200 protein-coding genes, 1 tRNA gene, 3 rRNA genes, 1 other RNA gene and 5 pseudogenes (2 of these 210 running past the window's edge) are annotated in these 230686 nt (G+C 41.9%); 119 read left to right on the top strand and 91 right to left on the bottom strand.

Annotated features, from left to right (window positions below):
* From HBL79_RS07235 to groL, 3 genes are all read left to right on the top strand, one after another.
* Positions 1 to 328, top strand: partial view of a DUF927 domain-containing protein gene (locus tag HBL79_RS07235; RefSeq protein WP_167316918.1) — the final stretch only. 1862 nt of this gene lie to the left of the window's left edge; 328 of the gene's 2190 nt are visible here — the last part of the coding sequence; its start codon lies beyond the left edge, outside the window; the stop codon is at positions 326 to 328.
* A gap of 1203 nt (positions 329 to 1531) precedes the next feature.
* A complete protein-coding gene (locus tag HBL79_RS07230; protein ID WP_017806817.1) occupies positions 1532 to 1822 on the top strand; it encodes a co-chaperone GroES in 291 nt (96 codons plus the stop codon).
* A 72-nt stretch (positions 1823 to 1894) separates the two neighbouring features.
* Positions 1895 to 3538 (top strand): chaperonin GroEL, encoded by a 1644-nt coding sequence (gene groL, locus HBL79_RS07225; RefSeq protein ID WP_035687683.1) that lies wholly within the window; start codon positions 1895 to 1897, stop codon positions 3536 to 3538.
* Between the two features lie 282 nt (positions 3539 to 3820).
* Here the strand turns inward: groL and cysK are convergent, their stop codons facing one another.
* The gene (gene cysK, locus HBL79_RS07220) at positions 3821 to 4768 is read right to left on the bottom strand and encodes a cysteine synthase A (protein WP_035687685.1); all 948 of its coding nucleotides are present in this window, start codon (positions 4766 to 4768) and stop codon (positions 3821 to 3823) included.
* Positions 4769 to 4886: 118 nt separating this feature from the next.
* Complete coding sequence (gene cysZ / locus HBL79_RS07215) at positions 4887 to 5735, bottom strand: sulfate transporter CysZ (RefSeq protein WP_035687688.1); 849 nt, start codon at positions 5733 to 5735, stop codon at positions 4887 to 4889.
* 158 nt (positions 5736 to 5893) lie between these two features.
* Between cysZ and zipA the strand changes: the two genes are divergently transcribed.
* From zipA to nrdG, 4 genes are all read left to right on the top strand, one after another.
* Positions 5894 to 6892 carry a cell division protein ZipA gene (zipA, locus tag HBL79_RS07210; protein WP_035687690.1) on the top strand — a complete coding sequence of 333 codons (999 nt, stop codon included), beginning with the start codon at positions 5894 to 5896 and terminating at the stop codon, positions 6890 to 6892.
* Positions 6893 to 7095: 203 nt separating this feature from the next.
* Complete coding sequence (gene ligA, locus HBL79_RS07205; RefSeq protein ID WP_035687691.1) at positions 7096 to 9123, top strand: NAD-dependent DNA ligase LigA; 2028 nt, start codon at positions 7096 to 7098, stop codon at positions 9121 to 9123.
* Positions 9124 to 9342: 219 nt separating this feature from the next.
* Positions 9343 to 11469, top strand: a complete 2127-nt coding sequence (gene nrdD, locus HBL79_RS07200) for an anaerobic ribonucleoside-triphosphate reductase (RefSeq protein WP_035687693.1) — start codon at positions 9343 to 9345, stop codon at positions 11467 to 11469.
* Positions 11470 to 12323: 854 nt separating this feature from the next.
* Positions 12324 to 12794, top strand: a complete 471-nt coding sequence (gene nrdG / locus HBL79_RS07195) for an anaerobic ribonucleoside-triphosphate reductase-activating protein (RefSeq protein ID WP_035687696.1) — start codon at positions 12324 to 12326, stop codon at positions 12792 to 12794.
* Between the two features lie 163 nt (positions 12795 to 12957).
* Here the strand turns inward: nrdG and HBL79_RS07190 are convergent, their stop codons facing one another.
* The 11 genes from HBL79_RS07190 to HBL79_RS07140 form a co-directional block, all read right to left on the bottom strand.
* On the bottom strand, positions 12958 to 13746 hold the full coding sequence (locus tag HBL79_RS07190; protein WP_035687697.1) for a TatD family hydrolase: 789 nt from the start codon (positions 13744 to 13746) through the stop codon (positions 12958 to 12960).
* 149 nt (positions 13747 to 13895) lie between these two features.
* Positions 13896 to 14909, bottom strand: coding sequence for a porphobilinogen synthase (gene hemB, locus HBL79_RS07185; RefSeq protein ID WP_035687700.1), 1014 nt, complete (start codon positions 14907 to 14909; stop codon positions 13896 to 13898).
* A 78-nt stretch (positions 14910 to 14987) separates the two neighbouring features.
* Entirely contained in the window at positions 14988 to 15767 is a 780-nt protein-coding gene (gene tatC, locus HBL79_RS07180; RefSeq protein WP_035687702.1) for a twin-arginine translocase subunit TatC, read from the bottom strand.
* Positions 15768 to 15769: 2 nt separating this feature from the next.
* On the bottom strand, positions 15770 to 16342 hold the full coding sequence (gene tatB, locus HBL79_RS07175) for a Sec-independent protein translocase protein TatB (protein WP_035687706.1): 573 nt from the start codon (positions 16340 to 16342) through the stop codon (positions 15770 to 15772).
* Positions 16343 to 16345: 3 nt separating this feature from the next.
* Positions 16346 to 16573, bottom strand: coding sequence for a Sec-independent protein translocase subunit TatA (tatA, locus tag HBL79_RS07170; RefSeq protein ID WP_035687709.1), 228 nt, complete (start codon positions 16571 to 16573; stop codon positions 16346 to 16348).
* A 130-nt stretch (positions 16574 to 16703) separates the two neighbouring features.
* The gene (ubiB, locus tag HBL79_RS07165; RefSeq protein ID WP_035687712.1) at positions 16704 to 18341 is read right to left on the bottom strand and encodes a ubiquinone biosynthesis regulatory protein kinase UbiB; all 1638 of its coding nucleotides are present in this window, start codon (positions 18339 to 18341) and stop codon (positions 16704 to 16706) included.
* A gap of 4 nt (positions 18342 to 18345) precedes the next feature.
* Positions 18346 to 18975 carry a ubiquinone biosynthesis accessory factor UbiJ gene (locus HBL79_RS07160; protein WP_035687714.1) on the bottom strand — a complete coding sequence of 210 codons (630 nt, stop codon included), beginning with the start codon at positions 18973 to 18975 and terminating at the stop codon, positions 18346 to 18348.
* A gap of 12 nt (positions 18976 to 18987) precedes the next feature.
* The gene (ubiE, locus tag HBL79_RS07155) at positions 18988 to 19779 is read right to left on the bottom strand and encodes a bifunctional demethylmenaquinone methyltransferase/2-methoxy-6-polyprenyl-1,4-benzoquinol methylase UbiE (protein ID WP_035687717.1); all 792 of its coding nucleotides are present in this window, start codon (positions 19777 to 19779) and stop codon (positions 18988 to 18990) included.
* Positions 19780 to 19912: 133 nt separating this feature from the next.
* Positions 19913 to 21298: a DASS family sodium-coupled anion symporter gene (locus HBL79_RS07150; RefSeq protein WP_035687719.1), complete on the bottom strand. Its 1386-nt coding sequence runs from the start codon at positions 21296 to 21298 to the stop codon at positions 19913 to 19915.
* 181 nt (positions 21299 to 21479) lie between these two features.
* On the bottom strand, positions 21480 to 21977 hold the full coding sequence (rraA, locus tag HBL79_RS07145; protein ID WP_035687721.1) for a ribonuclease E activity regulator RraA: 498 nt from the start codon (positions 21975 to 21977) through the stop codon (positions 21480 to 21482).
* A gap of 48 nt (positions 21978 to 22025) precedes the next feature.
* Entirely contained in the window at positions 22026 to 22931 is a 906-nt protein-coding gene (locus tag HBL79_RS07140; RefSeq protein WP_035687723.1) for a 1,4-dihydroxy-2-naphthoate polyprenyltransferase, read from the bottom strand.
* 107 nt (positions 22932 to 23038) lie between these two features.
* Between HBL79_RS07140 and tsaA the strand changes: the two genes are divergently transcribed.
* The gene (gene tsaA, locus HBL79_RS07135) at positions 23039 to 23752 is read left to right on the top strand and encodes a tRNA (N6-threonylcarbamoyladenosine(37)-N6)-methyltransferase TrmO (protein WP_035687725.1); all 714 of its coding nucleotides are present in this window, start codon (positions 23039 to 23041) and stop codon (positions 23750 to 23752) included.
* 43 nt (positions 23753 to 23795) lie between these two features.
* Here tsaA and HBL79_RS07130 read toward each other — a convergent pair whose 3' ends face one another.
* Positions 23796 to 24533 (bottom strand): MIP/aquaporin family protein, encoded by a 738-nt coding sequence (locus tag HBL79_RS07130; RefSeq protein WP_017807358.1) that lies wholly within the window; start codon positions 24531 to 24533, stop codon positions 23796 to 23798.
* Between the two features lie 399 nt (positions 24534 to 24932).
* Here HBL79_RS07130 and glpK point away from each other — a divergent pair, with 399 nt between their 5' ends.
* Positions 24933 to 26441, top strand: coding sequence for a glycerol kinase GlpK (glpK, locus tag HBL79_RS07125; RefSeq protein ID WP_035687728.1), 1509 nt, complete (start codon positions 24933 to 24935; stop codon positions 26439 to 26441).
* Positions 26442 to 26792: 351 nt separating this feature from the next.
* A complete protein-coding gene (gene xerC / locus HBL79_RS07120; protein ID WP_035687730.1) occupies positions 26793 to 27683 on the top strand; it encodes a tyrosine recombinase XerC in 891 nt (296 codons plus the stop codon).
* Positions 27684 to 27744: 61 nt separating this feature from the next.
* Here the strand turns inward: xerC and HBL79_RS07115 are convergent, their stop codons facing one another.
* From HBL79_RS07115 to HBL79_RS07105, 3 genes are all read right to left on the bottom strand, one after another.
* Positions 27745 to 28320 (bottom strand): 5-formyltetrahydrofolate cyclo-ligase, encoded by a 576-nt coding sequence (locus HBL79_RS07115; protein ID WP_046097300.1) that lies wholly within the window; start codon positions 28318 to 28320, stop codon positions 27745 to 27747.
* 12 nt (positions 28321 to 28332) lie between these two features.
* Positions 28333 to 28516, bottom strand: a non-coding RNA gene (gene ssrS / locus HBL79_RS07110) — 6S RNA.
* 85 nt (positions 28517 to 28601) lie between these two features.
* Positions 28602 to 28904, bottom strand: coding sequence for a cell division protein ZapA (locus HBL79_RS07105; RefSeq protein ID WP_035687736.1), 303 nt, complete (start codon positions 28902 to 28904; stop codon positions 28602 to 28604).
* 143 nt (positions 28905 to 29047) lie between these two features.
* On the opposite strand from HBL79_RS07105, the gene HBL79_RS07100 reads away from it, so the two are divergent.
* The 8 genes from HBL79_RS07100 to HBL79_RS07065 all read left to right on the top strand — a co-directional run bounded on the left by HBL79_RS07100 (position 29048) and on the right by HBL79_RS07065 (position 38285).
* Positions 29048 to 29590, top strand: a complete 543-nt coding sequence (locus HBL79_RS07100; protein WP_174758217.1) for a UPF0149 family protein — start codon at positions 29048 to 29050, stop codon at positions 29588 to 29590.
* A 12-nt stretch (positions 29591 to 29602) separates the two neighbouring features.
* Entirely contained in the window at positions 29603 to 30916 is a 1314-nt protein-coding gene (pepP, locus tag HBL79_RS07095) for a Xaa-Pro aminopeptidase (protein WP_035687742.1), read from the top strand.
* A gap of 18 nt (positions 30917 to 30934) precedes the next feature.
* Positions 30935 to 32137 (top strand): 2-octaprenyl-6-methoxyphenyl hydroxylase, encoded by a 1203-nt coding sequence (ubiH, locus tag HBL79_RS07090; protein ID WP_035687744.1) that lies wholly within the window; start codon positions 30935 to 30937, stop codon positions 32135 to 32137.
* Positions 32138 to 32142: 5 nt separating this feature from the next.
* Entirely contained in the window at positions 32143 to 33312 is a 1170-nt protein-coding gene (locus tag HBL79_RS07085) for an FAD-dependent monooxygenase (protein WP_035687746.1), read from the top strand.
* 375 nt (positions 33313 to 33687) lie between these two features.
* The gene (locus HBL79_RS07080; RefSeq protein ID WP_035687749.1) at positions 33688 to 34623 is read left to right on the top strand and encodes a substrate-binding domain-containing protein; all 936 of its coding nucleotides are present in this window, start codon (positions 33688 to 33690) and stop codon (positions 34621 to 34623) included.
* 107 nt (positions 34624 to 34730) lie between these two features.
* Entirely contained in the window at positions 34731 to 35675 is a 945-nt protein-coding gene (locus HBL79_RS07075) for a sugar ABC transporter substrate-binding protein (protein WP_035687752.1), read from the top strand.
* 83 nt (positions 35676 to 35758) lie between these two features.
* Positions 35759 to 37273: a sugar ABC transporter ATP-binding protein gene (locus HBL79_RS07070; protein ID WP_035687755.1), complete on the top strand. Its 1515-nt coding sequence runs from the start codon at positions 35759 to 35761 to the stop codon at positions 37271 to 37273.
* Positions 37274 to 37325: 52 nt separating this feature from the next.
* Entirely contained in the window at positions 37326 to 38285 is a 960-nt protein-coding gene (locus tag HBL79_RS07065; RefSeq protein WP_035687757.1) for an ABC transporter permease, read from the top strand.
* 91 nt (positions 38286 to 38376) lie between these two features.
* On the opposite strand, the gene crp is transcribed toward HBL79_RS07065, so the two are convergent.
* From crp to coaBC, 5 genes are read right to left on the bottom strand one after another with little or no spacing between them, the layout of a single operon-like run.
* Positions 38377 to 39039 (bottom strand): cAMP-activated global transcriptional regulator CRP, encoded by a 663-nt coding sequence (gene crp, locus HBL79_RS07060; protein ID WP_367646292.1) that lies wholly within the window; start codon positions 39037 to 39039, stop codon positions 38377 to 38379.
* A 2-nt stretch (positions 39040 to 39041) separates the two neighbouring features.
* Positions 39042 to 39263, bottom strand: coding sequence for a YheU family protein (locus HBL79_RS07055; RefSeq protein WP_017805666.1), 222 nt, complete (start codon positions 39261 to 39263; stop codon positions 39042 to 39044).
* A gap of 21 nt (positions 39264 to 39284) precedes the next feature.
* A complete protein-coding gene (gene slmA / locus HBL79_RS07050; protein ID WP_174758218.1) occupies positions 39285 to 39911 on the bottom strand; it encodes a nucleoid occlusion factor SlmA in 627 nt (208 codons plus the stop codon).
* Positions 39912 to 39948: 37 nt separating this feature from the next.
* Entirely contained in the window at positions 39949 to 40404 is a 456-nt protein-coding gene (dut, locus tag HBL79_RS07045) for a dUTP diphosphatase (RefSeq protein ID WP_035687762.1), read from the bottom strand.
* Position 40405: 1 nt separating this feature from the next.
* A complete protein-coding gene (coaBC, locus tag HBL79_RS07040) occupies positions 40406 to 41638 on the bottom strand; it encodes a bifunctional phosphopantothenoylcysteine decarboxylase/phosphopantothenate--cysteine ligase CoaBC (protein WP_035687765.1) in 1233 nt (410 codons plus the stop codon).
* 166 nt (positions 41639 to 41804) lie between these two features.
* On the opposite strand from coaBC, the gene radC reads away from it, so the two are divergent.
* The 4 genes from radC (at position 41805) to mutM (ending at position 44066) form a co-directional block, all read left to right on the top strand.
* Positions 41805 to 42461 (top strand): RadC family protein, encoded by a 657-nt coding sequence (radC, locus tag HBL79_RS07035; RefSeq protein ID WP_017805670.1) that lies wholly within the window; start codon positions 41805 to 41807, stop codon positions 42459 to 42461.
* A 219-nt stretch (positions 42462 to 42680) separates the two neighbouring features.
* A complete protein-coding gene (gene rpmB, locus HBL79_RS07030) occupies positions 42681 to 42917 on the top strand; it encodes a 50S ribosomal protein L28 (protein WP_011608297.1) in 237 nt (78 codons plus the stop codon).
* Between the two features lie 11 nt (positions 42918 to 42928).
* A complete protein-coding gene (gene rpmG / locus HBL79_RS07025) occupies positions 42929 to 43099 on the top strand; it encodes a 50S ribosomal protein L33 (RefSeq protein ID WP_005542835.1) in 171 nt (56 codons plus the stop codon).
* A 154-nt stretch (positions 43100 to 43253) separates the two neighbouring features.
* Complete coding sequence (gene mutM / locus HBL79_RS07020) at positions 43254 to 44066, top strand: bifunctional DNA-formamidopyrimidine glycosylase/DNA-(apurinic or apyrimidinic site) lyase (RefSeq protein WP_035687768.1); 813 nt, start codon at positions 43254 to 43256, stop codon at positions 44064 to 44066.
* A gap of 64 nt (positions 44067 to 44130) precedes the next feature.
* On the opposite strand, the gene nanA is transcribed toward mutM, so the two are convergent.
* From nanA to HBL79_RS06995, 5 genes are read right to left on the bottom strand one after another with little or no spacing between them, the layout of a single operon-like run.
* Complete coding sequence (gene nanA, locus HBL79_RS07015; protein WP_017805672.1) at positions 44131 to 45009, bottom strand: N-acetylneuraminate lyase; 879 nt, start codon at positions 45007 to 45009, stop codon at positions 44131 to 44133.
* Positions 45010 to 45027: 18 nt separating this feature from the next.
* Positions 45028 to 45897: a MurR/RpiR family transcriptional regulator gene (locus tag HBL79_RS07010; protein ID WP_046097299.1), complete on the bottom strand. Its 870-nt coding sequence runs from the start codon at positions 45895 to 45897 to the stop codon at positions 45028 to 45030.
* Between the two features lie 15 nt (positions 45898 to 45912).
* Positions 45913 to 46383, bottom strand: a complete 471-nt coding sequence (gene nanQ / locus HBL79_RS07005; RefSeq protein WP_035687772.1) for an N-acetylneuraminate anomerase — start codon at positions 46381 to 46383, stop codon at positions 45913 to 45915.
* A 13-nt stretch (positions 46384 to 46396) separates the two neighbouring features.
* Positions 46397 to 47278 (bottom strand): N-acetylmannosamine kinase, encoded by an 882-nt coding sequence (locus tag HBL79_RS07000; RefSeq protein WP_046097298.1) that lies wholly within the window; start codon positions 47276 to 47278, stop codon positions 46397 to 46399.
* Positions 47279 to 47297: 19 nt separating this feature from the next.
* Complete coding sequence (locus HBL79_RS06995) at positions 47298 to 47984, bottom strand: N-acetylmannosamine-6-phosphate 2-epimerase (protein ID WP_035687778.1); 687 nt, start codon at positions 47982 to 47984, stop codon at positions 47298 to 47300.
* A gap of 344 nt (positions 47985 to 48328) precedes the next feature.
* Between HBL79_RS06995 and HBL79_RS06990 the strand changes: the two genes are divergently transcribed.
* Positions 48329 to 50176 carry a TRAP transporter large permease subunit gene (locus HBL79_RS06990; protein ID WP_035687780.1) on the top strand — a complete coding sequence of 616 codons (1848 nt, stop codon included), beginning with the start codon at positions 48329 to 48331 and terminating at the stop codon, positions 50174 to 50176.
* A gap of 80 nt (positions 50177 to 50256) precedes the next feature.
* On the opposite strand, the gene HBL79_RS06985 is transcribed toward HBL79_RS06990, so the two are convergent.
* Positions 50257 to 50766 carry a peptidylprolyl isomerase gene (locus HBL79_RS06985; protein ID WP_021724462.1) on the bottom strand — a complete coding sequence of 170 codons (510 nt, stop codon included), beginning with the start codon at positions 50764 to 50766 and terminating at the stop codon, positions 50257 to 50259.
* Positions 50767 to 50870: 104 nt separating this feature from the next.
* On the opposite strand from HBL79_RS06985, the gene cysS reads away from it, so the two are divergent.
* Positions 50871 to 52250, top strand: coding sequence for a cysteine--tRNA ligase (gene cysS / locus HBL79_RS06980; protein ID WP_035687782.1), 1380 nt, complete (start codon positions 50871 to 50873; stop codon positions 52248 to 52250).
* A 94-nt stretch (positions 52251 to 52344) separates the two neighbouring features.
* Here cysS and HBL79_RS06975 read toward each other — a convergent pair whose 3' ends face one another.
* The gene (locus tag HBL79_RS06975; protein ID WP_046097297.1) at positions 52345 to 56166 is read right to left on the bottom strand and encodes a two-partner secretion domain-containing protein; all 3822 of its coding nucleotides are present in this window, start codon (positions 56164 to 56166) and stop codon (positions 52345 to 52347) included.
* 44 nt (positions 56167 to 56210) lie between these two features.
* The gene (locus HBL79_RS06970) at positions 56211 to 57914 is read right to left on the bottom strand and encodes a ShlB/FhaC/HecB family hemolysin secretion/activation protein (RefSeq protein ID WP_046097296.1); all 1704 of its coding nucleotides are present in this window, start codon (positions 57912 to 57914) and stop codon (positions 56211 to 56213) included.
* Between the two features lie 146 nt (positions 57915 to 58060).
* Here HBL79_RS06970 and HBL79_RS06965 point away from each other — a divergent pair, with 146 nt between their 5' ends.
* The 3 genes from HBL79_RS06965 to hutZ are packed head-to-tail and all read left to right on the top strand — an operon-like array spanning position 58061 to position 61265.
* Positions 58061 to 60220, top strand: a complete 2160-nt coding sequence (locus HBL79_RS06965; RefSeq protein WP_035687789.1) for a TonB-dependent hemoglobin/transferrin/lactoferrin family receptor — start codon at positions 58061 to 58063, stop codon at positions 60218 to 60220.
* Positions 60221 to 60243: 23 nt separating this feature from the next.
* Entirely contained in the window at positions 60244 to 60753 is a 510-nt protein-coding gene (hutX, locus tag HBL79_RS06960; protein ID WP_035687791.1) for a heme utilization cystosolic carrier protein HutX, read from the top strand.
* Positions 60747 to 61265 (top strand): heme utilization protein HutZ, encoded by a 519-nt coding sequence (hutZ, locus tag HBL79_RS06955; protein ID WP_035687799.1) that lies wholly within the window; start codon positions 60747 to 60749, stop codon positions 61263 to 61265. Before hutX ends, hutZ begins: the two co-directional genes overlap by 7 nt.
* A gap of 26 nt (positions 61266 to 61291) precedes the next feature.
* Here the strand turns inward: hutZ and mreD are convergent, their stop codons facing one another.
* The 4 genes from mreD to uvrA form a co-directional block, all read right to left on the bottom strand.
* Positions 61292 to 61774 carry a rod shape-determining protein MreD gene (gene mreD, locus HBL79_RS06950; RefSeq protein WP_035687802.1) on the bottom strand — a complete coding sequence of 161 codons (483 nt, stop codon included), beginning with the start codon at positions 61772 to 61774 and terminating at the stop codon, positions 61292 to 61294.
* Positions 61774 to 62811 carry a rod shape-determining protein MreC gene (mreC, locus tag HBL79_RS06945; RefSeq protein ID WP_017805686.1) on the bottom strand — a complete coding sequence of 346 codons (1038 nt, stop codon included), beginning with the start codon at positions 62809 to 62811 and terminating at the stop codon, positions 61774 to 61776. Before mreC ends, mreD begins: the two co-directional genes overlap by 1 nt.
* A 72-nt stretch (positions 62812 to 62883) precedes the next feature.
* The gene (locus tag HBL79_RS06940) at positions 62884 to 63930 is read right to left on the bottom strand and encodes a rod shape-determining protein (protein WP_017805687.1); all 1047 of its coding nucleotides are present in this window, start codon (positions 63928 to 63930) and stop codon (positions 62884 to 62886) included.
* 145 nt (positions 63931 to 64075) lie between these two features.
* Positions 64076 to 66904, bottom strand: coding sequence for an excinuclease ABC subunit UvrA (gene uvrA, locus HBL79_RS06935; protein ID WP_035687804.1), 2829 nt, complete (start codon positions 66902 to 66904; stop codon positions 64076 to 64078).
* Positions 66905 to 67070: 166 nt separating this feature from the next.
* On the opposite strand from uvrA, the gene HBL79_RS06930 reads away from it, so the two are divergent.
* The gene (locus HBL79_RS06930; protein ID WP_035687806.1) at positions 67071 to 67586 is read left to right on the top strand and encodes a single-stranded DNA-binding protein; all 516 of its coding nucleotides are present in this window, start codon (positions 67071 to 67073) and stop codon (positions 67584 to 67586) included.
* Positions 67587 to 67731: 145 nt separating this feature from the next.
* Here the strand turns inward: HBL79_RS06930 and HBL79_RS12565 are convergent.
* Positions 67732 to 68806: pseudogene (locus HBL79_RS12565) on the bottom strand (alpha/beta hydrolase).
* A 281-nt stretch (positions 68807 to 69087) separates the two neighbouring features.
* Between HBL79_RS12565 and HBL79_RS06920 the strand changes: the two are divergent.
* Both HBL79_RS06920 and HBL79_RS06915 read left to right on the top strand, forming a co-directional pair.
* The gene (locus HBL79_RS06920; RefSeq protein WP_035687809.1) at positions 69088 to 70845 is read left to right on the top strand and encodes a DUF262 domain-containing protein; all 1758 of its coding nucleotides are present in this window, start codon (positions 69088 to 69090) and stop codon (positions 70843 to 70845) included.
* Positions 70846 to 70973: 128 nt separating this feature from the next.
* Positions 70974 to 71319 (top strand): annotated as a pseudogene (locus HBL79_RS06915) (LysR family transcriptional regulator); the annotation flags it as partial.
* A gap of 42 nt (positions 71320 to 71361) precedes the next feature.
* Here HBL79_RS06915 and HBL79_RS06910 read toward each other — a convergent pair.
* Together HBL79_RS06910 and HBL79_RS06905 are read right to left on the bottom strand one after the other, a co-directional pair.
* Positions 71362 to 72474 (bottom strand): alpha/beta hydrolase, encoded by a 1113-nt coding sequence (locus HBL79_RS06910; RefSeq protein WP_035689483.1) that lies wholly within the window; start codon positions 72472 to 72474, stop codon positions 71362 to 71364.
* A gap of 300 nt (positions 72475 to 72774) precedes the next feature.
* Positions 72775 to 73833: an alpha/beta hydrolase gene (locus tag HBL79_RS06905; protein WP_082082225.1), complete on the bottom strand. Its 1059-nt coding sequence runs from the start codon at positions 73831 to 73833 to the stop codon at positions 72775 to 72777.
* 98 nt (positions 73834 to 73931) lie between these two features.
* On the opposite strand from HBL79_RS06905, the gene HBL79_RS12610 reads away from it, so the two are divergent.
* The 5 genes from HBL79_RS12610 to HBL79_RS06885 all read left to right on the top strand — a co-directional run bounded on the left by HBL79_RS12610 (position 73932) and on the right by HBL79_RS06885 (position 77918).
* Positions 73932 to 74069, top strand: a complete 138-nt coding sequence (locus tag HBL79_RS12610; RefSeq protein WP_233570712.1) for a helix-turn-helix domain-containing protein — start codon at positions 73932 to 73934, stop codon at positions 74067 to 74069.
* A gap of 2 nt (positions 74070 to 74071) precedes the next feature.
* Positions 74072 to 74824, top strand: a complete 753-nt coding sequence (locus HBL79_RS06900) for a LysR family transcriptional regulator (protein ID WP_254431782.1) — start codon at positions 74072 to 74074, stop codon at positions 74822 to 74824.
* A 183-nt stretch (positions 74825 to 75007) separates the two neighbouring features.
* A complete protein-coding gene (locus HBL79_RS06895; RefSeq protein WP_272487501.1) occupies positions 75008 to 75688 on the top strand; it encodes a flavodoxin in 681 nt (226 codons plus the stop codon).
* Between the two features lie 171 nt (positions 75689 to 75859).
* Entirely contained in the window at positions 75860 to 76546 is a 687-nt protein-coding gene (locus HBL79_RS06890) for a DUF4405 domain-containing protein (RefSeq protein ID WP_035689160.1), read from the top strand.
* A 367-nt stretch (positions 76547 to 76913) separates the two neighbouring features.
* Positions 76914 to 77918, top strand: a complete 1005-nt coding sequence (locus HBL79_RS06885) for a virulence RhuM family protein (protein WP_035689163.1) — start codon at positions 76914 to 76916, stop codon at positions 77916 to 77918.
* A 175-nt stretch (positions 77919 to 78093) separates the two neighbouring features.
* On the opposite strand, the gene HBL79_RS06880 is transcribed toward HBL79_RS06885, so the two are convergent.
* The 3 genes from HBL79_RS06880 to HBL79_RS06870 form a co-directional block, all read right to left on the bottom strand.
* Positions 78094 to 78933: a hypothetical protein gene (locus HBL79_RS06880; RefSeq protein WP_051128134.1), complete on the bottom strand. Its 840-nt coding sequence runs from the start codon at positions 78931 to 78933 to the stop codon at positions 78094 to 78096.
* A 10-nt stretch (positions 78934 to 78943) separates the two neighbouring features.
* Positions 78944 to 83641, bottom strand: coding sequence for a P-loop domain-containing protein (locus tag HBL79_RS06875; RefSeq protein ID WP_035689165.1), 4698 nt, complete (start codon positions 83639 to 83641; stop codon positions 78944 to 78946).
* Between the two features lie 269 nt (positions 83642 to 83910).
* Complete coding sequence (locus HBL79_RS06870; protein WP_035689167.1) at positions 83911 to 84753, bottom strand: aldo/keto reductase; 843 nt, start codon at positions 84751 to 84753, stop codon at positions 83911 to 83913.
* Positions 84754 to 84868: 115 nt separating this feature from the next.
* On the opposite strand from HBL79_RS06870, the gene HBL79_RS06865 reads away from it, so the two are divergent.
* Positions 84869 to 85756: a LysR family transcriptional regulator gene (locus HBL79_RS06865; protein ID WP_017805591.1), complete on the top strand. Its 888-nt coding sequence runs from the start codon at positions 84869 to 84871 to the stop codon at positions 85754 to 85756.
* Positions 85757 to 85859: 103 nt separating this feature from the next.
* Here the strand turns inward: HBL79_RS06865 and HBL79_RS06860 are convergent, their stop codons facing one another.
* The 14 genes and pseudogenes from HBL79_RS06860 to bioA all read right to left on the bottom strand — a co-directional run bounded on the left by HBL79_RS06860 (position 85860) and on the right by bioA (position 98242).
* Positions 85860 to 87200 carry an anaerobic C4-dicarboxylate transporter gene (locus tag HBL79_RS06860; protein ID WP_035689168.1) on the bottom strand — a complete coding sequence of 447 codons (1341 nt, stop codon included), beginning with the start codon at positions 87198 to 87200 and terminating at the stop codon, positions 85860 to 85862.
* Positions 87201 to 87400: 200 nt separating this feature from the next.
* Positions 87401 to 88462 (bottom strand): annotated as a pseudogene (locus HBL79_RS06855) (IS3 family transposase).
* Positions 88463 to 88554: 92 nt separating this feature from the next.
* Complete coding sequence (gene acpP / locus HBL79_RS06850) at positions 88555 to 88785, bottom strand: acyl carrier protein (RefSeq protein WP_017805595.1); 231 nt, start codon at positions 88783 to 88785, stop codon at positions 88555 to 88557.
* A 265-nt stretch (positions 88786 to 89050) separates the two neighbouring features.
* Positions 89051 to 89779, bottom strand: a complete 729-nt coding sequence (fabG, locus tag HBL79_RS06845) for a 3-oxoacyl-ACP reductase FabG (protein ID WP_035688974.1) — start codon at positions 89777 to 89779, stop codon at positions 89051 to 89053.
* A 36-nt stretch (positions 89780 to 89815) separates the two neighbouring features.
* The gene (gene fabD / locus HBL79_RS06840; RefSeq protein ID WP_046097362.1) at positions 89816 to 90760 is read right to left on the bottom strand and encodes an ACP S-malonyltransferase; all 945 of its coding nucleotides are present in this window, start codon (positions 90758 to 90760) and stop codon (positions 89816 to 89818) included.
* Positions 90761 to 90805: 45 nt separating this feature from the next.
* On the bottom strand, positions 90806 to 91756 hold the full coding sequence (locus HBL79_RS06835) for a beta-ketoacyl-ACP synthase III (RefSeq protein WP_046097363.1): 951 nt from the start codon (positions 91754 to 91756) through the stop codon (positions 90806 to 90808).
* A 31-nt stretch (positions 91757 to 91787) separates the two neighbouring features.
* Entirely contained in the window at positions 91788 to 92822 is a 1035-nt protein-coding gene (gene plsX / locus HBL79_RS06830; protein WP_035688977.1) for a phosphate acyltransferase PlsX, read from the bottom strand.
* Positions 92823 to 92844: 22 nt separating this feature from the next.
* Entirely contained in the window at positions 92845 to 93015 is a 171-nt protein-coding gene (rpmF, locus tag HBL79_RS06825; RefSeq protein ID WP_005544470.1) for a 50S ribosomal protein L32, read from the bottom strand.
* A gap of 17 nt (positions 93016 to 93032) precedes the next feature.
* Positions 93033 to 93557, bottom strand: coding sequence for a 23S rRNA accumulation protein YceD (gene yceD / locus HBL79_RS06820; RefSeq protein ID WP_017805600.1), 525 nt, complete (start codon positions 93555 to 93557; stop codon positions 93033 to 93035).
* Between the two features lie 84 nt (positions 93558 to 93641).
* Positions 93642 to 94289, bottom strand: a complete 648-nt coding sequence (gene bioD, locus HBL79_RS06815) for a dethiobiotin synthase (protein WP_035688978.1) — start codon at positions 94287 to 94289, stop codon at positions 93642 to 93644.
* Positions 94290 to 94303: 14 nt separating this feature from the next.
* Positions 94304 to 95062, bottom strand: coding sequence for a malonyl-ACP O-methyltransferase BioC (gene bioC / locus HBL79_RS06810; protein WP_035688981.1), 759 nt, complete (start codon positions 95060 to 95062; stop codon positions 94304 to 94306).
* Positions 95062 to 95772 carry a DUF452 family protein gene (locus HBL79_RS06805; protein WP_370539168.1) on the bottom strand — a complete coding sequence of 237 codons (711 nt, stop codon included), beginning with the start codon at positions 95770 to 95772 and terminating at the stop codon, positions 95062 to 95064. Before HBL79_RS06805 ends, bioC begins: the two co-directional genes overlap by 1 nt.
* Positions 95773 to 95787: 15 nt before the next feature.
* Positions 95788 to 96960, bottom strand: coding sequence for an 8-amino-7-oxononanoate synthase (gene bioF, locus HBL79_RS06800; RefSeq protein ID WP_017805604.1), 1173 nt, complete (start codon positions 96958 to 96960; stop codon positions 95788 to 95790).
* Entirely contained in the window at positions 96953 to 98242 is a 1290-nt protein-coding gene (gene bioA / locus HBL79_RS06795; protein ID WP_017805605.1) for an adenosylmethionine--8-amino-7-oxononanoate transaminase, read from the bottom strand. Before bioA ends, bioF begins: the two co-directional genes overlap by 8 nt.
* Positions 98243 to 98537: 295 nt before the next feature.
* On the opposite strand from bioA, the gene HBL79_RS06790 reads away from it, so the two are divergent.
* Positions 98538 to 99485, top strand: a complete 948-nt coding sequence (locus HBL79_RS06790) for an IS110 family transposase (RefSeq protein WP_174758208.1) — start codon at positions 98538 to 98540, stop codon at positions 99483 to 99485.
* A 24-nt stretch (positions 99486 to 99509) separates the two neighbouring features.
* Here the strand turns inward: HBL79_RS06790 and HBL79_RS06785 are convergent, their stop codons facing one another.
* Positions 99510 to 99722 carry a hypothetical protein gene (locus HBL79_RS06785; RefSeq protein WP_035688986.1) on the bottom strand — a complete coding sequence of 71 codons (213 nt, stop codon included), beginning with the start codon at positions 99720 to 99722 and terminating at the stop codon, positions 99510 to 99512.
* A gap of 19 nt (positions 99723 to 99741) precedes the next feature.
* On the opposite strand from HBL79_RS06785, the gene asd reads away from it, so the two are divergent.
* From asd to HBL79_RS06770, 3 genes are all read left to right on the top strand, one after another.
* Positions 99742 to 100629 carry an archaetidylserine decarboxylase gene (asd, locus tag HBL79_RS06780; RefSeq protein WP_174758209.1) on the top strand — a complete coding sequence of 296 codons (888 nt, stop codon included), beginning with the start codon at positions 99742 to 99744 and terminating at the stop codon, positions 100627 to 100629.
* 58 nt (positions 100630 to 100687) lie between these two features.
* The gene (locus HBL79_RS06775; protein WP_035688989.1) at positions 100688 to 101320 is read left to right on the top strand and encodes an FKBP-type peptidyl-prolyl cis-trans isomerase; all 633 of its coding nucleotides are present in this window, start codon (positions 100688 to 100690) and stop codon (positions 101318 to 101320) included.
* Positions 101321 to 101469: 149 nt separating this feature from the next.
* The gene (locus HBL79_RS06770) at positions 101470 to 102120 is read left to right on the top strand and encodes an IS1595-like element ISHpa1 family transposase (RefSeq protein WP_035688992.1); all 651 of its coding nucleotides are present in this window, start codon (positions 101470 to 101472) and stop codon (positions 102118 to 102120) included.
* Between the two features lie 140 nt (positions 102121 to 102260).
* Here HBL79_RS06770 and gapA read toward each other — a convergent pair whose 3' ends face one another.
* A complete protein-coding gene (gene gapA, locus HBL79_RS06765; protein ID WP_035688995.1) occupies positions 102261 to 103265 on the bottom strand; it encodes a glyceraldehyde-3-phosphate dehydrogenase in 1005 nt (334 codons plus the stop codon).
* A gap of 293 nt (positions 103266 to 103558) precedes the next feature.
* Here gapA and gmk point away from each other — a divergent pair, with 293 nt between their 5' ends.
* From gmk to rrf, 9 genes are all read left to right on the top strand, one after another.
* The gene (gmk, locus tag HBL79_RS06760; RefSeq protein WP_035688997.1) at positions 103559 to 104185 is read left to right on the top strand and encodes a guanylate kinase; all 627 of its coding nucleotides are present in this window, start codon (positions 103559 to 103561) and stop codon (positions 104183 to 104185) included.
* A 66-nt stretch (positions 104186 to 104251) separates the two neighbouring features.
* Positions 104252 to 104518, top strand: a complete 267-nt coding sequence (gene rpoZ / locus HBL79_RS06755; protein ID WP_035689000.1) for a DNA-directed RNA polymerase subunit omega — start codon at positions 104252 to 104254, stop codon at positions 104516 to 104518.
* A 72-nt stretch (positions 104519 to 104590) separates the two neighbouring features.
* Entirely contained in the window at positions 104591 to 106714 is a 2124-nt protein-coding gene (gene spoT / locus HBL79_RS06750) for a bifunctional GTP diphosphokinase/guanosine-3',5'-bis pyrophosphate 3'-pyrophosphohydrolase (RefSeq protein WP_035689008.1), read from the top strand.
* 12 nt (positions 106715 to 106726) lie between these two features.
* On the top strand, positions 106727 to 108808 hold the full coding sequence (gene recG / locus HBL79_RS06745) for an ATP-dependent DNA helicase RecG (protein WP_035689011.1): 2082 nt from the start codon (positions 106727 to 106729) through the stop codon (positions 108806 to 108808).
* A 75-nt stretch (positions 108809 to 108883) separates the two neighbouring features.
* Positions 108884 to 109672 (top strand): glutamate racemase, encoded by a 789-nt coding sequence (gene murI, locus HBL79_RS06740; protein ID WP_035689014.1) that lies wholly within the window; start codon positions 108884 to 108886, stop codon positions 109670 to 109672.
* 384 nt (positions 109673 to 110056) lie between these two features.
* Positions 110057 to 111592: ribosomal RNA gene (locus HBL79_RS06735) — 16S ribosomal RNA — on the top strand.
* Positions 111593 to 111753: 161 nt separating this feature from the next.
* A tRNA-Glu gene (locus tag HBL79_RS06730) sits at positions 111754 to 111829 on the top strand.
* Positions 111830 to 112040: 211 nt separating this feature from the next.
* Positions 112041 to 115162, top strand: a 23S ribosomal RNA gene (locus HBL79_RS06725).
* A 98-nt stretch (positions 115163 to 115260) separates the two neighbouring features.
* Positions 115261 to 115375: ribosomal RNA gene (gene rrf / locus HBL79_RS06720) — 5S ribosomal RNA — on the top strand.
* The 16S, 23S and 5S rRNA genes sit together here with 1 tRNA gene alongside, the layout of an rRNA operon.
* Positions 115376 to 115467: 92 nt before the next feature.
* On the opposite strand, the gene fbpC is transcribed toward rrf, so the two are convergent.
* Positions 115468 to 116517 (bottom strand): ferric ABC transporter ATP-binding protein, encoded by a 1050-nt coding sequence (gene fbpC, locus HBL79_RS06715; RefSeq protein WP_017805618.1) that lies wholly within the window; start codon positions 116515 to 116517, stop codon positions 115468 to 115470.
* Positions 116518 to 116526: 9 nt separating this feature from the next.
* Positions 116527 to 118590 (bottom strand): ABC transporter permease, encoded by a 2064-nt coding sequence (locus tag HBL79_RS06710; RefSeq protein WP_046097454.1) that lies wholly within the window; start codon positions 118588 to 118590, stop codon positions 116527 to 116529.
* 242 nt (positions 118591 to 118832) lie between these two features.
* On the opposite strand from HBL79_RS06710, the gene udk reads away from it, so the two are divergent.
* The 4 genes from udk to HBL79_RS06690 are packed head-to-tail and all read left to right on the top strand — an operon-like array spanning position 118833 to position 122651.
* Positions 118833 to 119471, top strand: coding sequence for a uridine kinase (gene udk / locus HBL79_RS06705; RefSeq protein ID WP_017805620.1), 639 nt, complete (start codon positions 118833 to 118835; stop codon positions 119469 to 119471).
* A 9-nt stretch (positions 119472 to 119480) separates the two neighbouring features.
* A complete protein-coding gene (dcd, locus tag HBL79_RS06700; RefSeq protein WP_035687653.1) occupies positions 119481 to 120065 on the top strand; it encodes a dCTP deaminase in 585 nt (194 codons plus the stop codon).
* Between the two features lie 3 nt (positions 120066 to 120068).
* Positions 120069 to 121373, top strand: a complete 1305-nt coding sequence (locus HBL79_RS06695; RefSeq protein ID WP_035687650.1) for a hypothetical protein — start codon at positions 120069 to 120071, stop codon at positions 121371 to 121373.
* A 57-nt stretch (positions 121374 to 121430) separates the two neighbouring features.
* A complete protein-coding gene (locus HBL79_RS06690; RefSeq protein WP_035687648.1) occupies positions 121431 to 122651 on the top strand; it encodes a sugar transporter in 1221 nt (406 codons plus the stop codon).
* Between the two features lie 104 nt (positions 122652 to 122755).
* Here HBL79_RS06690 and rho read toward each other — a convergent pair whose 3' ends face one another.
* A complete protein-coding gene (gene rho, locus HBL79_RS06685; RefSeq protein ID WP_035687646.1) occupies positions 122756 to 124018 on the bottom strand; it encodes a transcription termination factor Rho in 1263 nt (420 codons plus the stop codon).
* Between the two features lie 195 nt (positions 124019 to 124213).
* Here rho and rhlB point away from each other — a divergent pair, with 195 nt between their 5' ends.
* From rhlB to nrfD, 14 genes are all read left to right on the top strand, one after another.
* Positions 124214 to 125461, top strand: a complete 1248-nt coding sequence (rhlB, locus tag HBL79_RS06680) for an ATP-dependent RNA helicase RhlB (protein WP_035687674.1) — start codon at positions 124214 to 124216, stop codon at positions 125459 to 125461.
* Positions 125462 to 125629: 168 nt separating this feature from the next.
* Positions 125630 to 125941 carry a ribosome silencing factor gene (rsfS, locus tag HBL79_RS06675; protein ID WP_035687643.1) on the top strand — a complete coding sequence of 104 codons (312 nt, stop codon included), beginning with the start codon at positions 125630 to 125632 and terminating at the stop codon, positions 125939 to 125941.
* On the top strand, positions 125942 to 126409 hold the full coding sequence (gene rlmH, locus HBL79_RS06670; protein ID WP_035687640.1) for a 23S rRNA (pseudouridine(1915)-N(3))-methyltransferase RlmH: 468 nt from the start codon (positions 125942 to 125944) through the stop codon (positions 126407 to 126409).
* 3 nt (positions 126410 to 126412) lie between these two features.
* A complete protein-coding gene (gene mrdA, locus HBL79_RS06665) occupies positions 126413 to 128416 on the top strand; it encodes a penicillin-binding protein 2 (RefSeq protein ID WP_035687637.1) in 2004 nt (667 codons plus the stop codon).
* Positions 128409 to 129524 (top strand): rod shape-determining protein RodA, encoded by a 1116-nt coding sequence (gene rodA, locus HBL79_RS06660; RefSeq protein ID WP_035687634.1) that lies wholly within the window; start codon positions 128409 to 128411, stop codon positions 129522 to 129524. Before mrdA ends, rodA begins: the two co-directional genes overlap by 8 nt.
* A 31-nt stretch (positions 129525 to 129555) precedes the next feature.
* Positions 129556 to 130167, top strand: coding sequence for a septal ring lytic transglycosylase RlpA family protein (locus HBL79_RS06655; protein ID WP_051128096.1), 612 nt, complete (start codon positions 129556 to 129558; stop codon positions 130165 to 130167).
* Between the two features lie 33 nt (positions 130168 to 130200).
* Entirely contained in the window at positions 130201 to 131391 is a 1191-nt protein-coding gene (locus HBL79_RS06650) for a serine hydrolase (RefSeq protein ID WP_026138480.1), read from the top strand.
* A 98-nt stretch (positions 131392 to 131489) separates the two neighbouring features.
* Entirely contained in the window at positions 131490 to 131792 is a 303-nt protein-coding gene (gene ybeD, locus HBL79_RS06645) for a DUF493 family protein YbeD (protein ID WP_017805632.1), read from the top strand.
* Between the two features lie 69 nt (positions 131793 to 131861).
* Positions 131862 to 132515 carry a lipoyl(octanoyl) transferase LipB gene (gene lipB, locus HBL79_RS06640; protein WP_035687632.1) on the top strand — a complete coding sequence of 218 codons (654 nt, stop codon included), beginning with the start codon at positions 131862 to 131864 and terminating at the stop codon, positions 132513 to 132515.
* A 17-nt stretch (positions 132516 to 132532) separates the two neighbouring features.
* Positions 132533 to 133495, top strand: coding sequence for a lipoyl synthase (lipA, locus tag HBL79_RS06635; RefSeq protein ID WP_017805634.1), 963 nt, complete (start codon positions 132533 to 132535; stop codon positions 133493 to 133495).
* Positions 133496 to 133953: 458 nt separating this feature from the next.
* Complete coding sequence (gene nrfA, locus HBL79_RS06630) at positions 133954 to 135447, top strand: ammonia-forming nitrite reductase cytochrome c552 subunit (RefSeq protein WP_035687629.1); 1494 nt, start codon at positions 133954 to 133956, stop codon at positions 135445 to 135447.
* A 95-nt stretch (positions 135448 to 135542) separates the two neighbouring features.
* On the top strand, positions 135543 to 136145 hold the full coding sequence (gene nrfB, locus HBL79_RS06625) for a cytochrome c nitrite reductase pentaheme subunit (RefSeq protein ID WP_233570725.1): 603 nt from the start codon (positions 135543 to 135545) through the stop codon (positions 136143 to 136145).
* Complete coding sequence (gene nrfC, locus HBL79_RS06620) at positions 136142 to 136819, top strand: cytochrome c nitrite reductase Fe-S protein (protein WP_035687625.1); 678 nt, start codon at positions 136142 to 136144, stop codon at positions 136817 to 136819. Before nrfB ends, nrfC begins: the two co-directional genes overlap by 4 nt.
* Complete coding sequence (nrfD, locus tag HBL79_RS06615) at positions 136816 to 137778, top strand: cytochrome c nitrite reductase subunit NrfD (RefSeq protein ID WP_035687623.1); 963 nt, start codon at positions 136816 to 136818, stop codon at positions 137776 to 137778. The genes nrfC and nrfD overlap by 4 nt, the downstream gene beginning before the upstream one ends.
* A gap of 220 nt (positions 137779 to 137998) precedes the next feature.
* Here nrfD and dnaE read toward each other — a convergent pair whose 3' ends face one another.
* The 11 genes from dnaE to HBL79_RS06560 all read right to left on the bottom strand — a co-directional run bounded on the left by dnaE (position 137999) and on the right by HBL79_RS06560 (position 153452).
* A complete protein-coding gene (gene dnaE / locus HBL79_RS06610) occupies positions 137999 to 141475 on the bottom strand; it encodes a DNA polymerase III subunit alpha (RefSeq protein WP_035687620.1) in 3477 nt (1158 codons plus the stop codon).
* Positions 141476 to 141594: 119 nt separating this feature from the next.
* Complete coding sequence (locus HBL79_RS06605; protein ID WP_035687670.1) at positions 141595 to 142791, bottom strand: BaiN/RdsA family NAD(P)/FAD-dependent oxidoreductase; 1197 nt, start codon at positions 142789 to 142791, stop codon at positions 141595 to 141597.
* A gap of 7 nt (positions 142792 to 142798) precedes the next feature.
* On the bottom strand, positions 142799 to 143632 hold the full coding sequence (gene ccmI / locus HBL79_RS06600; protein ID WP_035687618.1) for a c-type cytochrome biogenesis protein CcmI: 834 nt from the start codon (positions 143630 to 143632) through the stop codon (positions 142799 to 142801).
* Positions 143629 to 144096 (bottom strand): heme lyase NrfEFG subunit NrfF, encoded by a 468-nt coding sequence (gene nrfF, locus HBL79_RS06595; RefSeq protein WP_035687615.1) that lies wholly within the window; start codon positions 144094 to 144096, stop codon positions 143629 to 143631. The genes ccmI and nrfF overlap by 4 nt, the downstream gene beginning before the upstream one ends.
* 348 nt (positions 144097 to 144444) lie before the next feature.
* Positions 144445 to 144966, bottom strand: a complete 522-nt coding sequence (locus HBL79_RS06590; RefSeq protein WP_035687611.1) for a DsbE family thiol:disulfide interchange protein — start codon at positions 144964 to 144966, stop codon at positions 144445 to 144447.
* Positions 144963 to 146894 carry a heme lyase NrfEFG subunit NrfE gene (gene nrfE / locus HBL79_RS06585; protein ID WP_035687608.1) on the bottom strand — a complete coding sequence of 644 codons (1932 nt, stop codon included), beginning with the start codon at positions 146892 to 146894 and terminating at the stop codon, positions 144963 to 144965. Before nrfE ends, HBL79_RS06590 begins: the two co-directional genes overlap by 4 nt.
* Positions 146895 to 147477: 583 nt before the next feature.
* Positions 147478 to 148842, bottom strand: coding sequence for an L-serine ammonia-lyase (locus HBL79_RS06580; RefSeq protein WP_035687667.1), 1365 nt, complete (start codon positions 148840 to 148842; stop codon positions 147478 to 147480).
* Positions 148843 to 148910: 68 nt separating this feature from the next.
* Positions 148911 to 150152, bottom strand: coding sequence for a serine/threonine transporter (locus HBL79_RS06575; protein ID WP_017807170.1), 1242 nt, complete (start codon positions 150150 to 150152; stop codon positions 148911 to 148913).
* Positions 150153 to 150368: 216 nt separating this feature from the next.
* Positions 150369 to 151196 (bottom strand): class II glutamine amidotransferase, encoded by an 828-nt coding sequence (locus HBL79_RS06570; protein ID WP_035687605.1) that lies wholly within the window; start codon positions 151194 to 151196, stop codon positions 150369 to 150371.
* A 110-nt stretch (positions 151197 to 151306) separates the two neighbouring features.
* Positions 151307 to 152716 (bottom strand): multicopper oxidase domain-containing protein, encoded by a 1410-nt coding sequence (locus HBL79_RS06565; protein WP_035687665.1) that lies wholly within the window; start codon positions 152714 to 152716, stop codon positions 151307 to 151309.
* Position 152717: 1 nt separating this feature from the next.
* Positions 152718 to 153452 carry a 1-acylglycerol-3-phosphate O-acyltransferase gene (locus tag HBL79_RS06560; protein ID WP_035687602.1) on the bottom strand — a complete coding sequence of 245 codons (735 nt, stop codon included), beginning with the start codon at positions 153450 to 153452 and terminating at the stop codon, positions 152718 to 152720.
* A gap of 123 nt (positions 153453 to 153575) precedes the next feature.
* Here HBL79_RS06560 and lpxH point away from each other — a divergent pair, with 123 nt between their 5' ends.
* The 21 genes from lpxH to lpxC all read left to right on the top strand — a co-directional run bounded on the left by lpxH (position 153576) and on the right by lpxC (position 176865).
* The gene (gene lpxH / locus HBL79_RS06555) at positions 153576 to 154304 is read left to right on the top strand and encodes a UDP-2,3-diacylglucosamine diphosphatase (protein WP_017807166.1); all 729 of its coding nucleotides are present in this window, start codon (positions 153576 to 153578) and stop codon (positions 154302 to 154304) included.
* 246 nt (positions 154305 to 154550) lie between these two features.
* Positions 154551 to 155654, top strand: a complete 1104-nt coding sequence (locus HBL79_RS06550) for a PhoH family protein (RefSeq protein WP_035687599.1) — start codon at positions 154551 to 154553, stop codon at positions 155652 to 155654.
* Between the two features lie 10 nt (positions 155655 to 155664).
* Positions 155665 to 156132 (top strand): rRNA maturation RNase YbeY, encoded by a 468-nt coding sequence (gene ybeY / locus HBL79_RS06545; RefSeq protein WP_035687596.1) that lies wholly within the window; start codon positions 155665 to 155667, stop codon positions 156130 to 156132.
* A gap of 2 nt (positions 156133 to 156134) precedes the next feature.
* Complete coding sequence (locus tag HBL79_RS06540; RefSeq protein ID WP_035687593.1) at positions 156135 to 158075, top strand: tRNA(Met) cytidine acetyltransferase TmcA; 1941 nt, start codon at positions 156135 to 156137, stop codon at positions 158073 to 158075.
* 63 nt (positions 158076 to 158138) lie between these two features.
* The gene (locus HBL79_RS06535) at positions 158139 to 158297 is read left to right on the top strand and encodes a DUF5363 domain-containing protein (RefSeq protein WP_017807162.1); all 159 of its coding nucleotides are present in this window, start codon (positions 158139 to 158141) and stop codon (positions 158295 to 158297) included.
* A gap of 472 nt (positions 158298 to 158769) precedes the next feature.
* On the top strand, positions 158770 to 159228 hold the full coding sequence (gene mraZ / locus HBL79_RS06530) for a division/cell wall cluster transcriptional repressor MraZ (protein WP_017805964.1): 459 nt from the start codon (positions 158770 to 158772) through the stop codon (positions 159226 to 159228).
* A 123-nt stretch (positions 159229 to 159351) separates the two neighbouring features.
* Entirely contained in the window at positions 159352 to 160317 is a 966-nt protein-coding gene (gene rsmH, locus HBL79_RS06525; RefSeq protein WP_035687663.1) for a 16S rRNA (cytosine(1402)-N(4))-methyltransferase RsmH, read from the top strand.
* A gap of 2 nt (positions 160318 to 160319) precedes the next feature.
* Positions 160320 to 160640 carry a cell division protein FtsL gene (gene ftsL, locus HBL79_RS06520; RefSeq protein WP_035687590.1) on the top strand — a complete coding sequence of 107 codons (321 nt, stop codon included), beginning with the start codon at positions 160320 to 160322 and terminating at the stop codon, positions 160638 to 160640.
* A gap of 12 nt (positions 160641 to 160652) precedes the next feature.
* Positions 160653 to 162455, top strand: coding sequence for a peptidoglycan glycosyltransferase FtsI (gene ftsI, locus HBL79_RS06515; RefSeq protein WP_035687588.1), 1803 nt, complete (start codon positions 160653 to 160655; stop codon positions 162453 to 162455).
* 21 nt (positions 162456 to 162476) lie between these two features.
* On the top strand, positions 162477 to 163952 hold the full coding sequence (gene murE / locus HBL79_RS06510) for a UDP-N-acetylmuramoyl-L-alanyl-D-glutamate--2,6-diaminopimelate ligase (protein ID WP_035687586.1): 1476 nt from the start codon (positions 162477 to 162479) through the stop codon (positions 163950 to 163952).
* On the top strand, positions 163949 to 165343 hold the full coding sequence (murF, locus tag HBL79_RS06505; protein ID WP_035687584.1) for a UDP-N-acetylmuramoyl-tripeptide--D-alanyl-D-alanine ligase: 1395 nt from the start codon (positions 163949 to 163951) through the stop codon (positions 165341 to 165343). The genes murE and murF overlap by 4 nt, the downstream gene beginning before the upstream one ends.
* Entirely contained in the window at positions 165337 to 166419 is a 1083-nt protein-coding gene (gene mraY, locus HBL79_RS06500) for a phospho-N-acetylmuramoyl-pentapeptide-transferase (RefSeq protein WP_035687582.1), read from the top strand. Before murF ends, mraY begins: the two co-directional genes overlap by 7 nt.
* Positions 166420 to 166447: 28 nt before the next feature.
* A complete protein-coding gene (gene murD / locus HBL79_RS06495; protein ID WP_035687580.1) occupies positions 166448 to 167770 on the top strand; it encodes a UDP-N-acetylmuramoyl-L-alanine--D-glutamate ligase in 1323 nt (440 codons plus the stop codon).
* Between the two features lie 9 nt (positions 167771 to 167779).
* Positions 167780 to 168958, top strand: a complete 1179-nt coding sequence (ftsW, locus tag HBL79_RS06490) for a putative lipid II flippase FtsW (protein WP_035687578.1) — start codon at positions 167780 to 167782, stop codon at positions 168956 to 168958.
* Positions 168951 to 170036: an undecaprenyldiphospho-muramoylpentapeptide beta-N-acetylglucosaminyltransferase gene (gene murG, locus HBL79_RS06485; protein WP_046097455.1), complete on the top strand. Its 1086-nt coding sequence runs from the start codon at positions 168951 to 168953 to the stop codon at positions 170034 to 170036. Before ftsW ends, murG begins: the two co-directional genes overlap by 8 nt.
* Before the next feature lie 22 nt (positions 170037 to 170058).
* Positions 170059 to 171489, top strand: coding sequence for a UDP-N-acetylmuramate--L-alanine ligase (murC, locus tag HBL79_RS06480; RefSeq protein ID WP_035687576.1), 1431 nt, complete (start codon positions 170059 to 170061; stop codon positions 171487 to 171489).
* Between the two features lie 13 nt (positions 171490 to 171502).
* Positions 171503 to 172429 carry a D-alanine--D-alanine ligase gene (locus HBL79_RS06475; protein WP_035687574.1) on the top strand — a complete coding sequence of 309 codons (927 nt, stop codon included), beginning with the start codon at positions 171503 to 171505 and terminating at the stop codon, positions 172427 to 172429.
* A complete protein-coding gene (locus HBL79_RS06470) occupies positions 172429 to 173196 on the top strand; it encodes a cell division protein FtsQ/DivIB (protein ID WP_035687572.1) in 768 nt (255 codons plus the stop codon). Before HBL79_RS06475 ends, HBL79_RS06470 begins: the two co-directional genes overlap by 1 nt.
* A 42-nt stretch (positions 173197 to 173238) precedes the next feature.
* Entirely contained in the window at positions 173239 to 174516 is a 1278-nt protein-coding gene (gene ftsA, locus HBL79_RS06465) for a cell division protein FtsA (RefSeq protein ID WP_035687570.1), read from the top strand.
* Between the two features lie 81 nt (positions 174517 to 174597).
* Positions 174598 to 175905 carry a cell division protein FtsZ gene (ftsZ, locus tag HBL79_RS06460; RefSeq protein WP_035687568.1) on the top strand — a complete coding sequence of 436 codons (1308 nt, stop codon included), beginning with the start codon at positions 174598 to 174600 and terminating at the stop codon, positions 175903 to 175905.
* Positions 175906 to 175947: 42 nt separating this feature from the next.
* Positions 175948 to 176865 carry a UDP-3-O-acyl-N-acetylglucosamine deacetylase gene (lpxC, locus tag HBL79_RS06455; protein ID WP_046097471.1) on the top strand — a complete coding sequence of 306 codons (918 nt, stop codon included), beginning with the start codon at positions 175948 to 175950 and terminating at the stop codon, positions 176863 to 176865.
* A 60-nt stretch (positions 176866 to 176925) separates the two neighbouring features.
* Here the strand turns inward: lpxC and HBL79_RS06450 are convergent, their stop codons facing one another.
* The gene (locus tag HBL79_RS06450) at positions 176926 to 177846 is read right to left on the bottom strand and encodes a LysR family transcriptional regulator (RefSeq protein WP_035687566.1); all 921 of its coding nucleotides are present in this window, start codon (positions 177844 to 177846) and stop codon (positions 176926 to 176928) included.
* Between the two features lie 141 nt (positions 177847 to 177987).
* Between HBL79_RS06450 and hchA the strand changes: the two genes are divergently transcribed.
* The 6 genes from hchA to pheA all read left to right on the top strand — a co-directional run bounded on the left by hchA (position 177988) and on the right by pheA (position 182861).
* On the top strand, positions 177988 to 178854 hold the full coding sequence (hchA, locus tag HBL79_RS06445) for a glyoxalase III HchA (RefSeq protein ID WP_035687563.1): 867 nt from the start codon (positions 177988 to 177990) through the stop codon (positions 178852 to 178854).
* 155 nt (positions 178855 to 179009) lie between these two features.
* A complete protein-coding gene (locus HBL79_RS06440; protein ID WP_035687560.1) occupies positions 179010 to 179759 on the top strand; it encodes an SDR family oxidoreductase in 750 nt (249 codons plus the stop codon).
* Positions 179760 to 179819: 60 nt separating this feature from the next.
* A complete protein-coding gene (locus HBL79_RS06435) occupies positions 179820 to 180110 on the top strand; it encodes a Rossmann-fold NAD(P)-binding domain-containing protein (RefSeq protein WP_081637538.1) in 291 nt (96 codons plus the stop codon).
* A 128-nt stretch (positions 180111 to 180238) separates the two neighbouring features.
* The gene (locus HBL79_RS06430) at positions 180239 to 180448 is read left to right on the top strand and encodes a Rossmann-fold NAD(P)-binding domain-containing protein (protein WP_081637537.1); all 210 of its coding nucleotides are present in this window, start codon (positions 180239 to 180241) and stop codon (positions 180446 to 180448) included.
* 10 nt (positions 180449 to 180458) lie between these two features.
* Positions 180459 to 181466 carry an NAD(P)H-quinone oxidoreductase gene (locus tag HBL79_RS06425; protein WP_035687557.1) on the top strand — a complete coding sequence of 336 codons (1008 nt, stop codon included), beginning with the start codon at positions 180459 to 180461 and terminating at the stop codon, positions 181464 to 181466.
* Positions 181467 to 181697: 231 nt separating this feature from the next.
* Positions 181698 to 182861, top strand: a complete 1164-nt coding sequence (gene pheA, locus HBL79_RS06420; protein WP_035687554.1) for a prephenate dehydratase — start codon at positions 181698 to 181700, stop codon at positions 182859 to 182861.
* Positions 182862 to 183098: 237 nt separating this feature from the next.
* Here the strand turns inward: pheA and xerD are convergent, their stop codons facing one another.
* Genes xerD through proC form a run of 3 tightly spaced genes read right to left on the bottom strand, consistent with a single transcriptional unit; the run spans position 183099 to position 185989 of the window.
* A complete protein-coding gene (gene xerD, locus HBL79_RS06415; protein WP_035687551.1) occupies positions 183099 to 183992 on the bottom strand; it encodes a site-specific tyrosine recombinase XerD in 894 nt (297 codons plus the stop codon).
* A gap of 9 nt (positions 183993 to 184001) precedes the next feature.
* Entirely contained in the window at positions 184002 to 185174 is a 1173-nt protein-coding gene (locus HBL79_RS06410; RefSeq protein ID WP_035687548.1) for a 3-phenylpropionate MFS transporter, read from the bottom strand.
* On the bottom strand, positions 185171 to 185989 hold the full coding sequence (proC, locus tag HBL79_RS06405; protein WP_035687544.1) for a pyrroline-5-carboxylate reductase: 819 nt from the start codon (positions 185987 to 185989) through the stop codon (positions 185171 to 185173). Before proC ends, HBL79_RS06410 begins: the two co-directional genes overlap by 4 nt.
* A gap of 69 nt (positions 185990 to 186058) precedes the next feature.
* On the opposite strand from proC, the gene rdgC reads away from it, so the two are divergent.
* Positions 186059 to 186964: a recombination-associated protein RdgC gene (gene rdgC, locus HBL79_RS06400; protein ID WP_035687542.1), complete on the top strand. Its 906-nt coding sequence runs from the start codon at positions 186059 to 186061 to the stop codon at positions 186962 to 186964.
* A 70-nt stretch (positions 186965 to 187034) separates the two neighbouring features.
* The gene (locus HBL79_RS12540; protein WP_256730304.1) at positions 187035 to 187160 is read left to right on the top strand and encodes a hypothetical protein; all 126 of its coding nucleotides are present in this window, start codon (positions 187035 to 187037) and stop codon (positions 187158 to 187160) included.
* A gap of 470 nt (positions 187161 to 187630) precedes the next feature.
* Here HBL79_RS12540 and HBL79_RS12605 read toward each other — a convergent pair.
* Both HBL79_RS12605 and epmB read right to left on the bottom strand, forming a co-directional pair.
* A pseudogene (locus tag HBL79_RS12605) lies at positions 187631 to 187876 on the bottom strand (LysM-like peptidoglycan-binding domain-containing protein); the annotation flags it as partial.
* Between the two features lie 902 nt (positions 187877 to 188778).
* On the bottom strand, positions 188779 to 189792 hold the full coding sequence (epmB, locus tag HBL79_RS06390) for an EF-P beta-lysylation protein EpmB (protein WP_035687655.1): 1014 nt from the start codon (positions 189790 to 189792) through the stop codon (positions 188779 to 188781).
* A 34-nt stretch (positions 189793 to 189826) separates the two neighbouring features.
* Here epmB and efp point away from each other — a divergent pair, with 34 nt between their 5' ends.
* Positions 189827 to 190393, top strand: coding sequence for an elongation factor P (gene efp, locus HBL79_RS06385; RefSeq protein ID WP_035687537.1), 567 nt, complete (start codon positions 189827 to 189829; stop codon positions 190391 to 190393).
* Positions 190394 to 190501: 108 nt separating this feature from the next.
* Here efp and HBL79_RS06380 read toward each other — a convergent pair whose 3' ends face one another.
* The 6 genes from HBL79_RS06380 to HBL79_RS06355 all read right to left on the bottom strand — a co-directional run bounded on the left by HBL79_RS06380 (position 190502) and on the right by HBL79_RS06355 (position 197077).
* Entirely contained in the window at positions 190502 to 191599 is a 1098-nt protein-coding gene (locus HBL79_RS06380) for an ROK family protein (RefSeq protein ID WP_035687534.1), read from the bottom strand.
* Between the two features lie 99 nt (positions 191600 to 191698).
* Positions 191699 to 193009, bottom strand: coding sequence for a histidine-type phosphatase (locus HBL79_RS06375; protein WP_035687531.1), 1311 nt, complete (start codon positions 193007 to 193009; stop codon positions 191699 to 191701).
* Positions 193010 to 193192: 183 nt separating this feature from the next.
* A complete protein-coding gene (locus tag HBL79_RS06370) occupies positions 193193 to 194275 on the bottom strand; it encodes an extracellular solute-binding protein (protein WP_046097472.1) in 1083 nt (360 codons plus the stop codon).
* A gap of 23 nt (positions 194276 to 194298) precedes the next feature.
* Positions 194299 to 195141, bottom strand: a complete 843-nt coding sequence (locus tag HBL79_RS06365) for an ABC transporter permease (protein WP_035686885.1) — start codon at positions 195139 to 195141, stop codon at positions 194299 to 194301.
* Positions 195138 to 196007, bottom strand: coding sequence for an ABC transporter permease (locus HBL79_RS06360; RefSeq protein WP_035686883.1), 870 nt, complete (start codon positions 196005 to 196007; stop codon positions 195138 to 195140). Before HBL79_RS06360 ends, HBL79_RS06365 begins: the two co-directional genes overlap by 4 nt.
* The gene (locus HBL79_RS06355) at positions 196004 to 197077 is read right to left on the bottom strand and encodes an ABC transporter ATP-binding protein (RefSeq protein ID WP_035686881.1); all 1074 of its coding nucleotides are present in this window, start codon (positions 197075 to 197077) and stop codon (positions 196004 to 196006) included. Before HBL79_RS06355 ends, HBL79_RS06360 begins: the two co-directional genes overlap by 4 nt.
* A 236-nt stretch (positions 197078 to 197313) precedes the next feature.
* Between HBL79_RS06355 and HBL79_RS06350 the strand changes: the two genes are divergently transcribed.
* Entirely contained in the window at positions 197314 to 198138 is an 825-nt protein-coding gene (locus tag HBL79_RS06350; protein WP_035686878.1) for a glycerophosphodiester phosphodiesterase, read from the top strand.
* 89 nt (positions 198139 to 198227) lie between these two features.
* Here the strand turns inward: HBL79_RS06350 and HBL79_RS06345 are convergent, their stop codons facing one another.
* Positions 198228 to 198863 (bottom strand): bifunctional 4-hydroxy-2-oxoglutarate aldolase/2-dehydro-3-deoxy-phosphogluconate aldolase, encoded by a 636-nt coding sequence (locus tag HBL79_RS06345; protein WP_017806032.1) that lies wholly within the window; start codon positions 198861 to 198863, stop codon positions 198228 to 198230.
* Between the two features lie 9 nt (positions 198864 to 198872).
* The gene (locus HBL79_RS06340) at positions 198873 to 199814 is read right to left on the bottom strand and encodes a sugar kinase (protein ID WP_035686875.1); all 942 of its coding nucleotides are present in this window, start codon (positions 199812 to 199814) and stop codon (positions 198873 to 198875) included.
* Positions 199815 to 199973: 159 nt separating this feature from the next.
* Between HBL79_RS06340 and kdgR the strand changes: the two genes are divergently transcribed.
* Positions 199974 to 200762 carry a DNA-binding transcriptional regulator KdgR gene (kdgR, locus tag HBL79_RS06335; protein WP_035686871.1) on the top strand — a complete coding sequence of 263 codons (789 nt, stop codon included), beginning with the start codon at positions 199974 to 199976 and terminating at the stop codon, positions 200760 to 200762.
* 49 nt (positions 200763 to 200811) lie between these two features.
* Here kdgR and kduD read toward each other — a convergent pair whose 3' ends face one another.
* The 3 genes from kduD to HBL79_RS06320 form a co-directional block, all read right to left on the bottom strand.
* Complete coding sequence (gene kduD, locus HBL79_RS06330) at positions 200812 to 201579, bottom strand: 2-dehydro-3-deoxy-D-gluconate 5-dehydrogenase KduD (RefSeq protein WP_035686869.1); 768 nt, start codon at positions 201577 to 201579, stop codon at positions 200812 to 200814.
* A 134-nt stretch (positions 201580 to 201713) separates the two neighbouring features.
* On the bottom strand, positions 201714 to 203204 hold the full coding sequence (locus tag HBL79_RS06325) for a DUF2264 domain-containing protein (RefSeq protein ID WP_046097457.1): 1491 nt from the start codon (positions 203202 to 203204) through the stop codon (positions 201714 to 201716).
* A gap of 17 nt (positions 203205 to 203221) precedes the next feature.
* Positions 203222 to 204778 carry a sulfatase family protein gene (locus HBL79_RS06320; protein ID WP_035686865.1) on the bottom strand — a complete coding sequence of 519 codons (1557 nt, stop codon included), beginning with the start codon at positions 204776 to 204778 and terminating at the stop codon, positions 203222 to 203224.
* A 296-nt stretch (positions 204779 to 205074) separates the two neighbouring features.
* Between HBL79_RS06320 and kbaZ the strand changes: the two genes are divergently transcribed.
* The 16 genes from kbaZ (at position 205075) to HBL79_RS06240 (ending at position 220470) form a co-directional block, all read left to right on the top strand.
* Complete coding sequence (gene kbaZ, locus HBL79_RS06315; protein WP_017806038.1) at positions 205075 to 206358, top strand: tagatose-bisphosphate aldolase subunit KbaZ; 1284 nt, start codon at positions 205075 to 205077, stop codon at positions 206356 to 206358.
* A 15-nt stretch (positions 206359 to 206373) separates the two neighbouring features.
* Positions 206374 to 207534 (top strand): SIS domain-containing protein, encoded by a 1161-nt coding sequence (locus tag HBL79_RS06310; protein ID WP_017806039.1) that lies wholly within the window; start codon positions 206374 to 206376, stop codon positions 207532 to 207534.
* Between the two features lie 14 nt (positions 207535 to 207548).
* Positions 207549 to 208037 carry a PTS N-acetylgalactosamine transporter subunit IIB gene (agaV, locus tag HBL79_RS06305; protein ID WP_017806040.1) on the top strand — a complete coding sequence of 163 codons (489 nt, stop codon included), beginning with the start codon at positions 207549 to 207551 and terminating at the stop codon, positions 208035 to 208037.
* A gap of 19 nt (positions 208038 to 208056) precedes the next feature.
* Positions 208057 to 208824, top strand: coding sequence for a PTS N-acetylgalactosamine transporter subunit IIC (gene agaW, locus HBL79_RS06300; protein ID WP_017806041.1), 768 nt, complete (start codon positions 208057 to 208059; stop codon positions 208822 to 208824).
* Positions 208814 to 209686 carry a PTS system mannose/fructose/sorbose family transporter subunit IID gene (locus HBL79_RS06295; protein ID WP_035686863.1) on the top strand — a complete coding sequence of 291 codons (873 nt, stop codon included), beginning with the start codon at positions 208814 to 208816 and terminating at the stop codon, positions 209684 to 209686. Before agaW ends, HBL79_RS06295 begins: the two co-directional genes overlap by 11 nt.
* 74 nt (positions 209687 to 209760) lie before the next feature.
* Positions 209761 to 210195 carry a PTS galactosamine/N-acetylgalactosamine transporter subunit IIA gene (agaF, locus tag HBL79_RS06290; protein WP_021723988.1) on the top strand — a complete coding sequence of 145 codons (435 nt, stop codon included), beginning with the start codon at positions 209761 to 209763 and terminating at the stop codon, positions 210193 to 210195.
* Positions 210196 to 210212: 17 nt separating this feature from the next.
* On the top strand, positions 210213 to 211259 hold the full coding sequence (locus HBL79_RS06285; protein ID WP_035686860.1) for a glycoside hydrolase family 88/105 protein: 1047 nt from the start codon (positions 210213 to 210215) through the stop codon (positions 211257 to 211259).
* 35 nt (positions 211260 to 211294) lie between these two features.
* The gene (locus HBL79_RS06280; RefSeq protein ID WP_035686857.1) at positions 211295 to 211933 is read left to right on the top strand and encodes an RpiB/LacA/LacB family sugar-phosphate isomerase; all 639 of its coding nucleotides are present in this window, start codon (positions 211295 to 211297) and stop codon (positions 211931 to 211933) included.
* A 123-nt stretch (positions 211934 to 212056) separates the two neighbouring features.
* Entirely contained in the window at positions 212057 to 213253 is a 1197-nt protein-coding gene (locus HBL79_RS06275) for an anaerobic sulfatase maturase (protein ID WP_035686853.1), read from the top strand.
* A 17-nt stretch (positions 213254 to 213270) separates the two neighbouring features.
* Positions 213271 to 214893, top strand: a complete 1623-nt coding sequence (locus HBL79_RS06270; RefSeq protein WP_035686850.1) for a sulfatase family protein — start codon at positions 213271 to 213273, stop codon at positions 214891 to 214893.
* Positions 214894 to 214941: 48 nt separating this feature from the next.
* Positions 214942 to 215757: a carbohydrate-binding protein gene (locus HBL79_RS06265; RefSeq protein WP_124994805.1), complete on the top strand. Its 816-nt coding sequence runs from the start codon at positions 214942 to 214944 to the stop codon at positions 215755 to 215757.
* 131 nt (positions 215758 to 215888) lie between these two features.
* Positions 215889 to 216662, top strand: a complete 774-nt coding sequence (agaR, locus tag HBL79_RS06260) for a transcriptional repressor AgaR (protein WP_017806047.1) — start codon at positions 215889 to 215891, stop codon at positions 216660 to 216662.
* 12 nt (positions 216663 to 216674) lie between these two features.
* Positions 216675 to 217835, top strand: a complete 1161-nt coding sequence (gene nagA, locus HBL79_RS06255) for an N-acetylglucosamine-6-phosphate deacetylase (protein WP_046097458.1) — start codon at positions 216675 to 216677, stop codon at positions 217833 to 217835.
* Positions 217836 to 217868: 33 nt separating this feature from the next.
* The gene (locus HBL79_RS06250) at positions 217869 to 218819 is read left to right on the top strand and encodes a tagatose 1,6-diphosphate aldolase (protein WP_046097459.1); all 951 of its coding nucleotides are present in this window, start codon (positions 217869 to 217871) and stop codon (positions 218817 to 218819) included.
* A 380-nt stretch (positions 218820 to 219199) separates the two neighbouring features.
* Positions 219200 to 219703, top strand: coding sequence for a YgjV family protein (locus tag HBL79_RS06245; protein WP_017806050.1), 504 nt, complete (start codon positions 219200 to 219202; stop codon positions 219701 to 219703).
* 29 nt (positions 219704 to 219732) lie between these two features.
* Positions 219733 to 220470 (top strand): carbohydrate-binding family 9-like protein, encoded by a 738-nt coding sequence (locus tag HBL79_RS06240; protein ID WP_046097460.1) that lies wholly within the window; start codon positions 219733 to 219735, stop codon positions 220468 to 220470.
* A gap of 64 nt (positions 220471 to 220534) precedes the next feature.
* Here HBL79_RS06240 and purA read toward each other — a convergent pair whose 3' ends face one another.
* Entirely contained in the window at positions 220535 to 221833 is a 1299-nt protein-coding gene (gene purA / locus HBL79_RS06235) for an adenylosuccinate synthase (RefSeq protein WP_046097461.1), read from the bottom strand.
* A gap of 317 nt (positions 221834 to 222150) precedes the next feature.
* Here purA and HBL79_RS06230 point away from each other — a divergent pair, with 317 nt between their 5' ends.
* Positions 222151 to 223167 (top strand): YeeE/YedE family protein, encoded by a 1017-nt coding sequence (locus tag HBL79_RS06230; RefSeq protein WP_046097462.1) that lies wholly within the window; start codon positions 222151 to 222153, stop codon positions 223165 to 223167.
* A gap of 28 nt (positions 223168 to 223195) precedes the next feature.
* Complete coding sequence (locus HBL79_RS06225) at positions 223196 to 224572, top strand: rhodanese-like domain-containing protein (protein ID WP_174758212.1); 1377 nt, start codon at positions 223196 to 223198, stop codon at positions 224570 to 224572.
* Positions 224573 to 224644: 72 nt separating this feature from the next.
* Here the strand turns inward: HBL79_RS06225 and lysC are convergent, their stop codons facing one another.
* The 3 genes from lysC to HBL79_RS06210 all read right to left on the bottom strand — a co-directional run bounded on the left by lysC (position 224645) and on the right by HBL79_RS06210 (position 228138).
* The gene (lysC, locus tag HBL79_RS06220; protein WP_046097463.1) at positions 224645 to 226003 is read right to left on the bottom strand and encodes a lysine-sensitive aspartokinase 3; all 1359 of its coding nucleotides are present in this window, start codon (positions 226001 to 226003) and stop codon (positions 224645 to 224647) included.
* A gap of 195 nt (positions 226004 to 226198) precedes the next feature.
* Positions 226199 to 227458 carry a glutamate-5-semialdehyde dehydrogenase gene (gene proA / locus HBL79_RS06215; protein WP_046097464.1) on the bottom strand — a complete coding sequence of 420 codons (1260 nt, stop codon included), beginning with the start codon at positions 227456 to 227458 and terminating at the stop codon, positions 226199 to 226201.
* A gap of 8 nt (positions 227459 to 227466) precedes the next feature.
* Positions 227467 to 228138 carry a trimeric intracellular cation channel family protein gene (locus HBL79_RS06210; RefSeq protein ID WP_046097465.1) on the bottom strand — a complete coding sequence of 224 codons (672 nt, stop codon included), beginning with the start codon at positions 228136 to 228138 and terminating at the stop codon, positions 227467 to 227469.
* A 162-nt stretch (positions 228139 to 228300) separates the two neighbouring features.
* Here HBL79_RS06210 and HBL79_RS06205 point away from each other — a divergent pair.
* Positions 228301 to 229119, top strand: a pseudogene (locus tag HBL79_RS06205) (hypothetical protein).
* 438 nt (positions 229120 to 229557) lie between these two features.
* A protein-coding gene (locus HBL79_RS06200; RefSeq protein WP_046097466.1) for an outer membrane protein transport protein crosses the window boundary here: on the top strand, positions 229558 to 230686 show its 5' portion. The gene runs 230 nt beyond the window's last position; only the first 1129 of its 1359 coding nucleotides appear in the window; it begins with the start codon at positions 229558 to 229560; the stop codon falls past the right edge of the window.

The following is a 230686-nucleotide window of genomic DNA, read 5'->3' as shown; positions in this document are numbered from 1 at the left end:
TATTCAAGTTCCAGAACCCACCACGCAGCGGATTATTCAAAAAATCTTGGGCTATCGTGTTTTGGAAATTGTGGGCGAAGAACCCGAGCATTTTTATATTCACCCTAAAGCCTTTAAAGATGTAATCAAAGAAAGCGAATTCCCGCGTAAACTCGTGTTTGAAGCAATGGAAAAGCACAAAATGCTCAAGAAAGGTATAGAGCAAGAAAAAAGACCTTATCAGCATAAAGTACCGACCAAATTAGAACGGTATATCAACAGCAAAGGAAAACGCTTTTTTATTGTGTACCCCGCTTTAATCGAAGAAGAGGAAAAACAGGAAGAATAAGCACCGCACTTACTCACAAAGCCAGCTTCACAAGTTGGCTTTTTTTTGCTCAGCCGCCCACAAAACCAAGCAAGCTATAAAATAAAATTTTCTAGAGTATATAAAATATTTTGGGAAAAATGGGAAAATATAGGAATATAAATAGATTATTATAAATAAATCAACAAGTTATTAAAAAATCATTTTCCCAAATTAAAAAAAATTTTCCCAAATTTAAAGAAATTTTCCCAAAATGAGCGGATTTTTTCCCAAATTGAAAAAAATCGCATTTTGACACAAAACCGAATAAAAAATAGACAAATTTAGAAAATTCCCATTTTTGGGGGCGAAAATTCCCATTTTTTTGAGCATTTTCCCATTTTTATTTTTAGCTTAACTTATTGAATATAAACATAAAATTAACGTTTTTTCCCATTTTCCCACTTTTCCCACTGTTTTTTACACACAGACAAAAAAATTTTTTTTTCACGCTGCTAGAAAAATTTTTTTTGCTTATTGGCTAGTAACCAAGAATATTAAAATTTTTCATTATGCTGATGATGTTTGATGGTTGATAATCAAAACCAAAGCAAAGACAAAGTTGAGGGGTTTAACTCCCCCTTTAACTCCCTTAGCAAAGTAGAATAAGCGTAAGATTTCAGATATAGCAAGGCTTGACGACAAAAAAACAGTTGTCCCTCTCACCGCCATCGCTGATATTTTTTCAGTTCTTTTTGTTCGTATTGTTCACTAACCTATTAAAAAATAAGACTTTTTATAGTTCGTTCCGTTTTTTCTGTTCTTTTTGAATGTTTTTGTTCTTGGCGAAATGATCCTAAATGATCCCTTTTTTGTTAGTTTCTACTTACAAAAACGGATTTTTTAAAATTTTAGGGATCATTTCTTGAAATTTTTCAATTAAATCAAGAGCTAACAAAATGACTAAAATTAACTTTGATAAATTAGGATTAAAAGAATTGCACGAAAATTAAACGAACATTTAAGGAGAATCTAAATAACAAATTTTTTATCTACAAAGAAAAAAGAAATAAGTCGTTAGAAAAATAAATACCAGATCTTGTCCAGAATATAGACTTGCTGAGTCATAGAATATTCAATTTTGCTTTTATAAAAAATTTTTTATTTCTCTCTTGAAAGTAAAAAATCTTCCCCTATATTAGGAATACTTTTGTTTTAACCCCTCAACTTAAGAAGGAAATTACAATGAATATTCGTCCATTACACGATCGTGTGATCATCAAACGTGAAGAAGTGGAAACCCTTTCCGCTGGTGGTATTGTTTTAACAGGTTCAGCGGCAACCAAATCAACCCGAGCCAAAGTGCTTGCGGTGGGCAAAGGTCGCATTTTGGAAAATGGCACCGTATTGCCTTTAGATGTGAAAGTGGGCGACACCATTATCTTTAATGATGGTTACGGCGTGAAAGCTGAAAAAATTGATGGCGAAGAAGTGTTAATCATTTCTGAAAGCGATATTTTAGCGATCGTAGAATAATCAAATAAAAAGTGCGGTTATTTTTCACCGCACTTTTCTCAATACAACTCATTGATTAATAAGGAATAAAAAATGGCAGCAAAAGATGTAAAATTTGGTAATGATGCACGCGTTAAAATGCTTAACGGTGTAAACATTCTTGCAGACGCAGTGAAAGTAACCCTTGGACCAAAAGGGCGTAATGTGATTTTAGACAAAGCCTTTGGTGCACCAACCATCACCAAAGACGGCGTGTCTGTGGCACGTGAAATCGAATTAGAAGATAAATTCGAAAATATGGGCGCACAAATGGTGAAAGAAGTGGCCTCTAAAGCCAATGACGCCGCTGGGGACGGTACAACAACGGCAACCGTATTAGCCCAAGCTATCGTAAACGAAGGCTTAAAAGCGGTGGCTGCGGGAATGAACCCGATGGATTTAAAACGCGGTATTGATAAAGCCGTGAGTGCTGTGGTGGCAGAATTAAAAGCCCTTTCTAAACCGTGCGAAAGCTCAAAAGAAATTGAGCAAGTGGGAACAATCTCAGCAAACTCAGACAATGTAGTGGGTAAACTTATTGCTGAGGCAATGGAAAAAGTGGGCAAAGAAGGCGTGATCACCGTAGAAGACGGCACAGGTTTAGAAGATGAATTGGCAGTAGTTGAAGGTATGCAATTTGATCGTGGTTACCTTTCACCTTATTTCATCAACAAACCAGAATCTGCAACCGTAGAATTTGATAACCCATTCATTCTTTTAGTGGACAAAAAAATTTCTAACATTCGTGAATTATTGCCAGTGTTAGAAGCTGTTGCGAAAGCAGGTAAACCATTGTTAATTATCGCTGAAGATGTGGAAGGCGAAGCCCTTGCGACCTTGGTGGTAAACACAATGCGTGGAATCGTGAAAGTGGCTGCGGTAAAAGCACCGGGCTTTGGTGATCGCCGTAAAGCAATGTTACAAGATATTGCGATTTTAACCGCCGGTACTGTGATTTCTGAAGAAATCGGTATGGAGTTAGAAAAAGCGACTTTAGAAGATTTAGGCCAAGCAAAACGCGTGGTTATCAACAAAGACAACACCACCATTATTGATGGCGTGGGCGAAGAAGCGCAAATCAAAGGTCGTGTCGCACAAATTCGTCAGCAAATCGAAGAAAGTACTTCAGATTACGACAAAGAAAAATTACAAGAACGCGTGGCAAAATTAGCAGGCGGCGTGGCTGTAATTAAAGTGGGTGCGGCGACCGAAGTGGAAATGAAAGAGAAAAAAGACCGCGTTGAAGATGCCTTGCACGCAACCCGTGCAGCGGTGGAAGAAGGTATTGTAGCCGGTGGTGGTGTTGCCTTAATCCGTGCGGCAACCAAAGTGTCAGCCAGCTTAAAAGGTGACAACGAAGAGCAAAATGTGGGTATTAAACTTGCCTTGCGTGCAATGGAAGCCCCGTTACGCCAAATCGTTACCAATGCCGGTGAAGAAGCCTCTGTGGTGGCTAGTGCGGTGAAATCTGGCGAAGGAAACTTCGGTTACAACGCAGGCACTGAACAATACGGCGATATGTTGGAAATGGGTATCCTTGACCCAACAAAAGTAACCCGCTCAGCCCTTCAATTCGCCGCTTCTATCGCAGGATTAATGATTACCACTGAAGCGATGGTAACTGAAATTCCAAAAGAAGATAAAGCCGACCTAGGTGCTGGAATGGGCGGTATGGGAGGAATGGGCGGAATGATGTAATTCATTCCAAACCTCCATTTTTAAAGTGCGGTGGAAATTCCTTATGTTTTTTTACCGTAATCCCCACAATCTTGATTGTGGGGATTTTTTATGGCTGTTAATGTATTTCCTATGATACAGAATCTGTAATACTAACTTATTCTGACTCAGTATAATAAACGGGAAAGAAATTATGTTTTATCACTCGCTATTACTTACAGTGTTCACTGGTTAAGTCGATGTTTGTTTTAGCATTTGAATGTAGCGGGTGCTAGATTTAAATGTGCATTATCTAACGTATTGTTATTCAGTTCCCTCAAAAAGTGCCGTGCTTAAATAACGTTCTGACGCGGAAGGAAGAATAGCGACGATCAGTTTATCGGCAAATTCAGGGAGTTTGGCAAGGCGATCAGCCGCCGCGACCGCCGCACCTGATGAAATACCCGCTAAGATACCTTCTTCTGTCATTAAGCGTCTAGCGGTTTCAATGGCGGTGTCGCTATTCACTTGCTCTACGCAATCTACCAAGGAAAGATCGAGATTTTTCGGAATAAAGCCTGCACCGATACCCTGAATTTTATGCGGGCCGGGTTTCACCTCTTCACCGTTCAAGGTTTGTGTGATGACAGGGCTTTCTTCAGGCTCAACGGCAACAGAAAGAATAGGTTTGCCTTTATCTTGTTTGATTGCACGGGAAACGCCCGTGATTGTGCCGCCCGTTCCCACGCCTGCGACCAATACATCAATTTTTCCGTCCGTATCATTCCAAATTTCTACCCCAGTAGTTTGGCGGTGAATATCTGGGTTGGCAGGGTTTTCAAATTGTTTGAGCATCACATAACGATTCGGATCGCTCGCAAGGATTTCTTCGGCTTTCGCGATTGCCCCTTTCATTCCTTTTGCACCCTCTGTTAGCACAAGATTAACGCCCAAGCCTCTCAATAAACGCTTACGCTCGGAACTCATTGTCTCTGGCATTGTGAGGGTCAATTTGTAGCCTCGGGCCGCTGCCACATAAGCTAAGGCAATCCCTGTGTTACCGCTGGTGGCATCAACAATTTCTTTCTCTTTGGTGAGAATGCCGTCTTTTTCCGCTTGCCAAATCATATTCGCACCAATTCGGCATTTCACGCTGAAACTCGGGTTACGCCCTTCAATTTTCACCACAAGATTTCCATTGTTGCCAAAATGTTTAAGGCGGACTAAAGGTGTGCGTCCGATAGAATAAGAGTTGTCGCTGTAAATCGTCATTGTGTTCACCTACTTAATTTGATTAAAAGTGCGGTCATTTTTAGCATAGTTTTTCGGCAATAAAAAATAGCCGTTTGCTATATTTTATAACTAACGGCTATTTAGGCTTTAATTTCAACTAGTTAATAAAGCGATCTGATTGATATTTGACACCATCTCGCTGATGATTAACCCTTTTCTCTTTGCTATTTTGCGGCGATTTTTTCTGCGATTTAAATTCAAATAACGCACTATCACGATATTGCTCCACCCACATTGCCGTTGCCCCACATACCGCTACGGGGATAATCACTAAATTCATTAGCGGAACAAAGGTGCAAAAGGTAATCAAGCTCCCAAAGGTTAAATTCATCGTGCGTTTTTCGCCCAATTCATTCCGCATTATATGGAATGGGATTTTGTGGTTATCAAACGGATAATCGCAATATTGAATCGCCATCAGCCACGCGGTGAATAAAAAGGTGAGTATCGGCACGACAGTCTGCCCAATCATCGGGATAAATCCCAATAAAAACAAGGCGATAAGTTTTGGTAAGCTATAACATAGCTTTTGCCATTCACGCCCCAGCATTCGCGGAATGTCTTTAATAAAATCCAGTGTACTCATTTCGGTGAGGATTTGCCCTGTGAGCATTTGCTCCACTTTTTCCGCTAACAAGCCATTAAACGGAGCGGCGATAAAGCCCGAAAGTGTGGTAAACGCAAAATAAAACACTAATAAAATCATAAAGATAGAAAAGGCGAACAGCACGCCACTGAGCCACGCCAACCAATCTGGCATATAGCTGATTAGCCCCTCAATCACCCCACCAATATTGGCCATAAACAGCCAAAACAACCCACAGAGCAGCAAACTATTAAGCAAAATCGGCATAATCACAAAATCTCTTACCCCTTTTCGCCCAATCAAATGCCAACCCATCACAAAATAATGAAAACCTTGGCTAAGTTCTTTCGTGTGCAACATTTTTTCTTCCTATCTAACGCCTCATTGCTAAAAATGGGCTAAGAATACAAAGTGCGGTGAAAAAAATCAATTTTTGCATATCACCGAATTTGCAAAATATGATAAGCTAGCAACCAATTTGTCGCCCTTGTGCTATCAATGATGGGAGAATATAACAGATGGATTTAAATACGATTTTAATTATTTTGGGTGTCATCGCGTTAATCGCTTTAGTGGTACACGGCGTGTGGTCGAATCGCCGTGAAAAATCACAAATTTTTGAAAATGACAATAGACACAATAAAGATCAGCCAGTACGCCAGCCACAAGAAAATCATCACTATACGGCACAACCTGATACAGCATCACCTACACAACAGCGAGAGGTAACCCCATCGTCAACTCAGCAATCAGGCTCTTCTGACACGCTACAGGCTTCGCATACGACTTATCAACAAGAAGAACAGCAAAACGTAGAGCAAGCAATCAACCAAATTAAAATTAGCTTGCCGAATGATCCTCAACCCGTTCAGCATAGTGTTGAGCCAGTCGCGTCTTATCAAGCACCGCAACATTTTGCTAGTGCGACTATTTCCGAAATTGAAGCCAATTTAAATGAGGAAGAGGGCATTTACGCACAACCGCACTTTGCGGAGACTAGCTCGATGAACAGCGGAATCACCATTGAACACGAACGTCCAACGGTAGAATTTACCGAAGTGGAGCAAACCGCACAAGCCACGGCGGAACAGCCGACGCAACAACGCAATGAAACGGCACAAGATTTCTTAATGCTCTACATCGTTTCCCCTGAAGATCGCGAGTTTAACGGCGTGATATTAGCCAAAGTGCTTGATGACCTTGGCTTTATTTTTGGTCATCAACACATTTATCACCGACATTTAGATCTCAATAGCACTAGCCCTGTGCTGTTTAGTGCTGCGAATATTCAACAGCCGGGAACTTTTGAGCCTAACACAATGGCAGATTTCTACACCGTAGGAATCGCATTATTTATGCAATTGCCATCGCCAGGTAACGACTTAGTGAATTTACGAATGATGATTCGTGCGGCGAAAACTATTGCGGAGGAATTAGGTGGCTTCGTACTCACTGATCAACAAGAAATTTTCGATGAGAATGCAGAAAAAGCCTATTTAGCAAAAGTGAGTATGTAATCACGCCCAAAATCAGGAGGAAAAAGCACCGCACTTTTCTTTTTTCAGCTTACGGGCGGGCAGTGATGTCCGCCTTTATTATCGCCGTTTCCATTTGAAATAAGAAAACGAATAACCTACAAAATCACCGCAATTTGCTGAAACCTAAAAATAAATTTCAGCTCATAATAAAAGTGCGGTCAGTTTTTCACAAGGATTTTATAATGATAGAACAATCGCCTGCTCAGCAAATTGAGCAATTACGCCAAACGCTTAGACATCACGAATACCAATATCACGTTTTAGATAATCAGCAAATTCCAGATGCAGAATACGATCGTCTGTTTAATCAATTAAAAGCTTTAGAGCAAGCCTACCCAGAGTTTGCCGATCCACACTCGCCTACGCAACGGGTTGGAGCGAAACCCCTTGCGGGCTTTGCACCAGTAACTCACGAAATCCCGATGCTCTCGTTAGATAATGCCTTTTCCGATGAGGATTTCACCGCTTTCGTAAAACGCATTCAGGATCGCCTTGGCATTTTGCCTGACCCACTCACTTTCTGTTGTGAACCGAAATTGGACGGCTTAGCCGTGAGTATTTTGTATGAAAACGGCGTGCTAACTCAAGCGGCGACCCGTGGCGACGGCACAACAGGCGAGGACATCACTGCCAATATTCGCACTATTCGCAATATTCCGTTGCAACTTTTAACCGACAATCCACCCGATCGCTTAGAAGTACGCGGCGAAGTGTTTATGCCACAAGCGGGCTTTGAAAAACTCAATGAAACCGCTCTTGCGAAAGGAGAAAAGACTTTTGCTAACCCTCGCAATGCGGCGGCGGGATCGTTGCGTCAGCTTGATCCGAAAATTACCCGCCAGCGTCCGTTAATGCTCAATGCCTATGGGATTGGTGTGGCAGACGGTATGCAGTTACCCAACACGCATTTCGCACGATTGCAATGGCTGAAATCCCTTGGTATCCCCGTGAATAAAGAAATTGAGCTGTGCAATGGTGTAGAAAATGTGCTGAAATTCTACCACACTATGGCAGAGAAACGCCCGCACTTGGGTTATGACATTGATGGTACAGTGCTGAAAATTAACGACATAGCACTACAAGATCGATTGGGCTTTATTTCCAAAGCCCCTCGCTGGGCAATCGCTTACAAATTCCCAGCACAAGAAGAACTCACTGTGCTAAACGATGTTGAATTTCAGGTGGGCAGAACAGGTGCAATCACACCCGTTGCAAAACTCGAACCCGTGTTTGTGGCAGGCGTAACCGTGAGCAACGCCACTTTGCATAATGGCGATGAAATCGAACGCTTGAATATCGCTATTGGCGATACGGTGATTATCCGTCGTGCAGGTGATGTGATCCCGCAAATTATTGGTGTCGTAGCCGATCGTCGTCCCGCTGATGCCAAGCCGATTATCTTCCCAACCCACTGCCCTGTGTGTGGTTCGCTTATCACCCGCATTGAGGGTGAAGCAGTAGCACGTTGCACGGGGGGGCTATTTTGTGAAGCACAACGGAAAGAGGCACTCAAGCATTTTGTTTCCCGCAAGGCAATGGACATTGATGGCGTGGGGGCGAAGCTCATTGAACAGTTAGTAGATCGCGAACTCATTCACACCCCTGCCGATCTCTTCAAATTAGACGAGGTCACCCTAATGCGTTTAGAGCGAATGGGGCCGAAATCCGCCGAAAATGCGTTAAATAGCCTAGAAAAAGCGAAAAAAACCACACTCGCCCGTTTCATTTTCGCATTGGGTATTCGTGATGTGGGCGAAGCCACTGCGTTAAATTTAGCCAATCATTTCAAAAACTTAGACGCGGTGAAGCAAGCGACCATTGAACAGTTGCAAGAAGTACCAGATGTGGGCGAAGTGGTGGCAAATCGCATTTATGTGTTTTGGCGTGAAGCCCATAATGTCGAAGTGGTTGAAGATCTTCTTGCACAAGGTATTCATTGGGATGATGTGGAAATCAAAGAAGTCAGCGAAAACCCGCTGAAAGGCAAAACTGTTGTACTAACAGGCACACTTACCCAAATGACTCGTAACGATGCTAAAGCTTTATTACAACAACTTGGCAGTAAAGTAACGGGCAGTATTTCCGCCAAAACTGATTATTTAATCGCAGGGGATAATGCCGGCTCAAAACTTAACAAAGCACTCGAATTGAATGTTAAGATTTTAACGGAAGCCGAATTTTTATCAATTGTACAAGAGTCGATAGCTTAAGAACACAGGGCAGTTTATTTGATATAGATCAAATAAATTGCGATTTATGAGAATTATTATCAAAAAAGTAAAGCTAAGAATATTGTATAAAATCAAATAGCTAAAAAATATTGCTTATAATACGCTCAATGACGTAGGTGTTTTTCGCATTGAATTCTAAAAAATATCAATATATAGTGTTTTTTATGATATGAATACACAATATATAGGAATTATGCAATGAAGACACTTATTGTGATTAAGCGTGATAACACTCCAGTACCATTCGAGATTCAACGTATCGTAAATGCAGTTGGAAAGGCGGCTTATGCAGCAAATATTAATGATGAGAGTTATTGTTATCATATCGCTCAAAAAGTATGCGATGTAATTTTTGCAAAACATCTAGAAAAAATTGATATTGATGATGTCCAAAAGGCTGTGGAAAATCAATTAATGGCAAGTGATTATCCGCAAGTCGCTCGTGCTTATATTGAATACCGCCACGATCGCGATGTGGCACGAGAAAAACGCAGCCACCTTACGCAAGAAATTGAGGGGCTGATTGAGCAAAATAATGTGGAATTGCTCAATGAAAATGCGAATAAAGATGCCAAAGTAATCCCCACACAGCGGGATTTGCTCGCAGGCATTGTGGCGAAGCACTACGCGAAACGCTATATATTGCCGTCTGATGTGGTGGAAGCCCACGAAAAAGGGGAAATTCATTACCACGATTTAGACTACGCCCCATTTTTCCCAATGTTTAACTGTATGCTGGTGGATTTGAAAGGAATGCTCACTCAGGGCTTTAAAATGGGCAATGCAGAAATTGAGCCGCCGAAATCCATTGGCACAGCCGCTGCCGTTACCGCACAGATCATCGCCCAAGTGGCAAGCCATATTTACGGCGGCACAACTATTAATCGCATTGATGAAGTGCTTGCCCCCTATGTGCAACTGAGCTATGAAAAGCACTTACACAATGCTCACCAATGGCAAGTCCCTGAACCCGAAGCCTATGCAAAGGCGATGATCGAAAAAGACTGTTTTGATGCGTTCCAGTCCTTAGAATATGAAGTCAATACGCTACACACTGCTAACGGGCAAACGCCTTTCGTTACCTTTGGTTTCGGCTTAGGCACAAGCTGGCAAGCTCGCTTAATCCAGCAATCGATTTTACGCAACCGCATTCGTGGCTTAGGGAAGAACCACAAAACCCCTGTGTTCCCGAAACTCGTTTTCACCATAAAAAAAGGGGTAAACCAGCAAGCGGGCGATCCCAATTATGACATCAAACAGCTCGCTCTCGAATGTGCTGCGAAACGAATGTACCCTGACATTCTCAATTACGATCAAGTGGTGAAAGTAACGGGATCTTTCAAAGCCCCAATGGGTTGCCGTAGCTTTTTGGGGGCTTATGAACAGGCTGGAGAGCTTATTCACGATGGACGCAACAATCTTGGCGTGGTGAGCCTCAATTTACCTCGCATTGCCCTAGAGGCCCAAGGCGATGAACAACGCTTTTATGCCTTGCTTGATGAACGCCTTGCCATTGCGAAAAAAGCCTTGCTGACCCGTATCGCTCGCCTCGAAAACACCAAAGCACGGGTTGCCCCCATTCTTTATATGGAGGGAGCGTGCGGCGTACGGTTAAAAGCAGACGACAACGTTGCCGAAATTTTCAAAAACGGACGTGCGTCAATTTCACTTGGCTACATCGGCATTCACGAAACCATCAACGCCTTATATCAACAAAATCACATTTACGACGACGAACAACTCCGCCAAAAAGGCATCGCCATTGTCGCCCATTTAGCCAATGCAGCCAAAAGCTGGCGACAAGAAACGGGCTATGCATTCAGCCTTTATTCCACCCCAAGCGAAAATTTATGCGACCGTTTCTGTCGCTTAGACACCAAACAATTCGGCATCATCGCGGGCGTAACAGATAAAGGTTATTACACCAACAGCTATCATTTAGATGTGGAAAAGAAAGTCAATCCTTACGACAAACTGGATTTTGAAATGCCCTACCCACCATTGGCAAACGGTGGATTTATTTGCTACGGTGAATACCCTAACATTCAACACAATCTCAAAGCCTTAGAAGATGTGTGGGATTACAGCTACGACCGCGTTCCTTACTACGGCACAAACACCCCAATTGATGAATGCTATGAATGCGGTTTCACAGGGGAATTTGATTGCACCAGCAAAGGTTTCACCTGCCCGAAATGCGGCAATCACGACAGCGAAAAAGTGTCCGTAACCCGCCGTGTTTGTGGCTATTTAGGCAGCCCAGACGCCAGACCATTTAATGCCGGCAAACAAGAAGAAGTGAAACGCAGGGTGAAGCATTTATGATGAAAATTGGTTGAGGAAATAGTTTGTGGTGCTTTCTTTTTTAATGGGGGTCGCCGTTGGCGACTTGCTTACTTTCTTTTTATCCAACCCCGTAGGGGCATATCGCATACGCCCCTTATGGCTGATAACTTTTTTCTTTGGGAAATATAACGGGTTTCGCTCGTTGAGCAACTTCCTTTCTTTTGCGTTCCCAAAAGAAAGGAAGCAAAGAAAAGGGAACCCCGATCAAACCGCTTTTTCCTCACTCCAATAAAATTTTCTTAACGAAAAATCAGCCTGATGTTCGCTACGCTCTCGCTCGGCGTGATTTTTCTAAAAATTTTATTTCCATTCGGGCGGTTTGGACGGGGAAATTCGGTTAGGGCTAATTTTAAAGTGCGGTGGGAATTTTGGGATTTTTTAAAATTCTGCGGAAAAAGACCGCACTTTTTATTTTATAAAATAGGAAAATTCTACTTTGCTCTAATTTTCAAACAAAATGTAGAAGAGAGAAAGGATTAATTTCCCGTGTAAATTGCCTTCATTTTTAACAAATTTTTAGAAAAGTAACGCCTGAACGCAGCGCAGCGAGTATGGGCTTACTTTTCGTTAAGAAAATTTGTTAAAAATGAAGATCAGCAATTTAGTCGGGTGCTTTTTTCTTTGCCTACTTTCTTTTGAGCAAGCAAAAGAAAGTAGGTCGCTCAACGAGCGAAACTCGTTATTAACTCTAAAGAAAAACGCAATTTAACGGCGACATAAAAACTTTACTTTTCTTCATTCGGGAACGCAAAAGAAAGGAAGTCGCTCAACGAGCGAAACTCGTTATTAATCACAAAGAAATAAGAAATTAACCTGAATAAAAAATAAACACTATGAACTACCTCCAATATTACCCCACTGATATCGTAAACGGTGAAGGCACGCGTTGCACTTTGTTTGTTAGTGGCTGCGAACACGCTTGTAAAGGCTGCTACAACCAAAAAAGCTGGTCATTTAGTGCGGGCGTGCCTTTTGATCAAGCAATGGAAGATCAAATTATCCGCGACCTGCAAGATCAACGGATTAAACGCCAAGGCTTAAGCTTATCAGGTGGCGATCCTCTCCACCCTCGCAATGTGCCAACTTTACTCGCCTTAGTTAAACGGGTAAAAACCGAATGTCCTGACAAAGACATTTGGCTGTGGACAGGCTATAAACTTTCCGAACTCAATGAATTACAACAGCAAATGCTCCCTTATATTGATGTGTTAATTGACGGGAAATTCGTGAAAGAACAAACAGATCCCTCGCTTGCGTGGCGGGGTTCGGCAAATCAGGTGATATATAGGTTTAAGGTGAGTTAATATCATTTTGAACTCATTATAATCGTTTGATTTCAAAATAATTTGGCATTACACGTTTAAAAATAAAAACAAGCTACACGGAAAATTGCGTTATTTAAAAGTGCGGTGGAAATTTTTTACATTTTTAATGTATAAAAGTACCGAAAACACATTAGGCGAATCCTCACCCAAACATCTCACAACTATTTCCCCAAACCCTTTCTTCAATCTCCACCGCACTTTCCGTTCTTAACTCACAAAGTGCGTTAAAGGTTTCTCGCAATCGTATTGGTCTGTTTGGTTGTCCTTGAAAGCCTGACACGGGCATATCGGGGCTGTCGGTTTCGAGCAGGAGGCTGTCTAGGGGGAGGCGTTTGATGGTTTGTCGGGTTTTGTTTGCTCGTTCATAGGTGATGACCCCGCCCACGCCTATTTTGTAGCCTAAATCCACAAAGCGTTTGGCTTGTTCGTAGCTGCCAGAGAAGCCGTGAACAACGCCTGTGGTATCAAGCTGAGCGGCTTTTAAAAATGGATAAAGGGCTTCGTGGGCTTTACGCGAATGCAGATTGACGGGCAGTTTGTTTGATTTTGCGAGGCTGAGCTGAGCTTCTAAAAACTCACATTGCTTTTTCCATAAATTGGCTTCCAGTAAGGCTGGCACGCCTCGCTCTAAGCCAATTTCGGCAACTGCGGTGCAATTTTTCGGGCGGTGGGCTAAGCATTCCGATAACAAATCCAGATCCGCGAAGCGATGTTGTACGATGTATAAGGGGTGTAAGCCTAAGCCGTAATAGAGATTGTCGGGATAAAGTGCGGTGAGTTTTTCAATTCTTGTAAAATCCTTAGCTTGCACAGCGACAATAAGCATTTTCTCCACGCCAGCTTGCTGGCTTTCTGCTATTAATTCAGACAGAGATTGTTGCGTCATTTCTAGCAAATAATCAAGGTGGGTGTGAGTATCAAAAAAACGCATAGACATTCCTGTTAATTAAAAGGTTGTATCTTTTGATGACTTAACTTACCAACGCGTTCTCTATTATATTAATGTCAATTTTAACATAATATTAGTAAACCATTAGTTATCTAGCGTTATACGCATAAAATGCGGTTTGTTGTATTTTTCTATTTTTCTTCATAGAGCCACTGAGCAACTTGTTTGGCAAAATAGGTGAGAATGCCGTCTGCGCCTGCGCGTTTAAAGCAAAGTAGGCTTTCCATAATACATTCTTTTTCTTTCAGCCAGCCATTTTGAATCGCTGCCATATGCATTGCGTATTCCCCCGATACTTGGTAAGCAAAGGTTGGTACGCCGAAATGTTGTTTCACGCGGTACACCATATCTAAATAAGGCATTCCCGGTTTCACCATCACCATATCCGCACCTTCTTGAATGTCCAATGCCACTTCTTGCAAGCCTTCATCGCTATTGGCTGGATCGAGCTGGTAGGTTTTCTTATCGCCCCCTTTCAGATTGGCTGAAGATCCCACCGCATCACGGAATGGGCCATAATAATTCGAGGCATATTTGGCAGAATACGCCATAATTTGCGTGTTGATAAAGCCTTTCTCTTCAAGTGCGGTGCGAATTTTGCCAATTCTTCCGTCCATCATATCGCTTGGGGCAACAATATCAGCACCTGCTTCGGCGTGGGAGAGGGCTTGCTTCACCAGCACTTCGGTCGTGATGTCGTTTAGCACATAGCCGTCATCATCAATAATGCCGTCTTGCCCGTGCACGGTGTAAGGATCTAACGCCACATCGGTTAAAACCCCTAGCTCAGGATAATGAGATTTCAACGCTTTCACCGCACGTTGCACTAAGCCGTTAGGATTGTAGGCTTCTTCCGCCATCAGGGATTTTTTACTTTGATCAATCACAGGGAACAAGGCGATCACGGGAACGCCATATTTGACTAACAATCCCGCTTCAATAAGTAACTGATCTAAGGTTAAACGCTCCACGTTAGGCATTGAAGGCACGGGTTCGCGATAGTTTTCCCCTTCAATAATAAACACAGGATAAATAAGATCATCAACGGTTAATTTGTGTTCTGCCATTAAACGGCGACTAAAATCGTGTTTACGCATACGGCGTAAACGGCGTGCTGGAAAGCCAGTGAAAATTTGTTGAGTCATCATTATTCTCCAAAATCTTTTCGTTATAAGGATAAGGGGCGAACACAGTGGTTCGCCCTAAAACTGGTTGGAAAGAAATTATTCTTTGCTTTGTTGTGCTTCACTCTCGCTATTATCGCTATCGGTGTTGCCTTTGTCTTCTTTCGGACGATAAAAACGTGCAAATAATAACCCTACTTCAAACAATAAACACATTGGAATGGCAAGTAAGGTTTGTGAAAAAATATCTGGCGGGGTGAGTAGCATCCCAATTACGAAAGAAGCAACAATAATATAAGGGCGTTTTTTCTTCAAGTCATCAATGGTGGTAACGCCAGACCAGCAAAGCAAAATAATCGCCACGGGCACTTCAAAACATACACCGAAAGCTAAAAATAAGGTTAGTACAAAATCTAAATAGCTACTAATATCCGTTGCGATCGCCACGCCAGCGGGGGCGGTTTTGGTTAAAAAGCCAAAAACAAGGGGGAAGACCACATAATACGCAAAAGCAACGCCAAGATAAAACAGCACAGTGCTGGAAAATAACAGCGGATAAATTAAGCGTTTTTCGTGCTGATATAGTGCTGGTGCGATAAATGCCCAAGCCTGATACAGCAAAAATGGTACAGCAATAAACACCGATACCACGCCCGTTAATTTCAGCGGGGTGAAAAAGGGAGTGGCGATATTGGTGGCGATCATACTTGTGCCTGCGGGCATTACATTGAGCAAAGGCGAGGCGACAAAATTATAAATATCATTGGCGAAATAGACTAAGCCTAAGAAAATAATCGCCACGATCAGCACGCAACGCAATAAGCGATCGCGTAACTCAAGCAAATGGCTAATTAAAGGTTGGGTTTCTTCAACGGTCATAATTATCCTTTTTCGGCTTGATGGGCTGGCGTAGGTTTTGCAGTTTCGCTCACCTCACCTACATCGGCAAGTACATCATCTTCGGGATAATAGGCACTGGTGAGTTCAAGCTGTGATTCGTCTTGTTCTGCCAGTTCGGCAATGTCGGCGGGGGAAAGAGCTTGTTGTTTCTCTCCCACGATTGGCGACGTTTTCTCTGACGAAATTTCTTGCGAATTTTGCACCGCACTTTTTAATTCTTGCACTTGTTGCTCAAAGGTAGTGTTGGTGCTCGCCGCTTTCTCTTCTAAATTGGCTTTGATTTTTTCGGCGGAGGCTTTTAGCTCTTCCACCGTTTGACTTAACTCTGGGGAAAGTTGTTGCAAATTGAGATGTTCGGCTTTTTTGATACTTTCTTGCAATTCCTGCAATTTCAGCTCTTGGCTCAGCTCATTCTGTACATTTGCTGCCAAGCCTCGAATGGTGCGAACCCAGCCCATCACGGTACGAATCGCCACAGGCAAGCGTTGTGGGCCTAGCACCACTAAGCCCACAATGGAAATCAATAATAATTCCGAAAAACCAATATCAAACACAGATTACGCCTGCTCTTTGTCTTTCACGCTTTCCGTTTTGGCTTGCTGAGCCTCATCAGCAATTTTTTTCGGCTCTGCGGGTGCTTCATCATCTTTCATTGCGTTTTTGAAGCCTTTCACTGCCGTGCCTAAATCTGACCCCACGTTACGCAATTTTTTTGTGCCGAAAAAGACTAATACGATTAACAAAACAATGAGTAATTGCCAAATACTTACGCCACCTAAACCCATTTTTTTACTCCTATAACTAACTTAATGAAATCGTGCCAAAATATAACTTTTTTATTCATCTTGAACAATAGACAATTTGCATTATTTCACATTTTATTGATTTATCGCTAAATTTCTGTTTTTTCTTGTGCTATGGGCTAAGTAGGGCGGTAAGCCAAAGTATACTGCCAGCGGTAAGAAGTCCAATATTTGCCCACAGCGGTAAAGTGGAAAATTGCCATAATGTGCCTAAAAAAAGTATTGTCCCCATTACTAAGGCGAAGGCTTTTTTTTGCCAGCGTTGCTGTCTTGCCAACTTTTTATTGATTTCGTGTAACTGCTGACGAATTTGCGTTTGCTGTTTCAAGGCGTCCATTAATGTCGCGGGGAATTGGGGTAAATGCTCGGTAATATAAGGCAAACTGGCTTTTAAATTTTTGGCGAACGCTTTAATGCCCATTTGTTCATCTAGCCAATTTTGTAAAAAAGGTTTTGCCGTATCCCATAAATCCAACTGCGGATAAAGTTGTCGCCCCAAGCCCTCAATATAAAGCAAGGTTTTTTGCAACAACACCAGTTGCGGTTGCACCTGCATATTAAATTCACGTGCCACATTGAATAAGTTGAGCAATACCTGACCGAAAGAAATTTCTGATAAAGGCTTAGCAAAAATTGGTTCGCACACTTCGCGGAACGCCTGTTCAAATTCATCAATATTGGTATCTTGCGGTGTCCAGCCCGCATCAACGTGCATTTGTGCTACGCGGCGATAATCACGGTTAAAAAAGGCGACAAAACTTTCTGCTAAATAGCGTTTATCGTTATCGTTCAAACGTCCAACGATACCGCAATCAATGCCGATGTATTGCGGATTTTCAGGGTGTTGTGGATTCACGAAAATATTGCCTGGGTGCATATCGGCGTGGAAAAAGCTATCACGGAACACTTGAGTGAAAAACACTTGCACGCCACGTTCTGCCAGCAATTTCATATCCGTGCCGTTGGCTTTTAGGGTTTCTACATCAGAAACGGGAATGCCGTAAATACGCTCCATTGTGATCACATTGCGATAGCAAAATTCTTGATACATTTCAGGAATATACAACATCGGGCTATCAGCAAAGTTAGCTTTGAGCTTAATGGCATTGGCCATTTCGGTGCGTAAATCCAGTTCATCACGCAAGGTTTTTTCATATTCGCGGATCACCTCCACCGCCCGCAATCGATAGCCTTCACTTGATAAACGGGGAATCCAACTGGCGAGTTTATACATCCAGCTTAAATCTGCTTCAATTTGTGGCTGAATATTCGGGCGTAGCACTTTCAGCACCACTTCTTTCCCCGCAAGGGGCTGTGTGGCATTAAATCTTGCCGTATGCACTTGTGCGATAGAGGCGGAAGCAAGCGCGGTTTCATCAAAATCATCAAACCAAATTTCTAATTTGCCCCCAAAGGCTTGTTCAATTTGTTCGCGTGCCAGTTTGCCGTCAAAGGGTTCAACTTGATCTTGCAATAATGCCAATTCATCAGCAATCTCAGGGGGGAATAAATCTCGTCTGGTGGAAAGCATTTGCCCGAGTTTGATCCAAACTGGCCCAAGTTCTTGCAAGGCAAGGCGTAAACGCAAGCCAAACGCCTGTTCTTTATGCTGATTGCGAAGCCAAAATAAGGTTTTCCGCCAGCAACGCAAGGGGCGAGTGTAGGCATTGCGAGGTAGGGCTTCATCAATACCATAAATGAGAAAGGTACGGATAATTTTGTATAAACGTTTGAAATCTTTAAAAGTCATTGGCTTATTTTCGTGATTGCTGAAGCTGATTGAGTTTTTGTTCTAAAAGTGCGGTCTGTTTTTCCAGTGTTTTTACTTGCTCGCAAAAATCTGCAATGGCAAGGCTTGGCGAGATCACCGCCCATTCTTCCGTTAAACGCTCGCCCCAATATTGCTGGCTTTCGCTCAATTTGCGTTTTGCGATTTGACAAAAAACACGCAAAAAATCCACCGCACTTTGTGCGATCACATCGCCGACAAAAGGAGAAAGCAGTTCGGCAGGATCTTTTTCTAAAAATTCTAGCAGAGCGGTGAAGTCTTGCAACACTTGCAGATCCCCTTGAAGCTGAATAGATTGCTCATTCAGATAGCGGGATAATTGCTGTTTGCTCGGCATTTTGAATAATAATTGAGCGTTCAGGCTGACCGCACAATCTACCTCGCCCTCATAGCGGTTGAGCAGGTCGATACGTTGCGGTGAAAATACAAAATATATCGGAAAATCAAACTGTTGTGGCTGAACTTTCAGCACCTTGCCGTTAAGTTTGCGTAAATAAATTTCGCTATGTGCGGTGCGTTTTAACAAATAATTGAGTAAGGATTCCAACGCACCGTTGAGCCATTGTGGTAGCATTAATTGTTGCAGAAAATTCATTGGCTCACTCGCTTAAAATTTATAACCTCGATGCAATGCTACAATGCCCGCACTCAAGTTGTAATAGTTCACTTGCTCAAATCCCGCCTCTTCCATCATTGTTTTGAGATCCTCTTGCTTAGGGTGCATTCGGATTGATTCCGCTAAATAACGGTAACTATCGCCGTCATTCACCACCACTTCGCCGATTTTCGGCAAAATATTGAAGGAATAGAAATTATAAATTTTGCTGAGTGGATCTAGGATCGGCTTAGAAAATTCCAACACCAACAAACGCCCACCAGGTTTTAAGACGCGGAACATTGACCGCAGAGCTTTGTCTTTATCGGTAACATTGCGTAAGCCGAAGCTGATAATTACGCAGTCAAAGGTGTTATCGGCAAACGGCAAGGTTTCCGCATTGGCTTGCACATAATTGATGTTGCCAATCACGCCAAGGTTACGCAATTTTTCTCGCCCCACGTTGAGCATTGAGGAATTGATATCAGCTAAAATCACTTGCCCCGTTTCCCCCACAAGACGAGAAAACTTGGCACTGAAATCGCCCGTTCCGCCTGCCAGATCTAGCACTTTTTGCCCTTTCCGCATACCACTGCAATCGATCGTAAATCTTTTCCAAACGCGATGAATACCGAAAGAAAGCAAGTCATTCATTAAATCATATTTATCGGCTACGGAATGAAACACGTTGGCAACGAGTTTTTGCTTTTCCGCTTTCGCCACAGTTTGAAAGCCAAAATGGGTGGTTTCTTGCTCATTGTCAAAGTGCGGTTGGTTTTTTTGCTGTTTTTCTGGGGAAGTCATTGTTTTGTCCGTGTGTCATTTTGATAGGCGATAGAATAACAAAAAATAGCAAAATTTTCTTTGCTATTTGATTAAAGTGCGATGTTTTCTCACGGAAAAATGGCGGGCGATCCTACACCCGCCAATTTTTTATTTAGAACCAGAAAATATAGCCGAATGTCGCGATCACAAAGATACTGATGATATTAAGTAAAATCCCCGCTCGGATCATTTCTCGCTGTTTCACTTCACCCGTACCGAACACAATGGCATTCGGTGGGGTTGCCACAGGGAGCATAAAGGCACAAGATGCCCCTAAGCCGATGATTAAGGCAAGCCCGAGTTCTGGCATTCCAAGCGATTGTGCGATGGAAATAAAAATCGGTACTAATAATGCCGCACTGGCGGTATTTGAGGTAAATTCCGTTAAGAAGATGATAAAGGCTGCCACCAACAAGCCAATAAGATAGAAATGCCCGCCTTCAATTAAGAATACGATACCATCAGCTAAAATGCGACTCGCACCTGAATCACGCAATACAGAACTTAGAGTTAAACCGCCTCCAAAAAGCATTAATACGCCCCAATCGGTGTTAGCTTGTAACTGTTTCCACGATGCGACACCCGTGGAGCAAATTACTACGGCGGCAAGTAACGCGATGACACTATCAAAGCTGGCAATTTTTTTCTCCAAGCCAAGCAAAGAGGAAAGCATTGGATTAATTTTGCTGCTGAATATCCAGCATAATGCAATTGCCACAAAAATAATCAGGGTGATGATGCGTTTAGAATTAAACTCAATTTTTTCAAACTGTTGAGTGAAATTAAGATTTAATTTTGGGCGGAAAACTATATAAAGCGTACCAATCATAATTGGCATTAAAATGATCATTACAGGTAGCCCATAACTTAGCCAATCGGAAAAGGTGAGTTTGAGTTGGGTGGCGACAATGTTATTTGGTGGGCTACCTACTAGCGTTCCCATTCCGCCAATACTTGCACTATAAGCAATCCCTAATAACACGAAAACATAGGTATTATGTTCACGCTCTTTATCCATTTGGCTCAAAATCCCCATTGCCAATGGCAACATCATTGCGGCGGTGGCGGTATTGCTCATCCACATTGACAAAAAGGCGGTAATGCTAAATAGATATATTACCGCAACAAATAACCGTCCGCCCGCTAGTGCCATTATTTTATTGGCGATCATTCGATCGATATTTTGCTGGTGCAATGCTGTAGCCAATGCAAAGCCACCGAAGAAGAGGAAAATATTAGGATCAGCAAAGGCAACTAAAGCTTGCTTGGTGCTGACTAAATCTAATGCGATGGCGAGTAACGGCACTAATAATGCCGTGATAGTAACGTGTAAGGCTTCGGTAAGCCATAGCACAGCAATAAATGCTAACATTGCTAAGCCTTTGTTGGCTTTAGCATCAAAGGGAAGAAAATTCAATAATAAAAAGAACAGGATCACATCGGCAATCAGGATAATACCATTGCGATGTGAAGTAAGATTGGTTGATGTTGTATTCATAATGATTTCCTCTTTCTTTATGGTCATAGGTAATGCTAACAACTGAGTTAGCCATAAAGACAAGACAACGTTAGCAAGTTGTTAATAAAAAGCAACAAAAATTTTGTGGTTTTGTGAGGTAGCTCAGAAAAATAATGGAATGTATGGCAAAAAAGTTTTGCCATACATTTAAATGTGGTGATTATTCCGTTAAATCTTCTAGATCAAGTGGTTCTTGCGATAAAATGATGCCGGTGAGATCAGCGTAAACATAATCTTCAGGGAAGAATGTAACGCCACCAAAATTTACAGGGATATCGGCTTCACCTTGATTGCTGTTATTTGCACCAACAGGAATCGGGGCTAAGGCTTGAATACCAATATCAATGTTTTCTAATTGTTGGATTTGGCGAACCGCCCCATAAACAATAATGCCCTCCCAGCCATTGTCTGCCGCAAGCTGAGCCAGTTCAGCATCAAGGAGAGCTTGGCGTACTGCCCCACCACCATCTACGAGAAGCACGCGTCCCTCGCCATTTTCTTCTAAAATTTCAGCGATTAAGCCATTGTTTTCAAAGCATTTTACCGTGGTTACTTTGCCGTGAAATGAGGTTAATCCTCCAAAGTTGGAAAAAATGGGTTCAACAACATCAACTTGATCTAAATAAATATCGCAGAGCGTGGAAGTATCAATACACATAAGTTCACCTTTTTAAGCTGAAAATAATTGCTTAGTATATGCCGATTGCTAGCCCACTAGCAAGCCGAAACTAAAGAGCAAATTGGTTAAAAGGGCCAACATCGACATTTGCCCCAACATTGGACGCAATAACAGCGGATCTCGGTTGCGGTAAACATACAAAGCGTGTTTCACTAATAAAGGATATGCTAAAAGGAAAATAAAGCTTACTAGATGGTGGAAATTCAGCAATGCAAAAATCACATTGCACAACGCCGCGACGGCTAATAACAGGCAATGATAAATTCGCCCATTTTTTGCACCAAAACGAACGGCAAGGGTGTTTTTGCCCGCTTTTCTATCTTGTTCAATATCACGTAAGTTATTGATATTTAAAACTGCTGTGGAGAGTAACCCTGTAGAAAGTGCGGGTAGAAAAATCATCAAATTTAACTGGTGGGTTTGTAAATAATAAGTGCCGCACACGCCCAAAATACCGAAAAAAAGCAACACGGAAATATCGCCCAATCCCATATATCCATAGGGTTTTGCTCCGACGGTGTAAGTGATGGCAGCGAGAATGGCTAGCCCGCCGAGTAGCGAAAATGCGAAAAGATCGGCATAGGTTTGATAGGCGAGGGCGATCAGCCAGAATCCAAAAAATAAGCTGGCTAAACTTATCAAAATCAGCCCTTTTTTGAGCTGTGCCGCACTGATTACGCCGTGCTGAATGCCTCGCAATGGCCCAATACGCTCTGCGGTATCGCTGCCTTTTTGGTGATCGCCATAATCATTGGCAAAGTTGGATAAAATCTGCAATAACAAGGTGGTAATTAAGCATAACAGACTGATTTGCCAGCTAAATTGCTTATCCCAATAGGCAAGTGCTGCTCCCATTATAATTGAGGCAGCCGCAAGGGGAAGGGTTTTCGGTCTGGCGGTTTCTACCCACATTTTTACGCTATTTTTATTCATACAACTCACTTATATTTTAAAATTTGCTTTTTTTAACGTATTTTTGCGTACAATAATGGCATATTTTACGCATTTATCCATTGTATTTTAACTGTTTTAAGGAAAATATGTTTGCACAGCCTCTAACGCTTTCTCCAATCGGCATTGTTCATAGCCCTTATAAGGAAAAATTTTCTGTTCCGCGTCAGCCTAATCTCGTGCAAGACGGCTTGGGAATGCTCCGTTTATTGCCACCTTATAATCAACCTGAAGCTGTGCGAGGGCTGGAAGCCTTTTCTCATTTATGGCTAATTTTTCAGTTTGATAAAATCCCACAGGGGAAATGGCAGCCAACCGTTCGCCCCCCGCGTCTTGGCGGAAATCAACGGGTGGGCGTATTTGCCTCGCGTGCCACCCATCGCCCCAATCCTTTAGGGCTGTCGAAAGTTGCCTTGCGGAACATCGAAATTGACAAAGGCGAAGTATTGCTTCATTTAGGTGCGGTGGATTTAGTGGACGGCACGCCAATTTTCGATATTAAGCCCTATATCGCCTATGCAGACAGCGAACCCAATGCCTGTTCCAGCTTTGCTCAGCAAGCACCTGAGAAAACATTGGCAGTGGTTTTTTCACTGCAAGCGATGTGTGAGTTAAAAAAGTGCGGTGAAAAACGACCGCACTTTCAACGGTTTATTACCGAAGTCTTGCAACAAGATCCTCGTCCTGCCTATCACCAAAACAGCCAAGCAGAACGCATTTACGGAATGCGTCTTTATGATTTCAACATTCGCTGGCAAGTGCGAGGGGAATTGGTGGAAGTGTTGGAGCTGGAGCGGGTTTAAATGATGGGGCGTTTCATTTCAAGCATCGAACGCCCCACAACCATTACATTAAAAGGTTATACGCGATGCCCGCGAGCAATGCCCCAGTGATAGGGCCGAGGACGGGTATCCAACTATATTGCCAATCGGCAGAGGTTTTTAAGGTGTTGCCAAGTAATGCGAGCGTGATCCGAGGAGCAAGATCGCGAGCAGGGTTGATGGCATAGCCCGTTGTGCCGCCAAGGCTTAACCCAATCGCCCAAACCAAAATGGCAACGGGTAATGCACCGAGTGAGCCTAAGCCGATTGGGACTGATGAGCCTTCGGATAGCTCTACGCTAGCCCCTGTAATGTAGAAGATGACGAAAAGTAGCACAAAAGTGCCGATTAATTCGTTGATAAAATTACTTGAATAACGACGAATTGCGGGTTCAGTGCAAAAACAAGCTCGTTTTATGCCTTGATCTTCGGTGGCAGCGAAATGATCGCGATAGAAAATATAGACCAATAACGCCCCGAACATTCCGCCTAAGAGTTGAGCGGTAATATAGCCCAATGCCATTGTGCTGTCGAAAGCCCCAATCACCACCAAGCCGAGGGTTACCGCAGGGTTCAAATGTGCCCCACTATAAGGACCAGCCACGATCACGGCGACATAAACCGCAAATGCCCAAGCGGTGGTAATCACAATCCAACCCGCATTTTGTGCTTTGGTTTTGTTTAAACAAACATTGGCAACGACGCCATTCCCCATCAAAATAAGCAGAGCGGTTCCAATAAATTCAGCTAGATAAGCATTCATAATGCACTCCTTTTAATCCATTTTATTAGAGTTATAATTTCCGTTCGTTTAGAATCAAAAGTGTTCTTTTGAATATTATGGGTGCGTATTTCATTATTAATAGAAAAAGATTGAAAGCAATATTTTTTGTAAGGATTTATCTACTTTTTCTCCAATTTGCTATCTTGATCACATTTTTAATTTATTGATTACTATTGAAATCTAGCAAATAACTAATCATAGGGAGTGGGAAAAATATTTTGTGAAGTGGATCAAAAATTTGAATATTGCTCATTTTAAACTTGAGTGTTTTCGATTATTTTCTTTTAGGTAATTCTTTCGTTTTAGCTCAAAACTAATGTTCTCGTGAGTAAAAAGGTGCAACATTTTACTTATCTAACAGACAAAAGAGGATCGGTTATGACAGAGAAAAAATATATCATCGCCTTAGATCAAGGCACAACCAGCTCCAGAGCGGTATTGCTTGATCATAATGCCAATGTAGTTGAAATTGCACAGCGTGAATTTACCCAAATTTACCCACAAGCAGGCTGGGTAGAGCATAATCCAATGGAAATTTGGGCGACACAAAGTTCCACCTTAAACGAAGTGGTGGCGAAAGCCGGTATTTCTTCTGATAGCATTGCCGCAATAGGAATCACGAATCAGCGTGAAACCACTATTGTATGGGAAAAAGAAACGGGTAAACCTGTGTATAATGCCATTGTGTGGCAATGCCGCCGCACTGCGGATATTACCGATAAACTCAAAGCTGACGGCCACGAAGATTATATTCGCAAAACCACAGGATTGGTGGTAGATCCTTACTTTTCTGGCACTAAAGTGAAATGGATTTTGGATAATGTAGAAGGTGCGAGAGAAAAAGCTGAACGTGGTGAATTGCTTTTTGGTACAGTGGATACTTGGCTGGTGTGGAAACTCACGCAAGGGCGGGTACACGTTACGGATTACACCAATGCTTCCCGCACAATGTTATTTAACATTCATACCAAACAATGGGATGACAAAATGCTCGAAATTTTGGACATTCCAAAATCAATGTTGCCAGAAGTGCGAAATTCTTCCGAAATTTACGGGCAAACCAATATCGGCGGAAAAGGTGGGGTGCGTATTCCAGTAGCGGGTATTGCAGGCGACCAGCAAGCAGCTCTTTATGGACATCTTTGCGTTCACGCAGGACAAGCCAAAAATACCTATGGCACAGGCTGCTTTATGTTAATGCACACGGGCGATAAAGCCGTACAATCGCAAAATGGCTTGCTCACCACCATTGCTTGCAATGCCAAAGGCGAACCTGAGTATGCTTTGGAGGGTTCAATTTTTATGGGCGGGGCTTCCATTCAATGGCTGCGTGATGAACTGAAAATTGTTCACGATAGTTTCGACAGCGAATATTTCGCACAGAAAGTGCCTGATTGTAACGGCGTTTATGTTGTTCCTGCTTTTACTGGGCTTGGTGCACCTTATTGGGATCCTTATGCCAGAGGAGCTATTTTCGGTTTATCTCGAGGAGCGAACCGCAATCACATTGTGCGAGCAACCCTAGAATCTATCGCTTACCAAACCCGTGATGTGCTTGAAGCAATGCAATCTGATTCAGGGGAAAAACTTAAATCTTTACGCGTGGACGGTGGTGCGACAGCCAACAATTTCCTCATGCAATTCCAAGCAGACATTCTCAACACCCCTGTTGAACGCCCTGTGGTGAAAGAAGTTACCGCACTGGGGGCTGCTTATCTTGCTGGGCTTGCCACCGGATTCTGGAAAGATCTCGACGAATTGCGAGATAAAGCCGCCGTCGAACGCACATTCACGCCAGATGGCGATGAAGAAAAACGCATAAAACGCTACAAAGGCTGGAAAAAAGCGGTAAAACGTGCGTTGGAATGGGAGAAAGATGAAGGATAGTTTTATATTTTAGAAAGTGCGGGAGTTTTTCTCGGTATTTTTCCTATTCTTTTCTACAAAGAACTGAGACTGATATTTCATCAGAATCAGTTCTTTTTATTAAGTATATTTTTCTTTCTCGTTATAGTGCGTTAAGTTCAAAATAGCGTATTGTGAGGAAGCGTTATATCTTGGAGTTTTTTCATTAATGATGATAATTTACCTTGAAAATAACAGGCTATTTCTTATTTAAATTTCTTTTCGTTGATTTTGTTGAGTAGAGCGGTAATGTTTAAACTATTTTTAGCTAAACTACAAATTTGCAACATAAACGTTATAATTAAGAGATAACAGTTAATTTAAATTTTAAAAATGCAATCACAACTCAATAAATATTGGAATTATCTTAGAATAGAACGTCAAGTTAGCCCACATACCTTGGTGAATTATCAGCGTCAGCTTGATGCGGTGGTGGCATTATTGCAGCAAAATGGGGTTTCTCAGTGGCAAGAGGTTACACCGAGTGTGGTGCGGTTTATTTTGGCTCAAAGTAAAAAATTGGGGCTGAACGAGAAAAGCCTTGCTTTGAGGTTGTCAGCGTTTCGTCAATTTTTGCATTTTTTGGTTCAACAGGGGGAGTTGGCGGTCAATCCTGCGGTGGGGGTATCTGCCCCTAAACAAGGGAAGCACTTACCTAAAAATTTAGATGGCGAGCAGGTTCAGCAACTGCTTGCTAACGATAGCAAAGAGCCGATCGACCTGCGTGATAAAGCGATGATTGAATTGATGTATAGTTCGGGGTTGCGTTTATCAGAGCTACAAGGCTTAAACTTGAATAGTATCAATACGCGTGTGCGAGAGGTTCGCGTAATAGGAAAGGGGAATAAGGAACGTATTTTGCCCTTCGGACGTTATGCTTCACACGCTCTTCAACAATGGTTAAAAGTGCGGTTGCTATTTAATCCAAAAGATGAGGCGTTGTTCGTGAGCCAGCTTGGTAATCGAATGAGCCACCGTTCTATTCAAAAACGAATGGAGGTTTGGGGTATAAAACAGGGGCTGTCTAGCCATTTAAATCCGCATAAATTGCGTCATTCTTTCGCTACTCATATGCTAGAAAGCAGTTCTGATTTGCGTGTTGTGCAAGAGTTATTAGGACATAGTAACCTTTCGACAACGCAAATATATACTCATCTCGATTTCCAGCATTTAGCTCAGGTATATGATTCTGCTCATCCAAGGGCAAAGAGAAAGAAAGTATAAAAATGGACAGTGCGGTGTAAAAAAATAGGTGTTTTTTATACGTTATATGAAGTATGTCGTTCTAGGCAACCAAGATTTTGAATAAAGGAATATCCCAGCTTTCCACAGGTAATTCTTCTACTTGTTGGCATTGATGGGCGAGGCCTATGGGTAAAAAATTTTTTGTCTGCCAATTTTGTAAGGTTCGATCATAAAAACCACCGCCCATTCCAAGGCGGTTTCCTTGCTGATTGAAGGCAACTAAGGGAGTGAAAATAATATCAAGTTTATTGGTTGGAATGACATTTCTGACATCAAGCTGAGGTTCTAAAATATTAAATTTATTTTTTCGTAATATCGTATCTGGTTGATAACGCAGAAATAATAAACTCTTAGCAGAAAATGGGTGAAGAATGGGAAGATAAACGGCAAGATTTTTATTCCATAGTTGCTGTATAAGTTGCTTTGTAGAAATTTCGCCATCAAAAGAGAGATAAATCCCAATATGTTTAGCCTGCCTTTTTTCAATAAAGCGGAGAGATTGCTCGGTAATTTTTTGTTCAGCGAGATGTTGCTGCTGTGGTGTTAGCATTTGTCGTAAATGCCGAACTCTTTGACGAATAACTTTACGTTGTCGGAAAGAAATAATATCGTTCATGAAGAATTTTAGGAAGAACCCGAGATGCCGTTGTGAGTGCTCGGTCCTTGAACCCTACGGTTCAAGGGAATCGGTGATTATTGTTTTTAGGCTTCTTAATCAAGTTAAGCTTGCACACCAACAATAGGAAACCAATTCATAAGATGTTAAGTATCGGCTCAGGGACGTAACCCACTCGCGAACATCTCAGGTAATTTTTAAAATTGCGGTAATACTAACGCAATTTCACCGCCTTGACTAGCTTAATTTTTCTAATTCTTCGACTAGCTTATATTATTTCATCAAGCTGTTGCTTTTTGAGCTAAAAAACTTTCTAAAGAGCTATCAAGTTGTTTAATTTGTGTACTTACTACATTCTCAATTTTTTGGGCGACTTGCTGCTGCTGGATAAGTTCATAGCTCAAATTTAGGGCAACAATAGAAAGTACTTTATCTAACTGTAAAATCCCAGTGCGTTCTTTCATTTCTGAGACACGCTGATCTAATGCCCGAGCCGCCTGACGAAGAGCATCAACTTGATCTTCTTGGCAATTTAAACGTAAAACCTGTCCTAACACGGACAATTCAATACTTTGCGATGACATACTTATCCTCAAAAAATAAATTTGGCATTATTATGCCATAGCAAACATTTTTCGTCATAAAAATCCTCTTGATAAGTGGTTGCTTAAAGCTAACAGTGCTAAACTACGCCTGTCTTTAGCAAAAGGAAAAAATTATGTCTGATATTCTCTCATATGATGAGTTAGCTCTAAAATTACGTCAAGCCTCTATTCCTGTTAGTGCCGCTGAATTACACGGTTTTCTTACGGGATTAATTTGTGGCGGTGCAAGTGAACAAAAATGGCCAATTTTAATGAATGAATTTACCAATAATGGGGAAGCTTATCCCACAGCTTTGTTAAAAGAGATCTCAGCCCTCTACCGCGATATTCATCATAGTTTAGAAGAAATTGACAGCTTTAACTTTCACTTATATTTACCAGAAAGTGATGTTTTTGATGAAATTGATGCGTTAGCCGAATGGACAAGCCATTTTTTGCTTGGGCTAGGATTACTCCAAACTGGATTAGATAAAGAAAAAGGAGAAATTGGCGAAGCATTAGATGATTTACAAAATATTGCCGTGCTAACCTATCAAGAAGAGGACGATCCCGAAGAACTGGCTGATTCCTTAGAACAAGTCGCCGAATATGTTCGTACCCTCGTCGCGGTACTTTACGCACATTACCGCCCTTACCAAGTGCCACAAAAAACCGTTTTACACTAAAAGGAGAAGAGGATGGATCTCGCTTATTTAGCTCAAATTCCTGCCGAAGAGTTTGCTCAACGCCGTGCAAAAATGTTCGCCCAAATGCAGGATAATTCCTTAGCGATTGTTTTTTCTGCTCAAGAACAAGTTCGCAATAAAGATTGCCATTACCCTTTCCGTCAAGACAGCTATTTTTGGTATTTAACTGGTTTTAATGAGCCTAATGCGATCCTCGTGTTAGCCAAAACTGCACAGCAATCTCGTACTATTTTATTTTTACGCCCTTCCGATCCGCTTATGGAAACTTGGAATGGTCGCCGTTTGGGCGTAGAAAAGGCAGCAGAAACATTAAATATCGATCAAGCTTACGCCATTGAAGATTTCGCTCAACAATGGAAAAATTTGAGCCAAAATTACACCGCACTTTATTACAATCCTGATCAACAGGCTTGGGGAAACAGCCTGTTAGAACAAAGTGCGGTGCAATTTTCGCAGGTTTCTGATTGGGCGGAGATTATTGATGAAATGCGATTGTTCAAATCCCCTAATGAAATTACCTTACTCCAACAAGCAGGGCAAATCACTGCATTAGGGCATTTGCGAGCAATGAAACAAACTCGTCCAAACCGCTTAGAATTTGAACTTGAGGGCGAGCTTCTCTATGAATTTAATCGCTTTGGGGCGCGTTTTCCCTCTTTTAATTGCATTGTCGCGGGGGGCAATAACGCCTGTATTCTCCATTATAATGAAAACGATCAACCTCTTAAGGCTGGCGAATTAGTGCTAGTGGACGCGGGTTGCGAATTTGCTTATTACGCGGGGGATATTACGCGTACTTATCCCGTAAATGGAAAATTTAGCCAAGCACAACGTGAGATCTATGAAATCGTATTGGCAGCACAAAAACACGCTATTAACACCTTAGTCGCTGGAGCAACCATTCATCAAGCCAATCAAGAAGTGATTCGCATTAAAGTTGAGGGCTTGGTGCGTTTAGGCATTTTGCAAGGCGAAGTAGAAAATCTTATCCAACAAGAAGCCTACAAAGCCTTTTATATGCACGGTTTAGGGCATTGGCTTGGGCTTGATGTGCACGATGTGGGGCGTTATAGCCTTGAAAAAGACAGCAAACTACGCGATCGTCCGTTAGAAGTCGGAATGGTATTAACCGTTGAACCAGGTTTATATATTCCAGAAACAGCCAATGTTCCTGAACAATATAAAGGCATCGGGGTACGCATTGAAGATGATATTGTCATCACCGAATACGGTAATAAGGTGCTAACTAGTGCGGTGCCGAAAGAAATTGATGACATTGAACGAGTTATGGCAAATAACAGCTAACGCTCAAAGGGTGTGAAAATGGAACAGATTGTGCACTATGATGTGATTATCGTAGGGGGGGCAATGGCAGGTTGCACGCTGGCATTGGCGTTAAGCGAGCAAACGCAAGGCAAAATTCGTATTGCCTTGTTGGAAAAACAAGCACCACAAAACCATCATCAAACGGGTTTTGATGCACGTTGTATTGCACTTTCAGCGGGATCTTGCCAACAACTTGAGCGGATCACGCTACCAAATCAGCAATCTTTATGGCAACGACTTTCCCCTCTTGTTTCTCCCATTGAGCATATTCACGTTTCAGACAAAGGGCATAGTGGCTTGCTGGAATTTCACGCCCAAGATGTTCCGTTATCCCAACTGGGGGCGGTGGTGGAATTGCAGCAGGTGGGCGAGGTGTTGCTCAATGTCATGGTACAATATCCGAATATTGACTATTTCGCCCCGGTGGAGATTGAACAAATTCAATTTGAAAAAGAGCGGGTGAAAATTTCGCTGAAAAATCACCGCACTTTGTTTTGCCAACTGATTATCGGTGCTGATGGCACACAATCGTTGGTGGCAAAATCGGCACAAATTCGCATTACAAAACAGCGGGATTACCAACAAACCGCCATCATCACCAATATTCAAGTGCAACAGCCACATCAACAACGTGCATTCGAGCGTTTCACCGCAGAAGGCCCCCTCGCCTTGCTACCAATGCGGGATAGATTAATGTCTTTGGTTTGGTGTGTAAAAGATCCTAGCGAATTAATGACGCTATCCGATGGGGTATTTTTGACCCGCTTGCAACAACAGTTTGGTTGGCGGTTAGGAAAATTACAACAATGCGGTAAACGATTCGCTTATCCTTTAGCCCTATATCAAGCTGATCGACATATTCATCATCGTACAGCGTTAGTAGGCAATGCAGCCCAAACCTTGCATCCTATTGCAGGTCAAGGCTTTAATCTCGGAATGCGTGATGTAATTTGCCTCGCTAAATTATTAAGCCAAGCTTTTATGGCAGAGCAAGATCTCGGTGCATATTCCTTATTATCACAATATGAAACGGCACGCCAAGCGGATCAATCTCGCTTAATCCATTTAACTAACGGGTTAGTTTCGATCTTCGCAAACGAATTACTTCCTTTACAAATCGGCAGAAATCTTGGCTTAATGGCGTTGGCACAGTCTCATTTACTCAAACAACAATTTATCAAACCCACATTAGGGTGGTGAACAGAATGAAAAATTTTGATCTGATTATTATCGGTGGCGGAATGGTGGGGCTAGCACTCGCAGCCAAATTGAAGAATACCGCGATGCGTATTGCGTTGGTTGAACGCAACCCACCAAACCAATCTTTAGCGGAGATTGGCTATCGCGTTAGTGCGATAAATCTTGCCAGCGAGCAGTTATTACAAACACTTGGGGCTTGGCATCACATTCAGAATTTGCGTGCCACCGCTTATGATCAAATGAAGGTTTGGGAAAAAGACAGCTTTGCCAAAATTGAATTTGATACCAAAGGATTAGGTATCGATCACCTTGGACATATTGTTGAAAACCATCTCATTCAGCACAGCCTATGGCAACAGGTCGCCACACAAAAAAATGTGGAAATTTTCACCGCACTTGTGCAAAACCTTGGCATCAATGAAAGTGCAGCGATTCTCACGTTGAACGACGGACAAATGCTAACTGGGAAATTAATTGTTGGAGCAGATGGAGCAAATTCTTGGCTACGTCAGCAAGCGAATATTCCACTGATTTTCCGCGATTATGGGCAATATGCCCTCGTATGTAATGTGAAAACCGCTGAGCCACATCAACATTGTGCGAGACAGATTTTCTCTCCTGATAGCATTTTGGCATTCTTACCCTTACACCAAGAAAATCTTTGTTCCATTGTGTGGTCGCTCCCACCTGAGAGAGCAAAAACGCTCACCCAATGTGAACCTGATATGTTTAATAAGCAACTGAATATTGCTTTTGATAATCAACTGGGTTTATGCGAAGTGCAAAGTGAACGCCAAGCCATTCCACTCACCGCTCGCTATGCCCGTAATTTTGCTCAGCCACGCATCGCATTAATCGGCGATGCTGCCCACACCATTCATCCATTGGCAGGGCTTGGGGTTAATTTAGGCTTTCAAGATGCCCAATTACTCGCCCAAGAAATCGAAAAACATTTTTCATTAGGTTTGGATATTGGGGAATATCGTTATCTTCGTTATTACGAACGTTCTCGCAAAGCGGAAGCAGTGAAAATGTTGATTGCGATGCAAGGGCTTAAAGATCTGTTTGCGGGTCATCACCCTCTTAAAAAGCTCGCACGAGGCATTGGATTGACGGCAACCCACCACTTTGGATTGCTAAAAGAACAGTTTATTCGGCAAGGATTGGGAATTTAATTCCCTTCCCTGTTGCTATCTCTGATGACGTAACATCAATATTCTGCCTTATTTTAAACTTATACGGTGATAAATTTCTCTTTTATTTAGAAAAATAATTCTATTTTTATATATTACAGAGATAAAAATTTTATCTGTATTGTTGCGAAAAATATTCGCTTATTCTTTTCTTTGTCTTTTTTCATAAAAAAAACACGATCTAATTCACAAATTTTTAACTTAGTGATTGCGTCACTTTCTTCTCAATGCTATACATAAAATAGATAATTTATTTCAAATTATCATAAATTGAAACTTATATTCACAAATAAGCCTTGTGCAATATAGTGGTATTTCAGATTTTTAGATCTCTCACTTTGAAACTAGGAGTAGAAAATGAAAAAAACACTATTCGCAATGTTATGTGGCGGGTTGTTATTCACCTCGCAAATGGCAATGAGCAAACAGCTTATCATCGGTGCCCCAATGAACTCATTCGCTGATAAATGGCAAACCTATTTACAAGATTCAATTCGTGATTTTGACGCAAAGCACGATGATGTTGAAATTAAATTATCCGATGCAAATGGTGATCCCGCTCGTTTATTAAATGACGTAGAGACTTTTATTGATCAGAAAGTTGATGCTTTATTGGTTGTCCCAACTGATCCGAATATCGTTAAAGTTATTGGTCGCAAAGCACAAAAAGCTAAAATCCCTTTGATTATTGTGAACCGTAAACCCAATGATGAAGATATGAAATATGTAACGAGCTATGTGGGTTCTGATGAAATTGAGGGGGGACGTATTCAAGCTGATTTTATCGTCAATACCCTAGATGGAAAAACAGGAAATGCACTCATTCTGCTAGGTCCTTTAGGGCAAGATGCGGTAACCAAACGTACTCAAGGCAACAAAGAATTTTTCGCTCAACATAAAAATATCAACATAGCCACAGAGCAGGAAGGAAAGTGGGAGCGTGATCGAGGCTTGAGCATTGCGGAAAATATTTTTTCTGCGAATAAAAACATTAATGTCGTGGTGAGTAATAATGACGAAATGGCGATTGGTGCAGTACTAGCAGCACGTAAACAAGGAATAAAAGACGAAGATGTTTTGATTGTAGGACTAGATGCAACGCCTGATGCCTTAGAGTATCTAGGCAAAGGCTTAGATGCCACCGTTTATCAGTCCGCAAAAGGGCAAGGAGAAGCGGGGGCTGAAATGGCGTATCTAGCGGCCAAAGGAGAGAAAGTACCTTCCATCAAATGGATTCCTTTTGAATTAGTCACACCAGATAAAAAAGAGGTTTATCAAGCTAAATATAAATAAATTTTCAAGTCAAGGGCAAAGGCTTTTGCCCTTATTTCACCGTTTATCACATTAAAGGCTACGACAAAAGTGCGGTTCATTTTTGTAGCGATTTTGGAGTATAAATTATGTTGAAGAAAATAGGTGTATTACTGTTGGGTGTTCTATTTATTCCTGCCTTATTTGCCAAACCTGTTGTTATCGGTGTCGCAATGTATAGTTTAGCCGATAAATACCCGACTTATTTACAAGAAGCTATGCAAAAATTTGAGGCTGAACATCAAGATGTCAAACTTAAATTTGCCGATGCCAATGGCGATCCCGCGAAAATGTTGAACGATGTTGAAAATTTTATTGGCTCAAATGTCAATGCCATCATTATTATGCTGACCGACCCCAAAATAGCCAAATCTATCGGCATTAAAGCACGAAAAGCCAAAATTCCTCTCATTGCCGTTACTGTGAAACCGAATGATGAAGATATGAAATATTTGACTAGCTATGTCGGTTCAGAGGAAATCACGAGCGGAAAAATGCAAGCAGAGTTTGTGTTACAAACGCTCAATGGTAAACCTGCTAATGCCATTATTTTGTTGGGCCCTTTAGGACTAGATGCTCAAATTAAACGAACTGAAGGAAACAAAGCTGCCCTCTCTTCCCACCCAGAAATTCATATCATCGCCGAGCAAGAAGCCAAATGGGATCGAGCCAAAGCGATGGAAGTGGCAGAAAACTTATTTGCTGCACATAAAAAGATCAATGTGGTATTTGCCAATAATGATGAAATGGCAATCGGTGCGTTATTAGCCGCACGAAAAATGGGCATCAAAGATGAAGAGATGATTATTGTTGGCATTGATGCAACACCCGATGCCCTCGCCTATTTAGGCAACGGATTAGATGCAACTGTATTTCAATCTGCTTCAGATCAAGGTCGCACAAGTGTTGAACTCGCTTATCGAGCAGCAAAAGGAGAAAGCGTTCCACTTTATAACTGGATTCCTTTTGAATTAGTTACACCAGAGAAAAAAGTACAATATATCAATAAATATTATCGTTCTAGTTCAAACTAAGGTAAGGCGTGATGCAAATGATTTTGGCATCAAACGACAATATAACAAATCCTTCTAAAACGATTGGTATAAAGGAGCAAATAATGAACGCAGTTACACAATCCCCTTACATTTTAGAAATGCGTAATGTTTCTAAAACATTCCCCGGCGTAAAGGCGTTGGATGGCATTAATTTAAACGTTAAACGAGGATCTATTCACGCCTTAATGGGTGAAAATGGTGCGGGAAAATCAACATTAATGAAAGTCCTTTATGGTATCTACACCCCTGATGCGGGGAGTGAACTTATTTTAGACGACAAACCTTTTAAACCCACTCGCCCGATTGATGCCATTCGTCACGGCTTAACGATGGTTCCACAAGAAATTTCCCCAGCGGCAAATTTAACCATTGCTGATAATTTTTATCTCGGGAGAGAAATGACCAAGGGACACTTTTTATTAGACCAAAAAGCTATGAATGAAAGTGCGGTCAAAATTTTGACCGATTTAGGCGTGCCAATGGATGTTACTGTTAAAATGTCAGAGGTTTCTGTTGCTAAAGCACAGCTAGTTGCCATCGCCACTGCCGTGTCTAATGATGCGAAAGTCATCATTATGGATGAACCCACCACCGCATTAACAGAAACAGAAGTGGAGCAGCTTTATCGCATTATTGAGATTGTGAAAAATCGCGGTATTGCCATTATTTTTATCTCTCACAAACTTGACGAAGTGTTTAGGGTTTCCGATGAAATTACCGTTATTCGTGATGGTCAATATGTTGGCACCAAGCCCACCTCAGAACTCACCAAAGATCAATTAATTGCGATGATGGTTGGGCGAGATATGTCTGAAATGTTCCAACGAGAGCGTTTTGACCTTTCTGATGAAATCGTTATTGAGGTGAAAGATTTCTCCCGTGCCGGAAAATACCAAAATATCAATTTCAAAGTGCGAAAAGGGGAAATTTTCGGTATCGCAGGTTTAGTGGGGGCAGGGCGTTCAGAAATTGTCGAGGGATTATTTGGTTATAAACCTGCCGAAAGTGGTGAAATCTATATTCACGGAGAAAAAGCCGAGATCCACAATCCTCTTGATGCTATGAAATACAAAATTGGCTTTGTTACAGAAGATCGAAAATTAACTGGCTTATTCCTAAATTTAAGCATTACAGACAATATGATTATGCCCAAAATGTCGCCTTATTTAGAAAACTTTTTGGTTTCTGTCACTAAAGCTCAAAAAACCGCTTATGAGCAAAAAGACAAATTAAAAATTAAAGCCCCCAATGTTGATGTCATCACCAACAATTTATCAGGGGGAAATCAGCAAAAAGTGCTATTGGCTCGTTGGCTACTTCTTGAACCTGACATTCTCATTCTTGATGAACCCACCAAAGGCATTGATGTGGGAGCAAAAGCAGAATTATACAAATTAATGATTGAGCTTTCTAAACAGGGTAAAACCATCATTATGATTACATCAGATATGTTGGAATTACTTTCTATGAGTGATCGCGTTATGGTTATGCACGAAGGGCAGCAAGTTGGCATTATTCCCTATCAGGAACTAACGCAAGAACGCGTTTTAGAATTAGCTTCAGGTGTATCCTGCTAGTGAGATAAGTAATTGATAAAAAGAAAATTATGAGACAAGCGAGGTATTTATTATGTCAAATGCGACGTTAAAAAAAATGATAAACGCTTATGGAATGGTGTTTATCCTCATTGGGTTATTTTTAGCTCTTTCCGTATCTATTGATGGCTTTTTCTCAGCTCGTACAGTTTGGAGTATCATAGAACAAGTTTCTATGTTCGGCATTATTGCTATTGGGGTAACTTTTGCCATTATCACTACAGGGATTGACCTGTCTTCGGGTTCACTGGTTGCACTCACCGCCGTAGTATCTGCTTCTATTGTTACTGGTGGCGATTCTGTTAGTGCAGCGATCCTTGCTTTTGCCATCTCGCTAGCATTAGGGGCATTGCTCGGTGCGATTAACGGCACATTAACAGCTGTTGGGGCTATCCCTCCCTTTATCGCCACCTTAGGAATGATGATTATCGCTCGCGGTGCGGCTCAATTATATTCAGATGGCCGTCCGATTGATGCCTCTTCCGAAGCCTTTACTTGGATTGCGGATGTGGATATTTTTGGGCTTCCGGGATTAGTGATTTTATATATCCTGATAGTTATCGGCTCCCATATTTTACTTAGCCGATCTACTTTTGGTCGCCATGTTTATGCGGTGGGAGGAAACCTCAATGCCGCCAAAATTTGTGGTATTAACACCACAAAAACCTTAATCCTCGTTTATACCTTAGCGGGGGCATTATCTGGTCTTGCAGGGGCATTACTTGCCGCCAGAACTTACGCCGGCAATCCCTCATATGGTTTAGCTTGGGAGCTAGATGCGATTGCGGCCGCTGTCATAGGAGGTGTTTCGCTCAGTGGCGGGTTTGGTAGCATTCCAATGTGTGTCATTGGAGCCTTAATCATCGGCACAACCAATAAAGGTTTAAATATGTTAGGGGTTGATCCTTATTGGCAACAAATTGTAAAAGGTTTAATTATTGTGGTTGCAGTTTTACTCGACACGTTAAAACGTCGTAAAAAATCGAGTTCATAAAACTAAAGGATGATTTAGGTAATATAAGAATAAAAAAGGCGGTATGAATTCTAACTAATTCTCGCCGCCTTTGGTTTATCTTTCCTTTATGTTATCTTGAATTATAGACAACAATGGTCTTACCGTGAGCAGAAATAAGGTGCTGATCCTCTAGCATTTTCAGAATACGTCCTACTGTTTCTCTAGAACAACCAACCATCTGACCGATTTCTTGACGGGTAATTTTTATTTGCATTCCTTCTGGATGCGTCATTGCATCTGGCATTTTAGCAAGATTTAATAATGTTTGAGCAATACGCCCAGCAACATCTAAGAAAGCAAGATTACGAACTTGCTTTGAGGTATTTTGTAAACGGCGGGCAAGCTGACCTGATAAATACATCAAAATTTCAGGATTTACTTGAATAAGTTGACGAAACTTTTTATAAGAGATTTCAGCCACTTCACAAGTTGTTTTTGTTTCTACCCAAGCAGAACGTTCTTGACCTTCTTCAAACAGACCGGCTTCACCAAAAAAATCTCCTTGATTTAGATAAGTCAGGATCATCTCTTTCCCATCTTCATCTTTAACTAATACTGCAACCGAGCCCCGGATTAAGTAATACAATGTTTCAGCTTTTTCTCCAGCATGAATGATCGAGCTTTTGGTAGGGTATTTGTGAATATGACAGTGAGATAAAAACCATTCTAATGTTGGATCCATTGGCGGAGTATATTGTCCTTGTAATTCTTGCACGATGTCCCCCCTGTTCATCATCAGTGATTAAAAAATTCCATTTTATCTTTAATATCAATGGACTCATGTAATTCTGACCAAACTATTACCGCCTGTCCTTGGCGAATTTTGGCCAGTAAATTTTGGGTTTTCTGCTGTAGAGATAATTCTTCTACCCCGTAATCTGTTCCTTCGCGCAAAATAAAACTTTCCGCAATATTTATCAGTGTTTCTTCTTCAAGTTCTTCCCAAGGAATGATCATTATATTACCTAAAAATTATTATTATGCAAAGTGAACTTCAATCAGTTTCCATTGCTGCTCAAAGCTTTGATAAGAATTATAGCGGAAGTTAGAACGTACATATCGCATAAACTGCCCTTCACAGATATTGACGAGATAAGAAGCAATAATCCGTTCATCAAGCTGAAACCCTCTGCCTTCGCGTAATTTCCGCATTTGTAAAATATTGATAAATTGGAACTCTAGGCGATCGAAAAATTGAGCGACGCGGGCTTGCAGTTGTGGTTCTTCAAACATTAAGGCGTGGCCAGTCAAAATGCGGGTTAAGCCAGGGTTTTTGCGTGCAAAATCGAGGATCATTTGCATAATATTGCGTACGCGATTCATCGTATTGATTTCGTGTTTGATGGAATGGTTGATACGGCTAAATAAATTACTTTCTAAATTATCAATCAAGGCTTCAAACATTTTGGTCTTGCTTGGGAAATAACGATACAATGCTGCTTCTGAAACCCCCACTTCTTCGGCTAAGCGTGCAGTTGTCATTCGCTCCATTCCACGTTCAGAATGCAACATATGGGTGAGCACCGTTAGCACTTGCTGACGGCGTTCTTTCAGGCTACGTTTTTCAATTTTGACACTTTTATTTTCTACGGGAGCGGGTTCGATTTCCGCAATTTCAAGTTGTTGTTCCACGCCGTTTCCTCTATTGTTTACCCGAATGTCCAAAACCGCCCTCTCCGCGTTCTGTTTGGGCAAAATCCGTTACCACATTAAATTCCGCCTGTACTACAGGTACAAAGACGAGTTGGGCAATGCGATCCCCTACTTCCACTTTAAAAGGCTGATCACTACGATTCCACATTGAAACCATTAAAGGGCCTTGATAATCAGAATCGATCAAGCCCACTAAATTGCCTAATACGATCCCGTGCTTATGGCCTAAACCTGAGCGAGGCAGGATCACCGCCGCAAGGTTGGGATCGGCAATATAAATAGATAATCCTGTAGGAATCAGTTTGGTTTCGCCCGCTTGAAGCTCAATGCTTTCATCAATCATCGCACGCAGATCTAAGCCCGCTGAACCTTCTGTGGCATAACTTGGGAGGGGGAAATCCGCACCAATACGCGGATCTAAAATTTTCACGTCAATTTTTTTCATCTTATTCCTTATGTAATCGCGTTTGTAGATGACGCTGGTGCTGTTCAACAATATGTTGCACTAATTGTACCGCGAGATCTTTTTTATGAGTAAGGGGTAATTGCACATTACCATCACGCCAAAAGAGGTGTAGCTGATTATATTCCGCATTGAAACCCTGCTCATTCGACACATCATTGGCACAAATTAAATCTAAATTTTTCCGCACTAATTTATCCTGTGCATATTGTGCCAGATGTTGGGTTTCCGCCGCGAATCCCACCACAAAAGGGCGATCCGTTTCTAGCTGAGCAACCGTAGCAATAATATCAGGATTTTTCACTAATTCTAACGTCAGCCGATCATTATTTTCCTTTTTCTTGATCTTTTCCTTCGCCATTTCCGCAACGCGATAATCTGCCACCGCTGCACAACCAATGAAAATATCACTTGTTGGGGCGAGAGCAAGGGACGCTTCAGTCATTTCTTGTGCGGAAATCACATCAATGCGTTCCACTTGAGCTGGCGTAGGCAAATTCACTGGCCCTGCAATCAACTTCACTTTCGCTCCGCGTTGAGCAAAGGCTTCAGCAATGGCAAAGCCCATTTTGCCTGAGCTGTGATTGCTAATGTAACGCACAGGATCAATGGCTTCGCGGGTTGGACCTGCCGTGATAGCAATGGTTAAATGGCTAAGATCTTGTGGAGATAACAAAATTTCGCAAAGTGCGGTGTAAATTTCTTGCGGTTCTGACATTCGCCCAAATCCCACATCACCGCAGGCTTGCTCACCACTGTTCGGGCCAACGGTCAAAATGCCTCGCTGACGCAAATGAGCTAAATTTTGCTGAGTGATTGCTTGCCGAAACATTTGTTGATTCATCGCGGGAGCAAGCAAAATCGGCGCATCTGTGGCAAGACATAGGGTAGAAAGCAAATCATTTGCCATTCCTGCATTGAGGCGAGCGATAAAGTCCGCACTGGCTGGGGCGATCAGGATCAAATCCGCCCATTTAGCCAGCTCAATATGCCCCATTGCTAGCTCAGCTTGCGGATCAAGTAAGGATTGTGCCACCGCGTTGCCAGAAATGGCTTGCAGGGTTAAAGGTGTAACAAATTCCGCCGCCGCGGGGGTTAGCACAACACGCACTTCCGCTTGGCTTTTGCGAAGCAAGCGAATAAGCTCAATGCTTTTATACGCCGCAATCCCGCCAGTTATGCCAACAACGAGATGTTTTCCTTGAAGATCTTGCATTATTCGATTTCATTTTAATTAAAAGTGCGGTCAATTTTACTGTAATTTTTCGCAATAAAAAATCCAAATTTTCGATCCTGATCGCAAAACTGATCTCAAGTTATCGTTTCTTTCCCCTGACTGTGCTAAAAGATCCCCTATTCATAACGCAAAATCAGTGATAGCAATGTCTGAATTAATGCCACGAGAAAAACTCTTGCAATGGGGGGCGGAAGCCCTTGATGACAGCGAATTATTAGCGATCTTTTTACGCACGGGGATCAAAAACTGCTCCGTAATGGAATTATCCCGCAAGGTGATCGCCCATTTTGGTTCGCTACGCCAGTTAATCTGTGCGGATCAACAACATTTCTGTGCAGTCAAAGGGTTAGGCATCACACAATTTATTCAGCTTCAAGCCTGCACGGAAATGACGAAACGCTATTTATTGCAAGAATTAGAAATGGCACAAGCCTTCACTAGCCCTGAGATTGTGCGAATGTATCTGCAAACGGAGCTGGAAAACAAAGAGCGGGAAGTTTTTTGGGTACTTTTTTTAGATAATCAGCATCGCCTAATAAAAAAAGAAGAAATGTTTCTCGGCACGATCAACAGTGCAGCGGTGTATCCTCGTGAGATCGTAAAAACGGCATTATTTTGCAATGCGGCAGCGATTATTTTGGCTCATAATCATCCCTCAGGAATTGCTGAGCCAAGCCAAGCAGATCGTAATATTACAGAGAAAATTCAGCAAGCGGCGGAGCTGATGGAGGTTCGCGTTTTGGATCATTTTGTTATTGGAAAAGGCTGCTATGTTTCCTTTAGTGAGAAAGGGTGGCTATAAAAGGTGAGGATAAGTGAATGTCTTTGCGGATTTTTTTCGCATTTATTTCACGAAATGACAGAATTAGGCTTGAGTCTAAAGGATAAAGTGAGTATAATTTGCCACCTTTAATATCGTATGCGGGTCGGTTACAGCGACCTGACGAGGTAGCTTGCAAACTTAGTTTGCAGTAATCCGAACCCTAAGCTCGAGCTTATATTTGATTTATTGGAGATTAATATGTCTAGAGTCTGTCAAGTAACAGGCAAGCGTCCAGCTGTTGGTAACAACCGCTCACACGCAATGAACGCGACACGTCGTCGTTTTCTTCCTAACTTACACACTCACCGTTTCTGGGTTGAGTCTGAAAAACGTTTCGTAACTTTACGCTTAACAGCGAAAGGTATGCGTATTATTGATAAAAAGGGCATTGATGCGGTGTTAGCTGAAATCCGTGCTCGTGGCGAGAAAATCTAAGGAGCTAAAAAATGGCAGCTAAAGGTGCTCGTGAAAAAATCCGTTTAGTTTCAACAGCTGAAACTGGTCATTTCTACACAACAACTAAAAATAAACGTAATATGCCAGAAAAAATGGAAATCAAAAAATTTGATCCTGTTGTGCGTAAACACGTTATTTACAAAGAAGCTAAAATCAAATAATTTGGCTTTGATGAATTAGAAAAACCCGACTCGTTCGGGTTTTTTTATAGCCACTTTTCTTGGCTTTTCCTTGATTGTCTCTATTTATATGGTGATGCAGAGAGAGCTTCATTGGAATCAAAATCCTATTTACTACCATTCGCACGGAGAAAAAATGCCTGAATTACCTGAAGTCGAAACCACAAAAAATGGGATTTCCCCTTATTTAACAGGATTTACCATTGAACAAATCGTGGTACGCAATCCTAAATTACGCTGGGAAGTTAGCCCGCAATTAAGTGAGTTTAAGCAGGTTAAAGTGAGCCATCTTTCCCGACGCGCAAAATATTTGCTCATTCATACGGAAAAAGGTGTGATCATTGGACATTTGGGAATGTCAGGCTCATTGCGTGTTGTGCCACAAGACAGCCCAATTGATAAACACGATCATTTAGACATCGTAATGAATAACGGCAAAGTGCTACGCTATAACGATCCCCGTCGTTTTGGTGCTTGGCTTTGGACGGATAATTTAGCGGATTTTCATCTTTTTGCTAAATTGGGTCCAGAACCCCTTTCAGCAGAATTTACTGGGGAATATCTGTTCAAAAAATCGCGTAAAAAACAGACCGCACTTAAAACTTTCTTAATGGATAACGCCGTTGTCGTTGGGGTAGGCAATATTTATGCGAACGAAACGCTATTTTTATGCGGATTACACCCGCAAAAATTAGCCAAAACCCTCAATAAAGCACAGTGTGAATTGCTGGTTGCCACGATCAAACAAGTGCTAGCCACTGCCATACAACAAGGCGGAACAACCCTGAAAGACTTCCTCCAACCTGACGGTCGCCCAGGCTACTTCGCCCAAGAGTTACGGGTTTACGGCAATAAGGATAAACCTTGTCCAAGGTGCGGGACAAAAATTGAAAGTCTAGTAATTGGACAACGTAATAGTTTTTTCTGTCCAAAGTGTCAGAAAAAATAATGAAAAGGAGAATCTGTACCTTACTTCCTGAATGAGGTTGTAAAGTACAGATCAAACAGGGTATTTATAAATACTTCATTTTTAATTCTTTTGCCACCGAGATTTGTTGGTCTGTGGCTTTGGCAGTCATTGGTTCACGACAGTAACCAGCGTCTACCCCTTCTAATTTGAGTAGCTCTTTGATGGTGAGGTATAAGCCGTTGGCTAAGATGCCTTCGATGAGATCATTGGTAACGTGCTGAATTTCACGAGCTTCGGCGAGTTTTCCAGCCTGTGTTAATTCAAAAATTTGACGAGCACGAAGTCCATTGACGTTAAAGGTGCTGCCGATTGCACCGTCCACGCCGAGGGCAACCGCTGGCAACATCATTTCATCAAAGCCTGCCCAAACAAGGTGATCGGGATAGGCTTTTTTCAAACGTTCTAATAAATAGAAATCCCCCGCGGTGAATTTCACCCCGATCACTTTTGGATTTTTATAGAGTTCGCCGAATTGTTCCACGCCGATATTTACCCCTGTTAAGAATGGGATAGAATACACAATCATATTATTGCCTGTTTCTGCAATGATGGTGTCGTAATAATGTTTGATTTCCGCAAAGCTAAATTTGTAGTAAAACGGTGTTACGGCAGAGAGGCAATCATAGCCAAGCTCGGTGGCATATTTTCCAAGCTCTACCGCTTCGTGTAAATTCACGCTTCCCACTTGGGCGATTAAGGCGATTTGATCTTTGGCTTCCTCTTTGGCAATGCGGAAAATTTCTTTTTTCTCCGCGGTGGAAAGCATAAAGTTTTCCCCTGTGCTTCCGCCCACATATAAGCCATCGACTTTCATTTTATCAATGTTATGACGAATAATTTGACGTAAGCCTTGTTCATTGATTGAGCCATCTTCGTTGTAAGACACTAAAAGTGCACTGAAGATCCCTTTTAAGTTTTTCATTTGTTTCTCCTAAGCTAACTATTTGATGCGTTGTTCTAAAATCACATTCACCGTTTTTTGTTTGATTTCAGTGGCATTTTCTTCTTCCGCTTGCACAATCAGAGCATAAATTAAATCTAGTACAAAAAGTTGAGCAATCTTCGTGCCAATGGAATCCCCTTGCAACTGCCCTTGTCGATGCCCGTTAATCAGCACATAGTCCGCCACTTGAGTGATGGGTGAACGTAAATTATGGGTGAGTGCAACGGTGGTTGCCCCGTTTTTCTTGGCTATATTTAAGGATTGCGTGGTTTCTTTTGAATAGCCCGAATGACTGATCCCAATCACCACATCATCTTTGTTCATTAACGCCGCTTGCATATACATAAAATGGTTATTGCTAATGGCATCAACTTGTAAGCCGATACGCATTAATTTGTGTTTGGTATCTTCTGCGGTAATTCCTGAAGAGCCCACACCAAAAAGAAACACACGTTTGGCTTGTCGCATTGCGACTACTACTTGTTCTAACTGTTTTACATCCAGCAAATTAATGGTTTCTTTAATGACATTATTAATGGAATTATGTAATTTTTCTGCAATATTTTGCGTATCATCATTTTGGGTAATATCACTTTCTAATAATGAATTTGGTTGTTTATCTTTTGTTGCCAATTCAATGGAAAGTTGCAATTTAAAATCGGTAAATCCTTTAAAGCCTAGCGTGCGACAAAAACGAATGAATGTTGCTTCGCCAACATCAAATTGCTCTGCGATTTCAGCCAAAGAAAATTGGCTCAATAAATGCGGGGAAGATAAAATCGTGGTCGCGATTTTCTTTTCTGTTTTGGTGAGGCTGTTATACAACGCTCCAATGGTATCTAAAATATTTCCGCTCGTTGCTGGCATAATTCGTTTCCTTTTTTAGCTTACCTGCTCAACTGGCACTTTCACTACCAATTTTTTGATGGCAGCTGGCTGATTGTTGAATAAACAACCCGGCTTATGGGGTTCATAAGGGAAGAAGATCGCAAACATTTTAGGCAATAAACGCACCGCACTTTTATTTGGAATATCAGGGGTGAGCTGATAATCATCCGCCTCGTTATACTCCGTATAGACAGACAAATCTGGCTCATTTACGCCGTACTCAATCACCTCTTGCCCTGAGATTAAAAGTTGAATATCAATATATCTGTGATGAAGTTCCGCCTGTTTGCTTTCACTTGCTGAAGTGTCAAACTCCATCACATTCATATAAATTTCATCGGTTAAATCGTGTCGCCCCGTACTTAATTTAGACAAATCCATTTGCTTGAGCTGATGACAAATTTCTGCCAGCACACGAGGTAAACCTCTTGCAAAATCATTCCGAGTTAAATCACCTAAAATCATTTTTCACTCCTTCTTACATTGTAATCTTTTGTTGTTCCAGCCAATATGCGGCCCCTAATAATCCTGCGTCCGCCCCATATTGAGCAGGCTCAATTGGGCATTGATAAAACGCGGGCATTTGCTGTAAATATTGTTGCACTAAGGGTAAATAGCCCTCTGCTAAGCCGACACTGCCGCCCAGCACGACTTTTTGAATATCTAAACCAATCACCATATCGGCAATTAAATTGGCGATAGCTTGGGCGGAGCGTTGTACAAGTGCGGTAGCTTTTTCATCATTTTTTCTAAAACGCTCAAACACTTCTTTCGGACTGCAAGGATCTTCCCATTGCGAGGCCACCGCTTCAATGACTCGTCCTGACGCGATGGCTTCCACACACCCACGGCGACCACAACCACACATTGGGCCGTTAGGATCAGCCAGCATATGCCCGATATGCCCTGCGATGCCATTTGGCCCTGTGGTTAATTCTCCGTTTAAAATTATTCCGCCGCCAACGCCAGTGGAAACAGTAATAAAAAGAAAATTTTGCACCGCACTTTTATCTTGGCGGTAATATTCTGCACACACTGCCGCTTGCACATCATTTAACAAGCCGATAGGTTTGGAGGTATAGCGTGCGATACAATCTTCCAGCGGAAAGTTCGCCAGCCCGCCTAAATTTTTTGGGTTCAATGCGGTTAGCACACCTTGATTAATAATCCCCGTGGAGGCAACTGCCACCGCATCAAACTGCCCTGCATAATATCGCACCAAACTTTCTAACGCTTGTTCCATTCCCTGTGCGGATTGATCTTGCGGTGTGTGAATTTGCTGGCGTTGAGTGATTTCGCCATTCTCAATTAATGCCGCTGCAATTTTTGTTCCACCAATGTCTAAGCTCAAACAACGCATAACGCCTTCCTTGTTTTTATCATTTTGCCGATTTCACTGCGTCTGCAAACCAGCTTACGATATGTTCTAAACGAGTGAGTGCTGATCCAACAGTTACTGCATCAGCCCCAATTTCAATGGCTTTTTTCGCCAACTCTGGCGAGTTATAACGCCCCTCAGCCATTACATAACAGCCTGCAGCTTTGAGAGCTTTCACCAGCTGATAATCTGGCTCAGCGGGAATTTCTCCCCCTGTGTAGCCCGACATTGTGCTACCCACAATATCAAAGCCTAGTTTTTGGCAATACAGCCCCTCGTCTAAATTGGAACAATCTGCCATTGCCAAACAACCTAATTCTTTAATTTTTTGCACCGCACTTTCAATAGACACTGGGCGAGGGCGTAATGTTCCATCAACGGCGATAATATCTGCACCCGCTCGTGCTAAATCTTCAATATCTTGTAAAAAAGGCGTGATCCGCACAGGACTATCTGGCAAATCGCGTTTTACAATGCCAATAATGGGTTTATCCACCAAAGGACGCGTTGCTTTTAGGTTTTCTACCCCTTCAATGCGTAGCCCCGCCGCCCCGCCTAGCACGGAGGCTTGTGCCATCGCAGCTACAATTTCAGGTTTATCCATTGGACCGCCATCAACAGGTTGGCAGGAAGCGATAAGCCCATAGCGAATTTGGTTTAGTACGTCTTTAGGCTGTAATTTTGACATATAAACTCCAGTATATTTTTAGAAAGGAAGTTAATTTTCATTGGGGCTAGGATAGACCTCTCAAAATAAAATACAAGAGAAATACTTTAAAAGTGAGATCTTGATCATAAAATGGAGTGAAATTTCATAAAATAGTTTGAAAAAATACAGTTTGGCTTGTATTTTAAAAGGGAAAAATTATTTTGCTAAAAATAATGTACGTCTACGTTCACATAAGAATTACAAATTTTTTGAAATATTACTTCATTAAAGTTTGAGAACGAAAACATTACGCAGCAACTCGATTTCACAGCTTGTTATAGAAAAATACCAGCATATTTGGCTGAATGTCTTTTGGAGTCCTTATGAAATATTTCAATAAATTAGAAGAATGGATAGGGGGAATGCTATTCCTTGCTATCTTTGTTATTCTTCTTGCCCAAATTTTAGCTCGTCAGGTTTTTAATTCCCCATTTATTTGGAGTGAAGAACTTGCTCGTTTACTCTTTGTATATGTTGCAATGTTTGGCATTAGTATGGCAACACGCTCGCAACAGCATATTTATATTGATTTTCTGACGAATTTAATGCCAGAAAAAATACAGAAATGGCTAAATTCCTTTGTTCAACTGATTATTTTTACTTGTATTTTCTTATTTATCTATTTAGGTTTTAAGCTTTTCTTAGATTCTACCTTTGAGATCGTATCTTTACAAATTTCAGAAAAATGGCTTTATGCTCCTTTACCTTTTATCTCAATACTCATATTTATTCGATTTCTACAAGCTCAAAGTGAAAATTATAAGAACCAACAGAGCTTTTTGCCTGTATCTTTTTATGTAATTACTGCCCTATTATTATTTGCGATTTTGATGATTCATCCTGAATGGTTCAAAGCTTTGCGGATCAGTAACTACATCAAATTAGGCAGTAATGCGGTGTATGTGTGCTTAATTGCTTGGCTTGTCATTATGTTTTTAGGCACACCAGTGGGGTGGTCGCTCTTTATCGTGACCATTTTATACTTTGCGATGACACGCTGGAACATTGTCAATTCCGCGTCATCAAAATTAATTGATAGTTTAAATAGCTTCCCACTTCTTTCTGTACCATTCTTTATTTTAACAGGGATTTTAATGAATACAGGTGGGATCACAGAACGAATTTTTAATTTCGCTAAAGCTTTATTAGGGCATTATTCAGGCGGTATGGGACACGTTAATATCGGGGCAAGTTTGATTTTCTCTGGAATGTCAGGCTCAGCCTTAGCTGATGCAGGGGGATTAGGGCAACTTGAAATTAAAGCGATGCGTGATGCGGGCTATGACGATGATATTTGCGGTGGAATCACAGCAGCCTCTTGTATTATCGGGCCTCTCGTCCCACCAAGTATCGCAATGATCATCTATGGCGTGATCGCTAATGAATCTATCGCAAAACTTTTTGTTGCGGGCTTTGTTCCGGGCGTATTGCTCACCATCGCTTTAATGATGATGAACTATGCTATCGCTAAAAAACGTCATTATCCTAGAACTCCTAGAGCCTCTTTACAGCAACGTTGTGATGCGTTTAAAAAAGCGATTTGGGCAATTTTGACGCCAATTTTAATTATAGGAGGAATTTTTTCTGGTTTATTTACTCCAACGGAAGCCGCCGTAATTGCTGCTGCCTATTCTATTATCATTGGGATGTTTGTTTACAGAGAACTTACCTTAAGAATGGTATTTAAAAGTTGTATCGAAGCAATGGCAATCACAGGGGTAACAGCCTTAATGGTTATGACCGTAACTTTTTTTGGTGATATGATCGCTCGTGAACAAATAGCGATACGTATTGCCGATCTCTTTATGGCAGTGGCTGATACGCCAACCACTGTTCTCATTATGATCAATTTACTCTTATTGTTTTTGGGAATGTTTATCGATGCTCTTGCTCTGCAATTTTTAGTATTACCGATGTTGATCCCTATTGCCGTACATTTTGGTATTGATCTGGTATTTTTTGGTGTAATGACGACTCTGAATATGATGGTTGGTATTTTAACTCCACCAATGGGAATGGCGTTATTTGTTGTCGCTCGTGTGGGAAATATGTCTGTGAGTACTGTAACGAAAGGCGTACTACCATTTTTAATTCCAGTATTTATTACCTTGGTGCTTATTACTATATTCCCACAAATTATTACTTTTATTCCGAATCTTTTAATGCCGTAAGCATTAAAGTGTAAGTGCGGTTTAAAATAGGAATATTTTTAATAAAGGAGGTGAACCGTGAACCTCCTTTTTGGGGTAAATTATTCTACGCTAACCGATTGAATAATCACATCTTCTACTGGTACGTCTTGGTGAAAGCCTTTGTTGCCGGTTTTTACGCCTTTGATTTTATCTACAACGTCCATTCCTTCCACCACTTCACCGAACACAGCATAACCCCATTCTTGCACCACTTCTTTACCGAACATTTCTTTTGAGCGGTAATCCAAGAAGTTGTTGTCTGCCACATTGATAAAAAATTGTGCAGTAGCAGAATGTGGATCGCTCGTGCGTGCCATTGCGATGGTGCCACGTTTGTTGCTTAGGCGGTTATTCGCCTCATTTTTGATTGGGGCATTGGTGGCTTTTTCACGCATTCCCGCTTCCATTCCGCCGCCTTGAATCATAAAGCCATTAATTACGCGGTGGAAAATCGTGTTATCATAAAAGCCGTTTTTGCAGTAATTTAGAAAGTTTTCTGCGGTGATCGGTGCTTTTTCGCTGTTTAATGCGATTTTAATGTCGCCAAAATTGGTGTGTAAGGTAACCATTGTCATCGTTGTACTCCTCTAACTGATAAAGGCGGTTATTATTTCATAAAAGTGCGGTATAATTCCAGCTCATTATTTTGTCTAATTTCAAGAGAAACAAACAAATGCTAAAAATTTTCAATACATTAAGTCGAGAAAAAGAAGTGTTCACCCCTATTGAAGCCAATAAAGTGGGAATGTATGTGTGCGGCGTAACGGTGTATGACCTCTGCCATATCGGACACGGACGCACCTTTGTTTGTTTTGACGTAATTGCCCGTTATTTACGCTATTTAGGCTATGATTTAACCTATGTGCGTAACATCACCGATGTGGACGATAAAATTATCAAACGTGCCATCGAAAATAAAGAAACCTGCGATCAACTGGTGGATCGAATGGTAGGCGAAATGTATCGCGATTTTGATGCATTGAACATTCTTCGCCCAGATGTTGAACCGCGTGCTACTCATCATATTGCCGAAATTATTGATATTGTTGAAAAATTAATCCAACGCGGACACGCTTATGTAGCAGAAAATGGTGATGTGATGTTTGATATTGAAAGCTTCCCGCAATACGGCAAACTTTCCCGCCAAGATCTCAGCCAATTACAAGCAGGAGCTAGAATTGAAATCTCAGAAATCAAAAAAAGCCCAATGGATTTCGTGTTATGGAAAATGTCTAAACCCAACGAGCCAAGCTGGGATTCCCCTTGGGGCAAAGGTCGCCCTGGTTGGCATATCGAATGTTCCGCAATGAACAGCAAACAACTTGGCGATCATTTTGATATTCACGGCGGTGGCTCGGATCTAATGTTCCCGCACCACGAAAACGAAATTGCCCAATCTTGCTGCGCTCACGATGGCGACTATGTGAACTATTGGATTCATTCAGGAATGATAATGGTGGATAAAGAAAAAATGTCGAAATCCCTCGGCAATTTCTTCACCATTCGCGACGTGTTAAATCATTACAACGGCGAAGTGGTGCGTTATTTCTTGCTCACTGCCCATTATCGCAGCCAACTCAATTACAGCGAAGAAAACCTTAACCTCGCACAAGGGGCATTGGAGCGGTTATACACTGCGTTACGCGACACCGATCCAAGCGTCGCACCACAAGGTGGCGAGGAATTTGTCGCCCAGTTTAAAGAGGCAATGGACGATGATTTCAACACCCCAAATGCCATTTCCGTATTATTTGAAATGGCAAGGGAAATCAATAAGTTAAAAGCTGAAGATAAAACCAAAGCGGATCACCTCGCCGCCCGCCTGCGTGAGCTTGGCAACATTTTAGGCTTATTGCAACAATCGCCAGAAGCCTTCTTACAAGCGGGAGCAGACGACAGCGAAGTGGCAAAAATCGAAGCCTTAATTAAACAGCGTAACGAAGCTCGTGCCGCAAAAAACTGGGCTGCCGCAGACGAAGCCCGCAATCAACTCAACGCAATGGGGATCGTATTAGAAGACGGTGCAAACGGCACAACTTGGCGTAAGCAATAAGGGCAATAATCCACAATTTTCAATAAAAAATGGCACAGTTTAGACTGTGCCATTTTTATCAAGGTAAAGTGCGGTATTTTTTATCCGATTTTTCTTACAAAATCTCTCCCACGCTGACTTTTCCATTCATCTTCGATGGCAGTGTAGAGCATTCTTGGCTGCTTGCATCACAAATTTCAACTTCACTTCGCTCTTCTGGTAAAGAAACATTTTGTATTATGTTATCTATTTGATTTAAAGAGGTTGGAAGGTTCGTGTTACTCGCTTGTTGTAAACCTAAATTGCTTGCTTTGACACCTTGAATTTGATCAATATTGCGTAGCATATCTCTTAAGCTCAGTGCCTGACTTTTGCCAGTAACAACATTTGAGGCAAGAGAAACAATGCGTGGTCGTTCAAAATAATTGAAGATAGCACTTTTCATTACTTTGATATTCGGAACATAATCTTTGCTAGAATTATCGTAAGATTTAAAGGCTCTTGCACCATTAGGGGCAAAAATATTAAATTCTAGATTACTTAATGTGGTACCCGATATAACATTCCCTTTTTCATCTCTTTGGATAATATCTCCCACATCAAAACCTATTCCTTCAATAAAGTAGTCCGCACTATTTGCACCAAATACGGAACCACTGTCTTTTGGATAAGGCCCAGTATGAATAACGGTAATGCGTAAATCTTTTGCCGAAGACTCTCCACTTAACGTTGTTTTTCCACTGGTTCGGATACTATACCCCTGATATGTTTTGGCATAAATACTGCTATTTTTACCAACAACATCACCAATTAAGAAAATACCAGCTGCCCCCGGCATTGCGGATGTATTCAGCCTATCCTCTCCGCTGACGAATAGGTGGCTATGATCTAATCGAATATTCTTCGCATTTATCCCTATTTTGCTGGCTTTAGGCATAAAATCATCATAAAGCGGTCGAGCATAATTGACCGTTAAACGGCTATTTTGAATATCGACATCTTTGGCAAGTAAATGCATAAAACCATCTTTACTGTTTAGTTGGCTATCTCGAATTGTGATTTTTGTGCCGTCAATATGCGAACGCTGGCTTGTGGCATCGCCTACCCATTCAGCAAAGGCTCTGTTTAATTCTCTATTTGCTGCACGGCTTGCTCTTTCGCTATGAGCAAGTTTGCGTGTAAATGGCGTATTATTTACATCCCAATTATATTGATTAAAATCATAACGTTCGTTTAAGACGGAAAAATTCCCTCGTGTAATACGTTCTTCCAAATTCGCAATAAGGTATTCATAGCCTTGCTTTTTCACATTTGCAGATAAATTAGTCTCTTTGCTGAAATAAGAACGCTGATTACCTGCATTGATATAGATTCCGATCTCATCTTTACTGGTAACTTTATTTAACTGCACTGTTTTAAATCCGTCCGCAATGATGAAGTCTTTACTTTTTTGGAAAGTGACTTCGTTTAGTTCAACGTTAAATGGGGCGTATTGATGAGCGGTAAGGCCAGGAATATTGGTGGCTTGTTTGGCAACTTCAATTTTCTTCCAACTTGAATTAATGGTACTGCCATCAGAAAATGTTGAGCGAGATAAAACGGTCTCCACTTGAGCAGGAACTGTTACTAACTTGTCTTGCACAAACGCCTTGAAATTTTCTTTCACAAAAGTATAAAAATTAACATTTTCAACATTCTTATTTTGAATTGTTGGATTTTCTACAAATTGCGTCCAAAGTTCAGGTAAAGAAATCTGCTGATTATCTTTTGTAGGGAATTTCAATTCGAATTCTTTATAAAACTTGATGTTTTTTAATAATTCATTTAGCGTTTTCTGTTTTAGAGATGTACCTGTTACATTATATAAGGAAATCAATTGCCCGTTTTCTTGTTTTACTTGCAAGATATTTTCTTGTAAAGGCACAAATCCTGTTGTACTTCCAATGCCGAAAGAGCCTCCACCAAGATTAATATGGCTTCTTTGTAAACGAATCGTTGCTTCATTATCCTTGGAATTATTGGCTAAAATCATTACATTATGTTTTCCGCCTTCAATATGATTAAACTCTGCATTTTGAATTTCAAGCTGAGTTTGTGTACTGATTGTTGTTAAAGGTAAGGCAATATTCTGTTTTAGCTTTTCCGATAAACTCTGTGACACCATTAAAGGATAAATTTGTTTTTTCTCGTCATTCAGAAAGCCTGTTTTCGTTTTACTGTTGTCAATACCTTGAGAAACAGGGCGACGATTATTCAAAATCGATGCTAATAATGTCAAATCTTCAAATTTTGCATCGGGTTTATTTTGTTGTACTTCTTTTAAAAGCTGAGTGACATTTGATTTTAATAAATAAACGGCTGGAGCAGTATAAACTCGTCCCTCAACTGTAACGGTTTGATCGCCCGATAGAAGAGATAACTGTTTCTCATTAATGCCCAGTTTATTAATAAGTTCTTGTTTTTGCTCCTCAATAACTTTCGTTGTCAAAGAATCCAATTCATTTTTCTTGAAGAAAGAATAATCTTTTGCCTTAATCTTCTCTTCTAATATGTCAGCAATTTTACTGTTAATGGAATCAAGCTTATCATTACGTTTAATAATTTTGATATCGCTCAATTCACCATTTTTTTCGTTATAACTAATTTCTAAAATGCGTTCATCAAGATAAGGCAAGCGTAATGCATCAAATTTCTTGTTAAACTCAGGTCTATAACCTCTGCTATCTGTTTGATAGCCTCCATTTTTAGCACTAATCACAAAAACGACATCACTTTGATTGGCATAGAGTTTCCCATCATCTCCAATTAAACCATTCTCGGATTGTTCCGCTTTAGCAATCGTTTTTTTGTCCGCCGTATAAAGAATTTTTCCTTGTTCATCACGTGCCATTTTTCCTGATTGGAAGCGATCATTATGGTGATAAGTGGCTTGTTTAACGTTGTCTGTTTGTGCAAGTGCGGTGATTTTTCCGCCTATTTTTATGCTTGCATCTTTGTCTTTCCCCGTTTGCGTAATTTTAAGGGTAGCCCCATTACGGCTATCTTTACCATAGCGAATGTCCGATTGTTCCGTGAGAACGATTTTTCCGCCTTCAATAGCGATGTCATTGGCTTCCAGTAAGCCCGCATTATTTACCGCTGAATGTTTAAGCTGATCTTCCCCTTTGGCAGTAAGCAAAATGCGATCATTAGAAATAATCGCTCCCTTGTTTTCAATTAGCCCCGCTACCTGTTTACCCGTTAAGCTAATGCTGAAATTGGCTAAATCAAAAGTAAAACTGTCCCCTGCTGCTAACAACACGGTTTTATTTTTCACTGCAATGCCATCAAGATTGCCTGAATAATTCAGTTTAATTACCTCTTCGGGATTTCCCGTTAGGTGAAGTTTGCCGTTATTCACGACCTTATCGCCCACCAAATAAATGGCTTCTTCCGCCTGAATGACTCCCTCATTACGAATTTCACCCTCTTGCTCCTTTTTCCGCTTAAAGCTGGCTTCATCTCGTGAATAACTGTATTTCGGTTTATCCGCGAGTTTTTCCACCTCTTTCGTCGTGGCAAGAATCGCCCCCACGTTCACCTGTGCGTCTTTGGTAAAGATCACGCCGTTAGGGTTAGCTAAAAACACTCGCCCATTGGCATTCAGTTTGCCTTGAATGGTGGAAACATCCGCCCCCGTTACACGGTTATAGGCGATACTTGAGGAAGCGGGCTGATTGAATGTGACACTGGCTTGTTTGCCAATATTAAAACTTTCCCAATCAATAGAAACGCGATCGCTTTTTTGATCGATAGTCATTGCATTGTTGTTTTGTGAAATGCTGGCGTCACCTTGAGTGAGTTTGTGATTTTTAGGTAACGCATTTACATCAATATTGTTAGCGATAGCTGAACTAGACAGTATGGCTAAAGAAATAAGGCTAAGAGAAGTTTTCATAGTTTAGCTCCTAAATGATTGTAAGACATTGATATTCCAATAACTTAAAACAATTTTAAGAATGACAATACAAATTGGTGATCTTTTTCATTTGCCAATTTGTGACCAATAGGGCGGCTATAGTACGCATTTATTGAATAATTATTCGGAGCAGAAAGCTGGAATCCCACACCTATACTCTGTAATTTGATTTGATTCGTTTCTTCAGGACGTTGATTATAGGTACTGATCTTGTGGTATTTTTTACCCGCACCAATGTCATAAAATGCTGATGTCGTGAGTAAACTTTCTTTGAAAAGTGGGTAATAATGTTTGAGCGTAAATTGTCCAATGACAGCGTCAGATAAGGAAACTGCACCGGCTCGATATCCTCGCACAGCAGATTGACCGCCTAATAACATTTTTTGATTAGAAGAGAGGTTTCGATCACTTAATTGCCCTTTCACATTAATATCAAAGGCAAAATCATAAGGTAAGATCTGCTCGTGTCCTAATTCAATATTGGTTAAGGTAAATTTATTATTTTCTTGCCAATCTAGAGGACGATTTTGATAGGATTCTGACGTTTGATTATGTTCCTGCCCAATACTCATTGCCATATTAAAATAGGTCGTTCCCTTTGGTAGGCTATTCCAAACGCCATTTAATTCTAAATTAACGAGATTAATCCGAGTGTGGTTTTCTACTTCTTGGCTAGCGACTTGGCTATCTGCAATACGATTATGTGAAAGTGTAAGTTTGGTATTAACGTGTAAATCAGGTTGGCGGATAGTTGGATGTAGAAGATAAATCCCTACATTTTGATTATATCCCTTAGCATTTAATGCAGCGAAATCACCGCCTAATTTATAGTTTAAATATGAGAAGTAAGTACCGATTTTTGTTCCATATCCATCTAATAACGCCGAATATTCAATCCGAATATTTTTCAAACGACGGTTTTGGGAGCTTAACGCATTGATACTCAGCTCATCACCTAATCCGGCCAAATTGAACAATTTTCCACCCGCACTTATCCGATAGCGTCCTGTACTCGTTGAGCCTTGGTTATCGGAAAAAACATAAGCTTGCCAACGTTTGGCATCTTGCAAAAGGACATTAACATCTGTTGTGCCTGTCTTTTCCCCAGCCTGTACACTTAATTTAGATTTAATTCCTTGAATATCATTTAATAGTAATGCTAATTTTTCCGTTTCTGTTTGAGATAAATAACGTTGGCTATTAATACTTGTATTTGCCATTCGTCTGACAAAATTGGCGGATAATTTGCTTTGATTATCAATGTTAATTTTCCCAATATTCCCTTCCATCACGCCGATTGTAAGCTCACCATTTTCAATTTCTTGAGGTGGTAAGAAAGCTCGAGCAACTAAATAATTATGCTCACGGTAATATTGCGTAATTTTTTCTGTGAGTTGGTTTAAATCATCAAGTGTTATTGATTTGTTAAGATAAGGTTTAATTAAATGCGATAAATCTTGTTTTACTGGCGTTTCTAAACCTGTCTCATTGAGCAATTTAATATGTATCTGGTTTAACTCAAAACGCAGTGCATTATTGCTTTGCGAATGAATATGTACGGGTTGTTTGAATAACTGCCCATCAGGCTTTTCTAAACGTTTACGTTGTTGATTGAGTTCCTGTGAAATAGCCCCAGCCTGTTGCAATTGATCTTGAAAGCTTTCTTGAGCTTGAACATATAACGGTAAAGTAAGAATACAACCAAGTAGATAATTAGAATAACGCATAATATTCACCTAATAAAAAAGAGATAAGAGTTTATTTTGCGAACGATTTTACACAAATGAAAATTATTATCAATAGTGTTGACTTTTTATTTTTTAACAAATACTATCAACTCAATTAACAAAACAGTGAATGAGAGGTTTTTCCAATGAAATTAAAGCGATCACCTATTTACTTTGCACTTTGTTCATTGCTGCCATCAGTAGGCGGGGCAGAAATGTTAGAGGAAATAGAAGTTTCTGCTTTACGAGATCCGACAGAGTATGCTCAAACACAAAATAAAATTGAACGTTTAGATCGCAATCAACTAGAGGAAACACAAGCAACGAGTGTTGCTCAAGCAATTTCATCTAAACCGAATATTTCAATTTCTGGAGGGAGTCGCTCACTTGCTCAAAAAGTAAATATACGAGGGCTTAGCGGAACCCGTGTTGTGCAAGTGATTGATGGCGTTCGACAAAATTTTAATTTGGAACATCGCGGATCTTATTTTCTTCCGCCAAGCACCTTGGGGCAAATTGAAGTGGTGAAAGGCCCTAGCAGTGCCTTGTGGGGCAGTGGTGCATTAGGTGGCGTAATGGCAATGCGAACGCTTAATGCCTTTGACTTACTTAAAAATAATGAGCCTTGGGGTGTGTTAGTCAAACATGGCTACCAATCCGCTAGTTCCCTTAGTGAGACGCAAGTGGCAGCTTATGGTGCGAATGAAAAATTTGATGTGCTAGTTCAGGGTTTTCGCAATAAAAGCAATAACTTACGTTTGGGTGAAAGTTTGGGTGAGTTGCCTTACAGTGGCTTAACTCAACAAGGGGGCTTGTTGAAAGCGGGCTGGCAAATTAACGAAACTAACCGTCTTGAACTAAATTTCCGCTACACAGTCAATAAGCAACTCGCCCCAGCTAATAATGAAATGGCAGAGCCTTATACGCCTATTGATTTTTTTGATTATGTTAAGAAAAGCCGTGACACAGGTGGTAAAGTGGATTACAGCGAAGCGGGCGGAACAACAGATTTAGCACAGCAAAAAATTGTCGATACAGGGCTTTCTTTGCGTTATCTCTTTAATCCAGAATCAGACTGGGTAAATAGTGAATTGACCCTCTACACTAACCGCACTAAAGAAACGGAGCAAAACCAACGCACCCTCGCTAATGACGAAACTCGTTATCGCACTTGGGGTTTTAATTTCCGCAATAGCTCAGAATTTGAGCGAGCTGCCTTTATTTATGGAGTGGATTTTTATCAAGATCACGCCATTACTTCAAGGGAGAAAAATAATGCGGATACCTGTACAGGAGTGAACACTTCGGCAGCTAATAATGGAGGTATTCCTGTAGGCTGTGAGAGATTCCTAGGTACTGCAAAATATCGCCCAAATCCTTACAATGCAAAAGCCAATGTGTGGGGAACCTATTTGCTTAGCCATTTGAAACTTGCAGAGCAATGGACGCTTTCCCCAGCGTTGCGATTTGATCATTACAAAACCTCAGAAGTCAGCTCACAAAGCTATCAAAAAAGCCATTTATCGCCTGCATTGACGCTCAGCTATCAGCCAACAGACTGGTTTGACATTAATGTGAAATATAACGAGGCTTTCCGTGCTCCGAGCCTGCAAGAACGTTATGTTTCGGGCAATCACTTTGGTTATGACAGAATGCTGGTTACTTCTTTCCAATCAAACCCGGATCTCAAGCCCGAAGTTGCCCGTAATAAAGAAATTAATGTTAACTTCCATTGGCAAAATCTGTGGAAAGCGGAAGATTCGTTAAAAATTAGCACCGCACTTTTCCAAAATGACGTGAAAGATTTTATTAATCTTGAAGTAATTAAATATAATGATGAAGCAAAAGCTATTCCTGAAATATTTCAATACCGCAATGTTCAAAATGCCCGTTTGCGTGGGGTAGAATTCAGCACAGAATACCAAACGCCAAACTGGTCGCTCTATGCCAATTATGGCATGCTCAGAGGAAAAGATCGTCAAACGGGTGAAGCCTTGGAAAATATTAATGCAGATAGGATCATTGTTGGCGGAAATTATGCCGTGGTGGCAGATAAATTTTCCGTTGGCGGTCGCTTAAGCCATTACTTTGCCCAAAAACGCTTACCAAGCAAAACCACGCAAGAATATCCCGCTTACACCCTTGTGGATCTCACCGCGACCTATGCACCAAAACAAGGGGAGTGGGAAAACTTACGTGTTGATTTTGCGATTGAAAATCTCTTTGACAAAGCCTACACCCAAGCATTCAGCCTCACGCCATCGGCAGGGCGAAATGTGAAAGTGAGCGTGGCTTATCAATTCTAACAGTTCAATAAAAAAGGAAAGTTATGACATTGCAACAACAAATTGCTCAGGTGTTAGAATCTCAGCCTGATTTACACACCCTTGATTTAGCAGAGAAATTCCAACTTCCTGAAGGAAAAATTCTCAAAAATTTACCACCGCACTTTGTCTCTTTCTTTACGGGGCAAGTGGAAGCCCTGCTTGCGGAAATCCACACTTGGGGAGAGGTAGTAACAATTATCGAAAAAGCGGGTTCGATCTTTGAAGTATCGGGCGTTTTCCCGCAGGGTAAAACGGGCTACGGCTATTTCAATCTGAATATGGATAAACAGCCAAACATCGCCTTGCACGGGCATCTCAAATTAGACCGCGTAAAAGACATTGCCCTTATCAGCAAGCCATTTCGTGGCAAAGAAAGCTATGCCATCGCCTTTATTAGCGAAGATGATAATGTGCTATTTAAAATTTATCTCGGCAGAGATACGCAACGCCAGCTTTTCCCTCATCAAGTACAAAAATTTAACCAACTGAAAAATAAGGAAATTTTATGCTAGATCGCCAACAGCGTTTAAATCACCGCTTAAAACCCGAAATTGAAGAATTAAAACAACAATGTAAGACCCTGTTACTAGCCACCGTTGATGAAGTGGGAATGCCGAACGCGAGCTACGCCCCTTTTGCGGAAAGCGAAAAAGGCTACTATATTTTTATTTCCACGATTGCCAAACACGCCCGCAATTTGAAACAAAATGGCAAGGTGTCTTTAATGTTGATTGAAGACGAGCAATCCAGCCGCCAAATTTTCGCCCGCCACCGCTTAACTGCGGAGGCGGAAGTGATTGAAGTACCGCGAAGCACCCCAGAATGGGAACTTGGCACAGGCTTACTGCAACAACGCCACGGCAATCTAATGAAGGAATTGGTCAAAATGCAAGATTTCTCCCTCTTCCACCTTATTCCGAAACAGGGGCTATTTGTAAAAGGATTTGGACAAGCCTTCCAAGTTGATGCCAATAATGAAATTGATATTGTGCATTTAGATCAGGGGCATATTGAGGAGTCGTAGTTTTTGAATAATAAGGCTGGGATTTATTACTCAGCCTTATGTGTGAGCTTTTTTAGTAATAAGAATATCCAAGGCCACAAAATCCCACTTATTATTGCTCCAAGCACTTCTTGCCAATGAAATTCAGCACTGTGTAGAAATAATTCTATAATAAAAATACTGAATCGGATAAGAAATATAGCGATAAAAATAAGTATGCCTTGCATCCACAAGGATAGATTACGGAATAGGGTATTATTTTTGGCTAAAAAGTAAGCAAAAATGGAAAGTACTAACGCGTGTGTACCCAATGTAGCCCCTAAAACAAGATCCCATATAATCCCCATTGAGAATGCCGTCCCAATATTAATTCTAGTGGGGAAAACTAAAATCCAATAAGATAAAATTAAGACAAGCCAAGCTGGTTTAAAATACTGAAGGTGTGTTGGCCAAGGTATTATTTCTAATATAATCGCCACAAGGAAGGTGATGGCGAGAGAAATAAAGTGAGAAATTGGATTATATTTCATTAATCTTCCTCTCTATGAGGTGGTAATTCAGATTCAATTAAGTCGTACGGCATTTCCAATGATTGATCTATGTGCTGTTCTTCTAGAGATGGTGAAGAAAGCGGTTCTTGAGAAAGGAGTTTTTTGGCAACTTTAGGTTTTTTTTGATATTCAAGACGTTGATGTACTGCTTTACGCACATCAGCTGGAGTACTTGAAGATACTTTTCGGATATCCTCATTAGTGGGCCATAAGAGAAGTACATACCGTAAACGATCAAGGGATGCTAGAGGTTTTGCGGTAATTGTTGCAAAATAATTTTTATTATCTCGAGAAACGTTTTCTACGATAGCAACAGGGTATCCTTCGAGAAAACGCCCTCCAAGTCCAGAGGTGACTAATATATCGCCTTTCACAATATCTGCAGAACGTGAAACATTATCTAAAGTTAATTCATCATTTTGACCTGTTCCGCTTGCAATTGTGCGGACATCATTTCGTAAAACTTGAACAGGAATCGAATGGGTAATATCGGTAAGTAACAATACTCGGCTAGTATTTGCTCCAACAGAGATGATTTGTCCTACAACCCCTTTTTCATCAATCACTGCTTGGCCTATATAAACACCGTCATTTTCACCTTTATTAATGACAATTTGTTGCCGATAAGCATTTGTTTCTGTAGTAAGTACTTCAGCAATTTTTTTGTATTCGTCGGTACGTAGTGGGGAATTAAGTAATAGGCGTAAACGCTGATTTTCTACTTTTAGTTGATCTAAAAGGAGTAAATCAGCATTTTTTTCACGTAACTGTGCTCTTAATACTTTATTTTCTATCTGTAATTTATTGGTATCAACGAGATTATAAGATACCCCATCAAGTATCGTTCTTGGTGTATTCGCAAGATAATAAACGCTACTAATGGCTGTTTCCATTAAACTTCTGACCTTTATCATTGTATTTGTTTGGCCATCAGAGATGATTAAAATCATAGAAAAAATGACAGCCAAAACTAAACGTATGCCAAGATAAGGACCTTTTCCAAAGATAAGTTTCATTGATATTGCTCAGAAAAAGTGCGGTCAAATTTCTACTATTTTTGACCGTACTTCATTAACAACATAATATACTTAGATATCATCACTAAAAATATCAGCACCGTGCATATCCAGAGCTTCCCCTCCACCGCGAGCAACACAGGTTAAAGGATCATCTGCCACAATGACTGGAACGCCAGTTTCTTTTGATAACAAAATGTCGATATTGCGTAATAAAGCCCCCCCACCAGTTAATACGATACCACGCTCAAAAATATCTGCTGCGTGTTCGGGTTGGCATTCTTCTAAAGCCGTTCTCACTGCTGCAACAATGCCGTTAAGAGGTTGCTGAATAGCTTCTAACACATCTTTGGAGGTAAGAGTAAAGGTTCTTGGGGCACCTTCAGCAAGATTATGCCCATGAACTTCCATTTCTTTTATTTCATCACCTTCTTGAATATAGGCTGTACCGATTTCTTCTTTGATACGTTCAGCTGTTGGTTCTCCAATGATTGAGCCAAATGTACGACGAACATAAGCAATAATTGCTTCATCGAATCGATCACCGCCAATACGTACAGAAGAAGAATATACGATACCATTTAGTGAAATCACGGCAATTTCAGTCGTTCCACCACCAATATCAATGACCATAGAGCCAGTTGCAGTGGAGACAGGAAGTTTTGCTCCGATCGCAGCTGCCATAGGTTCTTCAATTAAATATACTTCACGAGCTCCCGCACCTAACGCTGATTCTTTGATTGCACGGCGTTCTACTTGCGTTGCTCCCGCTGGAACACATACTAAAACGCGAGGGCTAGGACGCATAAAGTTCCCACTATGCACTTGTTTAATAAAATATTGAAGCATCTTCTCTGTCACAGAGAAGTCAGCAATGACCCCATCTTTCATTGGGCGAATTGCCATAATGCTTTTTGGGGTACGCCCAAGCATTAATTTTGCTTCTTTTCCCACTGCCGCAATACTCTTCATTGCCCCACCTCGCCCTTGGCGAATGGCAACAACAGAAGGTTCGTTTAATACAATGCCTTGACCTTTGACATAAATTAATGTGTTTGCTGTCCCTAAATCAATGGAGAGATCATTTGAAAATAAGCCACGAATTTTTTTGAATAACATAAGTGTTCCGTTAATGTAATTGTATAAAAATACTCACACCAAAGTGTAAAAAATTGTGGTAAATGTATCAAAAAATCAGCATTGATTACAGCGATTTTTTATCAAACTTGCAGAAAAGTTACCGCACTTCCATCTATTTAAGCGGTTACTTTTTGAGTATTTGCTTTAAGAAGCGTGCTGTATGCGAACCTTTAACCTCCGCAACTTGTTCTGGCGTGCCTGTCGCAATGATTTGCCCGCCTCCACTACCACCTTCAGGCCCAAGATCTACAATCCAATCTGCAGTTTTGATAACATCTAAATTATGCTCAATCACCACAATCGTATTACCTTGGTCACGCAAGCGGTGCAAGACATCAAGCAGTTGTTTAATATCGGCAAAATGCAAACCTGTTGTTGGCTCGTCAAGAATATACAATGTTTTTCCCGTATCTCGTTTAGACAGCTCAGTGGCTAATTTTACGCGTTGTGCTTCACCACCAGAAAGCGTGGTGGAAGATTGCCCTAAACGGATATAAGAAAGCCCAACATCCATTAAGGTTTGCAATTTGCGAGCAATTTGTGGGATAGCATCAAAAAACTCACGAGCTTCTTCCACTGTCATATCCAACACTTGGTTAATCGTTTTGCCTTTGTAACGAATTTCTAAGGTTTCACGATTGTAACGTTTTCCTTTGCATTGATCACAAGGGACATAAACATCAGGTAAAAAGTGCATTTCTACTTTGATTACCCCATCTCCTTGACAGGCTTCACAGCGTCCGCCTCGCACGTTAAAGCTAAATCGACCGGGATTGTAGCCTCTTGCTCGAGCTTCTGGTACACCAGCGAATAATTCGCGGATAGGGGTGAATAATCCCGTATAAGTAGCAGGATTTGAACGCGGTGTACGTCCAATCGGGCTTTGGTCAATATCAATCACTTTGTCAAAAAATTCGAGTCCATCGATCGATTTGTATGGTGCGGCTTGGGCGTTTTCAGCACGGTTTAATGCACTTTGTGCTAAAGGAAATAAAGTGTCGTTAATTAATGTGGATTTGCCCGAACCAGATACGCCGGTGACGCAAGTAAATAATCCAACGGGGATTTCTAAATTGACATTTTTTAAGTTGTTGCCCGAAGCCCCTTTAAGTTTTAAGATTTTCTTTTTATCAAGTGCGGTGCGTTTTTGCGGAATTTCTATTTTTTCCTTTCCAGATAAAAATTTCCCCGTCAAAGAATTTGGATCTTGCATGATTTCTTGAGCAGTGCCTTGAGCAACAACATTGCCGCCGTGTACGCCCGCACCTGGTCCAATATCAATAATATGATCCGCAGCAAGAATAGCATCTTCATCGTGTTCTACCACAATCACTGTATTCCCTAAGTTTCTTAGATGAATCAACGTGTTAAGTAAACGCTCATTATCGCGTTGATGTAAGCCAATAGAAGGCTCATCAAGTACATACATCACCCCCACTAAACCCGCCCCGATTTGGCTTGCGAGGCGAATACGTTGTGCTTCACCGCCAGAAAGGGTTTCGGCGGATCGGGAAAGGGAGAGGTAATTTAAGCCAACATTGACTAAAAATTGCAACCGCTCTTTGATTTCTTTCAAAATTTTGTCTGCAATTTGAGCACGTTGTCCGCTTAAGGTTAGGCTATCTACAAAGTTAAAGGCTTCCCCAATACTTTTTTCAGAAACTTCGGGAAGATTTGTTTCCCCAATAAATACATTGCGAGCCTCTTGACGTAAGCGAGAACCCCCGCAATCTTTACAAGGGCGAGTGCTGATATGTTTCGCTAACTCTTCACGCACCGCCATAGATTCGGTTTCTTTATAACGGCGAGCCATATTATTGAGAATGCCCTCAAAGCTATGACGGCGTAGCACGACATCACCGCGATCATTCATATATTGGAATTCAATCTCTTCTTTGCCTGAGCCGTGCAGAATAATGTGTTGAATTTTTTTTGGTAATTCTTCGAATGGGCTTTCCACATTAAAACCATAATGTTTTGCCAATGAGGTGAGCATCTGATAATAATAGAAATTACGCCGATCCCAACCTTTAATCGCCCCACCAGCTAAGGAAATGCTTGGATTTTGCACCACGCGTTTTTCATCAAAGTATTGCTGAACCCCCAAGCCATCACAAGTCGGGCAAGCCCCCGCAGGGTTATTAAAGGAAAATAAGCGAGGCTCAAGTTCTGGTACAGAATAGCCACAATGCGGACAAGCAAAGTTTGCGGAAAACAGCAATTCTTCCGCTTTCGGATCGTCCATATTCGCCACCACTGCCGTGCCACCAGAAAGTTCTAACGCAGTTTCAAATGATTCCGCTAAGCGGGTTGCCAAATCTGGACGAACTTTAAAGCGATCCACCACAACTTCAATGGTGTGCTTTTTTTGTAATGCTAATTTTGGTGGATCAGAAAGATCGCAAATTTCCCCATCAATTCTGGCGCGGATATAACCTTGCGCGGCAATATGTTCTAAAATTTTAATATGTTCCCCTTTGCGATCTTTCACCACTGGGGCAAGCAACATCATTCGGCTTTCTTCCGGCAATGCCAGCACCTTATCCACCATCTGGCTAATTGTTTGTGCTGCCAAAGGGATATGGTGATTCGGGCAGCGAGGCTCCCCCACACGGGCAAATAATAAACGCAAATAATCATGAATTTCCGTGATTGTTCCCACTGTAGAACGTGGGTTGTGAGATGTTGATTTTTGCTCAATAGAAATCGCGGGGGATAAACCTTCAATATGATCCACGTCTGGTTTTTCCATCAACGATAAAAATTGACGTGCATAAGCCGACAGGGATTCTACATAACGGCGTTGTCCTTCTGCATATAGGGTGTCAAAGGCTAGAGAGGATTTGCCTGAACCAGATAGCCCCGTGATCACAATCAATTTATCGCGGGGGATGGTTAAATTAATATTTTTTAAATTGTGGGTTCTCGCCCCTCTTACTTCTATTTTTTCCATAATTTTTTGTCTATTCAAGCAATTTGAAATTATTTTGCGATCATTATCGCATAATCTGAAATAACTGTGCAAATATCCAGTTGATTTAGATGGAACTAATAGCTTTTTATTTTATTTTAAGGCAAAATAGCAAAAATTTTTATTTAATAATTAGACAGAGGAATTTATGGCTGGAGTAAATAAAGTTATTATTGTTGGAAATTTAGGAAATGATCCGGAAATTCGTACAATGCCAAATGGGGAAGCCGTTGCGAACATTAGTGTTGCGACCAGTGAAAGCTGGATGGATAAAAATACGGGAGAACGCCGTGAGATTACCGAATGGCATCGTATTGTGTTTTATCGTCGCCAAGCAGAAGTCGCTGGCGAATATTTACGCAAAGGCTCAAAAGTTTATGTTGAAGGGCGTTTAAGAACTCGCAAATGGCAAGATCAAAATGGCCAAGATCGTTATACAACAGAAATTCAAGGCGATGTTTTGCAAATGTTAGATAGCCGTGCAGATAGAGGACAAGGTGGGTATTCAGCTCAAGGGGGATATGCTCAACAAGGCGGCAACCAATATGCACAATCTACACCATCAAATTATCAAGCACCTCAGCAGCCTGCTACACCTCGCCCTTCATCATCACCCGCTACTATGGTTGATGATAATTTTGATGATGATCAGATTCCATTCTAGTTTTAACTATATATAAATGGGCTGTATTTTTCTTCCAAATACAGCCCAAATCGTTTCTTTACTTTGAGGTAATGGGCGATATTTTTCGTTGCTTTCACAGCGGACGACTTAATAATTCAGACATCTTTACCATTTTGAATCTTAATCAAAGTTTGGCTTTGAAAAACTGGGTGAGTTGGTCGCTGATTTGGCTGACGTACTCGGGTTTCCAGTAGGTTTCGATGTGGCTTGCACCTTCGATAATCACTTCTTTTTTATCCGCCGTGCCTGTGGCTTTTTGCATTGCTTGGTCGGTCATATATTTGGTGTCCGCAAGGCTTCCTGCGATCATCAACAGCGGTTGATTGATGAGGTCGGCGTGGTCGGTGGCATCAAAAGTCATCAAATCCAACAGGCTGCTGGTGTAGCGTAGCGTTGAGTTGGGGTGGTAGTGGGTTTTACCGTAATACTCAAAACCATCGCGATACAAACCTGCGGGCATTTTGTCGATGTCTGCTTGGGTGATTTTGGTTAAATCGGCGTTGGCACTGTATTCCACGTTGCCTTGTGCTTCTTTGCTGCGGGCTTCTGAGGCTTGTTGCAAGCGTTCCTGAATGGTGCTGATTTGGCTGTCGCCTAAGCCATTACGGCGAACTAAGCCCGTGTTGAACAGGCTGACGGTAGCAACGGCTTTGATACGTTTGTCGCTTTGTGCCGCCGCAAAAGTGTAGCCGCCACCGCCGCAGATGCCTAATGCCCCGATGTTGTTGGTGTCTACGCCTTTGAAGCTTTCGAGGAAGTCCACCATTACGTGTACATCGTTAATGCGGTTGAACGGTTTATCGGTTTGGCGTGGCTCGCCACCACTCGCCCCTTGATAGGCGGCATCAGCGGCAATGGTGATAAAGCCTTACTCCGCCAATTTTTGTGCATAAAGTCCTGCCACTTGCTCTTTCACGCCACCATTGGGGGGCAACGGTGATGGCTGGGTATTTTTTATTCGGGTCGAAATTGGCGGGGGTGTACACATTGGCCGCGATGGTAATACCGTTTACGCGGTATTTCACGGGGTGAATGTTCACTTTGCCCGCTTCGTTTTTGGTGATGGCGTTGGCGTTGGCGTAAACCAGCGTGAATGGGTTGTCTTGATAGTTAAAGTTGGCAGCCATTGCTTGCCCTCCTAGTAATAATGTTGATGCCAATACGGCGGAAACGATGGTTTGTTTAATGGTTTTTTTCATCTTGTGAACTCCGTTGAGATGGTTGGAACGTTGTCCAGCAAGAGCGAACCGCTAAACAACCTTCATTCAAAAAACAGACACTGCTTTTTGCGTTACGGGAGGCATTATAGGGGGAAAAGATTGTTTTGATTAGTGAGGGAATGTTCAATAGAGTTGTGAATAAAATTCAAGAATGGGGGAGTGGGCATTTTCTAAGAAAACAACCTCATTGAATGTGTTGTTCAACATTTTGGTGCATTATGCTAATATATTGTTTTTTCAACACATTATAGAGTCATGCAATGAGTATCAACGAATACGCTATTAACGCTAAAACCTTTTCTTTAAGCAAAGTATTTAGTTCAGATTTTCAGTATGTTATCCCAAACTATCAACGTCCCTATTCTTGGGAAAAGGAACATATTAAGCAATTATTTGATGATTTATATGAATTTTATCAACGCAGCACCGAGGAAGATTATTTTTTAGGCAGCATTGTTGTTATTAAACAAGATAAGATTCCGAAGTCTGATGTAGTGGATGGACAACAACGCTTAACCAGTTTAACAATTTTATTTGCAGCACTAGCAAGCTATTTAAAAGGCAATCATAAAGAAAGTATTAAAAACTATATCCAACAAGCAGAAAACCCTGCTGAGGATATTCCTGCACAACCTAGGTTGACCTTACGTGAACTCGATAATGATTTTTTTAACAAATATATTCAAAACTTGGAATTAGAGCAATTACAAAAATTAAACGCTGAACACGATTGCAAAACTGATGCACAAAAGAATATTTTAAATAATGCAATTTCATTACTAGATCTTATTTCAGAAAAATTTAAAATTTCAAAAGATAAAAGTTTAGAAGATAAACGTTCAGAAATTTTTAATTTTTTTAAATGTTTGATTAATAAATGTTGTTTGGTTATTGTTTCTACATCTAGTCAAAAATCAGCATTTCGTATTTTTTCTGTAATGAATAATCGCGGTTTAGATTTATTGCCAATCGATATTCTCAAAGCAGATTTAATAGGAAAAATCAAAGATAATCAAAAAAAATATACAGAAAAATGGGAAAATTTAGAACAAGAATTGGGGCGTGATTCTTTTAACGATTTATTTAGTCATATTCGTATGATTAAACTGAAAAAGAAAGCAGAAAAAAGTATTTTAGAGGAATTACAAGAAAAGGTTTTCAAAGACAAAACCGACAAAGAAATATGTGCATTCATTAGTGAGGAACTAATCAGCTATGTAGATGTATTTAGTGCGTTAAAAAATAACCACTACCCAGCAGAAAAACATCAACAGAAAATCAATCAGCATATTCAATGGCTAACCCGTGTCGGCTTTTCTGAATGGATACCCGTTGCTATTTTATTTTTACATCAAAAACCAAATAATGATGAAGCATTGGAATTTTTGAAGAAGTTAGAAGTTTTAACTGCTTATTTGCATTTGTCTGCCCAAGATATTAATTCTCGCATTAAACGCTATGGACAAATTTTGGAATCCTTAGGAGAAAAAGCTAAAAATGGTGGTGATTCTTTATTACTTAGTGATGAAGAAAAGCGGCAGTTTAAAGCGTTATTAAATGGTGATATTTATAACAAAATGACATCTGTTAGACGTAACTATTTAATTTTACGTTTAGATTCTATGGTTTCAGATGGTGCGGCGACCTATAATAACGAATATGGATTACTTACCATTGAACACGTCCTGCCACAAACGCTGGAAGAAAATACCCAATGGTATGAATGGTGGGTTGATGAGAGTAAAGAAAACGAAGCGGAAAAGTACCATCAACACCAATTATGGTTACATCGTTTAGCCAATCTTGTTCCACTGAATAAACGACGCAATTCAGCGGCATCTAATTGGGATTTTGGTGAAAAGATAAACAAATATTTTCGTGGTAACGAAAATGTTTCATCTTACGCCCTAACTACCCAAGTTTTAAAGCAATCTGAATGGAGGCCAAAGGATGTAGAAGAAAGGCAAAAAAACTTGTTAGAACGCATTTGTGAAGTTTGGGATTTACCGAAGGATTAATCAAAAAAAGCCGTCTGATTTTTCAGACGGCTTTTTTTATAGGTTCAATAAATATCAATTAAAAATCTCACTTCTCCCAGCCCCCATCATTTTCTAAATTCTTGAACAAAATTCAACAATCACAGGGCATGAACCATCTCAACGAACTCAAACATTTTCTTACCGCCGCACAAGCAGGGAGTTTTACCAAAGCGGCGGCACAGTTGGGCGTATCCACCTCCGCACTCAGCCATTCCATACGCAAATTGGAAGAAGAATTAAAGATCAAATTGTTCAACCGCACCACCCGCAGCCTCGCCACCACTGAGGCAGGTGAGCAATTATTCATTTATGCTCTTATGGGAAAAATTCGACAGCTTTATGCAACGCTATCCCGAAGTAAAGCTGGAACTCACCAGCGATATGAAATTCACCGACATTATCACAGGGCGATTTAATGCAGGCATACGGTTTGGCGAAAGCCTCGAACAAGATCGATAATGTCGCCTAAGCACTAGACGACATTGAATTACCCCCTTATTTATCCAATCCGTTTTCTTTTAGCCACTCCGCCAAATGTTCTGCCACTTGCTGATTATTGGTATCCGACATTAAGAAATGGGTGTTGCCGTGAATGCCCACTTTCGGCAATTCCACCACGCTCACCTTGCCGCCGTGTTGGTTCACCACCTTTGCCCATTGCTTCGCCAGTTGCAAACGGGCATACCACTGCTCGCCGCCTTGCGTGCCGTCTAAATGGTCGGGGATAAAATCGCCAAAATAAATCACAATCGGCAGCTTGGTGAGGCGTTCAAATTGGGCTTTGCTGACTTTCATCGGGGCAACATCGCCAAATTGGCTGGTTTGTGTAGGCGGCACTTCACCCTCTGGGAACGGAAACGAACCTGGTTCAACGGCGATGATGCCTTTCACCTTGTCGCTTTGCATGGCGGTTGTCCAGCCGATCACGCCACCAGCGGAGTGGGTAACAAATACGCCTTGCCCTGTTTTGTCGAACAATTTCACCATACTATCGGTGATCACGCCCACATCAAACGCCCCTGTATCGGGTGTCATTTGGCGGAAAAACTGGTCTTGGCTGGCGGCATCTTTCGGGAACGCCACGCCTTTATTCATATTCGGATAAACACCGATACGGAACTGGGCATACCAAAATTGATCGTCAGGCACGGCAGGCAAGTTGGCGGCGACCGTGCTTTGCCCTGCTTGCCCGCGTCTTGGTTGGTCGATCAAATAAATCGGGTAACCTTTGCGTAAAAAAATCGTATCGAAGCCCTCACGGCCATCTGGCGTGGTTTGCCACGTACGTGCCGACTGCCCATAGCCGTGCAAAAACACCAGCGGATAAGGCTTGGCATTTACCGGAATTTGGTAAAATACACTGGCGTGATCGCCGTGCAAGGTTTGCCCACCAGCGGCGATGGAGGCGTTATACACGTCCCAAAACGGATTACTGCTTTTGCCCTTAATCGCCTCAGGCACGGGCGTGTATTGCCCAGCACTGGTTTTCACTGTGCCGCCCACAGCAAAACTGCCTTGCTTTTCAATGGTAATCGGGCTGGCAAAGGTTTGACCTGCCAACAAAGAAACCGCCGCCAAGGCGGTGAGTTTTTGACGAATGGATAGCATAATTTTTCCTTATCAACGATGAATGTAAATGATAGGGGATAGGATAGCAGAATGGACTTACTTTGATTAGCGAAGAATATGGGATAGGGTGTTGAATAATATTCAATAATAGGCGACGAACCCTAATGCTGTCTGAAAAAGGAATGAGGAAATGTTTTTGATTCGGTATTGAAATGAATGTGAAAGGCGGAGGGGCTGATTGAAAACAGGAGGCAGATGGCATAAAAACAGCGTAAAAACGCACTGCACTTTAAGCCAAACGCCTAAAGCACGGTGCATTATCAAGCCACTTTTTACAACTTATAAATGCTTTTTAAAGAAATCGGCGAAGGTGTCGAAAGGGATTTTGCCTGCTTGGTAGGCTTCTTCTGCCATATAGCGTGAATGGGCATTTTCGCCTGTTACGATCAGCATTGGGCGAGGGGATATTTCGCTGATGTAGCTCATCATTGGAATGTTCACGAAAGATAAGGGCATGGTGGCTGTCCACGCGGTGGTGGAGTTAATGGAACGTGGGTGGTAGCCGCGTTGGGTTTTGTAGAAGTTGTGGAACTGTGCCAATACGGGGTTGGCGTTTGCGGGCAGTTCGTCAGGTAGCCCTTGTTGGATTGGCACAACGTTGTTATTTGGATCTAACACCACTTCGTGTAAGCCGATGGCACGCTCACCGCTTTCGGCATCTGCCCAGCGTAGGTTGTTGAGGTAGGTTTTCACGATTTGGCGTTGTTCTGGGGTATAGCCATTTTTTTGGTCGCCCACGCCCCAGCCGATGGATCGGCTCATATCATACATTACGCTGGTGGCAACGGCTTTGACGCGGGTATCCATTGCGGCATCGTTTAATGCCATTCCGCCTAAACCGCAAATGCCTAATACGCCAAGTCGGTTGCGATCGACAAAGTTTTGCAAGCCGAGATATTCTAAGGCGGTGCTGAAATCTTCGGTGTTCACGTCAGGGGAAGCCATATTGCGTGGTGTGCCGCCACTTTCGCCCGTGTAGGAAGGGTCAAAGGCAAGGGTTACAAAGCCACGCTCGGCAAGGGTTTGAGCATAAAGCCCTGATACTTGCTCTTTCACCGCTCCAAATGGGCCGCTCACGGCGATGGCAGGCAGTTTGCCTTTAGCGTTTTTCGGGATATACAAATCGCCCACAAGGGTAATGCCATAGCGGTTTGCAAAGGCCACTTTGTGATGGTGAACTTTATCGCTTTGCGGAAAAATTTTGTCCCATTCTTGGGTGATTTCAATGTGTTGTGCAGGAATATCAATATGGGTTAAGGGGCTGTTTTGAGCCATTGCGTTGCCTCCTAATAAGGTTGTACTCAATAATAATGTGGTAAATAAGGGTTTGAATTTCATTATGGTTCTCCATTAATTGAATAACGCCATTATAAAGATTAATAATCCAATGATAATACGCTAAAATCATCATAAACTATGAACCACAGGTTAAGAATATGGACAAAATCAATTGCAACGATCTCTACGCCTTTTACCAAGTCGCCCAGCACCAAAGTTTCAGCCAAGCCGCCAACAAACTCGGCATTTCCGCCCCTGCCTTAAGCAAAACCATACGCCGCTCGAAGCTCGATTAGGTGTGCAACTGCTGCACCGCACCACTCGCAGCGTCTCCCTCATCCAAGCAGGGCAACAGTTTTATCAACAAGCCGAACACAGTTTCAACCGCCTCAACCAAGGCCTAGCCCAGCTCGAACACTACCGCCAATCACCCCGCGGCGTGGTGCGAATTAACTGTGCTAACCACCCCATCGAATGGCTACTGCTCCCCAAACTCGCTCCACTGCAACGGCTTTACCCCGACATCATCATCGAAGCCATTAGCGACAGCCGTTTTATCGACATCGTCAAAGATGGCTTTGACGCAGGCATACGGCTTGGTGACGATGTGGCAGAAGATATGATCGCCGTGAAAATCAGCGAACCGCTAAAAATGGCAGTAGTCGCCAGCCCAGGCTATCTGGCACAGCACGGCATACCGCAACACCCCAGCGAACTGGCACAACATTCGTGCATCGGCTACCGTATGCTCAGCAGCGGCACGCTTTACCCTTGGACATTCCAACACAACGGCGAAACCCACCAACTCACTCCACAAGCAAAATGGATTTTCAGCGATGATTACCCCGCTCGCACCGCTGCCAAAATGGGGCTAGGGCTGGCATACCTGCCCGAAAGTATGGTGGAACAAGACATCGCACGCGGTGAACTCATCGCCCTGTTCCCCAACCAACCCCCAACCCTGCCTGCGTTTTATCTCTATTACCCCAGCCGCCACATCTCCCCCGCCCTAAGAGTGGTGGTGGATTGCTTACGCCTAACGAATGGGTGATGGGGGAAAAGTGCGGTGGTTTAAAAACCCATTTTTTGGTTTGTGAGAAAAAAGAAAGAGAGGCTGTCTGAAAACAGGTTTTTCAGATGGCGTAAAAAACAGCGTAAAAAAACCACCGCACTTTCCTTATATTGTTGAAAATTATTCACAAGCCTATTTTGTTTTTGCCCACTAATTCTTTACTTGGCTTTTTCTTATAATGCGTTCCTTAATAATAACGAGGACGAAACAATGATATTTTCCCAAAAAACCTTTTTTAGCTTAATGTTATCAGCGGTGATGGCGATGCCGTTGCAAGCCAAGAATTTGATTATCTATTTCTCTCAGCCCGAAAGTTACACCCAAGATCAGCTGGTTGATGGCGTTTCGGGAGCGAGTAAGTTGGTGAAAGATGGCGAAATGCTTGGGGCAAATGAATATTTGGCGAAGGAAATTCAAAAAAATGCTGGCGGTGAATTATTCCATTTGGAAACGGTGCAAGCCTATCCAACAACACATCAGCCATTGTTAGACTTTGCCCAAACCGAGCAACGCAAAAATATCAAGCCTGCCTTGAAAGCCCTGCCGAATTTAGCGGAGGTAGATAGGGTCTTCTTGGTTTATCCGATTTGGTGGTATCAAATGCCGATGCCGCTTTATTCTTTACTGGAACAAGTGGATTTTAGCGGAAAAGAGATCGTGCCAGTTGTGGGACACGGCGGTAGTCGCTTAGGCGGAACGGACAGACAAATCCAACAGCTTCAGCCGCAAGCCAACGTGAAAGCAGGCTTTGAAGCCTACCTATATAAAACCGTTAGAGCAGAGCCTGAAGTGGAAAAACGCTTAGCTACTTTTTTACAGCAAAATGGTTACACGAAAAATTAAAGTCGTTTAAGTTCAAAATAAGACAAGGCAACGAGCCGCAGACAGTATAGCAAGGCGATGTAACGCCGTATTGTTTTGAAATCAAACGACTAAATACAAGAAAACCGCGAGCTCCCTATCGCTCATTGACAAAATGGCGTTATGGCTCGCCCTTCACACTACGGATTGTTAATGAAAAAGAAAACGCTTTTCCAGCTTGCACAAGATTTGGTAATGACGGTGGTATTGCTGTCATTATTTGGCTATCATTTGTATGACGAAAGCACGCACGAATGGCTTGGTATCGCCTTTTTTGCCCTGATTATTTCTCATCTTGTCTTGAATACTTGGTGGCTAAAAACGCTGTTTTCAGCCAAACCAACCCCTTACAGCCTGTTGCAATACAGCATCAATTTCACCACATTTTTATTATTTTTCACCGCCTGTATTAGCGGCATAATGCTGTCTAAGCACCTGCTGGCGGAAATGCCGTTCCATTCCACCAGCGATCTAATACGAAAAATTCATATGACCAGTACCCACTGGCTGCAAATAATGATCGGCGTTCATCTCGGCTTACATTGGAAAGCCATCACCAATTTACTGGCGAATGCTTACCGCCTAGACCTCGATCACTGGCTTGCCCGCAAGCTCATTCCCGCTTGCGGGCTCATTATCGCTGCCTATGGCGTGGTGATCTTCCTACAACGGGATTTATTGCCTTATCTATTGCTACAAGTGGATTTCGCCTACTTCAACTATGGCGAACCTCAAGGAATTTTTTATTTTGATTTTTTCACCATTTTAATTGCCACAGCTTACGCCACAAGAGGGGCGATCTGGGGATTATTCTTTAGAAAAAAGAAGGCGTTAGCTTGAGGCGGTTGAAGACGATTATTTTTCTTGCTCAAATAAACAGCACTCGAATTTACCTAGTGCAAAAATTGTGTAGCGGGGCGACATAGCAAAAAATTACCCAAAAAAACACCGCACTTTTGGATTAAAACATAAAAGTGCGGTACTTTTTTCGCATCATTTTTTAAATACGTTTCGTCTATTCTTAAGGCAAGTTTACGCCAGCGGTTAAAATAGACCTCGCTTGTTAAGAGAACGCAAAACACACCACGATCAAAGTGCGGTCGGATTTTCACTATTTTTTGCGATCTGCATCGAAAAAATGCCCTTTTCCCCTTGCCAGCTTTGCAAATGGCATTAGACTAAACAGAATTTCAGTTAAGGAGTTTGTATGACCAAATCGGAAATTGTTTCTTCAGTGGCGGAATATCTCACCTTTATGACCGCTACAGGCGAGAGCCAAGTTAATACCATTTATGCGGACGAAAATGTTTGGCTGAGCCAAAAAATGATGGGGCAGCTTTATGATATAGAGTCACATACTGTAACCTATCATCTGCAAAAAATATTTGCAGACAATGAGTTATCGGAAAATTCAGTTACTCGAAAATTTCGAGTAACTGCCGATGACGGTAAAAATTACCAGACCAAACACTACAATCTTTCAGCGATTATTGCCGTGGGCTATAAAGTCAATTCCGAGCGAGCGGTGCAGTTTCGCAAATGGGCGACTGAGATTATTCAAACCTACACCATCAAAGGTTTTGCGATGGACGATGAGCGGTTGAAAAATGACGGCACCCGTTTAGGCAAAAAGTATTTTGAAGAACAACTTGCCCGTATCCGAGAAATTCGCCTGTCAGAACGCAAGTTTTACCAAAAAATCACCGATATTTATGCGACTTCCATTGATTACGACCGCACCGCTACAGCGACTAAACGCTTTTTTGCCACCGTGCAAAACAAATTGCATTGGGCGATTCACGGTCATACCGCCGCAGAATTGATTGTAGAACGAGCAAACGCCAGCAAGCCGAATATGGGCTTGACCACTTGGAAAGACGCCCCACAGGGCAAAATTTATCCTTTTGATGTGGTGGTAGCGAAAAATTATTTATCCGACAATGAATTAGCTCAACTGCAACGGCTGGTGTCCGCTTATTTGGATATGGCGGAAGATATGGCATTACGCCAAATTCCGATGACAATGCAAGATTGGGAAACAAGGCTCAATCGCTTTTTAGACGCCACCGACCGAGCCGTGTTGCAAGACGCAGGCAAAGTGACCGCCGAAATCGCCAAAGCCCACGCTTTAAGCGAGTTTGAAAAATATCGTGTTATTCAAGATCAACACTTTGAAAGCGATTTTGACCGTTTGTTGAAAGGAGGAGAGTGAAAGAGCGGTGGGATTTTGCGATTGCAGAAAATTTAGAAAATTCCATCGTTTGTAGTAGAAACGAATACTTTTGTGGATAAGTGGTGCATTCAATCAACTATAAACCCTATTTTCTCCATCACAAAATTCAAAAACGCATGTATCACAGAAGATAGATGATGATATTTTATTCCCTTTATACTAGTATGTAACTATAAAAAACCATATTTGGAATAAGTATTTTTAATTTATCATAATAATCTTTTCTTATCATCAAGTCACAACCTTCAAGAGCTGGTATATTACCATCATTGCCATTATCAATAAGGTTTTCCCTCCAACATCTAAATTTAATAATAATTTCTCCATTACAATCCAATGCCTGCAATCCATTTTTATAATCGTCTAAAATAAGTCCAAGACATTTTAAAATAGAACTATTTATCCATAAAATATATGGAAAATTAATACTGTTTATTTGAGTGGATAAAGCCTGAATAATAGGATAGCCATAATTGAAATTATCGTTCCAAATATGTTGAGATGATAAACTAACCCAATCAAAAAGAGGGTTTATCTTCTCTTTATCTGGCAACAATCCCTCAAACACAATATAATTTTTATTACCCTTTTTATAATCACCTAGAGAAATTTGACTTTCAAATCTTGCCATCCTAATAAAATGATTTTCCAAATCAGGTTCTTTAAAATCATTAAGAACTTCACTAGGTTTTATAATGTTTGGACGCTGAATAAAACTATTCGAAGTCGCAATCATACTTTTTAAGTCTACAGAATAACACGAAACAAAATCTTTGTAATCTAATTCTTGAAATATGGTACTGAAAATTAAATTTTCAGTATAAATATTTTGTGATAAATAACTATGATAATTATTAATAAAAGTATTGAGTTGATATTTATCAAAATTTGAAATAATTTTATCCATAATAGATTTTTTATCCGAATTTGATAATTGAAAAAAATGCCAAATTTGATGATGTTGAATATGTTGAATCGTTTCATTATTAAGCATATCAAGATTCCTAAATAATTTTATCAACTAAACGATTAATATAAAAATTACCTATTTTTTGACATTTTGTAAAATCAGCTTTGCATTGAGTTATCAAAGGAATTGTTTTGTCTTTTTCTAAATAGATAAGTTCTAAAATCGCTACAACACTTAATTGATTAAATTCTCTTAAATTTTCAAGAAACCATTTTATTGGCTTTGTTAGTAAATTAATTTTATAATTTATCAGATAATGAATAGCAAATAAAACTTCTCTTTGAACGGTACTATCAAGATTTTTCATTTTAGCCAGCATCAATGTAATTGCTAGCTCATCTGCACTCATTCCTGATAGAAATTGATTCGATTCTACAGAATTCCAATTAAAATCGTTAGTATCTGGCAATCTACTCTCAATATATGTATAAGCATTACTATACAAATCAAATATAATTCCTTTTTCTATACCAGAAAATTCAAAAGCAGTTACCAAGTTTGCAATCGGTAGGGTTCTATAACTATCCAGTTTAAGATACTCGCATAGATGTCTGAAAATTTCATTTTTTGCCAAATGGTAATCCAGCTCTACTGCCAGCTTTAAAGGCTCTTTATATACACACATATTCATCCAACCATCTGTTGAATAAAGCGTATTAAGTGTAAGTAAGTTAATTTTCAGATCTTGAGATAGATTCAGTCTCTGAATTAAGATAAATAAATTTTCAAAATAAACTTCATAATTACGAGGGAATTTTTTCTTAATTAATGAAGATATAATATTTATTGTAACAAGTTCATCATTACACTTCATAAGATAAAAATACAATAAATTTAAATCACTATCCAATATGTATTCCTTTTTTTCATAATACTCAATAATATCATAAGTACTTGAAGCCTCTATATTTAAAATATTGTCTGAAATATTTAATGATTGATTAATAAGATCAATCGTTTTTTTATAATGATTACTGTAATTATTGTTATTATCTCTATCTTTTTTAATGTTAAATGTTAAATTAAAATCATGACAAATTGATTTGAAATTATCCATTGTTTGAGCTGATAATTTTTCATAACTATCGTTCCAATCTCTATTTAATAAATTAATTAGAGATAATTTAGCCAAATGATTACTTTTGACTTTAATAGAGTTAATAATATTTAGAAAATCATTTAAATATTTTTCTCTATTGTTAGTTGGTAATAAATTGTATAAAAAATTTAAAATAATAGGGTCAGCCATTTTTTGACTAACAGCTAAAAAATCAACAAACATATAATCTAACTTCCAAAAGTATGGGGCCTTCATTAATTCGGAAATTAGATATTTTCCAGATAAGTGGTAATCAATACTTGATAGGTGCTTAAACCAATCTATAGCTATCCATTTGATGCCTTTTCCATCTTCTGTATGTTTTCCTACTGCATCAGTAAGATATTTTAGTTTCTTCGTATAACCCAGTGCCAAATTAGCATTTAGCTTATGGAGGGCATCAATCGGGTCTACTATTTCTGATAGTGTAACATCTTTTCTAAAAGTATAATTAGTAATATATAAAATAGCATTTTTTAATTCATTTTTCGCTTGTTCTATATATTGAGTTCTAGAATAAATAAGTGCTTTTTGAAAATAATATTCTGCATATTCATAATAGTGCGACTCTTGATTTTCTTCAAATTGAGAGTAAGCATCAAGAATATAATCTATATTATCATCATTTATATTAATTTCTTTAATAACATCTATTCTTTCTATGGGGAGTGCGATAATTTTTTTTATGATAAATGACCACGTATCTTTGTTGTGTATATATTTTAAAGATTGAACAATTGATGTAGCAATTAGTCTTTTATTTGTGTACCTAAAATCAACTGCTCGTGGATTACCCTTGAAAGGATTTACATCACTACATAAAAATTCAATATTTTTAGTGATATGAGGAGCTAACTCTTCATTATGAAATTTTTGTTCTATGATAAATGTTCGTATAAAAAACTTTATCCAATTGTAAAAGAAATTTTGAGGTTTTATTGATTTTTCAAATTCAATCAAATAATCAATGTCGTATTTAGCGTATAATGAGACTAAAAAATAAAAATCATTCATTGCTTCGCTATCAATATAACCACGATTTTCTATAGCATCAATAAATAACCCACTTGATTTAAAAGTAATAGGGATATAAAAATCATTATTATTTAATATAGATATCTTATTGATTTTTAAACAAATACTATTTTTTACATTATCATAAAGTTCTTGAGTAAATGAGTTGATAACTGATAGAAGGTTATTTTTAATCAAAAATGAGATGCAAATATTAAAAAATATTTCATTCTCATTTTTTGATGATTTTTTTAGAATGTTAAGTAATTTTTCTTTATTATCTATCTGGCTATAAAGAAAATATTCAAAATTTTCTTCAGAAATTGAATCTTTAAATAAATCACCAACCTTTTTCCAATCAGATTTATAGCCATTTTTTGTTAAAATAGAAAATGCTTTTGCGGTAGTGACAATATCAAAATTCATTTCATTGTTAAAAAATAACAATGAATTTGCTCTATCATATCCATAGATATTTAAAACCGACTCAAAATAAATTTCAAAATTTTCAATAAATTGATTGTAATATTCTTCTGAATTGGTAGAGTATATGGTTCTGTTAAATTCACTTAAGAAAGACAGTAAACTCCAACTTTTTAATTTTTGTGCTACATATAAAAAACACAGGCTATTTTCCCTTATTGATTTTTCAGGATATCCATAATATAGACTCTTAACCAAGAAATCAGGTGTAGCATAACTTGATATTTCTGAATATTTTCCTGAATTAAATAAATATTTAAATAAATATCTGTAAGACTTTGGATTATCATAAAATCCTTTTTTATTTAACCAATCACCAATTATATGATAACAAGAAATATTTGCTTCACCTAATTTTTCTAATTGATACCTTCTAAAGCTATCGTGATACAAAGAAATACCACCTCTTGATAAATTCTCCAAGATTACTGGCGATAAAATTTTTAAGTCTTTATCCAAATGATGAGAAAATGGATTTATTTCTGAAAACTCTTCCCTTGTAATAGAGAACTCCAAACAAGATAAAATATTTAGTGTTGTTGAATTTTCATTAAGTTGCGATGATAGAAAATCATAATATGACTTTAAATTAAAATCATATTCAGGAAAATCATTTTTTATATTAATATTAGGATTTTCCTTCAAATGATTAAGCATATAATTTAAATACAATGGATTTCCCTGGCTCTTATCTAAGAGTATCTGAGTTAAATTATAAGTTTGTGTATCAATATTGAATTTATGAACTAGGCTCAAAATGTCATCCACATTCCATTTAGGTAAGTCAACTCGTAAGAAATGATGATTTTGTATGAGTGTATTAATTTCATTAACTGGTTGAGAACCTAGAATAATAGATACATTATCTGGTATTTCTATTCTTGAAATAAAATCAATAATTCTTGTTTTTTCCTGTGAAAGGGTTTTGGATTGGCTTAGTATACGCTCAATATGGTCTAATCCATCAATAATAATGACTAACGGCTCATTGATGTTAGATAGTAGTAAATTTAATTCATTAAGATTAGAGGCAAAAATTTTTTCTTTTTGTTTTTGTGACTCTGGGTATATTAATTGAATATCTGCAATTAAATTTCCGAAAAATACATCGGATGTTATTCTTTGCTCAGAAAAAGAATCTTCTATTCCTGTAAAACAATAGTGCCTAACAACTTTCTGATTATTTTCTTTTAGGTATTCAATTAAATTTGTTAAAAACCAAGACTTTCCAGCACCTGGTTCAGCAATTAGAATGCTTTTTTGGTTTTCTCTAAAATCTTGTAATAAGGCTTCAATTTTTTCTTTAAAAATAATATTTTTTTCTTGATTAATTTGAAATTTTTGCTCAATTTGACCGAAATCAGTCTTAATTCTTAATTTTTCTAATATTTGTTTTATGCTTAATTTTATTGACTTTGTACGAAAGTCCCCACTATATTTAACTATTTTTATTAAAAAATCATTGATAGATATATCATTATTGGGATATTCACCAATACCAATCTTTTTTGCTTGTTCAATAAGTATTCTTTCCAGAGCATTTGGATATAGAAAATCTAAGCTAGCTTTTGGAAAATTTGTTTCTATTAGAAATTCATTACAAAATTGAGAAAATTCATTTCTATCTATGTTATTTTGTTTAACATACCTTTTAAGATTATCCCATCTATTAAAATTCTCAGGATTTTCCTGCCAAATATTATCAATATTTAATTTAAAAACATTAGTAATAATAGAATTAAATGAAGAATTACCTACTTGAAGAATAAGAGCGTCTTTTATATTATTTTCGATAGGATCATTCCAAGCTAAACACAATCTAAATTCTGTTTGAACTGTTATCAATTCTCGCCAATTTTCAAATAATTTATAAATTGCTAGTGAAGCACCATTGTCATTAGACAAATCATCTTTTGACAAATACTTAGCATTAGTTTCGTTGCTGTATTTAATTTGTTTTCTTTGGGTATTATCACCATTCTGAATTACTAGGTCGTCAAATCTATCATCTTCAATATGTTTTTTATCAAAAGTAAGAACTGAATCAAAGCGACCTAAAATTACTTCCTTTAGAATAAAATAAGAACATAACAAATCTTGGTATTGATAGCCTTCGTGGGCATTATTAAGACTCATACAATATATCTGTTAATAAGATTTAATATTTTTATTATATCACATTTAAAAATAATGCCTTATAACATCCTCTATTTACAGCTTCAACCAAAATCATTAACCCTCATTTAATGGTTTAATTTTATTTAATCCGCAATAAAACTTTTATTACGGAAAGCATAAAACTCATCTTAGCCACTTTAGACGTGCTCACGCTTATCGTGGCAATTTGTAAACCTTTAGACTGATGATTTAGCGATCGGATTTTCCCAAAATTTTTCAATCTGGATTTAGCCTCTCGCTTGTGCCAGCCATTGCACCATTTTTGGATCGCGGTGGTCGAAGATGATTTCATCACGATTGAGCGTGGCGATGGCGGCGAGGTCTTGTGCGTCAAGGGTGGAATCCAAAATGTCGCGGTTTTCACGCATTCTTTCCACTTTCACCGATTTTGGAATGATGGCGATACCGCGTTGGTTGAGCCAGCGTAATACCACTTGGGCGACGGATTTGCCGTGTTTGGCGGCGATTTCGCTCAGCACGGGATTATGGAAAATGTCGAATTTACCTTCAGCCAGCGGTCCCCAAGATTGTTGCAAAATCCCCAGTTCTTTATGAAAGGCTAATTCCGCCTCACGCTGGTAGAACGGGTGGGTTTCGATTTGGTTCACGGCTGGCACGGTGTCGTGGCAGGTGATGAGGTCGGCGAGGCGATCCATATGGAAATTGCTCACGCCAATGGCACGGGTTTTGCCTGCTTTCAACGCGATTTCCATTGCACGCCATTCTTCGTGGACATCACCTAAGGGCTGGTGCATTAAGTAGAGATCCACATAATCCAAGCCCAAACGGCGCAAGGATTCGTCAAGGGCTTTTTGTGTGCCGTTAAACGCATCTTGGCGTTGAATCCACAATTTGGTGGTAACGAAAATCTCTTCGCGAGGGATGCCGCTGGCTTTAATCGCACGCCCTACGCCCGCTTCGTTACCGTAAATGGCAGCGGTGTCGAGCAGGCGATAGCCTTGTTCAAGGGCGGATAAGACGACTTGTTCCGTTTCTTCATCGCTCACTTGATACACGCCAAAGCCGATCATTGGTATTTCAATACCGTTGTTTAAGGTTGCTGTTTTCATTTTTTACTCCTATGTGCTTTGAATGATGACATTATAGAGAGAAAATATTGTTTTGATTAGTGGGTTATTTTTTGATAGCCTGTTGAATATTTTTCAACAATCAAAGAGAGCCAAGATGATTGAAAATATGAATGAATTACGCAATTTTATTATTGTTGCACAAACTGCCAGTTTTACTAAAGCTGCTGCATATTTAGGCGTATCGACCTCAGCGTTAAGCCATTCTATGCGGAAATTGGAAGAACAGCTGAAAATAAAATTGTTTCATCGAACAACTCGCAGTGTTGCCACTACCGAAGCAGGTGAACAACTTTTTAAACAACTTTTTCCATTATTTGAGAGTATTGAAGATAATGTTAATGCATTAAGTCATTTTCGTAACACGCTAAATGGAACATTACGCATTAATGGGGCTGATCACGTTTTTCTCTATGTTATTTGGGATAAGTTATTAAGATTTATGGAAAAATATCCCGAAGTAAAATTAGAGCTAATCAGCGATATGAAGTTTACTGATATCGTAGCTGGGCGTTTTGATGCAGGGATTCGTTTAGGCAAAGAAGTAGATAAAGATATGATCGCCATCAGAATTTCAGATGATATGCAAATGGCATTAATTGCAACGCCACAATATTTAGAACAATACGGAATTCCAAAAACAATTGATGATTTAACTTCACATCAATGTTTGTGTGTACGAATGCCAACTTCTGAAGGTATTTTTCCTTGGGAATTTTGTATGCCAAAGGGTAAAGAAGTGGTTAAATTTATGCCATCGGGGCGATTCGTGGTGAATAATAATTTTCTTGCGAAAAAAGCCTGCTTATCTCATTTGGGGTTGGCATTAATGCCGAAAGACAGAGTACTAAAAGAGCTTAAATCTGGTGAGATAGTCGAGGTGTTACAAAATTATGCAATGCGTTACGAAGGTTATTATCTTTATTACCCTAATCGGAGACAGGATTCTCCGTTGTTTAAGGCTTTGGTGGAATGCTTGAAGTAAAAAGTTTTTAGTATTTTTTATAAAAATGTAGTTTGTTTAATGTAATTAAAAATATGTCGTTTAATATAAGTGCGGAGAAAAATCACCGCACTTATTTATTTGACTATCTAATAATAATTTGTGCAACAGTGTAGCCTACTATGCAGGCAACAATAACACCAATTAACCCTGGTACCATAAAGCTATGATTGAAATAGTATTTTCCAATTTTTGTTGTTCCTGTGACGTCAAAGTTAACGGTAGCAATATCTGATGGATAATTGGGGATAAAGAAGTAACCGTAGGTCGCTGGCATTAAGCCAACTAACAGGGGAGCTGGTAAGCCTAAGCCGATACCTACGGGCAACATCATTACCGCAGTGGCCGCTTGGCTGTTGATTACGACTGAAACGGCGAAGAGGGCAAAAGCAAATGTCCAAGGATAATTGCTCACCATTTCTGTGATACCAGCCTTAAATTGTGGCATTGCATAACTAAAATATGAGTCACTCATCCAAGCGATTCCAAAAATAGCAATTGCAGCAACCATTCCAGATTTAAATACGACACCATTTGGAACAGTTTGAGGATTTGTTTTAGTGACTAATAAAATAATTCCTCCAAAGCAGAGCATCATCATCTGAATAATATAAGACATTGAAATTGGTTTGATTTTTTCTCCGACGCCTACAGTTCTAATTTCAGGGAACATTGCAATGAATACAATTAAAATTAGGGCTAATAAAAAGAGGTAAACAGATTGTTTTGCAGCAGGAGGAAGCGTTTCGTTTAGCGTTGTACTTGTTGTATTCAAGATTCGCTCACGCCAAATAGGATCTTGTAAACGGCGTTGATATTCAGGATCTTGCTCTAATTCTTTACCTCGACGCATACTATAAAGCGAAAGTGCAATTGTTCCAGCAAGGGTTGCTGGTACAGTCACGCAGATAATATCAAGTAAGCTAATATTTTCAAAACCAGGTAATTCGGTAATTTTGCCGAGATAGAAAACCACCGCAGCGGATAATGGGCTAGAGGTGATCGCAAGCTGTGATGCTACGGAAGCTGCTGCCATTGGGCGTTCTGGACGAATTTTATTTTTTAGTGCGACATCACCAATAATTGGCATAATAGAATACACGGAATGCCCTGTACCAAGCATAAAGGTCATTAAGTAGGTAACAATCGGTCCGAGTAAGGTAACGCGTTTCGGATTATTACGCAGGATTTTTTCTGCGACTTGTAGCATAAATTTTAATCCGCCAGCAGCTTCCAGCACGGAAGCACAAGTAACCACAGCAAGAATAATTAGCATTACACTAATCGGTGCTTTACCTAAAGGCATTCTCAAGATAAAAACTTCAATAGCTAACCCTATACCAGATACGACACCTAAGCCGATACCACCATAACGACTACCGATGTAAAGCATTAGTAGTAGAAATAAGAATTCTAAATAAAGCATAGTCTATCCCTAAGATGAGTTATTAATAATTATTTATGAATGATACGTTATTTAGAATTTTCTACAACATATCTGAGAAATTTTTTTAGAAAAAGGCTATCTAAATCAAAATTTACGCTGAAAATTAGAGAGAGTGGAAAGTTAGATGTTAAAAAAGGACAAAAATGATCTGCCCCCAAAAAGTTAGACTATATTCTAATTTAATTCAAGGACTGAGTTCTGTATTCCACAGGGCTTAGTCCTTTGAGCTTCACTTGAATACGCTCATTGTTGTAGTAATGAATGTACTCGTGAATCACTTTTCACATCATAAGCAATAATTTCGTTATTAAACAAGTCTTTAATCGGCGATAAATACACTTTGCCTTCCGCACATTTGAACTCGGTGATATCCGTTACCCACTTCTCATTCGGCATCGTTGCCGTAAAATCCCGTTGCAACAGATTATCGGCAATTTGCCCCACTTTGCCTTGGTAAGAACGATATTTTCTCTGCTTACTTTTTCCTTTTAACCCCAAACGTTGCATTATCGCTTGCACCCTTTTGTGGTTGATAATCAAGTATTTCCTTAATTCCAAGGTAATTCGACGATAACCATAATTTTCGTCATTTTTGCGATAAATTTCCTCTATTTTCTGTGAAATCGCTACATTTTTATCCGACTTTGGCTTGAGATGATAAAAGAACGAACTGCGTGCCAATCCGATTAGTCTGAGTAACAATTCCAACGGGAAACGCGAGCGTAAGGCATTTACGATGACGGCTTTTTCTGCATTTTTTGTTGGTTGAGTTCCTGCAACTTTTTTAGCATTGCATTCTCCGCTTCTAATTCCAAAATTCGGTAACGCAAGCGTTCTTCTTCTGTTTTGGGCGTTGGTGGCATTTTAGGTGAGTTGAGTTTCATACTTGGACGACCTTTAGGTTTGAGTAATAACCCATCTATACCTTGTTTTTCAAAGCGTTGCAACCATTGACTAATTATCCCTGAACTGGGGATATCAAAGCGAAAGCAGGCGGCTTCAGCGGAGCACTGGCCTTTTTTGATAGCTTGAATAACCTTTAATTTAAACTCAACAGAATAACATCGTTTTTTACCTAACACAGCTAATCCATTGATTCCATTATGATTAAATTTCGCAATCCAACGTGCTAACGTTCTTTGGGGAAGCTGAAAATACTGGCGAGTAAGCGAACGGTTTTTTCCATTTTGATGATAAAAGTCGAGCACTTGTTGTTTGAAACGTTGAATATATTTAGTCATAAAAAATCTGCACCTTAATCAATTGGTTGTTTAGTCCAACTTTTGGGGGGCAGATCAAAATTAAGGCGGTCCAGAAACCGCCTTAATTTTACTTATTGATTGTTTTCAACGTAATCAATCGCTGATTGAACAGTGGTAATTTTTTCTGCTTCTTCATCAGGAATTTCGATATCGAATTCTTCTTCTAAAGCCATTACCAATTCAACAGTGTCTAAAGAGTCTGCACCTAAATCTTCAACGAAAGAAGCTTCTGGTTTAACCTCTTCTTCTTTAACACCTAATTGTTCAACAATGATTTTTTTTACGCGTTCTTCAATGCTCATTTGCTTTTTCCTATTTATAGTTAGCCATAAAATAATGGTTTTATAGTGTATGTATTTTTAGCCAAGTTGCAACCTCTTTTTACAAGGTCAAACCACAAATTCGCTAATCAAAATACATTCACTAAAATAAGTTACGTTACTTTGCTAACGCAACAGCCAACGTAAACAATTTACATCGCTGGGGGTAATTCTAGCATTAAGCCCTGTTTTTGGCTATGGTTTCAGACAATAAATTGTTTTATGTCAAAATCGCTGTCTGTTGGCATTATGCCATATACATTCCGCCATTAACGTGCAATGTCGTTCCTGTGATATAGCCTGCGTCGTCAGAAGCTAAAAACGCCACCGCTTTGGCAATATCTTTCGGCTCGCCTAAACGCCCAGCGGGTACATTAGCTAAAGTCGCGGCTTTTTGCTCTTCGGTTAGGGCTTCGGTCATATCTGTGGCAATAAATCCCGGAGCGACAACATTAACGGTAATGCCACGCGAAGCCACTTCTTTGGCAAGGGCTTTGCTAAAGCCGATCAACCCCGCTTTTGCCGCACAATAATTGGCTTGTCCTGGGTTGCCCATTGAGCCAACCACTGAGCCGATGGTGATAATGCGACCCGCACGTTTTTTCATCATTGAACGTAGCATTGCTTTAGAGAGATGGAAAACGGAAGTGAGATTAGTTTGCAAAATATCAAACCATTCTTCCTCTTTCATTCGCATTAATAGGTTATCACGGGTGATCCCAGCGTTATTAATAAGAATATCAATATCGCCGAAATCGGCTTTGATTTGTGCGAGAACTGCTTCAATGGATTGTTGATCCGCGACATTTAGCACTAAGCCTTTGCCTTTCTCGCCAAGATAAGCGGAAATGCTGTCAGCCCCTTTTTCAGAGGTGGCAGTACCGATCACAAACGCTCCTTTGGCACTTAATTCTTCCGCAATCGCACGCCCAATTCCACGGGTTGCCCCTGTTACTAAAGCAATTTTACCTTGCATTCTTTTTCTCCTAATTATTCAATGGGTTGCTTGCGATTAGGCTTCAACGAGCATTGTTTCTGCTTTTTCTAAAGACGCAAGATCATTCACTGCAACCGCATTTAATTCTTTCACAATACGGCTAGTTAAGCCTGTCAGCACTTTGTTTGGCCCAATTTCAATGAGAACCTCAATGCCTTGTTGTGCCATTTTTTCTACCGTTTCCGTCCAACGCACTGGGCTGTAAAGCTGGCGAATAAGTGCGGTGCGAATTTCATCACTTTTTTCTTCAGTCTTCACATCAACGTTGTTGATCACTGCGATTTCAGGGGTTTTGAGGGTGATATTTTGTAAAGAAACCGCAAGTTGATCTGCCGCAGGTTTCATCAAGGCACAATGAGAAGGCACACTCACCGCAAGCGGTAAAGCACGTTTCGCCCCGGTTTCTTTACAGGCTGCAGCCGCACGTTCTACCGCCGCTTTTGTTCCCGCAATCACCACTTGCCCTGGTGAATTGAAATTCACCGCTGACACCACTTCACCCTGTTCCGCTGCTTTACACGCATTAATAATAGCTTCATTATCTAGCCCGATGATGGCATACATTGCCCCCGTGCCTTCTGGCACGGCTTGTTGCATCAATTTGCCACGCAATTCCACTAATTTAATGGCATCTTGGAAATCCATCACGCCCGCACAAACTAAGGCGGAATATTCCCCTAAGCTATGCCCTGCCATTACTTCAGGTTGAAGCTGTGGATATTGCTGTTGCCATACACGATAAATCGCTACTGAAGAGGCTAAAAGTGCGGGTTGGGTTTGCCACGTTTTATTCAATTCTTCTGCGGGGCCTTGTTGCACTAATTGCCATAAATCATAGCCAAGCACTTCTGAGGCTTGCTGAAAGGTTTGTTCTACCGCAGGAAATTGGCTGGATAATTCAGCAAGCATTCCGACCGCTTGCGAGCCTTGTCCTGGGAAAACCATTGCAAATTTTTTCATTGTTTTATCCTATTTTTTATGGAATTGCTATTCTAGCAAATAAAGTTAAAAACGAACCAGTGCTGAACCCCAAGTCCAACCACCGCCAAAGGCTTCTAATAATAACAGTTGTCCGCGTTGAATACGCCCATCTCGCACCGCTTCATCAAGGGCAGTTGGCACAGTCGCCGCACTGGTGTTGCCATAGCGATCGAGCGTGATTACCACTTGCGACATTTCCATTTCTAATTTTTTGGCTGTGGCACTGATAATGCGTAAATTGGCTTGATGTGGCACGAGCCAGTCGAGATCTTTTTTGTCTAATTGATTTTCGGCTAAGGTTTCTTCCACCACATTGGCTAATTGGCTCACCGCTAATTTAAAAGTGGCATTGCCTTGCATTGAAATATAGCCAGACTGCTCATCACCACGTTGCGCCTGTGGAAGTAGCAAGGCGTTTTCGGTATCTGGGGAAGCGTGTAAATGGGTTGAAATCACACCGCACTTTTCGCTGGCTTCTAAAATCACTGCACCTGCCCCGTCGCCAAACAGCACCACTGTGCTACGATCGGTTTCGTCAAGATGACGAGAATTTAAATCCGCCCCAATCACCAGTGCCTTTTTCACTTGCCCCGTGCGTACAAATTGATCCGCAACGGATAAAGCATAAACAAAGCCTGTACAAGCTGCGGCGACATCAAAGGAAATCGCGTCTTGAATGCCAAGAAGCCCTTGAATTTGGCAAGCTGCACTTGGATAAGAATGAGAGTTCGTGGTTGTTCCCACCACGATAAGATCGATGGCTTGGGGATCAATCTCTGCCATTTCTAAGGCTTTTCGTGCGGCATTTGCTCCCATTGTTGCGACAGTTTCATCAGCCGCGGCAATGCGACGCTCTTTAATCCCTGAGCGAGTGGTGATCCATTCGTCGGAGGTATCCACCATTTTTTCTAAATCGGCGTTGGTTCTCACTTGTTCTGGTGCATAGCTACCAGTGGCTAAAATTCTACTATACATAACAATTTCTAATGATTTAATGAGTTAAAAGCTAATATTTTTGCAAACCCGCTAAAATCTTTTCAGGGATTTTTTGTCTTGCCTGCTGTGCCGCATCGGCAATGGCATAGGCAAAGCCATCAATATTTGCACTGCCGTGGCTTTTTACCACCACTGAGGTTAATCCAATTAATGAAGCCCCGTTATACTGATCTGGGTTAATTTGTTTTAGACGTTGATAGCTGCCTTTTAGCAAAAAAGTTCGCACAAACCAACGCAAAATCGGTTTTAAAATATGATTTGTTTTATTCAATGTGGGACTGCCTTTGAATAAAGAAATCACATTCTTTGCTGCGCCCTCTAAGGTTTTTAATGCCACGTTGCCCACAAAGCCGTCATTCACAATCACGTCCGCTTTGCCATTGAGCAACAAATCCCCCTCAATAAAACCGATGTAATTTAAAGTCGGATTTTGTTTCAGCATTTCTGCAGCATCACGAATTGATTTGTATCCTTTAACTTCTTCAATGCCAATATTCAGCAAGGCAATACGAGGAAAGACCAAACCTAAACAGTTCTCGGCAAAAATCGCTCCCATCAAGGCAAATTGATACAAATTTTCCGCACTGCACTCAATATTTGCCCCGAGATCTAACATTACTGAACGATCGCCATTGATGGTTGGGATCACGGAGATCAACGCAGGGCGTGCAATGCCTTTTAAGGGCTGTAATAAAATTTTGGCAAGCCCCATTAAAACTGCCGTATTCCCCGCACTCACACAAGCTTGTGCCTCGCCTTTTTGCACCGCTTCAATGGCTAAACGCATTGACGAGCCTTTGCTATTGCGTAAGGCATAAGTAAAATCTTGATGATTATCAATCACTTTGGAGCAATGGCACAGCTTAATGCGGTTCTGAATGCTTTGTGGTGTATTTTCTAATAATGGAAGAATTTGCTGGCTGTCGCCAAACAATAAAAGAGAAAGCATCGGATCTTGTTCCAACGCTTTTATTGATGCGGGGATAGTAATACGGGGACCAATGTCCCCGCCCATCACATCTAACGCAAGGGTTAGACGGCTCAAGTGCTTACCTTATAAAAAGTAATTACTTGTTGATCACTTTACGACCACGGTAATAACCGTCAGCAGTAACGTGATGACGTAAATGGGTTTCGCCACTTGCTTTATCTACTGATACAGCAGCAGTAGTTAAGGCATCGTGTGAACGACGCATATCACGACGTGAACGAGATTTTTTATTTTGTTGAACAGCCATTGGCTATACTCCTAAATTTACTTTTGCTTTAAACTAGCTAATACAGCGAACGGGTTCGGTTTTTTTGCCAATTCTTCAGGCAATTCGCCAAAAACCTGTTCAGCCACGGACACTTCACAGTGTTCAGATGAATGCATCGGCACAATAGGCAGACATAACATGAGTTCATCTTCAACGGTTGCCAACAAATCAATTTCGCCAAATTGATTAAACTCAATAGGTTCATAAATTTCTGGTAACGCGTCAGCTTGATCCAAATTAGAAACTGGGCTATATGCAAATTCCGCTTCTAAAACTTGTGTGAAAGGCTTATCACAACGCTGGCAAATAAGTTCCACCTCTACGCTGGCTTTGCCTTTCATTACAACTAATTTTTGAGGATCAATGAAAAATGATAATGTTACCTGTGCATCGCTGAGCACTTTTTCCACTGATTCAGCCAAACGCGTTAATTGGTTGATTGCATAGTAGCCATCATAATCCAATCGACGTTGAGCATCTTTCACTGGATCGGTTGTAATGGGTAATTTTACCTTTTTCATAGGGCGTGAATATTACCTTTTGATGTGCAATTAGTCAAAGGAAATTCGCTTTTTTTCTGCGAAAAACTCGAATTTCCCCCTTTGCTAACCTTGTTCCTGTTTTTCCAACACAAGAAATTTCCCTTGCGGAAAATGCTGATGAAAATAATTTTTCAAATAACGCTCAGTTTCCCGATTAATGGTTTCATCGCCAAGGGGATAGCGGTTATAAATCAAGGCGTGTAGCGGGATTGCATATTGCTGACAAGCCAATAAACTCAACAGCGTATGATTAATGCTTCCCAATTTCCCTGATGTTACCAAGATCAGCGGGTATTGTTGCTGTGCCACATAATCGAGCGTGGTGTGTTGTTCATCATAAGGCACAAACAACCCGCCAGCGCCCTCGAGTAGCACATAATCGTAACGCTCAGCAAGCTGTGAGGTGGCTTGTTGAATAAGTGCGGTGCGAATTTCACGGGTTTCTAAGCGAGCGGCTAAATGGGGCGAGCAAGGATAGCGAAACAAATAGGGGCAAGTTAGCCCTTGATGATCTTCGGGCAGTAAATCAATGCCTTGCAATTTACGGTGTCGCACGATGTCTTCTGAGATGTTTTCACAGCCCGTTTGGATCATTTTTTGCGTGATCACGGAAAAGCCTTGCTCCGCGAGTTTTTTCGCATACCAGCCTGTGGCGATGGTTTTGCCTACGTCCGTATCAATGCCTGAAATAAAGATCACTTGCCCTGCCATTTTGTTCCCCCTTGCTATAATTTTTGCGCCAAAATAAAAAGTGGCTGATAATTCAACTGCACTTGTCCTTGCGGATTTTCATATTGCGCTTGGTAATCTGCAATAAATTGTTGCAATCGTCCCTTTGTCCAATGTCCTTGCCCCGTTCCCGTTACCCCCGTTGCTTTAAGATGTTGCAATACCGCAAGGGGAGAGGAAAAATAGAGCGATATTTCCTGCTGAAACAATGCTTTAACCTCAAAATTTGCACGCAACCATTCTTGCCATTGTGATAGGTTGGGATAGTCCAGCCCCACACCCGTTAAATGGCGAACTTCCGCTAAATTTTGCTCGGCAAACGTGCTGATTAATAACTGCCCTTGCGGTTTTAGTAAGCCCGCACATTTTTGCACAAAGCCTTGCGGATCGGCAAACCACTGCACGACCGAGGCAGAAGCGATAAGATCATAATGGTGCGGAAAAGGATAGCTCTCCCCATCGCCCTGATAAAACGTAAAATTGCCCTCTGGCAACAAGGCGTTGAGCTGGCTGGTTACCTCACACAAATCATTGAATGCCCAATGTTTCACTTGCAAATGCTCAATCAGTAATCGGCTTAAATGCCCTGTGCCGCAGCCGATTTCTAACACCCGCTCAAATGCGGTTTCCTCACTTTGCAATAGCAAGGCGAGCAGTTGCTGATTAATGCACTGCTGGGCTTGGGCTTGGCTGTCGTAGGTCGGCAAGGCTTGGGTGAAGCATTGTGCGACGCGGGATTTATCCACCTGATTCATCAAAATAATTCAGCCCAGTGTTGAAATGCGGTGAATGGGTAATGAGGCAAGGCTAAGGTTTGTAGAGAAAATTCAGCCTCATTTTGCACCGCACTTTTATTTGTTATGCGTTGCTCTTCGGCGATATGCACTCGCTCCGCTTGGTAGGCTTGCCAAAAGCTAAGCTGATTTTGCACGGGGAAAATGCGATCCTTTTCGCCCACAATGGCTTTTGTCCATTGTATTGATCTTTGCCGCCCCTGAGTTTGTTGCATAGCGTGATAAAGTGCGGTCAATTCTGAATGCACTTTTTGCCAATCGCGTTGCTCCGCCAATTTTTGATAATGCTGAAAAATGTCGCTATCACCGCACATTCTGCGTTGAAATTTGGTTAAATTACGTTCATTAAGTTGTTCTAGCGTTCCAACAAACACCGCTTGCGGAATACCCATTTCGTCATCACAAGGTTTTCCCGTGCCGTTAATGGCTGTGGCACTGATGAGAGGCAGTTGTCCCATCACTTGTTCCGCCACCCATACGCCCATTGACCACGCCACAAGGCGGATTTGCTGATAGGCGGAAAGATCCTGCTCAAAATGCAGATCTTGATAGTCATAGCACAATAATAAATCTGTGTTTTCGGGCAAGGTTAAATGTCCCACAGCACTGGCAGGCGTTCCCCAGCCGGCAAAATAAAGGATTAGCTGTTTGTTATTTTCTGCCGTTTTAATCAATGTGGTTTGCATTTATTGCTGAAATTCCTGTAACAAAGTGAGAAAAGCGTCCACTTCTTGCTCGCTCATATCCGCCGTTAAAGAAAGGCGGATTCGCGATGTGCCTTGTGGCACAGTTGGCGGACGAATCGGCAAGCAATAATAGCCCTGTTGTTGCAAGGCTTGGGCGGTGGCAACGGTTTTTTGATTATCACCGATAATATAAGGGATAATACCGCTTTCACTCAGAATCGATTGGGCTAAATTCTCGCGAAAAAAGCACCGCACTTTTTCGCTTATCTGATGTAAATGTTGGCGACGCGTAGCAAAGTGTGGGAGTTTTTCAAACAGAAATGCCGTCCACGCAACGCATATCGGTGGCAAAGCGGTAGAAAAAATCAGCGGTCGCATTTTGTTGATTAAGTAATCTTTTAGCAGTTGATCGCACACCACATACGCTCCCATTGAAGCGAGGGCTTTGCCAAAGGTGCCAACTAAAAAATCGATCTCTTGCACACAACCTTGCTGTTCCGCAATGCCTAATCCCGTGTCGCCATAAGCCCCGATGGCGTGGGCCTCGTCCACATAAAGCATCACATTGCCAAAGCGATGTTTTAACGCTACAAGCTGGCGTAAATCTACCACATCACCGTCCATACTGAAAATGCTTTCGGTAACAATGATCATTCGTTGGTAATGGGCTTGATGTTTTGTTAATAAGGTTTCTAAGTGATTGAAATCATTATGCCGATAGCGAACAAAATCCGCCTCGCTCAAACGAATGCCGTCAATGATACTGGCGTGAACCAGTTTATCCGCCACGATTAGGGTTTTCTTATTTGCCACCGCAGGCAAAATGCCGATGTTGGCGTGATAGCCACTATTAAACAGCAAGCACGCCTCACGTCCAAATCGGCTTGCCATTAGGCTTTCGAGCTGTTCGTAAATGGCGAAAGATCCCGTGAGTAACCTTGAGGAAGAGGAAGTAAAGTGCGGTAGGTTTTCGCCATAGTTTTTTAAAAATTCGCTTTTCAATGCGTCATCATTGGCAAGACCTAAATAATCATTAGAGGACATATTGAGCATTGTACGTCCGTCTTTGACGATCATTTTGCCTTGATGATCTAACTGGGGAAGCTGACGAAACTGCCCAATCGCCTTGAGTTCTGCCAGTGTTTGTGCAAAATCAGCGAGATGATTATTCATTGTAAACCTCTTTGAGTACTGCCAATAAGCCTTGCGTGAGCTGGCTGAGCTGGGTTGCCGAAATAATAAAAGGAGGCATAATATACACCAAATGCCCGAAAGGGCGTAGCCAAATGCCTTTTTCGACAAATTTTGGCTGTAAAATGTTCAAATTCACAGGTTCTTTCATTTCTAACACGCCAATCGCCCCCAGAACACGCACCTCTTTCACCGCCTTGAAGGATTTTGCAGGGGCAAGTTCCATTTTTAATTGTTGCTCAATGCGTTGTACATTGCCTTGCCAATCACTTTCTAACAAAAGATCAATGGACGCACAAGCAATGGCACAAGCCAGTGGATTACCCATAAAAGTTGGTCCGTGCATAAAACATTTTGCTTCGCCGTTACAAATGGTTTCTGCTATGTGAGCGGTGGTAATAGTGGCAGAAAGGGTTAAATAACCGCCTGTGAGGGCTTTGCCTAAGCACATAATATCAGGCTTGATATTGGTGTATTCGGTGGCAAATAATTTCCCTGTTCGCCCGAAGCCCGTGGCGATTTCATCAAAAATCAGCAATACGCCATATTCATCACACAAGGTGCGGGCTTTTTCCAAATAAGTCGGCGAATAAAAATACATTCCGCCTGCCCCTTGCACAATGGGCTCTAAAATTAAGGCAGCAATTTCACCGCTCTTTTCGGCGAGTAAATCCTTTAATGGCTGAATATCTGCCTCTTGCCATTGTCCGTCAAAAGGGGTTTTAGGCTGTGGGAGGAAATACTGCACGGGCAAGCCTTTCGCAAATAGGCTGTGCATACCCGTGATCGGATCGCACACCGACATTGCGTGCCAAGTGTCGCCGTGGTAGCCCGAACGAATGGTGGCAAACTTGTAACGCTCGCTTTCCCCTTTAGCTTGCTGATATTGCACCGCCATTTTCATCGCCACTTCTACCGCCACAGAACCGCTATCGGCGAAGAAAATTTTGTCTAGCCCTTGAGGTAATAATTTCACCAAGCGAGAAGCCAATTCACCAGCGGGATCGTGGGTAAAACCGCCAAACATAATATGGCTCATTTTATCCAGTTGATCCTTCGCCGCTTGGTTCAATTTCGGGTGATTATAACCGTGTAACGCCGCCCACCAAGAAGACATTCCGTCAATCAGCCACTTGCCATTTTTCAACGTGATTTCCACCCCGTCCGCACGCTCCACCGCAAACATCGGTGCATTACTATTCAGACATGAATAAGGGTGCCAGATGTGGTTTTTGTCGATATTGAGGAGGGTTTGTTCTTGCATTTTTAACCTGTTATTCCTGCAAACTTTAGGGAGAACGATGTATTCGCCCGCATCTCATATCATTTTTTGTAGGGACGGACCTACGTGTCCGTCCGTAATAATCATTAATTTTTTGGGTGCACACATAGGTGCACCCCTTGTATATTAAAATTAATATAAAATAGCAACAAAACCCCGTTATCTGCATCTCGCATACGCCCCAGGCAACAAACCGAGTTGTAGCAATGAGAGCAAATAACATTTCACCAAAAAACCGAACAGTTGCCAGACTTAAACCCGAATGCAAGGCAGGTTAATGATGAATGAACAAACTTATTGTGGTATTGATGTTGCTAAACGTCATTTCGTCATTGGGCTTTCTACCCAAAAACGAACAAAAACCGAAACCAACAACCCGAAAGGGATTGCACATACCATTGAGTATTTACGTCGTTTCAGTGTGGACTTAATTGTCCTTGAAAGCACCGGTGGGCTTGAACTTCCATTAGCTAAAGCACTCCACCGCACAGGCTTTCGTGTGGTGATTGCCAACCCGCGACAAACCAATCAGTTTGCGATGTCGCAGTCACTAGCAAAAACCGACAATAAAGACGCCAAAATGTTGGCTTTTTACGCCCAAATGCTCGCAATGCGTGATAATGTAGCACAACAGCTTTACATACCACCCACTCCCGAGCAGGAACAGCTTGAAGCCCTTGTTTCACGCCGTAATCAGCTTGTTGAAATGCGTTTTGCGGAGAAAAACCGCCTTGAACAAGTTCATTCCACACAAGTATTCAGTGTTGAACAGCATATCGACTATCTCAGCCTGCGTATTGATGAGCTGGATAGGGAAATCGAACAGCATCTCAAACATTTTGACGATACAATAAAAAAGTTTAAAGACATCAAAGGGTTGGGTACACAAACAATAGCCGTTTTGATGTCAATGTTGCCTGAGTTAGGGCAATACACACATAAACAAATCGCTTCACTTGTTGGTGTTGCACCCCATCCTAAAGAAAGTGGCAACACCAAATGGAAAAGCCGCTGTTCAGGTGGTCGCAAAGTCGTACGAAATGCACTGTATATGGCAACATTTGTTTGTGTGCGTTTTGAGCCTAAACTCAAACAATTTTACGAACGCTTACGTGCTAATGGTAAGGCGTTCAAAGTGGCGATTAACGCCTGTATGCGTAAGCTTCTCACCATTTTAAATGCGATTGTCCGCGATGACTCGCAATGGGACGCTCACGCACTTTAATTAACGAATTTGTATTTTTGCTTTTTAGCGGAATACAGTTGCTACACCTATCATTTTATCGTAGGGACGAACCAGTGTGTCCGTCCGTATATCATTATCCGCTTTACGGGCAAATACATAGGTCGCCCTACGCCTTTCTAATTGAAAACGAACACTACCCCCATTCTTTTGATAAATCAAGGCAAAATCCGCATATCGTTGCACAAGTAGGATAAGTTGATATAATCGCCCTTCCATTTTAACAAAGGAAAACCTTATGACATTAAAAACGCAAATGCCTTTAACGTATTGGCAACGTGTAAAAGTGGCCTTTCAATATGTAATGCCGCAACTTTATTTAACCCAGCTGGCAGGTTGGTTTGCAAAGCAGAGTTGGGGCGTGGTAACCCATTTTGTTATCAAATTATTTGCCAAAAAATACCAAGTGAATATGCAAGAGGCGGCAAAACCTAATTTTAACGATTATGCCACCTTTAATGAATTTTTTATCCGCCCATTAGCGGACGGTGCAAGAAAAATCGATGAAAATCCGACCGCACTTTGCTTGCCTGCTGATGGTTGCATCAGCCAGTTAGGGCATATTGATAATGATCGTTTGTTACAAGCTAAAGGACAGGATTTTAGCCTCGCTGATTTGCTTGCTAATGACGAAGAATTAGTTGAGGCCTTTAAAAATGGTGAGTTCGCCACCACTTACCTTTCACCACGCGACTATCACCGTGTACATATGCCTTGCGATGGCACATTACGCAAAATGATTTATGTGCCGGGCGTGCTTTTTTCCGTGAACCCGTTCTTAGCGGAGCATATTCCCAATTTATTTGCTCGCAATGAACGCGTGATTTGTGTGTTTGATACCGAATTTGGACAAATGGTACAAATTTTAGTGGGGGCAACCATCACAGCGAGCATTAGTACACAATGGGCGGGGGTGATTAATCCACCACGAGCCAATGAAGTAAAAGTGTGGACGTACGAGGGCGATAACGCGGTGAAATTAGCCAAAGGGCAAGAAATGGGCGTGTTTCAACTTGGCTCAACGGTGATTAACTTATTCCAAGCGGATAAAATCACCCTCGCGGAACAGTTAGCCGTTGATGTGCCTGTGCATATGGGAGAAGTGTTGGGCTATAAAAAGCACTAATGGCTTAACTCCAACATCGTCGCGATAAAATTTATTTATTCAATAAAAGGAAAAAACAATGTCAGAACAATTTTTTAATCAAGTGTCTTTAGATGATGTTTCTGCTAAAGGTAGCTATGGTATCGGTTTACAAATCGGTCAGCAATTAGTCGAAAGCAAATTAGCCGTTAAAGCAGAAGCGGTTGCGAAAGGGATTTTTGACGCATTAAATCAAAACCCGCCTGCGATTGATTTCAACGAAGTCAGCCAAGCATTACAACAACTTCAACAAGAGGCTGCCGAAGCCGCTAAAGCTCAATTTAAGCAGATTGAGGAAGCAGGCAAAGCCTATTTAGCCGAGAACGCAAAAAAAGACGGCGTAAAAGTTACCGATTCGGGCTTGCAATATGAAGTGCTAGTGGAAGGTAACGGCAAAATTCCAAGCAAACAAGATCAAGTACGCGTTCACTACACAGGAACATTGCCAGACGGCACGGTATTCGACAGCTCCGTGCAACGCGGTCAGCCAGCGGAATTCCCAGTAAGTGGCGTAATCCCAGGTTGGGTTGAAGCCCTTTCAATGATGCCAGTTGGCTCAAAATGGAAACTCACCATTCCTCATAACCTCGCCTACGGCGAACGCGGTGCTGGTGCATCAATCCCACCATTTAGCACATTAGTGTTTGAAGTGGAATTGTTGGATATTCTTTAATTTATTTTCTTCATAAAAAAGACCTAACCTATTGTTAGGTCTTTTTGAACAGCGTTATTTTAAAATAATACTGAATCATACCATTTTGCTATATTATTGGGGCTGTCCTAGATAACAACTAAAAAATCTATTTAGGTTAGAATGAACCAATGAGAAAAAGTCGTCTAAGTCAGCACAAACAAAATAAACTCATTGAGCTATTTGTTGCAGGTGTTACTGCAAGGACAGCAGCAGAGTTAGTCAATGTAAACAAAACGACTGCCGCATATTACTTTCATCGTTTATGCCAACTCATCTATCAAAACAGCCTTCACTTAGAGATGTTTGAAGGTGAAATTGAAGCCGATGAAAGTTATTTTGGCGGTGCTCGCAAAGGCAAACGTGGTCGTGGTGCGGCAGGGAAAATTGGGGTATTCGGGCTTCTCAAGCGCAATGGCAAGGTTTATACCGTTGCGGTTCCAAATACGCAATCTGCCACCTTGTTACCCATTATTCGGGAGCAGGTAAAGCCTGATAGTATTGTTTACACCGATAATTATCGTAGTTATGACGTGCTTGATGTGAGTGAATTTAGTCATTTTCGTATCAATCACAGCACACATTTTGCTGAAAATCATAACCACATTAACGGAATTGAGAATTTTTGGAGCCAAGCAAAACGCCATTTACGCAAATTTAATGGTATCCCAAAAGCGCATTTTGAGCTTTATTTAAAGGAATGTGAATGGCGTTTTAATTACAGCAACATAAAAAGTCAAATTTCTATTTTAAAACAATTGGTTAAAGGGAGTTTAGTCTAGTTATCTAGGACAGCCCCATATTATTTATACAGACTTTGGCTTGTTGCTTTGTTTTATTTTGTATTTTATAAGACGAGTAAAAATTCAAGAAATAAAAAACCGCACTTTAAAAGTGCGGTTTAATTTTAAAAAGGTTTTTCTTAGCCTTTGTAGTTGTGAATGTGTGCTACTAAATCTAATACTTTGTTTGAATAACCTGTTTCGTTATCGTACCAAGAAACCAATTTAACGAAAGTATCAGTTAATGCGATACCAGCTTCTTTATCAAATACAGAAGTAAATGCACAACCGTTGAAGTCTGTTGATACTACGGCATCTTCAGTATAGCCTAAAACGCCTTTCATTTCGTTTTCAGAGGCACGTTTGATTTCTGCACAGATTTCATCATAAGTTGCTGGTTTTTCAAGATTTACAGTTAAATCAACTACAGAAACGTTTGGTGTAGGAACACGGAACGCCATACCTGTTAATTTACCGTTTAATGCAGGGATTACTTTACCTACTGCTTTTGCTGCACCTGTTGAAGATGGGATAATGTTTTGTGCCGCACCGCGACCACCACGCCAGTCTTTTGCTGATGGGCCATCAACGGTTTTTTGCGTTGCAGTTGTTGCGTGAACAGTTGTCATTAAACCGTCTTTGATACCCCATTTGTCGTTAATTACTTTTGCTAATGGTGCTAAACAGTTTGTTGTACAAGATGCGTTTGAAACGATGTCTTGACCTGCATAAGTATCAAAGTTTACGCCGTTTACGAACATTGGAGTCGCATCTTTAGAAGGACCAGTTAAAACAACTTTTTTTGCACCAGCTTCAATGTGTTTGCGAGCAGTTTCATCTGTTAAGAAGATACCAGTTGCTTCAACAGCGATATCAACACCGATTTCATTCCATTTAAGGTTTGCAGGATCACGCTCAGAAGTTACACGGATTGTTTTACCGTTCACCACTAAATGACCGTCTTTCACTTCAACAGTGCCATCGAAACGACCGTGAGTTGAATCATATTTCAACATATATGCCATATATTCAACATCGATTAAATCGTTGATGCCTACTACTTCGATGTCATCACGTTGTTGTGCTGCACGGAATACGATACGACCGATACGGCCGAAACCATTGATACCAATTTTAATTGCCATAAGTTTTTCACCTATAATTTAAGTTAAACAAAACGGTTACGTGTCATAGAAAGCATTTCTATTTATTGTCGGCGGGATTATAGCACGCTTTTTTTACTGGATGAAACTAACTCGTGTGAAAACAGCAAAACATTTTGTGATCTACATCAAACTTTGGGGCTTCTATTGCCTTGAGAATTGGGTGTTTTTGTAGGCTAAAAAACTGCCTCAAAAAACACCGCACTTTATTAATGATTTTTTGCGGATTTGTCGGCATAATTGTCCTTATTAAGTTGAAAGAAGAAGGATAACGTATGAGCCAAGGTAATCTCTATATCATTTCGGCCCCGAGTGGAGCAGGCAAATCTTCGCTGATTGCGGCGTTGTTAGAAAAAAATACAGGGCGAGAAATGAAAGTGTCGGTATCACATACCACACGTTCGCCACGTCCTGGGGAGGTGGACGGCGTGCATTATCATTTCGTTAGCGTGGACGAATTTGAGCGTTTGATCGAGCAGGAAGCTTTTTTAGAATATGCCAAAGTGTTTGGCGGTAATTATTACGGCACATCGTTACCGACCATTGAAAAAAGCCTCGCACAAGGCATTGACGTGTTTTTGGATATTGATTGGCAAGGGGCTCAGCAAATTCGTCGTAAAGTGCCGACGGTGAAAAGCATTTTTATTTTGCCGCCCTCTGTCGAGGAATTGGAACGCCGTTTAGTGGGGCGTGGGCAAGATAGTGCGGAGGTGATCGCCGATAGAATGGCAAAAGCCACCAGTGAAATGTCCCATTATGATGAATATGATTATGTGATTATCAATGATGACTTTGAGCAAGCGATCGCCGATCTGCAACATATTTTGCGTGCCGAATGCCTAACCACGCGTTATCAGCAATCGCAAAATCTCGCTTTAATTCATCAATTACTGGCAAAATAATTGACATTTTAGTATCATTAATCCCCTTATATTCAAGAATAATGTTTAATTAACTGGAGTAAATTTATGGCTCGTGTAACAGTGCAAGATGCGGTAGAGCAAATTGGTAACCGTTTTGATTTAATTTTAACCGCGGCTCGCCGTGCAAGAGAGTTGCAATTACATTTGCGTGAACCTTTAGTCCCAGAAGATAATGACAAGCCAACGGTTATCGCATTGCGTGAAATCGAAAAAGGCTTAATCAACAACGAGATTATGAACGCACACGAACGTCAAGATATGCTAGAGCAAGAAATGCAGCAGCATCACGCCGTGTCGTTATTATCCTCTTAATGTCAAAGTGCGGTCATTTTTTGTTTCATTTTTATCAGTAGCCATAAAAGTTGAAGAAAAGTTAGGTGTCCCTTGTACTTATTTGAACGTTTAGAACGCATAATCCAAGGCTATTTACCGCCTGAGCAAATTGAATTAGTCAGACGTGCTTTTGTCATCGCAAGAGATGCTCACGAAGGGCAATCTCGCTCAAGCGGGGAACCTTACATCACGCACCCCGTTGCCGTTGCGTCCATTATTGCGGAAATGCGATTGGATCACGAAGCGGTAATGGCTGCCTTGTTGCACGATGTGATTGAGGATACCCCTTACACCGAAGAGCAATTAAAACAGGAATTTGGTGCAAGTGTGGCGGAGATCGTAGAGGGCGTTTCTAAACTAGATAAGCTAAAATTCCGCACCCGCCAAGAGGCACAGGTAGAAAACTTCCGCAAAATGATCCTCGCGATGACGAAAGACATTCGCGTTGTGCTAATCAAATTGGCTGACCGCACCCATAATATGCGAACCCTCGGGGCGTTGCGTCCCGATAAACGCCGCCGTATCGCGAAAGAAACCCTTGAAATTTATGCCCCATTAGCCCATCGTTTAGGGATCGAACATATCAAAAATGAATTGGAAGATCTTGGCTTTGAAGCAATGCACCCACAGCGTTATGCGGTGTTGCAAAAAGTGATCCAAATCGCACGCGGAAATCGAAAAGATATGATTGAACGCATTGCGGCGGAGATCAAAGGGCGTTTAAATGACATTGGCATTGAAGCCCGTGTGTTTGGACGAGAAAAGCATCTCTATGCCATTTATCAGAAAATGCGGTTGAAAGATCAGCAATTCCATTCGATTATGGATATTTACGCATTCCGCACGGTGGTGAAAGAGGTGGATACGTGCTATCGCGTACTTGGGCAAATGCACAGTTTATATAAACCGCGTCCAGGGCGAGTGAAAGATTATATCGCCGTACCGAAAGCCAATGGTTATCAGTCGTTGCATACCTCTATGATTGGGCCTCACGGCGTGCCAGTGGAAGTGCAAATCCGCACGGAAGAAATGGATCAAATGGCAGAAATGGGGGTTGCGGCACATTGGGCATATAAGCAAGGCGGCAAAAATGACAGCACCACCGCACAAATTCGTGCTCAGCGTTGGCTACAAAGTTTGATTGAGCTTCAACAAAGTGCGGGCAATTCCTTTGAATTTATTGAAAGTGTCAAATCAGAATTTTTTCCGAAAGAAATTTATGTGTTCACGCCAAAAGGACGCATTGTTGGACTTCCTGTAGGAGCAACGCCTGTGGATTTTGCTTATGCGGTGCATTCTGATATTGGCAGTGCTTGCGTTGCCGCGAACGTGGATCGTAAGCCTTATCCGCTTTCTCAGCCGTTGCAGTCAGGACAAACAATTGAAATTATCACCGCACCGACAGCACAGCCTGATGTTGGCTGGTTGAATTTTGTGGTAACCGCGAAAGCACGCACAAATATTCGCCACGCGTTGAAAAGCTTGCGTTCAGATACAGCGATTTTGTTGGGTAAACGCCAGCTTATTAACGCATTATTACCGCATAATTTAGCGGACATTGCCCCGCAACGCATTACCGATTTATTGAATGAGCTAAAACTCAATACCTTTGAAGATTTGCTCGCGGAAATCGGGCTTGGCAATCAAATGAGTGCGGTGGTGGCATATCGCTTATTGGGTGAAAGCATTGAAATTGACACTGATGGCGATCGCAGTAATAACAAAGCCTTGTTTGCCATTAATGCGAACGAGGGGCTGCTCACCACCTTTGCACAATGTTGCCACCCGATCCCGGGTGACCCCATTGTGGCTTATGCCAGCCCAGGAAAAGGCTTAGTGGTGCATCACGAATCTTGTTCAAATTTACGTAATCGCAAAGACAGCCCAGAACATTACACGCCAGTAACTTGGGAGCAAAGTGATAATAAAGTGGAATTTGAAACGGAATTGCGGATCGAAATGATCAACCAGCAAGGAACGTTGCCAAATCTCACTGCTAATATTTCCGCAATGGATAGCAATATTCATAGCATTTGGACGGAAGAGCAAGACGGGCGTTTGTATCAAATTGTGGTTTTGCTTACGGCAAAAGACACCCACCATTTAGGGCGAATTATGCGTAAAATTAAAACCATTCCCGGTTTTGTTAGTATTGAGCGTAACATTAACCGATAGTGGCAACCGATAATGGCTATGGACGTTTTAGGTGCAGTTCCCCTCACGACATTATCGGGCGTGGGAGCAGCGATTTCAGCAAAACTCAGCCGTATTGGCATTAATAATCTGCAAGATCTGCTTTTCCATTTACCAAGCCGTTATGAAGATCGCACAAGAATTACACCCATTATCGATCTTCGCCCCGAACAATATGCCACCATTAGTGCTGTTGTGCAGCTCTGCGAAGTGCAATTTGGTCGCCGTCCGATTTTAACGGTCGTGGTGTCTGATGGCACATCGAAGCTGACCCTACGTTTTTTCAATTTCAATGCCGCAATGCGAAACAGCTTTCAAGTGGGAACGAAAGTGAAAGCCTTTGGCGAAATCAAACGAGGTCGCTTTATGGCAGAAATTCATCACCCCGAATATCAAATTTTGCGTGATGATACCCCCTTGATAATGGCGGAAACCCTCACCCCGATTTATCCCACAACGGAGGGGCTGAAACAAAATTCCTTGCGAAAGCTCACCGATCAAGCCTTGGCACTGTTAGATAAAGTGCAGCTGCCCGAAATTTTGCCTGATGAATTTAATCCTTATCCATACAGTTTGAAAGAGGCGATCCGTTTTCTACACCGTCCACCGCCAGATGTGTCGTTGGAAATGTTGGAAAAAGGGCAACACCCCGCACAAGTGCGGTTAATTTTTGAAGAGTTATTGGCACATAATTTGGCAATGCAAAAAGTGCGGTCAAATATTCAGCAGTTTTTTGCGCTGCCCTTACAATATCAAACGGATCTCAAATCACGCTTTTTACAGCGTTTACCCTTCAGCCCCACCAATGCACAACGCCGAGTGGTGCAGGATATTGAGCGGGATTTGCAAAAGCCTTATCCAATGATGCGATTAGTGCAGGGCGATGTGGGATCGGGGAAAACCTTGGTCGCGGCATTAGCTGCACTGCTAGCAATTGACAATCAAAAGCAAGTGGCACTTATGGCACCAACAGAAATTTTGGCGGAACAGCATTTTGCCAATTTCCAAAATTGGTTTGAGCCTTTAGGCATCAAAGTGGGGTGGCTGGCAGGAAAAGTCAAAGGCAAGGCACGCCAAGCGGTACTTGAACAAATGAAAGCGGGTGAAGTGCAAATGATTGTCGGCACGCACGCTCTATTTCAGCAAGATGTGGAATTTCACGATTTAGCATTGGTGATCATTGATGAACAACATCGCTTTGGCGTTCATCAGCGGCTAATGCTGCGGGAAAAAGGCGAAAAATCAGGCAATTACCCTCATCAATTAATTATGACCGCCACCCCGATTCCGCGTACCCTAGCAATGACGGTGTATGCGGATTTAGATACATCAATTATTGATGAATTACCACCAGGCAGAACGCCGATTACCACCGTTGCGGTGTCCGAAGAACGCCGCGGAGAAATTGTAAACCGTGTGTATCACGCCTGTATGAATGAAAAACGCCAAGCCTATTGGGTGTGTACTTTAATTGACGAAAGCGAGGTCTTGGAGGCACAAGCGGCAGAGGCGATATGGGAAGATCTCAGCAAAGCACTTCCAAACTTACGCATTGGATTAGTACACGGGCGTATGAAAGCGACAGAAAAACAAGCAATTATGGCGAGTTTCAAAGCCGCCGAGTTAGATGTGTTGGTGGCAACCACGGTAATTGAAGTAGGAGTGGACGTGCCGAATGCCAGCTTGATGATTATTGAAAATGCAGAACGCTTAGGCTTGTCGCAATTACACCAGTTGCGTGGGCGAGTGGGGCGTGGCAGCACCGCCTCTTTCTGCGTGTTAATGTATAAACCGCCACTGGGTAAGGTGTCGAAAAAACGTCTGCAAGTACTGCGTGAAAGCCAAGACGGCTTTTATATTTCAGAAAAAGATCTAGAAATTCGTGGGCCGGGGGAAGTGTTAGGCACAAAACAAACCGGTGTGGCCGAATTTAAAGTGGCGAATTTAATGCGTGATCGAAAAATGATCCCAACTGTACAGCATTATGCTAGAGAAATGATCGTGAAATATCCCCAACTTTCTGAAGCTTTAATTCAGCGTTGGCTTGATGAGAAAACCGTTTATTCCAATGCGTAACGCGAGCCTTTTGCTTGAGATATAGCGAGCGAAGGTATAAGATCGCCGCAACATCAATTTGATTTTCAATAATTAATGACAAATTCACCAACCATTCTTTTTTTTGACTCGGGCATCGGCGGTTTAAGTGTCTATCGCGAAGTGAAAACGCTGCTACCAAATTGCCACTATCTTTATTGCCTCGATAACGCATTTTTTCCTTATTCTGAAAAAGAAGAGCAAGCTATTATTGAACGCTGTGTCGCGATCTGTAAAAAAATTGAACAGGATTACCCGCTGGATCTCATCGTTATCGCTTGCAACACCGCAAGCACGGTCGTGTTGCCCGCATTGCGTGAGGCTTTTACCTGCCCGATTGTGGGAACAGTTCCTGCTATTAAACCCGCCGCACAAAAAACCGAAAGCGGTGTCATCGGGTTGCTTGCCACGAAAGGCACGGTGAAACGCCCTTATGTGGACAAGTTAATTCAAGATTATGCGAGTGAATGCCGAGTAAGTAAACTGGGCAGTACCGAATTAGTCAAAATGGCAGAGGAAAAATTGCAAGGTAAGCCCGTTGATCCCATTCGGCTTCTATTAGAGATTAAAGATTGGCGAGAAGATCTCGCATTAGATACGGTTATTTTGGGCTGTACCCATTTTCCTTTCCTGAGATCAGAGCTAATGGCAAGTTTGCCCCAAGTGAAATATTTTCTTGATCCGAGTAAAGCGATAGCAAAGCGAGTGAAAGATCTTTTGGGCGAAGTAACAGGGCAAAGTACAGAACCAAACAAGGTTTATTGCACGCAAGAACAACATTTGCTACTTAATGTGTTTGAACAATTTGAGTTTAGCGAATTAAAAATCTTATCAATGGAAAAATAAAGAAACAAAGTGCGGTACAAAAAGCACCCCAAATTTAGACCGCACTTTACATTTCTTCAGCAAAAATTGGATGATAAACCCTCATGGCGTTGAGAGAATAATCAAACAACAAAAAAATGAAAAATTTTTGCAAAAAGGGGTTGCAAAGATTTTAAAGAAGCCTATAATACGCCGCACACAACGACGCGACGTTGTAGAAGTTGAAAGATACACCTCGCGTCGTTGTTTTTTGCTCTTTAACAATCAATCAGACAATCTGTGTGGGCACTTGTTGATTCTGGAAAAAATTTAAAAGATTTAGAACAATTAGTGCTTAACTGAAATTCATAGTGATTTTATAAATGAAATCACAGAGCTTTGTTAGTGTACGAATTGAGAAGGATTAAACTGAAGAGTTTGATCATGGCTCAGATTGAACGCTGGCGGCAGGCTTAACACATGCAAGTCGAACGGTAACGGGTTGAAAGCTTGCTTTCAATGCTGACGAGTGGCGGACGGGTGAGTAATGCTTGGGAATCTGGCTTATGGAGGGGGATAACCATTGGAAACGATGGCTAATACCGCGTATTATCGGGAGATGAAAGGGGGCGAAAGCACCTGCCATAAGATGAGCCCAAGTGGGATTAGGTAGTTGGTGAGGTAAAGGCTCACCAAGCCTGCGATCTCTAGCTGGTCTGAGAGGATGGCCAGCCACACTGGGACTGAGACACGGCCCAGACTCCTACGGGAGGCAGCAGTGGGGAATATTGCGCAATGGGGGGAACCCTGACGCAGCCATGCCGCGTGAATGAAGAAGGCCTTCGGGTTGTAAAGTTCTTTCGGTGGTGAGGAAGGTTGTGATGTGAATAGCATCATGATTTGACGTTAGCCACAGAAGAAGCACCGGCTAACTCCGTGCCAGCAGCCGCGGTAATACGGAGGGTGCGAGCGTTAATCGGAATAACTGGGCGTAAAGGGCACGCAGGCGGTAAATTAAGTGAGATGTGAAATCCCCGAGCTTAACTTGGGAATTGCATTTCAGACTGGTTTACTAGAGTACTTTAGGGAGGGGTAGAATTCCACGTGTAGCGGTGAAATGCGTAGAGATGTGGAGGAATACCGAAGGCGAAGGCAGCCCCTTGGGAAGCTACTGACGCTCATGTGCGAAAGCGTGGGGAGCAAACAGGATTAGATACCCTGGTAGTCCACGCTGTAAACGCTGTCGATTTGGGGATTGGGCTTTAAGCTTGGTGCCCGTAGCTAACGTGATAAATCGACCGCCTGGGGAGTACGGCCGCAAGGTTAAAACTCAAATGAATTGACGGGGGCCCGCACAAGCGGTGGAGCATGTGGTTTAATTCGATGCAACGCGAAGAACCTTACCTACTCTTGACATCCTAAGAAGAACTCAGAGATGAGTTTGTGCCTTCGGGAACTTAGAGACAGGTGCTGCATGGCTGTCGTCAGCTCGTGTTGTGAAATGTTGGGTTAAGTCCCGCAACGAGCGCAACCCTTATCCTTTGTTGCCAGCACTTCGGGTGGGAACTCAAAGGAGACTGCCAGTGATAAACTGGAGGAAGGTGGGGATGACGTCAAGTCATCATGGCCCTTACGAGTAGGGCTACACACGTGCTACAATGGTGCATACAGAGGGAAGCGAGCCTGCGAGGGGGAGCGAATCTCAGAAAGTGCATCTAAGTCCGGATTGGAGTCTGCAACTCGACTCCATGAAGTCGGAATCGCTAGTAATCGCGAATCAGAATGTCGCGGTGAATACGTTCCCGGGCCTTGTACACACCGCCCGTCACACCATGGGAGTGGGTTGTACCAGAAGTAGATAGCTTAACCTTCGGGAGGGCGTTTACCACGGTATGATTCATGACTGGGGTGAAGTCGTAACAAGGTAACCGTAGGGGAACCTGCGGTTGGATCACCTCCTTACCTAATAGAATAGATGAGTGCTCACACAGATTGTCGTGATGGTTGTTAGACAATAAGAAGCAAAGAAAGGAATGGTGATGGTGTTGAAGAAACTAGCGATATGAAAAAATGGCTTAAAATCATACCGCACTTTAATAAAGCAGAGAGACGCTTTCTATGTTGTCCCCTTCGTCTAGAGGCCTAGGACATCGCCCTTTCACGGCGGTAACAGGGGTTCGAATCCCCTAGGGGACGCCATAGAAAGCGAATTTTTCGCGATTTGCTCTTTAACAATGTAAAAACAAGCTGAAAACTGAAGAGACTTTCAAGCTAATGAGGGAGTGGTGATAGTGATAGAGCCATTTTCTTATTAAATTGAAGAAGTCTGAGTAAAAGACTTACTTGAACAAAAGCAAGTAAGCGTTCTCAACGAGAGAACAACTTCGGGGAAAAATCCTTGAGGTTGTATAGTTAAGTGAGAAAGCGTACAGGGCGGATGCCTTGGCAATCAGAGGCGAAGAAGGACGTGCTAATCTGCGAAAAGCGTGGGTGAGTTGATAAGAAGCGTTTAACCCACGATGTCCGAATGGGGAAACCCGATAGGCGAAGAGCCTATCATTGCGAGGTGAATAAAATAGCCTCGTAAGGCGAACCGGGAGAACTGAAACATCTAAGTACCCCGAGGAAAAGAAATCAACCGAGATTCTGTGAGTAGCGGCGAGCGAAAGCGGAGGAGCCAGTAAGTAATAGCAGCAGAGATAGAGGAATTGTCTGGGAAGGCAAGCGACACAGGGTGATAGCCCCGTACTTAAAATCCAGGCTGTGGTACTAAGCTTACGAGAAGTAGGGCGGGACACGAGGAATCCTGTCTGAAGATGGGGGGACCATCCTCCAAGGCTAAATACTCCTGATTGACCGATAGTGAACCAGTACTGTGAAGGAAAGGCGAAAAGAACCCCGGTGAGGGGAGTGAAATAGAACCTGAAACCCTGTACGTACAAGCAGTGGGAGCCCCATCACTCAAACACATTGAGTGTTGGAAGAGGCAAAAAGCACCAAAAATAACACCGCACTTTAAAGTGTAGGGTACGACGAGCGAAGCGAGTCAAACCCAAAAATAGCAGTGTGATTGAGTGATGGGGTGACTGCGTACCTTTTGTATAATGGGTCAGCGACTTATATTTTGTAGCGAGGTTAACTGAATAAGGGAGCCGAAGGGAAACCGAGTCTTAACTGGGCGAAGAGTTGCAAGGTATAGACCCGAAACCCGGTGATCTAGCCATGGGCAGGTTGAAGGTTGGGTAACACTAACTGGAGGACCGAACCGACTAATGTTGAAAAATTAGCGGATGACCTGTGGCTGGGGGTGAAAGGCCAATCAAACCGGGAGATAGCTGGTTCTCCCCGAAATCTATTTAGGTAGAGCCTTGTGTGAATACCTTTGGGGGTAGAGCACTGTTTCGGCTAGGGGCCCATCCCGGGTTACCAAACCGATGCAAACTCCGAATACCAAAGAGTAATGCACAGGAGACACACGGCGGGTGCTAACGTCCGTCGTGGAGAGGGAAACAACCCAGACCGCCAGCTAAGGTCCCAAAATCTATATTAAGTGGGAAACGAAGTGGGAAGGCTTAGACAGCTAGGATGTTGGCTTAGAAGCAGCCACCATTTAAAGAAAGCGTAATAGCTCACTAGTCGAGTCGGCCTGCGCGGAAGATGTAACGGGGCTAAAATATAGTACCGAAGCTGCGGCATCAGGCGTATCACTAATACGCCTTAACGATTAACCACTTGCGAAGCAAGTGGGTAAAGCGAAAAACACGTTGAGTGTAATGGCAAAGAATCGAAGAGGGATATTAGTGATACGTCTGTTGGGTAGGGGAGCGTTGTGTAAGCGGAAGAAGGTGATTTGAGAAGATTGCTGGACGTATCACAAGTGCGAATGCTGACATAAGTAACGATAAAACGGGTGAAAAACCCGTTCGCCGGAAGACCAAGGGTTCCTGTCCAACGTTAATCGGGGCAGGGTGAGTCGGCCCCTAAGGCGAGGCTGAAAAGCGTAGTCGATGGGAAACGGGTTAATATTCCCGTACTTGGTAAAGCTGCGATGTGGGGACGGAGAAGGTTAGGTTATCGACCTGTTGGATATGGTCGTTTAAGTTGGTAGGTGGGTGAGTTAGGTAAATCCGGCTCACCGTTAACACTGAGAGATGATGACGAGGCACTAAGGTGCTGAAGTAACTGATACCACACTTCCAGGAAAAGCCACTAAGCTTCAGGCTTTACTAAACCGTACTGAAAACCGACACAGGTGGTCAGGTAGAGAATACTCAGGCGCTTGAGAGAACTCGGGTGAAGGAACTAGGCAAAATAGCACCGTAACTTCGGGAGAAGGTGCGCCGGCGTAGATTGTAGTGACTTGCTCACGAAGGTTGAACCGGTCGAAGATACCAGCTGGCTGCAACTGTTTATTAAAAACACAGCACTCTGCAAACACGAAAGTGGACGTATAGGGTGTGATGCCTGCCCGGTGCTGGAAGGTTAATTGATGGTGTAATCGAAAGAGAAGCTCCTGATCGAAGCCCCAGTAAACGGCGGCCGTAACTATAACGGTCCTAAGGTAGCGAAATTCCTTGTCGGGTAAGTTCCGACCTGCACGAATGGCATAATGATGGCCAGGCTGTCTCCACCCGAGACTCAGTGAAATTGAAATCGCCGTGAAGATGCGGTGTACCCGCGGCTAGACGGAAAGACCCCGTGAACCTTTACTATAGCTTGACACTGAACCTTGAATTTTGATGTGTAGGATAGGTGGGAGACTATGAAGCGGTAACGCCAGTTATCGTGGAGTCGTTGTTGAAATACCACCCTTTAACGTTTGATGTTCTAACGAAGTGCCTGAAACGGGTACTCGGACAGTGTCTGGTGGGTAGTTTGACTGGGGCGGTCTCCTCCCAAAGTGTAACGGAGGAGCACGAAGGTTTGCTAATGACGGTCGGACATCGTCAGGTTAGTGCAATGGTATAAGCAAGCTTAACTGCGAGACAGACAAGTCGAGCAGGTGCGAAAGCAGGTCATAGTGATCCGGTGGTTCTGAATGGAAGGGCCATCGCTCAACGGATAAAAGGTACTCCGGGGATAACAGGCTGATACCGCCCAAGAGTTCATATCGACGGCGGTGTTTGGCACCTCGATGTCGGCTCATCACATCCTGGGGCTGAAGTAGGTCCCAAGGGTATGGCTGTTCGCCATTTAAAGTGGTACGCGAGCTGGGTTTAGAACGTCGTGAGACAGTTCGGTCCCTATCTGCCGTGGGCGTTGGAGAATTGAGAGGGGCTGCTCCTAGTACGAGAGGACCGGAGTGGACGCATCACTGGTGTACCAGTTGTCTCGCCAGAGGCATTGCTGGGTAGCTAAATGCGGAAGAGATAAGTGCTGAAAGCATCTAAGCACGAAACTTGCCTTGAGATGAGTTCTCCCAGTCTATAAGACTGTAAGGGTTGTTGGAGACTACGACGTAGATAGGCTGGGTGTGTAAGCGGTGTGAGCCGTTGAGCTAACCAGTACTAATTGCCCGAGAGGCTTAACTATACAACGCTCAAGGGTTTTGGCTTGTTTTTGTTAAAGAAGTGAAGAACGAATAGAAAAGAGAAAGAAATTAAAAGAAATTAAAGGATATAAAGAATTATCTTGGCGGCGAAAGTGCAGTGGACCCACCTAATCCATGCCGAACTTAGAAGTGAAACGCTGTAACGCCGATGGTAGTGTGGGAATTTCCCATGTGAGAGTAGGACACCGCCAGGTTTTGAATAAGAAAGGACCACCTAGTCTTCTAGGTGGTCCTTGTTTTTAGGGCGGAAATGGCGAGCTATTTCTATGTATATTTTGATGGTAGCTTACTCTTTTTTTAGCAAAAAAATTCCGTGTTCAGCAAAATTCACGTAGGCTTCGGTTGTTTGTATATTAAAATGATTTGAGGGGATGTGAATGAAAAGTGTTTTTCCTTGCCATTTAACAATAATCTCCCAGTGGCTTCCCATATAAATGGCCCGTTGAATTTTGCAATATTGTGTGTCATAGCCTCGTTTTGAAAGGTATATTGCTTCTGGGCGTATTCCTACGAGGCAGTTTCCATTAGTTAAACCATATTTTTCCGCATTTACGAAAGAAAAAGTGTATTTACCTATACTGATTCTATTCCCCTCTAATATTCCATCAAAAATATTATTCTCACTCATAAAGTTGGCAGTAAATGTTGAGTTAGGAAATTGATATAATTTTTGAGCAGAGCCTTGTTGTACTATCTTGCCTTTGTCCATTACGATAATTTCATCAGATACGGCAAATGCTTCATTCTGATCATGGGTAACGTATAGAGCGGTGATGTTAAAATGTTGTTGTATCTCGCGAATTTTTTCACGCATACTATGACGTAAATTTGCATCAAGATTGCTAAGTGGTTCATCAAATAATAATATTTGGGGTTTTAATATTAATGCTCTTGCAAGGGCTATGCGTTGCTGTTGTCCTCCTGAAACTTGATCTATATAACGATTTTCAAAGCCTGAAAGATCGACTAGTTCTAATGCCTCTTGGATACGTTTTTTACGTTCTGCCGCTGATATTGCCTGAATATGTAAACCATAACCAACATTTTCACCGATAGACATATGGGGAAAAAGGGCATAAGATTGAAATACGATCCCAATATTTCGCTTCTGAATAGGAAGTTTAGTAATGTCTTGAGAACCAATAAAAATTTGCCCAGAGGAGGGGCTGTCAAGACCGGCTATGATACGTAACAGCGTGGTTTTCCCACAGCCAGAAGGACCTAGTAAGGTTACCATTTTACCTTGTTTAATGGAAAGACTAAAATCCTGTAGTATAGTAGCTTGGTCAAAGCTTTTAGTTATATTTTTTAATAGTAAAAAATTTTCATTGTTCATTATGCAACCTTATGAGTTCATTATTTTAGCTTTGAAATAAGATGTATATGTGTTTCTCATAGCCCATTCAAATAATAAAATAATTAGAATCATTACTAAAATAAGCATTGCACCATAAGATGTTGCTATGCCGTATTCACCATCTTCTACACGGTTTAATATATAAGATGTAGCAACACGGGTATCCGTAGTAACTAAGAATATGATAGCACTAACTGTAGTCATTGATCTGACAAAACTGCTCGTTAGTGCGGCGAATAAAGTTGGTTTAATAAGTGGGAATATGATGTGTTTAATCGTATGCAATGAATTAGCCGTTAGTGACATAGAGGCTTCTTCAAGTGATTTATCTATCTGTTTTAGACTTGCTATTGCTGTACGCATTCCTATAGGTATATTGCGTATTATCATCGAAGTTATAATAATAGTACTGCTTCCAATAAGATAAATTGGAGCATCGTTAAAGGCAATGATATAGGATAATCCAATTACTGTTCCAGGTATGGAAAAGCAAAGTAAGACCAATAGTTCAAGAGATTTTTTCCCTTTGAAATCACATCTAGTGGTGATATAAGCGATGAGGAAACCTAATATTGTACTTAGTGGTGCAGCAATAATGGAAAAAAATATAGTATTAATTAGTGAGGGCCAAGCACCATTTTGGAATCCCTGTCCAAATAATATTAAGTAATTATTGAGCGTAAATGTATAATCTATTCCCCAACTTTTTGTGAAGCTGCCATAAAATATACTGCCATATAATAAAGCATTAAATAAACTCCATCCTAAAAAAGTCGATATTACTAATATCTTAATGCAGAATGGGAGATCTTGTATATTCCAGTAAGATGATTTTCCGGAAATACTAGTGTAAGAACGGTTGCGAATCCATAAATATTGAGTAATAAAGATAATTAGTGAGAATAGGAGTAGAAAACTTCCTAGTATACTCGCAGATGTATAGTCGAGTTGTGAACCAGTAATGTATAAATAGATCTGTGATGAAATAACATCGAAATTACCTCCCAGTATGAGAGGAGTGCTAAAATCAGCTAAAGATTGGATAGTTATTACAAGGAATGCGTTGGCAAATGCTGGTTTTAGTAAAGGGAAAAGGATATGTAATAACACTTGATAGGGGCTAGCACCTAAGCTATAAGCCGCTTCTTCAATAGATGGATGGATAGTTCTTAACGCTCCTTCTAAAATCATAAATGCTAATGGAGTGAATGCTAATGTATGTGCAATTGTGATACCAGTGAAACCATATAACCAATTATTATTAAAGCCAAGATATTCAATGAACAGTTCTGTTATATAGCCTGTTCTTCCTAGCATCAATATTATTCCTAATCCTATAACAAAGGGGGGAGTTATTATTGGTAGAATTGAAAATATTTTACTAATAATGAGATTATGTTTAGCAATTCGAGTGGTATAGAGTGCTAATATCAGTCCAAATAAAGTGGATAGTATTCCTACTGATATTGATACGCTAAGAGAGTTAATTATAAGACGGAGAATGTAAGATTTGTTCAGATATGTGACAAATTGGAGCGAGGTGAATTCATTCGAGTCATAATGTATTGAAATTAAAAGCATTATCGCTGGATAAATGATAAAGCATGTAACAATTAAAATAATACAAATTAAAGATAAAATAATAAATTTATCTCCTTGTAGTATTCTCATTTTTACAAGCCCATTTGTCGCAATAGCAATCAAACTTAGGATCATCACAAAAGTGGCATATCCTAGATTAAATTCTGTTAATTTTGCTGAAATGATAATAAATAAAAAAAGCACCAGTGAGATATAAAATTCTGTAAGTCCTTGGTGATATAGCGTTCGTTTTTTATAAACGTATAAATATAAGGGAAAAAGCAATAATCCACCAAACCAAATCCAGCTGATATTCACGCTATGCCACCCCATTGACTTATAAATTTCTTCAAATGAAGAGTCAAGCAGTCCATATTGTAAGGCCATAGATGGTAAGAAAATAAAACCAATTAGGGCAAATAGGGCCCAAAATAGGCTATTATCTAGAAATTTAGGCAATTTATTTATCATTTGTTTGGCAGAGTACTTTTTAAATTTGGTAAGCTGTTATAGCAAAAAAAATATTGATAATAAAGATAAAATTTTGATTTATCTATGAAAAAATAAATTTTAGGTGAATTTCTATTGTATGTATCCTATAAAGTTGAGTAACTTCTTATTTTATTTCTTAGAATGAGATTAAATTATTATCAAAAATGAAAAATTTTATTTATAATTTTAGTATTATTATATGTGTCTAGTTGAGCTATTTTATGTCAGAATCTTGTATCATTATTGTTATTGCGGGAGCTTCAGCTTCTGGAAAAAGCCTTATTGCTTCTACAATTCACGAAGAGCTTCGTAACGAGCTAAGCTGTGAAGATATCGGTATTATCTCGGAAGATAGTTATTATAAAGATCAAACTCATTTAGATTTTCAAGAGCGTATTAAAACTAATTATGATCATCCTAATTCAATGGATCGTGATTTGTTGTTACAGCATTTGCGGGCGTTGAAAGAAGGTAAATCAGTAGATATTCCGGTATATAGTTATGTGGAACATACGAGGACAAAGCAAGTAACACCATTTAATCCTAAAAAGGTTATTATTTTAGAAGGGATATTATTACTTACTGATGAACGGATCCGTAAAGAGGCAAGTATTTCGGTATTTGTAGATACCCCTTTAGATATTTGTTTTATTCGTCGTTTAAAACGGGATATGGAAGAAAGAGGACGCTCGTTGCAATCGGTTATAGATCAGTACAGAGAAACTGTTCGTCCAATGTTTTTGCAGTTTATTGAACCCTCTAAGCAATATGCTGATATTGTTGTACCGAGAGGGGGAAAAAATCGTATTGCAATTAATATATTAAAGGCACAGATTATGCAACTTTTGGAAAAAAAGTAAGGATAGAAAATGAGGCTATGTGATTTAGATATTGAACGTTATTTAGATGAAGGTATTATTACTCTTTTTCCGCGTCCTAGTAATGATAAAATTAATGGTGCAACGGTTGATGTTCGATTAGGGAATTCATTTCGTGTATTCCGCGAGTATAGTGCACCTTATATTGATTTAAGCGGGCCTAAAGCAGAGGTTTCTGCTCAACTTGAAGCGGTAATGAGTGATGAAATTTTGGTTGAGGATGGAGAGGCGTTTTTTCTTCATCCTGGAGAATTGGCACTAGCTACAACATTTGAAGCAGTGTCTTTGCCGGCTAATATTATTGGTTGGCTAGATGGGCGTTCTTCTCTTGCTCGTTTGGGATTAATGGTACATGTTACGGCTCACCGCATTGATCCAGGTTGGAACGGTCGTATTGTGTTGGAATTTTTTAACTCGGGTAAATTACCTTTAGCATTACGACCGAAAATGGTCATTGGTGCGTTGAGTTTTGAGGTGCTAAGTGGTATAGCGGCACGACCTTATAACCGTCGTCAAGATGCTAAGTATAAAGATCAGCAAAATGCTGTTGCTAGTCGTATTGACAAGGACAAATAAGTTATGAAAAAGAAAGCACTAGTATTAATAAGTATATTACTTGCGGGACTTTGCTTTCTTTTTTGGCAGAAATCTCACTTAAATACACAGCTTTCTACTTATCTTGCAGAAAATAGAATCCAAGTAGTAGAAGTTGAAAGTCACCTTTTTCCTACCCAGTTATCTTTACATCAAGTGCAGTTTCAACAAAATGGACGATGGTTTTTTTTCGAAAAAATTGTTCTTGATGTAAATATGAAAACCTTGCTTAGTGGTGATATCCAACTTAATGAAATTCAGTTATATAACGGAGGGTTAGCGGATTCTCAATGGAAAATATTAAATTTGAATTTAAAACCTATTGAGCTTTCTTGGCAGTATATTTCCCATTTATTTACCGCTTTATCGCAGGATATACCATTAAATTTGGAGAGTCCTGTGCAAATGGCATTTAGTGTAAATATGCAAAACTTGGTTAGCCAAATGAATGTACAGGGGAAATTCCAGTTATTAAATAATGGATTGAGATTTAATCAGTTATCTGGACAGTGGAGGTTTGAACACCCAATTTATGGTGATATGGATAAAATGGTATTTCGTTTAAAACAAGGCAATTTATATAATGAAATACAAGATTATAAGCACTATTATGGGGTAAGTTTTGATGATTTTTTTATTAATGAAATACCTTTTCAGCAGGGAAAAATCCTCATTGATTTTCAACCGCACTTAATTAAAGGGAAGGGGGATTTTTTATCGCAAGGCAGCTTAGATTTTGAATTTTCTAGAACTCAGCCACATTTACAGGTTTCTGCACAAAATATTGCTTTAGAACAATGGCTAGCCCTGTTTAAATTACCCGCGTTAGTAATAGGAAAGACAAATCTTAATGGTGAAATGTATTTTAGTGATCTGCAAATTGATAAAGGGCGGTTTAATTTGGAGGTTATGAATGGCAAGATGAAAAATATTAATTTATTTTCTATCATCACAAGGCATTTACCGATTAATTATGAACAGCAAAATGTGCAAAATGACTCGCCTTTTGAACAGCTAACAGCGACATTAAGTTGGGATAAGCAAAAAATGCAATGGCAGGATTTACAACTGCGAGATCGTTATTTCCAATTGACAGGGCAAGGTATAATAGAACAAAACAAACAACAATGCGATTTTCTTGTTACTCTTAATCTGCGTGAAAAAAAATATCAAAACTTTCGTTTGCCGTTACATTTCTTTGGGGATTGTCACTCTCCTCAATATCAAATTGGTTCTCCAAAAGAGTTGAAAAAACAGCTGAAAGATCTCCTTAAGCAGCATTTTCATTGAACAAAAGCATAAACTTCTATGCTAAAATGGCGACCTCTTTTCTAGCTTTAGTGCAAAATGTTATCTCCAAAAATTGTTCGTCGTGTGAAATTCTGGCGTGTTCTTTGTATGGCGTTTTCCGCTTTTATTTTTAACACAACAGAGTTTCTTCCTGTTGCTTTATTATCGGATATTGCAGAAAGTTTTCAAATGTCTGTGAGCCAAACAGGGTTAATCATTACTATTTATGCGTGGATTGTTTCTTTACTCTCCTTACCTTTTATGTTGTTAACCGCCAAGATTGAACGGCGTGGTTTACTTATTAAATTATTTATTCTATTTATCCTGAGCCATATACTATCTTGCATTGCGTGGAATTTTCAGATTTTGGTGATTTCTCGTATTGGTATTGCTATATCTCATTCTATTTTTTGGGCTATTACTGCATCACTTACGGTACGTCTTGCTCCAAGAGATAAAAAAGCACAAGCACTTGGTTTGTTAGCAATGGGAAGTGCTTTAGCAATGGTATTAGGATTACCATTAGGACGTATTATTGGTCAATGGTTAGGGTGGAGAATAACTTTTGGCGTGATTGGTATTGTAGCCTTTGTTGTCTTAATATTTTTGTATAAATTATTACCGCACTTAGTGAGCAAAAATGCTGGGACACTAAAAAGCGTACCAATATTATTTCAACGGCCTTTGCTAGTGGGGTTATTTGTTCTTACTGCTATTGTGATCTCCGCACACTTTATAGCGTACAGCTATATTGAACCTTTTATGATTCAAGAAGTGAATATTTCCGCATCAGAAACAACATTGATTTTATTACTGTTTGGTTGTGCAGGAATGATCGCGAGTATTTTATTTAGCCGTTTTTACCGTTTGGGACCAGCAAAGTTTTTGTTATTTGCAATGCTCCTACTAACGTATTCCTTATTTTCGTTATGGCTTTTGAAAAAAGATTCAGCTTTTACTTATCCACTCGTATTAATCTGGGGAATTGGTATTGCTGGAATTGGTTTGAGTTTGCAAATTCGTATTTTACAGCTTGCTCCAGATGCTACAGATGTTGCTATGGCCATTTTTTCTGGTATTTATAATATTGGCATTGGTAGTGGTGCATTACTTGGCAATCAAGTTATGCAGCGTCTAGGTTTATCTTACATAGGAATAGTTGGTGGTGTTTTTACATTGTTCAGTATAATGTTGTTTTTAATTATTCATCTGCGTTATCGTTATTCGCTAAATGGAGGCGAAATAACTAAGTGCGGTGTAAAATCGGAAGTTCTATGAAAAAATAGAAATGTGATCCCCTATCATTTTAAACTGCAGACAAAAGCTACATCTTTGTCTGCAGTCTTAAATCTTGCATTATTGCAAGATTTTTATAATCAAACCTACGAACGTTTCATTATTTCAAAAAATTCTTCGTTGGTTTTGGCGACCATTAATTTATCAATGAGGAATTCCATTGCTTCCACTTCGCCCATTGGGTTAAGGATTTTGCGTAGAATCCACATTTTTTGTAGTTCGTCTGGGGTGGTGAGGAGGTCTTCTTTACGCGTGCCTGAGCGGTTGAAATCAATGGCTGGGAAGACGCGTTTTTCAGCAATTTTGCGGGAGAGGTGAAGTTCCATATTCCCCGTTCCTTTGAACTCTTCAAAGATTACTTCGTCCATTTTTGACCCCGTATCTACCAACGCGGTGGCGATAATGGTGAGGCTGCCGCCTTCTTCGACATTACGTGCCGCACCGAAGAAACGTTTTGGGCGATGTAAGGCATTTGCATCTACCCCGCCCGATAAAATTTTACCTGACGCAGGGGTTACGGTGTTGTAGGCACGAGCAAGGCGGGTGATACTATCTAATAAAATCACCACGTCTTTTTTATGTTCTACAAGGCGTTTGGCTTTTTCGATTACCATTTCCGCAACTTGAACGTGGCGAGAAGCGGGCTCATCAAAGGTTGAGGCGATCACTTCGCCTTTTACTGAACGCTGCATTTCGGTAACTTCTTCAGGGCGTTCGTCAATAAGTAGCACGATAAGCACGCATTCAGGGTAGTTATGGGTGATACTTTGCGCGATATTTTGTAGCAACATTGTTTTCCCTGCTTTTGGTGGGGCAACAATCAAACCACGCTGTCCTTTCCCGATTGGAGACGCGAGATCTAAAATACGTGCCGTTAAATCTTCCGTTGAGCCGTTACCACGTTCCATTCTTAAACGAGAGTTGGCGTGAAGTGGGGTGAGATTTTCAAATAGGATTTTACTACGGGAAACTTCAGGTTTGTCATCATTAACGCGATCAACTTTGAGGAGGGCAAAATAGCGTTCGCCTTCTTTGGGTGGGCGAATTTTCCCTTCAATCTTATCCCCTGTTTGTAAGTTGAAGCGGCGGATTTGACTTGGTGAAACATAAATATCATCGGGGCCTGCGAGGTATGAGCTGTCTGCGGAACGCAAGAAGCCAAAGCCGTCAGGCAAAATTTCTAAGACACCGCCACCGAAAATGTCTTCCCCGCTTTTGGCGTGCTGTTTTAAGATGGCAAATACAATATCTTGTTTGCGTAAACGGGCGAGATTTTCTAAGCCCATTTGTTCTTCGCCGAGTTTCACAAGATCAGAAACGGGCGTATTTTTTAGTTCTGTTAAATGCATAATTGAAAAGCTTAAATTAGAAATGAATTATTGGTTGAGATGTTTGATTAATTAATGTTGAATGGGCGTAAACTTATCATTAAATTGTGCAACTGTCTATATTTTGCGGAAAAAAATCCAAAAGTGCGGTGCTTTCTTTGGGAATTTTTTGCCTTCGTGCTATGCTTAGGGCAATTTTTAGCGAGAAATTTTATTATGCAAACGAATCATTTATCTCAGCAACGCTTTGCTGATCTGCCATTAAATCCGATTATTCAACAATGTTTACAACAAAACGGGTTTGAGTATTGCACCCCTATTCAAGCTTTATCCCTGCCAATCACCCTTGCGGGGCGTGATGTGGCTGGGCAAGCCCAAACAGGCACGGGGAAAACAATGGCGTTTTTAACTGCCACCTTTCATCATTTATTAAGTGCTACCTCTCATTCCTCAGCCACTTCGCCGCGTGCTTTGATTTTAGCACCAACACGAGAGCTGGCAGTGCAAATTAGTAATGACGCGGAAAAATTATCTCAAGCCACAGGGCTAAAAATGGGGCTGGCTTATGGTGGCGATGGTTATGATAAGCAACTGAAAGTCATCGAACAGGGCATTGATATTTTAATCGGCACAACGGGGCGGGTAATTGATTATGTGAAACAAGGCATTATCTGCTTAAATGGAATTGAAGTGGTGGTGCTTGACGAAGCGGATCGAATGTTCGATCTCGGCTTTATTAAGGACATTCGCTATTTACTACGCAAATGCCCAGCCCCTGCTCAGCGTTTGACAATGCTGTTTTCCGCCACCCTTTCTTATAAGGTGCGAGAGCTGGCATTTGAAGATATGAATGATCCCGAATATGTGGAAGTTGAGCCGTTGCAGAAAACGGGGCATCGCATTAAAGAAGAGCTGTTTTATCCCTCAAATCAAGACAAAATGGCATTGTTGATGACGCTTTTGGAAGAAGAATGGCCAGAGCGTTGCATTATTTTTGCCAACACCAAACACCGTTGCGAAGAAATTTGGGGCTATTTGGCTGCGGATAAACATCGTGTTGGCTTGCTCACGGGCGATGTGGCACAGAAAAAACGTCTTGCTCTGTTGCAACAATTTACCTCAGGGCAGTTGGATATTTTAGTGGCGACAGACGTTGCCGCACGCGGGTTGCATATCCCTGAAGTTACCCACGTTTTCAACTATGATCTGCCTGATGATCGTGAAGACTATGTACACCGCATCGGACGCACGGGGCGGGCGGGTGAAAGTGGGGTTTCCATCAGCTTTGCTTGTGAAGAATATGCGATGAATCTGCCTGCCATTGAGGAATACATCGGGCATTCGATCCCCGTGAGCCAGTATGATCCTGAGGCATTATTGACAAATTTACCGAAACCTTATCGCAAACGCACGGTCAAAACAACACATTCACCTCATCGCAAGCCAATGAGAAAACGGTATTAAGGGTTTAAAAAACAGGGGCGAAAAAGGACCGCACTTTGATACCGCACTTGAAAAGGGTGTATTGGCAGTGAAAAGTGCGGTGTTTTTTTCGTTATTTTTTATCTCGTGCTAGAATGAGCCACTTTGAAAGACAACCTTGAATACCTTATAGATTATAGAAAAACAACGATGACAACCTTAGTAGATTTTTTAGTAAAAACTTTAGATGACTTAAAAGCCAGCGAGATTTTGCCTTTAGATGTAAAAGGAAAATCCTCCGTAACCGACACAATGATTATTTGCACGGGGACATCGAGCCGCCATATTAGCTCGCTCGCCCAAAAGCTGATTGATGAAAGCAAACAAGCGGGCTTTGAATCTTTCGGCGAAGAAGGGCGTGCTACAGCGGACTGGGTGGTGGTCGATTTTGGGCAAGCGATGGTGCATATTATGCAAGCGGAAAGCCGTGAGCTGTACCAATTAGAAAAACTTTGGGGCTAAATGAAAATCCAATTAATTGCCGTTGGTACAAAAATGCCCGCGTGGGTAACCACAGGTTTTGAGGAATATCAACGCCGTTTCCCTAAAGATATGCCCTTTGAATTGATCGAAATCCCCGCGGGGAAGCGAGGCAAAAACGCGGATATTAAGCGTATTTTAGAGCAAGAGGGCAAGGCGATGTTGGCAGCCTGTGGGCGAAATAAAATCGTTACCCTAGATATTCCAGGCAAGCCTTGGACAACGGAACAGCTCGCCCAACAGCTCGATAGCTGGAAAAATGACGGACGCGATCTCTGTTTGCTCATTGGTGGGCCTGAGGGCTTGTCGCCAGAGTGCAAAGCCGCGGCGGAGCAAAGTTGGTCGCTTTCGCCCCTCACCTTGCCCCACCCGTTAGTTCGTGTGGTGGTGGCAGAAAGCCTGTATCGTGCTTGGTCGATTACCACCAATCACCCTTATCATCGAGAGTAATCAATGGATTTAAAAAAATTGCTTTCAGCTTCTGCGGTTGAGCCTATCCGCGACAAAAAAGCGGAGAAAAACCTGTTTATTCGCCGTGCCTTGGTGTCTTTCCTTGGCGTGTTGGGGCTGTCTGCAATTTTGTTCACCAATTTGTATCATCTTGAAGTGGTGAATTATGAAATCTATCAAACCCGTTCTAACGGCAACCGCATTAAATTATTGCCCATTCCGCCGACTCGCGGTTTAATTTATGATCGCTATGGCAAATTATTAGCGGAAAATTTAACCTTCTTTGGCTTATACATTGTGCCAGAAAAGGTGGAAAATTTAGACCGCACTTTTGAACAATTAAAGCGGCTTGTAGGGCTAACCGATGAAGACATCGCCAATTTTACGAAGGAACGCCGCCGTTCTTCGCGTTATACCTCCATTTTGCTCAAGCCGAATTTAACCGAAGAGCAGATCGCCCGCTTTGCGGTGAACCAATACCAATTCCCGAGCTTATCGGTGAAGCCTTATTTTAAACGCCATTATTTGTACGGCGAACCCCTCACCCACATTTTGGGCTATGTGGCGAAAATCAATGATAAAGATGTGGAACGCCTGAAAAAAGAAGAAAAATATGCCAATTATTCGGGATCGCAAAATATCGGCAAATTAGGCATTGAACGCTACTATGAAGATGAGCTGCACGGCGAAGTGGGCTTTGAGGAAGTGGAAATTAACAATCGCGGTAAGGTGATCCGTAAATTGCGTGAACAACCCGCCGTGGCAGGCAAGAGCATTCATTTAACCATTGATTTGGAACTGCAACGCTACATCACCGATTTGCTTGCAGGGCGAAAAGGGGCAGCGGTGGTGCTAGACCCGAAAGACAGCAGTATTCTGGCGATGGTATCAGTGCCGAGTTATGACAATAATCTTTTTGTTGATGGCATTTCGAGCAATGATTATCAACGCTTATTGCAAGATCCGCAACGCCCACTGTATAGCCGGGCAACGCAAGGGGCGTACCCGCCAGCTTCTACGGTGAAACCGTTTATTGCGGTGTCAGGCTTGCAGGATAATGTCATCACGCCAAGCACCACTGTGTTTGATCCCGGTTATTGGGTGTTGCCTAACACCACAAAACGCTTCCGCGATTGGAAAAAATCGGGACACGGTTACACGGATCTGAACAAAGCCATTGCAGAGTCTTCAGACACCTATTTCTATCAGCTCGCTTATAATATGGGGATAGATCGCCTATCGCAGGCAATGAATAAATTCGGCTTTGGGCTACCGACAGGGATTGATATTAAAGAAGAAACGGCGGGCATAATGCCGTCGCGTGAATGGAAGCAAAAACGCTATAAAAAATCTTGGTTGCAGGGTGATACCATTTCCGTTGGTATCGGGCAGGGCTATTGGACGGCAACACCGTTACAAGTGGCGAAAGCCTTAGCGATTTTGGTGAATAATGGCAAGGTAAACACACCGCACTTGATGAAAGGCGTGGAAGGCTCGCAGTTTGTTCCTTATAAAGACCCGCTATTATATCCCGATATTGACGAGCCGAAGCCGAATTACTGGGCATTGGCAAAACGCGGAATGTATAACGTGGTGAATGCCAGTAACGGCACGGCTCGCAAAGCCTTTGTGAATACCCATTTCCAAGTTGCGGGCAAATCGGGAACGGCACAAGTGTTCAGCTTGAAAGAAAACCAAACCTATAATGCGAAATCTTTGGTGAAAGAATTACACGATCACGCTTGGTTTATTGGCTATGCCCCTTACGAAGATCCGAAGTTGGTAGTTGCCGTCATTTTAGAAAATGCGGGCGGCGGCGGTAGCAATGCGGGGCCTGTGGTGAGAGAGATTATGGATTATTATTTGAACGTGCGTCTTCCGCAAGTTAATGCAATGGAAAATCGCACCGCACTTTCTTCTTCCACATCTTCCACCCCTTCAACGGACGTTATGCCTACGTCGGCAACACCAGCTACGCAGCACAATCAGGAGAAAACAAATGAGTGAGAAAAAAGGTTGGCAGAGCCTGTGGCAACGTTTGCATATTGATCTGTGGCTTTTTCTGGGGTTGCTGATTATTTCGGGCGGCGGGCTGTTTATTTTATATAGTGCCTCTGGGGCGAATGAAATAATGTTCCGCAACCGCATTATTCAAGTAGTGCTTGGCTTTGTGGTAATGCTGATAATGGCACAATTTTCCCCGCGTTTTTATCAAGGCATTGCCCCTTATGTATTTGGAATCGGGCTGGTGTTGCTGATTTTGGTAGATTTAGTCGGCACAACCAGTAAAGGGGCGCAGCGTTGGCTTGATTTAGGCTTATTCCGTTTTCAGCCGTCAGAAATTGTCAAACTTGCCGTACCGTTAATGGTAGCGGTGTTTTTAGGCAAGCGAGCGTTACCGCCGAGTTTGAAAGACACCTTTATTGCCCTGTTTATCATCATCGTTCCCACGCTACTTGTGGCAATTCAGCCCGATTTAGGCACGTCTATTTTGGTGAGTGCATCGGGGCTATTTGTGGTTTTCTTGGCAGGAATGAGCTGGTGGTTGATTTCTATCGCCGTCGTGGGCTTAGCAGGTTTTATCCCCATTATGTGGTTCTATTTAATGCACGATTACCAACGCACAAGGGTGCTAACCTTGCTCGATCCTGAAAAAGATCCACTCGGTGCGGGTTATCATATTTTGCAATCGAAAATCGCCATTGGCTCTGGAGGCATTTGGGGCAAAGGCTGGATGCAAGGCACGCAATCCCAACTGGAATTTTTGCCAGAACCGCACACGGATTTTATTTTCGCGGTACTCAGTGAAGAACACGGAATGGTGGGCTTTGCGATTTTAATGTTTTTGTATCTGTTTATTGTGGCAAGAGGATTAATCATCGGCGTGAATGCACAAAACGCTTTTGGGCGAACTCTGGTAGGGGCATTGACGCTGATTTTCTTCGTCTATGTTTTCGTAAACATCGGTATGGTGAGCGGCATTTTGCCTGTTGTGGGCGTGCCGCTGCCGTTAGTGAGCTATGGTGGAACGTCGTTTGTTACCCTAATGGCTGGGTTTGGGCTGATTATGTCCATTCACACCCATAAAGAGCATTTTTTTAAAAAGACGACATAATTGCTTGTATCTAATAAATATTATTTAGGGAATGGGAGATTTTAATATGATACTCAGTAAGTTGATTAATATTTGTTTTATATTATTAATTACTTTATTTAGTACGGTAATAAATGCTGAGAATGTAGAAATTCAAAAATTATATGGCATCAAAGGCCCTAAATTGGTTTATCATAAAATTTCAAATAAAAGCCGTACTTATAAAGTGAAGGGAATAAGTTATACTACAATACCCTATAATATAGCTAAAGAATATACTAAGGTAGGGAAAGCGAGTTATTACCATAATAAATTTACTGGACGGAAAACATCTAGTGGGGAACGCTATGATCCTAACCGCTATACTGCAGCACATAAGACATTACCAATGAACTCGTATGCGTTAGTAACAAATTTGCGTAATGGGAGGAAAGTTATTGTAAAGATTAATGATAGAGGCCCTTTTGTTAAAGGAAGAATTATTGATTTATCTCGAGTAGCAGCAAGGGAGTTAGGCATTATTCATCAAGGAATTGGACAGGTTCGCGTTGAAGTATTTTACGTTGATGCCGCAGGAGGTTTATCAGGCGTAGGGGCTGATTCTTTGATGAAGTTAGCTAAGCAATCAGCTGTAATGAAAAAGGTTGAGAAACCTATTAAATAACGATTTATTGTGTGATTTATAAGTGAGTTTAGAATGATAAAAAATGTATTAAATAGAGTAACAGGAATAGCATTGGCGGTGGTAAGCCTGAGTATGGCAAAATCAACTTTTGCCGTAGATATGCAACATAATATTTCTATACCACAGCTTAATGCACAAACCTTTATTTTGATGGATTATGATTCGGGAGCAGTATTAGCTGCGTTGAACCCTGATCAGCGTCAATACCCAGCTTCATTGACAAAAATGATGACTAGTTATGTGGTGGGGGATGCCTTAAAGCAAGGCAAAATCCATAATAATGATATGGTTACCATTGGTGAAAGTGCGTGGGGCAAAAATTTCCCCGGTTCATCAAAAATGTTTTTAAATCTCAATCAGCAAGTTTCCGTCGATGAACTGAATCGCGGGATTATTGTAGTGTCTGGTAATGATGCTTGTGTTGCAATAGCAGAGCATATTTCAGGAACAACTCAGAATTTTATCGATGTAATGAACAGATATGTTGAACGATTTGGTTTGAAAAATACCCATTTCACCACCGTACACGGTTTAGACGATGAAAATCAATATTCTTCTGCCCGCGATATGGCGATCATCGGTTCTCATATTATTCGTGATTTGCCTGAAGAATATAAAATTTATTCCGAAAAAGAATTTACTTTTAATAAAATCCGCCAGCCAAACCGCAACGGCTTATTATGGGATAAAAGCCTTAATGTTGATGGAATGAAAACAGGGCATACCGACAAAGCGGGCTATAATTTAGTGGCGTCTGCCACAGGCAATGGCAATATGCGTTTAATTTCTGTGGTAATGGGCGTGCCAACCTACAAAGGTCGTGAAATCGAAAGCAAAAAATTATTACAATGGGGCTTTGCCAATTTTGAAACCTTCAAAGCCTTAGAGGCGGGCAAAGCGGTGTCAGAACAAAGCGTTTACTACGGCGATAACGGCAAGGTTCAACTTGGCGTATTGCAAGATCGTTTTGTAACTTTACCAAAAGGGCGACAAGCCGATGTTAAAGCACGCTATGAACTCACGCAAAAATACCTCGAAGCCCCATTAGCCAAAGGGCAAGTGGTGGGTAAAGTGATTTATCAGCTTGACGGTAAAGACATCGCCCAAGTGGATTTACAAGTAATGAACGAGGTTGCCGAAGGCGGCTTTTTCGGCAAGGCTTGGGACTGGCTGGTGCTAACCGTGAAAAGCTTATTTAGCTAGACTTGAAATTCGCGAAATTCTCCCTATTTTAATCGCAAGATGACCGTGCTTTATTCAAAGTGCGGTCTAAATTTTTAACAATTTTTAGGAAACATAAAATGGCAGAACAAGAAAAAGTCGTAAAACTTGAAGATATTCCACAAAAGCAACTTAAAGATCTTTTAGAATTTCCCTGTGATTTCACCTTTAAAGTGGTGGGAGCAAACCGACCTGATTTAGCCGATGATGTGATCGCTGTGGTACAAAAATATGCCAAAGGCGATTATAATCCGCGTGAAAATGTCAGCGGAAAAGGCACATACAAATCAATTTCGGTAGATATTGTGGCAGAAAATATTGAGCAAGTGGAAACCCTCTATGCGGAGCTTGCCAAAATTGATGGCGTAAGAATGGTGCTGTAATCGGCCTTTAAAAAGGCTAGCAAAAAGGTACAAGGAAACGGGCTAAAAAATTGGCTAAAAGGGGGAAAGATGACCCAATCTATTATCGTTCGCCAACTCGGCATACAGGATTATCAAACCATCTGGCATAAAATGCAGGCATTCACCGATAACCGTGATGAACATACCACCGATGAAATTTGGCTAGTACAACACCCAGCGGTGTTTACCCAAGGTTTGGCGGGCAAGCCAGAGCATTTGCTTAGCCAAAGTGAGATCCCCGTGGTGCAATCGGATCGTGGCGGGCAAATCACCTATCACGGGCTAGGGCAGCAGATTATGTATGTGCTGATTGACATCAAACGTTTGAAAGCACAAGGGCGAGATCTCAATGTGCGTCAATTAGTTACCGCTCTTGAACAAACGGTAGTGCAAACTTTGGCAGATTACGGGATTGAAGGTTATCCCAAAGCGGACGCACCGGGGGTGTATGTGGACGGCAAAAAGATCTGCTCGCTCGGCTTACGCATTCGCAAAGGTTGCTCTTTTCACGGTTTAGCCTTGAATATTCAAATGGATCTCCGCCCCTTTTTGCAAATTAACCCCTGTGGTTACGCGGGGTTAGAAATGTGCCAAATGGCAGATTTTATCCCCGCTGATGAAGCCGATCTCGAAAAGATCTCGCCGAAATTAGTTGCACACTTCACCCAATTATTGGGGTATAATTCCGTAACAAATCATTAACAAGCATAGGATCATTAATGGCAACTCCTTTCAAAATGGAACGCGGCGTAAAATATCGTGATGCCGCGAAAACCTCCATTATCCCTGTAAAAAATATTGATCCCAACCAGCCTTTATTGAAAAAGCCTGAGTGGATGAAAATTAAACTTCCAGCCAATTCAGCGAAAATCGACAGCATCAAAAATGGAATGCGTCGCCACGGCTTGCACTCGGTTTGTGAAGAAGCCTCTTGCCCAAACCTGCACGAATGTTTTAATCACGGCACGGCAACCTTTATGATTTTAGGGGCGATCTGTACCCGTCGTTGCCCATTCTGCGATGTGGCTCACGGCAAGCCATTGCCGCCTGATCCCGAAGAGCCTCGCAAATTGGCAGAAACCATTCAGGATATGAAATTGCGTTATGTGGTGATTACCTCGGTGGATCGCGATGATCTGCCTGATCGTGGGGCAGGACATTTCGCCGAATGTGTCAAAGAAATCCGCGCGCTTAATCCAGGGATCAAAATTGAGATCCTCGTACCTGATTTTCGCGGACGCATCGAGCAAGCCCTTGAAAAATTAAAAGATAATCCGCCTGATGTGTTCAATCACAACTTAGAGAATGTGCCGCGTCTGTATCGTGATATTCGTCCAGGGGCGGATTATGAATGGTCGTTGAAATTATTGCGTGACTTTAAAGCGATGTTCCCTGATATTCCAACCAAATCGGGCTTAATGGTGGGCTTAGGGGAAACCAACGAAGAAATTTTGCAAGTGATGCAAGATTTACGCACCAACGGCGTAACAATGCTCACACTTGGGCAATATTTACAGCCAAGCCGCCATCATTTACCCGTAGCTCGCTATGTTCCGCCTGAAGAATTTGATGAGTTTCGCGACAAAGCCAACGCAATGGGCTTTGAACACGCCGCTTGCGGGCCTTTCGTGCGTTCTTCCTACCATGCCGATTTACAAGCCAGCGGTAAATTAGTGAAATAATTGAAATAAAAGTGCGGTGAAAAATCATTATTTTTTCACCGCACTTTTCTTTTTGCTTACACTCCAAATAAAGTATCCAATTTTTCTCAAAACGCGGTATTTATTGCTCACCCATTTCTACTTATTTTTCTCCTGAATGAGTTTTGTAAAATGCATCTATTTTTATTTGGTTTTTTTTATAATTCAATAAGTTTTATACCTCTAATTGATAGTTTTTATAGGATTTAAATACCTATAAAAGGGTGTTGAGTAGAAAAAGATTGATCAAACGCAATAAATAGCAAAATAGCCCTGAAAAATCTTGGCGGATTTGCTATTTTTACGCTCGTAGAATTCTCTTTTATGTTCATTATCCCATTGTTTTTAATGAGAAAAATTATCATTTTTATAACATATAATGAACGTGCATTTTGCGAATGTGGGATATCCCTTGATCAACTTTTAATGGAGTAATTATCGTGAACATTTTCAGAAAAACGCTAGCTTCTCTGGCAATGGCTGGATTAACTTTAGCGGCGGCATCGTCTGCTATGGCGGTAGATAATAGTGCGGCGGAAAAACGTGCCCCTACCCGTGAAGAACTGGCAAAACCGAATCCTGATTTGAAAATTGAAACTATCAGTGAAAAATTTGCGGAAAAATACCCAAAACAATATCAAGGTTGGGCGGATACGGCAAAATCTTCTGAAATTGTTTACGCTGATGAAGTTGATCCAAGATTAATCGTTTTATGGGGCGGTTATGCGTTCTCAAAAGAATATAACAAACCTCGTGGACACTTTTATACTATTACAGATGTGCGTAATATTTTGCGTACGGGAGCACCTTTTGATGTCAATAGCGGGCCGCAGCCGATGGCGTGCTGGACTTGTAAAGGCCCCGATGTACCACGTTTAATTGCAGAATGGGGTGAGGAAAAATACTTTGATGGCAAATGGGCGAAAGGTGGGGCTGAAATTGTGAACCCTATCGGCTGTGCCGATTGCCACGACACCACATCAAAAGACTTCGCGGAAGGGAAACCAGCCTTACGCATTGCTCGTCCACACGTTTTGCGTGCCTTGGATACCATTGGTAAAGACTTTGCTCATTTAGACAAAACCGATAAACGCGGGGCAATTTGTGCGAACTGCCACGTTGAATATTACTTCGATAAAAAAGTGGTGAACAATGTGGTTTTCCCTTGGCAAAAAGGGGTTGATGTGGACAGTATGGAAAAATACTACGACAGCATCGAATTTTATGACTGGATTCACTCCTTATCTAAAACCCCAATGTTGAAAGCACAGCATCCAGATTATGAAACTTGGTTGCAAGGCACACACGGCAAAAACGGCGTAACCTGTGTGGATTGTCATATGCCGAAAGTGCAAGGGGCAGACGGTAAAGTTTACACCGATCACCAAATTGGCAACCCACTTGATTCCTTTGAAAACACTTGTGCGAACTGCCACGATCAAAGCAAAGAAACCTTGCAAAAAGTGGTAACTGGACACAAAAAAGACATCAAAGAGGTAATGCTTAAACTGGAAGATCAGCTCGTGAAAGCCCACTTTGAAGCCAAAGCCGCTTGGGACGCAGGGGCAACAGAAGAAGAAATGAAGCCTGCATTACAAGACATTCGCCACGCACAATGGCGTTGGGATTACTCTGCAGCAGGACACGGCGGTCATATTCACGCACCAGATGTGATCTTAAAAACCATCGCCACGGGGCTTGATCGTGTTGCTGATGCCCGTACCAAATTAGCGGTGATCCTCACCAAACACGGCGTAAAACAGCCGATCAATTATCCAGACATTTCTGATGCGGATAAAGCGTGGAAAGCAATGGGTATTGATATTGCCAAAGAACGTGCGGCGAAAGAAAAGTTCCTCAAAGAAGTTGTTCCACAATGGAATAAAGAAGCGTTAGAAAAAGGCTTAATGGAGAAAGCTCCACCAGCAAAATAAGCCAAAAAGTAACCGCACTTTATTGTGCGAACAAAAGTGCGGTCTATTTTGAATGAGAATTTGAGGAAAGAAAAATGAATGTTGCATTAAAGAAAATGGTGAAACTGGCGGCATTATTGGGGGTGATGATTGTTGAATTGCCCGCATCAGCCGCGAGTAAACCTGCGGAGCTTAGCTATCAACCCACGTTGGAAAACCAGCGTAACCCAAATGAATACTGTGCCAAATGCCATAAATTGGAAGCCAATGAGGAACAATCAGGCGGCGATTTGCATTTTGGTAAATTCCACGGTACGCATTTATCCAAAACCAATCCAGCCACAGGCAAGCCGATCACCTGTGTGAGTTGCCACGGTAATATTTCTGAAAACCATCGCCGCGGCGTGAAAGATGTAATGCGTTTTGAAAGCAATATTTTCTCGGACAAAACCCCGATGTACTCGGTGCAAGAACAAAACCAAGTGTGTTTTTCTTGCCATCGTCCTGAAAAATTACGCGAAAAACTTTGGGCGCACGATGTCCACGCAATGAAATTGCCTTGTGCCGCTTGCCATACCTTGCACCCAGAAAAAGATGCAATGAAAGGCATTGAGAAAAAACAACGGGTTAAACTTTGCGTAGATTGCCACGGAGAGCAACAAAAACGCAAAGCCTTGAAAGATCTTGATCCAACGACTAAACAAAAGGATAGCCAATGACCACTTGTTCACGCCGTAATTTTGTTTCCGGTATGGGGGCGTTGATCCTAATGACAGGCACTGCCGTCAAATCTGTTGCTCAAGAAAAAGCGGAAGAAAAGCCCATTCGCTACGCGATGTTGCACGATGAAACCGCTTGTATTGGCTGCACGGCTTGTATGGACGCTTGCCGAGAAACAAACCAAGTGCCAGAGGGTGTTTCGCGTTTAGAAATTATTCGTAGCAAACCCTATGGCGAGTTCCCTAATGTGAAATATGAATTTTTCCGCCATTCTTGCCAGCATTGCACCAATGCCCCTTGCGTGGCGGTCTGTCCAACGGGTGCGTCTTACATTGACGCGTCCACAGGGATTGTTGATGTGCATAAAGATTTGTGCGTAGGCTGCCAATATTGCATCGCGGTTTGCCCTTATCGCGTTCGCTTTATCCACCCTGTTTATAAATCAGCGGATAAATGTAATTTCTGTCGCGATACAAACCTTGCAAAAGGCAAACAGCCCGCTTGCGTGGAATCTTGCCCGACAAAAGCACTGACTTTTGGTGATACCAACGATCCGAATAGTGCGATTTCATTGAAATTAAAAGAAAAACAAACCTATCGTACCAAAGTTGAACTGGGCACAGATCCTAATCTTTACCACGTTCCAGCCAGAGCAGGGGAGATCAGACGATGAACAGCCCATTTCATTTTCCATCTTTAGTCTGGGACGGCCCGATTGCGATTTATCTCTTTTTATTAGGAATTTCCGCTGGGGCAACAATGCTTGCGGTATTGTTAAAACGTGCAGGGTTGGCAGGAGAACGCCCAGAAGAAAACAATATCTTAAAGGTTAATGCCTTGCTTGCACCGATTAGCATTACCATTGGTTTATTGCTATTGATTTTCCACTTAACCAAACCTTGGACATTCTGGTACTTAATGTTCAATTATCACCACACCTCAATTATGTCCGCTGGGGTGATGTTGTTCCAGTTGTATATGCTGTTCTTGGTGCTGTGGCTGGCGATTATTTTTAAATCCCTCGTGCTAAGTTTAGTGAAGCGTTTTATCCCAAAACTCGCTAATTTAGCTGAGAAAATCATTGATTTTGCCGCGAAATTTACCAATGTGATTGAGCTTGTTACTTTGTTATTTAGCGTCGCATTAGGGGCTTATACGGGCTTCTTGCTTTCCGCCTTAGTGAGCTATCCAATGCTAAATAACCCTGTCTTACCAGTGTTATTCTTGGCATCAGGTACGTCATCAGGCATCGCCGCATTGATTTTCTTTACCCTATGCTTCACCAAAGAAAACACGCATTCCAAAGGTTTGGCATTTTTGCATAAATTTGAATTGCCTGTCGTGTTGATTGAAGCCTTTTTGCTCTTCGCTTTCTTCTTTGGCTTATACCTTGGTGGCGGGCAAAAAACCGTGGCATTTCACACCGCACTTGGCGGCGGTTTTTGGTCGAATGTCTTTTGGTTCGGCGTGGTTGGTATCGGCATTGTCTTACCGCTGTTGCTTAACACCTTCGCCAATGACAGCCTAAAACACCGCAAAGGCTTTATGCTGATTGTTGCCGCGTTAGGCTTGATTGGCGTACTGTGCTTGCGTTACTTTATTTTATACGCAGGGCAAATGACCCTTGCGTAATGTAACGTGAATTTATGAATGATGGGCGAATCCATAGGATTTGCCCTGATTTTGGATATTTAGGTGTTACAGTCAGCAGAGAAAACATAACAAACGATATATAATACAATTCATTTTGCTTTCAGACGAAGATGCTAGGATAAAAACTCCTACTTTTATGCACGAAGAACGTGCTATGGAAGTATAAATTTCTATCTATTTTCTGTTTCAATAAACCGCATTAACCGAATTCTAATTCCACAGCATATTGTCCTATCAGTTCAACTAGGGAATGAATAAGCTCATCAGTTGGGTTTACGGACCATTGCACACCGAGTTTGATTAATGCTCTGCCCTGTGGACTTTGATAATACACATTAATTGGTAATACACCACCGCAATAAGGGGTAATGGTATCCTTAAGTTTTTTGATAAATTGGGCATTTAATTGGTCTTGGGTTAAGCAAATAGCTAAACTTTTTGCGTAACGGCTACGAGCTTCATCAAGGGTCATCAGCTCACGTACTGACATTCTTAGCCCTTGGGAGAAATCGTCAAAACTTACTTGCCCAGATACAATTACAATGCTGTCTTTTTGTAATTTTTCTCCAAAACGTTCAAGGGTTTCACCAAATAAGGTGAGATCCAACCGCCCTGAGCGGTCATCAAGGGTAGCTATGCCTAATCGATTGCCTTTTTTTGTAATGGCGATGCGGGAATTGACCACTAGTCCGCAAGTAGTACTAATCTGTCCTCGATAATTCGGCACAAGTTCATTTAAACGTGTTGAACTATAATGAGCAAGCTCCTTCAAATAAGGACTAATTGGGTGGCTAGTCAAATACAACCCAAGGGTTTCCCGCTCTCCATCAAGGATCTGCTTTTCGCTCCAGCGTGGCGTGTTGGCATAGGCTTGTTCAACCTCTTCAGGGGTTTCTGTTAGCACGCCGAACATATCCGCCTGCCCGATGGCTTCATTTTTAGCATATTGATCGGAGGCTTTAAGTGCATCTTCCAAATTTTTCGCTAATGCTGCACGGTGTGGCCCGAGTTTATCAAATGCACCTGACATTATTAGGTTTTCAAAAGTGCGGCGGTTAATTTTCTTTAAATCCACTCTCGCACAAAGATCAAACAGGTCTTTGAAAATGCCACCTTGTTCGCGGGCAGTAATCAACGCTTCAATCGGGCCTTCTCCTACGCCTTTGATTGCACCAATACCATAGACAATTTCACCATTGTCATTTACGCTGAAATGATGCTGACCGGTATTAATATCTGGTGGTGTAACTTTAAGCCCCATTCGCAAACATTCATCGTAAAGCCCCACAATTTTTTCTGCATTATGCATTTCAGAGGTCATTACGGCAGCCATAAACTCCGCAGGATAATGGGCTTTGAGCCATAGGGTTTGGTAAGAAACCAAGGCATAAGCAGCGGAGTGAGATTTGTTAAACCCATAGCCAGCAAATTTTTCCACGAGGTCGAAAATTTTCATTGCCAAGTTGCCGTCCACGCCGTTTTTCACCGCCCCCTCTTCAAATACAGAACGCTGTTTTGCCATTTCTTCCGGTTTCTTTTTCCCCATTGCGCGGCGTAATAAATCCGCTCCACCAAGGGTATAACCCGCCAGTACTTGGGCGATTTGCATTACTTGTTCTTGATACAAAATAATGCCGTAGGTTGGCTCTAAAATTGGTTTCAGCCAAATGTGCTGATATTCCGCATCGGGGTAGGAGATTTCTTCTTCCCCGTGTTTACGGCGGATAAAGTTATCCACCATTCCCGATTGCAACGGCCCTGGGCGGAACAACGCCACCAACGCGATGATGTCCTCAAAACAGTCAGGTTTTAGGCGTTTAATCAGATCTTTCATTCCCCGTGATTCCAACTGGAACACGGCGGTGGTTTCTGCATTGAGTAACACTTGGAAAGATTGCGGATCATCAAGGGGAATGCGGTTAATATCCACTAATGGCTTGCCTTCTTTGCTTAGGCGAGCGTTAATCATATCCAATGCCCATTTGATAATGGTGAGCGTCCGCAGCCCCAAGAAGTCAAATTTAACTAGCCCTGCATATTCCACATCATTTTTATCAAAGTGGGTAACGGGGTGCTTGCCCTCGCTATCACAATATAACGGCGAAAAATCCGTAATCAGCCCTGGAGAAATCACCACGCCGCCCGCGTGTTTCCCAGCGTTACGGGTTACCCCCTCCAGCTTGCGAGCCATATCAATGAGGGCTTTTACTTCCTCATCGCTTTCATAAATTTCAGGCAAACGTGGTTCGGCTTCAAAGGCTTTCGCTAAGGTCATACCAGGGTCAGGTGGCACAAGTTTAGAAATACGATCCACAAAATTATAAGGGTGTCCCAACACTCGCCCCACATCGCGAATTACCGCTTTCGCTGCCATTGTTCCAAAGGTGATGATTTGCGACACCGCCCCACGCCCGTAGGTTTCCGCAACGTGCTCAATCACGCGGTCGCGACCGTCCATACAGAAATCCACGTCAAAATCGGGCATTGATACCCGCTCAGGGTTGAGGAAACGCTCAAAGAGCAAATCAAATTCAAGGGGATCGAGATCGGTGATTTTTAACGCATATGCCACCAAAGATCCCGCCCCTGAGCCACGCCCCGGTCCAACAGGAATATCATTGTCTTTTGACCACTGAATGAACTCCATCACGATCAAGAAATACCCTGGGAAACCCATTTGGTTAATTACGTCTAGCTCAACTTGCAAACGTTCATCATATTCCTTGCGTTTTTCTGACCGCTCTTTTTCATCGGGGAACAAAAATGCCAAGCGTTCTTCCAAGCCCTCGCGGGATTTCTTCACTAAATACTCTTCGGTGCTGAGATCCCCCGTCGGGAATTTCGGCAAAAAATATTCTCCCAAGCGAATGGTTACATTACAGCGTTTGGCGATTTGCACCGAATTTGCCAAGGCAGAGGGAATATCCGCAAAGAGTTCGCACATTTCTTGTTCAGTGCGGAAATATTGTTGATCGCTATACAATTTCGGACGTTTCGGGTCATCAAGGGTATAGCTGTCGTGAATGGCAACGCGGATTTCGTGGGCTTCAAAATCTTCCGAAGATAAAAAACACACATCATTGGTTGCCACCATTGGGATATGGTGTTTTTCCACCAGTTTTAATGCCGCTTGAATGTAGCGTTCTTCCTCCGCTCGCCCCGTGCGAGTGAGGCTCAAATAAAAGTGGTTAGGGAAAAATTCTTGATAAAAACGCACCGCACTTTCAACATCGGCTGAATTATTTTTCAGTAGCTTTTTACCCACATCGCCGTTGCGCCCGCCAGAAAGAATAATCAAGCCTTCGCGGTGTTCCACCAACCATTGTTGATCGATATAAGGCAAATCCTGATAGCCACGCTCGTAGGCTTTTGACAGTAGTAAGGTAATATTATGATAACCCGCGTTATTTTTGGCTAATAGGGTCAGCTCAAAATGCTCATCGCCGAGCAGATCGCTTTTAACCAACACGTCCGCCCCTACAATGGGTTTCACACCTGAAGAGAGGGCTTCGCCGTAAAACCGCACCAGCCCGCAGAAATTAGTGAAATCCGTCAATGCCATTGCCACCATTTCGTTTTGCACACAGGCTTTGACTAGCGGTTTCACTTTGGCGATACCGTTAATCATTGAAAAATCGCTATGCACACGCAAATGCACGAAACGGGGTTCTGACATAAAAAATCCTTGTTATTTTGCTATTGATGAGATGAAAAAGGGAAATTAGCCTGCCATTTTAACGAGATTTTAGCGCGGATCAAATTTCTTTTTGCGAGTAATAAAAGTGCGAAATTAGCCTATAAACTGGCGATATGGCTCGCACAGGCATAAGCCGAACTCCACGCCCATTGAAAATTATAGCCGCCCAGCCAACCTGTAACATCAAGTACTTCGCCGATAAAATACAATCCTTTCACCGTCTGAGCTTCCATTGTTTTCGAGGAAATCTCGTGGGTGTCCACCCCGCCCATTGTAACCTCAGCAGTGCGGTAGCCCTCTGTACTATTGGGGAAAACCTGCCAATGGTGAATAAAATTGTGCAAATTTTCTAACCGCACTTTGCTTAAATTCGCTAAGGTTTCATTCGGGATCATCCCTCGCTCAACCCACAGCTCCACCAATTTACTCGGCAACAAACGAGATAACGCGGTTTTTAACTGCAATTTTGGCGAGGTTTGGCGTAATTCCTGCAAATAATCCCTAATGGATTGGCTCGGCAATAAATCCACTTCTACCACTTCATTCGGCTGCCAATAGTTAGAAATTTGTAAGATTGCAGGCCCAGAAATACCGCGATGGGTGAACAATAATTGGTTGAAGAAAGATTGTCCATTTTCAGCACTCACACGCACAGGCAAAGAAACGCCGGCAAGTGCGGTGTAAAATTGCTCTGTTTCTCGCCAACGAAACGGCACTAAAGACGCACGCGGAGCAATCACATTCAGCCCAAATTGCTCCGCGATCTGATAACCAAAAGGCGTTGCCCCTAAGGCGGGCATTGAAAGCCCGCCCGTTGCGATCACCAGTTGGCGACAATGCCACCTTTTCCCATTTGCTTGCACTGAGAACCCGCCATTTTCAATGGCGGAAACCTGCTCAATATTCTGGCGTAAATGGATCTGAGCTTGGTATTTTTCGCATTCGCTAAGAAGCAAATCCACAATATCTTGCGAACTCCGATCGCAAAAAAGCTGTCCTAATTCTTTTTCGTGGTAAGGAATGCCATATTCCGCCACCAACGCGATAAAATCCCACTGGGTAAAACGTGCCAAGGCGGATTTCACAAAGTGCGGGTTGTGCGAAAGATAATGTTGCGGCGTTACCTCCAAATTGGTGAAATTGCAAAAGCCGCCGCCTGACATCAAAATCTTGCGTCCTGCTTTTTTGCCACAATCAAGTACTGCCACCTGTTTACCTTGCTTGGCAAGCTGCCCCGCACAAAACAGCCCCGCTGCCCCCGCCCCAATAATCAAGGTGTCTGAAACCGTTGTCATCATAAAATTAGTTTGCCTTTTGTGTTTTGGCGTTTTGTAACATTTCCGCCATTTGCATATTTTGAATAATCGCACGGCGATCTACACTAGATTTCTCCGCATCAAGCACCTGTTGCCATAAGTGAAGTGCATCGGCGTAATGCCCTTGCACAAAGGCTTCGCCTGCTAAGAGAGATAGGCTGGATACTTCTTTGGGATCTTGCACCAATGCCTGATCTAGCAATGCCCGCACCTGAGGCGTGATTTTTTGCCCCGCCTGTTGATACAAACCATTGGCGATCAAACCTAACAAATACGGCTTCGCCCCCGTTAATCTTTCCGCATAGGAATAGGCAAGCAAGGCGTTATCCACCTCATTTTGCGTCATATAAGCCTGCCCCAGAGCGATCCAATCTTCCGCATTATTGGGATTTTGCCGTAATCGCTGTTGGATTTTTAGCACATAACGATCTTCTGATTGCCCTGCATTTTGCGGTGTCGCCGTTTTTTCCGCAGGGTTTCGCAAGGCTTGCTGAACTTCGCTAAAGCGATCAAGAGAAAAATAATACCCTAAGGGTACAACAACCAACACCGCCATTAATACAACAAGATAAGCACCATAGCGGGGGGAAGTCTTAGGAATAAAGTGCGGTTGTTTTTCAAGCTGTTTTTCATCATCAAGTAAACGCTGAGCCAATTCTTGTGCGAGTTCCGCGTCCACATTGCCTTGCGTTTGCTCGCGGTAGCGTGCAATATTTTCCCGCTGGCGATGATTGGTTTGCCAATCCAGTCCCCGCCCTAACGGCAACCATAAGCCGAAAGTGAGCAATAAAAGTAACCCGATACCCAGCCAAAAAGTCATTGTTTTTGCTCCGTTTTTGCTAATAATTCACGTAAAGCCTGTTGCTCGCTGGTGGAAAGCCCCGCGGTGTGATTACCTTGCTTTTGGCGTTGGCGTAGCATTCGCCACATTGCGGTCGCCGAGAGCAATAACAGCACAAAAGGCAAGCCCCACAACAACAGCGTGGTGGATTTCAACGGCGGGTTATAACGCACAAAATCGCCGAACCGCTCCGTCATTGTGGCGATAATTTGTTCGTTGCTTTCGCCCGCTTCCACCATTTTATACACCTCAAGGCGAAGATCGTAAGCAATGGGGGAATTGGACTCCACTAAATTTTGATTTTGACATTGCGGGCAACGTAGCGATTTTGCTAATGCCACCGCACGGGTACGCTCCGCCGAGCTTTTAAATTCAAAGGTATCCACCATTTCCGCCCGTGCGAAATGGCTGATTAAACACAATAGAAAAAACCATTTTTTCATTTATTTTGCCTCAGCTCCCTAAGCTCCATTCTCTTATTCTCATCATTGCCTTTTAAGGATTTTTTAACACTCATTTTTCCCAACTCGGGCGTTTTACCTTTCCCACAAAATCATTTTCTAAAACAAAAGTGCGGTAGTTTTTGGTAATGTTTTTCGCACTTGAGTTTTTCTACCATCGCGAGAATAGTTGATTTTTTGGCTCAGCTTTTCAATCTCAGCCCTTTTATTCTAACCATTGCTTCTCAGCGATTTTTTAATGCTCGCTTTTCCCAATACGAGTGTTTTACTTTTTACGCAAAGCTATTTCTAACATAAAAGTGCGGTGGTTTTTCAAGGCATTTTTTGCTTTTATTCCGTCCACAATGGTAAAAATTGTTGTTGCCAGATTTGTTCGTTTAATGGGCCTGAATAGCGGTAGCGGATAATACCTTGGCGATCCACGTAATAGGTTTCGGGCGCACCGTCCACGCCTAATTTCATCGCAAGTAAGCCTTTACTATCATCAATCACCAAGCTAAACGGATTACCCATTTGTTGCAACATTTGCAAGGCATTTTGCCGTTGATCGCGGTAGTTTAGCCCCACAATCGGCACGCCCTGTTGGTGCAACTGCATTAAAAAAGGGTGTTCTTGTTTGCAATAAGCACACCAGCTTCCCCACACGTTGAGCAAATACGCCCCTTTTGGCAAGGATCTTGGGCTTAGCCCTTGTTCTGGATCGAGTAAATTCGCCTGATAAAATTCGGGTATAGGCTTGCCGACTAAGGCGGAGGCGATTTTTTTCGGATCATTATGCAAGCCTATAAACAATAAAATGCAAATGCTGAGAATGAGCATTAGCGGGAGAAACACGATAATCTTTCTTTTCATTCTTGACTTCCTTTTGCTACAACTTTTCGGCGACGCAATGACCACGCGGCGAGCAATGCCCCCAATGCCATTAAACTCGCCCCAATCCATAACCAACGAATGAAAGGCTTGTAATGCAAGCGGAAAGAAAATTCGCCGTTGCCAAATTTATCGCCCATCACAATGTAAATATCGCCTGCCAAGCCCGAGTGTAGCCCCACTTCCGACATATTCATTGTTCTCACATCGTAGTAGCGTCGTTCGGGATAAAGTGCGGTGATTTTTTGACCCGATTTTTTGATTTCAAATTCTGCCACTTCGCTGGTGTAATTTGCACCTAACACATTATAGAAGCCAAGATAATGAAACTCGTAGCCGTTTAACATTTGGCTTTGTTGCGGAGCAAGACGCACGCCAATTTCGCTACCGAAATAGCTCGACATTGTCGCCCCGATCACTGTCAGCCCTAGCCCGCAATGTGCAATTCGCATCGCCCAATTTTTAAGGGAAAAGCCTCGCCAACAGCCCCATAGATTCACCAAAATCAACCAAAAAGCCAGTGCCACTAAGACAAAAGGTAGGGCTTGAAAATGTAGGCTTGCGTCCCCTTTAAGGCTAAAGGTGATAATGCTGTAAGCTAGCACTAACGCGGGGAGGAAGAGTAGTCCATTACGGCTAAGCAAAGTGCGGTGGAATTTTTTCCAGAATGTTCCCATTACCGCAATCATCGCCAGTAAGGCTAACAGGATAAGAGGTAAGAAAATGGTATTAAAATAAGGCGCACCGACAGAAATCGAACCCCAGCCCATTGCGCTAAATAGCATTGGATAAAATGTGCCTAAAAATACGCTTGCCGTGGCGACCGCCACCAAAATATTCGCTATGAGCATTAGGCTTTCTTTAGAAAAAAAGGAAAAATGCACCGCACTATTTTCACTTGGGCGCACATTCACTTTCAACGCGAAGAGGGTCAGCGAGCAAGTGGTAAGTAAGAAAAAGAGGAGCAATAACGCCATTCCGCGTTCGCCGTCCATTGCAAAAGCGTGAACAGAGGTCAGCACGCCAGAACGCACAATGAATGTGCCTAACAGGCTGAATGCAAAGGCGAAAAGAGAAAATAAAATCGTCCAGTAATGGAAAATGCCTCGCTGTTCGCTTACTGATAGGCTGTGTAGCAAGCCTAGCCCGAGTAGCCAAGGCATTAGCGAGGCGTTTTCAACGGGATCCCAAAACCACCAACCGCCCCAGCCAAGCTCGTAATATGCCCACCACGCGCCGAGCATTATGCCTAGCGTGAGGAAAAACCAAGATACCAGCACCCAAGGGCGTGTCCAGCGTGCCATTGCCGCATCAAAATGCCCGCTGAGTAGAGCGGCGAGGGTGAGAGCGAAATTCACCGCAAAGCCCACATAGCCGAAATAAAGTAGGGGCGGGTGAAAAATCAGCCCCACATCTTGCAACATTGGATTGAGATCTCGCCCTTCCAGTGGCACAGGAAATAGGCGTTCAAAAGGGTTAGAGAAGAACACAATAAACACCGCAAAGCCAACGCACAGCAAGCCCAAAATAGAGAGGGTTCGGCTAGCAATGATGGGATCGATTTTACGGCTGAAAAAGGCGAATGCCATCGTCCATAAGCTGAGGGAAAAGAGCCAGAATAGCATTGAGCCTTCGTGTCCGCCCCAAGTGGCTGCCAATTTAAAAAAAATCGGCAAGGCAGAATTGGAATGGGCGGCGACATATTGCAATGAGAAATCATCAACGGCGAAAGAATACGCCAATAGCCCCAGTGCCAGTGAGGTGAAAATCCCAAATAAATAGCTGAAATTCCACGCTAAGCGGATTAAGCGAGGCTGCCGATATTGAATGCCAATCGCTGGCACAACTGCCAATAGCAAGGCACTCATTAAGGCAAAAAGTAGGGTGATAAAGGCAAGTTCTGGGATCATCGTTACATCTAGTTATTTGTTTGTGGTGTATTTTAGAGAAATCAGCCTAAAAAGTCATTGGTTGAGTGATAAATAGCAATAATTGTAATTTTTTGTTGTTATTCTGTATTATGTGATTTCCTGAACTATCATACTGACAGCGGCAGAATGTTTTATCTCGCAGTAAAAAATTTTTGCAGAAGCTACAGTTTCTCATTCTAATCACATTTTTTTAGTGGAAAGAAGCTATATTTAATTTGCAGCATTCGTTTTTTATTTCTTATCTGATGTGTGTAATTTGTATAGGCATTGAGATTTTGAAGTGCGGTAGGAATTTTTGATAATTTTTAATCTGGAAAGGCTCTATGCTTTTTATTCTCGCCGCTTAAGTCACACCTTAAGTGAAGATACGATAAATGTTCCTTTGATGCGATGTAACGCAGTATCATTTTGAAATCAAGTGGCGATATTTAGCACCAAATTTTATTTGGTAGCCACATATTCTTGCTTGCATACTGCGTTATTTTATCTTGCTTTACAGTTATACTGTTTTTAGCAGGCGGTTTGATATGTAAATAAAGTTAATTTAGTGATATAAAAAACTTTAAGTACATACAATTTTTACCGCCAATCCCCCTTGCGAGGTTTCGCGGTATTTAGCGTTCATATCTTTTCCTGTTTCGTACATCGTTTCAATAACTTTATCTAGGGTTACTCTTGGATTGCTGGTGCGTTGCAGTGCCATTCGGCTGGCGTTGATGGCTTTGACTGAGGCGATGGCGTTGCGTTCGATGCAAGGCACTTGCACTTGTCCGCCGACGGGATCGCAAGTTAGTCCAAGATTGTGTTCCATTGCGATTTCAGCGGCAATGCACACTTGTTCAGGGCTTCCGCCCAAAATTTCGGTTAAGCCTGCCGCTGCCATTGAGCAAGCCACGCCAACTTCGCCTTGACAGCCCACTTCAGCCCCTGAAATGGAGGCGTTCATTTTGTAGAGTGAGCCGATCATTCCGCAGGCTAATAAATAGCGTTCGATCACTTCGTCTGTGATTGGAGAAACGAATTTTTCGTAATAAGACAACACGGCTGGCACAATGCCGCAAGCACCGTTGGTCGGAGCAGTAACCACTCGCCCGCCAGCGGCATTTTCTTCATTCACCGCAAGGGCGTACATATTCACCCAGTCAATCACTTTCATTGGGTCATTAGAAAGCCCGCTATTAGCTTGTAGTAAACGGTGGAGCGACGCTGCACGACGAACCACTTTTAACGGGCCAGGTAATAAGCCTTCGGTGCTTAAGCCGTGTTCAATACATTCTTTCATTGTTTGCCAAATGCGTTTCAGATGAGCTTGCGTTGCTTCTTTGCCGTGTAAGGCGATTTCATTCTGCAACATTAGGCTTGAGAGTGCTAAGCCATTTTCTTTACAGTGATGTAAGATATCGGCGGCATTTTGATAGGGGAAAGGTACATTCACTTCGTTGTCTTCGCTTTGCTCAAAATGAGCTTCATCAACGATAAAACCGCCTCCTATGGAATAATAAGTTTGGCGATAAAGCAGTTCTTCTTCCGCATAAGCAGAGATTGTCATACCATTTTCGTGTAACGGAAGGAAAGTTTGGTGGAAAACCATATCCGTTTCGTAATTAAAATGGGCGGTTTTTTGTTCTTGGGCAAGGGGTAAAAGTGCGGTGCGTTTTACCTCAGAAATAAAATGCGGAATGAGATCAATATCCACATCGTGCGGTAGATACCCAGCCAGCCCCATAATGATCGCAATATCGGTGTTGTGTCCACGCCCTGTCATCGACAGCGAGCCGTATACATCAACTTTAATGTGGCTTACTTTTTCTAGTAAATGTTGGGCGGCCAAGTCATCGACAAATTGTTTGCCTGCTTTCATTGGACCGACGGTATGGGAGCTTGAAGGTCCAATACCAATTTTAAACATATCAAAAACACTAATCATAAAATACTCTAAAATTTTATTGCAGGGCATTTCAGCCCTGTATTCAAAAGAGGGTTATTCTATCTCAATTAATAAAATAAGCCATAGACAACCGCAGAGATTGCAATGATTCCCATAATGGTAACAAAAATATTGCTGATATGACCTTGGTAACGTGACATTGCTGGCACTTTACGGATTGCATACATCGGCATTAAGAAGAGAATGGTGGCAATAATTGGGCCGCCAATGGATTCAATTAAGCCTAAAATGCTTGGGTTAATAATTGCTACCGCCCATAGGGTCAGCAAAAAGAAAAGTGCGGTGCTAAAATTAAGTGTTTTTCGGTTTTGAATGCCTTGCTTGCCAGAAAGTTTTAAGTATAGCCCTTGAATGCCTTCTCTTGCACCTAAATAATGTCCAAAGAAAGAGCTGGTGATGGCTAAAAATGCCACAAGAGGTCCAAGGTAGGAAATATAAGGATTGTCAAATTTGTTTGCCAAGAAGGACAAAATGCTGATATTTTCCGCTTTGGCTTGCACTAAATCTTCTGGCGTGAGGGTTAAAACACAGCTAAATACGAAGAACATTACAAAAAAGAGCAATAATGTTGAGGTATTTTTGAGGGTTTTGCTCGCGTGTTGTTCCGTTAATTCAAAGGTCTGGTATTCCCGTTGTTGTGATTGAGAAAAGCAAGAAATTGCGGGAGAGTGGTTGAATGAAAAAACCAGTACGGGAATGGTGATCCACAGGGTACTGATGAAACTGGTGGCATCAGGCATTTGGTGCAGCATTGCCGTATTCCATTGGGGAATTAAGTAAATGGATAGGGCGAAAAGAATTAATACCAGCGGATAAACCAAAAATTCGGTGAGTTTCAGCATCATTTTTTCACTCATCAGCATTACTGAAATCAAACTTGCAATCAGAATGAATGAAAGCAACACGCGATTAGGGGCAGGGAGTCCAAGTTGATTTATCATAAAAGATTCAACCGTATTGGTGATCCCATTGCCATAAATTAATAAAATCGGGAAAATGGCGAAAAAATATAATAATGTGATGATCTTTCCCGCATTTTTACCAAAATGTTCTTCTACTACTTCCGTAATATCGCTACCTGCTTTAGAAGAAGATAAAACAAATCTGGATAAGGCACGATGAGAAAAATACGTCATCGGTCCGACAAGACACATCATTACCACTAATGGCCAAAAGCCCCCCATACCCGCATTAATCGGTAAAAATAGCACGCCCGCACCAACCGCAGTGCCAAATAAATTTAGCGTCCAAAGTAGATCAAATTTATTGCTTATTGTTTTCTTTGACATTGAATAACTCCGTTTTTATTTTATTCTAATTACTAGGCAAAATGCCCCGTAATATTACCGCGGCAGATGATATAGGGATTATAGGTTTATCGCATAAAAAGATTATGAATATGTGATGGTGATCAACTTTTTGTGGTGAGTTTGATTAAAGAATAATAATTTCTCAAAAGGTTAGCGTACTAGATTTGAATTAACCTAGTACGACATAGATAGGAATTATGCGGTTTTAGCTAGTCCTAGGGTTCCATCATCAATGGACGCTGTTGCCTTGCCGAGCACTTCATAAACTTTGTCACCATCTTTGAAGAAGACAAAACCACCGTGTTCCATTTTGATCCAAGGCTCATTTTTTGTGAGAGGAAAAGTGGTAATGATAGTGACTTTATCTTTTTCTGTGGTGTATTCGCGGAAATCAATGACATCATCGTCATCAATACGTTGGGCTGTACCAAAAGGGGATTTTCGCGTGAGATAATGTAAATTGGTAGAACAATGTGCAATCATCCAATTGCCATTGGAAAGGATAAAATTAAATGTTCCATTTTGTGCTAATTCTTTAGTAATCTCTTGAATAGTTTGAAAAATTTCCTCTTCAGTTGGCTTTTTTCGGAAACGATTTTTGAGCTGCTCTGCCATATAACAAAATGCTGCTTCAGAATCCGTTGAGCCAATAGGTTGGCAGAAACTTTCTGACATATCAGGTATGGAAGTGAGATTGCCATTGTGAGCGAACACCCAATTCTCCCCCCAAATTTCACGAATAAACGGGTGGGTATTTTCAATGGTTACAGCCCCTTGTGTGGCTTTGCGGATATGGGCGATCACATTGAAGGATTTAATGTGATATTGCTTAACGCAATCGGCAATAGGTGAACTATGTCCCGCTTTGTTATCACGAAAAATACGAACGCCTTTCCCTTCAAAAAAGGCAATACCAAAGCCATCTGAGTGGCAGTCAGTTAATCCCGCTCTACGGCGAAAGCCTTCAAAAGAAAAGACAATATCTGTTGGCGTATTACAATTCATTCCTAATAACTGGCACATAAAGACACCTTAAAATCATAAACTTATATTGATTTAACAAAAAAACTCACAAAAATTCAACCGCACTTTTAGAACAATGGATACTATTTCATAACCTATGGTTATCTGAGCTACTGCACTACAATTAATCCTAAGCAACCTTTATCTGCAGCAATTAAATCGGCAGCACCAAATGTAAAAGGGTGGCTATTGGAAGAGGCGTGTTCAAAACGAACTAAAATTTGTACTTTACCTTCAATCCATAGACTGTCTTTCCAAGCAATATCACTGTCTGAGATGGGCTTATCGTTAATACTTTCTACAATAAATTTTGCCCCTTGTATCTTAAATCCTGTAGGTGAGATAGAGGTAAGTATCCAGCGTTCTATTGAACCTAAGCGGGTGTTTACATCAATACGTCTAGGATCAAAACGCTGTTGATTCAGCATTCCATTATCGGCATCAATGTGAAATTGACGCTCTTGGCTGATGTTTGCTTTTAAGCTTTGCGGTGCATCAGTATTAAATTGCATTGCGGTATGTTGCTCGAAAGCATTACTTAATCCTTGTGGGCGAAGCTCTAGCACAGTATTGTCGATGAGTTCATTTTCACCACTGAAAAAACCAGTTACTCTACTGAAAATGTTACGTTTTTTACCCGCAATGAGTGTGGTATTATCCCCTTCATTTAAATTGACTAAAATTTCTGCACGTTCGCTTGGTGAGAGAGAAAGAACATTCATTGTTTTAGCTTGTGGCAAGAAGCCTTGATCAAGGGCGATGAGTTGAAAATCACGGTCATCATCAAAACGCAGTTCATAACGACGGGAAAGGGAAGCGTTAAGTAAACGCAAGCGTACCCAGCCACGAGGTACTTCTAAATAAGGGGATTCCTGTCCATTGACAAATAAACGATTACCAAAAAAGTGCGGTCGGTTTTGTTGAAATAATTGCACGCCTTCATCATTTAGCCGCATATCTTGCAAAATTAATGGAATATCGTTAATTCCATATTTTTGCGGCAAACTGGATTTACGGCTTTTTTTATCTTCAATAATACATAGTCCGAGTAACCCTCGATAGGTTTGATAAGCTGAATATCCCAGTGTGCAAGCGGAATAGTAACAAGTACAGGCGGCTTGGGTAATTGGTAAAATCGGCGCCCAGCTTTGTCCCGGTTTGAATGGATGAGAAATGCCACCTAATGCTTCACCTTCTACTTGTAATCCTTGAATGGCTAATGCGACAACTTGCGATAGGCTGTTACGATAGTTTAATTTTGCAAAATCCCCTTGCCGCATTTTGAGTGTTGGGCCAAGATAATTACCATTAAATCCCCAAACTTCTGTTTGTTTTTCTTGTTGAAGAGGTATCCGCACGCTAGTCATTTCTAAAAAAAGAGGTCTGCCTCGACGGGTTTCCATTAAGGGAGGAATCGGTAAAGGTTGGCGAGTCGCAGCCCATAGTGAATTTGGAATAGTAGAAAACGCCCCGAAAGTCAGGGCATTTTTGAATAATTGACGGCGAGAGATCTTCTTCATTTTAGTTTGCTGATTTTGATTGAGCGGCAATTTCAGCATCAAGTTCATTAATTTTTTGTTCCATTAATGAATGGCAATAATTCGCTAAGTCGCGTACAGTGTCTTTCGTGTAGGAAGAGGTATCAATGGGGGGCAACATTTCGCAAATTACTTTTCCATTTTTACAACGATTAAGGTTAATTTTATTATGTGTTGTTGAACAAACCACAGGCACAATCGGCACACCCGCAGCAATGGCAGCGTGAAAAGCCCCTGTTTTGAATGGTAATAAGCCACGCCCTCGACTACGTGTCCCCTCTGGAAACATCCAAATTGAAAGATTGTCTTTGTTGATACGTTCAGCAAGTTGTGTCATTGTGCTGTGGGCTTTAGAACGATTATCGCGATCTAAAAAAATATTCCCCGATGCCCAATACAAAATGCCAAAAAAAGGTATCCAAATCAGGCTCTTTTTCCCAACACTCACCGTGCGAGGCATAACCATATAAGAAATGGTTACCATATCATAATTATTTTGATGATTGCCAATATAGATACAAGGACCAACAGTTTCGGCATGTTCGGGAAAACGATGTTCTACCGTTAAACCAAACAGGGGATACAAACGCCCGAACCAACGTGCAACATCACCGACATTACTTGGATTTCTAAAACGAATAAGAGAATAAATCGTGCCGCATAAACAAATCAATATGCAACATAGAGTAATGACAATAATTCGGAGAAGTTTTAACATAAATCCACACCTTGGAAAAAAATTTGTACAAGTATAGCGAAAATTCGCAAATATTTGTATCAATCCACCAAAAAAATGCTAGTCTAACCAACAATTTTTTATTGCGGAAAAATAAGCTAAGCTATGCCGAAAACCTATTTTATTGCCGATTTACATTTAAGCGAAAATCGCCCTGATTTAACCGCCCTTTTTGTGGATTTTATGCAAACCCAGGCTAAAGATGCTGAAAAATTGTATATTTTAGGCGATCTGTTTGATTTCTGGATTGGCGATGATGAACAATCTCCACTTATTGATTTAGTTAAACAGCAAATTTGCACTTTAACGCAAAAAGGCGTGGCGTGTTATTTTATACGTGGCAATCGAGATTTTTTAATTGGTAAAAAATTTGCCCAATCTTGTGGTTTAACGCTTTTACCAGATTATCAAGTGATAGATTTATATGGCACGCCAACGTTGCTTTGCCATGGAGATACGCTTTGCACGGATGATGAGGCATATCAACGTTATCGTACAAAAGTACATCAAAAATGGCGACAATGGCTTTTTTTACACCTTCCATTAAAAGTGCGGTTAAAAATTGCTGAGAAAATTAGAGCAAAAAGCAAGCAGGATAAGCAGTATAAACCCCATCAAATTATGGATGTGAACGAAGAGTTTGTATTAAAAATAATGCGACAATTCAATGTATCTCAACTTATTCACGGTCATACGCATCGTCAAAATCAACATAAAATTCCACCGCACTTTGAACGTATTGTACTTGGTGATTGGGGAAAAAAATCATCAGTATTGGAAGTAATGCCCAATCGGAAACAATTTATTAATAGGAGGAGGGAGGGGATTTGTTGAAAGGTATAATCTATTGATAAATATAGTGCTATTTTCTTAAAATAATAGAGGTGATTTATTAAATAGAGTAATTATTCCTATTATGCTATTCATTTGGGAAGTAGAACAATCATTAATCATATTGTTGAGATAAAATAAGAAAAACAGTGTATAAATATGATGTTTTAGAAAAGAAGCTCTAATCTAACTTATAAGTGTGTTGATTATTGTAAGGTATTCTTTATTTTTATTTAATAGGTGTTTAATTTGTCTAGTCTAATTATTACGCTTACCCCTCAAGATAACGCCCGTTTACAGGCACTGTGTGGGGCATTTGATGAAAATATCCAGTTGATAGAAAAGGCGTTTTCTTTAGAAATTGCACGGCGTAATTTTACCTTTACGCTCAAATTTAATGAACAGTCGCCAAAACCGCATCACGAAAAATTATTGAGTAAAGTCGCCGCATTAATTCAACGGCTTTATTTGGAAACCGCTCCTGTGCGTGGTGTGGTAAAAGAAATTGATTTATCTGATGTCCATTTAGCCATTCAGGAAAATCGAATGTTACTGCAAGACGACACGGAGCAAACAAAGCAAAATGCCGTGCCAAAAGTGTACCAAACCACGATCAAAACGAAACGTGGTTTAATTAAGCCGCGTGGAGCAAATCAAATTCAATATTTGCATAATATTTTACGCCACGACATTTGCTTTGGAATTGGGCCTGCGGGAACGGGCAAAACCTTTTTAGCGGTTGCTGCAGCGGTGGAAGCCCTAGAGCGTCAAGAAATCCGCCGAATTTTGCTTACTCGCCCTGCCGTGGAAGCAGGGGAAAAACTCGGTTTTTTACCTGGGGATTTAGGGCAGAAAATTGAGCCTTATTTACGACCGCTCTATGATGCGTTATTTGAAATGCTCGGCTTTGAAAAAGTGCAAAAATTAATGGAACGCAACGTGATTGAAATTGCACCGCTGGCTTATATGCGAGGTCGGACGCTCAATGACAGCTTCATTATTTTAGACGAAAGCCAAAACACCACCACAGAGCAAATGAAAATGTTTTTAACGCGGATAGGCTTCAATTCCAAAGCGGTGATTACGGGCGACATCACCCAAATTGACTTACCGCGTAGCCAAAAATCGGGCTTACGCCACGCCATTGAAGTGTTAGAAAACGTGCCAGAATTGAGCTTTAATTATTTTGAGAGCAAAGATATTGTTCGCCACCCCGTTGTGGCTAAAGTGGTGCAAGCCTATGATCTTTGGGACGAAAAAGAAGAAATCCGCCGCCAAGAACGTGCCTTGCTACGTCAACAAGAGCATAGCCAACAAGAACAAAACCAGAGCCAACGAGAAGAAACAAACTGAGAAACACAAAATGAAACCCGTGATTATTGATTTACAAATAGCGACTGAAAATAGCGAAAATTTGCCCTCAGAACAACAGTTTCAGCAATGGGCAACAGCGGCGGTTCAAGCGGAAAATCTTGAGCCTGAGATTACTATTCGCATCGTGGACGAGGCGGAAAGCCAACAGCTAAATACCACTTATCGCGGTAAAGATTACCCAACGAACGTGCTTTCTTTTCCGTTTGAATGTCCCGAAGAGGTGGAATTGCCGCTACTTGGCGATTTAGTCATTTGCCGCCAAGTGGTAGAACGAGAAGCCGCAGAACAAGGCAAACCGCTGATGGCACATTGGGCGCATATGGTCGTACACGGTTGCTTGCATTTGCTTGGCTATGACCATATTGAAGACGACGAAGCGGAGGAAATGGAAAGCCTCGAAACAGAAATTATGCAAGAACTGGGCTTTGCCGATCCCTATTTAACGGAAAAAATCTAGCCTTGCAACCTCGTCAGCTTGTTATATTAAGCGGGGATAATGATTGGCTACACGCCCAGCTTTCCCCGTTATTCTCCTCGCTATCGGCACAAAGTGCGGTGCTTTTTTTGGATGAAAATATTGCACCGCTCTTTTCATTGCCAGCCATCACGCCAATCCCTTTTTCCAAAGCGAAAAATCAGCTCGGCAGCGAACAGCAATGGATTTTTTACGATGCTCGGCACAGCTTTAACCTTGATACCCTTGCCATTGCTGCAGGCACGTTGCAAGCGGGCGGTTTCTTATTCTTGCTTTTTAACCATTGGCAAAGGTTAGTCCACCAAATTGATTTAGATAGCCAACGCTGGAGCGGCGTGCCAGAGGGGATTGCCACGCCAAATTTTGTACAATTTTTTCAGCAGATCGTGCAAAAATACGGTTTTCCCATTTATCAACAGGAAAACGCAGCACAGTTTGTTCCGCCAAATCCATTGATTAATAGCAAGCCGCAAACCGTTTCTCATTTAGCCACAATCGATCAACAGCAAATTTTGGAGCAGCTCTTAACTGTTCCGAAAGCAATAAATGTGATTACCGCAAAACGCGGGCGAGGAAAATCCGCGTTGGCTGGATTGCTAGCGGCACGTTTGCCGAATGTACTCATTACTGCCCCGAATAAAAGTGCGGTGCAAATTTTGCAAGATTTTTCCGCCAAGCCTTTGGATTTTATTGCCCCTGATGAACTGGCGGAAAAACTGCAACAAAACCCCGAGCTATTTCGCTCCCGTTGGTTGATTATTGATGAAGCAGCGATGCTCCCCTTACCGTTGCTTCGCCAGCTTTGTCAAGGTTTTCAGCATATTTTATGTACAACCACCGTACAGAGTTATGAAGGCACAGGGCGAGGGTTTTGGCTGAAATTTATGCAAAAAAATGACCGCACTTTGCAACATTTCACTTTAACAGAGCCATTGCGTTGGCGAGCCGATGATCTCATCGAACCCTTTGTTGAAGATCTTCTGCTGTTGAATGCAGAGGAGCATTTAAGCCAACCGAATTTTTATTCGCAAGCAACGATAGACTTGCAGTGGCAGACTCAGCAAACCCTTTTCCACCAAGGGAATTATCAAGATTTTTACGGTTTGCTGACGCTGGCACATTACAAAACCTCTCCAGTGGATCTCCGCCGTTTACTTGATGGCACAAAGCAACGATTTTTACTCGCAAAGGCGGATCACCACTTGATCGGCGGGGCGTGGTTGTTGGAAGAGGGCGGAATGGCGGACGCTTCACTTATCGAAAGCATTATGCAGGGTGTTCGCCGCCCGAAAGGCAATTTAGTGGCACAAATGCTTTGTCAGTATGGCTTGCAAGAAGCAGCGTGTCGGCTGAAATCCTTGCGTATTTCTCGCATTGCCATACAACCGAAATGGCAAAATCACGGCATTGGACAAAGTTTAATTGGTGAGTTGGATCACAATCTGGCAGTGGATTTTCTCTCTGTAAGTTTTGGCTATGCTGAGGAACTGGTGTATTTTTGGCAGAAATGCGGATTCGAGCTGGTTTATGTGGGGGAACATAAAGAGGCGAGTAGTGGTTGTTACACTGCGATTGGCGTGAAAGGGCTGAGCCACGCGGGTAAGGCATTTTGTGCCAAGCTCAAAACCCAATTTCAACGGGACATTGGGCTAGCTTTCCACCCTATGGCGGAAAAATTGGCTTCCCTGCCGTTGGATTGGACGCTCAATCTACAGGATCGCAACGCCTTACATTATTTTACCTATTACCAACGTAGCCTTGCCGCAACCATTCCCGCAATTCGGCGATTACTCGCTACGGTAGAGCCGGATAAAATGCCGTTATTATCCCACTATTGTCAGCTCAAAAGCCCGCCCACAACAGGCAAAAAACAATGGTTACAGGCTTGTCGTGCGGAGGTAAAACAGCTATTGCAAAAGCCATAAATTCTTTTATGATAGCCTATGATTTTAAACTTAAAGTTGGCATTGCATTGTGGAGGGAAAACAATGACAGAAAAACAAAAAGGCTTATTTAGAAGATTATGGGATAAATACAGCGAGTTTTGCAAAGAGCTTGGAATCGACCAAGGAGCGTGCCGTAGCTGTGTTCCTGTGGTGAAATTCGATGAAGATCCACCGAAAAAAGAGAAAGAGGCGGACAAATAATGCTATTGGTGATAGTGTGGACGCAGTTTTTATATTTAATTTAATCAGTTAAGTAATCGTTCGATAAATAAAAATAGTAAAAATACAGCATAATGACGAGGCGTATGCGATACGCCTCTACGGATTTCGCTCTATGAAAATAGAAACATTCACTATTCCTAGTGTTCTAGCTCATAAAAAGAGCGGTGTTTTCTAATACCATTTTTTCTAATTTCCCCAAAGAATAAAAACACCCTTAAAATCCTACCGCACTTTAAACGACCCAATAAACCAAATCAATGCCTCTATCCATTTGATTTAAAAAACAAACAGCAATTCTTCTATACAAAACTTTACATTACAACCGATCAAACTGCTTGCAACTTAGGCGAAGTCAGACTAAACTTAGCAAAAGTGGTAAAAAGTGGTGTTTTGTGGTAAAAACTGCAAAATTTAAGCAAAAAACTGACCGCAGTTTAAGAGAACGCATACTATGTTTCGAGGGGCATCATCAGTCAATCTGGATTCAAAGGGACGGCTTGCTATTCCTACGCGTTATCGTGCGGAGATTTTAGAAAAAAATAACGGTCAGATGGTTTGCACGGTGGATATTCGCCAACCTTGTTTACTGCTCTATCCCTTAGATGAATGGGAAATTGTTGAACAAAAATTGCTTGCGTTATCAAATTTTGATCCTGTGCAACGCAGTTTGCAACGTGTGATGTTGGGCTATGCAACCGAATGCGAGTTGGATAGTGTCGGGCGGGTGTTGATTAGTGCGCCTTTGCGTCAGCACGCGAAACTTGAAAAAAGCACGATGCTTGTTGGGCAGTTGAATAAATTTGAAATTTGGAGCGACGTTGAATGGCAAGCTCAAATTCAGCAAGATATGGCTCTTGGTGCAAGTGGACAGCTTGCACAATCTCCAGAATTAATTACGCTGTCGTTATAAGAGAAGGCTAGCTTCCAGAAAATTACAGCGACACTAGCAGAGATAATCGGCGTACTGAGTACGCCGAATTATCCTATATTAATCAAATAGTTATTGTTAATAAGCAGCATTTTATAAATAATGATGAACGCTCAAAACCTTTTTTCTTCACCAGAACATTTCACCGTTTTGCTTACTGAGGCGGTGGACGGCTTGGCATTGAAAGAAAAAGGCATTTATATTGATGGCACTTTTGGGCGTGGCGGTCATTCTCGGCTTATTTTATCTCGCTTGGCTCAAGACGGCAGGTTAATCGCCATTGATCGCGATCCGCGAGCGATTGCAGCGGCACAGCAGATCCAAGATCCGCGTTTTCATATTGAGCATAATAGCTTCTCAGCAATTCCTGAAATTTGTGAAAAGTTGGGTTTGGTTGGCAAGATTGATGGGATTTTGCTCGATCTTGGCGTTTCCTCTCCGCAATTAGATGAAGCGGAACGTGGCTTTAGTTTTATGAAAGATGGGCTTTTGGATATGCGAATGGATACTACGCAAGGCTTGTCGGCGGCACAATGGTTACAGCAGGTTTCAGAGCAGGATCTTGCGTGGGTGCTGAAAACCTTTGGCGAAGAACGCTTCGCCAAACGCATTGCACAAGCCATTGTTAATTATAATAAAATCGCATTGCAAAATGGCACTGAACCGCTGAGCCGTACCTTGCAACTGGCGGAATTGATTGCTCAATCCGTTCCTTTCAAAGATAAGCATAAACACCCCGCAACTCGCAGTTTTCAGGCGATTCGCATTTTTATTAATGCGGAATTAGACGAATTAGAACGGGTGCTAGAGGGTGCGTTGCAAGTGCTTGCTCCACAAGGGCGATTGTCGATTATTAGCTTTCATTCCCTTGAAGATCGTATGGTGAAGCACTTTATGCGTAAGCAGAGCAAAGGGGAAAGTCTGCCGAAAGGCTTGCCTTTGCGTGAAGATCAAATTCAGCGTAGCCAAACCTTGAAAACCATTGGCAAAGCCATTATGCCGACAGAGCAAGAAATTGCTCAAAATGCCCGTTCTCGAAGTGCGGTGTTGCGTGTTGCGGAGAAATTATAACGATGTTGGATAACTCAGAACGCTACCCGCTACGCCAAATTCTTTTAGAAGACCTTTTTGCATCAAATAAATTGGTGCTGTTTTTGTTTATCGTCGTTTTAGTGAGTGCGTTGGGAACGATTTGGATTACGCACCAAACACGCGGGCTCATTGCGGAAAAAGGTGAGCTGATTTTACAAATTCAAGCCTTAGAAAATGAAGCATTAAATTTAAAATTAGAAGAAGCAACGCAAAGCGATAATACGCGGGTGGAAGCTATTGCGAGGGGAAAATTAGCAATGAAAATGGTTTCTCCAGAGCAAGAAGTGTTGTTGGTTGAATAATGAGGCAGGGTGATGATTAAAAAAAATAATAAAGCCAAACTCCTGACGAATAACAAGGGAAGTGCGGTACGCCGTAATAAGCCGAAAGTTACTTTTGAAAGTAGCTTTATCAAAAAACGTTTTAATATCGCCGTTGCAATGGTGGGGATCTTACTGATTATTTTAGTAGCAAAAGCGGCGAGCGTGCAAGTGATCAACTCTGATCCCCTTTCAACGGAAGCGGATAAACGTTCCGTTCGCACCCAGCAAGTGCTTTCGGTACGCGGATCTATTTTAGATCGTAACGGGCAGTTGCTTTCAGTGAGCGTGCCGATGTATTCGGTTGTGGTCGATCCCAAAGTGGTCTTTGAAGAAAATGCCTTGCAAGATAAAGATCGCTGGCGTTTATTGGCGAAATCTTTAAACGTGCCGTACAAAGACTTAATCAAAAAAATTGAAAAATCCCCCTCTGCCCGCTTTGTTTATTTAGCACGCCAAGTTTCTCCAACGGTGGCAGATTATGTCAAACAATTAAAAATCAAAGGCTTAGTGCTAAAAACGGAAGCTCGCCGCTTTTATCCTCGCGTAGAAGAAACCGCCCATTTGATCGGTTATACCAATATTGACGGCGAGGGCATTGAGGGCATTGAAAAAAGTTTTAATTCCTTATTAGTGGGAAAATCAGGCTCTCGCACTTACCGCAAAGATAAATTGGGCCACGTTGTCGAAGAAATCGCCGATGTCAAAAAATACGATGCCCATAATGTTACCCTAAGCATTGATGAAAAATTGCAATCAATGGTGTATCGTGAAATCAAAAAAGCGGTTTCAGAGAACAAAGCAGAATCAGGCTCAGCGGTGTTAGTGGATATTCGCACGGGGGAAGTGCTGGCGATGGTGAATGCCCCGTCATACAACCCAAATAACCGCACAGGGGTGAAAGCGGATTTAATGCGAAACCGTGCGATTACAGACACCTTTGAGCCAGGTTCAACAGTAAAACCCTTCGTGGTTTTAACCGCACTTCAACGGGGTGCGGTTCGCCGCGATGAAGTGATTAACACGGGCCCGCTCGTGCTAAACGGACACGAAGTGAAAGACGTTGCCCCACGAGATCGCCAAACCCTTGATGAAATTTTGGAAAACTCCAGTAACCGCGGGGTGAGCCGTTTAGCCTTGCGTATGCCGCCAAGTGCGTTAATGGAAACTTACAAAAATGCGGGGCTGGGTAAACCCACTGAGCTAGGTTTAATCGGTGAACAATCGGGGATTTTAAATGCAGATCGCAAACGCTGGGCGGACATTGAGCGTGCCAACGTGGCTTATGGCTACGGGATCAACGCCACGCCACTGCAAATCGCCCGTGCCTATGTTACTTTGGGCAGTTTTGGGATTTACCGTCCGTTATCCATTACCAAAGTTGATCCGCCTGTGATCGGACAGCGTGTGTTCCCCGAAAAAATTACCCGTGAAGTAGTGAATATGATGGAAAAAGTGGCGATCAAAAACAAAAAAGCGATGGTGGAAGGCTACCGCGTTGGGATCAAAACAGGGACGGCGAAAAAAATCGAAAATGGGCGATATGTGGATAAATATATTGCTTACACCGCAGGGGTCGCGCCGATTAGCAACCCTCGCTATGCCTTGATCGTGCTGATTAACGATCCGAAAGCGGGGCAATATTACGGTGGGGCAGTTTCCGCACCGCTGTTCTCCAATATTATGGGGTATGCCTTGCGAATGAATAACGTGCCACCTGATGCGGTTGAGCCGCAAAAAGTGGCGAAACGCACGGTGCGACTGAATAATCAGAAAAAAGATGAAACCACCAATTAGCTTCTGAGAAAGGAAAAACCAATGAAAAATCTCACCGCACTTTTAGGCATCGCCCCGTTGCCGCAAGAGGTTGAGTTAAAAGAAATGACCCTAGACAGCCGCTCTGCAAAGACTGGCTGTCTTTTCGTTGCAATAAAAGGGCATCAAACGGACGGCAGAAACTACATTTCGCAAGCGATTAGCAATGGAACAAGTGCGGTGCTTTTTGAAGCCGATTTTCCAGAACAGCATTTAACTGTGCAAATGGAGCAAGGCGTTCCGATGATTGCTTATTACGCATTGCCTAAGCATTTGTCGGCGATTGCAGGGGCGTTTTATGGCGAGCCTTCTCATCAGCTCACATTGGCTGGCGTAACGGGAACGAACGGTAAAACCACCGTGGCACAGCTTTTAGCTCAATGGACGACGTTGCTCGGACATCGTAGTGCGGTAATGGGAACGATCGGCAACGGGCTATTGGGGCAAATCAAAGAAGCGGCGAACACCACAGGTTCAGCGATCGAAATTCAAAAAACGCTAGCGGAGTTTGTACAGGCGAGAGCAGATTTTGCCGCTATTGAAGTGTCCTCACACGGCTTGGTGCAACATCGTGTGGAAGCTTTAAAATTCGCGGTGGCGATCTTCACCAATTTGAGCCGTGATCATTTGGATTATCACCACACAATGGAAAATTATGCGGCGGCAAAATTCCGTTTATTCAATGAATTGGATTGTCAGCACAAAGTGATCAACGCAGATGATCCAGTGGGTGAACAATGGCTACAAAACTTGCCTGATGCCATTGCGGTGAGTTGCCAAGCGGATTTCCAACCGCAACATCAACAATGGCTAAAAGCGGAGCAAATCCAGTTTCATCAGCACGGGGCGACAATTCGCTTCGCTTCAAGCTGGGGAAAGGGCGAATTACATAGTCCTCTAATTGGAGCATTTAATGTGAATAATTTACTGTTCGCTTTTGCTAGCCTGCTCGCTTTAGGTTATGAACTGCCAGCACTGTGTGAAAGTGCGGTGCTATTACAGGGCGTTTTGGGGAGAATGGAACGCTTGACCACACCAGAGCAAGCCACCGCGATTGTGGATTATGCTCATACGCCAGATGCCTTAGAAAAAGCCTTGCAAGCCGCCCGTTTACATTGTGAGGGCGAGCTTTATTGTGTGTTTGGCTGTGGCGGTGATCGCGACAGGGGAAAACGCCCACAAATGGCACGCATTGCGGAGCAGTTTGCCGATCGCGTAATCGTTACTGATGACAACCCTCGCACGGAAGATCCCGCCGTCATTATGCAAGACATTCAATCAGGTTTTGAGAACGCGGATAAGGTGGCGATCATTCATCAGCGGGATCTTGCCATTCGTTACGCCTTGAGCCTTGCACAACCGCAAGATGTGGTGCTGATTGCGGGCAAAGGACACGAGGATTACCAAATTATCGGCACAACGAAGTTGCCATTTTCCGATCAAGAAACCGTAAAACAATATTTTAGTGAAACAAAATGATTAAATTAACCACGCAGCAATTAGCTGAAATACTCCACGGCACGCTTTACGGCGATGGCGACATTGCGATTGAAAATGTCAGCACCGACACTCGCCAAGCCAACCTGCAAGGGCTGTTTTTTGCCTTACGAGGTGAACGTTTTGACGGGCATCAATATTTAGCCGAAGCGGTAAAACAAGGGGCGTTGGCTGCGGTCGTAGATCATCAATGCGAGCTTGAAGCCTCGTACAGCGTGCCGCAAATTGTGGTGGCAGATACCCGCTTGGCGTTAGGTCGCTTAGGGCAATGGCTCAAGGCGGAAATTAACCCTTTAACCGTAGCGATTACGGGCTCATCAGGCAAAACCACGGTGAAAGAAATGACCGCGTCCATTTTGCAACAAAGTTCGGTCAGTTCTGAGCAAGTTTTATTCACGCAGGGCAATTTTAATAATGACATCGGCGTGCCGCTCACCTTATTGCGTTTAACTCCACAGCATAAATTTGCGGTGATTGAGCTAGGGGCAAATCACCTTGGCGAAATTGCTTATACCACAAACTTAGTGAGTCCTAACGTGGCAATGGTGAATAACGTTGCCGCTGCTCATTTAGAGGGCTTTGGCAGCCTTGAAGGTGTGGCTCAGGCGAAAAGCGAAATCTATCAAGGGCTGGCTTCGCAAGGTATCGCATTGATTAATTTAGATTGCCATTATCTTGATGATTGGCAGAAAAATATCGGCGATCATCAAGTGCGGTCATTTTCTTTGGCAAATTCTGCGGCAGATTTTTATGCTTCAGACATTCAGCTTAATGAGCAAGGCTCGCATTTTATTTTGCACAGCCCGCAAGGAAACGTGGCGATCACCCTGCCTTATTTGGGCGAGCATAACATCAGCAATGCCCTAGCTGCTGCCGCGTTGGCGATGAGTGTGGGGGCAACGCTTGCTGATGTACAACAAGGCTTAGCAAAAGGCACAAAAGTGAAAGGGCGTTTGTTCCCTCTCCAGCCGTGCGATAACTTGTTGTTACTTGATGATACCTATAACGCCAATGTGGATTCTTTGCAATCCGCCATTCAAGTGTTACAAAAATATCCCGCTTTTCGTATTTTAGTGGTTGGCGATATGGCGGAATTAGGCGAAAATACGCAGTTTTGTCATCAGCAAGTGGGCGAGGCGGCAAAAGCGGCACAGCTTGATTATGTGGTGAGCTATGGCGAACACAGTGCGGAAATTTCAGCCCAATGCGGCGGAATGCACTTCACCGATCAAGAGCAATTAGTGGATTTTATTCGTCCGTTAATTGCAGAAAAATTATCGCAAAATCAAAACGTGGTGCTGTTAGCCAAAGGCTCTCGCCGAATGCAGTTAGAAAATGTAATTGAATTATTAAAGGATAGCTTCCAATGTTAGTTTGGCTCGCGGAATATCTCCAGCAATATCACAGTGGCTTTAATGTCATTTCTTATATTACCGTGCGTGCGATCTTGGCTTTATTGACCGCACTGTTGATTTCTTTGTGGGTGGGTCCAAAGGTGATCCGCCGTTTGCAAATTCTCAAATTTGGGCAAGAGGTGCGTAACGACGGGCCTGAAAGCCATTTGAGCAAAAAAGGCACGCCAACAATGGGCGGCATTATGATTTTGTTCGCTATTACTATCAGCACCTTGCTGTGGGCGAATTTAGCCAATCCTTATATTTGGTTCAGCTTATTTGTGCTATTAGGTTATGGTGCGGTGGGTTTTGTGGACGATTACCGCAAAATCACGCGTAAAAATACCGATGGCTTGATCGCACGTTGGAAATATTTTTGGTTATCTGCCATTGCGTTAATTGCCGTGTTTGGAATGTATGCCATCGGCAAAGATACCAATGCCACTCGCCTTGTTGTGCCATTCTTCAAAGAAATAATGCCGCAACTGGGCTTGTTCTATATTGTGTTGGCGTATTTTGTGATTGTTGGCACAAGTAACGCGGTGAACTTAACTGACGGCTTAGACGGCTTGGCGATTATGCCAACGGTCTTTGTAGCAGGAGCGTTCGCCTTAATCGCGTGGGCGACGGGGAATGTGGAATGGTCGAGCTATTTATACATTCCGCACATTAAATACACCTCTGAACTGGTAGTGTTCTGTACCGCGATTGTCGGGGCTGGGCTAGGCTTCCTTTGGTTTAATACTTATCCCGCACAAGTGTTTATGGGCGATGTGGGATCGCTTGCCCTCGGCGGAGCGTTGGGCGTGATCGCCGTGTTGGTACGACAAGAGTTTTTATTGGTGATTATGGGCGGAGTGTTTGTAATTGAAACCCTCTCAGTGATTTTGCAAGTGGGATCATACAAATTGCGTAAGCAACGTATTTTCCGAATGGCACCGATTCATCATCATTTTGAATTAAAAGGCTGGCCCGAACCGCGTGTGATTATCCGCTTTTGGATTATCTCGCTAATGTTGGTGTTGCTTGGTTTGGTTACCTTGAAGTTACGTTAAAAAACTAAAAAAGAGGGTGGGGAAAACAATGAGTCCATATCAGCATAAAAATATCTGCGTTATCGGTTTAGGCAAAACGGGGCTGTCTTGCGTGGACTTTCTGCTCGCCCGTCAAGCCAATGTGCGAGTAATGGACACCCGCCCAACGCCTGCGGGGATCGAGCAACTACCGCCCTCTGTTGCGGTGCATACGGGCGGGCTGAATCAGCAATGGCTGTTGGAAAGCGATATGATTGTCATCAGCCCAGGGCTTGCGGTAAAAACGCCTGAAATTCAGACCGCACTTCAAGCAGGCGTGGAAGTGGTGGGCGATATTGAATTGTTCTGCTGTGAAGCGGACAAGCCAATTATCGCCATCACAGGTTCAAACGGCAAAAGCACTGTTACCACACTGGTGGCAGAAATGGCGAAAGCAGCGGGCTTAACGGTGGGAATGGGTGGAAATATCGGCATTCCTTCCCTATCGTTGCTCAATCAAGGCAATGACATCTATGTGCTTGAGCTGTCGAGTTTTCAACTGGAAACCACTTACAGCTTGCAAGCCATTGCCGCTACCGTGCTGAATGTGAGCGAAGATCATATGAACCGCTATGTGGATTTGGAAGATTATCGCCAAGCGAAACTCAAAATTTATCATCATTGCCAAACAATGGTGGTGAATAGTGAAGATTCGCTTACCTTGCCCTCAGATCAAAATGAGAATAAAAGTGCGGTACAAAAACAAGTATATTTTGGTGAGCAGAACGCGGATTATTGGTTAAAAACCGAAAACGACAAGCAATATTTAATGGCATACGATGAAATGATCTTGCCTTGCGATGAAATGAAATTAACGGGGCGCCATAACTATTTGAACGCCCTTGCCGCGATCGCTTTGGCACAAAGTGCGGGGATAAATTTACACGGAATTTGCACCGCACTTCGCGAATTTACGGGCTTAGATCACCGCTTTCAACTCGCCCATTTCGCTAACGGCGTGCGTTGGATCAACGATTCCAAAGCCACCAATGTAGGTAGCACCGTTGCCGCTTTAACGGGCTTACAAGTGGCTGGCAAACTCTATTTATTGCTCGGTGGCGACGGCAAAGGGGCGGATTTTTCCGAACTGGCGGCGTTGATTAACCAACCGCACATTTATTGTTACTGCTTTGGACAAGATGGCGAACAGCTCGCCGCCTTATCCGCCCAAAGCCAATTATTTGCCACAATGGAGCAAGCCATTGAGGCTTTCCGACCGCACTTAGTGGCAGGGGATATGGTCTTGCTTTCGCCTGCTTGTGCGAGCTTGGATCAATTTGCCTCTTTTGAAAAACGCGGTGAAGAATTTACCCGCTTAGCCAAATTAAGCTAGAGAATAAGAATGCGATTGATAGACAATTTGAAAGAATATTCACGAATTACGCCCACCAATTTGCTGTATGACCGAGCGTTATTATGGCTATTTGTGAGCTTATTGCTGATTGGTTTGATTGCGGTAACTTCCGCCTCAATCCCTGTAGGAACGCGATTATTCAACGATTCTTTCTATTTTGCAAAACGTGATGCTATTTATGTGGTGCTTTCCATTTTCGCTTGCTACACGGTGTTGAATATTCCCACGTCCTTTTGGGAAAAATATTACGGCTATGTGTTTTGGCTCGCGGTCATTTTGTTACTGTTGGTATTAATCCCAGGGATTGGAACGCGAATTAACGGGGCAAGACGTTGGATTCCAATGGTCTTTTTTAACTTCCAGCCTGCCGAGTTCGCCAAGTTGGCACTCACTTGCTTTCTTGCTAGCTATTTTACTCGCCGTTATGATGAAGTGCGAAGCCGTAAGTTGAGTGGCTTGAAGCCGATGATCGTAATGGGCGTATTTGGGGCGTTATTATTGTTGCAACCCGATTTAGGAAGTACCGTAGTGCTGTTTGTGATTACCGCGGGAATGCTGTGGATTGTGGGGGCGAATGGCTGGCAGTTTTTTGCCTTGTGGGCTTCTGGGGTATTATTGCTTCTCTGGCTTGCCATTTCTTCCGCTTACCGCTTGAAACGTTTAACGGGCTTTATGGATCCGTTCAAAGACCCTTATGGCACAGGCTTTCAGCTTTCCAATTCCTTAATGGCATTTGGGCGTGGCGAGTTTACCGGCGAGGGGCTAGGCAATTCGATCCAAAAATTAGAATATTTACCCGAAGCTCATACCGACTTTGTAATGGCTGTCGTGGGGGAAGAATTTGGCTTAATCGGCATTGTCTTTATTATTTCTCTCTTAGCGTTATTAATTTTCCGTGCGATGAAAATTGGGCGGGAAGCCTTGCAAATGGAGCAACGTTTTAAAGGCTTTTTTGCATTTGGGATCAGCTTTTGGATTTTCTTTCAAGGCTTCGTGAATTTAGGAATGGCATTAGGTTTATTACCGACAAAAGGGCTGACCTTTCCACTCGTGAGCTACGGGGGATCGAGTTTGATCATAATGTCGGTGAGTGTGGGAATTTTGCTCCGCATCGATCACGAAAACCGAATGATGCGAAGCGGACACGCACGCTTGCGTGATGATTAAAAGAAAAGGATATATTGTGGCACAACAACAAAAAAAACGTTTATTAGTGATGGCTGGCGGCACGGGAGGACACGTTTTCCCTGCCATTGCGGTCGCACAATATTTACAGGCTCAAGGCTGGGAAATTTGCTGGCTTGGCACGCGTGATCGAATGGAAGCTCAACTCGTGCCAAAACACGGCATTCCCATTGAATTTATTCAAATTTCGGGGTTACGCGGAAAGGGCTTAAAAGCTTTGCTTGCTGCTCCGTTTAACATTTTGCGAGCCATTTGGCAGGCGAGAAAAATTATCAAGGATTATCAGCCTAACGTAGTGCTTGGTATGGGGGGGTATGTGTCAGGTCCTGGTGGTGTGGCAGCAAAACTTTGCGGTGTGCCTATTGTGTTGCACGAGCAAAATGCCGTCGCGGGGCTAACCAATTCGTGGTTGGCGAAAATTGCCACCCGCGTTTTACAAGCCTTTCCGAACGCCTTTAAAAATGCCGAGGTGGTGGGAAATCCTGTACGTCAAGCATTATTTGAGATGCCAAGCCCCGAACAGCGTTTTGCGGCACGTTCAGGCAAGCTCAATGTGCTAGTGGTGGGGGGAAGTCAAGGGGCGAGAGTACTCAATTTAACCTTGCCAAAAGTGGTTACCGCATTGGGTGAGAAATTACGCGTGCGTCATCAAGTGGGTAAAAATATGGTGCAAGAAATCACCGCACTTTATCCACAAGGGGCGGACGTTGAGGTTACGGAATTTATTGATGATATGGCAGAGGCCTATGGCTGGGCGGATATTGTTATTTGCCGTTCAGGTGCTTTAACGGTGTGTGAACTCGCTGCTGTGGGAACACCTGCGATTTTTGTTCCTTTCCAACATAAGGACAGACAGCAATATTTAAATGCGAAATATTTAGCCGATGTGGGTGCGGCACAGATTATTGAGCAAAAAGATCTCACCGCAGAGGCGTTAATTGAGCGTTTAACCCAATTAGATCGCCCACAATTATTGGCAATGGCAGAAAAAGCCAAAGCAATGGCAACACCAAAATCCGTTCAGCAAGTGGCAGAAGTGATTATTAACGTGGCGAAATAAAAGAATAATAAGAGGCAAGCAAATGAAAGAATTTCAAAAACGCGTCAGACAAACCGTGCCTGAAATGCGTCGGGTAAAACAGATCCATTTTGTAGGGATTGGTGGAGCTGGAATGGGCGGAATTGCGGAGGTTTTGCTTAACGAGGGCTATCAAATTACAGGTTCAGATATCGCAGAAAATGCGGTCACAAATCGCTTAACTTCTTTAGGGGCGAAAATTTATTTTTCTCACCAAGCTGCCAATATTGAAGGAGCGAGCGTAGTGGTGGTGTCCAGTGCTATTAAAGATGACAATGTAGAAGTGGTGGAAGCCCATAAAAATCGCATTCCCGTGATCCAACGGGCTCAGATGTTGGCTGAAATTATGCGTTTTCGACACGGTATTGCCATTGCGGGGACGCACGGCAAAACGACTACCACAGCAATGATTTCAATGATTTATGCACAAGCTGGGCTTGATCCAACGTTCGTGAATGGCGGATTGGTGAAATCGGCAGGCACAAATGCTCATTTGGGAGCGAGCCGTTATTTAATCGCGGAAGCGGACGAAAGCGATGCCTCTTTTTTACATTTACAACCAATGGTTTCAGTAGTGACCAATATTGAGCCTGACCATATGGAAACCTACCACGGTGATTTTGAAGAAATGAAGCAAACCTATGTGAATTTCTTGCACAATCTGCCGTTCTATGGGCTAGCGGTGCTGTGTGCTGATGATCCTGTTTTGACGGAATTGATCCCGAAAGTGGGTCGCCAAGTGATCACTTACGGCTTCAATGAAAATGCGGATTATCGCATTGAAAATTACCAACAAACGGGCTTTCAAGGGCATTACACGGTGGTTACGCCACAAGATGAACGCGTCAATGTGTTGCTTAATGTACCGGGGAAACATAATGCGTTAAATGCTACCGCCGCTTTTGCAGTGGCAAAAGAAGAGGGCATTAGCAATGAGGCAATTTTAGCCGCCCTTGCCGATTTCCAAGGGGCAGGGCGACGTTTTGACCAGTTGGGACAATTTATTCGTCCAAATGGAAAAGTGATGTTAGTGGACGATTATGGACATCACCCAACGGAAGTGGGCGTTACCATTGAAGCCGCGAAAAAAGGCTGGGAAAACAAGCGAATTGTGATGATTTTCCAACCACATCGTTATTCCCGTACGCGAGATTTATTTGATGATTTTGTGCAAGTGCTATCGCAAGTTGATGTGCTGATTATGCTTGATGTTTATGCTGCAGGCGAGGCCCCGATTGCGGGGGCAGATAGCCGATCGCTGTGTCGCTCCATTCGCAATTTAGGCAAGGTTGATCCGATTTTTCTCGCAGAGCAAGAGAATTTGGCACAAATTTTGGATCAAGTGATTCAAGACGGCGATTTGATTTTGGCACAAGGGGCGGGAAATGTGAGCAAGTTATCCCGTCAATTAGCAGAACGTTGGACAGAAAATTAATGGGAATAACTCAATGACAAAAACATTAAAACAAGAAAAAATTGCGGTATTACTGGGGGGCACATCGGCGGAGCGTGAGGTTTCCCTCAATTCAGGGCAAGCGGTGTTAGCGGCATTACAAGCTCAGGGATTTAACGCTCACCCAATCGATCCCAAAACCTTTCCTGTGGCAGAATTAAAAACGCAGGGTTTTGACCGCGTATTCAATATTTTGCACGGCCGCGGCGGGGAAGACGGCACAATGCAGGGGCTATTAGAACAAATTGGCATTCCATACACAGGGTGCGGGGTGATGGCTTCGGCACTCACAATGGATAAAATGCGTACTAAAATGCTGTGGAAAGCCTTTGGTTTGCCTGTGGCAGAAATGGAAATCGTAACAAAATCAACGCGATCCGAACTAAATCCGCAAGCAGTTGTCGAAAAATTAGGTTTGCCGTTAATGGTGAAGCCTTCTTTGGAAGGCTCAAGCGTGGGCTTAACTAAAGTGAATCACCTCGATGAATTAAAAAGTGCGGTGGATTTTGCCTTAGAATTTGATGACACCATTTTAATTGAGGAATGGCTCTCGGGCGGCGAATATACCGTACCTGTGCTTGATGACGAAGTTTTGCCCTCAATCAAAATTGTGCCAGAGGGTGAGTTTTATGATTATGAAGCCAAATATGTTTCTGACAATACGCAATATTTTTGCCCTGCTGGATTAAGTGAAGAACGCGAGCAAGAATTGCGACAACTGGTTAAACGGGCTTATGACGCGGTGGGTTGTCGAGGCTGGAGTCGCATTGATGTGATGATGGACGGGCAAGGGCAATTCCGCTTAGTGGAAGTGAATACCAACCCGGGAATGACTAGCCATAGCTTATTTCCTAAATCCGCTGCGGTGGTTGGCTATTCTTTTGAGCAACTGGTGGTGAAAATTTTGGAGTTAAGTATTTAATGAATGTATTGCGGCATAAAGCAACGCTGGGAATCAAAAATGTAAAGCAAAAATCCCGTTTTTTTATGCAAGTCAAGCCGTTAATTGTGCTATTATTCATCGGACTTTTGTTTTATGTTTATAACAACTGGCAAGGCTGGTTGGAAAAATTAGACGCTCGCCCGATTAGTGCATTTAATTTAGTTGGCACGCCAACGTTTACCACCGATGAAGATGTGCGTGATATGCTGATCAAAATGGGGGAGCTGAAAGGCTTTTTTGGGCAAGATGTTACGCTAGTTCGAGAGCAAATTCAAAAAATGCCTTGGATTAAGCAAGCGGTAGTGAGAAAAATTTGGCCTGATCGTTTAAATATTTGGGTGAGTGATTATTCACCTGTTGCTATTTGGAATGATAATGAATTGTTATCCAGCGATGGCACCATATTTAAGCTCCCAATGGATAAATTAAAAGATAAAAATCTACCGCACTTAATCGGTCCTGACTATCAAAGTTTAGTTGTGCTAGAAGCGTGGAAGAAAATTTATGGTGAGCTGAAATCGAAAGACTTAATTTTAAAATCAGTAGCCTTAGATGAACGTGACGCTTGGCAACTTGAGCTAGATAATGGGGTCATTTTGAAATTGGGACGGGGTGAGTGGCAATCAAAACTAGATCGTTTTGTGACTATTTATCCACAAATTGAAGTTCCAGAAAATAAAAAATTGGTTTATGTGGATCTGCGTTATAACGTAGGGGCAGCGGTTGGGCTAGCGGATAATGATTAGCCCGCTAAGATGAGCGAGTTGAAATAATTAAGAAGTGATAAAATGGCAAAGATTGTGGAATCAAAAACAATTGTTGGATTAGAAATCGGCACATCTAAAGTCGTCGCGGTTGTCGGTGAGGTGTTACCTGATGGCGTTGTGAATGTGTTAGGCGTGGGAAGTTGCCCCTCTAAAGGCATTGATAAAGGTAGCATTACGGATTTAGGTGCGGTGGTTAATTCTATTCAGCGTGCAATCGAAGGGGCGGAATCTGTTGCGGATTGCCAAATAATGAGCGTTACCTTAGCAATTACGGGCGATCATATTCAAAGCTTAAATGAAAGCGGCTTTGTTCCCATTGCAGACGGTGAAGTAACGCAAGATGAAATTGATTCCGCAATGCATACCGCAAGCACGGTGCAAATTGGTGAGGGGCTTTCCTTATTGCACATCATTCCACAAGAATATGCCGTTGATAAACAAGTGAATATTAAAGATCCGCTAGGGCTACAAGGGGTTCGCTTAAAAGCTCAAGCTCATTTAATTGCGTGCCATCAAGATTGGCTAAATAACCTGAAAAAAGCGGTGGAACGTTGTAAATTAAAAGTGGATAAAATTGTTTATTCGGGCTTAGCTTCAGGTTATTCCGTACTGACGGATGATGAAAAAGATCTTGGTGTTTGCCTCATTGACTTCGGGGCTGGCACAATGGATATTGTGGTGTACACCAATGGAGCATTGCGTTTTAGTAAAGTGATTCCTTACGCCGGAAATCGGGTTACTGATGACATTGCTTACGCCTGTGAAACCTCAAGGACTGAGGCCGAACGCATCAAGGTGAATTACAGTAGCGCTTGCACCCCACCATCGCAACACCCAGAGAAGCGAATTGAGGTAAACGGCATTGCGGGAAGAGCCCCGAGAATTTTAAGCAAAGAACAATTATCTGTTGCTACTTCAGCACGTTACGAAGAGTTATTGGGGCTTGTTCGCCAAGAATTAGACCAATTACGTTACGAATTAGAAAGTAAGCAAATGAAATTTGAGCTGATCGCAGGCATTGTGATTACTGGTGGCGGGGCTCAAATTGAAGATTTAAGACAATGTGCATCTAACGTTTTTGGAATGCAAGTGCGGATTGGTAGCCCAATGAATATTACCGGTTTAACCGATTATGTGAATAAACCGCAATATTCAACCGTAGTAGGGTTGTTGCAATACAACCATAATGATATTGATGAAAGCCCAATAAATGATCAATTTGGTTCAGGCGAACATTTTTTAGGTTCAGTTTGGTCTGGATTTAAAAAATTTGTGAATAAAGTGCGGTCTGAATTTTGAGAATTTTTATTTTTCATCTACAATAAGAGCAATTTAAGTTTTAATTTGTGCCACAGGTGTTGGCATTAACGGAGAATACATATGTTTGAACCAGTGGATTATGATCTTGGTGATATGAATGGCGCCTTGATCAAAGTAGTGGGTGTTGGCGGCGGTGGCGGTAATGCTGTAAACCATATGGTCGCCAATATGGTTAAAAATGAGGTCGATGGAACTTTAGTAGAAGCTGATGAATTTACGTTCCCTATGGATAATGAGGAACACGACAGAATCATTTTCTATGCAGTTAATACTGACGCTCAAGCATTACGTAAAAGTAATGTTCAACAAACTGTGCAAATTGGTGCAACCACTACGAAAGGATTGGGTGCTGGTGCAAACCCTAATGTAGGACGTAAAGCAGCAGAAGATGATCAAGACGCAATTCGAGCAATGCTTGAAGGGGCGGATATGGTCTTTATCGCTGCGGGAATGGGCGGTGGTACAGGAACAGGGGCCGCACCTATTGTCGCCCAAATTGCGAAAGATCTTGGTATTCTCACCGTTGCCGTGGTAACCAAACCGTTCTCATTTGAAGGCAGAAAACGTATGCAGTTTGCCGAAATGGGGATCAAAGAACTTTCTAAGCACGTTGATTCACTGATCATTATTCCAAATGAAAAATTACTAAAAGTTTTAGGTAAAAATACGACTTTATTTGATGCTTTCGCTGCCGCAAATGATATTCTCCGTAATGCAGTAACAGGTATCTCTGATATGATTACCTCGCCAGGCTTAATGAACGTGGACTTTGCTGACGTTCGTACGGTAATGTCTGAAATGGGACGTGCTATGATGGGAGCAGGAATTGCGGAAGGTGAATCAGGCGATGGGCGTGCAGAAAAAGCAGCTCAAGAAGCTGTAGCGAGTCCATTATTAGAAGATGTTGATTTATCTGGTGCAAGAGGTGTTCTTGTGAATATTACCGCTGGATTTGATTTAGGTTTAGATGAATTTCATGTAGTAGGGGAAACAATTAGGGCGTTTGCTTCTGATGATGCCACTGTTGTAGTAGGAACTTCACTTGTTCCAGATATGACGAATCAAATTAAAGTAACGATCGTTGCGACAGGAATTGGTGATATAGATACACCTGATATTCAGCTTGCACCACACAATGTTCCGCTCGGGCAACCAATGCAAAAAGGAAATGCTGAGCCATTTATGCAGCCGCAACAAACAGGTTACCAACCTTATAATCAACAGCAAAATTCGATGCCAAATCGCCCAGCGGATTTAACTAATCGAAAAATTTTAGATACGCCAATTACTGATCGCTTAAATTCTCTTAAAAGAGAGGACAGTTTAGTGAATGCGAACAGTTTTATGCGTAAACCAGAAGATAAATAAAGGAATAAATCTTATTGTTATACAATGGATTTAGAAAACATTATGATTAAACAAAGAACCTTAAAACAGAGTATTAAAGTAACAGGTGTGGGGCTACATAGTGGAAATAAAGTAACCCTAACTTTACGTCCAGCAATGGCAAATACTGGGGTGATTTATTGCCGTACGGATTTAAACCCACCAGTAACATTCCCTGCCAACGCAAATGCCGTGCGTGATACAATGCTTTGTACTTGTTTGATAAATGAAGAAGGCATTCGTATTTCAACGGTAGAGCATTTGAATGCTGCCTTAGCAGGCTTAGGCATTGATAATGTGATTATTGAAGTGGACGCGCCAGAAATTCCAATTATGGACGGCAGTGCAAGCTCATTCATTTATCTTTTATTAGATGCAGGCATTGAAGAACAAAATGCGGCGAAAAAATTTATTCGCGTGAAAAAGCCAATTCGTGTGGAAGACGGTGATAAATGGGCAGAATTTGAACCTTACAATGGTTTCCGTTTAGATTTCACCATTGATTTCAATCACCCTGCGATTGGTAAAGATGTGCGTAATTATGTAATGGATTTCTCCGCACAAGCGTTCGTGCAACAAATTAGTCGTGCAAGAACCTTTGGTTTTATGAAAGACATTGAATATTTACAATCACAAGGTTTAGCGTTAGGTGGTAGCCTAGATAACGCCATTGTGCTTGACGATTATCGCATCTTAAATGAAGATGGTCTTCGCTTTAAAGATGAACTAGTGCGCCACAAAATGCTTGATGCTATTGGTGATTTATATATGTGTGGTTATAACATCATCGGTGATTTCAAAGCCTATAAATCAGGACACGGCTTAAATAACAAATTGTTAAGAGCCTTGCTTGAAGATCAAGAAGCGTGGGAATTTGTTACCTTTGAAGATAAACAGCAAGTACCACAAGGCTATCTCGCGCCAAATCAAGTATTTATCTAAATCGTAAAACGAATAAAGCCATATTAAAAAATATGGCTTTATTTTTCACCGCACTTTATTTTATTCACTTTTTTCCATTTCTATCCGTTTCACAATATCTTGCAAAATCGTTTTTAATTTTTCAAAAACAAATAATACCCGTTCACTCACCACGCTTTGATAAGGGCGATATAAATAAAGCTGCCATTTTTGTTTTTCCACCTTTGGAAACAGTTCTACCAATTTGCCTTGATCGATATAAGGCTGACATAAAATGTCGATCAACTGTGAGCAAGTTCGCCCCGCCAAGGCAGATTGCAATTCGCTATACATATCGGAAGCCAAAAATTTCGGGTGAGTTGGAATAAAATGCTGTTGAGTATTAATTTGCCAGTGCCAAATGCGTTTCAGTTTCGGGTTAATCAAGCCGCTGAGCGGATAGTTTAACGCCAGATCTTGTAGGCTCTCAGGCGTGCCTAAACGTTGCAATAATTTTGGTGCAGCAACAATTTTTTCTTGCAAAGTGAAGATATGGTGCACAATCCAATCTTGCTCAGGTTCAAGGCATACGCGCAGCCCAATATCAATTTGATCATCAATGGCTTTCAGCTTATCTAAAGACACACGCCAATCAATGACCAAATCGGGATAGGGTTCAAGTGCGGTCAATAATTCATATAAAAGCTGATCGTTATAAGGCATAGGCGGTACGGTAATTCGCACAATGCCTTGCATCGCTTTATCATTAATTTTTTGTGAAGAAAAAAGCCGTTCGCTATCGACCAATAATTGTTGCGCTTGGGGCAGAAATTGCTCGCCAAATTCCGTGAGTTTAATGCTACGTGTATTGCGTTGAAATAAGCGTTCGCCCAGCAGATTTTCTAGCTCGGCAATCATTCGGGTGACCACCTGCGGCGACACCGCAAGGCGTTGTGCAGTTTCGCGAAAATTTAAGGTTTCACTGGCAACACTAAAATAACGAAGTGCATCAAGTTTATTCATATTATTCCTTTTTTGCGAATAGTCTATTCCGATTTTATCCCTTTTCAATGTAATTATCTAGGGATAGAATGCACGCCAGAAAAAACGCTAAAACGATTTTTCATAGTGAACTTTATAAGATAAAAACTTTTGGAGAGTAAAATGACAGATTTAAGTAAAAACCCCGTGGCGGATCGCGCTGAACACAATGCGTTTTTCCCATCAGAATATTCTTTAACACAATATACCAGCAAAAAAACAGATTTTGACGGTTTCAAATTCGATAAACCTTATACTGGTGGTAAACACAAAGTATTAATGATCGGTACAGATGAGCGTTATATCGAAATGCAAAACGGTAAATTGTTCTCAACGGGTAACCACCCCGTTGAAATGTTATTACCTATGTTGCATATGCACTACGCAGGCTTTGAAATTGATGTAGCAACCTTATCAGGTAACCCAGTTAAATTAGAAATTTGGGCAATGCCAGAAGAAGACAAAGCAGTAATGGATTTATATAACCAATACTTGCCAAAATTAGTGAATCCGAAAAAATTAGAAGATATTTTACCTGAAGTCCTAGCGGAAGATTCACCTTATATCGCCGTATTTATCCCGGGCGGTCACGGTGTATTAGCAGGCGTGCCACACAGCAAAGACGTGAAAAAAGTGTTAGATTGGGCATTAAATAAAGATAAACACGTGATCACTTTATGTCACGGCCCAGCGTCTTTATTAGCGGCTGGCGTAGGTGAAAAAGCGGAAGATTTCCCATTCAAAGGCTATGAGCTTTGCGTATTCCCAGATTCATTAGATGAAGGCGCAAACCAAGCAATCGGCTATATGCCAGGTAAATTACAATGGTTAGTGGGTGAAAATCTTGCTAAATTAGGCGTGAAAATTATGAACGAAGGCATCACAGGTCAAGTTCACAAAGATCGCAAATTGCTTACTGGCGACAGCCCATTAGCATCAAATAATTTAGGGATTTTAGCTGCTGATGAATTATTGAAAGCAGTGAAATAATTTTGGGGTCTGTTGATCATTCATTGTATATTTGAGCTGGTAGCTAATTTTAAACGATAACTCAAATGTACAAAGACCCCCAAGAGCGGTGTAAAATTGAGAAAATTTTCACCGCTCTTTTTTATCTAATAAAATCAATGAAATAAGGAACAATAATGAGCAATAATATTCAAGGCAAAGTGGTCTTAATCACAGGGGCGTCAAGTGGATTAGGTGAAGAAACCGCACGCCATTTAGCCTCATTAGGGGCTAAAGTGGTACTAGGTGCAAGACGTTTAGAACGTTTGCAATCCCTTGCTGATCAAATTCAACAGCAAGGTGGCGAAGCCGTTGTGGTGCAAATGGACGTATCAAAACGTGAAGACGTAGAAAAATTGGCACAAGCCGCGTTACAACAATTTGATCGGATTGATGTGTTAATCAACAACGCAGACATTATGCCGGGTGCGGTGATGAGTGCGTTAAAAGTAGACGAATGGGATCGAATGATTGATGTGAATATCAAAGGCGTGCTATACGGTATTGCAGCGGTGTTGCCAACAATGCTTGCACAAAATTCAGGGCATATCATCAACCTTTCTTCTGTGGCTGGCTTGAAAGTGTCATCAGGCGGCGGCACGGTATATAGTGCCACAAAATTTGCCGTGAAAGCCATTAGCGAAGGGTTGCGTGCCGAAATGGCAGGGCATAATATCCGCGTAACCACCCTTTACCCAGGGGCGATTGAAAGCGAACTAAAATTCAGCAGCAGCGATCCAGAATCTCGCGAACGCGTGCAAAAATTCTATGCCGCCCACGAAATTCCAGCCAGTTCTATTGCGCGTGCCATTGCTTATGCGGTGGAACAGCCAGACAACGTTGCTGTGAACGAAATCACCGTTCGTCCAACGGTGCAAGAGTTTTAATTCATGCTCATTTTTATCACAGAATGCCGTTTTTGAACGGCATTTTCATTGGAGAAAATAATGAAAACAGCGTTAATTGTGGGCGCAACTGGTGTGGTGGGCAAGGCCTTAGTGGAATTATTATGCGAAGATCCGCACTATCAACAGATTATCCTTTGGGTACGCCGAGCGGTAACCTTTTCTCACCCCAAAATTCTTGTTCAACAAATTGATTTTGATCAGCTTGAAAACATAACAATGCCTACTGTGGACGAAGTCTTTTGCACCCTTGGCACTACCTTGAAAAAAGCGGGTAGCAAAGCACAGTTTCTTAAAGTGGACGTGCAATATCCCATCGCCTTGCAACCTTAGCCAAACAAGCGAATGTACCTTGCTTTGTTTTTGTATCAGCGATCGGCGCAAATGTTCAGTCAAACTTATTTTATTACCAAGCCAAAGGAAAAGCGGAACAGGCGCTCACAGCATTACAACTAAATTGCTTGCAAATTGCGCGGCCTTCCTTAATTCTAGGCGAACGTGCTGATTTTCGCTTAGGAGAAAAGATCGCTGCGTGGCTGTTTAAGTTTTTACCAGCCCGCGTCCTTGCGGATTATCGCCCAATGACAGGGCAGCAAATTGCAGAAAAATTAATTGAACAAGCGCAAGATCATCAAGAAAAAGTAAAAATCTATTATCCAAGTAAAATGTAAGGAAAATAAAATGCCACAAACAACACCACACACAATGCAACAAATTAATATGCGAGAAGCGGGCGCGCCCGATGTGTTATTTATAGAACAAGCCACCGTACCCACACCGCAAGCAGGTGAACTGCTGGTTAAAGTGGCTTATGCTGGGGTAAATCGCCCTGATATTATGCAGCGCCAAGGGTTGTATCCAATGCCAAAAGGCGTTACGCCCATTATGGGCTTGGAGCTTTCAGGCACAGTGGTTGCGGTGGGGGAAGGCGTGAGCGAATTTCAGCTAGGCGATAAAGTTTGCGCTTTAACGGACGGTGGTGCTTATGCCGAATATTGCCTTGTGCCAGCCAGCCAAGCCTTACCCGTTCCTAAAAATTATTCGTTGCTAGAAGCCGCCGCGCTGCCCGAAACGATTTTCACCGTTTGGGTAAATTTGTTTATGCAACAACAGGTTAAAGCAGGGGAGAGTCTGTTAGTTCACGGCGGAACAAGTGGCATTGGGCTAACGGCGATCGCCATCGCACAAAGCCTAGGCATTAAAACCTACGCCACCGTAGGCAATGCAGAAAAATGTGCCGTTGTTGAACAATATGGTGCGGTTGCGATTAATTATAAAACGCAAGATTTCGCCGAAGTTATTCAAAGTGCGGGCGGAATTGACGCGATTTTAGATGTGGTCGGCGCGAGCTATTTCCAACGAAATTTAGCTTGCTTAAAGCAAAATGGCAGATTGTTTTTAATCGGCTTTATGGGCGGTGCAGTGGCACAAAACGTAGATTTATTACAAATCGCCTTAAAACGCGCCCATATCACTGGATCAACAATGCGTAGTCGCACTAAAGCTGAAAAAGCGGAAATCGCACAATCGCTAAAACAAAATGTTTGGGGCAAATTAGAAAACGAACAAATCGCCAAGCCAATAATTCATCAAGTCTTTGATTTTAAAGATGTTCAGCAAGCACACCAAGAAATGGATAAAGGCACGCATATTGGCAAGGTGATGTTGGCGTTTGATAAGGGGGAATAGGGGGATTTATTTAGGTGAATTGGTTTTCTTTGCGATAAATGAGTAATTAGCCAAACAATAAAGTGCGGTGATTTTTCAATGGATTTTAAAAATTCAAAAAATTCTCACCGCACTTTAAAATTCACCTTAACTACATTCTCAATTCAAATCACTGAAAGAAATACACATTCATTTGATCTCAAATAAAATCTTGTTTATCCTACCCCAATCCCCTATAACCGAGATAACAAAATGGCACTGGATTTAGCAGAAATTAGACAACAAATCACCCAAATTGACCGCAGTTTATTAAAACTGCTTTCGGAGCGTCATCGTTTGGCTTATGACGTGGTGCGTAGCAAGGAAATCACGCAGAAAGCCTTGCGTGATGTGGAGCGTGAACAACAATTATTACAAGAATTGATCCAATTTTCTGAAAATGAAAATTATCAGCTTGAGCCACAATATATCACACAAATTTTCCAGAAAATTATTGAAGATTCTGTGCTGACTCAACAAGCCTATTTGCAAAAGAAACTCAATGAACAGCGTGAGCAAAATAGCCACATTGCTTTCTTGGGTAAACGCGGATCTTATTCTCATCTTGCGGCACGCAGTTATGCAACCCGTTATCAAAAACCGTTCATTGAACTGAGTTGCAGTTCTTTCGAGCAAGTATTTGAAAAAGTGCAAAATGGCGAGGCGGATTACGGCATTTTGCCGTTGGAAAACACGACTTCAGGTTCAATTAATGAAGTCTATGATTTGTTGCAACATACGGATTTATCGCTCATTGGGGAATTGGCATACCCGATCAAACATTGCGTACTCGCAACAGAACACAGCGAGTTAAGCCAAATTGACACCCTATACAGCCATCCGCAAGTGATCCAGCAATGCAGCCAGTTTATTCGCAGCCTTGATCGTGTACATATCGAATATTGCGAAAGCAGCTCGCACGCAATGCAGTTAGTGGCAAGCCTGAACAAGCCAAATATTGCGGCATTGGGGAATGAAGATGGCGGTCATCTTTATGGCTTACGCGTGCTGAAAAGCAATATCGCCAATCAAGAGAATAACATCACCCGTTTTATTGTGATTGCCAAAGAACCTGTGGTGGTATCACCGCAAATTCACACTAAAACCCTGCTATTGATGACGACGAATAAACGCCAAGCAGGCTCACTGGTGGACGCGTTATTGGTGTTCAAAAAGCATAATATTAATATGACAAAACTAGAATCCCGCCCGATTTATGGTCAGCCGTGGGACGAAATGTTCTATCTTGAAATTGATGCGAATATTAACAATCCAGAAGTTCAACAAGCCCTTGATGAGTTAAGAGAATACAGCAACTATCTGAAAATTTTGGGCTGTTACCCAAGTGAAATTGTAAAACCAGTAGATGTTGTATAAAAGTGCAAATCAAAAGGAAATCATTCAATTTTTGATTAGTTTAAGCAAGGGGCTGGAGAATATAGGGTAATCTAGCAATATTATACTATGTGAAAATAATATGTTTACCTAATTCAGAGGAAAGTCAGTATTCCAAGTGCTTATGATGTCTGCAAACTTTATAAGTTGATTAGGATTGAATGAGAAAAGAGTAAAACAGACCGCACTTTGAAAGTGCGGTAATTTTTTTGAGCGTTTTTACCCTCTTGGGTGAAAGCGTTCGTGTAGATGCTTCAAGCGTTCTTTTGCAACGTGAGTATAAATTTGCGTGGTGGAAAGATCGCTGTGTCCGAGTAGCATTTGCACTACGCGGAGATCCGCACCGTGATTGACCAAATGGGTGGCGAAAGCGTGGCGGAGGACGTGGGGGGAAAGGGCATCACAATCAATTTCCGCTAAAATGGCATAATGTTTTATGCGATGCCAAAAGGTTTGTCGCGTCATTTGTGTGCCACGCCGACTAGGAAACAGCACATCGGAGGGCTGTCCTGATAATAACGCCGTGCGACCATACAGCACAAATTGCTTGATCCAATGGGCGGCTTCTTCCCCCATTGGCACGATCCGCTCTTTGTTGCCCTTGCCGATAACCCGCACGACACCTTGTTGCAAGCTGATATTATCAACGCTCAGCGAAACCAGCTCCGTAACCCGCAGTCCTGTGGCATATAACAGTTCGAGCATTGCTTTGTCGCGTAATTCTAACGGCTCGTCCACGTTGGGGGTGTTGAGCAAATCGGTAACTTGTTGTTCTATCAAATATTTAGGCAATCGGCTTGGTAACTTGGGCGAGCTTAGCACCGCACTGGGATCGTCAGTGCGGTATTTTTCCCGATATAAATATTGAAAAAATTTGCGTAATGCACTCAGCAAGCGTGCGGTGCTAGTGGCTTTATAACCCGCCTCTAAGCGTTCGCCTAAAAAAACTTGTAAATCAATGGCATCAAGGGTTTCAAAACGTAGATTTTGGCTTTCAAGCCAATTCGCCAAAGCAGTTAAATCCAAGCGGTAAGATTGAATGGTGTTTTCGGAAAGCCCTTTTTCCAGCCATTGTTCATTCAAAAAAAGATCGATTAATGCATTGTCTTTCATCTTCGTTCCTTATTTCACGCTTTCCACTCGACGAACCCAAAACGCGTCCACTTTGCGAGGAATGATCGGGAACGCGAGCAAGGCAAAAATCATCATTGAAGTAAAGGTGAGCTGCGGTGAAATGGGGTATAGCACTCCCGCAAATGCGGTGATGAGGGCGATCACCGCCGAGCTTGAAATGCCATTATACAGCCCTTGCAACTTGGCGATGTGATTTTGCGGTTGGGTGGTGATGTATCGCACCATCGCATAATGCCCTAAGGCAAAGGTAAGGCTATGCAATAGCTGAGTTAGGGCGATGATGGTAAGGCTATCGGTACTCCCTAGCACAGCCCAACGCAACACGGCGGCGGAAGCACCGCAGTAAAACAGCGTGCTGACTTTCCAAAATCGGAATAATTTGGTGGAAAAGAAAAACAGTAAAATTTCTGCCACCACGCTCAAACCCCATAGCAAACTGGTGGTTGGCACCGAAATGCCGAGGCTTTGCCAATACAGCACGCTATACGCGTAATAAGCGGCGTGCGAGCCGTGAATCAGGGAAATGGCGAGGATTAAGCGAAGCGTGGTTTTATTTTTCAATAATTGTGAAAAACTGATGTGATTTTCCACCGCACTTTGCGGGCTATCTTGTGGCATTACGCTAGGCGTTATCATTTGAATGAGGGCATAGAAGCCCAGCAAGGCGGTGAGAATGGCGACAATGTAATTTTCGCCAATAACTCCGATCAGGCTACCAAATAGGCTAACACCGACCACAAACGCCCCTGAACCAATCAGCCGAGCTTTGCCGTAATCCAAATGAATTTGCTGTTGCCAAGTGTTAGCGAGGGTATCACCAATGGGCATTCCCGCCGCATTCAGCATCGCAAAAATGGCAATGCCCACACACAGCAAAGGGAAATTTTCTGCCACCAAGCTGATATACAACATCGCCCCACAACTTGCCCAAGCAAGACCGCGTAGGGCTTTGATTAAATGTCCCGCTTTTTTGATCATCGCGGAAAAACCAACGCCGCCTAAAAAACGAAAAACGTAGGAACTGGCAAGGATAAAGCCGATAATTTCCTCATTGTATGCCTGCGATTTCAGCCACGCGGGGAAAAACGGCATAAACACGCCGTAGGCACAGTAATAACCGAAAAAACTCAGTGCGAGCCAATTAAAGGGAGCGAGTTTCATTCAAATAAGGTTTCCATTTCTTGAGAGCGTTCCACGCAGGAGGCGATGGCTTGATTGACCGTTTGAGCGAAATGTTGTTGCTGAAACACCGCTAACGCCGCTGCGGTTGTGCCGCCCTTTGAGGTAACGTTTTCGCGTAAGGTTGAAAGGGGAACATCGGGCTGTTCTATCGCCATTTTCGCTGCACCCAATGCGGATTGTTGCACCAGCATTCTCGCGGTTTGGCTATCTAAACCCAATGCTTTCAAGCTGTTTTCCATCACTTCCATAAAGAAGAAAAAATAAGCAGGGCTGCTGCCCGATCCCGCTGTAATGAGGTGCATTTCCGCTTCGTCTTTCACCCAGCAAGATTTGCCCACGGCATTCATTAAATCTTCGGCAAAGTTTTTGAGATCCGCAGGCGTGTTTTGCGGAGCGAATAATCCTGCCATTCCCTCAGAAACCAAGGCTGGCGTGTTGGGCATTACGCGAATGATGTGGCGTGCGGAGGGTAAAAGTGAGGTCAGTTTTTCCACCGAAATTGCCGCCGCAATGGAAATCACTAATTTATCGGAAAAATCCACCGCACTTAATCCTTGACAAACTTGCGAGAGGGATTGTGGTTTCACCGCCAGCACCACAGCTTCTGCCCCTTGTAAGGCTTGCACATTGTTCTCTGTGGTATTGACTTTATGTTGAGCAAATAAGGCACGTTTTTCTTCGTTAGGATCGGACACGGTGATTTTTTCAGCGGGGTAGCCTTGCTTTAACAAACCGAACACAATGGCTTGTGCCATATTGCCACCGCCGATAAAGGTAATGAATTTCTGTTGCATATTTTCCCCTTAAATCAGTTACAATAAGTTTTCGTCCGCTCATTTTACCTGAATAAAGAAGGAATGCCTATGTGGTTTAAGAACCTTATGACCTATCGTTTAACGAAAAAATTAGATTGGTCAGCAGAGAATTTACAAGCTCAGCTCGCACAATGCGAATTTCACCCTTGCGGGCAAGGAGATATGCAAAAATTTGGCTGGATTTCTCCGCTTAAAACCAGTGAACAGCTCCATTTTCGCGTCGCAGATCAAATTTTATTGCTTGCTCGTAAAGAAGAAAAAATGTTACCTGCCCAGGTGGTGAAGCGAGAGGTGGATAGCCGAATTACGGAGTTGGAGCAAAAAGAAAATCGTAAATTAAAGAAAACGGAAAAACAGGCGTTAAAAGATGATGTGGTGGCAATGTTGCTACCGCGTGCTTTTAGTAAATATCAACAAACCGCCATTTGGATTGATGGTGATAAGCAGTTGGTTTATGTGGACGCGGCTTCAAGTAAGCGTGCGGAAGACGCGTTAGCCTTGTTGCGGAAATCTTTAGGCTCATTGCCCATTGTGCCACTGGCATTCGCCACCGATCCCAGTTTAGTAATGAGCCATTGGGTGAGCAATGAAGCCACACCAAATTGGTTGATTCCTTTAGAAGATGCGGAATTGCGAGGCAGCCAAGATAACGCAGTGATCCGCTGTAAGCAACAGGCGTTAGATGCTCAAGAAATCCTTTCCCTTTTGCAAGCGGGCAAAGCCATCACAAAATTGGCGTTGGAATGGGAGGGCAACCTCAGCTTTATTTTAAATGAAGACGGCACGATGAAACGCTTAAAATTCGCTGATGAAGTGCGGGAGAAAAATGACGATATTTTGAAAGAAGACATCGCCCAACGCTTTGATGCGGATTTTGTATTAATGGCGGGTATTCTCAGTAAACTCACCGAAAACTTGCTTGATGAATTTGGCGGGGAAAAAGAGCGGTTGTGATTTTTGGGTGTTTTTTAACCGCACTTTGGTGCACTTTTTGTTATACTGCCTTTGTAGCAAGGAGAATATTATGCTTAATTTACTTAAACGCTCCATTGATAGGGACACGTTAGATGCTTGGGCAAAAATGCTTGAAGACATTGCCAAAGCTGCCTTGCTTGCCGGTAATATTTGGTCAAAATCAGGTCTTCTTTAAAATTGCAAGTAGCCTCGCATTATTGCTTATCGCCTACTTCGCTTTAATTGGTGGAAACAAATCCGCAAACACAAACCTTACTTATCAAAGGAGGACTAAATGGCTCTTACCATTGGATTATTTACCTTAGCCGCTGTAATGTTGGGTATTGTTATAGCGATTAATAACGCGGTCAAAAATGATAAAAACGTCTAATTTTCTAACCGCTCTTTTGAGGGGTTTTTAATCTTATAAAGATCTTGCTTATCGCTAAATTTCCCCTTTACTACGCCCGCCCACGCATCAACATCTTATGCTTAAATCGCACCAAAAAGTTTTAATAGATTGTGCTGATTATGCAAAAAGTTCAGCGGAAATTAAAATCAGCAAGGTGTGAAGATAAAAATATGAAAAGGTAACGTAACGCGTATTATTTTGAAACAAAATGACGATAAAACAATGGCGGAATAATCCGCCATTTTCTTTATGCGTTATTTTTTGTATTGATAAGTGCCGTTTGCCTGACGAATAAATGTTGCACCGTTAGATAAACGAAGTTGTGCCACGCGACCTTGAGCATTTAGATAAACTTGTACTTTATCGCCTGGCTTGAAATTGCTTAACGCATTACCGACACCTTTTGCTTTTGTCATAGCGTTTACATCAGAAATATTCAGATTGTTATTACGGAAAACTTGCATTAATGACGCACCTTGCGGAATGATTAAAGTTTTGTTTACTCCCAAATTTAATACAGTGTTATTTACCGCAGCAGGTTTTGCTTCGGTAATAGGGGGGCGGCTGTCTGATTTTGCTGTTTGTGGCGTATTTTTTTCTAGATTCGTTTTATTTGATGTTTGGTGCTGAAGGGGAACCTTTTCAGAGATATGTCTCATTTCCTTTTTTTTCATAGCATCAGATGTTGCACTTGTTGGCTGGGAAAGTGAAGTATCAGAGGTTGTAATGTTTGAGAGGGTATCTTTGTTTACGCTATCTTGTGGAACAACAGATTCTTCAGAATTATTCTGTTGTATTTTTTGGATAAGCATTGTTAAGTCATCTTCTTGTGTTGTTTTAGGAGGGAGTTGTTGAGTCAAATTATCCAGTGGATGTTCTTCTGTTGATTGATTTTGGTACAATGATTGAAATTGAGTAGGGATTTCATTGGTTGCTTGATTAAAAATCACGGTTTCTGGGCTAGGTTTTAGCCAAGAAATGAGGAATAAAAGAAATACGGTAATTAATAAAGCAATAAAAACTCGACGATATTTAGGAGGAATAAAGCCTAATATGCCCCAGTGTTCTGGTGAATTTAAATAAAATTTCATATTCTTTTTACTCGAATCCGTATGGAGATCTTCTTGGTTTTCTTGCTCAGACATATCCTGTTCAATATTTTTCTTAGATGAACGAGTTGGTAATGTATGTAGGGCGTTTTTCAGTCTTTGTATAATTGAAGCGTGAGAGTGCATCATTTTTTTCGGCATAACAGGCTCAATCTGATTAAATTCTAAATCAAGTTGTAACGAGTTTTCTGAATTATGTTGAATATCTTTTTGTTCTGTCACAGGAATACCTTTTCCAATTTTAGAGGGCGGAATTTACATCCCCTTATTCTATAAAATATTTATTTGTTATTCTATGAAGAATACAAAGTTTTATTCGGCTCGTGGGCGATTTCGCGGGCGAGTTTCGGCACTAGATAGCCCGAAGTGATGCTTTGTAATTCTTTGTAAATTTTTACCGCACTTTCATCGTCAAGATAAAAATGGCTCGCGCCTTCCACTTTATCGAACAAATGCAAATAATAGGGCAGAATGCCAATGGCGAATAATTTCTCGCTCAAGGCTTTCAAGGTGAGGGCATTATCGTTGATGTTTTTCAACAAAACCGCTTGGTTGAGCAACGTAACGCCCGCTGCTTTCAGTTTCGCCATTGCGGTGGCAAGTGCGTCATCAATTTCATTCGGGTGATTAATATGGGTAACCAGCACCACTTGAAAGCGGGATTGTGCCAGCAAAGCACAGAGTTTTTCCGTGATTCGTTGCGGAATCACCACTGGCAAACGGCTGTGAATGCGTAAACGCTGTAAGTGCGGTATGTTTTCGAGGCGTTTTATCAGCCATTCCAACTCGTGATCTTTTGCCATTAGCGGATCGCCGCCCGAAAAAATCACTTCTTCAATTTCCGAATGTTGCGAAATATAGGCTAAGGCTTGTTGCCAGTTTTCTTTACTTCCTTTGTTTTCCGCGTAAGGAAAATGACGGCGGAAACAATAACGGCAATTAATTGCACAGCTATTTTTTACCATAAATAACAATCGGTTATGATATTTATGCAAAATATTTGGTGCGGCGGTTTGCTGTTCTTCCAACGGATCGGGGCTAAAGCCCTCCGCTTGCACAAATTCCAGTTGTGAGGTCATCGCTTGCAAAAAGAGTGGATCATTCGGGTTGCCTTTTTCCATTCGTGCCACAAAAGGCAAGGGAACTCGCAAGGCAAATAACTGGCGGGCGGCAAAATCTTGTTCAAATAAATCAAGGGGAAGACCCAATTTCTCAATTAACACTTTGGGATCGGAAATGGCAGTGGCGAGATAATCTGTCCAATTTTCTTCTTCTCTAATGAGGCTATTTTGGGTTAAAATACGCACTTTTAAAAACAATCTCTTTTTATTTGAGGATAATATGGCTACATATACTACCAGTGATTTCAAACCAGGTCTAAAATTTATGCAAGACGGCGAGCCTTGTGTGATCGTTGAAAATGAATTTGTAAAACCAGGTAAAGGACAAGCATTCACTCGTACGCGTATTCGTAAATTAATTTCAGGCAAAGTGTTAGATGTAAACTTCAAATCAGGCACGTCTGTGGAGGCGGCTGACGTAATGGATTTAAACTTAACCTATTCTTACAAAGATGACGCTTTCTGGTACTTTATGCACCCAGAAACCTTTGAGCAATATTCAGCAGACGCAAAAGCGGTGGGCGATGCAGAAAAATGGTTATTAGACCAAGCAGATTGTATCGTAACCCTATGGAACGGCGCGCCAATTTCTGTAACCCCACCAAACTTCGTTGAATTAGAAATCGTTGATACCGATCCTGGCTTAAAAGGTGATACCGCAGGAACAGGCGGCAAACCAGCTACATTAAGCACTGGTGCAGTAGTGCGCGTGCCATTATTCGTACAAACAGGTGAAGTGATCAAAGTTGATACCCGTTCTGGCGAATATGTTTCGCGTGTGAAGTAATCACAAATTTTGAATAACAAAAAGCCGTTATGATTAACGGCTTTTTTGTTGAATGCACGATTTTAAAAGTGCGGTGAGAAAACCCTTCATTTTTTCACACCGCACTTTTTATTCATTATTCTGTAAAAAATGATAAATCGGGACGATGGCGGCGGCGGTGGAAATATCTTCAAACTTCATTTTGGAAGCACAGAGTTGGGCGGAAGTGCGGTGTAAATTTTGTATGGATTTTGTGTTTTTGACATAGTCAATCAACTGGTTGATTAACGGTGGTGGCAACATTCCTGTGAGGACGATAACGCGGGGATCGAGCCACGCGATGGCAGATAGCATAAGGGAATGGATTTGCTCTTGGCTGTGTGCGAGCCATTTTTGCACTTGCGGATTTTCCATTAAATTTCCTTGCAACTGCGACTCGCCAAGTTCGTCTTGCAAATATTTCCAGCTTGGGCGAGGGGCATCATAAGGGAACAATAAGCCCACTTCGCCCGCATTGCCAAAACCGCCACGGATTAGCTTACCTTGTGAAATAATCCCTGCGCCGATACCGAAATCAAGGCTGATCACCACCATATCTTCAATATCATTCCATAAACCTGAATAATATTCCCCAAGTGCCACCGTGTTGATGTTGTTCTCAATATGGCAGGGGTAGCCGAGTTTTTCGCTGAATACGTTGGCTAGGTTCGGGATATTTTGTAATAACGGAAACCAAGGGGACGAAATGGATTGATCGGCCAATAGGTAGCCAGAAAGAGAAAAACCGATGCCGAGAATTTTTGCTTCAGCGAGAAATTTTTTGTCTAAAAGTTGCTGAAGTGCGGTGCGAATTTGTTGGCATAATTCATCAAATTGCACGCTATTGTGGTAAACATAGCGTTCATTGGCAATTTTATTGCCAATAAAATCCACGATTGCGAGCTGAAATGAGTTATCTGAAAAGGTGATACCAATCGAGCAACAAGCATTGGGATTTAAAGTTAAATGAAAAGAGGGCGTTCCCCGTTTTTTTACCATTTTCTCCGTTTCTTTAATTAAGCCGAGAAACAGCAGTTTGCGGCAATATTGCGTTACTGCCCCAGGGGTTAAACCCGATAATGCACTTAATTCTTTGCGTGAGGGGGCGTGTTGGCGAATGAGCCGTAGTAGCAGTTTTTCGCTGGCTTTGAGATTAAAAATCGCATTGTCTTTTTTGCTTTCAGTCATTTTTTGATCACGCCTCGTTCACAGTTTGCGATGGTTCGGGAGTACGGCTTCACATTATATAAAAGCGAAGCCGTGATCGGCTATGGGTAAAGTGCGGTGTTATTTTAAGGCATTTTTTACCGCGTTATAAAAATCGTCCATTTTACATAAGCCCTGTGCATTGGTTGGGCAATCTTCAAGCTGTAAGGTTATACGATTTGGCGGATTTGTTAAAGAAAGTTTTGTGCCGTTGCGTAATTGATCAATGGTTTGATAAACATATTCCACTTTCATAAAGGCTTCGCCTTTTGCGTTCACCCATTTCTCAAATGCCACTTTACCACTAATTGGCGTGGTTTCTAGCTGATCGGGCAGATAATAAGGTTTCACTTTCAATAATGGTAAGAGCGAGCCAACATTGGAATCATGTCCGACTAATAATACCACTTTGGCATTGCGAGCTTTTTCAATGTAAGGGTGTTGATAACCATAATCTTTGAAGCTGTTTTGAATAAAGGTGAGCAATGGCGTTGCGGCTTCTTTTGCCATTACTTGTGTGCCGAATAATAATTGGTTGTAACGCTCTTTTATATCAACAATTTTTTTCCAGCTTTCTTGATTATCAATGCGTCCCCAAGCTACATCTTTAGCTGGAAAGCCTTCGTAATATTGTAGAAGAAAGCTATCGGCAGCACCTGTACCATCACGCAATGCCCCAGTGGTTTTAGGCTCTTTCCCTTGTGTGAAGGTGAGTGTATTGGCTTCTTGGTCTAAATTACACAATTGTTTTTCTTGGCATAGTGGCGATTGTCCTTGATTTAAGGCTTGCGAAAGGGCGTTGAAATTGCTTTGTAGATGCCTGTTGAGTTGTGCAAATCCACCTTCGCCCACTAATTCATCTACCGCTTTGCGTGCTTTTTGTTCAAAGGCTTTATCTACTTTGCTGCGAATCACGGGATTAAAGGTGTTATCCATCGTGTTATATTCGCCTAGATAATTGACTCTTATTGCACAATGTGAATAAGCCCCTTTCGCGAAACTTACGCCAGTATCAATGGTGCGTGGACGAGCATTGGTGTAAATAAAGAGATCGTCTTTCGGGCATTGTGAGGAAAGAATTCCCGTTTGTTGCAACCATTCAGACCAGTACGCTGCGAATAATTTTTCTAATCTTGCACCTTTTGCAGTGAGATAGCCCGTTTTATCCTGCCATTTTACCCATCGATAAGGGGTAGCTTGGGATAAAATGCTCTCTTTACCAACTAAGGGCGTGCGAATTCCGTGTCGGCTGAAAATCACAATTTTTTTTAATTGCAGCGCTTGTGCTTGGTGATTGTCTGGCACATTAGGCGCAGCACTAAGATTGGTTGGATAAAACAGTGAGCCGCTAAGTAAGCTAACTAAATTAAGGCTTAAGGTGAGTTTTTTCATAGAATGTCCTCCAATATTGAGAGAAAGGAAGGGGCATTATTTGCACTAAATGCCATAAAAATTGCAAAATTTTTAACCGCACTTTTGCAATAACAACGTTAAATCTAAATGGATTTTGTTGCAACAATAATCAAAAAAGAGAGAAAAAATGAGTTAAGGCAGAACCTTAACTCATCAATAATGTTATTTTGCGATCACTTCTTTGGTGAAATCAGCAATGGCGGCTTTGCTCCAATCCAGCGGGAAGAAAGGAATATCCGCTTCACCCACTTCGGCATTTAATTGGCGGATACCAAAATGGTCGGCTAATTTTTGTTGCGTTTCAGGTGAAACTAGCCAGTTGGTAAACACTAAACTTGCTGCAGGGTGTGGGGCATTTTGTGCGACAACAACCACATTACCGCCGCCCGGCATACCAAATTTTGGCACATAGAATTTCAATCTTGGTGTTACCGCACCTTGTTTTTGCAAGCTGAACAAGTGATCTTGCCAAGCGGAAACAATATCTAATTCGCCATCATTTAAGCGTGTTAAGCTGTCCGCGTTCGAGGCGGTGCGAACCATATTTTGTTTGTTTTGATTAAACCAATCCCAAGTGCTTTGCCATTTTTCGGTTTGAGCTGCGTCAAAAGGCGTGTTTTGATAATCATAATTACCACTGATGTTGAGCAAGGCTTGGAAAATAAAGGCTTTACCTGAAGCACCGCCGTTGGGATCGGCATAGCCAAATTTTTTCGGGTGAGTTTGAATATAAGTTACGGTTTCCTGCCAACTTTGTGGTAATTGATCTTCTGAAACCCGTAATGGATCATAGGCAAAGCCTGTTTGGTTGCCCCAAAAGCCCATTGCTTGATTGCCAAATTTCACTCCTTGCAAAGCGTGGTTGGCTTGAGCGAAATTAGGCAAGCTGTTGAGATTTCGTAACACATCATTTTTCTGCACGATAGGATAATTGTCGGCTGCGATGGCGATCACGTCCATTTTCCCTTTACTAAGGGATTTTTCAGCGATCAGCTTATTCATATTACCGTCTAAAGTGCCTTCAGGAATTTTCACTTTGATGCCATAGGTTTTTTCAAAATCTTTGACAAAAAGACGGAATTGCGGTTGTAAATACCACACGCTAAAGGTTACCGAGCCTTCTTGTTTAGCTTGCGCCACAATCTCTTCCCAGCTTTTTTGGCTGAGATCTTGGGAAGCCGAAACGGATAGGGCGGTGGTTAGCCCTAAACTGATTAATGCGGTTTTGATAAGACGAGTTTTCATCATTGTTTCTCCTCTGGTGGAAATCAGGCTTTGCCTGTGGATTGTGATAAATAGTTACCTTTTAATAAACGCTCAATAATTAATAGCAAGATAACGTTTGGAATTAATAAGATGATCGATACCACGGCGGCATTTGGGCGAATGAAAGAGTAGCCCAAGAAAGAATAAAGTATGGTTGGCACGGTGATAAAATCTGGCGAACCGATGACAAAAGAAATACTAAATTCTTCGATACTTTTCACTAAACAGAAAATAATCGATGCCAAAAATGCGGGTTTTAGCATAGGTAGATAAACATCTTTGAAGGTGGTGAATTTTGACGCACCAAGATCACGACTTGCATCAATCAAATCTTGCGGTACGGAAGAAAATCCTGAAGATAAAATGCGAATCGCGTAAGGTAATGTCATTACCGTATGCCCGATAATGATGCCGATCATTGGATTGTTAATATTTAACTGAATTAACACCGCACTAAAGAATAGCGCAATGATCATTCCTGGGATCACCAAAGGAATTAAGGTGATGAGTTCGGCAATTTTTTTACCACGAAACTCCATTCGTCCAAAGGCATAAGCCGTTGGCAAGGCAAGCGTGATGGCGATTAAAGAAACAATCGGCGCAATGGTATAGCTATTTAACATTGCTTCTTTTAGTGCGGTGTTTTCCCATACATAATGCCAACGCTCAAAAGAAAGCACAGGCGGGAAAATATCGGGATAGCTCCAAGGGTGTTGTGGATCAACAAGCGACCATAATCCTGCCATTAGGAACGGCAAAACGAGCCAAACAAAATTTACTACCACAAAAAAGATCAGCACAATGCGGTTGATTAAACGTGTGTTTTTGCTTTGTATTTTGTTCATTTTACCGCTCCTCGTTTAACAGATAATGGACGAATAATTAAGGTGATGAGAACGGAGGCTAGGGCAGAAGTCAGCATTATCACCATTGCCAGCACTGCACTTTGGTTCCATTCCTCAAATTCATAGGCACTCATTTGCATAAAGCGAGCTAGCGAATAGGTATCGCGTGGGCCGGCAATGCTATAAAAGGCGAAATCCCCCAATGCACCGATAAAAATCAAAATAAAGGAGACTTGCACCGCCCCGAGCGTGAGAGGAAAGATCACATAGATAAATCGTTGCCAACTGTTTGAACCTAGATTTGACGCAGCATCAAACAGATCACTTTTCAGCGAATTGACTGCACCGCCAACCAAAATTAACGCAAAGGGAATATTTTTCCACATTTGCAAAATCACAATACCCCAGCCGAAGCTATCATTTTGTAGGGATTTTGGTTCTTGCCAAATGCCGAGCCAAACCAGTGTTTCGTTTAAAATACCGTGATAGGAAATCATATTCATAAACAAAAAGGCGGCTACCAAGCCCGGCACAAGCATCGGCATACGGAAAAAGGTGATGATAAATTCTTTGCCTTTCATTGGGTTGCGTAGCCATAAGGCGATAGGGTAGGCGACCAAAATCGACAGCAACGCCCCGAGGAAGGAAACCCGCACGGAATACCAAAAGGATTTATGAAAAATCGGGTTGCTCAGCACCTCTTGCCAGTAATCTAAGGTGAAATGCGAGGGTTCGCCATACATATTTTGTAAGCCGAAACTTTGCGCCACCACTAAATAAAAGGTTGAACCCATTAATAATAAAATAGTGCCAAGCCCTGTTCCTAATAGAAGCCAGGCTTTGAGATCTTGTTTTAAGGATTTCATACAGCCTCCAAGAAACGAATGGCATCACGCGCGAGGGTGAAAAATAATTCTTCTGATTGATTTAATAACGGTGAAAATTTGGTTAATTGCAACCGCACTTTCTCATTTGGCAAACCTGAAGTTACCAAGCCTTGCACTTCAGTCATATTGCCCATAAAGGCGGTTTGTAGCACTTTGACGCTAAATTTATTCTCCTCGTTGCTATTTGGCTCACAAGGGACGGCATCTTCAGGACGAAAACAAATATAAATATTCTCAGCCACAGGCTTGTGGGCGGATTGCACAATAAATTTACCCCATAAGGAATCCACTTGATAGAGATCATCTTGCCAATGTTTGACGTTCGCTTTAGTGATGTTTGCCACGCCAATAAAATCGGCAATAAAGCGATTTTTCGGTTGGTAATAAATCTCTTGTGGCGTGCCGATTTGTTCGATTTGCCCTTTATTCAACACAATGATTTTATCGGACATCGACAGGGCTTCCGCCTGATCGTGGGTCACATAAATACTAGTAAGATTGTATTGATGAGAAAGCTGCTTGATTTCAAAACGCACGCTTTCCCGCAATTTGGCATCAAGGTTTGATAATGGCTCATCAAATAAAATCACATCAGGGCGGGTTACCATTGCCCTTGCTAATGCCACACGCTGTTGCTGACCACCTGAAAGCTCAGAGGGTAGTTTCAACTTTTGTGTTTCCAAATCCATTTGCTTTAATGCCACATTTAAACGGGCGATTTGCTCATCAATCGGCACATTTTTCTGTTTCAAGCCGTAGCAAATATTGTGCGAAACGTTCAAATGCGGAAAAAGGGCGTAGGATTGAAAACACATCGCCGTATTACGTTTTTCAGGTGGAATGTTATTCACGGGGCGATCACCGATGATAATTTCGCCCTCATCAGCCTTATGAAAGCCCGCAATCAGTTTTAAGAGCGAGGTTTTTCCACAGCCACTCGGGCCGAGCAAGGTAACAAACTCCCCTTCTTCTGCGGTGAAAGAAATATTATTGGCGGCATAAAAATCGCCAAATTTTTTGGTGATATTGCGTAATTCGAGTTTTGCCATTGTTGATTCGCTCCTCTAGGTGGGTTGCCAGATTGATAATCTTACTCTAAACCAAATCTTCATTTTTACGCAATTAGAATTTAATTATTAAATTCTAATAAGTTTGTTTTTGTGAATGAGATCACATATTTTAGTAAAATAAAGGTGTAATAATCGAATTTAATTTGCTAACACAAGCTATCAACTCTAAAATGAATTTAAAAATTAAATTGAAAATTAAAAAATAGGAGAGAAAAATGGCATTTGAGTTTAACGTAACAGAAAAAGGGCAGGTTTTGGCAAATAGTCATCGTGGTTATAGTGCAAAATATCCTGAAAATACAATGCCTGCGTTTGTCGGTGCGTTGGAGGCAGGCACGCACAGCATTGAGCTAGATATTGCAATGACAAAAGATGAAAAAATGGTGGTTATCCACGATTTTTCTATCGAACGCGTTTCTAACGGTGAAGGTTATGTGGAACAAATGACCCTTGCTGAACTGCAACGCTATGATTTTGGTGAAAAGTTCTCACCTGAATTCAAAGGTACGCACATTGTGGAATTAGAAACCGTGTTGAAATGGGCATTAGAAAATAATGTCGGCTTGATTGTAGAAGCCAAACAACGCCGTAATCATCAGCGTTTTGCCGAAGTGCTGGCAGAGATTTTGCAACGCACCAACACGGTAGATCAAATTTTGCTATTAGGCTTTGATCACGTTTTAATTAATAAAGTCAAAGCATTATTACCAACATTGCGTTTGCAAGTGGTTACCCTCGCACGCTATAACGATCAGCTCTGTGCGGTGTTGGGATCAAACGCCAGCAGTGTTTGCGTGGAATACCACTATGTTGGCAAAGAAGATTTAATTGCCTACAAAAAAGCAGGGCTGTCAGTGAGAATGTATCTGCACGAATCCAAAGAAATCCCCGTGTTAGAAATGTACAATCAAAAATACGGCTATGATACAGAAAGCGAAATCATTCAATGGTTAAGTGAAGGCTTGATCGATATGCTCAGCCACGATGATATTCCGTATCTAAAATCATTAATTGAAAAAGCGGGCAAAACGCCTTATTGATGTTCTGAATTATAAGAAAAAGTGCGGTGCAAATTTTTCAAAATTTTCCACCGCACTTTTTTCAAGGCGTTGTTCCGTTGTTAGCCGAGTTAGGCGTTGGTAATTGCAACAGCTTCACGCACTAAACGGCCGATTTCTTCCCAGTTATGGCTGTTGATAAGGGATTTTTCTACGAACCAAGAACCGCCGCAAGCGACCACGTTTGGAATGGCGAGATAGTCTTTAATGTTGTTTACGCTGATTCCGCCCGTTGGCATAATTTGTAACTGTGCATAAGGGCCGAGTAGGGCTTTGATCATTTTCACGCCGCCAGAGGCTTCCGCAGGGAAAAATTTCACTGCCGTGATACCCAACTCTAACGCCGCTTCAATGGACATCGGGTTGTTTACGCCCGGCATTACGGGGATATTCAATTCTTGGCATAGCTTCACAATTTTTGGGTTGAAGCCCGGGGTTACAATGCAATCTGCCCCAGCATTTTTTGCTTGTACCACTTGTTCGCTGGTTAGCACGGTTCCCGCAGCGATAAGAATATTCGGATTGTGTTGGCGGATTAAGCGAATGGCTTCTTCTGCCGCCGCCGAGCGGAATGTGATTTCCACCACGGGCAAACCGTTCTTGGCGAGGGTTTCGGCTAGGGGAAGAATGTCTTGTGCGTTGTCTAGAGCGATCACGGGGATCACTTTAAATTCACGAAGTTTTTCAATAATTTGTGCGGTATTCATAGTTTTTCCTTAATTAAATTGATGAATGAGGTGAGCGGTGGCGTTTTTGTCAATAATCGCCCCTTTGTGCTGAATGACGAGCTCAGCCACTTGGTTGCCTTGCTGACAGCATTGCTGTGGCGATTTTTCTCGTAAATAACCGTTTAAAAAGCCAGCGTTGAAGGCATCGCCAGCGGAGGTGGTGTCCACAACATTGGCGACAGGCGTGGTGGCGATGTGTTGTTCGTTACCTTGTGCATCGCAGAATAATGCCCCGTCTTTGCCTTGTTTGAGGACAATATTTTTGACCCCAAAATCTTTCAAACGTTGCACGGATTGAGCGGTTTCGCTGTCGCCCCATAAGGCTTGTTCATCGTCAAACGTAACCAGTGCTAGATCGATGAAAGGCAAAAGTGCGGTGTAAATTTCTTGCGTTTTTTCCACGGACTCCCAAAGTTTTGGGCGGTAATTGCTGTCAAAAGCAATTTTTACCCCTTGGCTGGCAAGTTGTTTTAGCTGGGCGATTAAAGCGTAGCGATCGGCATCTGGCAAGATGGCGAGGGAAATCCCGCTCAAATAGATCATATCCATTTCGCTGAGTTGCTGTTGTACTTGGGAATAGTCAGGGTGTTGAAGAAGATAACGAGCGGCAGATTCAGAACGCCAATAAAGGAAGGTGCGTTCGCCAAATTTATCAAGCTGAATGAGATAAAGCCCCGCTTGGCGATGAGGATCAATCAGCACGTTGCCGGTATTGATGTGATCTTGTTGCCAATGTTGAATCATCTGCTGGCTGAGTTTGTCCGCCCCCATTGCGGTAATATAATGCACATCAATATCTTGTGGATTACTTACTCGGGCAAGATAGGTAGCGGTGTTAAGCGTGTCCCCGCCGTAAGTTTGCCACATATTGCCAAATGGCTCACCGTTTAATTCGATCATACATTCGCCAATAATTGCAATTTTTTTCACTTTTTCCCCCTTAATAAAGTGAGTGAAATAATGCCGATTATAAATTTATTAATGCTTTTATTCAATAAAAATGAAATGTGATTTTAATTTTTCTACTTTTCAAAAATATTGCTTGTGTTAATATGCACAGGCAATTCTTTTATGATATTTAGAGGCACTATGGAAAAAGATACTCAACCCGATGTCGTATCATCAGTATTGAAAGTATTCGGTATTGTTGATGCGTTAAGTGAACAAAAGGAAATTGGTGTAACGGATCTTGCTCAGCGTTTAATGATGTCGAAAAGCACGATCTATCGTTTTTTGCAAACGATGAAAGGCCTAGGGATTGTGGCTCAAGAAGGTGAAACGGATAAATATCGCTTAACCTTAAAATTATTTGAACTCAGTGCAAGGGCATTGGAATATGTAGATTTGATTGAATTGGCAAATAAAGAAATGGAAGAAATCTCAAAACAAACAGGCGAAACCCTGCATTTAGGCACCCTTGATGGCAATGAGATTGTGTATTTGCATAAAATTGATTCCACTTACAATTTAAGAATGTATTCTCGCGTTGGGCGGCGAAATCCTTCGTACAGCACGGCGATTGGGAAAGTGTTGCTTTCCGCACATACCGATGACGAAGTGGAAACCTTGTTGAAAGAGGTGGAATTTATCCCGCACACGGCGAACACGCTTAAAAATATCGAAGAACTCAAGCAAGAATTAGCATTGGTGCGTGAACAGCATTATGCTGAAGATAAAGAAGAACAAGAGGTCGGACTACATTGTGTCGCCGCACCGATTTACGACCGCTTTGGACATTGCATTGCCGCCATTTCGATTTCATTGCCATTAGTGCGTTTTGAAAAAGAAAACCTCACTCACCTTGTGGACTTGCTTCACCAAGCAGGACGTAATGTGTCGAAACAGCTGGGCTATCAGCATTATCCCGTTGAAGAATAAAAAATAAAAGCTAGAAATTTCTAGCTTTTATTTTACGCAAAGGCAATGATTAACGTGCTAACCAACCGCCATCAACTGCGATGGTGTAACCGTTGATGTAATCTGCCGCGGCAGAAGCCAAGAATACGCAAGGTCCAGCTACATCACTTGGCAAGCCCCAACGTCCTGCAGGGATTCGATCCAAGATTTCTTTGCTACGTGTTTCATCAGCACGCAACGCTGCGGTGTTATCTGTTGCCATATAACCCGGTGCGATAGTGTTCACATTAATGTTGTACTTCGCCCACTCATTCGCCATTAAACGGGTTAATCCCATTACCGCACTTTTCGACGCGGTGTAAGAAGGCACGCGAATCCCGCCTTGGAAAGAGAGCATTGAAGCGATATTGATGATTTTGCCGCCATTTCCTTGTTTGATGAACTGTTTTGCGACCGCTTGAGAGAAGAAGAACACGGTTTTTTGGTTGATGTTAATCACATCGTCCCAGTCTTGCTCGCTAAAGTTAATCGCGTCTTCACGGCGAATAATCCCCGCATTGTTCACTAGAATATCCACCTTGCCAAAGGCTTCTACTGCTTTTTCTACAAGGCTTGGGATTTGATCTTGTTGCATTAAATTCGCAGTTAAATTCACAAAGCGGCGACCAAGTGCGGTGATTTTTTCTGCTGTTTCTGGAGCTTCTGCAAGGTTTACTCCAACAATATCACAACCCGCCTGAGCAAGTCCCACTGCCATACCCTGACCTAAACCCGTATTACAGCCTGTTACAATGGCAACTTTTCCAGATAAATCGAATTTTTTTAACATTTCTAACATCGTTTTTTCTCCTGAGTTATATGAAATTAACTTTATAATAAATGGTTTTTTATTTTTTGAAAAGCTGTTTTATTTATTTTTTGTTTTCTATGCAAAGTGAAAAACAAAAGAAAACAAAGTGCGGTCGTTTTTTCTTAGGTTTTCTCTTTATCGGGAAGATAAAGATTTAAACGAGAAGAAAACGCCGTAACCCCTTTGCGTAGTAAATTATTTTTTCCTCTGGTTGAGCGTCCACAAAGCCATTCTAAGCCCCGTTTTAATATATTTTGTTGTTGCAGGCACGCTTGGCTGAATGGGGCGTTGGGGTATTGTTGATGTTGGAATAACGCCACAATTTCTTGCGTTGCTTGTGTGCCAATGATTCTTAAATTAATCGCGGGTATGCTGATGCCGTAGTCTTGCTGTTCGATGGCGAGGGGCTGTTCTTCCGTTTGCCAGAAATCAATCTGTTGGCTGCCATAAAGGAGCAAAATCAGCGGTCGTAACGACCAAAGCCCGCTCGCCGCACCGCTGTAAGGATCAACCAACCGTCTATCCGCTTGGAATAAGCCTTGTGTAACATTGCCTTGTTGAATGGCGGAATGTTGGATAAAAAACTGTGTGAGCGTGGAGAAAATCCGTTTGCCACGTCCGTCCGTTTTGCCTTGTTGGATCATTGTGCTAATTAAGGCACTTGGTGCGGCGAAGCGGTAAGGGAGGCTGCGTCCAAAAAAGGCAAAGCCTTGTGGCGCGAATAAATAATGAAATTTATCGCAAAATTGCACCGCACTTTGCTGAATAAAAGTGCGGTCAAAATTTGGGGCAATTTGGTCTAGCCAAAACAGCCCATAATGGAAACCCCACGAATTGTAATAGTCAAAATTCCCTTTTTCGCCATCACGAAACCAACCCTCGCCCACATAAAATTCTTTGATGCGTTGATAACGCTCGTGGCAGATTTCATCAATGCCACTGAGATCTTTCACCACAAATTGCACCAGTAAAACAAACAGATGCCAATTATTATCCACCGTTTGAACTTGATTAATTTGCCGTAGCCAAGTGAGAATTTGTTGCTGTTGTTCAGCGTTATATTGCTGCCAAATCCATTTTTTACTCAGCCACAAGGCAAGGGCAAAATCAGCAGTTTCACAAATGGTTTGCTGAAAGCTGGTTAAATCTCCCCAATAGCCTGAATGTTGGGGATTGGAGGCATTCAGAAAACCTTGTGCAAGCCGTTCTCGAATTTGAATGAAAAGTGGCTCGCTGGAATGAGTTTGATAATGTAAATAGGCAGCAAGCAGGGGATAATTCCGTGCTGCTCCCTCAATGGAATCCGATACCATTCCTTGTTCGGAAGGGTAGCCATAATAATCTGCTCGGGCATTGTCATCATTGGCGTAATGAAAGAAAGAGCGGATAAAATAATTTACCAATAATTCAAACTTTTCTTGAGTAAAGGTTTGATTTTGTGTAAATGCTTGTTGCACTTGTTGTTCAAGTTGCGGGTATTTTTTCGTAAATAATCCATTGCGTTTATAAGTACGTTGCACTCTTTCCTTGAAAGCACGGTAATAGTCCTGTAGTCGCGGGTGTTCGTGTGCGAGGTAAGGACGCTGGCTAAAACGAATGGTTGGTTTAGGCATTTATCCGCTCCCATTTTTTACGCTTTAGGCGTACAACTTTCCAGTTGTTTTTTCATTTTTTTCGTTGGTCCTGTGATGAACTCAACGGGACGCCAAGAATCCCCTGTTTTTTCGAGCCAAGGTATCAATTCCTCTTTGATGAGTTTTTGGATTAGCTCAGGATTTTCGTTGGCAATATTTTTCATTTGATACGGATCATTGACGTTATCAAAGAGTTTGTATTTCAATGGTTCACCATCTTGGCGATCGATTTCCAAGGTATGGGTTGCGGTTCTTACCCCGCGGCGACCAAAGGAAGGCTGTCCGTAAGGCACGAATAAATAAAGTTGCGAAGTTGGGCTTTCACCTTTATCGTGCAACACTTGTTCAGCAAGGCTCACTCCTTCAACACTATCAGGGATCGCATCTTTTAATCCAAGTAAATCTAACACAGTTGGATAAATATCTGGTGCTGACATTAAACTTTGGTTTACGCCAGCAGGAATTTTACCCGGCAAGCGGAACATCATTGGCACACGCATTGATTCTTCATAAATGTTATTTTTGGTTGGTGCACCGTGCGAACCCAGACAGCAACCGTGATCAGAGAAGAAAACAACAAGCGTGTTTTCGGCTAAGCCTTGTTTATCTAACTCGGCGAGGATACGCCCAAATTGCTCATCAACTCCTGAAACCATCGCAAGATATTCTTTGAAATATTGTGGACCATAGCCTTCTAGGTATTTTTTATTCCAATCTACATTTGGGCGAGTGTTAAGTTCTTTTGAACTTTGTGGATACATATCAAGGTATTTTTGTGGCACTTGATCATAAGGCGAATGTGGTGGGTTCATTGAAACCACTAACGCAAATGGTTTGTTTGGATCGCGATATTTGTTTTCTTCATTGCGAAGATACTTAATTGCCATATCGGCTTCGTGTTCTGGCCCCCATTGATCAATATATTGTGGGTATTCACGCGGTGTATCATTTCCCCAATACATTGGTTTTAAATGGAGATCATAAGTACCATAAGAATACCAGAAATCAAAACCGTGGCGGCGATCTGGCGGTGTCCAGTCATTCCAATAACGCCCTTCCATTGGGTTGTTATAACTTTTAATGTAAGGTTCTTGTGGGACATCTAAATGCCATTTTCCGATATAGCCTAAAGAATAGCCCTGTTCTTTAAGAACGTCTGACCAGCATTTTGCATAAGGGGAGAGTTCAATCCCTACTTTACCGCCGTAATCGTGGGTATTTCCTGTTACACCGCTGTGTTGTGGATATTTCCCTGTCATAAACATTCCGCGAAATGGCGAACAAAGTGGGTAATTGGACACCATTTGATCCATCACTTTTGCGGTTTTAGCAAAGGCATCTAAATGTGGAGTGATGGCGGGATCTTGATGTTTGAAGCCCTGTGCCATAGCTCGCATTTCATCTGGAAATACAATTAGTAGGTTTAGCGGTTTGTTCACCGTAGTTGCGTTTTTTTGTTCATTTGCTAGCACATTCGTTGCTGTGCCTGAAAGTGCTGCTGCAGCTCCTGTAGTAGCTACACCTTTTATAAAATTACGCCTTGAAATACTCATTGGGTCACTCCTTATGTTTTGATTAGGTAGGATTAATTTCGGCCGCTTTGTTGTACTTCTTCCTCAAAACAAAGTGCGGTTATTTTTTCATAAAAAAACGGTTTTCTCTATATTTCAAAATAATGTTTTATAAAAAATATTTTATTTTGTGAGTTAGATCACATATTTCGATTTTTGTGTTTTTTTGCTTTGATTACTTTCGTTATAATTTGTTTAAAGTAATGTGAAAGGTTAATTTCTTTCATATATACAAAATGAAATTCAATATTTCAATATAAAGAAAGGATGAAATAACAATGAGTATTTTATTAAACCTCATTAAAAAGCATAAAACAGGGCAAGCAATCGGGATTTATTCTGTTTGTTCAGCCCATCCGCTTGTATTAGAAGCGTCATTGTTACAAGCAAAACAAGATCAAACGCCATTACTTATTGAAGCAACCTCTAACCAAGTGGATCAATTTGGTGGTTATACAGGAATGACACCTGCAGATTTTCGCCACTTTGTTGAAAAATTAGCAGATGAAGTAGGATTTCCGCGTGATCAATTAATTTTAGGTGGCGACCATTTAGGGCCTAATCGTTGGCAAGGATTAACCGCTGATGAAGCAATGGCAAATGCCGAGAAGCTCATTGAAGCTTATGTCGCAGCAGGTTTTGAAAAAATTCATTTAGATTGCAGTATGTCTTGCAAAGGCGATCCTGTGCCTTTGTCTGATGAAATTGTGGCAGAACGTGCGGCTCGTTTAGCTGTGGTTGCAGAACAAACCGCGTCAAAAAATGGTTTGGCGGATCGTATCGTTTACATTGTTGGCACAGAAGTTCCTGTACCAGGCGGTGAAGCAGAAGAAATTGCTGAATTAGAAGTAACTTCACCAAGTGCCGCGAAAGCCACCATTAATGCTCATCAACAAGCCTTTGCTCGCGTTGGGTTAGAACATATTTGGCCACGCGTCATTGGTTTGGTGGTGCAGCCAGGGGTAGAGTTTGATCATACAAAGGTGATTGATTTTATTCCTGAGAAAGCACAAGCCTTAAGCCAAGTGGTGAATGATTATGAAAATTTAGTGTTTGAAGCACATTCTACTGATTATCAAACGGAAGAAGCTTACAAAGCATTAGTAAAAAATCACTTTGCGATTTTGAAAGTGGGGCCGGCATTAACGTTTGCATTGCGTGAAGGCTTATATGCTTTATGTGCAATGGAAGCCTATTTATTCCCAGCGGAGCAACGCTCTAATTTACTTGCTGTACTTGAAGAGCAAATGTTAGCACACCCAGAAAACTGGCAAAAATACTATCACGGTACCGAGTTAGAGCAACGTTTTGCAAGAAGTTTTAGCTTTAGTGATCGTATTCGTTATTACTGGACTAATCCTGAAATCGCAGCGGCAGTGGAAAAATTATTTGCTAATTTTGAGAACGTAGATATTCCATTACCATTGTTAAGCCAATATTTACCAGAGCAATATGCCGCCGTGCGTGCAGGTACATTAGCCCCTCGTGGTAAAGACGTAGTGTTAGATAAAGTGCGTGCGGTGGTTCGTCAATACGCCTTAGCAAGTTTTTTCAATAAATAATTGGGGATAGATAAGATGACAAATTATTTAGGGTTTTCAGAAAGCGAATTAGTGGCGGGTAAAGCCATTATGACCGCAAAAGAAATTGAACATCAGCCTCAAGCTTGGTTGCAAGCATTGCATACGGTAGATACACAGCGTCAGCAAATCTTAGATTTCATCGCACCTGTAATGAATGCAGCAAATGGACGTGTGATTTTCACCGGCGCAGGAACTTCCGCTTTTGTGGGGCATTCCTTACAGCCTTTCGTTTTAACATTAACGGATAAACGTGTGGAATCTATTGCCACAACAGATATTGTGTCTAATCCTTACCAATATTTTTCACAAGACGTGCCAACCTTATTAATTTCTTTCGCACGTTCAGGTAACAGCCCTGAAAGTGTGGCAGCAGTGGAATTAGCCAATCAGTGTTTAACCAACTGTTATCACTTATTCATTACTTGTAATGAGCAAGGGGCGTTGTATCAAAATGCACAAAAAAATGACCGCACTTTAGCGTTATTAATGCCTCCACAAACCAATGACGGCGGTTTCGCAATGACATCAAGTTTTAGCTCAATGATGTTATCAGCACTTTCCGTGTTCTTATTGCCAAAAGGCTCAGTGGTTGAACAGCTACAATTTATTTGCGATGCCACAGAAAAATTGCTCCCTCGCTATGTGGATTATGCACGCCAACTTTCTAATGTTGAGATGGAACGCATTATCTATTTAGGCAGCGGTGGCTTGCAAGGTTTGGCACAAGAATCTGCATTGAAAATTTTGGAATTAACCGCAGGACGCATTGTGGCAACCTATGATTCACCGTTAGGTTTCCGCCACGGACCAAAATCTATTGTAAATCCTAAAACGGTAGTGGTGGAATTTTTATCAAATCAACCTTATACCCGTTTATATGATCTTGATTTATATAATGAATTACGACGCGATAATATTGCAAGTCGTGTTGTGTGTTTAACCGCACAAGCAGGTGTAGAAGGCAATGATGTGATCACTATCGAGGGATTTGAAAATGCTCCCGATTATGCCTTGTTATTCCCGTATATTGTGTTTGCACAAATTAATTCATTCTATAGTTCATTCAGTCGTGGTATCACCACTGACAACCCTTGTCCAACAGGTGAAGTAAATCGTGTGGTTCAAGGCGTTATTATTCACCCATTTCATTCGTAATTAAGGAGTTTTTTATGGCAACACCAAATATTGTATGGACTCGTATTGATGAGCGTTTATTACATGGTCAAATTAAAATTACTTGGGGGAAACACTCTGAAGCGAATTTAATTCTTGTCGCCAATGACGAAGCAGCAGAAGGTCCAAATGCTGCATTTATGCAGGCTGGAATGAAAGCGTCAGCGGGTGGGGAATATGCAGTGCGTTTTTTCACCATACAAAAGACTATTGATGTGATTCATAAAGCATCACCACAGCAAAAAATCTTTATTTTATGTAATAACCCAACAGACGTTGCACGCTTAGTTGAAGGTAGAGTGCCTATTAAACATTGTAATATTGGCAATATGCACTTCCACGAAGGAAAAAAACAATTAACTAAAACGGTTTCTGTTGATGAAAAGGATCTTGATGCATTCCGTCGTATGGTGAATGCAGGAGTAACTTGTACTATTCAAAATACACCTGATGTACAAGAGATCGATATTAAACAATATCTTTAATATTCAGTAAGGAGCATTTATGTTAACTGAAGCACTATTAGTCGCCCTTTGGGCGTTCTTCTGCGGTATCGATAAATACGACGTCGCGTTAAATATTCACCGTCCGTTAATTACAGGTCCAGTAGTGGGTTTGATTATGGGCGATTTACAACTTGGCTTAATTACTGGAGCGACGCTAGAGTTGGCTTGGTTAGGGTTAGTACCTAATGCAGGCGCTCAGCCGCCTGATGTAACAATGGGTACGATTGCAGCCGTTGCTTTTGCTGTGATGACAGGGCAAAGTGCAGAAGTAGCAATGGGTGTAGGTCTGCCTATCGCAGTATTGATGCAGATGTTGATCATCGGATTCTTTGCAATAACCTCATTTACAATGGGAAAAGCTGATGAATATGCAGAACAGGCCAATCCGAATGGACTGGATTTCTTGTTAATTTCCACTATTTCATTACGCGGTCTACTTTATGCTGTAGTTGCCTTTATCACGGTATATTTCGGTGAACACGCAGCAGATTGGATCAATAATAATTCGCCAAAAGTGTTATTAGAGGGGTTAGGTTTAGGGGCGCGTTTAGTGCCAGCAATTGGTTTTGCAATGCTACTTAAAATTATGTGGTCAAAACAAGTTGCAGGTGTGTTTTTTATCGGTTTCGTTGCAACCACTTACTTAAAACTACCAATTATGGCGGTGGCGATCATCGGTGGTTCAATCGCAGTACTTTATTTCTACTTCTCAGGTAACAGCAATAACAACCAATCTCAAGCACAGGAGTTCGAAGATGGAATCTAAAAATGTTAATAACCAAGTAACAGAAAGTCTTGTTGATGATATTGATGCATATCAAGATCAAACTGTTCGCAAAGTGATTACCAAAGCAGATCTTTGGAAATGTGCAATTCGTGGTTTGTTTATGGAAGGTAATTTTAACTTTGAACGTATGCAAGCAGGTGGTTGGGCATATTCAATTATCCCCGCGTTGAAAAAAATTCACGGCAATAATAAATATGACTTGGCGAAATCATTGAAAAACCACCTACAGTTTTTCAATGCAAGTCCGAAACTCTTTACTTTCTTGCTGGGTACAGCTATTGCAATGGAAGAAAATAAAGAAAAACCTTCTACTATCAACGTAATGAAAGTAGCAGGTATGGGGCCAACTGGCGGGATTGGTGATGGTATCGACCATATGACCATTATGCCATTAACTCTGGCTTTAGGTTCATCAATTGCAATGGAAGGATCTATTGCGGGGCCATTTGTATTCTTTATCCTCTATCAGATTATGCACTTTTTTGTATACTTTAGTTTGATGTTTATGGGATACAAAGCGGGTACAGCAGCGATGGTAAGTATGAGTGATTCTACAGAACGTCTTGCTAAGGCTGCAAATATTATGGGGATTTTCGTTATTGGCGCGTTATGTGCTACTTTTATTCGATTTAAAACCACCGCAAGTATTGAAATGGGTGGAAAAGTGGTGGAACTACAGACCGCACTTTTCGATAAAATTATGCCGAATCTACTTCCTCTAGCCTTGGTATTCCTAATGTTTAAATTAGTGAAAGGTACGGGTTTCTGGGCAAAACCACCAGCATTGATCTTTAGTACCTTGATTTTTGGTGTTATAGGACATTGGATTGGTATCCTTTAATTTACTTTCATAACATAAAGGAAATGGGGATTTCTCGTTTCCTTTATAGAATAGCAATAAAATAAGGACAGCTTATGTTAGGTATTGTTGTATCAGGTCATATTAATTTTGCCTCAGGTATGCGTTCAGCTGTAGAAGCTATTGTAGGGCAACAGCCGCAGCTTGAATTTGTTGATTTTTTAGAATCAATGTCCACTGATGAGTTAGAGTCGCAGTTATTAGCAGCAAAAGAAAAAGTGAATAGCGGAGATGGTGTGCTTTTTTTAGTAGATCTCTACGGTGGTTCACCTTGTAATCGAGCAATTAATCTTTTATTGCAAGATCCTAATGTGGAAGTGGTGGCTGGTGTTAATTTATCAATGATTGTTAATGCTGCATTAGAACGTGAAGAATTTTCTGTAAGCGAATTAGCCGATTGCTTGGCCCGTGGTGAATTTAGCCAAATAAAAAATCTACGTCAGGATCTGACCGCACTTTCAGATGATGACGGCGATGAAGATGGTCTATAAATTTGAGAGGAAATACAATGAAAGCTCAACAGCAAACTCTTGAGTTAATGAAACGCGTGTATCATTGGCAAAAAGATCATCAAACACGCACGGTGATTAGACGCACAGGGCGAGTGCGTTTTATTAAAGATACCGATTGGGATCGTGCCGTGTTTTGGGCAAGCGTGTCCAATGCGTGGAAAGTAACGGGTGAACAAAGCTTTTTAGATGGGGCATTAGATTATACCTTGCACACGGGGTTCCGCACAGGACCACATTTACGCTTTGCTGATGATTTGGTTTGTGCACAATCCTATCTTGATGTGTATCCGTTATTTAATCAGCCAGAAGCCTTAGAGCCAACCATCAACTTTGTAGAAGATATGCTGGCAAATCCAAAACCAGGGCGTGAAGATTGGTGGTGGTGTGATTCACTCTTTATGGCACCACAAGTGTTCTTTACCCTCTCCACCTTAACGGGCGAAAGCAAATACCGTGATTACGCAAACCAAGCGTGGTGGGATTCTGTTGATCATTTACAAGATAAAGAAACGGGCTTGTTCTATCGTGATTACCGTTATATTCCAGATGGCAAAGGCGGTGAATTGCGTGAAGCCAATGGTGAAAAAGTCTTTTGGGGACGTGGCGTAGGTTGGGTGATTGCAGCGATTCCACGCTTATTCCGTGATATGCCCGAAGACTATCCAGAACGTGAGCGTTATTTAACCCTTTATCGTCAGCTTGCAGAAACCATCTTACCGTTCCAACAAGAAGACGGTTTCTGGCGTGCAAGTTTACTTGATCCTCAAACTTTCCCAGCCAAAGAAAGTAGCGCAACAGCATTGTTCTGCTATGCCTTAGCTTGGGGGGTAAATCAAGGCGTATTAGCGCGTGAACAATATCAACCTGCAGTTGAAAAAGCTTGGGCAGCATTAGAAAGTGCGGTCAATTCTGAGGGCAAATTAGGCTGGATTCAGCTTCCTGCTTTCAATCCGCGTGAAGTGAAAGAAGAAGACAACATCGATTACGGTGTAGGTGCTTTCTTACTTGCAGGAGCAGAAATTTATCAATTACAAGCCGAATAACGGTAACTTTTAATTATTGAATTAAGGAAAGAAAAATGAAAATTGCATTAATGATGGAAAACAGCCAAGCGGCGAAAAATCCAATTATCTTAAATGAGTTAAAAAACGTGGTTGAGCCGAAAGGGCATAGCGTTTATAACGTGGGAATGAACAGCGAGCAAGATCACCACTTAACTTATATCCACTTAGGGATTATGGCGAGCATTTTATTAAACTCAAAAGCCGTTGATTTTGTTGTAGCGGGTTGTGGTACAGGGCAAGGTGCATTAATGTCATTAAACCTTCATCCTGGTGTGGTGTGTGGTTACTGCTTAGAACCTGCTGATGCGTTCTTATTCGCACAAATCAACAATGGTAACGCCTTATCCTTAGCCTTTGCTAAAGGATTCGGCTGGGGGGCAGAATTAAACGTGCGTTATATGTTTGAAAAAGCTTTTGAAGGTGAACGTGGTCAAGGCTATCCAGTTGAACGTCGTGAACCTCAAGTTCGCAATGCTGGCATTCTCAATCAAGTGAAAACGGCGGTGGCGAAAGACTATTTAGACACCTTGCGTTCAATTGATCCAGAATTGGTGAAAACCGCAGTGAGCGGTGAACGCTTCCAACAATGCTTCTTCGATAACTGCCAAGATGATGAAATCCGAGCTTATGTTACAGAAGTATTGAATAGCTAATTTCGTTTTTGCTTTTTATGCAATGTAAGAGGGAAAAGGAAATTTCCCTCTTATCAGATAATTTTAGTTAAATTGAATTATCGTTTCCCTAACCTAACATTTCTTTCACATTAGGAGTTGTTTATGTGTCAATCTCAACCCGCTTATTTTCATATGATGGCAAAACCAAGTAGCTTCCATTGCAATATCAAATGTGAATACTGTTTTTATTTAGAAAAAGAGCAAGTCCTAACACATAACGTTCGCCTAATGTCTGACGATACTTTACGTCAATATACCAAAAACTACATTGAATCCCACGCAGGCGATCACGTTGATTTCGCGTGGCAAGGCGGTGAGCCCACCTTACTCGGTTTGGATTTTTTTAAAAGAGCGGTGCAATTTCAGCAAGAATTTGCTAACGGCAAAACGATTACCAATGGTTTTCAAACCAATGGCATTGCGATTAATCGTCAATGGGCAGAATTTTTCAAAGAAAATAATTTTCTGATTGGGATTTCTGTGGATGGTTTAAGTGAGGTTCACGACCGCTATCGTATTTCTGTCAATGGGCAGCCCACATTTGAACGGGTGAAAAAAGCCATTGATCTATTAAAAGAATATGAAGTGGATTTTAATACGCTCACTGTAATTAATGATAAAAACTGGGATAAAGGACGGGAAACTTACCAAGCGTTGAAAGAGTTAGGCTCGACTTTTATGCAGTTTATTCCTATTGTTGAAGTGGCGAATTATTCCTTACAACGCTGTGATTATAGTCCTGGAAAAAATTATCGAATGGCTCCCTTTTCTGTACCAGCCGATGGCTACGGGCATTTCCTATTAGACGTGTTTACCGAATGGGTTCGACAAGATGTGGGGCGTATTTTCGTGCGTGAATTTGATAACTTACTTGGGCAATGGTTGGGCTATCCTTCCACCAGCTGTATTCATACGGAAACTTGTGGCACCGCAATGATCGTAGAAGCCAATGGAGATGTTTATTCTTGCGATCACTATGTTTATCCTGATTATCGTTTAGGTAATGTGAATAAACAGCCTCTCAATCAAATTGCACTTTCAACCAAGCAACAAAAATTTGGTAAAGCGAAAAAAGAAACGCTCACTAAAGCCTGCGAAAAATGTGATGTGAGAATGATTTGTCAAGGCGGGTGTCCGAAGCATCGTATTGTGAATTTGAAAGGGGAAAAATTTAAACAAAATTATCTTTGTCCTTCTTACCAACTCTTCTTTCGTCAAACCGCACCTTTGATGCACCGTATGCGGGAAATTATTCAGCGTGGCGGGTTGGCTGAAGATATTATGAAAATAATCAACTAAAATCAAAGGAGATCATAATGAAACGCTCGTTACTTAGTCAGTGTTTATTATCCGCATTGGTTGTTGGTGCTGCGGCTCAGCCTGTTTACGCACACAGCCAAGATCCTCAAAAACCGAATGTGCTGGTTATTGTAATGGACGATTTAGGCACAGGCCAGCTTGATTTCGCCATTGACAGCTTAGACAAGAACGAATTAAGCAAACGCCCTGTTGCTGCTCGTTATCAAGGTGATTTAGATAAAATGATTGACGCTGCACAGCGTGCAATGCCGAATGTGTCTAAATTAGCCGCAACTGGGGTAAAAATGACCAATGCGTTCGTTGCTCACCCTGTTTGTGGCCCATCTCGTGCAGGGATTTTGACAGGACGTTATCCAGCGTCATTTGGTATTTATAGTAATGATGATTCTTTCAACGGTATTCCACTTGATGTGAAACTGTTGCCAGCGTTATTCCAAGAAAATGGCTATGCCACGGCGAATATTGGTAAATACCATAATGCTCGAGTGAATAAAGACAGAAAAATTGGACGTATCACTAAGCCTGATGATGTAAAAACCCGTGATTACCACGATAACTTCTCATCTGTGCCAGATAAAGGTTATTTCCCAACCGATCGCGGTTTTGATTATTCTTACAGCTACTTTGTATCAGGGGCGGCATTGTGGAATTCCCCAGCACTATGGCGTAACGACAAACCGATTGAAGCACCGGGCTATTTAACCCATAATTTAACCAATGAAGCACTGCAATTTATTGATAAAACAGGCGATAAACCGTTTTTCTTAAATCTCGCTTATAGCGTACCACACATTCCATTGGAAGAAGCATCACCTGCCAAATATATGGATCGTTTCAATACAGGGAATGTGGAGGCCGATAAATATTTTGCGGCGATCAATGCGGCTGATGAGGGCATTGGTAAAATCATCGACAAATTAAAAGCTGACGGCAAATTAGATAACACCATTATTTTCTTCTTATCCGACAATGGTTCGGTTCACGAAGCGCCAATGCCATTAAATGGAATGGATCGTGGCTTTAAAGGACAAATGTATAACGGTGGTGTGCGAGTGCCATTCATCGTTTCTTGGCCGGGACACATTCCAGCGGATACCAAAAATAACAGCTTAATTTCTGCGGTAGATATTCTGCCAACAGCACTGAAAGCTGCGAATATTAAAGTGCCAGCTTCTTTAAAACTGGACGGACGTGATATTTTGCCAGTGTTAGAAGGCAAAGAAAAAGTTTCACCGCATAAATATCTCTATTGGGCGGGGCCAGGTGCGAAACATTATAGTGAGGATAACCAAAAATTCTGGGCGGATTATTGGAAATATATCACCTATAACACTAATGATGCACCGAAAAATCCAAACTTAGAGAAACTCTCAAAAAGCTCGTGGGCAATTCGCGATCAAGATTGGGCGTTATATTTCTACAATGATGGAAGTAACAAACTTCATCTTTATCACGACAAAGTTGACCCAGCAGAGAGCCAAGATGTGGCAGATAAATATCCAGAAAAAGTAAAAGAATTGCAAAAAGCATTTTACGACTGGATCAGCACACAACCAAAACCAATGGCGTGGAATCCTGAAGAATTCCAAGCTATTGAGGCTTCAGCAAAAGCAAAATAATCTGATGAATCAGCCACTGTTATGGTGGCTGATTTTTTTGAGGGAAGAATGATGACAAAAATTACGCTCAGTGTTTTAGATCAAAATAGCAACATCAAAATTTGCAAAAGTGCTTTTGACTTTTTAATGCTCACTTATAAAGGTGAATATCAAGCAGGCGATGTGATCCGCATTGAGGTAGATAATCCCCCTTGTTATTTAAAGTTACGTTTAGAGGATAGCTTAGAAAGTTGCCTTGTTTATGTAACGGAAAAACTTTTCGAGTTTCAAATTCCGTTTGGTGATCAAAAACGTTTATACAATAGTGATAAAGCATTCCAAGGCGGGCTGCATTTCCTCTGGGTTCGCAGTGCGAGAGAGTATGAAATTAACCAATATGGCAATCTAGCGTTTAACCCTTATTGCCAACCTCAGCAAAAAGGTGTGTATCCACAAATTAGCAGTAATATTGTGCCAAGCAATATTCGCTTTGCCCCTTATAATGTGATTGATGGCATTTTTGATAGTAATGCACACGGTTCTTATCCTTTTACCTCTTGGAGCAACGCCCAATCCCCTAATGCACAATTAAAAATCGATTTTGGACGAACAGTAGAAATTGACGGCTTGATTTTGATGTTAAGAGCGGATTTTCCTCACGATGCGTGGTGGGAAAGTTTGAGTGTACATTTTTCTGATGGTAGCGAAGAAATCTTGCATTTAAGCCGAACAGGACAACCCCAGACATTTTCTTTCAAGCAACGACAAAGTGATTTTATTTTGCTGACTAATTTTATAAAAGGTGAAGACAAATCCCCTTTTACTGCTCTAACGCAAATTGAGGTATTAGGGCAGAATATTAGAATACAGCATAGCGAGAAATAAGAAAATGAAAGTAGGAGGAGGCTTCTAACATATTATATTCCTATTTTTGTAATATATCATTTCGTTTTCTTTCATTTGTCTTTGTTTAAGGCTATAATTGATACAATATAAAACCGGTCAAAGGGAAAAAGATGAAAAGTGCAATTGAAAGACGAATGGAGATTGTCGCGATCGTCAATAAGAATTCTTCGGCACGAGTAGAAGATTTGGCGGAGGCATTTTCTGTTTCAACGGTTACCATTCGCCAAGATCTTAATTTTCTTGAAAAGAATGGTTATATCATACGATCACATGGCGGGGCTATTCCCAACAAAGGAATGATCGCCGAACTCAGTAATTCTGAGAAACGCAACCGCTATTCTGGTGAAAAAAGCAAAATTGCTGAGGCCGCCTTAAAACTGATCCACGACAACGATATTATTATTTTAGACTCAGGCACGACCACCAAAGAAATTGCATCTGCACTCAAAAAATCACCTCTCAAAAATATTGTAGTGATGACAAACAGCCTTGATGTCGCTTATGAACTGTCCGACTCTGACAATACCGATGTGCTAATGACAGGCGGGAAATTACGCAAAAATGCGATGTCTTTCTCTGGCCCACAAGCAGATGCGAGTTTAGCAAATTACTGCTTCAGCAAAGTATTTTTGGGCGTTGATGGATTTGATATTCAAGCAGGTATTACTACGCATAATGAGCAAGAGGCGAATCTCAACCGCATTATGTGTGAGATTTCTAATCAAGTGATTGCGGTAACGGATTCCAGTAAATTTGGTAAAAAAAGTTGCCACGTTATCCGCAAATTTGCCGATATTGATGTATTAATTACCGATTCTGGCATTTCTCCTGAATATTTGACCGCACTTCAGGAAAATAATATTGAAGTGATTATTGTAGATTAAGAGGAAAAAACAATGCGTTATGCCATTAAACCTGAAAAAGTGATGACGTCATCAGGGGAGTTACTGAATAAATATGTGGTGATAAATCAAGGTAAAATCGAACGTATCCAAGTAGAAAAGCCCACTGATTGCGATGTACATTATTATCCTGACAGCTATCTTTCTGCGGGGTTCATTGATGTGCATATTCACGGCCGTGCAGGTGCCGATGTGATGGACGAAAACGACACCGCACTGGCGACCATTGCACAAGCATTACCACAAACAGGCGTTACTGCGTGGGTAGGAACGACTGTTTCAGCCCCTTGGGCGAATATTCTTTCCTCAATGCAACGAATGAAAGATTACATTCAACAAGGCAAACAAAAAGGAGCGGAATTATTAGGTAGCTTTATGGAAGGGCCTTATTTTACCGAACGCCATCGTGGCTCGCACCCAACCGAATATTTAATGCCACCAACGATTCCACAGCTAGAAGAATTATTGCAAATTTCCGACCGCACTTTATTACGGGTTGCCATTGCACCTGAAATTGAAAATGCCGAACCTGCTATTAAATGGTTGGTGGAAAATGGCGTAAAGGTGTCTGTAGCTCATACTAATGCCATCTTTGAGCAGGTAACCAAAGCTTATTATTTAGGGGCAGATTGCGGTGTACATTTATTCAACGGAATGAGTGCTTTGCATCACCGTGAGCCGAGTTGTACGGGGGCAGTGTTGTATCACGATATGCTGGCGGAAATTATTGCAGACGGCATTCACGTTCACCCAGCCGTATTAAATTTAGCTTATAAATTAAAAACCTACCGCAGAATGGTGCTGATCACAGATTGTATGCGTGCAGGTGGCTTACCTGATGGCGAGTACACATTAGGCGTGCAAACCGTACGGGTAGAAAACGGTCAAGCGAGAACCTTTGACGGATCGCTCGCAGGTAGCACTTGCAGCCTCGATCAAGCCTTACGCAATATGGTATTTAAAGCTGATGTGCCTGTATGGGAAGCCATTCAAATGGTTACCACCATTCCCGCCACTTATTTAGGTGTGGCAGATCGCATTGGTGATATTGCTGTCGGCAAAGAAGCAAATTTCACCTTATTAAACAAAGAATTACAAGTTCAAGCCACTTATATTCAAGGCGAACAAGTTTATAAGTGCGGTGAAAAATTTTAAGATTTTTATATTTACAAAGATGGAGAGAAAACAATGTCAAAGTTAAGAACTGAACGTTTAAAAAAATTATGTAGCCAAGACGATCTAATCGCAGCACTTGCCATTGACCAACGTGGTGCATTACGCCGTATGTTGGGCGAAGACGTAACGAATGAGCAACTTGCTGAGTTTAAAGTATTGGTGTCTGAATACTTAACCCCTTATGCCTCATCTATTTTGCTTGACCCAGAAGTGGGCTGGAAAGCGGCTGAAAAACGTGCTTCCAACGCAGGTTTATTAATGGCTTATGAAAAAACAGGTTATGACAAAACCCAACCGGGTCGCTATCCAGATTTAATTGACGATGTTTCCGTGCAACGCTTAAAAGCCAAAGGTGCAGACGGCATCAAATTATTGCTTTATATCGATATTGACGAAGGCAAAGAAGTCAATGATCGCAAAGAAGCCTTTGTAGAACGCGTGGCTTCAGAATGTAAAGCGGAAGAAATGCCATTCTTCCTAGAGCTTGTGAGCTATGATGCGAATATTTCTGATCCAAAAGAATATTCGAAAATCAAACCGCGTAAAGTGATCGAAGCAATGAAATTATTCTCTGAGCCACGTTTTGGTGTTGATGTGCTAAAAGTGGAAGTGCCAGTAGATATGAAATTTGTCGAAGGTTTCGCAGAGCAAGATGCGGTATATAGCCAAGCTCAAGCGAAAGCGTACTTCAAAGAACAAAGCGATGCCACCGAAATTCCATTTATCTTCTTAAGTGCAGGTGTGAGCACACAATTATTCTTAGACACGCTACGTTTTGCCAAAGATGCAGGTTGTGATTTCAACGGCGTATTATGCGGACGTGCTACTTGGGCAGGTGCTGCGGAAATCTTTAAAGCAGAAGGTGCAGAAGCGGCAAAACAATGGTTACTCAACGAAGGCAAAGCCAATATTGAAGCATTAAATGCCGTGTTAAAAGAAACCGCACAGCCTTTAGTATTATAAAGCCCAGATTGTTTTAGCTAACTTAAAAAGTGCGGTGAAAAAAGACCGCACTTTTTCTTTTATTCTACAAAATCAAAACACCGTTTCTAAATTTTAGATCAAGATCACAAAATCAAACATTGTTTATAGACGAGCTTTCTATTCTAGTTTACATTTGACATGTGTTTTCTTTAAGGAAATAAGGTGTAAGAAAGTGGTAATTTACAGATAAAATGACAAATTGCCGCTTATTGTAAAATGTTATTTTTTTTTGCGTATGATAGCGAAGCGGATTTTTCTTCTGTATTAGACAGTATGAGAAAGAAGAATAAGGCAATCTGTGCATTATTTACGGCTTGCTGTACCATCTTATTTTTAACTTAAATGATTATAAAATTTCTATGTTAGATAAATTTATCACTTTTCCACAATTCCTTGGCATTTTGGCGTTTATTTTAGGCGTGATTTGTTTTTATCAGCGGAATGATCGGAAATTAAAAATCGTGATGTTGATTCAAAATATCACCTATATGAGCCATTTTATTTTGCTTGATGCCAAAGTGGCAGCGTTGAGTTCGTTGCTTTCGACGTTGAGAACGGCAACTTCGATTTATATTTCCTCGAAGTATATCGCCTTAGGCTTTGTGATTGTGGGGATTATTTTTGGTTATGTGATTGCGGATTCCGTGTGGCAGGTGTTTCCTATCATTGCCTCGACCATTGGGACAATTTCTTTATTTTTATTGAAAGGCATTCCAATGCGATTATTTATGCTGGTCGGCTCTGCCTGCTGGCTCACGAATAATATTCTAGTGGGATCGCTCGGTGGAGTATTGCTAGAAAGTACAGTGATGTTTGTTAATACCATTACCATTATTCGCCTAATGCGGCAAAAGCATCGCTAACTGGTTTTTATATCAAAATAGGAGAAAAAATGATGAAAAAATTACTGATTGCTTCACTTTTTACCACCGCACTTTCGTTTCACGCCTTGGCGGCGGACAATCCCGCTAAAAGTTATAAAGTCGCTTTTGAGTCACAAGTGCCTGTTTTAGATGGAAAACTTGACGAGGCTGTTTGGGCAAAAGTGCAAGGCGTTACGGATTTTGTGAACCCTTGGGAACAAGCACAAATGCCCAAAACAGAATTTAAGGCGTTTCACGATGATCAATATTTTTATTTCTCTTTTGATGTAGAAGATCCGAATGTTTTAATTTATGACACCACCGATCACGAATGGATGGTGGCACGTGAAGACCGTGTAGAATTATTTATGGCACCAGGGGAAATTGATAAACCGCAAGCAGATGGAAAATATCCAAAATATGTTGCCTTAGAAATGGATTACAAAGGTCGCACCTTATCAATGTTGCGTGATGTTGAAAAAAATATTAATGCCGAATGGGATCCAAAAACCTTAGAAACCGTGGGTGTTCGCACAGAAAAAGGTTATACCCTTGAAGCTAAAATTGCACTTAGTGAATTAAAAGAACATAACTTAATTCAAGGCAATAAAATCCGTGCTGGGGCTTATCGTGCAGAATTTTCGATTATTAAAGGAAAAGGCAAAGAACAAACGAACTGGATCACTTGGGTTGATCCAAAAACGGAAAAACCGAATTTCCATATTAATTCTTCATTTGGTGAATTTGTGTTAGAGCCGAAAAAGTAAGGATTTAAGAAAGCCCAAAAGAAACCCCTGTCTATGCAGGGGTTATTATTTTTTGATGTTTGACTTACGCCGCAAAGGGATCGCGTAAAATCATTGTTTCAACACGGTCTGGACCCGTTGAAAGAATATCTACTGGTACGCCTGTTACTTCTTCAATGCGTTTAATGTAATTACGCGTATTTTCAGGCAGTTTATTCACATCGGTTACGCCGAATGTGCTTTCTTTCCAGCTGGGTAGGGTTTCATAAATTGGCTCAACGCCTTCCCAATCTTTTGCCGCAAGCGGAGCAAATTCAGCAATTTCACCATTTGGCATTTTGTAGCCTACGCAAATTTTGATTTCGTCAAAGCCGTCTAATACATCAAGTTTTGTCATACAAAAACCTGAAATGGAGTTCACTTGAATGGCACGACGCATAGCTACCGCATCGAACCAACCGCAACGGCGAGGACGACCTGTTACCGCCCCAAATTCATTGCCCTTGCGTGCAATTTCAGCACCCACTTCATCAAACAGTTCAGTGGCAAATGGCCCACCGCCAACGCGGGTGCAGTAAGCTTTAATAATGCCTAAAACGTAATCAATATGACGCGGGCCAAAGCCTGAGCCTGTAGAAACCCCGCCCGCTGTGGTATTGGAGCTGGTTACATAAGGGTATGTACCTTGGTCAATGTCAAGCATTGTGCCTTGTGCGCCTTCAAACAGAATGTTATCGCCATTTTTGCGAGCAACATCAAGAATTGCGGTAACATCTGCCACCATTCCCGTGATAATCGGTGCAACGGCAAGCACATCATCAAGGGTTTTCTGATAATCTACAGGCTCAACCTTGTAGTAGTGAACTAATTGGAAATTGTAGTAATCCAAAATGGCTTTCAGTTTTTCAGCGAAACTTTCTAGGTCGAATAAATCACCAACACGCAAACCACGGCGGGCAACTTTGTCTTCATAGGCTGGTCCAATACCGCGCCCTGTTGTACCAATGGCTTTTTTACCTAAGGCGGCTTCACGAGCTTTATCCATCGCAACGTGGTAAGGCAAGATGAGCGGGCTGGCTTCAGAAATTAATAAACGCTCACGCACATTAATGCCACGGGCTTCAAGCTCGCCCATTTCTTGCATTAAGGCATCAGGGGCAAGCACCACGCCGTTACCGATCAAACAGGTTACATTTTCACGCAAAATGCCTGATGGAATTAAACGCAAAACCGTTTTCTCGCCATTAATAATCAGCGTATGCCCCGCGTTATGCCCACCTTGATAACGCACCACATATTTTACGCGATCGGTAAGTAAATCAACGATTTTCCCTTTTCCCTCATCGCCCCATTGAGCCCCTAAGATAACAACACTTTTTCCCATAGATTCCGCCTTAGCTGAGTAATATCAATCGTTTTAGCCCAACATAGCCCTGCCGAATAGTGGCGGCTTATGCTGAAATAAAACAAGTGTAATGAATGAAAAACAGTGAGCTACTTTACTATTTTATGCGTATAATTTCAATGCAAAATCGGCATTTCTTTTTGATTTTTATCATTGAAAAAAGCAGTATTGAAAAGTGCGGTCAGAAAATCTAGGCGTTTTTCTCCGCGAAAGTTTGAAAGCAAAAATTGAAATTTGCCCCAAGCTGTGATTTAATGCCCGCTACATTTTGAAATAGTCGTATTAAGGTTTAATCGATGTATTCTGGTTTCGTGATTGGTCTGTTGTTGGGCTTTTTGTTGCAATGCGGGCAATTCTGTTTTGTGTCGGGCTTTCGCTCCATTTATATGCAAAAAAGTCTTCATTTTCTGACCGCACTTTTTATCGCCATTAGTATTCAATCCGTAGGATTTTTTACCCTCGAGCATTTTGGCATTATCCAAATTCCTACTTCCCAACTTCCCTTGCTGGCGACCCTGTTAGGTGGTTTGCTGTTTGGCATTGGAATGAGCCTTGCAAATTGTTGCGGTAGTGGTGCGTGGTTTCGTACTGGAGAGGGAGCGATTGGGGGCTATCTGGCATTGCTCAGCTTTGCCTTCACAATGGCAGCGACCCAATCAGGTATTTTAAAATATCAAATCAATGGGCTGCTAGAAAACCCGCTCTCCCTTGATAATATGTACCTCACCTTTCAGCTTTCCCCTTGGTACTTCGTGATTTTGCTGATTTTTAGCACCGCACTTTTAGGCTATGTTGAATGGCGATCACGCCGTTATCGCTTCCCCACACCGCCTAGCCCCGCGATAATTTTCCCTAAAATTTTTGCCCGAACTTGGTCGCCTTTTTTAACGGCTGTAGCGATCGGTATTTTAGGCGTGATCGCGTGGTGGATGAGTGCTGACGCAGGGCGAAATTTTGGCTTTGGCATCGCTGTGCCATCGGCGAATGTCATTCAGTATATCGTAACTGGGCAACAACGCTATCTAAACTGGGGAACGCTTTTTGTGTTAGGTATTCCGCTTGGTGCGTTGCTCAGTGCTAAATTAGCGGGCGAACTCAAGTGGCGATTGCCTGAACCGAAAGGCATTTTACAACGCATTTTCGGTGGCGTAATAATGGGGATTGGAGCTGCCTTAGCGGGCGGTTGCACCATTACCAACGCGTTAGTGTCCACCGCGTATTTCTCTTGGCAGGGCTGGCTTGCCACCTTAATGATGATGCTCGGCTGTTGGATTACCGCCGCATTCATCAAACCGACGCAATGTGGCGTGTAATCGATATAAAATGAATAAGGAAAATCCTATGAAAATGAAACCAATCTTATTGGCGGTCGCTGTGAGCTTGGCGTTGTCGGCTTGTAATGATCGCAAAGTTACGCTGATGGAAACCCGCGAATTACTCAACCATCTTGACGATCCCAATTTTGTCATCATTGACACAAGGCAAGACAGTCTTTACAACGGATTTAAAGAGAAAAACGCCACACGCGGCGGGCATATAAAAGGGGCGATACAATTTAGCTGTGATTGGCTAGAACATATCCAGCCTGAAAAATTTGACAGCTTCGCCACGGGGAAAGGTATTACAAAAGAAAAACATCTCGTATTTTACGACAGCAACCCTGAAAACCTCGATTGCGTTACCGCAGAATTTGCCGCGAGAGGCTATAAGGTTTCGCGTTTCAATGATTTCCTGAGCTATGCAAACGCGGGTTATCCTCTAGAATCCTTTGCAAATTTTCAATATAGCGTTTCCCCGCAATGGGTGAACGCCGCCCTCAAAGGGGAAAAGCCCGAAACCCTAGATAATGACAAAGTGATGTTATTTGAAGTGTCTTGGGGCGATTTGGAACACGCCAAAGCCTATACGCAACACATTGTGGGGGCGTATCATTTTAATACGGACTGGGTGGAAAACGATCCTGTTTGGAATCTCTCTGCCCCTGATGTCATCGAAAAAAATTTACTTGCCAATGGCATTACCAAAGATAAAACCGTCATTTTATATTCCGATAACCAACTGGCGGCGTACCGTATTTTCTGGGCATTAAAATGGGCAGGCGTGGAAGATGTGCGGGTACTCAACGGAAATTTAGCCACTTGGCTTGACGCAGGTTTGCCAACGGAAACCAAAATTAATCTTCCGCAGCCAGAGAAAGATTTTGGCACAACCATTCCAGCCAACCCACAAATTGACATCGCGACTCCTCAGCAAGCGATGAATGCACAAAAAGCGGGATTAAAATTAATCAGCAACCGAGCGTGGGACGAATACACGGGCAAAGTCAGCGGTTACGATTACATACTCGGCAAAGGCGAGCCACAAGGGGCAATCTGGGGCTTTGCTGGCACGGATTCCTCCAATATGGCGGATTATTACGACCCCGACAACACCTTACGCAACCCCAATGAGATTTTTGCCTTATGGCAAACGCAAGGGATTCACAAAGGTGATAAATTAGCCTTTTATTGTGGCACTGGTTGGCGTGCAGGCGTACCTTGGTTTCTCACTCAACTCGCGGGCTGGAAAGACACCGTAATTTACGACGGTGGTTGGAATGCGTGGCAAATGGACAGCCAATACCCCGTTCAAAAAGGTGCACCAAACCCACAAAGCAAACCCGACAGCAAAAACGATTTCGGCAAAGTGATGAAAAAAGGAAATTCTTGTAAGAGCTGAGGATAGAGATTAAAAAAGTGCGGTGAGAAAACACCGCACTTTTTGCTCTGAGAGATAAAATTTTATCGTCAATTATTCAAATAAATTCTTATGCAACGCACGCACTACATCATCGGCTTGTTCGCTTTTCACGAGCATACAGATGTTGTTTGTGCTTGCTCCGTAGCTTACCATACGGATATTGTAGCTTTCTAAGGTGCTGAAAATTTGTTTTGCAATGCCTGCAGTAACGTGTAAATCATTTCCCACTAATGCCACTAAAGATAAGCCTGTATCCACTTTCACGCTGGAAACTTCTCTTAGCTCAGCCAGTAATTCAGGGGAAAGCATTTCTGCGCCTGAAGAGGCTGAGCCTGTTTTATCTAAGGTGAGGGCAACACTCACTTCAGAAGTGGTGATCGTATCAACGGAAATTTTATGTTTAGCTAAAATATTGAAAATATTCGCTAAAAACCCTTGTGCGTGTAGCATACTGAGGCTAGAGAGCGTAACCAAGGTTTGATCACGGCGTAAGGCAATGGCTCGGAATGTTGGACGAGGTTGGGGATCTTTGGTTACCCAAGTGCCGCCGTCTTGTGGTGCTTTGCTTGAGCCAACGAATACAGGAATATTGCTACGCACAGCAGGCAAAAGGGTGGCAGGGTGAAGCACTTTTGCTCCGAAGGTTGCCATTTCAGCCGCTTCGGCGAAGCTCATTGTATCAATGCGTTTTGCCGCTGGCACAATGCGAGGATCGGTGGTGTAAATGCCTGCCACATCTGTCCAAATTAGCACATCTTTTGCGTTTAGCACTTCGGCAAGTAAGGCGGCGGAATAGTCGCTACCGCCACGCCCTAAGGTGGTAGTTTTGCCTTGTGGATCGCGACCGATAAAGCCTTGCGTGATGATCATTGTGTCATCATCTTGGGCGAGTAATGGCTTGAGTAATTCATCGCTATTTTTTTGCGTTTGCTCATCATCAGGTGCGGCTTTACCGAAGTGGCTGTTGGTGGCAATAATGGTACGCACATCAACCCAAGTGGCTTTTGCCCCTAGCTCTTTTAGCACTTGCACGAAAAGCAAGGTGGACATCATTTCCCCTTGGCAAATTAATTCGTCCGTGAGGGCTGGCGAAGTGGCAACACAGGCTGCTTCGGCAAGGGTTTCAATATGTTTCAAAATCTCTTCAATTTTTGCCCGCACTTCGCTGTCGTCTTTTAATTCAGCCAGAATATTTTCTTCAATTTGACGGACATCTGCGAGTAATTTTGCCCGCTCTTCCGCTTCTTTGCCATTGGCAAGAGCAACTAATAAGTTGGTGATCCCTGCCGAAGCGGAAAGCACCACGATGCGAGTATGAGGATCGGCGATCACAATATCCGCACAAGCACGCATTGCCGCGTGGTTCGCAACACTTGTACCACCAAATTTTGCCACTGAGAGATGAGCCATAATTTTCCTTCCTATAAATGTTGTATTTGAGAATTTATCGTCATTCAAAGTTAAAATGACAACTTTAAACGTAAAGAGTTATAGAAATAAAGATTTCACTAAATTTTGTCAAATTATACGCGATAAATCTAAATAAAAAACCATTTTTAAAATCGTTTTTAAAAAATTTATGCCGAATAATTGAATAATATTTAATTAAGGGCGTGAGAGATAATCCCCCGTGCCAATCCACTTGTATGAGGTGAGTGCCTCCAGCCCCATTGGCCCGCGTGAATGCAGTTTTTGCGTACTCACTGCCACTTCCGCTCCCAGCCCAAATTGCCCGCCGTCAGTGAAGCGGGTGCTGGCATTCACATACACCGCCGCACTGTCCACTTGATTAATAAATTGTTGGGCAAGGCGTTGTGAGCTGGTTAAAATCGCATCGGAATGTTGTGTGCCATTTTGGTTAATAAAGGCGACGGCGTGATCAATATCTTTCACGATCACCACATTGAGATCAGGCGATCCCCATTCTTGGTGCAAATCCTGTTCCTGTAAAGGCATCACTTCTGCTTGGGTTTGGCTCAAAATAGCAAGTGCGGTGGGATCTGCGTGGTATTTTATGCGTTGTGCTGCCTCAGCATTGGCGAGCATTGGCAAAAATTGTGCTGCGATACTTTCTTGCACAAGCAAGGTTTCGAGCGTATTACAGGTGCTTGGTCGCTGGGTTTTGGCATTGCAAATCACGCCCACCGCACGGGGTAAATCCGCACTTTCTTCTACGAAAGTATGGCACACGCCAACGCCGCCGATGATAACAGGAATGGTAGAATTTTCTTTGCAAAGCTGATGTAACCCCGCACCGCCTCTTGGAATGAGCATATCCACATAGCGATCCAATTTCATTAATTGCATTACCAAATCACGATTAGGATCGGTAATCGCCTGCACTGCATTTGGCGGTAAATTTGCTTGAATGAGGGCTTGTTGCACCACGTCCACCAAAATTTTATTGGAATGCTGGGTTTCCTTGCCGCCGCGTAAAATCACCGCATTTCCCGTTTTTAAACAAAGACTTGCCACATCAATGGTGACATTTGGACGGGCTTCGTAAATGGTAGCCACCACGCCCAAAGGCACGCGTACGCGTTCAAGTTTTAAGCCACTATCCAATGTGCCACCGTCGATAATTTTTCCAACGGGATCAGGCAGCGAAACAATATGACGCACGTCTTGAGCAATGGCGTTTAAGCGTTCTGGCGTGAGTAATAGGCGGTCGATCAAGGCTTCAGATAAACCATTTTGCTTGGCGATTTCAATATCCTTGCGGTTTTCCGCTAAAATTTGCTCCGCTTGCAAGATTAATTGTTCCGCAATGCACAATAGGGTGTGATTTTTTTCTTTTTCACTGCATTGTGCCAAAATAAATGCCGCTTGTTTGGCTTGTTTGCCCATTTCTACTAAGTTCGTCATTGGTGATCCTATTTCATTTTGGTTGGAAGTTTGTCATCGCGTTGTTTTTCGGCAATTTCTTGTTCTTGATAATCAAACACAGGCAAATGCCACTCAAAGCGAATGGCTAGCAGCCGAATTGTAAATCCACAAATGAGGGTTACGATGACAACAAGGCTATGGTTGAGATTTAACTGCTGCAAGCCAATATAAATACTTGCGGCGAGCAATGCAACACTGGCGTAAAGTTCTTTTTGGAAAACTAATGGAATGCGATTGCATAGCAGATCCCGCAACACGCCGCCGAATGCCCCTGTGATAATGGCAGCGATGATGGCGATGATAAAACTATGCCCCATATCTAACGCAATTTGCGTACCGATAATGGAAAACACGATTAAACCTAAGGCATCTAAAACCAAAAAAATGGTGCGGAAATAACGCATAAAATGGCGGATAAAGGGGGCGATCACCACCGTCAGCACGGCGGCACTGGCAACAATAATAAAATAGTGTGGATTTTTCACCCAGCCGAGGGGATAATGCCCCAACAGCACATCTCGCACCGAGCCGCCTCCAATGGCAGTCATTGAAGCGATGATGACCACGCCGAAAATGTCCATTTTCTCCCGACCCGCTGCCAAAGCGCCCGTAATGGCTTCCGCAGTAATGCCGACAATATATAAGATACTCAGTAGCATAAGCCCCTTCATTAAAGTGCGGTGAGTTTTTCACCCTATTTTAGGCGGATAAACAAGAAAAACAATGGATTGCGTGCAAAATGAGAAAAAATAAGCAGAATTTTGACCGCACTTTTAAATTTCTGCATAATGTGCAGCTTATTTGGATAAAAAGGAAAAATTATGTCAGATAGCCAATCTTCAGCACACCGCGTTGCTCTTAGCCTTGTTCCACTCGCTTTATTGCTCGCGGTGGATTGCTTCGCGTTATTTTTACAAGGGCAGAGCAAAGCCATTTCTCATTTCACTCTTGCCGCGTTCACCGCTCAGCTCTTATGAGTGCTGGTTTTTCACAAAGGACAAATTTGTAACGGACAGCGTTCCCGCTTAATCAGCGTGAATAATGCCTTTTTGCTGTATTGGGGATTTTGGTTATTGATTAGCCTTTTTTCCAACTATCATTATGTGCTAACGGATATGGCAAGCCTGTGCGGAATTGGGCTTTCCATCGCTATTTGCTTTCAGCCTGCTGAGCCAACATTACGCCGCTCAATGCTCATTCTTGCCACTTTACTTGGTTTATTAGGCGTTGTCGTCTATGGGCTAATGTTCACCCAACTCCCTTGGCTTGGCTTATTGCCTTATAACCCGTTCGGGCAACTTTTGCTCGGCGTAATTTTAGCCAATTTATGCCTCGTTATTTCCAAAAATCGCTTACAAGGGTTTATCGCGTTGCTACCGTTAATGATGATAGTGTTGTTACTGCTAAACGCAGTGCTATCCATTGTTTTGGTTTATCTCGCGACACAGAGTGCGGTGGTTTTTGGCAATGAATTTTCACTCGGCTTATATTTCTTCCTGCATTTAGTGCTTACCGCAATCATCGCTCTGCCTATCTTAACCAAGAAACCTCTGAGCTATTACGCATTGATTTTTCTACTCTTTATTGGCTTGAGCTTGCCTATTTGGGCGAATTTTAGTTTGATTGCACAGGCGGCGTAATCATAACGTTATTTCATAACTGGTTAATTTTAAAGATAAAGATGCCATTAATGGCAAAAGTAAATTCGCTTACTTTAAAACAGGTTTACTTTCAGATTGGTTATCGGACTTATTTTCAGAAGAGCATTCTTGGTTTTTGACAAGTGGAGGGAGTAACGTCTATCAATCAGTATTTTTTGTGAAAACGCTAAAAGAATATGTTAGTTCAAGATGGGGAAAACTGTTTGACTGTTGGAAACATTCCAAGAGAAGCATATAAAAATACGCGTCATTTAATACGGCTTGTTGTGCAAAAAATAGCACGAAATAAAGCGATATTTAACTGGTCTGAGCTGTTGTTATTGGGTGGGATTTTGTTTGCTGTATAGAACGCCTTTCTTTACAATCAAGGTGATTAATAATCTCATTTTAACATCATAAAAACGAAAAGGTTCAACAATGACAACAAAAAACTTTTTGACTAAAACATTTCTTTCTTCTGCGTTATTAGCTGTAGCAGGTGGGGCTCAAGCTGCCGCATTCCAATTAGCCGAAGTATCAAGCTCTGGTCTTGGGCGTGCCTATGCGGGGGAAGCCGCAATCGCAGACAACGCTTCTGTAGTCGCAACCAACCCCGCGTTAATGACCCTATTTAAAACCAACCAATTTAGTGCAGGTGGGGTTTATGTAGATTCAAAAATTCGGGTTGATGGAACAGTAACGGCAACTAAAATAACGACTTCAACTGCGTTATTAACAAAACCAGGAAATTTGGCTAATAACGATGTTGTTCTGGGTGCATTTGTACCAAATATGTATTTCGTTGCTCCAATAAATGATCAGTTTGCGATTGGAGCTGGAATGAATGTGAATTTTGGTTTAAAAAGTGAATATAGCTCAGATTATGATGGCGGCATTTTTGGTGGAAAAACAGATTTAACTACTATTAATTTAAATTTAAGTGGTGCATATCGTGTAACACAAGGTTTAAGTTTTGGTGCAGGGTTAAATGCAGTGTATGCGAAAGCCAAACTTGAACGTAATGCTGGGGTTCTTGATGATGCCTTAGAAAAATATTCACAGAGCTTAACTGCGGAACGTTCATCATTTGCTTCGGTGGTTACCGCACGAAGTAATGCAGTTACTAAAACAACATCGGTTGTTCGTTTGCAAGATAAAAACGCGTGGGGATTTGGCTGGAATGCGGGCTTAGTTTATGAATTTAATGAAGCTCATCGTCTTGGTTTTGCTTATCATTCTAAAGTTGATATTGACTTCAAAGATGGCACCGCTGTTGGTAATAGCCAAGGTAATAGCCAAACAGGATCAGGCGGTTTGACTTTACATTTACCAAGCTATTGGGAGTTCTCAGGCTTTCACCAATTAACGGATGATTTTGCATTACATTATAGCTACAAACGCACCAAATGGAGTCGTTTACAAAACTTACACGCAACATTTGATAACGGAAGCAAAGCGTTCCGCAAAGCTCTTAATTACCGCGATGCTTCACGTTTTGCATTAGGTGGCACTTATAACGTGAATGAACAACTTGTCTTGCGTGCAGGTATTGCTTATGACAAAGCAG

Source organism: Avibacterium paragallinarum (assembly GCF_011765605.1).
Lineage (GTDB): Bacteria > Pseudomonadota > Gammaproteobacteria > Enterobacterales > Pasteurellaceae > Avibacterium > Avibacterium paragallinarum.
Note: the sequence above shows the minus strand (reverse complement) of the source record. Positions and strands in the feature narration are given on the sequence as shown.

Excerpts from the sequence above, each read along its gene's own strand:
- rhlB (WP_035687674.1), top strand. The coding sequence starts at position 124,214 with ATGCAAACGAATCATTTATCTCAGCAACGCTTTGCTGATCTGCCATTA.
- HBL79_RS06375 (WP_035687531.1), bottom strand. The coding sequence starts at position 193,009 with ATGAAAAAACTCACCTTAAGCCTTAATTTAGTTAGCTTACTTAGCGGC.
- HBL79_RS06940 (WP_017805687.1), bottom strand. The coding sequence starts at position 63,930 with ATGTTATTCAAAAAAATTCGTGGCTTATTTTCAAATGATCTCTCCATT.
- dut (WP_035687762.1), bottom strand. The coding sequence starts at position 40,404 with ATGAAAAAAATTGACGTGAAAATTTTAGATCCGCGTATTGGTGCGGAT.
- nrfD (WP_035687623.1), top strand. The coding sequence starts at position 136,816 with ATGAACAGCCCATTTCATTTTCCATCTTTAGTCTGGGACGGCCCGATT.
- HBL79_RS06920 (WP_035687809.1), top strand. The coding sequence starts at position 69,088 with ATGAGTATCAACGAATACGCTATTAACGCTAAAACCTTTTCTTTAAGC.
- rsmH (WP_035687663.1), top strand. The coding sequence starts at position 159,352 with ATGAACGCTCAAAACCTTTTTTCTTCACCAGAACATTTCACCGTTTTG.
- HBL79_RS06580 (WP_035687667.1), bottom strand. The coding sequence starts at position 148,842 with ATGATTAGTGTTTTTGATATGTTTAAAATTGGTATTGGACCTTCAAGC.
- HBL79_RS06860 (WP_035689168.1), bottom strand. The coding sequence starts at position 87,200 with ATGCTTTATTTAGAATTCTTATTTCTACTACTAATGCTTTACATCGGT.
- HBL79_RS06995 (WP_035687778.1), bottom strand. The coding sequence starts at position 47,984 with ATGTCAAAATTACAGCCTAAAGACGTACTAAACCAAATTCGCTATGGG.
- gapA (WP_035688995.1), bottom strand. The coding sequence starts at position 103,265 with ATGGCAATTAAAATTGGTATCAATGGTTTCGGCCGTATCGGTCGTATC.
- cysS (WP_035687782.1), top strand. The coding sequence starts at position 50,871 with ATGCTAAAAATTTTCAATACATTAAGTCGAGAAAAAGAAGTGTTCACC.
- HBL79_RS06880 (WP_051128134.1), bottom strand. The coding sequence starts at position 78,933 with ATGCTTAATAATGAAACGATTCAACATATTCAACATCATCAAATTTGG.
- dcd (WP_035687653.1), top strand. The coding sequence starts at position 119,481 with ATGAGGCTATGTGATTTAGATATTGAACGTTATTTAGATGAAGGTATT.
- ubiE (WP_035687717.1), bottom strand. The coding sequence starts at position 19,779 with ATGACTTCCCCAGAAAAACAGCAAAAAAACCAACCGCACTTTGACAAT.
- HBL79_RS06380 (WP_035687534.1), bottom strand. The coding sequence starts at position 191,599 with ATGACTGAAAGCAAAAAAGACAATGCGATTTTTAATCTCAAAGCCAGC.
- HBL79_RS07115 (WP_046097300.1), bottom strand. The coding sequence starts at position 28,320 with ATGAACGATATTATTTCTTTCCGACAACGTAAAGTTATTCGTCAAAGA.
- ftsL (WP_035687590.1), top strand. The coding sequence starts at position 160,320 with ATGTTGGATAACTCAGAACGCTACCCGCTACGCCAAATTCTTTTAGAA.
- crp (WP_367646292.1), bottom strand. The coding sequence starts at position 39,039 with ATGAACAGGGGGGACATCGTGCAAGAATTACAAGGACAATATACTCCG.
- rlmH (WP_035687640.1), top strand. The coding sequence starts at position 125,942 with ATGAAAATCCAATTAATTGCCGTTGGTACAAAAATGCCCGCGTGGGTA.
- HBL79_RS07055 (WP_017805666.1), bottom strand. The coding sequence starts at position 39,263 with ATGATCATTCCTTGGGAAGAACTTGAAGAAGAAACACTGATAAATATT.
- nrfE (WP_035687608.1), bottom strand. The coding sequence starts at position 146,894 with ATGATCCCAGAACTTGCCTTTATCACCCTACTTTTTGCCTTAATGAGT.
- ftsW (WP_035687578.1), top strand. The coding sequence starts at position 167,780 with ATGCGATTGATAGACAATTTGAAAGAATATTCACGAATTACGCCCACC.
- HBL79_RS06240 (WP_046097460.1), top strand. The coding sequence starts at position 219,733 with ATGATGAAAAAATTACTGATTGCTTCACTTTTTACCACCGCACTTTCG.
- murD (WP_035687580.1), top strand. The coding sequence starts at position 166,448 with ATGAGTCCATATCAGCATAAAAATATCTGCGTTATCGGTTTAGGCAAA.
- ftsI (WP_035687588.1), top strand. The coding sequence starts at position 160,653 with ATGATTAAAAAAAATAATAAAGCCAAACTCCTGACGAATAACAAGGGA.
- HBL79_RS06910 (WP_035689483.1), bottom strand. The coding sequence starts at position 72,474 with ATGCTATCCATTCGTCAAAAACTCACCGCCTTGGCGGCGGTTTCTTTG.
- fabG (WP_035688974.1), bottom strand. The coding sequence starts at position 89,779 with ATGCAAGGTAAAATTGCTTTAGTAACAGGGGCAACCCGTGGAATTGGG.
- HBL79_RS06965 (WP_035687789.1), top strand. The coding sequence starts at position 58,061 with ATGAAATTAAAGCGATCACCTATTTACTTTGCACTTTGTTCATTGCTG.
- asd (WP_174758209.1), top strand. The coding sequence starts at position 99,742 with ATGACATTAAAAACGCAAATGCCTTTAACGTATTGGCAACGTGTAAAA.
- mrdA (WP_035687637.1), top strand. The coding sequence starts at position 126,413 with ATGGATTTAAAAAAATTGCTTTCAGCTTCTGCGGTTGAGCCTATCCGC.
- bioF (WP_017805604.1), bottom strand. The coding sequence starts at position 96,960 with ATGAATAATCATCTCGCTGATTTTGCACAAACACTGGCAGAACTCAAG.
- HBL79_RS06275 (WP_035686853.1), top strand. The coding sequence starts at position 212,057 with ATGTGTCAATCTCAACCCGCTTATTTTCATATGATGGCAAAACCAAGT.
- HBL79_RS07230 (WP_017806817.1), top strand. The coding sequence starts at position 1,532 with ATGAATATTCGTCCATTACACGATCGTGTGATCATCAAACGTGAAGAA.
- HBL79_RS06280 (WP_035686857.1), top strand. The coding sequence starts at position 211,295 with ATGAAAATTGCATTAATGATGGAAAACAGCCAAGCGGCGAAAAATCCA.
- HBL79_RS06970 (WP_046097296.1), bottom strand. The coding sequence starts at position 57,914 with ATGCGTTATTCTAATTATCTACTTGGTTGTATTCTTACTTTACCGTTA.
- HBL79_RS06570 (WP_035687605.1), bottom strand. The coding sequence starts at position 151,196 with ATGTGCCAGTTATTAGGAATGAATTGTAATACGCCAACAGATATTGTC.
- HBL79_RS07080 (WP_035687749.1), top strand. The coding sequence starts at position 33,688 with ATGAAAAAAACACTATTCGCAATGTTATGTGGCGGGTTGTTATTCACC.
- HBL79_RS07190 (WP_035687697.1), bottom strand. The coding sequence starts at position 13,746 with ATGCGTTTTTTTGATACTCACACCCACCTTGATTATTTGCTAGAAATG.
- murC (WP_035687576.1), top strand. The coding sequence starts at position 170,059 with ATGAAAGAATTTCAAAAACGCGTCAGACAAACCGTGCCTGAAATGCGT.
- mreC (WP_017805686.1), bottom strand. The coding sequence starts at position 62,811 with ATGAAACTTATCTTTGGAAAAGGTCCTTATCTTGGCATACGTTTAGTT.
- kbaZ (WP_017806038.1), top strand. The coding sequence starts at position 205,075 with ATGAGTATTTTATTAAACCTCATTAAAAAGCATAAAACAGGGCAAGCA.
- HBL79_RS06270 (WP_035686850.1), top strand. The coding sequence starts at position 213,271 with ATGAAACGCTCGTTACTTAGTCAGTGTTTATTATCCGCATTGGTTGTT.
- lpxC (WP_046097471.1), top strand. The coding sequence starts at position 175,948 with ATGATTAAACAAAGAACCTTAAAACAGAGTATTAAAGTAACAGGTGTG.
- HBL79_RS06245 (WP_017806050.1), top strand. The coding sequence starts at position 219,200 with ATGTTAGATAAATTTATCACTTTTCCACAATTCCTTGGCATTTTGGCG.
- purA (WP_046097461.1), bottom strand. The coding sequence starts at position 221,833 with ATGGGAAAAAGTGTTGTTATCTTAGGGGCTCAATGGGGCGATGAGGGA.
- efp (WP_035687537.1), top strand. The coding sequence starts at position 189,827 with ATGGCTACATATACTACCAGTGATTTCAAACCAGGTCTAAAATTTATG.
- lysC (WP_046097463.1), bottom strand. The coding sequence starts at position 226,003 with ATGGCTCATCTCTCAGTGGCAAAATTTGGTGGTACAAGTGTTGCGAAC.
- HBL79_RS06930 (WP_035687806.1), top strand. The coding sequence starts at position 67,071 with ATGGCTGGAGTAAATAAAGTTATTATTGTTGGAAATTTAGGAAATGAT.
- HBL79_RS07085 (WP_035687746.1), top strand. The coding sequence starts at position 32,143 with ATGAAAAATTTTGATCTGATTATTATCGGTGGCGGAATGGTGGGGCTA.
- hutZ (WP_035687799.1), top strand. The coding sequence starts at position 60,747 with ATGCTAGATCGCCAACAGCGTTTAAATCACCGCTTAAAACCCGAAATT.
- HBL79_RS06785 (WP_035688986.1), bottom strand. The coding sequence starts at position 99,722 with ATGGAAGGGCGATTATATCAACTTATCCTACTTGTGCAACGATATGCG.
- HBL79_RS06885 (WP_035689163.1), top strand. The coding sequence starts at position 76,914 with ATGACCAAATCGGAAATTGTTTCTTCAGTGGCGGAATATCTCACCTTT.
- murE (WP_035687586.1), top strand. The coding sequence starts at position 162,477 with ATGAAAAATCTCACCGCACTTTTAGGCATCGCCCCGTTGCCGCAAGAG.
- xerD (WP_035687551.1), bottom strand. The coding sequence starts at position 183,992 with ATGAAAGACAATGCATTAATCGATCTTTTTTTGAATGAACAATGGCTG.
- HBL79_RS06870 (WP_035689167.1), bottom strand. The coding sequence starts at position 84,753 with ATGAAAACAGCAACCTTAAACAACGGTATTGAAATACCAATGATCGGC.
- zipA (WP_035687690.1), top strand. The coding sequence starts at position 5,894 with ATGGATTTAAATACGATTTTAATTATTTTGGGTGTCATCGCGTTAATC.
- pheA (WP_035687554.1), top strand. The coding sequence starts at position 181,698 with ATGGCACTGGATTTAGCAGAAATTAGACAACAAATCACCCAAATTGAC.
- HBL79_RS06690 (WP_035687648.1), top strand. The coding sequence starts at position 121,431 with ATGTTATCTCCAAAAATTGTTCGTCGTGTGAAATTCTGGCGTGTTCTT.
- rpmF (WP_005544470.1), bottom strand. The coding sequence starts at position 93,015 with ATGGCTGTTCAACAAAATAAAAAATCTCGTTCACGTCGTGATATGCGT.
- proC (WP_035687544.1), bottom strand. The coding sequence starts at position 185,989 with ATGCAACAGAAATTCATTACCTTTATCGGCGGTGGCAATATGGCACAA.
- HBL79_RS06345 (WP_017806032.1), bottom strand. The coding sequence starts at position 198,863 with ATGAATACCGCACAAATTATTGAAAAACTTCGTGAATTTAAAGTGATC.
- tsaA (WP_035687725.1), top strand. The coding sequence starts at position 23,039 with ATGTTTGCACAGCCTCTAACGCTTTCTCCAATCGGCATTGTTCATAGC.
- HBL79_RS06890 (WP_035689160.1), top strand. The coding sequence starts at position 75,860 with ATGAAAAAGAAAACGCTTTTCCAGCTTGCACAAGATTTGGTAATGACG.
- cysZ (WP_035687688.1), bottom strand. The coding sequence starts at position 5,735 with ATGTTGCACACGAAAGAACTTAGCCAAGGTTTTCATTATTTTGTGATG.
- HBL79_RS06975 (WP_046097297.1), bottom strand. The coding sequence starts at position 56,166 with ATGAAAACTTCTCTTAGCCTTATTTCTTTAGCCATACTGTCTAGTTCA.
- HBL79_RS06295 (WP_035686863.1), top strand. The coding sequence starts at position 208,814 with ATGGAATCTAAAAATGTTAATAACCAAGTAACAGAAAGTCTTGTTGAT.
- dnaE (WP_035687620.1), bottom strand. The coding sequence starts at position 141,475 with ATGTCAGAACCCCGTTTCGTGCATTTGCGTGTGCATAGCGATTTTTCA.
- acpP (WP_017805595.1), bottom strand. The coding sequence starts at position 88,785 with ATGAGCATTGAAGAACGCGTAAAAAAAATCATTGTTGAACAATTAGGT.
- bioC (WP_035688981.1), bottom strand. The coding sequence starts at position 95,062 with ATGAATCAGGTGGATAAATCCCGCGTCGCACAATGCTTCACCCAAGCC.
- agaR (WP_017806047.1), top strand. The coding sequence starts at position 215,889 with ATGAAAAGTGCAATTGAAAGACGAATGGAGATTGTCGCGATCGTCAAT.
- rraA (WP_035687721.1), bottom strand. The coding sequence starts at position 21,977 with ATGTGTATTGATACTTCCACGCTCTGCGATATTTATTTAGATCAAGTT.
- ybeD (WP_017805632.1), top strand. The coding sequence starts at position 131,490 with ATGGCAGAACAAGAAAAAGTCGTAAAACTTGAAGATATTCCACAAAAG.
- udk (WP_017805620.1), top strand. The coding sequence starts at position 118,833 with ATGTCAGAATCTTGTATCATTATTGTTATTGCGGGAGCTTCAGCTTCT.
- HBL79_RS06535 (WP_017807162.1), top strand. The coding sequence starts at position 158,139 with ATGACAGAAAAACAAAAAGGCTTATTTAGAAGATTATGGGATAAATAC.
- bioA (WP_017805605.1), bottom strand. The coding sequence starts at position 98,242 with ATGCAAGAACAAACCCTCCTCAATATCGACAAAAACCACATCTGGCAC.
- HBL79_RS06265 (WP_124994805.1), top strand. The coding sequence starts at position 214,942 with ATGATGACAAAAATTACGCTCAGTGTTTTAGATCAAAATAGCAACATC.
- HBL79_RS06865 (WP_017805591.1), top strand. The coding sequence starts at position 84,869 with ATGATTGAAAATATGAATGAATTACGCAATTTTATTATTGTTGCACAA.
- radC (WP_017805670.1), top strand. The coding sequence starts at position 41,805 with ATGTCTGAATTAATGCCACGAGAAAAACTCTTGCAATGGGGGGCGGAA.
- ubiH (WP_035687744.1), top strand. The coding sequence starts at position 30,935 with ATGGAACAGATTGTGCACTATGATGTGATTATCGTAGGGGGGGCAATG.
- HBL79_RS07070 (WP_035687755.1), top strand. The coding sequence starts at position 35,759 with ATGAACGCAGTTACACAATCCCCTTACATTTTAGAAATGCGTAATGTT.
- gmk (WP_035688997.1), top strand. The coding sequence starts at position 103,559 with ATGAGCCAAGGTAATCTCTATATCATTTCGGCCCCGAGTGGAGCAGGC.
- HBL79_RS06565 (WP_035687665.1), bottom strand. The coding sequence starts at position 152,716 with ATGAAGAAGATCTCTCGCCGTCAATTATTCAAAAATGCCCTGACTTTC.
- HBL79_RS07160 (WP_035687714.1), bottom strand. The coding sequence starts at position 18,975 with ATGAATTTTCTGCAACAATTAATGCTACCACAATGGCTCAACGGTGCG.
- HBL79_RS06575 (WP_017807170.1), bottom strand. The coding sequence starts at position 150,152 with ATGTCAAAGAAAACAATAAGCAATAAATTTGATCTACTTTGGACGCTA.
- HBL79_RS06435 (WP_081637538.1), top strand. The coding sequence starts at position 179,820 with ATGAAAACAGCGTTAATTGTGGGCGCAACTGGTGTGGTGGGCAAGGCC.
- ligA (WP_035687691.1), top strand. The coding sequence starts at position 7,096 with ATGATAGAACAATCGCCTGCTCAGCAAATTGAGCAATTACGCCAAACG.
- HBL79_RS06990 (WP_035687780.1), top strand. The coding sequence starts at position 48,329 with ATGAAATATTTCAATAAATTAGAAGAATGGATAGGGGGAATGCTATTC.
- tatC (WP_035687702.1), bottom strand. The coding sequence starts at position 15,767 with ATGACCGTTGAAGAAACCCAACCTTTAATTAGCCATTTGCTTGAGTTA.
- HBL79_RS06355 (WP_035686881.1), bottom strand. The coding sequence starts at position 197,077 with ATGGCAAAACTCGAATTACGCAATATCACCAAAAAATTTGGCGATTTT.
- HBL79_RS06875 (WP_035689165.1), bottom strand. The coding sequence starts at position 83,641 with ATGAGTCTTAATAATGCCCACGAAGGCTATCAATACCAAGATTTGTTA.
- rsfS (WP_035687643.1), top strand. The coding sequence starts at position 125,630 with ATGACAACCTTAGTAGATTTTTTAGTAAAAACTTTAGATGACTTAAAA.
- uvrA (WP_035687804.1), bottom strand. The coding sequence starts at position 66,904 with ATGGAAAAAATAGAAGTAAGAGGGGCGAGAACCCACAATTTAAAAAAT.
- mreD (WP_035687802.1), bottom strand. The coding sequence starts at position 61,774 with ATGAAATATAATCCAATTTCTCACTTTATTTCTCTCGCCATCACCTTC.
- HBL79_RS07065 (WP_035687757.1), top strand. The coding sequence starts at position 37,326 with ATGTCAAATGCGACGTTAAAAAAAATGATAAACGCTTATGGAATGGTG.
- HBL79_RS07150 (WP_035687719.1), bottom strand. The coding sequence starts at position 21,298 with ATGAATACAACATCAACCAATCTTACTTCACATCGCAATGGTATTATC.
- ftsZ (WP_035687568.1), top strand. The coding sequence starts at position 174,598 with ATGTTTGAACCAGTGGATTATGATCTTGGTGATATGAATGGCGCCTTG.
- lpxH (WP_017807166.1), top strand. The coding sequence starts at position 153,576 with ATGCCGAAAACCTATTTTATTGCCGATTTACATTTAAGCGAAAATCGC.
- ccmI (WP_035687618.1), bottom strand. The coding sequence starts at position 143,632 with ATGACTTTTTGGCTGGGTATCGGGTTACTTTTATTGCTCACTTTCGGC.
- HBL79_RS06250 (WP_046097459.1), top strand. The coding sequence starts at position 217,869 with ATGTCAAAGTTAAGAACTGAACGTTTAAAAAAATTATGTAGCCAAGAC.
- proA (WP_046097464.1), bottom strand. The coding sequence starts at position 227,458 with ATGACGAACTTAGTAGAAATGGGCAAACAAGCCAAACAAGCGGCATTT.
- mraY (WP_035687582.1), top strand. The coding sequence starts at position 165,337 with ATGTTAGTTTGGCTCGCGGAATATCTCCAGCAATATCACAGTGGCTTT.
- tatA (WP_035687709.1), bottom strand. The coding sequence starts at position 16,573 with ATGGGTTTAGGTGGCGTAAGTATTTGGCAATTACTCATTGTTTTGTTA.
- yceD (WP_017805600.1), bottom strand. The coding sequence starts at position 93,557 with ATGAAAAAGGTAAAATTACCCATTACAACCGATCCAGTGAAAGATGCT.
- HBL79_RS06590 (WP_035687611.1), bottom strand. The coding sequence starts at position 144,966 with ATGAAAAGAAAGATTATCGTGTTTCTCCCGCTAATGCTCATTCTCAGC.
- HBL79_RS06325 (WP_046097457.1), bottom strand. The coding sequence starts at position 203,204 with ATGCCTAAACCAACCATTCGTTTTAGCCAGCGTCCTTACCTCGCACAC.
- lipB (WP_035687632.1), top strand. The coding sequence starts at position 131,862 with ATGACCCAATCTATTATCGTTCGCCAACTCGGCATACAGGATTATCAA.
- murG (WP_046097455.1), top strand. The coding sequence starts at position 168,951 with ATGATTAAAAGAAAAGGATATATTGTGGCACAACAACAAAAAAAACGT.
- xerC (WP_035687730.1), top strand. The coding sequence starts at position 26,793 with ATGCAATCACAACTCAATAAATATTGGAATTATCTTAGAATAGAACGT.
- HBL79_RS12610 (WP_233570712.1), top strand. The coding sequence starts at position 73,932 with ATGGACAAAATCAATTGCAACGATCTCTACGCCTTTTACCAAGTCGCC.
- ubiB (WP_035687712.1), bottom strand. The coding sequence starts at position 18,341 with ATGACTTTTAAAGATTTCAAACGTTTATACAAAATTATCCGTACCTTT.
- HBL79_RS07000 (WP_046097298.1), bottom strand. The coding sequence starts at position 47,278 with ATGCGTTGTTTGAGCTTAGACATTGGTGGAACAAAAATTGCAGCGGCA.
- HBL79_RS12540 (WP_256730304.1), top strand. The coding sequence starts at position 187,035 with ATGCTTAATTTACTTAAACGCTCCATTGATAGGGACACGTTAGATGCT.
- fabD (WP_046097362.1), bottom strand. The coding sequence starts at position 90,760 with ATGAAAAAATTTGCAATGGTTTTCCCAGGACAAGGCTCGCAAGCGGTC.
- HBL79_RS06230 (WP_046097462.1), top strand. The coding sequence starts at position 222,151 with ATGTATTCTGGTTTCGTGATTGGTCTGTTGTTGGGCTTTTTGTTGCAA.
- HBL79_RS06410 (WP_035687548.1), bottom strand. The coding sequence starts at position 185,174 with ATGAAACTCGCTCCCTTTAATTGGCTCGCACTGAGTTTTTTCGGTTAT.
- nagA (WP_046097458.1), top strand. The coding sequence starts at position 216,675 with ATGCGTTATGCCATTAAACCTGAAAAAGTGATGACGTCATCAGGGGAG.
- nrfF (WP_035687615.1), bottom strand. The coding sequence starts at position 144,096 with ATGAAAAAATGGTTTTTTCTATTGTGTTTAATCAGCCATTTCGCACGG.
- mutM (WP_035687768.1), top strand. The coding sequence starts at position 43,254 with ATGCCTGAATTACCTGAAGTCGAAACCACAAAAAATGGGATTTCCCCT.
- HBL79_RS06770 (WP_035688992.1), top strand. The coding sequence starts at position 101,470 with ATGAGAAAAAGTCGTCTAAGTCAGCACAAACAAAATAAACTCATTGAG.
- HBL79_RS06905 (WP_082082225.1), bottom strand. The coding sequence starts at position 73,833 with ATGAAATTCAAACCCTTATTTACCACATTATTATTGAGTACAACCTTA.
- HBL79_RS07130 (WP_017807358.1), bottom strand. The coding sequence starts at position 24,533 with ATGAATGCTTATCTAGCTGAATTTATTGGAACCGCTCTGCTTATTTTG.
- cysK (WP_035687685.1), bottom strand. The coding sequence starts at position 4,768 with ATGACGATTTACAGCGACAACTCTTATTCTATCGGACGCACACCTTTA.
- nrdD (WP_035687693.1), top strand. The coding sequence starts at position 9,343 with ATGAAGACACTTATTGTGATTAAGCGTGATAACACTCCAGTACCATTC.
- HBL79_RS06775 (WP_035688989.1), top strand. The coding sequence starts at position 100,688 with ATGTCAGAACAATTTTTTAATCAAGTGTCTTTAGATGATGTTTCTGCT.
- HBL79_RS06470 (WP_035687572.1), top strand. The coding sequence starts at position 172,429 with ATGAATGTATTGCGGCATAAAGCAACGCTGGGAATCAAAAATGTAAAG.
- bioD (WP_035688978.1), bottom strand. The coding sequence starts at position 94,289 with ATGGCAGGGCAAGTGATCTTTATTTCAGGCATTGATACGGACGTAGGC.
- HBL79_RS06560 (WP_035687602.1), bottom strand. The coding sequence starts at position 153,452 with ATGTTAAAACTTCTCCGAATTATTGTCATTACTCTATGTTGCATATTG.
- nrdG (WP_035687696.1), top strand. The coding sequence starts at position 12,324 with ATGAACTACCTCCAATATTACCCCACTGATATCGTAAACGGTGAAGGC.
- HBL79_RS06225 (WP_174758212.1), top strand. The coding sequence starts at position 223,196 with ATGAAAATGAAACCAATCTTATTGGCGGTCGCTGTGAGCTTGGCGTTG.
- HBL79_RS06365 (WP_035686885.1), bottom strand. The coding sequence starts at position 195,141 with ATGAACAAAATACAAAGCAAAAACACACGTTTAATCAACCGCATTGTG.
- hemB (WP_035687700.1), bottom strand. The coding sequence starts at position 14,909 with ATGACTCAACAAATTTTCACTGGCTTTCCAGCACGCCGTTTACGCCGT.
- murI (WP_035689014.1), top strand. The coding sequence starts at position 108,884 with ATGACAAATTCACCAACCATTCTTTTTTTTGACTCGGGCATCGGCGGT.
- hchA (WP_035687563.1), top strand. The coding sequence starts at position 177,988 with ATGACAGATTTAAGTAAAAACCCCGTGGCGGATCGCGCTGAACACAAT.
- HBL79_RS06710 (WP_046097454.1), bottom strand. The coding sequence starts at position 118,590 with ATGATAAATAAATTGCCTAAATTTCTAGATAATAGCCTATTTTGGGCC.
- groL (WP_035687683.1), top strand. The coding sequence starts at position 1,895 with ATGGCAGCAAAAGATGTAAAATTTGGTAATGATGCACGCGTTAAAATG.
- HBL79_RS06370 (WP_046097472.1), bottom strand. The coding sequence starts at position 194,275 with ATGAAAACTCGTCTTATCAAAACCGCATTAATCAGTTTAGGGCTAACC.
- coaBC (WP_035687765.1), bottom strand. The coding sequence starts at position 41,638 with ATGCAAGATCTTCAAGGAAAACATCTCGTTGTTGGCATAACTGGCGGG.
- nrfB (WP_233570725.1), top strand. The coding sequence starts at position 135,543 with ATGGTGAAACTGGCGGCATTATTGGGGGTGATGATTGTTGAATTGCCC.
- HBL79_RS06360 (WP_035686883.1), bottom strand. The coding sequence starts at position 196,007 with ATGAAATCCTTAAAACAAGATCTCAAAGCCTGGCTTCTATTAGGAACA.
- hutX (WP_035687791.1), top strand. The coding sequence starts at position 60,244 with ATGACATTGCAACAACAAATTGCTCAGGTGTTAGAATCTCAGCCTGAT.
- lipA (WP_017805634.1), top strand. The coding sequence starts at position 132,533 with ATGGCAACTCCTTTCAAAATGGAACGCGGCGTAAAATATCGTGATGCC.
- HBL79_RS07105 (WP_035687736.1), bottom strand. The coding sequence starts at position 28,904 with ATGTCATCGCAAAGTATTGAATTGTCCGTGTTAGGACAGGTTTTACGT.
- glpK (WP_035687728.1), top strand. The coding sequence starts at position 24,933 with ATGACAGAGAAAAAATATATCATCGCCTTAGATCAAGGCACAACCAGC.
- HBL79_RS07140 (WP_035687723.1), bottom strand. The coding sequence starts at position 22,931 with ATGAATAAAAATAGCGTAAAAATGTGGGTAGAAACCGCCAGACCGAAA.
- HBL79_RS06320 (WP_035686865.1), bottom strand. The coding sequence starts at position 204,778 with ATGAGTATTTCAAGGCGTAATTTTATAAAAGGTGTAGCTACTACAGGA.
- murF (WP_035687584.1), top strand. The coding sequence starts at position 163,949 with ATGATTAAATTAACCACGCAGCAATTAGCTGAAATACTCCACGGCACG.
- kdgR (WP_035686871.1), top strand. The coding sequence starts at position 199,974 with ATGGAAAAAGATACTCAACCCGATGTCGTATCATCAGTATTGAAAGTA.
- HBL79_RS06440 (WP_035687560.1), top strand. The coding sequence starts at position 179,010 with ATGAGCAATAATATTCAAGGCAAAGTGGTCTTAATCACAGGGGCGTCA.
- nanQ (WP_035687772.1), bottom strand. The coding sequence starts at position 46,383 with ATGATTTTAGGTGATTTAACTCGGAATGATTTTGCAAGAGGTTTACCT.
- nrfC (WP_035687625.1), top strand. The coding sequence starts at position 136,142 with ATGACCACTTGTTCACGCCGTAATTTTGTTTCCGGTATGGGGGCGTTG.
- rho (WP_035687646.1), bottom strand. The coding sequence starts at position 124,018 with ATGCATTTAACAGAACTAAAAAATACGCCCGTTTCTGATCTTGTGAAA.
- HBL79_RS06425 (WP_035687557.1), top strand. The coding sequence starts at position 180,459 with ATGCCACAAACAACACCACACACAATGCAACAAATTAATATGCGAGAA.
- HBL79_RS06655 (WP_051128096.1), top strand. The coding sequence starts at position 129,556 with ATGGGAGATTTTAATATGATACTCAGTAAGTTGATTAATATTTGTTTT.
- rpoZ (WP_035689000.1), top strand. The coding sequence starts at position 104,252 with ATGGCTCGTGTAACAGTGCAAGATGCGGTAGAGCAAATTGGTAACCGT.
- HBL79_RS06835 (WP_046097363.1), bottom strand. The coding sequence starts at position 91,756 with ATGTATAGTAGAATTTTAGCCACTGGTAGCTATGCACCAGAACAAGTG.
- agaV (WP_017806040.1), top strand. The coding sequence starts at position 207,549 with ATGGCAACACCAAATATTGTATGGACTCGTATTGATGAGCGTTTATTA.
- rodA (WP_035687634.1), top strand. The coding sequence starts at position 128,409 with ATGAGTGAGAAAAAAGGTTGGCAGAGCCTGTGGCAACGTTTGCATATT.
- ybeY (WP_035687596.1), top strand. The coding sequence starts at position 155,665 with ATGAAACCCGTGATTATTGATTTACAAATAGCGACTGAAAATAGCGAA.
- recG (WP_035689011.1), top strand. The coding sequence starts at position 106,727 with ATGGCTATGGACGTTTTAGGTGCAGTTCCCCTCACGACATTATCGGGC.
- HBL79_RS06450 (WP_035687566.1), bottom strand. The coding sequence starts at position 177,846 with ATGAATAAACTTGATGCACTTCGTTATTTTAGTGTTGCCAGTGAAACC.
- HBL79_RS06475 (WP_035687574.1), top strand. The coding sequence starts at position 171,503 with ATGACAAAAACATTAAAACAAGAAAAAATTGCGGTATTACTGGGGGGC.
- HBL79_RS06695 (WP_035687650.1), top strand. The coding sequence starts at position 120,069 with ATGAAAAAGAAAGCACTAGTATTAATAAGTATATTACTTGCGGGACTT.
- HBL79_RS06790 (WP_174758208.1), top strand. The coding sequence starts at position 98,538 with ATGATGAATGAACAAACTTATTGTGGTATTGATGTTGCTAAACGTCAT.
- HBL79_RS06650 (WP_026138480.1), top strand. The coding sequence starts at position 130,201 with ATGATAAAAAATGTATTAAATAGAGTAACAGGAATAGCATTGGCGGTG.
- agaW (WP_017806041.1), top strand. The coding sequence starts at position 208,057 with ATGTTAACTGAAGCACTATTAGTCGCCCTTTGGGCGTTCTTCTGCGGT.
- HBL79_RS07010 (WP_046097299.1), bottom strand. The coding sequence starts at position 45,897 with ATGCCAGCAACGAGCGGAAATATTTTAGATACCATTGGAGCGTTGTAT.
- HBL79_RS06350 (WP_035686878.1), top strand. The coding sequence starts at position 197,314 with ATGGCATTTGAGTTTAACGTAACAGAAAAAGGGCAGGTTTTGGCAAAT.
- HBL79_RS06285 (WP_035686860.1), top strand. The coding sequence starts at position 210,213 with ATGAAAGCTCAACAGCAAACTCTTGAGTTAATGAAACGCGTGTATCAT.
- ftsA (WP_035687570.1), top strand. The coding sequence starts at position 173,239 with ATGGCAAAGATTGTGGAATCAAAAACAATTGTTGGATTAGAAATCGGC.
- HBL79_RS07075 (WP_035687752.1), top strand. The coding sequence starts at position 34,731 with ATGTTGAAGAAAATAGGTGTATTACTGTTGGGTGTTCTATTTATTCCT.
- mraZ (WP_017805964.1), top strand. The coding sequence starts at position 158,770 with ATGTTTCGAGGGGCATCATCAGTCAATCTGGATTCAAAGGGACGGCTT.
- fbpC (WP_017805618.1), bottom strand. The coding sequence starts at position 116,517 with ATGAACAATGAAAATTTTTTACTATTAAAAAATATAACTAAAAGCTTT.
- HBL79_RS06310 (WP_017806039.1), top strand. The coding sequence starts at position 206,374 with ATGACAAATTATTTAGGGTTTTCAGAAAGCGAATTAGTGGCGGGTAAA.
- pepP (WP_035687742.1), top strand. The coding sequence starts at position 29,603 with ATGGATCTCGCTTATTTAGCTCAAATTCCTGCCGAAGAGTTTGCTCAA.
- HBL79_RS06605 (WP_035687670.1), bottom strand. The coding sequence starts at position 142,791 with ATGACAACGGTTTCAGACACCTTGATTATTGGGGCGGGGGCAGCGGGG.
- nanA (WP_017805672.1), bottom strand. The coding sequence starts at position 45,009 with ATGAAAAACTTAAAAGGGATCTTCAGTGCACTTTTAGTGTCTTACAAC.
- kduD (WP_035686869.1), bottom strand. The coding sequence starts at position 201,579 with ATGTTAGAAATGTTAAAAAAATTCGATTTATCTGGAAAAGTTGCCATT.
- rdgC (WP_035687542.1), top strand. The coding sequence starts at position 186,059 with ATGTGGTTTAAGAACCTTATGACCTATCGTTTAACGAAAAAATTAGAT.
- rpmB (WP_011608297.1), top strand. The coding sequence starts at position 42,681 with ATGTCTAGAGTCTGTCAAGTAACAGGCAAGCGTCCAGCTGTTGGTAAC.
- agaF (WP_021723988.1), top strand. The coding sequence starts at position 209,761 with ATGTTAGGTATTGTTGTATCAGGTCATATTAATTTTGCCTCAGGTATG.
- rpmG (WP_005542835.1), top strand. The coding sequence starts at position 42,929 with ATGGCAGCTAAAGGTGCTCGTGAAAAAATCCGTTTAGTTTCAACAGCT.
- HBL79_RS06210 (WP_046097465.1), bottom strand. The coding sequence starts at position 228,138 with ATGCTACTGAGTATCTTATATATTGTCGGCATTACTGCGGAAGCCATT.
- HBL79_RS06985 (WP_021724462.1), bottom strand. The coding sequence starts at position 50,766 with ATGGTTACCTTACACACCAATTTTGGCGACATTAAAATCGCATTAAAC.